The 209,893-nt window shown below is 70.8% G+C and carries 192 protein-coding genes, 1 tRNA gene, 8 pseudogenes and 1 riboswitch; of the genes and pseudogenes, 92 read left to right on the forward strand and 109 right to left on the reverse strand.

From position 1 onward, the window contains the following. Window positions 1–413, reverse strand: a 413-nt coding sequence (locus tag IG08_RS61265) for an FG-GAP repeat domain-containing protein (protein ID WP_338060155.1), incomplete at its 3' end; no start/stop codon positions are given. A 23-nt stretch (window positions 414–436) separates the two neighbouring features. Beyond that, window positions 437–790 (reverse strand): hypothetical protein, encoded by a 354-nt coding sequence (locus IG08_RS0112130; RefSeq protein ID WP_158812217.1) that lies wholly within the window; start codon window positions 788–790, stop codon window positions 437–439. Window positions 791–1,054: 264 nt separating this feature from the next. Between IG08_RS0112130 and IG08_RS0112135 the strand changes: the two genes are divergently transcribed. Then, window positions 1,055–2,401 (forward strand): pectate lyase family protein, encoded by a 1,347-nt coding sequence (locus IG08_RS0112135; protein WP_030599986.1) that lies wholly within the window; start codon window positions 1,055–1,057, stop codon window positions 2,399–2,401. Between the two features lie 51 nt (window positions 2,402–2,452). Here the strand turns inward: IG08_RS0112135 and IG08_RS0112140 are convergent, their stop codons facing one another. The 4 genes from IG08_RS0112140 to IG08_RS0112155 all read right to left on the reverse strand — a co-directional run bounded on the left by IG08_RS0112140 (window position 2,453) and on the right by IG08_RS0112155 (window position 7,337). Beyond that, window positions 2,453–2,929, reverse strand: coding sequence for a hypothetical protein (locus IG08_RS0112140; protein WP_030599988.1), 477 nt, complete (start codon window positions 2,927–2,929; stop codon window positions 2,453–2,455). A gap of 262 nt (window positions 2,930–3,191) precedes the next feature. Beyond that, on the reverse strand, window positions 3,192–3,668 hold the full coding sequence (locus IG08_RS0112145) for a hypothetical protein (RefSeq protein ID WP_030599992.1): 477 nt from the start codon (window positions 3,666–3,668) through the stop codon (window positions 3,192–3,194). Window positions 3,669–3,769: 101 nt separating this feature from the next. Beyond that, entirely contained in the window at window positions 3,770–5,485 is a 1,716-nt protein-coding gene (gene metG, locus IG08_RS0112150) for a methionine--tRNA ligase (protein ID WP_030599994.1), read from the reverse strand. Between the two features lie 118 nt (window positions 5,486–5,603). Next, window positions 5,604–7,337 (reverse strand): VWA domain-containing protein, encoded by a 1,734-nt coding sequence (locus IG08_RS0112155; RefSeq protein ID WP_030599996.1) that lies wholly within the window; start codon window positions 7,335–7,337, stop codon window positions 5,604–5,606. A 271-nt stretch (window positions 7,338–7,608) separates the two neighbouring features. On the opposite strand from IG08_RS0112155, the gene IG08_RS0112160 reads away from it, so the two are divergent. After that, complete coding sequence (locus IG08_RS0112160) at window positions 7,609–9,678, forward strand: PhoX family protein (protein WP_030600000.1); 2,070 nt, start codon at window positions 7,609–7,611, stop codon at window positions 9,676–9,678. A gap of 25 nt (window positions 9,679–9,703) precedes the next feature. Here IG08_RS0112160 and IG08_RS54095 read toward each other — a convergent pair. From IG08_RS54095 to IG08_RS0112180, 4 genes and pseudogenes are all read right to left on the reverse strand, one after another. Then, window positions 9,704–11,668 (reverse strand): annotated as a pseudogene (locus tag IG08_RS54095) (FUSC family protein). 14 nt (window positions 11,669–11,682) lie between these two features. After that, on the reverse strand, window positions 11,683–12,636 hold the full coding sequence (locus IG08_RS0112170; protein WP_030600002.1) for an endonuclease/exonuclease/phosphatase family protein: 954 nt from the start codon (window positions 12,634–12,636) through the stop codon (window positions 11,683–11,685). A 10-nt stretch (window positions 12,637–12,646) separates the two neighbouring features. Then, complete coding sequence (locus tag IG08_RS0112175; protein ID WP_052424631.1) at window positions 12,647–13,390, reverse strand: alpha/beta fold hydrolase; 744 nt, start codon at window positions 13,388–13,390, stop codon at window positions 12,647–12,649. A 330-nt stretch (window positions 13,391–13,720) separates the two neighbouring features. Next, window positions 13,721–14,608: a hypothetical protein gene (locus IG08_RS0112180; protein ID WP_030600006.1), complete on the reverse strand. Its 888-nt coding sequence runs from the start codon at window positions 14,606–14,608 to the stop codon at window positions 13,721–13,723. Between the two features lie 141 nt (window positions 14,609–14,749). Between IG08_RS0112180 and IG08_RS0112185 the strand changes: the two genes are divergently transcribed. Beyond that, on the forward strand, window positions 14,750–15,307 hold the full coding sequence (locus IG08_RS0112185; protein WP_030600008.1) for a hypothetical protein: 558 nt from the start codon (window positions 14,750–14,752) through the stop codon (window positions 15,305–15,307). Window positions 15,308–15,363: 56 nt separating this feature from the next. Here the strand turns inward: IG08_RS0112185 and IG08_RS0112190 are convergent, their stop codons facing one another. Further along, window positions 15,364–15,804: a hypothetical protein gene (locus tag IG08_RS0112190; protein WP_030600010.1), complete on the reverse strand. Its 441-nt coding sequence runs from the start codon at window positions 15,802–15,804 to the stop codon at window positions 15,364–15,366. 277 nt (window positions 15,805–16,081) lie between these two features. Here IG08_RS0112190 and IG08_RS54100 point away from each other — a divergent pair, with 277 nt between their 5' ends. Next, the gene (locus IG08_RS54100; RefSeq protein WP_043454098.1) at window positions 16,082–17,446 is read left to right on the forward strand and encodes a PP2C family protein-serine/threonine phosphatase; all 1,365 of its coding nucleotides are present in this window, start codon (window positions 16,082–16,084) and stop codon (window positions 17,444–17,446) included. 69 nt (window positions 17,447–17,515) lie between these two features. Beyond that, a complete protein-coding gene (locus tag IG08_RS0112205; RefSeq protein WP_030600012.1) occupies window positions 17,516–18,814 on the forward strand; it encodes a hypothetical protein in 1,299 nt (432 codons plus the stop codon). Window positions 18,815–18,868: 54 nt separating this feature from the next. Here IG08_RS0112205 and IG08_RS0112210 read toward each other — a convergent pair whose 3' ends face one another. Beyond that, window positions 18,869–20,110, reverse strand: a complete 1,242-nt coding sequence (locus IG08_RS0112210; protein ID WP_030600014.1) for an amidohydrolase — start codon at window positions 20,108–20,110, stop codon at window positions 18,869–18,871. 115 nt (window positions 20,111–20,225) lie between these two features. Between IG08_RS0112210 and IG08_RS0112215 the strand changes: the two genes are divergently transcribed. Beyond that, complete coding sequence (locus IG08_RS0112215; RefSeq protein ID WP_030600016.1) at window positions 20,226–21,041, forward strand: mechanosensitive ion channel family protein; 816 nt, start codon at window positions 20,226–20,228, stop codon at window positions 21,039–21,041. 76 nt (window positions 21,042–21,117) lie between these two features. Here the strand turns inward: IG08_RS0112215 and IG08_RS0112220 are convergent, their stop codons facing one another. Further along, entirely contained in the window at window positions 21,118–21,567 is a 450-nt protein-coding gene (locus tag IG08_RS0112220) for a hypothetical protein (RefSeq protein WP_030600017.1), read from the reverse strand. 234 nt (window positions 21,568–21,801) lie between these two features. On the opposite strand from IG08_RS0112220, the gene IG08_RS0112225 reads away from it, so the two are divergent. Both IG08_RS0112225 and IG08_RS0112230 read left to right on the forward strand, forming a co-directional pair. Further along, window positions 21,802–25,572, forward strand: coding sequence for an nSTAND1 domain-containing NTPase (locus IG08_RS0112225; protein ID WP_030600019.1), 3,771 nt, complete (start codon window positions 21,802–21,804; stop codon window positions 25,570–25,572). Window positions 25,573–25,670: 98 nt separating this feature from the next. After that, on the forward strand, window positions 25,671–26,237 hold the full coding sequence (locus IG08_RS0112230; protein ID WP_030600022.1) for a tellurite resistance TerB family protein: 567 nt from the start codon (window positions 25,671–25,673) through the stop codon (window positions 26,235–26,237). Window positions 26,238–26,240: 3 nt separating this feature from the next. Here IG08_RS0112230 and IG08_RS0112235 read toward each other — a convergent pair whose 3' ends face one another. After that, window positions 26,241–26,537: a DUF6401 family natural product biosynthesis protein gene (locus IG08_RS0112235; RefSeq protein ID WP_030600024.1), complete on the reverse strand. Its 297-nt coding sequence runs from the start codon at window positions 26,535–26,537 to the stop codon at window positions 26,241–26,243. A 57-nt stretch (window positions 26,538–26,594) separates the two neighbouring features. Continuing rightward, window positions 26,595–27,032, reverse strand: coding sequence for an ATP-binding protein (locus tag IG08_RS0112240; RefSeq protein ID WP_030600026.1), 438 nt, complete (start codon window positions 27,030–27,032; stop codon window positions 26,595–26,597). An 86-nt stretch (window positions 27,033–27,118) separates the two neighbouring features. Between IG08_RS0112240 and IG08_RS0112245 the strand changes: the two genes are divergently transcribed. From IG08_RS0112245 to IG08_RS0112255, 3 genes are all read left to right on the forward strand, one after another. Next, window positions 27,119–27,967, forward strand: a complete 849-nt coding sequence (locus IG08_RS0112245; protein WP_030600027.1) for a helix-turn-helix domain-containing protein — start codon at window positions 27,119–27,121, stop codon at window positions 27,965–27,967. After that, window positions 27,927–28,154, forward strand: a complete 228-nt coding sequence (locus tag IG08_RS0112250) for a DUF397 domain-containing protein (RefSeq protein WP_052424632.1) — start codon at window positions 27,927–27,929, stop codon at window positions 28,152–28,154. Before IG08_RS0112245 ends, IG08_RS0112250 begins: the two co-directional genes overlap by 41 nt. 65 nt (window positions 28,155–28,219) lie before the next feature. Beyond that, window positions 28,220–29,719, forward strand: a complete 1,500-nt coding sequence (locus tag IG08_RS0112255; RefSeq protein WP_052424633.1) for an NCS1 family nucleobase:cation symporter-1 — start codon at window positions 28,220–28,222, stop codon at window positions 29,717–29,719. 22 nt (window positions 29,720–29,741) lie between these two features. On the opposite strand, the gene IG08_RS0112260 is transcribed toward IG08_RS0112255, so the two are convergent. Beyond that, window positions 29,742–29,927, reverse strand: a complete 186-nt coding sequence (locus tag IG08_RS0112260) for a hypothetical protein (protein WP_030600030.1) — start codon at window positions 29,925–29,927, stop codon at window positions 29,742–29,744. A gap of 118 nt (window positions 29,928–30,045) precedes the next feature. Here IG08_RS0112260 and IG08_RS0112265 point away from each other — a divergent pair, with 118 nt between their 5' ends. From IG08_RS0112265 to IG08_RS0112285, 5 genes are all read left to right on the forward strand, one after another. Next, window positions 30,046–31,389, forward strand: a complete 1,344-nt coding sequence (locus IG08_RS0112265; protein ID WP_030600032.1) for a tetratricopeptide repeat protein — start codon at window positions 30,046–30,048, stop codon at window positions 31,387–31,389. 69 nt (window positions 31,390–31,458) lie between these two features. Then, window positions 31,459–32,463, forward strand: a complete 1,005-nt coding sequence (locus IG08_RS0112270; protein WP_030600035.1) for a permease — start codon at window positions 31,459–31,461, stop codon at window positions 32,461–32,463. After that, complete coding sequence (locus IG08_RS0112275; protein WP_030600037.1) at window positions 32,460–33,230, forward strand: TIGR03943 family putative permease subunit; 771 nt, start codon at window positions 32,460–32,462, stop codon at window positions 33,228–33,230. The genes IG08_RS0112270 and IG08_RS0112275 overlap by 4 nt, the downstream gene beginning before the upstream one ends. A gap of 64 nt (window positions 33,231–33,294) precedes the next feature. Next, window positions 33,295–34,077, forward strand: coding sequence for a GAF and ANTAR domain-containing protein (locus IG08_RS0112280; protein WP_052424634.1), 783 nt, complete (start codon window positions 33,295–33,297; stop codon window positions 34,075–34,077). A 334-nt stretch (window positions 34,078–34,411) separates the two neighbouring features. Beyond that, complete coding sequence (locus IG08_RS0112285) at window positions 34,412–35,155, forward strand: GAF and ANTAR domain-containing protein (protein WP_030600042.1); 744 nt, start codon at window positions 34,412–34,414, stop codon at window positions 35,153–35,155. Window positions 35,156–35,171: 16 nt separating this feature from the next. Here IG08_RS0112285 and IG08_RS0112290 read toward each other — a convergent pair whose 3' ends face one another. Beyond that, entirely contained in the window at window positions 35,172–35,957 is a 786-nt protein-coding gene (locus tag IG08_RS0112290) for a hypothetical protein (RefSeq protein WP_030600044.1), read from the reverse strand. Between the two features lie 109 nt (window positions 35,958–36,066). After that, complete coding sequence (locus tag IG08_RS0112295; protein WP_030600046.1) at window positions 36,067–36,429, reverse strand: ArsR/SmtB family transcription factor; 363 nt, start codon at window positions 36,427–36,429, stop codon at window positions 36,067–36,069. Between the two features lie 80 nt (window positions 36,430–36,509). Continuing rightward, window positions 36,510–36,697: riboswitch (cobalamin riboswitch) on the forward strand. A 28-nt stretch (window positions 36,698–36,725) separates the two neighbouring features. On the opposite strand from IG08_RS0112295, the gene nicT reads away from it, so the two are divergent. After that, window positions 36,726–37,832 (forward strand): Nickel transporter NicT, encoded by a 1,107-nt coding sequence (gene nicT / locus IG08_RS0112300; protein ID WP_199820852.1) that lies wholly within the window; start codon window positions 36,726–36,728, stop codon window positions 37,830–37,832. 265 nt (window positions 37,833–38,097) lie between these two features. On the opposite strand, the gene IG08_RS0112310 is transcribed toward nicT, so the two are convergent. The 3 genes from IG08_RS0112310 to IG08_RS0112320 form a co-directional block, all read right to left on the reverse strand. Continuing rightward, the gene (locus IG08_RS0112310) at window positions 38,098–39,060 is read right to left on the reverse strand and encodes a nucleoside hydrolase (RefSeq protein WP_030600053.1); all 963 of its coding nucleotides are present in this window, start codon (window positions 39,058–39,060) and stop codon (window positions 38,098–38,100) included. 37 nt (window positions 39,061–39,097) lie between these two features. Further along, window positions 39,098–40,321 carry a threonine--tRNA ligase gene (gene thrS / locus IG08_RS0112315; protein ID WP_030600056.1) on the reverse strand — a complete coding sequence of 408 codons (1,224 nt, stop codon included), beginning with the start codon at window positions 40,319–40,321 and terminating at the stop codon, window positions 39,098–39,100. 89 nt (window positions 40,322–40,410) lie between these two features. Next, a complete protein-coding gene (locus IG08_RS0112320; protein ID WP_078655578.1) occupies window positions 40,411–41,376 on the reverse strand; it encodes a DMT family transporter in 966 nt (321 codons plus the stop codon). Between the two features lie 105 nt (window positions 41,377–41,481). On the opposite strand from IG08_RS0112320, the gene IG08_RS0112325 reads away from it, so the two are divergent. The 3 genes and pseudogenes from IG08_RS0112325 (at window position 41,482) to IG08_RS0112335 (ending at window position 42,846) form a co-directional block, all read left to right on the forward strand. Beyond that, window positions 41,482–42,024, forward strand: coding sequence for a TetR/AcrR family transcriptional regulator (locus IG08_RS0112325; RefSeq protein WP_052424652.1), 543 nt, complete (start codon window positions 41,482–41,484; stop codon window positions 42,022–42,024). Window positions 42,025–42,113: 89 nt separating this feature from the next. Beyond that, window positions 42,114–42,338: pseudogene (locus IG08_RS0112330) on the forward strand (serine/threonine protein kinase); the annotation flags it as partial. Between the two features lie 34 nt (window positions 42,339–42,372). Continuing rightward, the gene (locus IG08_RS0112335) at window positions 42,373–42,846 is read left to right on the forward strand and encodes an outer membrane protein assembly factor BamB family protein (protein WP_030600064.1); all 474 of its coding nucleotides are present in this window, start codon (window positions 42,373–42,375) and stop codon (window positions 42,844–42,846) included. Between the two features lie 55 nt (window positions 42,847–42,901). Here the strand turns inward: IG08_RS0112335 and IG08_RS0112340 are convergent, their stop codons facing one another. Continuing rightward, a complete protein-coding gene (locus tag IG08_RS0112340) occupies window positions 42,902–43,834 on the reverse strand; it encodes an LAETG motif-containing sortase-dependent surface protein (RefSeq protein WP_030600066.1) in 933 nt (310 codons plus the stop codon). Window positions 43,835–44,130: 296 nt separating this feature from the next. Between IG08_RS0112340 and IG08_RS0112345 the strand changes: the two genes are divergently transcribed. Continuing rightward, entirely contained in the window at window positions 44,131–45,777 is a 1,647-nt protein-coding gene (locus tag IG08_RS0112345; protein WP_030600068.1) for a glycoside hydrolase family 13 protein, read from the forward strand. Window positions 45,778–45,928: 151 nt separating this feature from the next. On the opposite strand, the gene IG08_RS0112350 is transcribed toward IG08_RS0112345, so the two are convergent. Together IG08_RS0112350 and IG08_RS0112355 are read right to left on the reverse strand one after the other, a co-directional pair. Then, complete coding sequence (locus IG08_RS0112350) at window positions 45,929–46,690, reverse strand: DUF4142 domain-containing protein (protein ID WP_030600070.1); 762 nt, start codon at window positions 46,688–46,690, stop codon at window positions 45,929–45,931. A 154-nt stretch (window positions 46,691–46,844) separates the two neighbouring features. Then, window positions 46,845–47,210, reverse strand: a complete 366-nt coding sequence (locus IG08_RS0112355; protein ID WP_158812218.1) for a hypothetical protein — start codon at window positions 47,208–47,210, stop codon at window positions 46,845–46,847. A 23-nt stretch (window positions 47,211–47,233) separates the two neighbouring features. On the opposite strand from IG08_RS0112355, the gene IG08_RS0112360 reads away from it, so the two are divergent. Together IG08_RS0112360 and IG08_RS0112365 are read left to right on the forward strand one after the other, a co-directional pair. Then, window positions 47,234–47,719, forward strand: a complete 486-nt coding sequence (locus tag IG08_RS0112360; RefSeq protein ID WP_052424653.1) for a GNAT family N-acetyltransferase — start codon at window positions 47,234–47,236, stop codon at window positions 47,717–47,719. 81 nt (window positions 47,720–47,800) lie between these two features. Continuing rightward, the gene (locus IG08_RS0112365; protein WP_199820853.1) at window positions 47,801–48,502 is read left to right on the forward strand and encodes a DUF6445 family protein; all 702 of its coding nucleotides are present in this window, start codon (window positions 47,801–47,803) and stop codon (window positions 48,500–48,502) included. Window positions 48,503–48,528: 26 nt separating this feature from the next. Here IG08_RS0112365 and IG08_RS0112370 read toward each other — a convergent pair whose 3' ends face one another. Continuing rightward, window positions 48,529–48,999, reverse strand: a complete 471-nt coding sequence (locus tag IG08_RS0112370) for an FxLYD domain-containing protein (RefSeq protein WP_030600078.1) — start codon at window positions 48,997–48,999, stop codon at window positions 48,529–48,531. A gap of 153 nt (window positions 49,000–49,152) precedes the next feature. Between IG08_RS0112370 and IG08_RS0112375 the strand changes: the two genes are divergently transcribed. After that, window positions 49,153–49,671 (forward strand): DUF7144 family membrane protein, encoded by a 519-nt coding sequence (locus IG08_RS0112375; protein ID WP_030600080.1) that lies wholly within the window; start codon window positions 49,153–49,155, stop codon window positions 49,669–49,671. A 55-nt stretch (window positions 49,672–49,726) separates the two neighbouring features. After that, complete coding sequence (locus tag IG08_RS0112380) at window positions 49,727–50,290, forward strand: hypothetical protein (protein ID WP_158812219.1); 564 nt, start codon at window positions 49,727–49,729, stop codon at window positions 50,288–50,290. A 228-nt stretch (window positions 50,291–50,518) separates the two neighbouring features. Here the strand turns inward: IG08_RS0112380 and IG08_RS0112385 are convergent, their stop codons facing one another. The 6 genes from IG08_RS0112385 to IG08_RS0112410 form a co-directional block, all read right to left on the reverse strand. Next, window positions 50,519–50,890, reverse strand: coding sequence for a DUF6479 family protein (locus IG08_RS0112385; protein ID WP_030600083.1), 372 nt, complete (start codon window positions 50,888–50,890; stop codon window positions 50,519–50,521). Between the two features lie 53 nt (window positions 50,891–50,943). Further along, entirely contained in the window at window positions 50,944–56,454 is a 5,511-nt protein-coding gene (locus IG08_RS55775; RefSeq protein WP_052424636.1) for a hypothetical protein, read from the reverse strand. Then, entirely contained in the window at window positions 56,447–59,395 is a 2,949-nt protein-coding gene (locus IG08_RS0112395; RefSeq protein ID WP_030600085.1) for an ATP-binding protein, read from the reverse strand. The genes IG08_RS55775 and IG08_RS0112395 overlap by 8 nt, the downstream gene beginning before the upstream one ends. Further along, on the reverse strand, window positions 59,392–60,228 hold the full coding sequence (locus IG08_RS0112400) for an alpha/beta hydrolase family protein (protein WP_052424637.1): 837 nt from the start codon (window positions 60,226–60,228) through the stop codon (window positions 59,392–59,394). Before IG08_RS0112400 ends, IG08_RS0112395 begins: the two co-directional genes overlap by 4 nt. A gap of 97 nt (window positions 60,229–60,325) precedes the next feature. Beyond that, window positions 60,326–60,718 carry a luciferase domain-containing protein gene (locus IG08_RS0112405; RefSeq protein WP_030600089.1) on the reverse strand — a complete coding sequence of 131 codons (393 nt, stop codon included), beginning with the start codon at window positions 60,716–60,718 and terminating at the stop codon, window positions 60,326–60,328. Between the two features lie 139 nt (window positions 60,719–60,857). Beyond that, a complete protein-coding gene (locus IG08_RS0112410) occupies window positions 60,858–61,241 on the reverse strand; it encodes a DUF4333 domain-containing protein (protein WP_234342857.1) in 384 nt (127 codons plus the stop codon). A 108-nt stretch (window positions 61,242–61,349) separates the two neighbouring features. On the opposite strand from IG08_RS0112410, the gene IG08_RS0112415 reads away from it, so the two are divergent. Next, a complete protein-coding gene (locus tag IG08_RS0112415; RefSeq protein ID WP_030600093.1) occupies window positions 61,350–62,864 on the forward strand; it encodes a carboxylesterase/lipase family protein in 1,515 nt (504 codons plus the stop codon). Window positions 62,865–63,240: 376 nt separating this feature from the next. Here IG08_RS0112415 and IG08_RS0112420 read toward each other — a convergent pair whose 3' ends face one another. After that, window positions 63,241–64,158: a peptidoglycan-binding protein gene (locus IG08_RS0112420; RefSeq protein WP_030600095.1), complete on the reverse strand. Its 918-nt coding sequence runs from the start codon at window positions 64,156–64,158 to the stop codon at window positions 63,241–63,243. Window positions 64,159–64,367: 209 nt separating this feature from the next. Between IG08_RS0112420 and IG08_RS0112425 the strand changes: the two genes are divergently transcribed. The 3 genes from IG08_RS0112425 (at window position 64,368) to IG08_RS0112435 (ending at window position 66,850) form a co-directional block, all read left to right on the forward strand. Beyond that, window positions 64,368–64,664, forward strand: coding sequence for a type II toxin-antitoxin system Phd/YefM family antitoxin (locus IG08_RS0112425; protein WP_030600098.1), 297 nt, complete (start codon window positions 64,368–64,370; stop codon window positions 64,662–64,664). After that, window positions 64,661–65,065 (forward strand): type II toxin-antitoxin system VapC family toxin, encoded by a 405-nt coding sequence (locus tag IG08_RS0112430; protein ID WP_030600100.1) that lies wholly within the window; start codon window positions 64,661–64,663, stop codon window positions 65,063–65,065. The genes IG08_RS0112425 and IG08_RS0112430 overlap by 4 nt, the downstream gene beginning before the upstream one ends. Window positions 65,066–65,188: 123 nt before the next feature. Then, window positions 65,189–66,850 carry a lysyl oxidase family protein gene (locus IG08_RS0112435; RefSeq protein ID WP_030600102.1) on the forward strand — a complete coding sequence of 554 codons (1,662 nt, stop codon included), beginning with the start codon at window positions 65,189–65,191 and terminating at the stop codon, window positions 66,848–66,850. Window positions 66,851–66,860: 10 nt separating this feature from the next. Here IG08_RS0112435 and IG08_RS62790 read toward each other — a convergent pair whose 3' ends face one another. After that, on the reverse strand, window positions 66,861–67,208 hold the full coding sequence (locus IG08_RS62790; RefSeq protein ID WP_234342858.1) for a hypothetical protein: 348 nt from the start codon (window positions 67,206–67,208) through the stop codon (window positions 66,861–66,863). Window positions 67,209–67,379: 171 nt separating this feature from the next. Further along, window positions 67,380–67,661: a hypothetical protein gene (locus IG08_RS62795; RefSeq protein WP_043454061.1), complete on the reverse strand. Its 282-nt coding sequence runs from the start codon at window positions 67,659–67,661 to the stop codon at window positions 67,380–67,382. Window positions 67,662–67,775: 114 nt separating this feature from the next. Between IG08_RS62795 and IG08_RS0112445 the strand changes: the two genes are divergently transcribed. Then, complete coding sequence (locus IG08_RS0112445) at window positions 67,776–68,450, forward strand: DUF4328 domain-containing protein (RefSeq protein WP_030600103.1); 675 nt, start codon at window positions 67,776–67,778, stop codon at window positions 68,448–68,450. Between the two features lie 29 nt (window positions 68,451–68,479). Here IG08_RS0112445 and IG08_RS0112450 read toward each other — a convergent pair whose 3' ends face one another. The 3 genes from IG08_RS0112450 to IG08_RS0112460 all read right to left on the reverse strand — a co-directional run bounded on the left by IG08_RS0112450 (window position 68,480) and on the right by IG08_RS0112460 (window position 72,007). Then, window positions 68,480–69,745, reverse strand: coding sequence for a hypothetical protein (locus IG08_RS0112450; protein WP_052424638.1), 1,266 nt, complete (start codon window positions 69,743–69,745; stop codon window positions 68,480–68,482). Between the two features lie 83 nt (window positions 69,746–69,828). After that, a complete protein-coding gene (locus IG08_RS0112455; protein WP_030600107.1) occupies window positions 69,829–71,001 on the reverse strand; it encodes a cytochrome P450 family protein in 1,173 nt (390 codons plus the stop codon). A 163-nt stretch (window positions 71,002–71,164) separates the two neighbouring features. Then, a complete protein-coding gene (locus IG08_RS0112460) occupies window positions 71,165–72,007 on the reverse strand; it encodes a patatin-like phospholipase family protein (protein ID WP_030600109.1) in 843 nt (280 codons plus the stop codon). A gap of 136 nt (window positions 72,008–72,143) precedes the next feature. On the opposite strand from IG08_RS0112460, the gene IG08_RS0112465 reads away from it, so the two are divergent. Then, window positions 72,144–72,848, forward strand: a complete 705-nt coding sequence (locus IG08_RS0112465) for a TetR/AcrR family transcriptional regulator (RefSeq protein ID WP_030600111.1) — start codon at window positions 72,144–72,146, stop codon at window positions 72,846–72,848. 42 nt (window positions 72,849–72,890) lie between these two features. Here IG08_RS0112465 and IG08_RS0112470 read toward each other — a convergent pair whose 3' ends face one another. Then, on the reverse strand, window positions 72,891–73,175 hold the full coding sequence (locus IG08_RS0112470; protein WP_052424639.1) for a hypothetical protein: 285 nt from the start codon (window positions 73,173–73,175) through the stop codon (window positions 72,891–72,893). A gap of 76 nt (window positions 73,176–73,251) precedes the next feature. Here IG08_RS0112470 and IG08_RS60065 point away from each other — a divergent pair, with 76 nt between their 5' ends. Continuing rightward, window positions 73,252–73,398, forward strand: coding sequence for a hypothetical protein (locus IG08_RS60065; protein WP_158812220.1), 147 nt, complete (start codon window positions 73,252–73,254; stop codon window positions 73,396–73,398). Between the two features lie 954 nt (window positions 73,399–74,352). On the opposite strand, the gene IG08_RS57015 is transcribed toward IG08_RS60065, so the two are convergent. From IG08_RS57015 to IG08_RS0112500, 5 genes are all read right to left on the reverse strand, one after another. Next, window positions 74,353–74,973 carry an RloB family protein gene (locus IG08_RS57015; protein ID WP_078655567.1) on the reverse strand — a complete coding sequence of 207 codons (621 nt, stop codon included), beginning with the start codon at window positions 74,971–74,973 and terminating at the stop codon, window positions 74,353–74,355. Next, window positions 74,970–76,319 (reverse strand): AAA family ATPase, encoded by a 1,350-nt coding sequence (locus IG08_RS56410; protein ID WP_078655568.1) that lies wholly within the window; start codon window positions 76,317–76,319, stop codon window positions 74,970–74,972. Before IG08_RS56410 ends, IG08_RS57015 begins: the two co-directional genes overlap by 4 nt. Window positions 76,320–76,488: 169 nt before the next feature. Beyond that, window positions 76,489–76,866, reverse strand: a complete 378-nt coding sequence (locus tag IG08_RS61270; protein WP_030600118.1) for a hypothetical protein — start codon at window positions 76,864–76,866, stop codon at window positions 76,489–76,491. Window positions 76,867–77,202: 336 nt separating this feature from the next. Further along, complete coding sequence (locus tag IG08_RS0112495) at window positions 77,203–77,631, reverse strand: ATP-binding protein (protein ID WP_030600120.1); 429 nt, start codon at window positions 77,629–77,631, stop codon at window positions 77,203–77,205. Between the two features lie 46 nt (window positions 77,632–77,677). Continuing rightward, entirely contained in the window at window positions 77,678–78,085 is a 408-nt protein-coding gene (locus tag IG08_RS0112500; protein ID WP_030600122.1) for an NUDIX hydrolase, read from the reverse strand. Between the two features lie 107 nt (window positions 78,086–78,192). On the opposite strand from IG08_RS0112500, the gene IG08_RS0112505 reads away from it, so the two are divergent. Then, window positions 78,193–78,978 (forward strand): GntR family transcriptional regulator, encoded by a 786-nt coding sequence (locus IG08_RS0112505; RefSeq protein WP_030600124.1) that lies wholly within the window; start codon window positions 78,193–78,195, stop codon window positions 78,976–78,978. Window positions 78,979–79,227: 249 nt separating this feature from the next. Further along, window positions 79,228–80,208, forward strand: coding sequence for an aldo/keto reductase (locus tag IG08_RS0112510; protein WP_030600127.1), 981 nt, complete (start codon window positions 79,228–79,230; stop codon window positions 80,206–80,208). 749 nt (window positions 80,209–80,957) lie between these two features. Here IG08_RS0112510 and IG08_RS0112520 read toward each other — a convergent pair. Then, window positions 80,958–81,179: a hypothetical protein gene (locus IG08_RS0112520; RefSeq protein ID WP_030600131.1), complete on the reverse strand. Its 222-nt coding sequence runs from the start codon at window positions 81,177–81,179 to the stop codon at window positions 80,958–80,960. A gap of 288 nt (window positions 81,180–81,467) precedes the next feature. Between IG08_RS0112520 and IG08_RS0112525 the strand changes: the two genes are divergently transcribed. Continuing rightward, complete coding sequence (locus tag IG08_RS0112525; RefSeq protein ID WP_043454064.1) at window positions 81,468–81,899, forward strand: hypothetical protein; 432 nt, start codon at window positions 81,468–81,470, stop codon at window positions 81,897–81,899. Between the two features lie 242 nt (window positions 81,900–82,141). Here IG08_RS0112525 and IG08_RS0112530 read toward each other — a convergent pair whose 3' ends face one another. Continuing rightward, a complete protein-coding gene (locus tag IG08_RS0112530) occupies window positions 82,142–82,573 on the reverse strand; it encodes a hypothetical protein (RefSeq protein ID WP_030600136.1) in 432 nt (143 codons plus the stop codon). Between the two features lie 92 nt (window positions 82,574–82,665). Further along, window positions 82,666–83,280 carry a TetR/AcrR family transcriptional regulator gene (locus IG08_RS0112535; RefSeq protein WP_234342859.1) on the reverse strand — a complete coding sequence of 205 codons (615 nt, stop codon included), beginning with the start codon at window positions 83,278–83,280 and terminating at the stop codon, window positions 82,666–82,668. Window positions 83,281–83,332: 52 nt separating this feature from the next. On the opposite strand from IG08_RS0112535, the gene IG08_RS0112540 reads away from it, so the two are divergent. Further along, entirely contained in the window at window positions 83,333–84,430 is a 1,098-nt protein-coding gene (locus tag IG08_RS0112540; RefSeq protein ID WP_052424642.1) for an alpha/beta hydrolase, read from the forward strand. Here IG08_RS0112540 and IG08_RS0112545 read toward each other — a convergent pair. From IG08_RS0112545 to IG08_RS0112555, 3 genes are all read right to left on the reverse strand, one after another. Next, window positions 84,418–85,104 (reverse strand): hypothetical protein, encoded by a 687-nt coding sequence (locus tag IG08_RS0112545; protein ID WP_158812221.1) that lies wholly within the window; start codon window positions 85,102–85,104, stop codon window positions 84,418–84,420. The two genes, IG08_RS0112540 and IG08_RS0112545, sit on opposite strands and share 13 nt — an antisense overlap. Before the next feature lie 68 nt (window positions 85,105–85,172). After that, complete coding sequence (locus IG08_RS0112550) at window positions 85,173–86,171, reverse strand: CU044_5270 family protein (RefSeq protein ID WP_030600144.1); 999 nt, start codon at window positions 86,169–86,171, stop codon at window positions 85,173–85,175. Beyond that, the gene (locus IG08_RS0112555; RefSeq protein ID WP_030600146.1) at window positions 86,168–86,788 is read right to left on the reverse strand and encodes an RNA polymerase sigma factor; all 621 of its coding nucleotides are present in this window, start codon (window positions 86,786–86,788) and stop codon (window positions 86,168–86,170) included. The genes IG08_RS0112550 and IG08_RS0112555 overlap by 4 nt, the downstream gene beginning before the upstream one ends. A 152-nt stretch (window positions 86,789–86,940) precedes the next feature. On the opposite strand from IG08_RS0112555, the gene IG08_RS0112560 reads away from it, so the two are divergent. Beyond that, entirely contained in the window at window positions 86,941–87,900 is a 960-nt protein-coding gene (locus IG08_RS0112560; protein WP_030600148.1) for a formylglycine-generating enzyme family protein, read from the forward strand. Between the two features lie 3 nt (window positions 87,901–87,903). On the opposite strand, the gene IG08_RS0112565 is transcribed toward IG08_RS0112560, so the two are convergent. From IG08_RS0112565 to IG08_RS0112575, 3 genes are all read right to left on the reverse strand, one after another. Further along, on the reverse strand, window positions 87,904–89,442 hold the full coding sequence (locus tag IG08_RS0112565; RefSeq protein ID WP_030600149.1) for a DEAD/DEAH box helicase: 1,539 nt from the start codon (window positions 89,440–89,442) through the stop codon (window positions 87,904–87,906). A 267-nt stretch (window positions 89,443–89,709) separates the two neighbouring features. Further along, window positions 89,710–89,913, reverse strand: coding sequence for a cold-shock protein (locus IG08_RS0112570; protein WP_010032345.1), 204 nt, complete (start codon window positions 89,911–89,913; stop codon window positions 89,710–89,712). Between the two features lie 181 nt (window positions 89,914–90,094). Beyond that, a complete protein-coding gene (locus IG08_RS0112575) occupies window positions 90,095–90,421 on the reverse strand; it encodes an antibiotic biosynthesis monooxygenase family protein (RefSeq protein WP_030600150.1) in 327 nt (108 codons plus the stop codon). Between the two features lie 505 nt (window positions 90,422–90,926). On the opposite strand from IG08_RS0112575, the gene IG08_RS0112580 reads away from it, so the two are divergent. The 4 genes from IG08_RS0112580 (at window position 90,927) to IG08_RS0112595 (ending at window position 93,796) form a co-directional block, all read left to right on the forward strand. After that, window positions 90,927–91,130, forward strand: a complete 204-nt coding sequence (locus IG08_RS0112580) for a cold-shock protein (protein WP_030600152.1) — start codon at window positions 90,927–90,929, stop codon at window positions 91,128–91,130. Window positions 91,131–91,323: 193 nt separating this feature from the next. Then, complete coding sequence (locus IG08_RS0112585) at window positions 91,324–92,796, forward strand: DEAD/DEAH box helicase (RefSeq protein ID WP_030600153.1); 1,473 nt, start codon at window positions 91,324–91,326, stop codon at window positions 92,794–92,796. Window positions 92,797–93,005: 209 nt separating this feature from the next. Further along, complete coding sequence (locus IG08_RS0112590; RefSeq protein WP_030600155.1) at window positions 93,006–93,323, forward strand: SCO5918 family protein; 318 nt, start codon at window positions 93,006–93,008, stop codon at window positions 93,321–93,323. Between the two features lie 128 nt (window positions 93,324–93,451). Then, on the forward strand, window positions 93,452–93,796 hold the full coding sequence (locus IG08_RS0112595) for a MerR family transcriptional regulator (RefSeq protein WP_030600157.1): 345 nt from the start codon (window positions 93,452–93,454) through the stop codon (window positions 93,794–93,796). A 25-nt stretch (window positions 93,797–93,821) separates the two neighbouring features. Here IG08_RS0112595 and IG08_RS0112600 read toward each other — a convergent pair whose 3' ends face one another. Next, window positions 93,822–94,496, reverse strand: a complete 675-nt coding sequence (locus tag IG08_RS0112600; protein ID WP_052424655.1) for a phosphoribosylanthranilate isomerase — start codon at window positions 94,494–94,496, stop codon at window positions 93,822–93,824. 132 nt (window positions 94,497–94,628) lie between these two features. On the opposite strand from IG08_RS0112600, the gene IG08_RS0112605 reads away from it, so the two are divergent. The 5 genes from IG08_RS0112605 (at window position 94,629) to IG08_RS0112625 (ending at window position 97,580) form a co-directional block, all read left to right on the forward strand. Continuing rightward, window positions 94,629–94,997, forward strand: coding sequence for an STAS domain-containing protein (locus IG08_RS0112605; protein ID WP_030600161.1), 369 nt, complete (start codon window positions 94,629–94,631; stop codon window positions 94,995–94,997). Continuing rightward, window positions 94,994–95,782, forward strand: a complete 789-nt coding sequence (locus tag IG08_RS0112610) for an ANTAR domain-containing protein (protein WP_030600163.1) — start codon at window positions 94,994–94,996, stop codon at window positions 95,780–95,782. Before IG08_RS0112605 ends, IG08_RS0112610 begins: the two co-directional genes overlap by 4 nt. Next, window positions 95,779–96,558, forward strand: coding sequence for a GAF and ANTAR domain-containing protein (locus IG08_RS0112615; protein WP_043454072.1), 780 nt, complete (start codon window positions 95,779–95,781; stop codon window positions 96,556–96,558). Before IG08_RS0112610 ends, IG08_RS0112615 begins: the two co-directional genes overlap by 4 nt. Before the next feature lie 98 nt (window positions 96,559–96,656). Then, window positions 96,657–96,908: an ACT domain-containing protein gene (locus IG08_RS0112620; protein ID WP_030600167.1), complete on the forward strand. Its 252-nt coding sequence runs from the start codon at window positions 96,657–96,659 to the stop codon at window positions 96,906–96,908. Between the two features lie 156 nt (window positions 96,909–97,064). Next, window positions 97,065–97,580, forward strand: coding sequence for a DUF5994 family protein (locus IG08_RS0112625; RefSeq protein WP_052424643.1), 516 nt, complete (start codon window positions 97,065–97,067; stop codon window positions 97,578–97,580). A gap of 1 nt (window position 97,581) precedes the next feature. On the opposite strand, the gene IG08_RS0112630 is transcribed toward IG08_RS0112625, so the two are convergent. The 5 genes from IG08_RS0112630 to IG08_RS0112650 form a co-directional block, all read right to left on the reverse strand. Then, the gene (locus IG08_RS0112630) at window positions 97,582–97,980 is read right to left on the reverse strand and encodes a DUF5994 family protein (protein ID WP_030600171.1); all 399 of its coding nucleotides are present in this window, start codon (window positions 97,978–97,980) and stop codon (window positions 97,582–97,584) included. A gap of 23 nt (window positions 97,981–98,003) precedes the next feature. After that, entirely contained in the window at window positions 98,004–99,005 is a 1,002-nt protein-coding gene (locus tag IG08_RS0112635; protein ID WP_030600173.1) for an acyl-CoA desaturase, read from the reverse strand. 106 nt (window positions 99,006–99,111) lie between these two features. Then, a complete protein-coding gene (locus tag IG08_RS0112640; RefSeq protein ID WP_052424644.1) occupies window positions 99,112–100,176 on the reverse strand; it encodes a fatty acid desaturase family protein in 1,065 nt (354 codons plus the stop codon). 20 nt (window positions 100,177–100,196) lie between these two features. Further along, the gene (locus tag IG08_RS0112645) at window positions 100,197–101,324 is read right to left on the reverse strand and encodes a ferredoxin reductase (RefSeq protein WP_078655570.1); all 1,128 of its coding nucleotides are present in this window, start codon (window positions 101,322–101,324) and stop codon (window positions 100,197–100,199) included. 337 nt (window positions 101,325–101,661) lie between these two features. Next, entirely contained in the window at window positions 101,662–102,288 is a 627-nt protein-coding gene (locus IG08_RS0112650) for a hypothetical protein (protein ID WP_199820855.1), read from the reverse strand. A 686-nt stretch (window positions 102,289–102,974) separates the two neighbouring features. Between IG08_RS0112650 and IG08_RS0112655 the strand changes: the two genes are divergently transcribed. Then, a complete protein-coding gene (locus IG08_RS0112655) occupies window positions 102,975–103,454 on the forward strand; it encodes a DUF5994 family protein (protein WP_052424645.1) in 480 nt (159 codons plus the stop codon). A 229-nt stretch (window positions 103,455–103,683) separates the two neighbouring features. Beyond that, window positions 103,684–105,240 (forward strand): right-handed parallel beta-helix repeat-containing protein, encoded by a 1,557-nt coding sequence (locus tag IG08_RS0112660; protein ID WP_030600183.1) that lies wholly within the window; start codon window positions 103,684–103,686, stop codon window positions 105,238–105,240. A 227-nt stretch (window positions 105,241–105,467) separates the two neighbouring features. On the opposite strand, the pseudogene IG08_RS0112665 reads toward IG08_RS0112660, so the two are convergent. Further along, a pseudogene (locus tag IG08_RS0112665) lies at window positions 105,468–105,800 on the reverse strand (response regulator); the annotation flags it as partial. A 186-nt stretch (window positions 105,801–105,986) separates the two neighbouring features. Between IG08_RS0112665 and IG08_RS0112670 the strand changes: the two are divergent. From IG08_RS0112670 to IG08_RS55790, 3 genes are all read left to right on the forward strand, one after another. After that, on the forward strand, window positions 105,987–107,939 hold the full coding sequence (locus IG08_RS0112670; RefSeq protein WP_030600187.1) for a serine/threonine-protein kinase: 1,953 nt from the start codon (window positions 105,987–105,989) through the stop codon (window positions 107,937–107,939). Between the two features lies 1 nt (window position 107,940). After that, entirely contained in the window at window positions 107,941–108,741 is an 801-nt protein-coding gene (locus IG08_RS0112675) for an FHA domain-containing protein (protein WP_052424646.1), read from the forward strand. Window positions 108,742–108,825: 84 nt separating this feature from the next. Next, complete coding sequence (locus tag IG08_RS55790; protein WP_052424647.1) at window positions 108,826–109,233, forward strand: hypothetical protein; 408 nt, start codon at window positions 108,826–108,828, stop codon at window positions 109,231–109,233. A gap of 55 nt (window positions 109,234–109,288) precedes the next feature. On the opposite strand, the gene IG08_RS0112685 is transcribed toward IG08_RS55790, so the two are convergent. Continuing rightward, a complete protein-coding gene (locus IG08_RS0112685; RefSeq protein WP_030600193.1) occupies window positions 109,289–109,738 on the reverse strand; it encodes a DUF5707 domain-containing protein in 450 nt (149 codons plus the stop codon). A 284-nt stretch (window positions 109,739–110,022) separates the two neighbouring features. Here IG08_RS0112685 and IG08_RS0112690 point away from each other — a divergent pair, with 284 nt between their 5' ends. From IG08_RS0112690 to IG08_RS0112705, 4 genes are all read left to right on the forward strand, one after another. Continuing rightward, on the forward strand, window positions 110,023–110,340 hold the full coding sequence (locus tag IG08_RS0112690; RefSeq protein WP_030600197.1) for a hypothetical protein: 318 nt from the start codon (window positions 110,023–110,025) through the stop codon (window positions 110,338–110,340). A 13-nt stretch (window positions 110,341–110,353) separates the two neighbouring features. Next, the gene (locus IG08_RS0112695) at window positions 110,354–112,750 is read left to right on the forward strand and encodes a sensor histidine kinase (RefSeq protein ID WP_030600199.1); all 2,397 of its coding nucleotides are present in this window, start codon (window positions 110,354–110,356) and stop codon (window positions 112,748–112,750) included. Then, window positions 112,747–113,430: a response regulator gene (locus IG08_RS0112700; RefSeq protein ID WP_030600201.1), complete on the forward strand. Its 684-nt coding sequence runs from the start codon at window positions 112,747–112,749 to the stop codon at window positions 113,428–113,430. Before IG08_RS0112695 ends, IG08_RS0112700 begins: the two co-directional genes overlap by 4 nt. A 125-nt stretch (window positions 113,431–113,555) precedes the next feature. Then, window positions 113,556–113,855: an SCO4225 family membrane protein gene (locus IG08_RS0112705; RefSeq protein WP_030600203.1), complete on the forward strand. Its 300-nt coding sequence runs from the start codon at window positions 113,556–113,558 to the stop codon at window positions 113,853–113,855. Window positions 113,856–113,873: 18 nt separating this feature from the next. Here the strand turns inward: IG08_RS0112705 and IG08_RS0112710 are convergent, their stop codons facing one another. The 3 genes from IG08_RS0112710 to IG08_RS60650 all read right to left on the reverse strand — a co-directional run bounded on the left by IG08_RS0112710 (window position 113,874) and on the right by IG08_RS60650 (window position 115,375). Continuing rightward, complete coding sequence (locus tag IG08_RS0112710) at window positions 113,874–114,287, reverse strand: VOC family protein (RefSeq protein WP_030600206.1); 414 nt, start codon at window positions 114,285–114,287, stop codon at window positions 113,874–113,876. Window positions 114,288–114,683: 396 nt separating this feature from the next. Beyond that, entirely contained in the window at window positions 114,684–115,028 is a 345-nt protein-coding gene (locus IG08_RS60645; protein ID WP_030600208.1) for a hypothetical protein, read from the reverse strand. Window positions 115,029–115,144: 116 nt separating this feature from the next. After that, window positions 115,145–115,375 carry a hypothetical protein gene (locus IG08_RS60650; RefSeq protein WP_030600211.1) on the reverse strand — a complete coding sequence of 77 codons (231 nt, stop codon included), beginning with the start codon at window positions 115,373–115,375 and terminating at the stop codon, window positions 115,145–115,147. 110 nt (window positions 115,376–115,485) lie between these two features. On the opposite strand from IG08_RS60650, the pseudogene IG08_RS61275 reads away from it, so the two are divergent. Beyond that, a pseudogene (locus tag IG08_RS61275) lies at window positions 115,486–115,644 on the forward strand (ATP-binding cassette domain-containing protein); the annotation flags it as partial. 64 nt (window positions 115,645–115,708) lie between these two features. On the opposite strand, the pseudogene IG08_RS63010 reads toward IG08_RS61275, so the two are convergent. Continuing rightward, window positions 115,709–116,095: pseudogene (locus IG08_RS63010) on the reverse strand (ABC transporter ATP-binding protein); the annotation flags it as partial. Window positions 116,096–116,369: 274 nt separating this feature from the next. After that, entirely contained in the window at window positions 116,370–116,801 is a 432-nt protein-coding gene (gene tnpA, locus IG08_RS0112735) for an IS200/IS605 family transposase (protein ID WP_078655571.1), read from the reverse strand. A 104-nt stretch (window positions 116,802–116,905) separates the two neighbouring features. Between tnpA and IG08_RS0112740 the strand changes: the two are divergent. From IG08_RS0112740 to IG08_RS60070, 4 genes and pseudogenes are all read left to right on the forward strand, one after another. Continuing rightward, window positions 116,906–117,376 (forward strand): annotated as a pseudogene (locus IG08_RS0112740) (nuclease/transposase family protein); the annotation flags it as partial. A 123-nt stretch (window positions 117,377–117,499) separates the two neighbouring features. Beyond that, window positions 117,500–118,879, forward strand: coding sequence for an IS1380 family transposase (locus tag IG08_RS0112745; protein WP_030600218.1), 1,380 nt, complete (start codon window positions 117,500–117,502; stop codon window positions 118,877–118,879). A gap of 171 nt (window positions 118,880–119,050) precedes the next feature. Then, window positions 119,051–119,824 (forward strand): annotated as a pseudogene (locus IG08_RS0112750) (RNA-guided endonuclease InsQ/TnpB family protein); the annotation flags it as partial. Window positions 119,825–119,881: 57 nt separating this feature from the next. Continuing rightward, window positions 119,882–120,025: a hypothetical protein gene (locus IG08_RS60070; protein ID WP_158812222.1), complete on the forward strand. Its 144-nt coding sequence runs from the start codon at window positions 119,882–119,884 to the stop codon at window positions 120,023–120,025. A 25-nt stretch (window positions 120,026–120,050) separates the two neighbouring features. On the opposite strand, the gene IG08_RS0112760 is transcribed toward IG08_RS60070, so the two are convergent. Genes IG08_RS0112760 through IG08_RS54120 form a run of 4 tightly spaced genes read right to left on the reverse strand, consistent with a single transcriptional unit; the run spans window position 120,051 to window position 122,780 of the window. Then, window positions 120,051–121,478, reverse strand: a complete 1,428-nt coding sequence (locus tag IG08_RS0112760; protein WP_043454076.1) for a hypothetical protein — start codon at window positions 121,476–121,478, stop codon at window positions 120,051–120,053. Next, a complete protein-coding gene (locus IG08_RS0112765) occupies window positions 121,475–121,936 on the reverse strand; it encodes a hypothetical protein (protein ID WP_158812223.1) in 462 nt (153 codons plus the stop codon). Before IG08_RS0112765 ends, IG08_RS0112760 begins: the two co-directional genes overlap by 4 nt. Window positions 121,937–121,941: 5 nt before the next feature. Continuing rightward, complete coding sequence (locus IG08_RS55795) at window positions 121,942–122,496, reverse strand: glycoside hydrolase family 16 protein (RefSeq protein WP_052424648.1); 555 nt, start codon at window positions 122,494–122,496, stop codon at window positions 121,942–121,944. Then, window positions 122,493–122,780, reverse strand: a complete 288-nt coding sequence (locus IG08_RS54120) for a hypothetical protein (RefSeq protein ID WP_043454079.1) — start codon at window positions 122,778–122,780, stop codon at window positions 122,493–122,495. Before IG08_RS54120 ends, IG08_RS55795 begins: the two co-directional genes overlap by 4 nt. Before the next feature lie 236 nt (window positions 122,781–123,016). Between IG08_RS54120 and IG08_RS0112775 the strand changes: the two genes are divergently transcribed. Beyond that, the gene (locus IG08_RS0112775) at window positions 123,017–126,757 is read left to right on the forward strand and encodes an nSTAND1 domain-containing NTPase (protein ID WP_063757767.1); all 3,741 of its coding nucleotides are present in this window, start codon (window positions 123,017–123,019) and stop codon (window positions 126,755–126,757) included. On the opposite strand, the gene IG08_RS0112780 is transcribed toward IG08_RS0112775, so the two are convergent. The 4 genes from IG08_RS0112780 to IG08_RS0112800 form a co-directional block, all read right to left on the reverse strand. Continuing rightward, the gene (locus IG08_RS0112780; protein WP_030600224.1) at window positions 126,754–127,659 is read right to left on the reverse strand and encodes a hypothetical protein; all 906 of its coding nucleotides are present in this window, start codon (window positions 127,657–127,659) and stop codon (window positions 126,754–126,756) included. The two genes, IG08_RS0112775 and IG08_RS0112780, sit on opposite strands and share 4 nt — an antisense overlap. A gap of 540 nt (window positions 127,660–128,199) precedes the next feature. Next, entirely contained in the window at window positions 128,200–128,676 is a 477-nt protein-coding gene (locus IG08_RS0112790) for a hypothetical protein (protein WP_030600225.1), read from the reverse strand. A 37-nt stretch (window positions 128,677–128,713) separates the two neighbouring features. Then, window positions 128,714–129,328: a peptidoglycan-binding domain-containing protein gene (locus tag IG08_RS0112795; protein ID WP_030600227.1), complete on the reverse strand. Its 615-nt coding sequence runs from the start codon at window positions 129,326–129,328 to the stop codon at window positions 128,714–128,716. Window positions 129,329–129,417: 89 nt separating this feature from the next. Further along, a complete protein-coding gene (locus IG08_RS0112800; protein ID WP_234342860.1) occupies window positions 129,418–130,356 on the reverse strand; it encodes an esterase/lipase family protein in 939 nt (312 codons plus the stop codon). A 90-nt stretch (window positions 130,357–130,446) separates the two neighbouring features. On the opposite strand from IG08_RS0112800, the gene IG08_RS0112805 reads away from it, so the two are divergent. Further along, window positions 130,447–132,840, forward strand: coding sequence for a sensor histidine kinase (locus tag IG08_RS0112805; RefSeq protein ID WP_199820856.1), 2,394 nt, complete (start codon window positions 130,447–130,449; stop codon window positions 132,838–132,840). 2 nt (window positions 132,841–132,842) lie between these two features. After that, entirely contained in the window at window positions 132,843–133,499 is a 657-nt protein-coding gene (locus tag IG08_RS0112810; RefSeq protein ID WP_030600233.1) for a response regulator transcription factor, read from the forward strand. Between the two features lie 22 nt (window positions 133,500–133,521). On the opposite strand, the gene IG08_RS0112815 is transcribed toward IG08_RS0112810, so the two are convergent. Beyond that, window positions 133,522–134,484 carry a helix-turn-helix domain-containing protein gene (locus IG08_RS0112815; RefSeq protein ID WP_030600235.1) on the reverse strand — a complete coding sequence of 321 codons (963 nt, stop codon included), beginning with the start codon at window positions 134,482–134,484 and terminating at the stop codon, window positions 133,522–133,524. Between the two features lie 101 nt (window positions 134,485–134,585). Here IG08_RS0112815 and IG08_RS0112820 point away from each other — a divergent pair, with 101 nt between their 5' ends. Further along, window positions 134,586–135,626, forward strand: a complete 1,041-nt coding sequence (locus IG08_RS0112820; RefSeq protein ID WP_030600237.1) for a saccharopine dehydrogenase family protein — start codon at window positions 134,586–134,588, stop codon at window positions 135,624–135,626. A gap of 445 nt (window positions 135,627–136,071) precedes the next feature. Here the strand turns inward: IG08_RS0112820 and IG08_RS0112825 are convergent, their stop codons facing one another. Continuing rightward, window positions 136,072–139,371: a S8 family peptidase gene (locus IG08_RS0112825; protein WP_030600239.1), complete on the reverse strand. Its 3,300-nt coding sequence runs from the start codon at window positions 139,369–139,371 to the stop codon at window positions 136,072–136,074. Between the two features lie 166 nt (window positions 139,372–139,537). Here IG08_RS0112825 and IG08_RS0112830 point away from each other — a divergent pair, with 166 nt between their 5' ends. The 4 genes from IG08_RS0112830 to IG08_RS0112845 all read left to right on the forward strand — a co-directional run bounded on the left by IG08_RS0112830 (window position 139,538) and on the right by IG08_RS0112845 (window position 142,747). Beyond that, on the forward strand, window positions 139,538–139,981 hold the full coding sequence (locus IG08_RS0112830) for a hypothetical protein (RefSeq protein WP_158812224.1): 444 nt from the start codon (window positions 139,538–139,540) through the stop codon (window positions 139,979–139,981). An 82-nt stretch (window positions 139,982–140,063) separates the two neighbouring features. Then, window positions 140,064–140,732 carry a two-component system response regulator CseB gene (cseB, locus tag IG08_RS0112835; RefSeq protein ID WP_030600243.1) on the forward strand — a complete coding sequence of 223 codons (669 nt, stop codon included), beginning with the start codon at window positions 140,064–140,066 and terminating at the stop codon, window positions 140,730–140,732. A gap of 17 nt (window positions 140,733–140,749) precedes the next feature. Then, window positions 140,750–141,946, forward strand: coding sequence for a sensor histidine kinase (locus IG08_RS0112840; protein WP_030600244.1), 1,197 nt, complete (start codon window positions 140,750–140,752; stop codon window positions 141,944–141,946). A gap of 96 nt (window positions 141,947–142,042) precedes the next feature. After that, complete coding sequence (locus IG08_RS0112845) at window positions 142,043–142,747, forward strand: NAD-dependent epimerase/dehydratase family protein (protein WP_052424649.1); 705 nt, start codon at window positions 142,043–142,045, stop codon at window positions 142,745–142,747. On the opposite strand, the gene IG08_RS0112850 is transcribed toward IG08_RS0112845, so the two are convergent. Further along, the gene (locus tag IG08_RS0112850) at window positions 142,744–143,187 is read right to left on the reverse strand and encodes a DUF5990 family protein (RefSeq protein ID WP_234342862.1); all 444 of its coding nucleotides are present in this window, start codon (window positions 143,185–143,187) and stop codon (window positions 142,744–142,746) included. The genes IG08_RS0112845 and IG08_RS0112850 overlap by 4 nt on opposite strands. A gap of 34 nt (window positions 143,188–143,221) precedes the next feature. Beyond that, entirely contained in the window at window positions 143,222–144,547 is a 1,326-nt protein-coding gene (locus IG08_RS0112855) for a helix-turn-helix domain-containing protein (RefSeq protein WP_030600250.1), read from the reverse strand. Window positions 144,548–144,726: 179 nt separating this feature from the next. On the opposite strand from IG08_RS0112855, the gene IG08_RS0112860 reads away from it, so the two are divergent. Beyond that, the gene (locus tag IG08_RS0112860; protein ID WP_030600253.1) at window positions 144,727–145,461 is read left to right on the forward strand and encodes a DUF4232 domain-containing protein; all 735 of its coding nucleotides are present in this window, start codon (window positions 144,727–144,729) and stop codon (window positions 145,459–145,461) included. 237 nt (window positions 145,462–145,698) lie between these two features. On the opposite strand, the gene IG08_RS0112865 is transcribed toward IG08_RS0112860, so the two are convergent. The 5 genes from IG08_RS0112865 to IG08_RS0112890 all read right to left on the reverse strand — a co-directional run bounded on the left by IG08_RS0112865 (window position 145,699) and on the right by IG08_RS0112890 (window position 153,379). Beyond that, the gene (locus IG08_RS0112865) at window positions 145,699–147,183 is read right to left on the reverse strand and encodes an MFS transporter (protein WP_030600255.1); all 1,485 of its coding nucleotides are present in this window, start codon (window positions 147,181–147,183) and stop codon (window positions 145,699–145,701) included. Between the two features lie 121 nt (window positions 147,184–147,304). Further along, window positions 147,305–148,348 (reverse strand): zinc-dependent alcohol dehydrogenase, encoded by a 1,044-nt coding sequence (locus IG08_RS0112870; protein ID WP_043454087.1) that lies wholly within the window; start codon window positions 148,346–148,348, stop codon window positions 147,305–147,307. A 57-nt stretch (window positions 148,349–148,405) separates the two neighbouring features. After that, window positions 148,406–149,083, reverse strand: coding sequence for an SDR family NAD(P)-dependent oxidoreductase (locus tag IG08_RS0112875; protein WP_030600259.1), 678 nt, complete (start codon window positions 149,081–149,083; stop codon window positions 148,406–148,408). Window positions 149,084–149,268: 185 nt separating this feature from the next. Beyond that, the gene (locus IG08_RS0112880; RefSeq protein ID WP_030600261.1) at window positions 149,269–150,150 is read right to left on the reverse strand and encodes a hypothetical protein; all 882 of its coding nucleotides are present in this window, start codon (window positions 150,148–150,150) and stop codon (window positions 149,269–149,271) included. A 424-nt stretch (window positions 150,151–150,574) separates the two neighbouring features. Beyond that, complete coding sequence (locus IG08_RS0112890; RefSeq protein WP_030600265.1) at window positions 150,575–153,379, reverse strand: helix-turn-helix transcriptional regulator; 2,805 nt, start codon at window positions 153,377–153,379, stop codon at window positions 150,575–150,577. A 319-nt stretch (window positions 153,380–153,698) separates the two neighbouring features. Here IG08_RS0112890 and IG08_RS0112895 point away from each other — a divergent pair, with 319 nt between their 5' ends. The 4 genes from IG08_RS0112895 (at window position 153,699) to IG08_RS0112910 (ending at window position 160,577) form a co-directional block, all read left to right on the forward strand. Beyond that, complete coding sequence (locus IG08_RS0112895; RefSeq protein WP_030600266.1) at window positions 153,699–156,140, forward strand: LuxR C-terminal-related transcriptional regulator; 2,442 nt, start codon at window positions 153,699–153,701, stop codon at window positions 156,138–156,140. Between the two features lie 112 nt (window positions 156,141–156,252). Continuing rightward, window positions 156,253–158,526, forward strand: coding sequence for an MMPL family transporter (locus tag IG08_RS0112900; RefSeq protein WP_043454090.1), 2,274 nt, complete (start codon window positions 156,253–156,255; stop codon window positions 158,524–158,526). A gap of 171 nt (window positions 158,527–158,697) precedes the next feature. Continuing rightward, complete coding sequence (locus IG08_RS0112905) at window positions 158,698–159,900, forward strand: sensor histidine kinase (RefSeq protein ID WP_030600270.1); 1,203 nt, start codon at window positions 158,698–158,700, stop codon at window positions 159,898–159,900. Beyond that, complete coding sequence (locus tag IG08_RS0112910; RefSeq protein ID WP_030600272.1) at window positions 159,897–160,577, forward strand: response regulator transcription factor; 681 nt, start codon at window positions 159,897–159,899, stop codon at window positions 160,575–160,577. Before IG08_RS0112905 ends, IG08_RS0112910 begins: the two co-directional genes overlap by 4 nt. Window positions 160,578–160,635: 58 nt before the next feature. Here the strand turns inward: IG08_RS0112910 and IG08_RS0112915 are convergent, their stop codons facing one another. Next, window positions 160,636–161,937 carry a sialidase family protein gene (locus IG08_RS0112915; protein WP_030600275.1) on the reverse strand — a complete coding sequence of 434 codons (1,302 nt, stop codon included), beginning with the start codon at window positions 161,935–161,937 and terminating at the stop codon, window positions 160,636–160,638. Window positions 161,938–162,320: 383 nt separating this feature from the next. On the opposite strand from IG08_RS0112915, the gene IG08_RS54125 reads away from it, so the two are divergent. Further along, window positions 162,321–163,016 carry an SGNH/GDSL hydrolase family protein gene (locus IG08_RS54125; protein WP_234342863.1) on the forward strand — a complete coding sequence of 232 codons (696 nt, stop codon included), beginning with the start codon at window positions 162,321–162,323 and terminating at the stop codon, window positions 163,014–163,016. A gap of 80 nt (window positions 163,017–163,096) precedes the next feature. Here IG08_RS54125 and IG08_RS0112925 read toward each other — a convergent pair whose 3' ends face one another. Beyond that, entirely contained in the window at window positions 163,097–166,321 is a 3,225-nt protein-coding gene (locus IG08_RS0112925) for an alpha-L-rhamnosidase (RefSeq protein ID WP_030600277.1), read from the reverse strand. A gap of 1,004 nt (window positions 166,322–167,325) precedes the next feature. Here IG08_RS0112925 and IG08_RS0112935 point away from each other — a divergent pair. The 3 genes from IG08_RS0112935 (at window position 167,326) to IG08_RS0112945 (ending at window position 170,625) form a co-directional block, all read left to right on the forward strand. Next, a complete protein-coding gene (locus IG08_RS0112935; RefSeq protein WP_030600279.1) occupies window positions 167,326–168,702 on the forward strand; it encodes an ice-binding family protein in 1,377 nt (458 codons plus the stop codon). Between the two features lie 230 nt (window positions 168,703–168,932). After that, window positions 168,933–169,514, forward strand: a complete 582-nt coding sequence (locus tag IG08_RS0112940; RefSeq protein WP_052424650.1) for a DUF5819 family protein — start codon at window positions 168,933–168,935, stop codon at window positions 169,512–169,514. Next, on the forward strand, window positions 169,504–170,625 hold the full coding sequence (locus IG08_RS0112945; RefSeq protein WP_030600283.1) for an HTTM domain-containing protein: 1,122 nt from the start codon (window positions 169,504–169,506) through the stop codon (window positions 170,623–170,625). The genes IG08_RS0112940 and IG08_RS0112945 overlap by 11 nt, the downstream gene beginning before the upstream one ends. Before the next feature lie 198 nt (window positions 170,626–170,823). Here the strand turns inward: IG08_RS0112945 and IG08_RS0112950 are convergent, their stop codons facing one another. From IG08_RS0112950 to IG08_RS0112960, 3 genes are all read right to left on the reverse strand, one after another. Further along, window positions 170,824–172,191: a diacylglycerol/lipid kinase family protein gene (locus tag IG08_RS0112950; RefSeq protein ID WP_030600285.1), complete on the reverse strand. Its 1,368-nt coding sequence runs from the start codon at window positions 172,189–172,191 to the stop codon at window positions 170,824–170,826. Window positions 172,192–172,765: 574 nt separating this feature from the next. Then, window positions 172,766–174,136 (reverse strand): S53 family peptidase, encoded by a 1,371-nt coding sequence (locus IG08_RS0112955; RefSeq protein ID WP_030600287.1) that lies wholly within the window; start codon window positions 174,134–174,136, stop codon window positions 172,766–172,768. 261 nt (window positions 174,137–174,397) lie between these two features. Continuing rightward, window positions 174,398–174,910 carry a hypothetical protein gene (locus IG08_RS0112960; RefSeq protein ID WP_030600289.1) on the reverse strand — a complete coding sequence of 171 codons (513 nt, stop codon included), beginning with the start codon at window positions 174,908–174,910 and terminating at the stop codon, window positions 174,398–174,400. Window positions 174,911–175,344: 434 nt separating this feature from the next. Between IG08_RS0112960 and IG08_RS0112965 the strand changes: the two genes are divergently transcribed. The 4 genes from IG08_RS0112965 to IG08_RS0112975 all read left to right on the forward strand — a co-directional run bounded on the left by IG08_RS0112965 (window position 175,345) and on the right by IG08_RS0112975 (window position 178,717). Beyond that, window positions 175,345–176,205, forward strand: coding sequence for a DUF1963 domain-containing protein (locus tag IG08_RS0112965; RefSeq protein ID WP_052424659.1), 861 nt, complete (start codon window positions 175,345–175,347; stop codon window positions 176,203–176,205). A 22-nt stretch (window positions 176,206–176,227) separates the two neighbouring features. Next, complete coding sequence (locus tag IG08_RS60075; protein ID WP_158812225.1) at window positions 176,228–176,503, forward strand: hypothetical protein; 276 nt, start codon at window positions 176,228–176,230, stop codon at window positions 176,501–176,503. 190 nt (window positions 176,504–176,693) lie between these two features. Continuing rightward, the gene (locus IG08_RS0112970) at window positions 176,694–177,413 is read left to right on the forward strand and encodes a DUF4232 domain-containing protein (protein ID WP_030600294.1); all 720 of its coding nucleotides are present in this window, start codon (window positions 176,694–176,696) and stop codon (window positions 177,411–177,413) included. Window positions 177,414–177,811: 398 nt separating this feature from the next. Beyond that, complete coding sequence (locus tag IG08_RS0112975) at window positions 177,812–178,717, forward strand: SGNH/GDSL hydrolase family protein (RefSeq protein ID WP_234342864.1); 906 nt, start codon at window positions 177,812–177,814, stop codon at window positions 178,715–178,717. A 97-nt stretch (window positions 178,718–178,814) separates the two neighbouring features. Here the strand turns inward: IG08_RS0112975 and IG08_RS60080 are convergent, their stop codons facing one another. Beyond that, on the reverse strand, window positions 178,815–178,958 hold the full coding sequence (locus IG08_RS60080) for a hypothetical protein (RefSeq protein WP_158812226.1): 144 nt from the start codon (window positions 178,956–178,958) through the stop codon (window positions 178,815–178,817). Window positions 178,959–179,048: 90 nt separating this feature from the next. Then, window positions 179,049–180,281 carry a DUF3558 family protein gene (locus IG08_RS62805; RefSeq protein ID WP_338060154.1) on the reverse strand — a complete coding sequence of 411 codons (1,233 nt, stop codon included), beginning with the start codon at window positions 180,279–180,281 and terminating at the stop codon, window positions 179,049–179,051. A gap of 103 nt (window positions 180,282–180,384) precedes the next feature. On the opposite strand from IG08_RS62805, the gene IG08_RS0112995 reads away from it, so the two are divergent. The 4 genes from IG08_RS0112995 to IG08_RS0113010 all read left to right on the forward strand — a co-directional run bounded on the left by IG08_RS0112995 (window position 180,385) and on the right by IG08_RS0113010 (window position 184,662). Next, window positions 180,385–180,837 carry a hypothetical protein gene (locus tag IG08_RS0112995; RefSeq protein ID WP_030600303.1) on the forward strand — a complete coding sequence of 151 codons (453 nt, stop codon included), beginning with the start codon at window positions 180,385–180,387 and terminating at the stop codon, window positions 180,835–180,837. 34 nt (window positions 180,838–180,871) lie between these two features. Continuing rightward, window positions 180,872–181,426, forward strand: a complete 555-nt coding sequence (locus IG08_RS0113000; RefSeq protein ID WP_030600304.1) for a hypothetical protein — start codon at window positions 180,872–180,874, stop codon at window positions 181,424–181,426. Between the two features lie 1,128 nt (window positions 181,427–182,554). Then, window positions 182,555–183,619 carry a right-handed parallel beta-helix repeat-containing protein gene (locus IG08_RS0113005; protein WP_030600305.1) on the forward strand — a complete coding sequence of 355 codons (1,065 nt, stop codon included), beginning with the start codon at window positions 182,555–182,557 and terminating at the stop codon, window positions 183,617–183,619. After that, window positions 183,616–184,662 (forward strand): methyltransferase, encoded by a 1,047-nt coding sequence (locus tag IG08_RS0113010; RefSeq protein ID WP_030600307.1) that lies wholly within the window; start codon window positions 183,616–183,618, stop codon window positions 184,660–184,662. The genes IG08_RS0113005 and IG08_RS0113010 overlap by 4 nt, the downstream gene beginning before the upstream one ends. An 87-nt stretch (window positions 184,663–184,749) precedes the next feature. Here the strand turns inward: IG08_RS0113010 and IG08_RS0113015 are convergent, their stop codons facing one another. The 12 genes from IG08_RS0113015 to IG08_RS54130 all read right to left on the reverse strand — a co-directional run bounded on the left by IG08_RS0113015 (window position 184,750) and on the right by IG08_RS54130 (window position 196,826). After that, entirely contained in the window at window positions 184,750–185,082 is a 333-nt protein-coding gene (locus tag IG08_RS0113015) for a TcmI family type II polyketide cyclase (protein ID WP_030600309.1), read from the reverse strand. 20 nt (window positions 185,083–185,102) lie between these two features. After that, the gene (locus tag IG08_RS0113020; protein WP_030600311.1) at window positions 185,103–185,582 is read right to left on the reverse strand and encodes an SRPBCC family protein; all 480 of its coding nucleotides are present in this window, start codon (window positions 185,580–185,582) and stop codon (window positions 185,103–185,105) included. Window position 185,583: 1 nt separating this feature from the next. Then, window positions 185,584–185,841 carry an acyl carrier protein gene (locus IG08_RS0113025; RefSeq protein ID WP_030600313.1) on the reverse strand — a complete coding sequence of 86 codons (258 nt, stop codon included), beginning with the start codon at window positions 185,839–185,841 and terminating at the stop codon, window positions 185,584–185,586. Window positions 185,842–185,902: 61 nt separating this feature from the next. Then, entirely contained in the window at window positions 185,903–187,153 is a 1,251-nt protein-coding gene (locus IG08_RS0113030; RefSeq protein ID WP_030600316.1) for a ketosynthase chain-length factor, read from the reverse strand. Then, window positions 187,150–188,418 (reverse strand): beta-ketoacyl-[acyl-carrier-protein] synthase family protein, encoded by a 1,269-nt coding sequence (locus IG08_RS0113035; RefSeq protein ID WP_030600318.1) that lies wholly within the window; start codon window positions 188,416–188,418, stop codon window positions 187,150–187,152. The genes IG08_RS0113030 and IG08_RS0113035 overlap by 4 nt, the downstream gene beginning before the upstream one ends. Next, the gene (locus tag IG08_RS0113040; RefSeq protein WP_030600320.1) at window positions 188,415–188,876 is read right to left on the reverse strand and encodes a cupin domain-containing protein; all 462 of its coding nucleotides are present in this window, start codon (window positions 188,874–188,876) and stop codon (window positions 188,415–188,417) included. Before IG08_RS0113040 ends, IG08_RS0113035 begins: the two co-directional genes overlap by 4 nt. Window positions 188,877–188,942: 66 nt before the next feature. After that, on the reverse strand, window positions 188,943–190,097 hold the full coding sequence (locus tag IG08_RS0113045) for a SchA/CurD-like domain-containing protein (RefSeq protein WP_030600322.1): 1,155 nt from the start codon (window positions 190,095–190,097) through the stop codon (window positions 188,943–188,945). 152 nt (window positions 190,098–190,249) lie between these two features. Beyond that, complete coding sequence (locus tag IG08_RS0113050; RefSeq protein WP_030600323.1) at window positions 190,250–190,957, reverse strand: class F sortase; 708 nt, start codon at window positions 190,955–190,957, stop codon at window positions 190,250–190,252. Between the two features lie 137 nt (window positions 190,958–191,094). Further along, window positions 191,095–191,610 carry a hypothetical protein gene (locus IG08_RS0113055; protein WP_030600325.1) on the reverse strand — a complete coding sequence of 172 codons (516 nt, stop codon included), beginning with the start codon at window positions 191,608–191,610 and terminating at the stop codon, window positions 191,095–191,097. Window positions 191,611–192,007: 397 nt separating this feature from the next. Then, entirely contained in the window at window positions 192,008–193,669 is a 1,662-nt protein-coding gene (locus tag IG08_RS0113060) for an FAD-dependent oxidoreductase (RefSeq protein ID WP_030600327.1), read from the reverse strand. Between the two features lie 851 nt (window positions 193,670–194,520). Beyond that, on the reverse strand, window positions 194,521–195,318 hold the full coding sequence (locus IG08_RS0113070; protein ID WP_030600329.1) for a hypothetical protein: 798 nt from the start codon (window positions 195,316–195,318) through the stop codon (window positions 194,521–194,523). Between the two features lie 389 nt (window positions 195,319–195,707). Continuing rightward, window positions 195,708–196,826 carry a CPBP family intramembrane glutamic endopeptidase gene (locus tag IG08_RS54130; RefSeq protein WP_030600330.1) on the reverse strand — a complete coding sequence of 373 codons (1,119 nt, stop codon included), beginning with the start codon at window positions 196,824–196,826 and terminating at the stop codon, window positions 195,708–195,710. 137 nt (window positions 196,827–196,963) lie between these two features. Between IG08_RS54130 and IG08_RS54135 the strand changes: the two genes are divergently transcribed. Then, window positions 196,964–199,336, forward strand: a complete 2,373-nt coding sequence (locus IG08_RS54135) for a sensor histidine kinase (RefSeq protein WP_158812227.1) — start codon at window positions 196,964–196,966, stop codon at window positions 199,334–199,336. Beyond that, a complete protein-coding gene (locus IG08_RS0113085) occupies window positions 199,336–199,986 on the forward strand; it encodes a response regulator (RefSeq protein WP_030600335.1) in 651 nt (216 codons plus the stop codon). The genes IG08_RS54135 and IG08_RS0113085 overlap by 1 nt, the downstream gene beginning before the upstream one ends. Window positions 199,987–200,050: 64 nt before the next feature. Here IG08_RS0113085 and IG08_RS0113090 read toward each other — a convergent pair. Further along, window positions 200,051–200,124: transfer RNA gene (locus IG08_RS0113090), tRNA-Gly, on the reverse strand. A gap of 514 nt (window positions 200,125–200,638) precedes the next feature. Between IG08_RS0113090 and dcd the strand changes: the two genes are divergently transcribed. After that, window positions 200,639–201,214, forward strand: coding sequence for a dCTP deaminase (dcd, locus tag IG08_RS0113100; protein ID WP_030600337.1), 576 nt, complete (start codon window positions 200,639–200,641; stop codon window positions 201,212–201,214). Continuing rightward, the gene (locus IG08_RS0113105) at window positions 201,211–201,726 is read left to right on the forward strand and encodes a phosphoribosyltransferase (protein WP_030600338.1); all 516 of its coding nucleotides are present in this window, start codon (window positions 201,211–201,213) and stop codon (window positions 201,724–201,726) included. Before dcd ends, IG08_RS0113105 begins: the two co-directional genes overlap by 4 nt. Window positions 201,727–201,768: 42 nt before the next feature. Here IG08_RS0113105 and IG08_RS0113110 read toward each other — a convergent pair whose 3' ends face one another. Together IG08_RS0113110 and IG08_RS0113115 are read right to left on the reverse strand one after the other, a co-directional pair. Next, on the reverse strand, window positions 201,769–202,278 hold the full coding sequence (locus IG08_RS0113110; protein WP_158812228.1) for a hypothetical protein: 510 nt from the start codon (window positions 202,276–202,278) through the stop codon (window positions 201,769–201,771). Window positions 202,279–202,444: 166 nt separating this feature from the next. Continuing rightward, window positions 202,445–202,816 carry an iron chaperone gene (locus IG08_RS0113115; RefSeq protein WP_030600342.1) on the reverse strand — a complete coding sequence of 124 codons (372 nt, stop codon included), beginning with the start codon at window positions 202,814–202,816 and terminating at the stop codon, window positions 202,445–202,447. 204 nt (window positions 202,817–203,020) lie between these two features. On the opposite strand from IG08_RS0113115, the gene IG08_RS0113120 reads away from it, so the two are divergent. After that, window positions 203,021–203,245: a hypothetical protein gene (locus tag IG08_RS0113120; protein WP_030600344.1), complete on the forward strand. Its 225-nt coding sequence runs from the start codon at window positions 203,021–203,023 to the stop codon at window positions 203,243–203,245. Window positions 203,246–203,377: 132 nt separating this feature from the next. On the opposite strand, the gene IG08_RS0113125 is transcribed toward IG08_RS0113120, so the two are convergent. The 5 genes and pseudogenes from IG08_RS0113125 to IG08_RS0113145 form a co-directional block, all read right to left on the reverse strand. Continuing rightward, on the reverse strand, window positions 203,378–204,337 hold the full coding sequence (locus IG08_RS0113125; protein WP_063757768.1) for a Yip1 family protein: 960 nt from the start codon (window positions 204,335–204,337) through the stop codon (window positions 203,378–203,380). 33 nt (window positions 204,338–204,370) lie between these two features. Next, a pseudogene (locus tag IG08_RS57055) lies at window positions 204,371–204,559 on the reverse strand (hypothetical protein); the annotation flags it as partial. A gap of 157 nt (window positions 204,560–204,716) precedes the next feature. Then, on the reverse strand, window positions 204,717–206,138 hold the full coding sequence (locus tag IG08_RS0113135) for an FG-GAP-like repeat-containing protein (RefSeq protein ID WP_078655576.1): 1,422 nt from the start codon (window positions 206,136–206,138) through the stop codon (window positions 204,717–204,719). Then, window positions 206,135–207,568, reverse strand: coding sequence for an FG-GAP-like repeat-containing protein (locus tag IG08_RS0113140; RefSeq protein ID WP_030600348.1), 1,434 nt, complete (start codon window positions 207,566–207,568; stop codon window positions 206,135–206,137). The genes IG08_RS0113135 and IG08_RS0113140 overlap by 4 nt, the downstream gene beginning before the upstream one ends. Window positions 207,569–207,678: 110 nt before the next feature. Beyond that, on the reverse strand, window positions 207,679–208,953 hold the full coding sequence (locus IG08_RS0113145) for an FG-GAP repeat domain-containing protein (RefSeq protein WP_030600350.1): 1,275 nt from the start codon (window positions 208,951–208,953) through the stop codon (window positions 207,679–207,681). 194 nt (window positions 208,954–209,147) lie between these two features. Here IG08_RS0113145 and IG08_RS60085 point away from each other — a divergent pair, with 194 nt between their 5' ends. Both IG08_RS60085 and IG08_RS60090 read left to right on the forward strand, forming a co-directional pair. Next, on the forward strand, window positions 209,148–209,303 hold the full coding sequence (locus IG08_RS60085; protein WP_158812229.1) for a hypothetical protein: 156 nt from the start codon (window positions 209,148–209,150) through the stop codon (window positions 209,301–209,303). Then, window positions 209,270–209,893, forward strand: a 624-nt coding sequence (locus IG08_RS60090) for a hypothetical protein (protein WP_199820858.1), incomplete at its 3' end; no start/stop codon positions are given. The genes IG08_RS60085 and IG08_RS60090, both read left to right, overlap by 34 nt.

The raw sequence follows: 209,893 nt of genomic DNA on the forward strand, positions 1-209,893 counted from the left end.
CGGGGGGGGGGTGGGTGGGGGGGGGGGGGGCGGGGCGGGCGGGGGTAGGCCTGCTCGCCGTCGTGCGGAACCACGCGGCCGCCGGGGAGCGTGATGCCATAACTCCCGGGCGGCCCTTGGTGGTTGAGCGGTCGGTCAGGAAACGGTCTTGTAACTGCCCAGCCGGTCGCGATCTTCGTGCGCGATCCGAACGAGCCCTTGCCGTCACCGTTGTTGCGGTACACGTTGCCGCTGGTGTCGCGGGAGACGAGGTCGGACTTGCCGTCGTCGGTGATGTCGCCGACGCCGACGATCACGTTGTACGAGCCGCCCCAGTTGGTGAACAGCTTCACGCGGGCCGCGAAGGTGCCGTTGCCCTTGCCGTCGTAGCGGTAGAGGTTGTTGGCCTTGTCCTGGGCGATCAGGTCGCTGATGCCGTCGCCCGTCGCCGCTCATGTCACCGGGCGAGGTCAGGACGTCGTACTGCGTCCAAGCCCGGAGAGGTCTCGTTCGGGAACTCGGTCCACAGCGCGAGGGCGTCGCCGTTCGCGAGGGCCAGCAGCCGGGCGTCGCCGCGCTCGGTGGGCGTGGTGGCGAGGAGCTGTCCGGCGCCGAAGGAGACGCCGTCGGCGGGCTTGCGCACCGCGGCGTACAGGCTCCGGGTGCCGGCGTTCGGCAGGTCCCCCTGGTTCCAGAGGGTCAGTGCGGTGCCGTCGGCGGCGCTGGCTACGTCCAGTACGGCCGTGTCCTCGTCCGTGAACGTGATCTCGTTCCCGCCCTTCCAGGGGGCGAGGTCCACGGCGGACGCCACGGACGGAAGCGCGCCGATGCCGGCGACGACGAGCGCGACGACAGCGGCGGCCGCGGCTCAGGGCGGATCTGCCCACGTTGTTCGTCCCTCCCCGCGGAGGGACACGCTCCCCCCGCACAAGTGCGCGGACTTTAACAGTCCTTTCCATGAAGGAAGCCGAGCGGGGCAACCCTTCCGGGACCGGCGGCCACTGAGGAGTCGTAAGCCCCCTTCACGTGGGCTTCACAGACCGCTCACGCAGTACGACCTGGTAAGGACTCCTCTGTGGCATCCCCCTCGCACCGCCGGTCCCTTCGCAAGCGCCGCACCGTTCTGGTGTCCGCCGCCGCCGTGACGGCCGCCGGTCTCGGCGCCGCCGTGTTCGTCATGAACGCGAACGCAGGCGCTGTCGACCTCTACCACCAGACGCTGGCGGCGAAGGACGGCTGGGCGTCCTCCGGCACCGGCACGACCGGCGGTGCGAAGGCCGACTCCGCGCACACCTTCACGGTCTCCACCCGGGCCCAGCTGGTGAAGGCGCTCGGCTCGGCCTCCGACACCACCCCGCGGATCATCAAGATCAAGGGCACGATCGACGCCAACACGAATGACGCGGGCAAGAAGCTCACGTGCTCCGACTACGCGTCGGGCACCGGCTACTCGCTGACGTCGTACCTGAAGGCCTACGACCCCTCCACGTACGGCACTTCGAAGCTCCCGTCGGGCACCCAGGAGACCGCCCGCGCCGCCGCGCAGACCAAGCAGGCGAAGAACATCGCCTTCAAGGTGCCGGCCAACACGAGCATCGTGGGCGTGCCGGGCACGAACGCCGGGATCACCGGCGGCATGCTCCAGATCCAGAACGTGGACAACGTCATCGTCCGCAACCTGGCGTTCTCCGCCACCGAGGACTGCTTCCCGCAGTGGGACCCGACCGACGGCGACGACGGCAACTGGAACTCGAACTACGACTCCGTGACCCTGCGCGGCGCGACGCACGTCTGGGCGGACCACAACACGTTCACGGACGCGCCGCACCTGGACAGCGCCAACCCGAAGTACTACGGCCGTGAGTACCAGATCCACGACGGTGCGCTGGACATCACGAAGAGCTCCGACCTGGTCACGGTCTCCCGCAACCAGTTCACCAACCACGACAAGACGATGCTGATCGGCAGCAGCGACAGCGAGCCCTCGGGCAAGCTGCGCGTCTCCATCCACCACAACATCTGGAAGGGCATAGGCCAGCGTGCCCCGCTGGCCCGCGTGGGCCAGATCCACATCTACAACAACTACTACGACGTCACGACCCTCAACGGCTACGCGCCGCAGTACAGCATCAACTCGCGGGCGAAGGCCCAGGTCGTCGCCGCGAACAACTACTGGAAGGTCCCTTCCACCGCGAAGGTCGCCAAGCTGCTGAGCGGTGACGGCACGGGTTCGATCGCGGGCAGCGGCAACCTGGTCAACGGCACGGTGACGGACCTGGTCGCCGCGTACAACGCCGCGTCGTCGAAGGACCTGAAGACGACGGTCAACTGGACGCCGACGCTCACGGCGGGGCTGGAGTCCTCGGCGAAGAGCCTGCCGACTTCGCTGGCCACGACTACTGGGGCCGGGGTGCTGTCCTAGGCGGCACAGGCGGGGTTCCCGGGACAGCCAAGTCCCGGGAACCCCGTGGGCTCACGTGTCGTAGCTGCCGTCCCACGGTTCGCCGAAGCCGAGACGGTCCGGGTAGAGCTCGGCCCACGCCTCGCCGTCGTCCTCTCCGGTCACCAGGCCGAACAGCACGCCGTTCACGGTGAGTTGGAAGGGGCGGATCGCGATGTCCGTGTAGGAGCGTTGGGGCAGGCTCCTGAGCAGCGTCGCCAGATGCGCCCGGGCTCGGGCCGGGACCGAGTCCGGGCCGTGCGGGGCACGCTGCTGTTCGGCCCAGGTGCCCGCGCACCAGATCTCCGAGTCCCGGTACCGGCCCTCGGCGTCGAACACGTGCAGGGCCGAGAAGAGACGTTTGTGCTCCTCCCAGCCGTCGTCGGGCCGGTAGCCCTCGGGGAAGGCGTAGGCGACCGACCCCAGGAACTGCCCGCCCGCGTAACGGCCGATGGCCTGGGTACGGCCGTGCGGCTCGTAGGCGATCGGAATGACCTCAGGGACTGCCATGGCGAGGACCTTACGTATCCGACCTGGCAACATCCGCTTCCCGGCCATGAGTTGACCACCATCCTGCCGAAAGATTCACGGCACCCTTTTAGATCTCCACAACCACGGATGAGTCGGACCCTCCCCGCGAGGGGCCCTCCCTGAACGGGATCGTCCCCACCGAAGCACGCTCTACGCACCGTTCGCCCACTCCATGGCAAAGAGTTCCTCCGCGGTGGTGGCAGTGCCGGCGAGGCCGTTGCCCTCCTGTACCGACTGCGGATCAGGCGACGTACCGGCCGTCCCACGGTTCGCCGAACTCGAGGCGGTCCGGGTAGAGCTCGGCCCAGGTCTCGCCCTCGTCCTCGCGGATGACCATGCCGAACAGGACGTCGTCCACGGTGAGTTGGAAGGGGCGGACGGCGATGTTCGTGTAGGCGCGGCGGGGGAGGCTGCGCAGGAGCTTTGCCAGGTGGATACGGGCGCGGCCGAGGACCGAGTCGGCGCCGTCCGGGTCGCGCTGCTGCTCGGCCCAGGTGCCCCCGCACCAGATGTCCGAGTCGCGGTAGCGGCCGTCGGCGTCGAAGGTGTGGAGCACTACGTAGAGGCGTTTGTGCTCTTCCCAGCCTTCGTCGAGCTGGAACCCTAGCGGGAAGGCATACGTGATCGTCGCCAGGAACTGACCGTCCGCGTATCGGCCGATGGTCTCAGTGTGGTGCCTGGGCACATACGCGATCGGAATGACATCGGGGACTGCCATGGCGGAAACCATACGGGTTGGCGCGGACATGCTGGTGGCGGGTATGGCAAGGGCCCGGGAAAGCATTGCGCTCACCGGGCCCTTGCCTGTGTCCGGGGTGGCTACGCCGGGTCGCCGCCGAAGCGCTCCTTGTAGGCCTCCAGGTCCTCTTCCGTCAGCTTGGCGAAGAGGACCGGGGGGACCGTGAAGGGGGTGCCGACCGGGACGGAGGAGAGGGTGCGTGCCTCGTCCGGGGTGACCCAGGTCGCCGTGTCGTTCTGCAGGGCGAAGGTCTGGCGCATTGCCGCCGCGCTCGCCGGGATGAAGGGCTCCGAGACCACCGAGTAGAGGTGGATGAGGTTCATCGCGGTGCGGAGGGTGAGGGCCGCGCCCTCCTGGTCGGTCTTGATCTCCAGCCAGGGGGCCTTCTCCTCCAGGTAGGAGTTGCCCGCGGACCAGAGGGCGCGGAGGGCTGCCGCGGCCTTGCGGAACTGGAGGGCCTCCATCTGCTCCTCGTACTCCGCGAGCAGGCGCGCGATCTCCTCGCCGAGGCGTGCCTCCGGCTCGCCCGGCTCCGCGCCCGCCGGGACCTCCTCGCCGAAGCGCTTCTTGGAGAAGGACAGGACACGGTTGACGAAGTTGCCGAGGGTGTCGGCGAGGTCCTTGTTCACGGTCGCCGTGAAGTGCTCCCAGGTGAAGGACGAGTCGTCCGACTCCGGGGCGTTGGCGATGAGGAAGTAGCGCCAGTAGTCGGCGGGCAGGATCTCCAGGGCCTGGTCGGTGAAGACGCCCCGCTTCTGGGACGTGGAGAACTTTCCGCCGTAGTACGTCAGCCAGTTGAAGGCCTTGACGTAGTCGACCTTCTTCCAGGGCTCACGGACGCCGAGTTCCGTGGCCGGGAACATCACCGTGTGGAACGGGACGTTGTCCTTCGCCATGAACTCCGTGTAGCGGACGTCGGTGTCGACGTCGTACCACCACGACTTCCAGTCGCGGTTCTCCGGGTCGAGGTCCGACCACTCCTTCGTCGCGCCGATGTACTCGATCGGGGCGTCGAACCAGACGTAGAAGACCTTGCCCTCCGCCGCCAGCTCCGGCCATGTGTCGGACGGGACCGGGACGCCCCAGTCCAGGTCGCGGGTGATCGCGCGGTCGTGCAGGCCCTCGGTCAGCCACTTGCGGGCGATGGAGGAGGCCAGCTGCGGCCACTCGTCCTCGTGGGCCGCCACCCACTCCTCGACCTCGACCTGGAGCTTCGACTGGAGGAGGAAGAGGTGCTTGGTCTCGCGGACCTCGAGTTCGGTGGATCCGGAGATCGCCGAGCGCGGGTTGATCAGGTCCGTGGGGTCCAGGACGCGCGTGCAGTTCTCGCACTGGTCGCCGCGGGCCTTGTCGTAGCCGCAGTGGGGGCAGGTGCCCTCGACATAGCGGTCCGGGAGGAAGCGGCCGTCGGCCGGCGAGTACACCTGGCGGATGGCTCGCTCTTCGATGAAGCCGTTCTCGTTCAGGCGGCGGGCGAAGTGCTGGGTGATCTCGACGTTCTGCGCGCTGGAGCTGCGGCCGAAGTAGTCGAACGCCAGCGCGAAGCCGTCGTAGACCGCCTTCTGCGCGTCGTGTGCCTGCGCGCAGAAGTCCGCTACGGGGATGCCCTGCTCCTTCGCCGCGAGCTCGGCCGGAGTGCCGTGCTCGTCCGTCGCGCAGATGTAGAGGACGTCGTGGCCGCGCTGGCGGAGGTACCGGGAGTACACGTCCGCCGGGAGCATGGACCCCACCATGTTGCCCAGGTGCTTGATCCCGTTGATGTACGGAAGGGCGCTGGTGATGAGGTGTCGAGCCATCGGGGGCTGCTCCCAGGTTGCTATGTACGGAACCTTGAAATCGTAGCCGACATGGGTACGCCGCCCGCCTCCCGTTTTATGGGGTGAGAAGCGGACGGCGTGGGGTGGGTCGGGAGGGCTACGGGCGCCAGGTGGCCAGGATGCCCTCGTAGATCTCCGTGTCCGTGAGCTCGCGCGGGGTCTCGCCTGCCAGGAAGTGGGAGGTGTTGGCCAGCTTGAGCTTGCGGAGGTAGTCGAAGGCCTTGTTCTCCGGGGCGCCGAAGGCGACGAAGGAGAAGAAGACGGAGGGGTGGTTCTTCGCCGCGTCCGTGAGGGACTGGGTGGCGGGGGTCTTGGCGTCGGGGGCGCCGTCCGTCTGGAAGACGACCAGGGCGGGGGTGCCGGGGGCTTCCTTGTCGTGGTGGGTCACGACTGCCTCGACGGCGGCGTGGTAGCTGGTACGGCCCATGCGGCCGAGCCCTGCGTGCAGGTCGTCGATCTTGTTGTCGTGGTCGGTGAGGGTGAGCTCGCCGGTGCCGTCGAGTTCTGTGGAGAAGAAGACGACGTGGACCTTGGCCTCGGGGTCCAGGTGGGCCGCGAGGGCGAGGGTCTGCTCGCCGAGGGCCTGGGCGGAGCCGTCCTTGTAGTAGGCGCGCATGCTCGCGGAGCGGTCGAGGACGAGGTAGACCTTGGCGGTGGTGCCGGTGAGGTTCGTGGCCTTGAGGGCGGTTTCGGCCGCGTTGTAAGCCGTGAGGAGGGTGGCGGGTACGTCCCGGCCTTCGGCCGGGTTGTTGTTCCCACCCGCACCACCCGTACCACTTTCGTCGTCGGCTGCGAGTGGCCCCTGTGGGGTGTCCTCGTCGTCGGCGGCCGCGGGTGCGTCGTCCGTTGCCGGTACGGCGGTCTCCGCTGCGGCGGCCACCGGCTCGGGGGTCGGGACCGCTTCCGGCTCGGGCTCCGGGGCCGGCTCAGGCGTGACCTCGGCCACCGGCTCGGGCTCCGACTCGACGACGGGCTCCGGCTCCGACTCGACCACCGGCTCGGGAGTGGCCTCGATGACCGGCTCGGCAGCAAGCTCGGGCTCGGGAGTGGCCTCGGCGACCGGCTCGGCGGCAATCTCCGGCTCGGGCTCGGCAGCGATCTCCGCGGCCGGCTCCTCCACGGTGGTCGGCTCCGGCTCGGCTTCCGCCGTCGGCTCCTCGACCGCGACCGGCTCCGCAGCGGTCTCAGCAACTGCCTCCTCGGCGGTCTCCTCGGCGGTCTCCGCGACCGGCTCCGCCTCCGGCTCGACGACGGGCTCGGGCGTGATCTCCGCGACCGGCTCCGGCTCGACCACCGGCTCCGGCTCCGGTTCCGGCGCCACCTCCGCGATCGGTTCGTCCGTGACGACCGGCTCCGGCGCCACCTCCGCAACCGGCTCCGGCGTGACGACGGGCTCGGGCGTGATCTCCGCGACCGGCTCCGGCTCGACGACCGGCTCCGGTTCCGGCGCCACCTCCGCAACCGCTTCCTCCGTGACGACCGGCTCCGGTGTGGACTCTGCGGTCGGCTCCGCGGCCGTCTCCGGCTCCTCCGCCGGAGGCGCCTGCTTCGGCACCTCGACCTTGTCGAAGGCCGCCGAGACCAGGTCGTGCTCGTCCTTCGTGGACAGGGTCGCCGTGCGGGGCTCCGGCACCGCCGCCGTGGCAGGGGCCGGCGTCGGCTCCGCTGCCGGGGTCGGCTCGGTCGACGGGGCCGGGACCTTCGGTTCCGTTGCCTCCGTCGGAGCCGCCGTCTGTGAAGGGGCCGCTTCCTGCGAAGGCCCTGCTTCGGTGGTCTGCCCCTTGCGGGAGCGGCCGCCGAACGCATTCCGCAGGAGAGTGAGAATGCCCATGTGCGCAACCCTTCGCGTGAGTTGAAGCCCGTCAATCGCTGGCCAGGACGGACACGTAAGGTTAGCGGCCCCGGATGGTGATCTTGGGCAGGGGCGCCCATGCGGGGCCTCCGGCGTCAAGGGGTACATCCGGCCGCACTCCGCCGCGACCCCCAACTCACCTACGTCCACCCCGGGTTCATTCCCCGTTCACCGCACCGCCCCGCTCCCGCACAAACGCCCGCCTACCGTCCGTCACGCCGGGTCCAAGGGGAAGCAAGGGGAGAGCAAAGTGCGCATACAGTTGCCGTTGATCAGAACCGACAACCAGTCCGATTCGCATCCCGGTGGGCGTTCCGCCCTCACCTGCCGGTTCCGGTGTGGTGACGCCTGCTTCCACGAGGTGCCGAACACCACCACCAACCCGTACGTCGGCGATGTCATCGCCACCGCGCTCAGCCGCCGTTCGGTGGTGCGTGCCGCCGCCGTCGTCACGGTCGCCGCCGCCGCGGGCACCGCCGTCACGCCGGGGCAGGCCCACGCCGCCTCCGAGACCGCGAGCAGCGGCAAGGGCACCGGCAAGGCCGCCCGCGGGCTGCGGTTCACCGCGGTCGCTCCCAACACCGCCGACACCGTGACCATTCCGGGCGGATACTCCCAGAACGTCGTCATCCGCTGGGGCGAGCCCATCCTCCGCGGGGCTCCCGCCTTCGACCCGGAGAACCAGACCGCCGCCGCCCAGGCCGGACAGTTCGGGTACAACAACGACTTCCTCTCCCTGCTCCCGCTGCCCGGTGAGCGGGGCAGGCAGATCCTCGTCGCCAACCACGAGTACACCGACGAGGTCCTCATGTTCCGCGGCTACGACGCCGCCAACCCCACCCGCGAGCAGGCCGAGATCGCCTGGGCCGCGCATGGCCTGTCCGCCGTGGTGGTGGAGGAGGACCGTCGCAGCGGCAAGCTCACCGCCGTACCCCGCCATCACCTCAACCGGCGCGTCACCGCCACCACCGAGTTCCGGCTCACCGGGCCTGCCGCCGGGTCCGACCTGCTGAAGACCTCCGCCGACCCGACCGGCACCAAGGCCCTCGGCACCCTCAACAACTGCTCCGGCGGGACGACCCCGTGGGGGACCACGCTGCACGGCGAGGAGAACTTCAACCAGTACTTCGCCAACAGCAGCCGGACCACCGACAAGCGGTACGGCATCGGCACCGGCGCCACCGAGCGCAAGTGGGAACTGTTCGACAAGCGGTTCGACGTCGCCCAGGAGCCCAACGAGGTCCACCGTTTCGGGTATGTCGTCGAGCTCGACCCGTACAACCCCTCCTCCACGCCCCGCAAGCACACCGGCCTCGGCCGGTTCAAGCACGAGGGCGCGACCGTGCGGCTCACGGACGACGGGCGGCCGGTCGTCTACTCCGGTGACGACGAGCGGTTCGACTACTTCTACAAGTTCGTCGGCAGCAAGCGGATGAAGCACGGGAGCAGCCGGGCCGTGCGGGAGCACAATCTGTCGCTGCTCGACGAGGGGACGCTGTACGTCGCCCGCCTCACCGGCGACTCCCCCGCCATCGAGATCGACGGCACCGGCACGCTCCCCGCCGACGGCGAGTTCGACGGCAGCGGCGAGTGGATTCCGCTCGCCACCGCGACCGCCGACGGCGCCGTCTCGCACGTCGAGGGCATGAGCGCCGAAGAGGTCTACGTCTTCACCCGCCTCGCCGGTGACAAGGTCGGCGCGACCAAGATGGACCGGCCCGAGGACATCGAGCCGAACCCGCACTCCGGCAAGGTGTACGTCGCCCTCACCAACAACACCAACCGCGGTGTCGGTACGAACGCCCCGGCCGACGAGGCCAACCCGCGCAACGCCAACAAGCACGGGCAGATCCTGGAGCTCACCGAGCGCTGGAACCGGGCCGACAGCACCAAGTTCGCCTGGACGCTGTTCCTCGTCGCCGGTGACCCGGACGACCCCGCCACCTACTTCGCGGGCTTCCCGAAGGACGACGTCAGCCCGATCTCCTGCCCGGACAACGTGGCCTTCGACCCGCACGGCAACCTGTGGATCTCCACCGACGGTGCCCAGCTCGGCTACCACGACGGCCTGTTCGGCGTCGCCACCAAGGGCGACCGGCGCGGTGAGCTCAAGCAGTTCCTGACCATGCCGAAGGGCGCCGAGACCTGCGGCCCGATCGTCCAGGACCGGCGGGTGCTCGTCGCCGTGCAGCACCCGGGCGAGATCAGCGGGGCGACGGTGGAGAACCCGGCGAGCACCTGGCCCGACGGCCCCGGCAAGATCGTGCGGCCGGCGGTCGTGGCGGTCTGGCGCAAGGACGGCGACGACATCGGCGTCTGAGCCGTGACCCAGGAGGGCGATCGCGTCAGTGCGGCGACGCGATCGCCCTCGCCGCCGCCACCTCCTGCCGCAGTGGCTCCAGCACACTCCCCGCCGGCCCGGTGAGGTCCGTACGTACCGCGTACAGCACCTCCACCTCCCGCAGCCCGTCCGCCAACTCCCGCAGCTGCAGAGCGACTTGGCCGACCTCGGCCGGAGACGGCGGGGACGCCCCGTGCCGTACCCGCACCCGGGCCGCCGTCGTCGCACGATCCTCCCCCAGTGCCTAAAGGGCCTGGGGGGACCCCCACACGGCGACGACGAGCGGCCACCAGGCCGCGGCCCGGCGTCCGGTGGGCGGCGGCTCGGTCAGCGCGCGCTGGAACTCCGTACGGATGACGGAGAGATCGCGGTAGAGACGGCGGCGCATCCGGGCCCGCGCGGCGGGCTCGAGGGACTCCCCGAACGCGCACTCCACATACCGTGCCGTGTCCGCGACCGCGTCCGCGAGCCGGTCGCCGACGCGGGTGTGCCAGCTCTCCGGCCACAGCAGATAGCCCGCGACCAGCGCGATTGCGCAGCCGATGAGTGAGTCGACCAGGCGGGGCAGCAGCAGGGCGGTGCCCTGGTGGTTCAGGACGTCCGACAGGAGCAGGATCACCGGAGTGATGGCCGCCGTCTGGTAGCCGTAACCCCGCGGCGTCAGCGCCGGGATGAGCGGGGCGAGCAGCAGCATCACCGGTACGTCCCACCAGCCCCGCGCCACCTGGGAGAGGACCGCCGCCGCGACCACCAGCCCGGCGACCGTGCCGAGGGCACGCAGCAGGGCGCGGGAGAACACCGAGCCGAAGTCGGGCTTCAGCACGAAGGTGATGGTCAGGGCCACCCAGTACGAGCGGGGCACGGAGATGATCGAGACCAGCGCCTGGGCCAGCCCGATGCACAGGGCGAGGCGCAGGCCGTAGCGCCAGGAGCCCGCGGAGAGGACGACGTTCCGGGCCGCACGGGCCGTGCGGATCGACAGGGCCGCCGGCCGGCCGAGGCGGTCGTCGATGCCCCTCGGGTCCACGTCCGGCGCCGCGACGACCCCGGCCGCGTGGCGCAGGGCGTGGTCGACGGCGCGGGCGGTCTCCGTCACCGGGACGGGCAGGCTCAGCCCTGTCGGTCCCGTGTAGCCGGTCTCCACCGCCTGGGCGAGGTGGCGTACCGCCTCCGGGACCTCCGGCGGGAGGGGGCTGCCGGACAGCCGGGCGGCGGGGGCGGCCTCGACGACCGGGGTGATCGCGTTCAACTGGGCGAGCAGACGGGTGAGTTCGGGGCTGCGGCCGTGGTGGCGGGCGCGCCGGGCGAGGACGAGGTCGTACGACTGGTTCAGGGACTGGGTGACGGCGTGGCGAGCGGCGTCGTACTCCTCCCCGCCGCCGGCCGCCATCAGTTCGGCCACCGCCCGGTACGTCCCCGCGACCGCCGCCCGCTCCGGCACCCCCGACCTCAGCGGCCAGGCGAGCAGCGCCAGCACCAGGACGAGCAGGCCGCCGCCGGTCATCAGCACCGGCGCCAGCCACCACGCACCCGGCATGGGAAGCCCCGCGCCGATCACGGAGTTGAGCAGCAGGAGCAGCCCCGACACGGAGGCCACCGCGCCGATCGTCGAGATCATCCCGGACACGAGCGCGACGCCGGTGACGGCGGCGACCGCGAGCCAGCCATGGCCGTACACCGCCGACCCCAGGGTGATGCCGACCGCCCCGAACAGCTGTGGGATCGCGATGTTGAGGATCCGCATCCGGTACGCGTCCGCGGTGTCGCCGATGACGCCGGAGAGGGCGCCCATGGAGGCCAGGGCGCCATAGGCGGGTTCGTCGACCGCGAGGCCGATCGCCAGGGGGAGGGACATCGCGATCGCGGCGCGGGCGAGGGCGGCCCGGTTGACGGGCGGCGCCTTCTGCGGTTGGAGGTTTCTCACCAGCCAGTCGGGAGGCGTGAGGCCGATGGGGAACTCTCGGGACATGCGCCCATTACACGTCATCCACGCCGGTGCAGCGTGATGTCGACGACCAGTGCGCGGTGGTCGGTGTCGGCGAGGTCGAGGAAGCGGGCGTCGCCCGCGGAGAAGTCCCGCGACACCAGCACATGGTCGATCTGCGCGCCGATCGCCGGCGCGGTGCGGGCCGGCCAGGTGGGGGTGCGGTCGGATCCGGCGAGGCGGGCCGCGTCGCGCAGGCCGGTGTCGAGGATGTCGCGGAAGGCGGCGTGGTCCTGGGAGGCGTTGAAGTCGCCGGCCAGGATCGTCGCCCCCTCGGCGTCGGCGGCGAAGTCGCGCAACGCGCCCAGCTCCCGCCGCCACACGTCGATCTGGCCGGGCAGCGGGGGCATGGGATGCGCGAGCTGCAGCCGTACGGCGTGGCCGTCCACGTCCGCGACGGCACCGGGCATGCCCATGGTGGCGGGGATGCCGTCGGTGCCGCGCAGCGGGAAGCGGCTGAGGAGGACCGAGCCGATCGAGCCGGACGACTCGACGGCCTGCCGGTAGGGGTAGGCGGTGCCGAAGGTCTTCTTGAGCGCCGCGTCGCAGGTGGTCTCGCACTCCACCACGAACACGACGTCCGGGTCCTCGCGGCGGACGGCCGTGATGAGGGAGTCGGTCGCCCACCCGAACTCGACGTTCGAGGTCAGCACCCGCAGCGAGGCGATCGGCGTCCCGTCGGGCTCGCCGCTCTTCCCGTACGGCTCGATGAACCACGCCAGCAGTCCGAGTACGACGGCTGCCCACACCGTCCCGGCCCACCACCGGGTCAGCAGCGCGAGCGCCAGGCCCACTCCGGCGGGCGCGAGCAGCCAGGGGAGGAAGGCGAGGAGCTGGGGGACGGGGGTGATGCCGTCGGTGTCGGCGAGGCGGCACCCGACGACCACGCTGACGGCGGCGAACAGCAGAGCCGCGGTCCAGATGCCGAGTCGCCGTCCCCGCGGGTTGTTCATCGTTCCGAGGTTACGAGGCGCCGTCCACCCGTGCCAGGAACTCCCCCAGCGCCTTGTTGAACTCCTCGGCCCGCTCCAGGTTCGGCATGTGCGCCGCGCCCTCGATCACGCACAGCGTGGAGTCGGGGAGCGCCGCGTGCATCGCCTCCGCGTCGGCGACCGGGGTGTAGGTGTCGTCGGTGCCGACCACGACCAGGGCCGGGACGGTGACGCGGGTCAGCAGGTCGCGGTAGTCGGGGCGGGCGGCACGGGCGCGCAGGGCGGCAGCGGCGCCCTCGGGAGACGTGGCCGTCATCATGCGGTGGACGTGCGCCTTGACCTCGGCGTCGGCGTGCGGGGCCACCATCTTCTCCAGCACCTCGTCGGCGTACCCACCCATGCCCTCCCGCAGCAGCCGCTCCGCCATGGCGTGGCGCACCTCGACGCCCTCGGGTGTCTCGGCGGCCGGGAAGGTGTCGGCGAGCACCAGCCCCCGGATCCGGTCGGGGAACTGCCGGTAGCAGTCCATGACGATCTGGCCGCCCATGGACAGGCCCGCCAGCACGCACGCCGCCACGTCCAGTTCGTCCAGCAGCGCCTCGATGTCCTGCGCGAACTGCCCGAAGTCCGTGACCCGGTCGGACGGCGTGGAGGCGCCGTAGCCACGCAGGTCCGGGGCGATGACGCGGCGCGTGGCGGAGAAGGCCGCCAGCTGCGGGTTCCACATCGTGTGGTCGAAGGGGTGGCCGTGGACCAGAACAAGGGGGGTTGCCATGGAGCCGACCCTAGGTCGCCCCAACTCCTCGGTTCAATAAGATATTTGTCCTCGGCGCAACGTGCTGACCTGGGGCGACCCCTGGTCGACGCCGCGACACCGGACTTTTCTCGCCCCCGCCGCCCCTACCCGTCCCATCCCCAGGGGCTCCGCCCCCGGACCCCCGCTCCTCAAACGCCGGAGGGGCTGATTTTCAGCCCGTCCGGCGTTTGAGGACGAGGCCGTTCAGGCCGAAGCGGGGGTCTGGGGGCGGAAGCCCCCAGGGACGGGACGGGTAGGGGCGGCGGGGGCGAAAACTCGCCGTGGACCCGAGCCGGACGCCGGACGAGGTCAGGCCTGGACTCGCGTCGGCTGCTGTGCCGGATCTGCGGCGGGCGGGCGCCGAGCTCGCATGAGGTGGCCGTAGCGACCGGTGAGCCAGCAGCCCAGTGCCACCGTCAGGCCCACCGCCGCGAGCAGCCAGGACACCGTCCGCAGGGTCTCGGTGAGGGCGTCGTAGATCGCGCCCGCGGCCGGGCGGTGGGCCGGGTCGGGCAGGTCGGCGAGGGTGAGGCGGCGGCCGACGGCGACGGCGAGGCCGAGGAACGTGCCGCCCAGGGCCGTGCCGAGCGCGGTCGCGGTGAGCGCGCGGCGGCGGCAGGCGGCGACCGCGATGCCGGTGACGGCGAGGGCGGCGGCGGTGACGGGGAGCCAGAAACCGGCGACTTCGAGCACGTCGTAGCCCTTCCGGAGACGGTCCAGGTCCCGGGGCGGCAGGATCGCGACCCGGGTGTGCTCGACCGGGATGCGGCCGGCCAACGGCACGTGGTCGTCGGTGAGTTGGCGCTTGACCTGGGCGGCGACGGGGGCCAGATCGACGGTCACCACGTGCTCGCCGTCGTCCCGCAGCGCGGTCAGCACGGCATCGTGCAGGGCCCGGTTGCCCGCGTCCCACGCCGTGCGGAAGGCCGGCGTCCGCGCGAACGAGCGCACCGCGTCCCGCACGAACGGGCGCATGGGACCGCCCACGGGGACCTCGTGCAGGATTCCGGCCCCGACCGTGTCCGTGACCACGTCACGCACCGCCGGATCCGTGGCGAGCGGCGCCATCGTGGTGACGTACCGGCCCGTGTCGGCGAGCCCGTACGCCGCCCAGGCCGCCAGCGCGCCGAACGGCAGCAGCAGGCAGGACAGGGCGATCAGTACGGCCGACAGGGCGTTCCGCAGGCGTGAGGACACGTGTTCAGGCAACGGCCTCCCCGAGACGCGCGCGAGCCGTGGAGCCGGTGGTTCCGCCCTCCGGTGGAGGGTTCACCCGAACGGGTGTCTCATGGGTCTGGGGAGGTTCGGGGGGAGATCCTGGGAGAAGGAGGCCGTTTCATGCGCACCACTCCGGCCCTGCGGATCCTGGCCGCGGCCCTGCTCACCGGCGGCACTCTCGCTGTCTCGGCGGTGAGTACCACGGCGGCGGCAGCCCCGCCCTCGTACGCCGAGGGCCACGGTGACGGCGGTCCGATCTGGGGCACCATCGTCTCCCGCACCGCCCTCAACGTGAGAGCGGCGCCCACCACCCACTCCGTTGCCGTCGACCGGCTCTCCCCCTGGAGCCAGGACCGTGTCGAGTGCATGGTCCGCGGTCAGAGCGTCAACGGCAACCCGTACTGGTACTGGTTCGTCGGCGCCCAGGGCTGGGTGTCCGCGGCCTTCGTCGACGTCGGCGGGGCATGGGTGCCGACCTGTGCCGATCCGTGTCCGCAGTGGCGGGACGGCAACTGGAACAACGCGAACTGGAACGACCCGAGCTGGAACGAGTCCTGGTCCTCCTCGGCGTCCGGTTCGTGGAGCGCCTCCGGTTCGTGGAGCGCCTCCGGCTCCTGGAGCTGGAGCGCGTCCGGGTCCTCGTCGGACGCCTGGAGTTGGGGCCCCGGCGTCTGGTGAGTGGAGGGATGAGGGAAGGCGTGGGCCCCGGCATTCGTGCCGGGGCCCACGCACGCTCACCGGATGCGGTTTCCCTCGCCGTCCTCCCGCGTGTAGTAGCGGTAGAAGAACACCGCGAAGATGCCCGCTGCCACCGCCAGACCCAGCGCCGTGGACCTGAGCACGCTCTCGCCGGTCTGGCTGTACAGGAAGCCGATCGCCGCGCCCGCGAAGCCGGACTTCACGCCCGAGTGCAGCTCCCGCTTCAGGCGCGGGGCCAGGGTCGCGACGGCGAGGCACAGCACGATGAACGCGAGCGCGGTCACGAAGCCGAACAGGATGTTCCAGCCGGTGATGGGACCGCCGCCGCGCCGGTTGGCCGCGGCCCAGTAGCCGTAGACGAGCCCGAGGACGACGGGTACGCCGAACCTCGCCGCCCTGTGCACCTGTGCGTTGAAGATGTCGGGCGTACGGTTCGTCGGCCGGGGCATTCCGCCGGCCGGTGCCGCATGAGCCATGAGAGCACTCCTCTCTCTCCTCGCCCCCGACTCCAGAGCACACCTGGGGAAGGGGGCTGGCAAGTCGGGGCGACCGCTTTTCGAGGCCACTTTCCGCCCCACCGAGTCGGGAGGGGATCCGGGGAGGGCGGAGCCCTTCCCCGGAGGGGCGCGGGGCTGTATCGATATGCGGCTCCGCCGCGTGGGCGCGACCAGCCACAACGAACCCGCAGCTGACGCACCGCACACCGAGCGGAGCGAACTGGCGGCAGACAGCACCCCGTGCTTCGCTGGGCGCATGAGCGGTGTCGGCCGGCGAACCCTGCGGCCGGTGGGCGGCCGGCGGGCCCGTCTGCCCCGCCCCGTGGGGCCGCCACGCGACGTCGTCGGCCGGCACCAGATGCTGAGGGTGCGCGGCCGCACCGTCACCTGGCTGCCCCCGCTGCTGCTGCTCGGCGCGATCACGGCGATCGACTTCAACACGGCGGGCGAGTTCCGGATGATCTCCTGGGTGGTGCTGGTGCCCGGTATCGCCGCCGCGATCTGCGGGGTGTGGGGCACGATGGTCTTCGCTGCGCTCGCGCTGATCACGTACTTCCTCGCGGACACCTCCTGGCCCGACCAGTACCAGAGCGGCCTGCCCGACTTCATCCTCGTCGCCGTCGGCGGCATCCTCGCCGTCCTGGCCTGCGAGGTCCGGGTGCGCGGCGAGCGCCGCATGCTGCACATGCGGGACGTCGCCGACACCACCCGCCGCACCCTGCTGCGCCCGCTCCCGCCGGTCTGGGGCGGCCTCGAACACGCGGAGGTCTATCTCGCCGCCGACACCGAGGCCCGCGTCGGCGGCGACTTCTACGACATCCAGCCCGGCCTGCACGGCACCCGCGTCCTCGTCGGCGACGTGCAGGGCAAGGGGCTCGGCGCGGTCGAGGCGGCGGCCGCGCTGCTCGGCACGTTCCGCGAGGCCGCCTACCACGAGCCGGACCTGGCCACCGTCGCCGCCCGCCTCGAGACCCGCATGCTCCGGCACGGCGTCCACCTCACCGCGCTGGCCGCTGCCGTCGAATCCCCGCCTGCCCCGCAACGCCCGGCACGCACGCTCGCACGCACCGACAGCAACATCAGCCGCCGGCGCGGCGGGCGCGGGGCCCGCCCTTCGGGCGGACGACGGGGATTCGACGGCAGCGGCCTCCGCGACGACGGCGACCGCTTCGCCACCGCCGTGCTGCTCGGCTTCCCCGAGCACGAGGACGGCGTGGTGGAGGCCGTCCTCTTCGGCCACGAGCCGCCGCTGGTGGTCGGGCCCGCGGGCGTACGGCCCCTGCCGCCGGGCGACGGGCTCCCGCTGGGCCTCGGCTCACTGGCGGCCGACGACGACCCGCCGTCGGTCGTCAGGGTGCCCCTCGCGGCGGGCGAGACCGTGCTGCTGACCACCGACGGGGTGACCGAGGCCCGCGACGCGGCCGGGGTGTTCTACGCGCTCGCCGACGAGGTGGCCCAAGCGGTCGCCGCCGACCCGGGCACCGCCGCACCCCGGCGTCTGGTCGCCTTCGTGCGGGACGGCACCCTGCGGCACTGCGGGGGCCGACTGGCCGACGACACCACGGTGTTCGCGGTGCGCAGGGCCGAAGAACCATCCGGAAACGGACGTTTGCGGTCCTGAGCCCCACCTTCGCAGCCGCAGCGGTTACGGTGCTGACGTACGTGATCGACGGGGGATGGGGAGGGACCGATGCCCGGAACCGTGCTGCTGCTCGCCGCCTCACCGGTGGGCAAGGGCTGTCTGGTGGACGCGGCCTCCGTGCTCCCGGTCCTCGCGGCCGTACCGCCCGCCGTGCTGTCCGGCACCGACACGGCCAACGTCGTCGAACTCGCCGACCCGCTGGAACCGCAGGCCGTGCTGACCCGGCTGCGCGCCGCCGCGGGCGTCCCCGGCCCGCTCACCGTCTTCGTCGCCGGGCAGCTGGTCCTGGACCGCCGCCAGCACCTGCCCCACCTGGCGCTGGCCCGCACCACCACGGCCACCGTCCGCTACACCGCCCTGCCCTGGCACTGGATCCGCGAGGAGTTCCGGCTCCGCCCGCCGGGCACGACGAACCTCGTCCTCGATCTGCACGCCGACCAGGAGACCTGGGAGTGGCTGCGGACGAACCCCCTCGACTCGGGCCGCAACAACGTGGTTTACGGCCGTATCGCACCCCCGCCGTCCAGACGTACGGTGGCGGCACCCGCGTACATGAAGGCGGTGGCGACGATCCTGCGCAGTGGACACCGGCCGCCATTGGAGCAGTTGCACCAGCTGGCGCTGAGCCGGCTGGGCAGCAAGGGTGCCGAGGATCTGGTGCTGGGCGGGCAGATGGGCGCACCGCCGCGAGCACAGGGCGTCGGCGTTCCCGCGGGGGCTCCTCACGGTGCCGGTGTTCCCGCAAGCACTCCCCCCAGGCCCTCGTACCGGCCCGCGACGCCTCCTCCACCGACTCCGGCGGCGCCGAAGTCGGCTGCGCCAACGCTGGACCTGTCGAGGCCGACCGGGCCAATGCCGGACGCGTCGAAGCCGACCGCGCCAACGCCCGCCGCCCCAACGCCCCACGCACCCAAGCCAACAGCCGCCGACCCTCACGCCGACATCGCCGCCGCCGTCCAGGGACGGCGCTACACCGAGGCCGACGCGCTGGCCACCCACCACGAACTGGCCGCCCTGCGCGCCTACGGCCCCGCCTCCGAACAGGCCCTGCACTGGACCGAAGTCCGCGCGGACCTCGCGATGCTGGCCGGGGACCCGGTCCGCAGCTGTCACGCCTGGCTCACCCTCGCGAACGCCCGCCTCGCCGCCGGGCAGGCCCTCGACTCCCCCTCCGTCGAGGCGGCCGTGGACCGCGCCCACCACCAGTGGGGGCAGATCACCGATCCGGCGCGGGCCCGTGAACTCGGGCCCACGATCGCGGAGTTGCGCGCACGGGTGCCGGGGCGCAAGAAGGGCGCACTGGACCACGTCCATCGGCACTTGCGTCAGCTCCAGATCCAGAACTGATGCGGGAGCGGCCTCACTTGCTGAAAGAGAAGTGGGGATGCCGGGACGACTAAGTCATGCCTCGGACAACAACGCCAGCGCCCCCGACACCAGCGTCTGTACCCCCGGCTTGAGCGTCGACAGGTCCGGGGCGAAGTGGGGGCTGTGGTTGCTCGGGACGGCCGCGAGCTTCTCCGCGAGGTCGTCGCCGGGGGTCGCGTTCCACACCTCGGCCGGGGTGGAGGTCACGAACCAGTAGGCGTACGGCAGTCCGTCCGGGGCCAGGTGGGGGAAGTCCTCGCTGGCCATCGCGGGGCCCGGGTCGAGGATGGTGCCGGCGCCGAAGACCTCGCCGTGCACGGCGGCCACGCGCCGGTCGGTCTCGGCGTCGTTGACGGTGATCGGGAAGGACGCGCCGACGGTCACCTCGGGCTCGCGCGGGCAGCCCGCCGCCGCGCACTCGCCGGCCGCGATCCGCCGTACCGCGGCGATCATCCGCTCCCGGACCAGCTCGGACTGCGTACGGATGTTGAGCGAGATGCGCGCCTCGGCCGGGATGATGTTCGGCCGCGTCCCCGCCTCGATCCGCCCGACCGTCAGCACGGCCGACTCCCCGGCGGCCACCTCGCGCGAGACGACGGTCTGGAGGCGGGTGACGAGGAAGCAGGCCGTGACGACCGGGTCCACGGCCGTCTCGGGGCGCGAACCGTGCCCGCCCAGCCCGTGCACCACGATGTCGATGTCCGTCGAGGCGGACAGGATCAGGCCCGGAACGTGCCCGTACAGCCCCGCCGGACCCGGCACCGCGTGCTGGCCCAGCAGCACGTCCGGGCGCGGGAACCGCTCGTACAGCCCGTCCGCCACCATGCGGGCCGCGCCCAGCCCCGTCTCCTCGGCCGGCTGCCCGACCACCAGCAGCGTTCCCGACCAGGCGTCCCGCCCGTCGGCCAGCGCCTTCGCCGCCCCCGCCAGCCAGGTCACGTGCAGGTCGTGCCCGCAGGCGTGCATCAGCCCGGGTGTCCGGGAGGCGTACGGCAGCCCGGTCTCCTCCCGCACCGGCAGGGCGTCCATGTCGGCACGCAGCAGGACGACGGGCCCGTCGCCGTTGCGCAGGACACCCGCGACTCCGGTGATGCCGATGCCGCCGTCGGTCTCGAACCCGGCCCGCTCGAAGCGTTCGGCGAGCTTTCCGGCCGTGCGGTGTTCGCGCAGCGACAGCTCGGGGTGGCGGTGCAGGTCCCGGTAGAAGTCCTCGAGGTCGTTCACGGGGAGGTCGGCGGTGAGGTCCAGCGCGGTGCGGGCGGCGGGAGACGTCATGACGTCAGCGTAGGCGGCGGGTGTCACTCGTACGGCGGTGTTCGCCGGGGCCTCACACCTGTGGCGCTGCTATCCACGAAGCAGGGGGAAGCACCCACCGAAGGAAGTGCCCCGCATGGCCAGCACCCTCTCCATAGATTTCACCCAGGGTCTCGACGACGCCTGGTCGAAGGTCGCCCAGTTCGTACCGAAACTCGTCGGCTTCCTGGTCATCCTGGCCATCGGCTGGTTCGTCTCGAAGATGATCGCCCGTGTCCTGGACCGGGTGCTGCGCAAGGTCGGCTCCGAGCGGCTGTCGGAACGGGCGGGCACGGCACGGCTCCTGCGGGACTCCAAGTACGACATGACGGGCATCGTCTGCAAGATCGTCTACTACGCGCTGATGCTGATCACCCTCCAGCTCGCGCTCGGCGTCTTCGGCGCCAACCCCGTCAGCACGATGATCAACGGCATCGTCGCCTGGCTGCCGCGCGGCATCGTCGCCGTCGTCCTGGTCGTGGTCGCGATGGCCATCGCCAACGCGGTCCGCGGGATCGTGGGCAGCGCGCTGTCGTCGGTGTCGTACGGAAAGACGCTCGCCACCATCGTCTGGGCCTGCATCCTGGCGCTGGGCGTGATCGCGGCCCTCGGCCAGGCGGGCATCGCGACCACGGTCACCCAGCCCGTCCTGTACGCGGCCCTCGCGACCGTGGCCGGCATCCTGATCGTCGGTGTCGGCGGCGGCATGATCACGCCGATGCGGCAGCGCTGGGAGCGGATGCTGTCCACCGCGGAGACCGAGTCGATGCGCGCCAAGGGCAGCATGGCCGCCTACCAGGCGGGCCGCGAGGACGCGATGCGCAACCAGCCGGCGCGGGAGCGGACGGATTCCGGACAGATGGGCACCGGCCCGGACATGGGCACCGGCCGGGACATGGGCACCGACATGTGACACCCCGGGAACGGGAAAGCGGCCGCCGACGCGAGGGGGGAGTGAGCGTCGGCGGCCGCGGCATGGGGGCCGTGCGTCAGAACGCGGGGATGGCGGCCTTGGCCCGGCTGTCGGCGTTGCGGGCGTTGTTGATGTTGGCCTGGAGCTTGCCGGCCAGCGGGAAGTTGGCCTTGCCCCACGTGGAGTTCCACAGGGCGTCGCGCGGAGCCTTGTCCATCTGGAACATGTCGACCAGGGAGGGCTGGTCCCAGGTGCCGTTGCCCCAGACCCGCGGCACCTCGTTGATCGGGTGGGTGCTGTAACCGCCGTGCCGGGAGGCGGCCAGGAAGCGGGGACGCTCCTCGCCCTGCTTCTGCAAGCAGCCGTTCGTGTCGTAGTCGAACAGCGGCATGTACTTGTTCTCGAAGGTGCCGGCGTTCCACGGCAGCTTGTTCAGGATGGCGGCGTTGCCGCTGCCCGCCAGGCCGACGGTCAGGGTGGCGACGCCGCCCGCGACGAGAGCGACCTTGGCGAGGCGGGACTTCATTTTCTTCTTGACTGCCTGGGACTTGTGCGTCGTTCCTTCGGTTGCGGGTGGTGCTCCTTGTGACATGAGAGAGATGTGCAACCTGGGAGTTGATTGTGACGTCCTCTTTGTCAGGACAATCAATTACGCGGACGTCATCCACCTCACATCTTGATTTACGGCGGATCGCGGGGAAACGTAGGTTGATCGTCCCTGAACATCGTTTTCATCTGCTGTACGGAAGTGGGTGGACCTGTGGGACGTCCCGAACGGTCGCTGGACCCCGAGGCCGGACCGGTACAGCGCCTTGCCCATGGCCTGCGCGAGCTGCGCAGGGAGGCGGGCGGACCCTCGTACCGCGCGATGGCGAAGACGGCCGGCTTCTCCGCGACAACGCTGTCCCAGGCGGCGGCCGGCGAGCGGCTGCCGTCCCTCGCGGTGGTCCAGGGGTACGCCCGCGCCTGCGGGGCCGACCCCGGGGAGTGGGAAGCCCGGTGGAAGGAGGCCGAGGCCGAACGCGCCGGGGTGCCGGTCCCGGACGAGGGGGACGAGAAACCGCCGTACCGGGGGCTCACCCGCTTCGAGCCGGACGACCGTGAGCTGTTCTTCGGCCGCGACCGGTTGGTCGAGGAGCTGAACCGACTGGTGTGCGACCACCGGTTCGCGGTGCTGTTCGGTGCTTCGGGAAGCGGCAAGTCGTCGCTGCTCAGGGCCGGGCTCATCCCGCAGCTCAGGGACGAGATAGCGACCCGGGGGCGCCCGGCGGTCCTGCGGGTGCTCACACCGGGAGACAGACCCGCGCAGACCTACGGCCATCTGCTCGCGCCCGCCGAGGAGGAGCCGGAGAGCTGGGTGGTGGTCGACCAGTTCGAGGAGCTCTTCACCCTGTGCCGGGACCGCGCGGAGCGCTCCCGCTTCCTCGACCTGCTGCTCGCCGCCCGCGACCCGGGCAGCCGCCTCAGGGTCCTCATCACCGTACGGGCCGACTTCTACGCCCGCTGCGCCGAGCACCGCGGCCTGGCGGACGCCCTGCGCGGCGCCGGACTGCTGGTCGGCCCGATGACCGCGGACGAACTGCGCGAGGCGGTGATCAAACCGGCGCAGGCGGTCGGACACCTGGTGGAACGGGAGCTGACCGCGAAGATCGTCGAGGAGGTCCTCGACCAGCCCGGCGGCCTGCCGATGCTCTCGCACGCCCTGCTGGAGACCTGGCGCCGGCGCCAGGGCCGGATGCTGACGCTGGCCGCGTACGAGGCGGCCGGCGGGGTACGCGGCGCGATCGCGGCGAGCGCCGAGGAGGTGTACGGACAGCTGACCGCACCCCGGCAGCGTGCCGCACGGCAGCTGCTGCTGCGGATGATCGAGCCGGGCCGGGGCACCCCCGACACCCGCCGCCCCCTCACCCGCGCCGAACTCGACGAGTGGGGCGACGTCGACGTGCCGGTGGTGGTGGAGCGGCTGGCCCGCGCCCGGCTGCTGACCGTCGACGAGGAGGGCGTCCACCTCGCCCACGAGGCGCTGATCACCTGCTGGCCCCGGCTCCAGGGCTGGATCGAGCAGGACCGTGAACGACTGCGCGCCCACCGCGCGCTGACCGAGGCCGCCCGCACCTGGCTGGAGCACGACCGCGACCCCGGCACCCTGTACCGGGGCACCCGCCTCGACCGCACCGAGGAGCACTTCCCCGATCATGAGCGGGACCCGGCGCTGACCGGCACGGAACGGACGTTCCTGATCGCCGCGTTCGAGGCCCGTGACACGGAACGCCGGGCCGCCGTCCGCTCCACGCGCCGGGCCCGGACCGCGATCGGCGTGCTGTCGGCCGTCCTGGTGGTGGCCCTGGTCGCCGGCCTGACCGCCTGGACGCAGAGCCGGGACAACGAGCGCCGCGGCACCGAGGCCGCGGCCCGCCGCATCGCCTCCGTCGCGGACGCGATGCGCACCACCGACCCGCGCACCGCACAGCTCCTCGGCGTCGCCGCCTGGCGGGTCGCCCACCTGCCGGAGACCCGGAGCGCGCTGCTGGGCTCGCTCGGCCAGCCGGAACTGGACGTCTTCAGCGACCCGGCACTGGGCGACGGCACCTCGCGCTACCTCACGGCCTCCGGCCGTACGCTGCTCAGCGTCTCGGGACGCGAGTGGCGGACCTGGGACACGGTGACACACCGGCCGACCGCCTCCGGGCGGCTGCCGGAGGGCGGCCGCGCGGAGGCGGCGAGCCCCGACGGACGGCTGCTGTCGATCCGCTCCGCGGACGGGGTACGGCTGTGGGACACGGCCGCCGCGCGCTGGCGCGGCGAGAGGCTGCCGGACTCGGCCTTCGTGCAGTTCTCCGGGAGCAGCTACCTCGTGAGCGACACGGACGCCCCCGAGGTGCGGGTGCGCTCGATCGCGGACGACCGGCTGCTGTTCGAGACGAAGGCGGAGGCGGAGGACTCGGCCGTGGTGGCGGCGAGCCCGGACGGCGGGCTGGTCGCGGCCTGCCCGGCCGGGGAGGGCCCGCTGCAGGTGCGGGACCTGCGCACCGAGCGCACGGTCCACGGCCGCTGGGAACGGTCGGCCGACATCTGCGGCCGGGAACGGTCGCAGATCGTGCTCGGCGGCCGGCAGCAGCTCGCCGCGCTGACCCCGACCGGGGTGCTCGTCTGGGACATCCGGACGGGGGAGCAGCTGGCCGACCTCCAGGACATCGGGGTGACGTACGTGTCCTTCAGCAAGGACGGAAAGTTCCTGGCGACCGCCGACGCACAGGAGGTCAGGGTGTGGCGGCCGGGCGTCGAGGCCCCGGTGTTCCGGCACTCCCTCAACAACCAGCACCTGTACGGCGGTCTGGACTGGGACCCCTCCCGCCCGGTGCTGCGCTACCTGGAGGGCGGCACCGTGCACACGCTGGACGTCTCGGCGGCCGTCACCTCCGCCTGGCAGGACCAGCCGATGGACAACGTGCTGCTCAGCCCCGACGGCCGCACCCTCGCCACCGCGAGGCGCACCGGCGACCGCTACCGCGTGGACCTGCGCGACACCCGCGACGGACGCCTGCTGCGCACACTCCCCGCCCCGCCGCTCCCCGTCTCCACCGACCCCGCCTACCCGGTGTACCCGCCGGAGACCTCCGCGCTGCTGGCGTTCACCCCCGACAGCAAGGCACTCGCCTACGGGATCTCGGCCCCCAGCAGCGATACGTCCCGGCAGCCCCTCACGATCTGGGACGTCACCGAGGGCCGTACCCGTACGACCCTGAACCTGGCCACGAAGACGTCGACCGGGGCGATGGTCACGATCGCCCTCGGCCCGGACGCCCGCACCCTCTACGCCACCCGCGCCGGACTCTCCACCACCGGCGCCGGCGGCGTCGGCACCCTGAGCAACGAGGTCTGGGACACGGCCCGCGACCGCAGAACGGCGGTCCTGCCCACCCTCTCCAGCAGCCACCTGGCCGCCCGCCCCGACGGCCGCGTCCTCGCCGGCGACAACCGGGTCGCCGCCCTGCCCGCCGGCAAGGTCACCGGCCGGGCCCTCGTCCAGGGCGACGAGATCGGCGCCCTCGCCTTCACCCCCGACGGCTCGCGGCTGGTGGCCGGAGACCAGACGGGCCGGGTCGCGCTGTGGGACGGGAAGCTGCGGCAGCGCGCCGGCCTCCTGCGCAATGTCTTCCCCGCCCTCCCGGACAACATCGGCGACGGGGTCTTCGGCGACACCTCCGAGGCCGTCGACGCCCTCGCCGTCAGCCCCGACGGCAGGACCCTTGCGGTGGGCGGCGAGGCAGGCAGCCTGCAGCTGTGGGACATCGCCACGCAGCAGCCGCTGGGCAGCCCCCTGACGACGTCCGGCGAGGCGATCGAGACCGTGTCCTTCAGCCGCGACAGCGACACCGTGTACGCGGGCAGCGCGCACGTCCCGCTCCAGCGGTACGCCATCGCCCCCGAGCACGCGGTGAGCGAGGTGTGCGCGCGGGCGGGGGGTGGGCTGAGCAGGGCGCAGTGGCGTACGAACATTCCGGACGCGGAGTACCGGAAGATCTGCTGACTCCTCTTGATGCCTCTTGATGCCTCTTGGTGGAACCTTTACCTGTGCCCGGCCGTTCAGGCGGTGAGATCACTCAGACGAGTACCGAGGTGACGTTCATGGCACTGTTCGACCGGCTCAAGGACCAGGCCAAGAACCTGCAGCAGCAGGCGCAGGGCGGGCGCGGCACGACGACCGGTGGGCACGGGCACGGTGGCGCGTCCGGCGGTGGTTCGCGCGGCGGTTCGCGCGCTCAGCTGGTCGGCGTGCTGAAGACGCAGCTGGGCTCCCTCAAGACCGAGCTGAAGAGCGGTGCGTACCGGGACGCCAGCATGGCGATGTGCGCCCTGGTCGCGGCGGCGGACGGGCACGTGGACCCGGCCGAGCAGCAGCAGATGGAGTCGCTGATCCTCAGCAACGACGTGCTGCAGAACTTCCCGCCGGAGCAGCTGCGCACGCGCTTCCACAAGCACGTGAGCCAGCTGACCCGCGACTTCCAGCAGGGCAAGGCCGAGGCGATGCAGGAGATCGCCAAGGCCGCCAAGAAGCCGACCGAGGCCCGTGCGGTGATCCAGACCGGCATCGTGATCGCCGGCGCGGACGGCCACTTCTCCCAGGCCGAGGCGACGGTCCTCAGGGAGGCCTGCGCGGCACTGGGCCTGTCGCCCGCGGAGTTCCAGCTCTGACCGTCAGACGAGGTCGTGCCGCGTCACCAGCCAGCTGATGGCGGTGAGGCGGCACACCGCGTAGTCGTGCCCCACGGGCTCGCGCCAGTCGGTCTCGGCGAGCGCGTCGAGGAAACCGAGGGCGTAGTCGGCGAGCACCTCGCGGTGCGGCGGGCGGGGGACGAGCCCCGGGTGACTGGCGTCGAGCCGTTCCCTGAGCTCGGCCACGTGCTGGTCCACGGCGGCCACGAAGGCAGGCTCGAACGCGAACTCCGCGAAGCGGGGTGCGAAGGAGCTGCTGATCTTGGCCAAGGGGGACATTCCTCCACGGTAAAGGGGCCTTCTGTGGCGGAGGAGGGGTGTTTGGGATGCTTTCCGTCACATGCCGGACGGGGCGGGCGGGGTGTCGCACTCGAACCAGACGGTCTTGCCGGGGTGGTGGGGCTGCCACCCCCAGCGCTGGGTGAAGGCGTCCAGCAGCAGCAGTCCCCGCCCACCCTCCGCGAGTTCGTCCGCTCCGTCCACAGCTGTGGACAGCGGCGGGCAAGGGTCCGTGTCCGTCACCTCCACACGCACCCCGTCCGGCCGCCGCAGGATCCGCAGCGCGGCTCTCCGGTCCGGCACATGTCGTACGACGTTGGAGACCAGCTCGGTCAGGGCGAGGGCGACCGGGTCGGTGAGCTCGGGCATCTCCCAGGCGTGGAGGTGGGCGCGGAGGACCCGGCGGAGATGGCGGGCGGAGTGGTCGCCGAGCGTGAGGGTGAGGCCGTAGGTGGGGCCAAGTCCGGTGTGCGGCGGACCAGTTACGTGATTCATGCGATCAGCGTGGAGTCGGGCGGTTACTCTCGGCTACAGATCGAAGTGAACGCCGCCACGCGTTCGGACCCGGGGGTGACCGTCCCATGCCCAACATCCGCGTACTCGACCCCAGCGCCTCGCCGTTGGACTACTTCGGCTCGGAGCTACGCCGTCTGCGGGAGGCGGCGGGTCTGAAGCAGGGGCAGCTGGGCGACATCATCTTCTGCACGGCTTCCCTGATCGGCCAGGTCGAGACCGCCCACAAGGTCCCGACCCGCGAGTTCGCGGAGCGGATCGACGCGGCGCTGATGACGGACGGGGCGTTCTCGAGGCTGGTGGGGTTGGTTCTGCGAAGCCAACTACCCACGTGGTTTCAGGCGTTCGCGGACATGGAGGCGCGGGCGACGTACCTCTCCACGTATCAGTGCCAGTTGGTGTATGGCCTTCTCCAGACGGAGGCGTACGCGCGGGCCGTGCTCGGCGTGGAGCATACGGACAAGCTCGACGAGGTGGCGGCGGCGCGGATGGAACGCCAGCGCATTCTGAAGCGCGAGCAGCCGCCGGTCCTGTACGTGGTGATGGACGAGGCGGTGCTGCACCGGCAGATCGGCGGCCGGGATGTCATGCGAAAGCAACTTGCCCACTTGTTGGGTCTCTTCGACCAGCCGTGGATGCAGCTCCAGGTACTGCCGTTCTCGGTGGGGGAGCACACCGGAATGATGGGCTCGTTCACTCTGCTGCGTTTCGATGACGACCCGGACATCCACTACAGCGAGAGCTACGACTCAGGCCATATGACCGCCAACCCGCAAGTGATCAGGCAGCGTTCGGTCGGTTACGCTCGCCTGCAGGCAGACGCCCTCTCCACGAGGGAGTCGGCGGCACTGATCGCTCGCGTGATGGAGGAACGCTATGGGAAGCAGCTTGGACCTGACGCGCGCCCTGTGGCGTAAGTCCTCTTACAGCGGCTCCAGCGGCGGCGAGTGCGTCGAGGTCGCCGACCTCACCCCCCACATCGCCGTCCGCGACTCCAAGAACCCCGGCGTCGGCATCCTCGCCCTCTCGCCGGAGGCATACACCGCTTTCGTGGGGGCCGTCGCAGGTTTGCAGGTCAGCAACGTGTTCGGCATCCGGGAGTAACAGCCTGCCCGTTCTCTTTACGCCATCCGGCGCCATCGTGGCGGCCTGCGCAGGAAGAGAACGCGATGACGGACACGCAGCCCACGGGCGACACGGACACGAAGGTCGCGGCCATACCCGAGGGGTACTCCCCCCGGCTCTACAACGAGGACCTCGCCCCGGCCACCGAGCGCAAGTGGGGCGCGTTCAGCATCTTCAACGTCTGGACCTCCGACGTACACAGCCTGTTCGGCTACTTCCTGGCCGCCAGCCTGTTCCTGATCGCGGGCAACACCTTCAAGTTCCTCATCGGCATCGGCGTCGGCTCGCTGGTCATCTACTACCTGATGACGCTGATCGGGAAGGCGGGCGTGAAGACCGGCGTGCCGTACCCGGTCCTGGCCCGCGCCTCCTTCGGCACGTTCGGCGCGAACGTCCCCGCACTGGTCAGGGCGGTCGTCGCCACGTTCTGGTACGGCGCCCAGACCAGCGCGGCGGCGGGCGCGATCGTCGCCTTCCTCGTCCGCTACGACGGCCCGAAGCACCTGCACGAGACGAGCCACCTCTTCGACCACAGCGGTCTGGAGGTGCTCTGCTACCTCGGCGTCTGGGCGGCGCAGCTGCTGATCATCAGCAAGGGCATGGAGACGGTCCGCCGCTTCCAGGACTTCGCGGGCCCGGCGGTCTGGCTGATGATGCTGGTCCTGGCCGTGGCCCTGTCGGTGAAGGCGGGCACGCTCTCCTTCTCGGTGGACATGCCGGCCAAGGACCTCGCGGCACTGGCGAAGAGCGCGACGGGCCTGGACGTGACGCCGGGTTCCTTCGCGGCGATAGCGGCCATCGCGGCGACCTGGGTGACGTACTTCGCCGCGCTGTTCCTGAACTTCGGTGACTTCGCGCGCTTCACGCCGGACGAGAAGACGCTGAAGAAGGGCAACGTCTGGGGCCTGCCGGTCAACCTGATCCTGTTCTCGCTCGTGGCCGCGCTCACCACTGCCGCGGCGAGCAAGGTATACGGCGAGGTCATCCTCGAACCGGCGGCGATCTCGGCGAAGTTCGACAGCGCGTTCCTGGTCCTGCTCGCCGCCCTGACCTTCGCGGTGGCGACCCTGGGCATCAACGTCGTCGCCAACTTCGTCAGCCCGGCCTTCGACTTCGCCAACGTCGCCCCGAAGCACATCACGTTCAAGCGCGGCGGCCTGATCGCGGCGGTCATCGCCCTGCTCCTCTACCCCCTCCACCCCTGGGACAACGCCCCGAGCTTCGTCAACGCCATCGGCTCGACGATGGGCCCGATCTTCGGTGTGGTCGTCGTCGACTACTACCTCCTCCGCAAGGCCCAGCTGAACGTCCCCGACCTCTACAAGGAGGACGGCGAGTTCCGCTTCCAGGGCGGCTGGAACGTACGCGCCTTCGTGGCGGCGGGCATCGGCGCGATCTTCTCCAGCATCCTGCCGACGTACGGGCCGTCCGGGTACGGGGCGGCGCTGGGGCCGTACTCCTGGTTCATCGGGGTGCTGGTCGCGGGTGCGATCTACTTCGGGGTCAGTGGGGGAAAGAGTCGGCTGGTGTCCCGGACCGCATGACCCGGGGGCCACGTCGGCAGGGTCAGCGCGACTGTGCCTGCCCCGGGGTGTGCTGGACCTGAGCGGGCTGGACCTGGTCGTGCCGCGGGCTTGGTTCCGCCGCCCGGGCCGGGCCCGCGTTGGCCGCCAGGACGAGCGCGGTCACGGCGGCGACCGCGGCGGCGAAACCCCTGGCGTAACGCGCGGTGGTGCTGGTGCGTTCGAGCACGGCGACCTCGCAACAGCGAAACTGAACAGTGGTCAACGGCGTATTAAGCCTGCTTAATACGCCGTTTAACCTAGGGGCTGCGGAAGCCGAACGGCAAGAGGCACTGGGGGAGTTGGCCATGTCGGAGCGGGACGACCCGGGCATCATCGGGCGCAGGGTGCAGCAGCTGCGCGTCGAACGCGGACTGACCCAGAAGCAGTTGGCCGAGCCGGCCTACACGCCCGCCTACATCTCCACCCTGGAGTCCGGCCGGGTGCGCCCCTCCGACGACGCGCTCCGGCATCTCGCCGAGCGGCTCGGCGTCGGTTTCGAGGAGCTGGCCACCGGCCGCCCGGCTCGGCTCGTCACCGATCTGCGCCTGAGGCTGACCGGCGCCCAGCGCACCCTCGCCACCGGGGAGGCCGAGGAGGCGGCCGGGCAGTACACCGCCCTGCTCACCGAGGTGGAGTCGCTCGACCTCGTCGAGATACAGGCCGAGGCGCTGCTCGGACTCGGTGAATGCGCCGTGGAGACAGGGGAGCTGGAGGCGGCCCGGCAGTACTTCGAGCGGGCCGAGCAGGCGCTCGGCGACGTGCCGCTGCCCGCCCGCGTCCCCGCCCTGCGCGGCCGTGCCCTCTCCCACTACCTGGCGGGCGAACTCCGCTACTCCGTCTACCTGTTGGAATCCACCATCGACGAGCTCAACCGCGGCGGCCTGCACGACCCCGACGCGCTGCTCCTCCTCTACGCCAGCGTCATCGCCCCCTACATGGACATGGGCGCCCATGCCCGCGCCGCCCAGGCCGCCGAACTCGCCCTCGCCCTCGCCCCGCAGGTCGGCGACCCCGCCCTCGTCGCCCGGATGCACCGGTCCGTCGCCCGTACCCTGCTCGCCGAGGGCAGGGTCGCCGAGGCCGACGCCTCGCTGGCCAAGGCGGCCGAGCTGTACCGGCAGCTGCAGCTGCGCACCGAACTCGCCAACTGCCATTGGATGCGCGGCTACGTCTACGCCCAGAACGGCGAACTGGAGGGCGCGGAGAGCGAGTTGAGGCAGGCGCTCGCCATGCTCTCCGCCAAGCGGGCCGCCCTCTACTCCAGCCAGGCCGCGGTCGAGCTCGCCGACGTACTGCACCGCCGCGGCAAGTCCGAGGAGGCCGCAGCACTCCTCCACGACGTGCTCAGTGACTTCAGCCCCGAACGCGGCGCCCTGCACTCCGCCGCCGCGCACCGCCTCCTCGGCATCATCGCCGAGGACGCCCGCGACACCGAGGCCGCCGAGGAGCACTACGTCCGCGCGCTCAGCGTGCTGGAGCGGGCCGGCGCGGCCGGTGACCTGGCCGACCTGTGCCGGCTGCTCGGCGACCTGCTGCGCCGCACGGGCCGGGTGGAGGCCGCGCTGGACGCGTACCGGACGGGCCTCGGCCACCGTACGGCTCCCGGCACCACCACGCTGGGACCCGCACCCGCACAGCCTCCTCTCTGACCAATCCGAGGTGGCGCACAGCGGCCGGGGGTTAGCCTTCGCGGGGATACGGACGAGCAGGCGGGGCGCGTGGAGAATCAACGGACGGTGGCCGACGGCCTGCGGCTCGCCGTGCGCGCGCTCGTGTACGCCGTGCTCGGCGGCGCCGCGCTGCTCGCCATCGCCACCGTCGTCTCGGTGCTCGGGCCGATGCTCGCCCTCGACCTCTACACCCCGCCCGTCGCCGCCTGGTGGACCGTCTTCACGGCGGTCGCGGTCCAGGGCGTGCCGTTCCTCCTCCTCGGTACGGTCGTCTCCGCGGCGATCGGCGCCTTCGTACCGGAGAAGGTCTTCACCCGCCTCCTCCCGCGCAACCAGGCACTGGCGGTGCCGGTGGCGGGCGCCGCGGGAGTCGTACTCCCCGGTTGTGAGTGTGCGTCGGTTCCGGTGGCCGGGAGCCTGATGCGGCGGGGAGTGGCCCCGGCGGCCGCCCTCGCTTTCCTCCTCTCCGCACCCGCGATCAACCCGGTGGTGCTGGTGGCCACCTCGATCGCCTTCCCCGGCCAGCCGAAGATGGTGCTCGGCCGACTGGTCGCCTCGCTCGCGACGGCCGTGGTGATGGGCTGGCTCTGGGCCCGGTTCGGGCGGGAGGAGTGGCTGCGGCTGCCGAAGCGGGAGACCACGCACTCGGGGAGGGGCCTGCGCGCCTTCGGCGCCGGACTCCAGCACGACTTCCTGCACGCGGGCGGCTTCCTCGTCCTCGGCGCGGCGGCCGCGGCGACCTTCAACATCACCGTTCCGCGCTCCGTCCTCGACCTCTTCACCGACTCGGCCTGGCTGTCGGTGCTGCTGCTGGCCGTCCTCGCGGTCGTCCTGTGCGTGTGCAGCGAGGCCGACGCGTTCGTTGCCGCCTCGCTCAGCGGGTTCTCGCCGACCGCGCGGCTGGCGTTCATGGTGGTGGGGCCGATGGTCGACCTGAAGCTGATCGCGTTGCAGACGGGGACGTTCGGGCGCGCCTTCGCGGTGCGGTTCTCGTCCGTGACCTGGGTGGTGGCCGTGGTGAGCAGTGTGCTCGTGGGGTGGTGGCTGCTGTGAGGCGGTACGGGTCCTCCCTGTTGCTGGTGCTCGTGGGCGCGGCGGTCCTGCGGATCTCCCTCTTCAGCGAGCTGTATCTGCGGTATGTGCAGGCGGGGCTGAGGCCGTATCTGGTCGTGTCCGGGGCGGTGCTCGTGCTGCTGGGCGTCGCGATGGCCGTCGTACGGAGAACAACGCACGACGAGCACGAAGCCGGGCACGAAGCCGGGCACGACGATGACGGTGCAGACGATGAAGACGGCCATCACCACCATGGCCACGGCGGCGGCGGCCCCCGCATCGCCTGGCTCCTCACCCTCCCCGCCCTTGCCCTGCTCCTCTTCCCCCCGCCCGCCCTCGGCTCCTACAGCGCGGAACGCGAGGCGGCGCGGACGGCCGCGCAGGGTGTCGGGACCTTCCCGGCGCTGCCCGCCGGGAACCCCGTCGCGCTCACCCTCGCCGAGTTCAGCTCGCGGGCGATCTACGACAGCGGACGCTCGCTGAAGGGCCGTACCGTCCGGATGACGGGGTTCGTCACCCACGGCGACGACGGCGCCTGGTACGTCACCCGGCTCCTCGTCACCTGCTGCGCCGCCGACGCGTCGACCAGCAAGGTCGAGGTCCGCGGCGATGCGGACGGGGCTCCGCCGGTCGACACCTGGGTCACGGTCACCGGCACCTGGCATCCCAAGGGCAAGCTGGGCACGGACGCGGCGTGGCCGGCGGTGCTGGACGTGAGCTCCGTGAAGCGGGTGAAGCAGCCGGCGGATCCGTACGAGCAGCGGTAGGCCGGCGGGCCCCGGGTACTCGGAGGGCGGGCCGTACCCCTTCCCGGTCCCTGGAGGGCTCGTCGTGACCGATGAACATCCCAGCGGACCGGGGCGCGGTGAACGGACCCTGGCCCGGCTGCAGACCCTGCTGCTGGAGGCCGACGGCCTGGACGACTTCCTGCGGGAGCTCGTCCGGCTCGCCGCGACCGCGCTGCCCGCCCCGGTGTACTGCTCGATCACCCTCAGCGGCGAGAAGCGCTCCCACCCGTACACCGCGGCCGCCAGCGACGAACTCGTGGAGCTGTTCGACCAGCGGCAGTACGAGGTGGACGAGGGCCCCTGCCTGGAGACCCTGCGCACCGGCATCCCGCACCACATCGACGACGTCGACCAGGAGGACCGCTTCGGCGCCTTCCCGGGGCTCGCCCGTGCGAACGGCCTGCGCAGCATGCTCGCGCTGCCCCTGGCCCCGCCCCGGCAGCACGTCGCCGGCGTCCTGAACATGTACTCCACCGAGGTGGGCGCCTTCACCGGGCCGGTCCGGGAGCAGGCCGCCGTCTTCGCGAGCCACGCGTCGGGGGCGCTCGGGGTGGCCCTGAAGTTCGCCGGGCAGCAGCAGTTCAGCCTGGACCTGCAGAGCGCGATCGCCTCACGCACCGTCATCGACCAGGCGCTCGGCATCGTCATGTCCCGGCAGGGCTGCACCGCCGAACGCGCCTTCAACATCCTCACCCGCGCCTCGCAGACCCGGAACATCAAGCTCCGCGACCTCGCCGCCGACCTCGTCCGCAACGTCTCCGGCGAGGCACCCGCCGTACGCCCACTGTGGCCGCGCAACTCTCCGCTGCGTGGTGAGAGGGGCTGAGGCCGGCGGATCAAGTCGCAGGGAAGCAGCGGCACCTCACCGGCGCCGGTGAGCGGGGTCCGGTGCGTGCGGCTGCAAGGCGGAGGAGGCGTTGACATCAGCCGCTGCCGCGGCGGGCGACGCGATGAGGGTCTCCCCGCGTGAGGTCGTTCGAGCGTGGGGGAGTCGGCGACCGACGACAACGCGGCTGGGTCCCCCACGCCCTTGAGGCAGTGGAGGAGTGCGTGCCAGACCTCGCGCCCGCGACAGGATCCGCCGGACCGGCCCCAGGGGTTTCGCCCGGTGGACGACGGGTAGTCGGGCGGCGCCACGCCGACCGAAGGAGGCGGTGGCTGTGCGGCCCAGGGACGACCGCGAGCGCGAGCCCGAGCCGGACGGGGCGCGGGCAGCCCACATGATCGCCGAGGGTGTGCGGGGGGCCGGACCGGGCGAGATCCCGGGTCGGCTGTGCACGGTGGCCGTCAGACTCCTTCCGATCAGCGGCGCCAGCGTGTCGCTGTGCGGTGACGGCATGCCCGTACAGCTGAGCGCGAGCGGGGACAGGGCCGCGGAACTGTCGGAGGTGCAGGCCACCCTGGGCGAGGGCCCGTGTCTCTACGCCGCCCAGCTCGGCGTCCCCGTCCTCGCCACCGATCTGACGGCGGGCCAGGACGCCCTGCGCTGGCCGGTCTTCGCCCAGGAGGCGACGGCGGCCGGGGTCCGGGCGGTGTACTCGATCCCGCTGGGCAACGACACGATGTGCGTCGGCACCCTCGACCTCTACCGCGACGTCCCCGGCGAGCTGGGCCTGAAGGACCTGCACGCCGCGCAACTCGTGGCCGGTGTCATGACGGTGGCCCTGATGGCGCTCCCCCACGGCGAGGAGAACGGCTTCCTGGAAGGCGAGGCCTGGCTGAGCGGTCTGACCGCCGACCACGACGAGGTCCACCAGGCCGTCGGCATGATCATGGTGCAGCTCGGCGCGGGCGCGGACGAGGCACTGGCCCGTCTGCGCGCCCACGCCTTCGCCCACGACCGGACGGCCCTGGAGATGGCGCGCGAGGTGATCGAGCACCGGACGCGGATCGACCGCGACTGAGCCGGCCCGGCGTCGGTCAGACCTGCACCCGCGCCTGCTTCCTGATCTCCTTCAGCCGCTCGGCCCCGAGTTGGACGGCCGTCCGCGTCGCGTCGGTCATCACGTCGCCGAGGCCGCCGTTGGTGAGGCCGATCGCGTCGTCGCCGACGCGGACGGCGGCGACGTCCAGGGTGAGCGTGGTCGGCTCACCGTCGGGCGACTCGCCGGTCATCATGATCAGCAGCCCCTGGCGGCCGTCCCCCACCTTCGGCAGCCGGGAGTCGGTGACCTGGACGCCCTGGACACCGTTGGCCACGGTCCTGGCCGCGAACTGACCGCACTTCTTCGGCAGTGTCTTCAGCCAGGCCAGCGTCCGGTCCACGTCCGCCGGCTTCCGGGCGACGACCTGGTAGCGGAGCTGCGCCTCGTTCCACTCGTCGTCCAGACCGACCACCGCCCGCGGCTGCGCGTCCGCGCCGAACAAGTCGTCGGCGTACAGGGCGTCGAGGAGCCGCTGGCAGTCGGGGCGTTTCGTCTTCGCCTTGAGCAGCCCGTCCCGCCAGGTCGCGGCCCCCTGCGTCGGCGTCCACGGCTCCCCCAGATCGGCATCCGTGACGAGCGCGGCCTGCGCCTGCGCCGCGGTGAGACCGGCGGCGGCCGGGGAAGGGGTGGGGGACTTCGGCGGCGCGCTGGTCGTGGGCACGATGGGCGCCTGCTCGGCCGTGGGCGGCGAACTGAGCGCGGAGCAGGCGGTGGTGCCGAGGAGGGTGCAGAGGGCGAGCACGGAGGCGGTGAGATGCGTGCGGGCCGGGGGTCGGGTCATCGGGGGTGCCTCCTGGGGCCTGCCGGGACGTGGACGCCGTACGGATCCCGTACGTGCTTCCACGTGATCACCGTGTCCGCCCACCCACCAGCGGTCCGGGCCGTCCGGGTTACCCCGCCGCGTTCACCCCGCACTGCCGCAACAACCCCCGCACGTCCTCGTCCACCACTCGATACCGGACCACCCGCCCCTCCTTCTCCCCCTCCACGACCCCCGCCGCCCGCAGCAACCGCAGCGCCTGCGACACGGCGGGGTCGTTCATGCCGGTGGCGATCGCGAGGTCGGACACGGCGAGCGGCCCCGTCCGGTACAGCGCGAGCAGCAGGGCCAGCCGGTTCGCGTCGGCGAGGAGGGAGAAGCGGTCGGCCCAGGTGCGGACGTGGTCGGGTTCGCCGATGGCGGCGATGGCGTCGCACACCCGGTGGCCGTCGATGGTGCGGCGGTCGGCACGGTCGGCCGGGACGAGATGCATGACGGCATCCTCGCAGGCAGCGGTATGTGATCTTGCATACCTGCGCAGGTGTGCAGCTATGCAGGAGAGCCGTCGCCCCCCTACCGTGGGCGGGCCGTGGTGCTCGGGAAGTCGGTGGAAAGCCGACGCGGCCCTCGCCACTGTGATGCGGGGAGTTCCCGTACCGTCCGGCACCCGCCGGGTCACTGGCCGCAAGGCCGGGAAGGCAGGTACGGAAACGTCTGACCTTCCCCCAAGCCAGGAGACCGGCCACGGCATCTCACGAAGTGATCCACGAGGTGCTGGAGCGTGACCGCATGACCCTGCCCGACACCGCCCCCGCGCGGACGGCGTCCTTCAAGTGGCGCCGGGAGGACACCCTCAGGACCGCCGTGCTGATGGCGGTCATCGCGGCTCTGCACGTCGTCGCCTTCGGCATCCTCTTCCTGCTCGTCGTGCCGGAGCACTACGAGGTCGGCACCAAGGCCTTCGGCGTCGGACTCGGCATCACCGCCTACACCCTCGGCATGCGGCACGCGTTCGACGCCGACCACATCGCCGCGATCGACAACACCACCCGCAAGCTGATGGCCGACGGCAAGCGGCCGGTGTCGGTGGGCTTCTGGTTCGCGCTGGGCCACTCCAGCGTGGTGGTGCTGCTCGCCGCACTGATCGCGGGCGGCACCCAACTGGCCGGCAAGGTCATGAACGAGGGCTCGAGCACCCACCAGGTCCTCGGCGTTCTCGGTACGACGATCTCCGGCTCGTTCCTCTACCTCATCGCCGCCCTCAACCTGGTCGCCCTGCTCGGCATCCTGAAGGTCTTCAAGGCGATGCGGGCGGGGGCGTACGACGAGAAGGAGCTCGAACAGCACCTGGATTCCCGGGGGTTCATGAACCGGATCCTGGGCCGCCTCACCAAGTCCATCAGCCGCCCGGGCCAGATGTACCCGCTCGGCTTCCTCTTCGGCCTCGGCTTCGACACGGCCACCGAGGTGACGCTGATGGTGATGGCGGGCTCGGGCGCGGCGGCCGGGCTCCCCTGGTACGCGATCCTCTGCCTGCCGCTCCTCTTCGCCGCCGGGATGAGCCTGTTCGACACCCTCGACGGCACGTTCATGAACTTCGCCTACCAGTGGGCGTTCTCGAACCCGGTCCGCAAGGTCTTCTACAACCTCGCCATCACGGGCCTGTCCATCGCCGTGGCCTTCTTCATCGGCACCATCGAGCTCGTCAGTGTCCTGCACGACAAGTTCGACCTCACCGACTCCGTCACCGGCTGGATCGCGGGCATCGACCTCGACAGCGTCGGCTACATCATCGTCGGCCTGTTCGTGGTGGTGTGGGCGGCGGCCATCGCGTACTGGCGGCTCGCGAAGGTGGAACAGAGGTGGGTGGTGCAGCCCGCCGCGGACACGCGCTGAGCGGAGCGCGGCGATGCGGTGGCCGTATGACCGACAGTCCGAAAGACGTCGTCGAGGCCGCGTTCCGGTACTACAGGTCACAGGACCATGACGCGGCCTTCCCCCTCTACGCCGACGAGTTCACCTTCCTGAAGGAACAGCGCCTGTTGCCAAGCGCTCCGCTGGAAGTCCGGTGCGTCGACCGCGGGTCCGTTGTGGCTGGTCGCGCAGTTCCCCGCGCCCCTTTGGGGAGCTGCCGAACCGTACCGGACTTCGCCGGACCCGCTTAGATCTGCTCCACCGTCGACAGCCACAGCTTCACGTAGCGCTCCACGTCCACCTCCAACGCCACGTCCACGAAGGTCAGTTCGCGCTCGCCCTCGTGGATCTCGGACTCGCCGGGGCGCGGGCGGCGGTCGACGATCGTCTGGCCGCGGGTGGGGCCGGGGGACAGGGAGACCTCGACCGGGAGGTGTGCGGTGGTGATGCCCCCGGGGTCGACGACCGCGCAGACCGCGCCCGCGTCGCCGAGGCCGCCCGTGGGGGTGGGGTCGCCGGAGGTGGCGGGGTCGCGGTGGGCGAGGAGTTCGCCGGCCATGCGCAGGCTCGGTTCCGAACTCGTGCGCAGTCGCTGCACGTCCGCCGCCGGGACGATGACCCGCTCGAACACGTCGAGGCCGTACATCGTGATCGGCACCCCGGCCGTCAGCAGGACCGCGGCCGCCTCCGGGTCGTGCCAGACGTTGAACTCGGCGACCGGTGTGGCGTTCCCGGTGGCCACCGCGCCGCCCATGAACACGATCCGCTCGATGTTCCGCACCACCTCGGGGTGGGTGCGCAGCAGCAGCGCGATGTTCGTCAGCGGTGCGGTGGGGATCAGCGTGACCGGCCTCGGGGAGGCGAGGATCTCCCGCCGCAGCAGCGTCACCGCGTCCACGTCGAGAGGCACCCGGGTCGGCGCGGGCAGCCCCAGGTCGCCCATCCCGTCCTGCCCGTGCACATGCGCGGCCGTACGGACCGGCTCGATCAACGGCCGCTCGGCACCCCGCGCCACCGGGATGTCCGGCGCCCCCGCCTGCTCCAGCACGGTCAGGGTGTTGCGCACGACCCCGTCGACGTCCGTGTTCCCGGCCACGCAGGTGACCGCGCGCAGGTCGAGCCCCGGGTGGTGTACGGCGAACAGCAGGGCCAGGGCGTCGTCGACACCGGTGTCGCAGTCGATGATCACCGGGATGGGCTGACCGGTCACGGCCGTGCTCCTCTCTGCGGGCTTATGTGAAGTGACCTTACGCAGCCGACCAGAGTTCGGCGGCCCGAGCCCCGGCCACGGCCCCGATCCTCCGCAGCAGTTCCTCCACCGGCACGGCTCCCGGCCTGCGGCCGTCCCGCAGCCGTACGGCCGCGCAGTCGCCCTCGGCCTCCCTCTCCCCGATCACCGCCAGGTACGGCACGAGCCGCGCCGCCCGGACGCGGGCACCGAGGGTGCCGTGCTCGGGGCCGGCGAGTTCGGCCCGTAGACCGTGCGCGAGAGCCCGCCGTACGACGGTGTGCGCCTGTTCCTCCTGCTCCCGCCCCACCGGCAGCACCACCAGCTGCACGGGCGCGAGCCACGCCGGGAACGCGCCGCCGTGCTCCTCGACGAGATGCGCGACCGCCCGTTCGACGCTGCCGATGACGCTGCGGTGCACCATGACCGGTCGGTGTTTCGCCCCGTCGGCGCCGATGTAGTGCAGGTCGAAGCGTTCGGGCTGGTGGAAGTCGATCTGGACGGTGGAGAGGGTGGACTCGCGGCCGGCGGGGTCCTGGATCTGGACGTCGATCTTGGGGCCGTAGAAGGCGGCCTCGCCCTCGGCTTCCTCGTAGACGATCCCGTCCAGCGCCTGTCGGAGCAGGGCGGTGGCCCGTCGCCACAGCTCGGGATCGGCCACGTACTTGCCGCCGTCACCCGGGAGGGAGAGGCGGTACCGGGCGGCACGGATGCCGAGATCGGCGTACGCGCGACCGATCAGCTCCAGCGCGCCCCGAGCCTCCTCCACCGCCTGCTCCAGGGTGCAGAAGACGTGCGCGTCGTTGAGCTGGATGGACCGGACCCGGGTCAGCCCGCCGAGCACACCCGACAGCTCGGAGCGGTACATGCCGCCCAACTCGGCCATGCGGAAGGGCAGTTCACGGTAGCTGTGCGACCGCGACCGGTAGATGAGGGCATGGTGGGGGCAGAGGCTGGGCCGCAGCACGACCTCCTCCGCGCCCAGCTGCATCGGCGGGAACATGTCGTCGCTGTAGTGGGACCAGTGCCCCGAGATCTCGTACAGCTCCCGCTTGCCGAGGACGGGCGAGTACACGTGCCGGTAGCCGGCCGCGAGCTCGGCCTCCCGGACGTACTCCTCCAGGGCGTGCCGTACGACGGCCCCGTCGGGCAGCCAGTACGGCAGCCCCGCGCCCATCAACGGGTCGGTGTCGAACAGGTCGAGTTCACGGCCGAGTCGGCGGTGGTCGTGGACGGCGGTCATGGCGGTCTCCCTCGCTCGGGAGGGGCGAGAGGAACCGGGGGACGGAACGGCGAAGCCCCGGGGCACTCGCCCCGGGGCTTCGGACTCAGTCAGCAGTCAGCGCGCCGGGACACTGTCCGGCGTCGTCGTGAGAGACAAGTGGGCGCGCTGCATGGGGGTGACGGTAGCGGGAGGGAGGGGGCGGGGGCGAGGGATTTTCGGCCCGCCGTGTGCACCACGGCCACCGCCGACAGAGCGACCCCCAGGCCGACAGCCGTCTGCACGGTGAACGGTTCGTCGAACATCGCGGCGCCCCAGACCGCCGTGACGGGTGCCATCAGGAACATGAGGGTGTTGACCCTCGTGATGCCGGAGCGCTGGAGGACGAGCCAGTAGAGGCCGTAGCCGCCGAAGGTCGAGAGGGTGACCAGCCAGGCGATCGCCAGCCAGAACGACGGGGCGGAGGGCGGGGCGGCAGCCCCGGTCGCGAGGGCTGCGGTCGTGAAGACCACGGCGCTGGTGGTGCAGTGGACGGTCATCGACACGGTGGGCGGGACGGGGGTGCGGGAACGCTGGTCCAGGAAGGTGGCCGCCACCAGGGAGAGCATCCCGGCGAACGGTATGAGGTACGTCCACCACGCCACGCCGCTGCTCGCCCCCGCGTCGGCCGTGGTGACGACGGCGACGCCGCCGAGGCCCAGGCACAGGCCGAGCCACTGCCTGCCCGAGACGTACTGGTGCAGGAGCGGGCCGGCCAGGGCTCCCGCCACCAGGGGCTGGGTGCCGTCGATCAGGGCGGTCGTGCCGCTGGAGACGCCGAGTTGGATGGCGTAGTAGACGGTGAGCAGGTAGCCGCTCTGGGAGAGGAGCCCGATCACGGCCTGCCGTCCGACGGTGCTCGGGGTCAGGGTCCGCCACCAGCCGCGGCCCGCGGCCACCGCGGCCAGGACGACTGCCAGCGGCAGGAACCGCCACATCAGGATCGTCACCGCCCCGGCGTCCTGAGCGCCCAGCTTGGCGCCGACGAAGCCTGAGCTCCAGCACAGCACGAAGGCGGCGGAGAGCAGGAAGTCCATGGTCATCACCGTTGACTGCATTGACTAAACAGATCGGTATACCTGTCGAACCGCCCACTATACAGATCGGTATAGTCTGGATCCATGGGTACCAGGCGGATCACCATGACCCCCGGCGCGCGCCGCGCCCTCGCGGCCGCGTCCCGGCTGTTCTACGAGCGCGGCATCCACGCGGTCGGTGTGGACCTGATCGCCGCCGAGGCCGGGGTCACCAAGAAGACGCTCTACGACCGGTTCGGGTCCAAGGAACAGATCGTCGTCGAGTACCTCGCGGACCGGGACGAGCGCTGGCGGGCGTACGTCACCGAGCGGCTCGAACACGCCGGGCCCGGGTCCGTCGAGCGCGTCCTCGCGGTCTTCGACGCCTCGAAGTCATGGATGGACGAGAACAGTTCCAAGGGATGCAGCATGGTCAACGCGCATGCCGAGATCAGCGACCCCGCTCATCCGGCGTACGCGATCATCGCCGGCCAGAAGGAGTGGATGCTCCAGCTGTTCACCGACCTGGCTCCCGGATCGGCCCGCTCCCTCATGCTCCTGCACGAGGGAGCCCTGGTCGCCCACGGCCTGCGCATCTTCCCCGACCCGATCGGTCACGCCCGCGACCAGGCGGCTGAACTGCTCGCCACCCCACCGGAGATCCCGTAAGGGCACCGACCTTCTCACCCGGGCCCCAGTACTAGGCTGCTGCCGCTGAACGACCTTTCGACGCACGGAAATCGGGAAAGGTGGCGGCGATGCCGCTGAGCACCGGGGAGTCGGAGTCCATCGGGTCCATAGGCGGCTATGAGCTCGTCGACCGGCTCGGCAGCGGTGGCATGGGCATCGTCTACCTGGGACGCGCGGCCTCGGGGTGGCAGGTCGCGGTCAAGGTCGTGCATGCGCAGTACGCGTTGGACGAGGAGTTCCGGGCGCGGTTCCGGCAGGAGATCGCGGCGGCCCGGCGGGTGAGCGGTGCGTTCTTTCGCCGTTCCGCGGGTTGACACGGACTCCGCGGTGACCTGGGGCGACGCGTACGAGGCGCTGCTGCGGGTGAACCCGGGCAGCGGTGCCGTCGAGCGGGTTCCGCTGACGGGATCACCGACCGGCGTCGCCTCCCTGGCGGGCGGCGTCGTCTACGTCGTACGGGAGGACGGAACGGTCACCGCCGTGTCGGTGGCCGACGGCAGACAACTGTGGCGGCAGGCGACGGAGATGGAGAGCCTGTCGGGACCGGTGGTGTCGACGACGTACGACAGCGTGTACTTCGTCAGTCGATTCGGCCGTCTGCCGGCGCTGGACCGTGACACCGGCGCGGAGCGATGGCACACGGCCGGGCTGGACAGCGCGGGGGGCGTGACGGAGGGGGCGAGCCTGCTGCTGGTCAAGGACGCGATCGTGGCGACGGCGCTCGGCACGGCCCTCTCGGTGAGTCCGGACCGCCCCACCGCCCGGCAGCCGACCGCCGCCGCGAGCGCCACCGCGAACTGACCGGTGCCGGACGGGCGTTCAGCCCGTCCGGCACCGAGGCGTCACCTGACGGTGATTACGAGCGGGTCGCCTTACGCCTGCGCGTCGCCAGGACGATGGCCGCGCCGCCCGCGAGGAGCACCGCCGCGCCGCCCGCGATCAGGGGCGTGTTGCTGCTGGCGCCGGTCTCCGCGAGGTCGTCGCCGCCACCGTTCGGGGTGGCGGCCGGAGCGGTGGTGGACTCGGAGGCGGACGGGGTCGGGGTGTCCGTCGACGGGGACTCGGAGGCCGGAGGCGTGGTCTCCTCGGCCGGCGGGGTGGTCTCCTCGGCCGGGGTCGTGGGCTCGGAGGACTCCGGGGCGGGCGACGTCGGGGTCGCCGGGGGCGTCGTCTCCGTCGCCGTGCAGTCCTTCGTGCCGCCGTTCCAGGCCGCGATCAGCTTGTCCTTGATGACCGGGCGATCCGGGCCCTTGGGCAGCTCGCCGTGCTCGAAGCCGTCGTTCGCGTCCAGCTTGCCGTCGTACTTCACCGCGCCGCGGTAGAGGTCGACCTGCGCGAAGCAGCCCGCGTCGGGGATCGAGATGTCGAGGGAGTCGGTCTGGCCGGCCTTGACGGTCACCGTGTCGAAGTCGTGGAAGACCTGCTCGCCGGAGGTGGCGAAGGTGGCGCCGTGGGCGAGGTAGGAGGCGAGGGACGCCGTGCACGTCGTCGCGTCGCTCGCGGTGCGGACCTTGACGTGGACCTCGCCGTCGTCGGTCGGCTTGAGGTTCTGGTCGTCGACCTTGACCGAGTCGTAGAAGTTCGTCCCGTCGAGCGAGAACTGGCAGCGCTCGGTCTCGGTCTTCGTGCCGGCGCCGGTGCCGGGCTTGTAGCTGCCACCGGACTCCCAGCCCTCGCCGCCGGGGCAGTCGGTGGCCCAGGCGACGGAGGCGGAGGCGGCGCAGAGGGCGAGCGTCGCGGCGCCCGTCCCCAACAGGCGTCGCATGGTGACACGTCTCGCTATGGACATGCGTATCCCATCAGGATGGAGTGGTCGAAACCCAGTGAGAAGCACTGAGAAAGAATGAGAAGCACTGAGAAGCACTGGGCCCATTGGTCACATGCGCCACAGCGTGCAGACATCGTGGATCTCGCCGCGCAACAGTGTCAACCTGCGGGAATGCAAGGTTCGTTCTCGCGCCATCACATTTCCGCCACACGGGGAACAGCGCGCTCCGCTAGTAATCGAGGTTCGCTCCTCCACAGCTGTGGACAGATTCCTCTTTGTTCGTCTTTGCGGTACGTACACAGCACCGAGGAGTCCGTGTGACCCCCGACCTCTCGTCCAGGGACCCGAACTGGTGGCGCCAGGCCGTCATCTACCAGGTCTACCCCCGCAGCTTCGCCGATGCCGACGGTGACGGCCTCGGCGACATCCGCGGCATCACCGAACGCCTCGCCCACCTGAGTGCCCTCGGCGTCGACGCACTGTGGCTCAGCCCCTTCTACCCCTCCGAACTCGCCGACGGCGGCTACGACGTCGCCGACTACCGGGACGTCGACCCGCGCCTGGGCACCCTCGACGACTTCGCCGCCATGGTCGCCGAGGCACACCGGCTCGGCCTGAAGGTGATCGTCGACCTCGTCCCGAACCACACCTCGCACCAGCACGTGTGGTTCCAGGAGGCCCTCGCCGCGGGGCCCGGCTCGGCCGCCCGCGAGCGCTATGTCTTCCGCGACGGCAAGGGCGTGCACGGCGAACTCCCGCCCACCGACTGGCAGTCCGTGTTCGGCGGCAGTGCCTGGCAGCGGGTGCCGGACGGCCAGTGGTACCTGCACCTCTTCGCACCCCAGCAGCCCGACCTGAACTGGGCGAACGACGAGGTCCGCGCCGACTTCCGCACCACCCTGCGCTTCTGGTCCGACCGCGGCGTCGACGGCTTCCGTGTCGACGTGGCGCACGCGCTCGCCAAGGACCTCAGCGAGCCGCTGCGCGACCTCGGCGCCCCGGAGCTCAGCGGGGATGAGGCCCTCGCCGCCATGGCGCCCGGCACCCACCCCTTCTTCGACCGCGACGAGGTCCACGCGATCTACCGCGACTGGCGCCGGATCCTCGACGCCTACACCCCGCCCCGCACGGCCGTCGCCGAGGCCTGGGTCCCGGGCGCCCGCCGCGCCCTCTACGCCCGCGCCGACGAACTCGGCCAGGCCTTCAACTTCGAGTATCTGCAAGCCGGTTGGGGCGCCGCCGAACTCCGCGAGGTCATCACCGACTCCCTGACGACCGCCCAGGCGGCCCACGCCTCGGCCACCTGGGTGCTCTCCAACCACGACGTCGTACGGCACGCCTCACGGCTGATGCTCCCGCCGGGCACGGACGAGAACGCGTGGCTGCTGTCCGGCGGCCACGCGCCCGCCGTCGACGCCGCCAAGGGCCTACGACGCGCTCGCGCCGCCACGCTCCTGATGCTCGCGCTGCCCGGATCGTCGTACGTCTACCAGGGCGAGGAACTCGGCCTGCCCGAGGTCGCCGACCTGCCCGTCGAGGTTCTCCAGGACCCGATCTGGGAGCAGACGGGACGTGTGCGCAAGGGCCGCGACGGGTGCCGGGTGCCGCTGCCGTGGACGACGACCGGTCCGTCGTACGGCTTCGGGGCGGGCGGTGCCTGGCTGCCGCAGCCGGAGAGCTTCGCGGCGTACGCCGTCGAGGCCCAGGACGGGGCCGGGAGCTCGACCCTGGAGTTCTACCGCACGGCCCTGCGCCTGCGCCGCAAGCTGCTGGAGGGGGAGGCGCTGACCTGGGCGGACGACAGCCCGGCCGGGGTGCTGGACTTCTCCCGGCACGAGGGCTGGCGGTGCGTCACGAACCTGTCGGACGCGGCGGTTCCGCTCCCGGCGGGGGAAGTGCTCATCACCAGCGGCCCGTTGGAGGACGGGCTGCTGGCGGCGGACACGACGGTGTGGCTGGCCTGAGCGCTCCGCTGGTTGTGCGGTTCGTTTGCCGCGGGCCGGTGAGGGCTGGTCGCGCCCACGAGGCGGAGCCGCAGATGTCACAGCCTCGCGCCCCTTACGGGGCCCGGTTCCGCAGCCGACTTCACCAGGTCCACTCGGGCCGCGGCCCTGGCTACCCGACGGCCGGAGTCGGGCTGACGCCCGGGGCCGGGGTGGCGCTCGACGACGAGTCACCCGGGAGCGCGACCGGTGAGGAGGTCGCGTTCGCCGGCGGGGTGAGCACGACCTGGGGCTCGCCGGGCTGCGGTGCCGGCGGGGTCAGGTTGTCGGAGGGCAGCTTCGGCGGGGTGGTCTGCTGGAACAGGGCCTGGTCGAAGTTGACGAAGCCGGTCTTCTCCATGACCGTGATGTGGTCCAGGACCGTGTCGTTGGCCTGGTCGGCCAGCGCCCGCACCAGCGTGTTCTTGGTGGTGGAGCGGATCTTGGCGACCGTGTTGAAGATCGAACCGTGCGTCGTGCGCAGGATGTTGGCGAAGTTCGTGTCGAACTGCTGGCCGGAGCTCGAGTCGATCTGGTTCACGAAGCCCACCTGTTGGGGGCTCGCCACGTTCGGCAGGGTGATGTTGAGCATCTGGGCGATCTTGCGGCAGGTGGTGTCCAGTGCCGCGTGTCCGTCGACGAGATGCTCTCCCGCGGTCTTGACCTCCTTGGTCGTCCCCTTCTCCATGCCGATCTTCCCCAGGGGGTACTCCCACAGCCCGGCCGCCCGGACCTTCACCACGAAGTCCCGGTCCTGCTCGGTCAGCGGTCCCCACTGGGTCTGCGCGATCACTCTGTCCTGCGCGCTGGAGACGGTGCTGAGACCCAGCATCGAGGGGTAGGCGAGCGCGCCGAGTGTCAGCGTGAGGGCTCCGCCCACGAAGAGAGTTCCCATCGCGTTGCGCGAGAGTGGCACCGTGCCTCCTGCCCGGTAGGGATCCCCGCCGGGGCGGGTCGGACGTACACAGGTACGTACGCGAGGGCACGGGTGTTCATTCGGTGCCCGGCGGGCCGTGTGAGGTGCACGACGACCCGCCGGACCCGGTGACTCACTTCTTCGCGAACACCGCCGTCAGCGTGTGCCCGCTCTCGTCGAAGTGGACGGCCGCGCAGGCCTCATGCTGCTCCTCGTCACCGCCGGAGGTGGTCTTCGTGGCGCGGTAGGCGGAGACCGCCTCGGCGGACCGGTTGATGCGGTTGCAGGTGCCCTTGGTCGCCGAGCGGCAGCTCGACTCGTACGCCATCACCGTCGACCAGCCGCCCTTCTCGGCGAAGTAGCCGGCGGCGCCGTTGCCGGGCTGGCTCGGCTCGGTCCCCCACTCTCGGCTTCGCTCGAGCGGGGGGACCCCATCGGCGCGGAGCCGCATATCGATACAGCCCAGCGCCCCTGACGGGCGCGGTTCCGCAGCCTTCACCTGGTTCGTTTAGCGTGGCGATCATGAGTGACTGGGACATAAGGCCGGCCTCGGTGGCGGATGTCGAGGCGATTGTCGAGGTGCGGGCCGTGGCGATGCGGCCGGATCTGGAACGGCTCGGGCGGTACGACGAGCATCGGGTGCGGCAGCGGTTCCGGGACGCGTTCGAACCGGCGCACACCTGGGTGATCGAGGTGGGCGGCGAGCTCGCCGGCTGCGTGGCGCTGCGACCGGCCGAGGACGCCCACTGGCTGGAGCACTTCTACCTGGCCCCGCACCTTCAGGGCAGCGGCATCGGTACGGCAGTACTGAGCAGGATGCTGGAGCGGTGCGACCGCGAAGGCGTTCCGGTCCGGCTGAACGTGCTGCAGGGCAGTCCGGCCCGGCGACTGTACGAGCGGTACGGGTTCACGCTCGAGACGGAGGACCCGGTGGACGTGTTCATGGTGCGCTCGGCGAATCGCGAGGACTTCTTCCGCGACGACACCCCCACCCCCACCCCCAGTTGACCGAACGTTGACCGGTTCCCGCCCGAGTCCGGGGGAAAACGCGGGAGAGTCCTGACCGGCCCCCCGCCTAGATTTTTCCACATGTCCATGCCACTGCGGCGCCCCCAGCCCGTCAGGGCTGCCGCGCCCCTCCCCGTCCTCCCGTACCGCAAGCCCACCAAGGGCCGTGACTACTGGGTGCTGGACGACGTGCTCCCGGATGTGGACGCCGTACGGGAACGGTGTCTCGAGAAGGACGACTGGGTCGAGGGGTATCCGTACACGTCGGAGAGTTGGCCGGGGCTGCGGACCATGCCCGGGCTGGAGCCCGCCGAACTCGCGCGCGTCGAGCGGCTCGTGACGAAGGCGACCGGGGCCGGGAAGCTGTGGGTGCAGCAGACGCCCGGGGGCGGGACCCTCAACCACAACTGCATCCAGGTCGTGGGGGAGGGCGAGAGCACTCCCCGGCCGCACACCGACTCCCGCGCGCTGTGCAGGTACGCCGCCGTGCTGTATCTCAACCCGTCCGTCCCCAAGGACTGCGGGACCAGTTTCTACCGGCAGTCCCTGCCCGGTGGTCGACTCGGCGGCAACGTCGTCCAGGCCCCGCACAACAACCTCGTCGACGCCCTCGGCACGCGGTTCGTCGCGCCCGACGCCTTCGAGGAGGACGTACGCGTGCCGCACAAGTACAACCGGCTGCTCCTCTACAACGCCAACCTCGTGCACAGCGCGACCGGTTACTCCGGCGCCACGCTGGAGGAGAAGCGGATGACGGCCGTCTTCTTCTGGATGGCCCAGTGAGGGCTCAGTGAGGGCTCAGTGAGGGCTCAGTAGCGGACTGCTCTGCTCACCTTCGTCTTCACCTCGCCCGACAGGTCGTGCGTGCTGCGGGCAGTGCCCTTCCCCGACCCGCCCGCGGCCACGTCCGACACCGTGACGACCACCGCGTCCACCAACTTGCCGTCCCCGTTGGTGAAGTCGACCTGCACCGCGAAGGACTTGGAAGAGTCGGCGGTGTTGGTTGCGGTCACCTCCACCGTCGTACGCCCGTCGGAGGCCGTGGCCGGCGTGCCGATCCGCACGTCGTCCTTCGCGTTCACGCCGTTCTTGATGTCGTCGAACCTCCGGCCCGCCTCCGCCGTCGCCGACGCGACCACGTCCGAGGCCTTCGAGGCGATCGACGCGGCCTTGCTGGCCACCGACGACGGGGTGGTGTCGTCGGAGCAGCCGGTCAGCGCGGCCGCCGTCACTGCCGTCAGTGCCGCGGCTGTACCCCACCGCGCCCGGTGACCTGCCATCTCGCCTCCACGGGAGTTCGTTCGGTCCGGTTCCAGTGAAGATCCGTATCCCTGCGGCCGCACTCCGGCCGTCACCCGAACGGCCCACCCTCGTGGTGAGCACCCCCGTACCGCCCGATCGTCGAAGCACGGACGAACGACGGAGGTACCACCATGACCCAGCAGCCGCACGCGACCCAGCCGCCCACCCCCGGCGGTGAGGAGCAGCCTCCTCCGGCCTGGAGCACGTCCGGCCGGCCCACCGGCCCCGCGGCCGACCAGGGCGGCGACTACGCCATGTCGCCCAGGGAGAGCGGCTTCGCCGCCGGCGGTGTCGTCTTCGCCGGTGTGCTGATGCTGGTGCACGGTGTCCTCGCCGTCCTCCAGGGCATCTCCGCGCTGGCCGAGGACGACGTGTGGGCGGGCGTCGGCGACTACGTCTACAAGATCAACCTCACCGGCTGGGGCGTGATCATGCTGTGCCTGGGTGCCGTCGTGGCCGTCACCGGCGCGGGGATCCTCAAGGGCGCCGGCTGGGCCCGGATGACCGGTATCTTCCTGGCCTCGCTGAGCATGGTCTTCCAGTTCCTGTTCCTGCCGTACGCGCCCGTCTGGTCGGTGATCATGATCGCGATCGACTTCTTCGTGATCTGGGCGCTGGCCGTGTACCGGCCGGCGGACGCGCGGGCCTGACCCGCGAACTCATGTGCGGGCCGCGCTCCACGGCTGCGGTGCCGGGGACCGTGCGGTGGACGCGCTGTGGTCGGCGACCCGGCTCGCCCCGTACTGGCGGGCCGCGGGGGCGTTGTCCGAGGGCCGCTACTGGATCGACGCGGCCCTCGACCGCACCCCGCCCGACCGCCCCGAGCGGGCCTGGGCGCTGCTGATGACCGGCGCGATGGGCGTGTGGTCGGGTGATCTGGAGACCGCTCTGGAGCGGTTTCCACAGGCTGTGGAGGTGGCCCGGCGCACTGGCGAGGGCTATGTGGTGACACTCGCCGAGGCCTATCTCGGCGCGCTGACGGCGCTCGGCGGAGCCGTGGACGAGGGGCTGGCGGCCTTCGAGGAGGCCCGGGTGCGGATCATCGCCTCGGGCGACCTGAAGGGCATCGGCACCGTCCACTACGAGGGCGCGCTGCTGCGGGCCGTGCTGGGCGACACGGGGGGCGCTCCGGCTGTGCGAGGAGGGCCTCGCCTTCCTGGAGGGCACGGGCGACCGCCGGCTGTACGGCGCCACGCTCACCGCCCAGGGCGTGGTCCTCGCGCACGGAGATCCCGGCGGTGGCGGGGCCGTAGACAGGTATCCCCGTAGGTACATGGCTGCCACAGCCAGGTGTACGGATCTTCCCGCGACCGGCACCCGGCGGCCGCCCCTGCGCGGCAGGCCGGACGTGCCGCCGGGGACGGGACGTGCCGGGCGTCGGCAGTGTTGGTCAAACCCCACGGCTGTCATGGCAGGACGCCCGGCACCGCGCGTCCCCGGCGGCACCAGCGAGGAAGGGCTGCCCTGGTCGGCGGGGCAGCCCCCTGGCCGCCCGGGTCACACGTGCCCGAGACCTCCGCTGCCGAAGCCGCCGCTCGATCCCGGCAGCCAGCGCTTGCGGTGCTGGTCCTTTCCTCGTCTGCTTCCCGAGTGATGGAGCTGGTACGGCATCAGCCGTTCCCGCTTGTCCGCGGCGACCGGCACCTCGTCCGGCTCCCGCATCTCCCTCATCTCGTGGACCGGGCCGGAGTCGGGAACGTGCGGCTGCTCCTTGAGCAGTGGCCGCGGCAGCTCCCGGTCCTGGACCCGCATGCCGAACACGACGGCCCATATCAATGCGCCGGCGATGATCAGGCCACCACCGAAGGCGGCGATCACGTTGAGTACGTCACTCGACGCGGCCGCCAGTACAAACGTCGCGGTACTCATATTCCGATTATCGCCGAAATCCCCGGAATGGGGACCTCCAGTGGCCTGTCCTCTCAGGCGCCCCGCGGGCGCGGGCCCGGGTAGGGGCCCCGGTACCCGTTGCGCCGGTCCCTGCCCAGGACACCCCGGGCGTCGAGCATCAGCTGCAGCCGGCCCGCGTCCCAGTCCGCCCGGCTGGTGACCCGGTCCACGCGCTCCCGTACGACGGGCTCGCCCGCCGCCAGCGCCGCGGCCAGGTAGGCATCGTCGGCCGCCTCCGCGTACAGGATCCGCAGCAGCCAGAACGGGGCCGAGCCGACGTCCCAGTCGGTGCGGCTCTCCCGGAGCTCGGGCGCGCAGCCGCGGCCGGTCGCGGAGAGCGCGCACGCCCGGTCCGTGACATCGGGCAGGGGCACCGAGACCGGTGCGGCCGGCACGGTCGGCACGGACTGCACGGTCGGCTGCGACCGCAGGGCTGCCAGCCGCCCCGCCGCCCGGCCCAGCGCGTCGTTGCCCCAGCCGGGCTGGTCCAGGCCCGTGGCCGCCCAGGCGACGACCGGGGCGTAGGCGGCGTTCGGCGGGAGGCGGGGGTCGCCCACGGACAGCGGGCCCGCCTTGACCCGGTTCAGGGTGCGGCTAGCCCGCCCCACCCGCAGCCAGTGCGCGCGCTCGTCGCTGACCACGGGCCGGCCGACGTAGGAGCGCAGGGCCGCGCCGAGCGCGTGCGACAGCTTCGGCACCTCCTCGGGGGCCAGCTCGCCCGCGACGTCCACCAGCGCGCACAGCGTGTCGAGGTCGACGTGGTCGGCGAGCCGTGCGATGCCGGGCCTGAGCAGCTCCGCCAGGATCTGCCGGGCGCCGTCCGGGTTGTCCAGGGCGGCCGTCGTACGGATCAGGGCGACCGCGTCCGTGACGTCCGTGAGCGCGCCGCGCGACAGGCGCCGTACGACATTGCGGACGTTCACCCGCTTCGCGGCGTCCGGGCCCCAGCCCTGCTCCCAGGCCGCCAGCATGCGCAGCAGGGACGTCACCGCGCGCGGGCCGGCGAAGCGCTGGACGCTCTGCATCCGTACGGTCTTCACCTGGTCGATCCAGGACTTGACCAGCGGCGAGGTCCGGGCGACGCCGACCCGGACGAGGTCGAGGGCGGCGGCCGACTGGGCGACGGGGTTCTGGATCTGCTGGAGCTCGCCGCAGAACACGAAGGTGGCGTGCTTGTCCTCGGCGACGTCGGCCGCGAGGTCCCGCGCGAGCTGCGGGCGGACCCGGTGGACGGCCCGCAGCAGTGCCGGGGCGCAGGTCGGCTCCGCGAACAGCGCGTGCCGCAGCCGCATCAACAGGGCGTCCGCGTCCTGGCCGGCAACCCTGCGCCGGCTCTTCGTGGCCCGCAGCCGGTCCAGCACCTCGCCCGCGGTCTCGGGGCGCAGCGCGGTGAGATGGCGGACCGCCTGGACGAACGCCTCCTGGTTGCGCCCCTCGCGCAGGCGCCGCGCCCACAGCTCGGCGCCGCCGGTCTCGGCGGCGATGAGCGGACCGGGCTCCGGCAGGTCGGCGTCGGCCAGCGTGCGGGCCACGGCCGCGCACACCTCCAGGGCGGCGGTGGGCGAGGCGGTGGTGAGCCCCTCGACGAACGGCTCCAGCTCCCACTTCTGCAGGAAGAGGGCCGGGACCTCGGGGTGCACGGCCCGCCCCAGCCGGTGGAACGCGGCCCGTCCGTGCGCGGTGTTGGCCGAGGTCATGCCGCGCAGCAGCATCTGCGGGGTGGTCCGGTCGTGCAGTTCCTCCAGGGCGATCAGGCCGAGCTCCGGCTCCTGCATGAGGCGCAGCGCGATCTCGGCGCCCCAGTGCTTGCGGCCGTGGCGCAGGGAGTCGACGACGACCGTGAGCGCCTCGTCGAGCAGCTCGCCCCGGTAACTGGCCCGGGCGTCCCACACGCCCTTGATGACGTGGTAGCGGACCGAGGTGCGCGGGTCGTACCTGATCATCTTGAGGACGTTCTGCACGCCGAGCGTCTCGGCCAGGTCGTTCGCGAAGGAGCTGGCCCCCTCCTGGAACAGGTCCTCGATCGACTGAGCGGCGGAGAGCAGTTGTCCTATGCCCTTGGCGTCCCCGGAGGTGGCGGCCCGTTCGGCGAGTGTCCTCGCCAGTCTCTCCGGGTCGGGGCCGCCGGAGATGATGGTCTGCGCGGTGGTGCCGTTGGCCCGCGCCACGGCGCCCAGCAGCGTCGCCGCGTCGGAGGGGCTCGCCTTGTGCAGCAGGGTCCGGGCCCGGTCCGGGAAGTCCTGCCAGCTCTCCTTGTTGGTGCTGTTGAGCAGCCAGGTGCTGAACTGGGGGATCGGGGAGCGGATCCCCTGGAGGGCCAGCGCCAGCTCGTGCGCGGTGGCCGAGCGGAGGGCCTGGTTCAGTGCGGTCTGGTACTTCTCGTACGTGATGAGCCAGCCCCGGTCGACGAGGCACAGCCGCAGGTTCATGGCCTCGAACAGCACGGGGATGCCGTCGGCGGGGTCCGGCTTGCGCTCCAGCAGCTCTTCGACGGGGCCTTCCTGGTCCACCGGGAACAGCGGCGCGTCCTGCCAGGTGCGCCGGGAGACCCGCCGGTGCAGTTGGTCCACCTTCTGCACCAGCCGGTAGTCCTCCACCCGGACCCGCAGGCCGGTCAGGACGTCCAGGGCCCGCGCGGCCACCAGGTCGGCGGCGTCGTCGCGGTCCATCCGCTCCAGCAGCCCGAGCATCGCGAACCGCTCGTCCGGCCGCCCCGCGGACCGGTGGAACACGTCGTCGACGGCGTCGATGAGCCAGGAGACCAGGTCGTCGTTGATGTCCGTGGGCAGCAGGGTGTCAAAGCGCTCGCGCGCGTGCATCAGGGCCAGCAGCCCGCCGGGCGTGAGCGGTTCGGTGGCCTGGCAGGCCCTGACCGCGAGCTTCTCGACGACCTTCTGTGCCATCCGGTCGGGCATGAGCTCGCTGAGCCCGGTCAGGTCCGCGACGCTCAGCAGCGGGGCCGTCGCCGCCCACTCCGCCAGCAGGCCGGCCTGGTCCGCCGTCCTCAGCAGGGACCGGGCCACGTGCTCCTGGTAGAGCCGGACACCCCGCAGCCGTTCCACCACCAACGGGTCGCCGTCCATGAGCAGTTGCTCCAGTTCCGGCCGGACCTGCTGCTCCACCAGCGCGCCCAGGGCGGCCCGCCGGCGCGGGGCGCCCGGTTTCGCGGGCGCGTGCAGCTCCAGCAGTGCCAGGCAGTCGTCCGTGCCGGTCAGCCGTGCCGTCGACGGGGCCCGGCCGGGCCCGATGCCGAAGAGTTCGCGGTCCTCGTCCCGGAGCGTGGCCAGCGTGGCCTCGGGGACGTCCGCGGACACCAGGCTGAGCGCCGCCGCGCGGACCAGGGCCGCCCGCCGGTCCTCGTCCAGCTCGGCGAAACGGGCGGACCGGCGGGCCGCGGCCCCGGTGTCGCCCTTCATCAGCTTGGTGAGCGTGCGCAGGTCGACCGGGGTCCGGGCAGCCACCGCGTCGAAGGCCCGCGCGGGGTCGAGGGTCCTGTCGGCGGCCGCGAGCTCCTCGACGAAGAGTCTGCGCGCCTCCTGCCCGACGACCGCCGTGGCCACGAACGTGTCGTCGGTGTCCCAGTCCGTCGTCGAGCCCTCGGCGTACTCCAGCACGCCGAGGACGGTGATCCGCAGCCGCTGCGCGACGAGGCGCAGCACCTCCGCGGCGTTGCCGTCACCGGTCGGCTGGAGGTCCTCGAAGACGAGCAGCCGGCGCGCCGGCTCCTCTCCCGGGCCCGCCCCCAGGGCGTGCGTGGCGACCTCCAGCGCGGTGTGCCGGTCCGGCAGCACCCGGGTCGCCCCGGCGATCACCTGCACGAGCCAGGGCCGCTTGTGCCGGTTCAGCCGCCGGGCCACCTGCCGTACGACGGCGCTGCGGCCGCTCTGCCGGGTGCCGCCCAGTATCGCGACCGAGCCGGGGGCGCTCTTGTCGAGGCAGTACCGCTGCAGGTTGTGCACCTGGACCACCGGGAGGTCCGGCAGGGGCTGCTCCTCCGGCGTCTCGCTCCAGTCGATGAAGTGCCAGCCCAGCCGGTCGAGTTCGGCCGCGTGCGCGTCCCGCTTGCACCGTTCCCACTCCGTGCCCCACACGACCGACGCGGCCCCGTCCAGCGTGCGCGGCGCGGTGGTGCGGCGGGGCTTCGAGCCGTCGGCGGGACGCAGTTCCCAGCCCCCCGTCGCGGGGACGAGCAGGTCCCGGTCCGCCGCGAGGCCCGGCTGTGACGTCGCCACGAACTCCCTGCCGTCGAAACGGCCCGCGGCGAGCAGCGCGGGAGCCTCCAGCCCGAAGCTCCGGCCCAGCAGCCACAGCGCCAACGGCAGGTCGACGGCCTCCTCCGACAGCGGCACCGCGGGCGGCCGGCAGAAGTGGGGGGTGTACGGCCAGGACTCCGCCGCCGTGGGTCTGCCCGGGAAGGCGGACAGTACGGCGTCGACGGCGGCCTCGGCGGCCGCGCGGCGGGCTTCGGCGAGGGGGAAGTGCCAGGGCAGGTCGTCGCGGGGGGTGGTGAGGGCCAGGGGGACGAAGCGGCCGTCGAGGGTGCCGAGGGGGAGGACGGGTCGGGGGTCGGGAGTTGCCCGGGCCTCCGTCTCGGCTGTCCGCTCGGCCAGGGTCATCAGGTCGTCCAGGACCACGTCGTCCAAGGGGGCGTCGGCGTCCATGGCGGCCGACGCCAACGCCATCAGCGCCGTGCCGTCGACCGGCCCCGCGGCCGTGTCCTCGCCCGCGAGCAGCGGTCGCACGACGACGCCGTGGAAGTCGGCCACGTCCCGCCAGACAGCCGCGCTCGCCCCGGCCGGGTCGGCGAGGACGACGCGAACCAGGACGAGGCCTGCCGTCAACAGGTCCGGTATGAACGGTGGTTGCACTGCCGGGAGGCGGTTCGTCCTGACCTGGGGCCCGGTCCCGGCCGCGGTCTCGGCCCCGGCTCCGGCCGCGGTCTCGGCCCCGGTCCCAGCCCCGGCCTCGGCCCCAGCCCCGGTCTCGGTCCCGGCTCCGGCCGCGGCCCCGGCCCCGGCCTCGGTTCCGGCCCCGGTTTCGGTCCCGGTCCCGGCCCTGGTTTCGGTCCCGGCCCCGGCTCCGGCCTCGGCCCCGGCCTCGGTTCCGGCCGCGGTTTCGGTCCCGGTCCCGGCCCTGGTTTCGGTCCCGGTCCCGGCTTCGGCCTTGGCCCCGGCCTCGGTCCCGGCCCTGGTCTCGGCCTCGGGTTCGGCCCTGGCCTTGGCCCCGGCCTCGGTTTCGGCCCCGCTCCCAGCCGCGGTCCCGGTCCCGGCCCCGGCCCCGGTCCCGGTCCCGGTCCCGGTCCCGGCTTCGGCCTTGGCCCCGGCCTCGGTTCCGGTTTCGGTCCCGGCCTTGGCCCCGGCCTCGGTTTCGGCCCCGGTCCCAGCCGCGGTCCCGGTCCCGGTCCCGGTCCCGGTCCCGGTCCCGGTCCCGGCCCCGGTTTCGGTCCCGGCCCTGGTCTCGGCCCTGGTCTCGGCCTCGGTTTCGGCGCTGGCCTTCGCCCCGGCCTCGGTTTCGGCCCCGCTCCCGGTCTCAATCTCAGTCATGGGGACCCGCCAGGTTCAGGGACAGCAGTCCGCAGGTGCGTGCCACGATCAAGCGGTCCTTCCCGTGCAGTGCGACGGCGACCGCCGCGTCGTCGAGGGGTAGTCGCGCCGGTGCCGCGGCGCGGGCCGGACGGTGGACGTCCAGCCAGCCGGCGCGGCCGACCGGGCCGCCGACCACGACGGTCGAACCGTCGAGCGCGGCCGCGAGCGTCCCGGCGCCCGGGGGCGGCGTGAGCACCACGCCCTCCCAGCCCGCCCCGCGCAGCTGGAGTCCGCCGGCGGTGTCCACGATCAGCGCCTGGTCGCCGCCCTCGGACACCGCGACGGCGAGCGGCCGGTGCGGGACGGGGAACGGCGACACCGCGGGCCCCGGCACCTCGCCCAGCCGCAGCCGGCGCAGCCTGCCGGACGCCGGCACCAGCCAGACGACCGGCTCCGCGGCCTCCCCCGCCGTACGGACCGCGAGCACGTCCGTGTCCAGCAGGGCGAGCCTGCGCACCGCCGCGCCCGTGTCGAGCCCGCCGGTCCACACCTCCGGCCCCGCCGCGACGACGACCTGGCCGCCCGGGTGCAGCGACACCAGCAGCGGGCTCTGCTCGCCCCGCGGCGGCACGAGCTCCGGCACGAGCACCGGCGCCGTGTCCTCGTCGCACGCCACCCGCCAGATCTCGTGCCGCCAGGTCGACACGAGCGCCACCGGGCGGTCCCGTACGACGGCCACGGTCACGTCCCGCGGGGTGCCCGGCACCGGGACCGGCGGGCGCAGGACGGTGCCGTCCGCCGGGTCGTGGAAGGAGAGCGAGTCGTCGTCGTACACGCTGACGACCGCGGCGGACGTGGCCGTCATGGCCGTCAGCCGGGTGGTGCGGGACCGGTCCGGCTGCACCCACTCGACGGGCGTCCGCGGCCGCCCGGTACGGAAGGCGTTCACCACGGGCTTCACGTCGAAGCGTTCGGCGCCGACGCGCAGCAGCAGGGCGCGGTCGGCGTCGGGGGCGGTGCGGGGGACCAGCTGCCACATACGGGCGCGGCGGGCGAGGTCCGCGCGGCTGTCGCCCTTGGCACCGAGCCGCCGGATCGCCCTGGACGCGACACCCGGCGGTACGCCCAGCAGGAACGCCGGTTCGTCCACCAGCCGCCCGTCGATCAGCCCGCGCGCGGCCGCGTCCGACACCAGCGCCAGCAGGCCGGGGTCGAGCGTCCGCCACTCCACCTCCCGCCACCCGCTCACCTGCGGCAGCCGCTGCAGGAACTCCTCCGGCTTCGCGTGTCCGCCGCCCTCCGGATGCCCGAACCGGGCCCGCCAGCGCGGGGTTCCGTCCTCCGCGGGTCGGCTCTCGACGAGCGAGCGCATGAGCGGTACGGCGGTCAGGACGTCCTGCGTTTCCACGGCCGCGGCGGCTGCCCACTCGAGGGCGGGGAGGGCGACCGTGTCGTCGTACCCGCACAGGGCGGCGAGGGCCGAGACGACGGCCCGCGCCTTGTCGCCGCCGAGCACCGCGCCGACGCGCTCCCGGCACACGCGGTGGGCCGTCGCATCCAACTCCCTTGTGGCGCGGGCCTGGTAGTCGCGGATCGAGCGGGTGTCCTTCGTGACACGGGGGAGGGTCACGCCGACGGCGACGGGCCATTCCGAACCGGCGTGCGGAGCAAGGGAGTCGAGGGTCTCCGCGATGTCCTTCTCGCGCGCTCCCGGGACCGTGAGGCGGATCTGCCGGTCGAGGTAGCTGCGGATCGCCGCGGCGGACTCGTCCTGGAGGTCGTCGAGGCGGTGGGTGGTGGCGGGGAGCGGGATACGGGAGGTGGCGGGCAGGGCCAGGACCGCCCGAACTCCCTCTATGGACCGGAGAGTTGAGAGGAACTCGGTCCACTGCTCCGGGGTGGTCGTCGTCTCGTCAGGGTTGTCAGGACTGTCAGGACTGTCCAGGTCGTCCAGGACCAGGGCGAGGGGCTTGGGGGCCGCTCGAACCATCTCCAACAGGTGCTGCGGGTCTCCCCTGCCCGCCATCGCACCGGTGGTCAGGGCGAGGTGGCCGAGCAGAGCGGACTTTCCGGTGCCGGGGCTTCCGGTGACGGCCGTGAGGGGGTCGCTGTCGTCGGTGGCGGTGAGGTGCGCGCGCAGTTCGGCGAGGAGGGCGGTGCGGCCCGTGAAGAAGAACCCGGGGAGGTCAGGGGCCGCGACACCGCGTGCCCGGGCCGCCCAGGTGGCGGGGAGGGAGAGGCCGGTGGGCGGACGGGGGTTCTGGTGGAGGGGGTTGGGGAGGGCTCGGCAGGGTTCGGCGGGGTGGCCTTCGGCGAGCCAGACGTTCTGGTTCGGGCCGAGCGCCTCGTTGACCGTGGTGGCGAGCGTGCCGGGATCGAGGTGGGAGATGTTCCAGGAGGGCCGGACGGCCCGCTCGACGGCCTCGGCGAAGGCGGTCGCAAACGATCCCTGCGTGGCCTGCTCCAGCCGACGGCTCGCGCCGATGCCCCAGAACCCCTTGAGCGACGTCCAGGTGTTCGCCTTGCGGGCCTCGATCAGGGCCGCGTCCAGGCCGGGCTCGGCGGAACAGGCGTCGATGATGAGGACGATCTCCTGCAGATTCCGCCACTTCTCCTGCCCGAGCGACTTGATCAGCCGGGCCGGTTCCTCGCTGTACCCGTCCGACAGCAGCAGTTCGAAGCCGTGATCGCCCTGGATGCCGTGACCGGTGCAGTAGACGACCAGGGTCCGGGCGTCCTGCGGGGCTTCGCTGTTGTTCAACTCCCGTGCGAGCACGTCATGTTCGCGCTCTTCGGTGTCGAACGGCAGATGCTCCTCCAGACCCAGTGAGGTCAGGGCCCGCCGCATGGTGGCGAGTTCCTCCGGCACCCGGGTGAGGTCGACGAGTCCGAGCCGCTCGCAGACCCCTTCCTTGTGCGTGCCCACACCCGAGAGGCAGAAGATGCCCCGCCGGCTCATGCCAGCGCCGCTTCGACGGCCCGGGAGGTGTGGACGTTGGTCAGGTACTGGACGGCCGAGTGCGCCTCCTTGCGCGGATTGTCACAGGGGAGGTCGCGGATGTCGGGCGAGTACAGCGGGGCGAGCTCCTTGACCATCGCCACGGCGTCGTGCGCGGCCGCGATGTTCGTCCAGGTGCGGGTGTTCCCCGGCCAGCCGGGCGCGTTCACGCGGCGGCGGATGGCCGCGAGTCCGAGCGGCGAGCCGATGGTGATCAGGGCGGGCGGCCGCTCGGGCCTGTTCTCCCGCAGCCAGTCGTAGGCGACCACACTGCCCAGTGAGTGGGCGACGACGACCCGCGGGGACCGCCGCATCGCGGTGGTCACCTCGGCGTGGACGACCTTGCGGAAGTCCGGGTCGGTCAGATAGCGGTCGACCTGCTTGACGTACGAGATCGCCCTGCTGTCCCGGCCCTCGAAGAGTTCCTGGCGCTCGATCGCGGCGAGGGCGCGCTGGACCTTGCCCGGAAGGTGGAACTTCGTCGGTTCGTCGGCCTCCCCGTCCGCTTCCTCGAGTGCGTCGCCGATGGCGATCAGCAGCTCTTCCTCGAAGCCGGGCCGGATGTCGATCCGGCTGTACCGCGGCTCCCCGCCCGCCTTCCCGTCGTTGTACTCGTGCCCGTAGAAGGCGCACTCGACGGTCAGCGTCGAGGCGTGTGCGCTGCGGATGTTGGCGAGTCCCTCGGCCATCGCCGCGTGCCAGGTGCGCTGCATCTCGCTGCGCTGGGCGCGGTGCATGTTCATGCCGTGGATCGCGACGACGTCGACCTCGTTGACCATGTGCTGTTCCCCCATGCCAAATCCTCGTCCCCACAGGAGACTTGGCCCGGAGTCAGAATGGCATGGCTGGGGCGCTCATGACCCCGTTATGCGGTGTTCACCCCAAAAGCGGTCAGCTGTCCCCGGCGTGTTCGCGCGGCACGACCGTCACACGGTGGAAGTTGCAGGCGGCGGGGGCGTCCGCGGGGTCGGCCTTCGCCTGGTGGGCCTTGAGCGCCACGCTGACGAGACTCATCAGCAGGTCGACGTCGGCGTCGCAGTCGAGGTGGATGGTGACCCAGCGGGATCCCGGCACCAGCCGTACCGCGGTGGACTCCTGGAGGTCGTGCCGGAACCGCCGTATGGCCGGGTCGGTGAGGTGGAGGTCCACGTCGTGCCCGGAGTGGAAGTGGACGATCTCGCTGTGGGCGGAGCGAAGAGCCCGCCCGGTGCCACAACTGGGCGCGCCCGTACTGAGGTCGGACCACACTTCCAGTCGCGCCAGGGCACGCTCGGCCAGAGTCATGTCTCCATGGTCACCTGCTCACCGCATCGCAACCAGAGGTTGAGCAAAACGTAACCGGGGCGTGAGGTACCGCTCCGGGCGCACCGGTCGGCGGTGAGGCGGGGCGGTCGGTGGCCGCAGTCAGTGGCCTACGGCGTTCTCAGCGCTCGAACTTCCATGTGATGTGGGTGTCCGTCGCCCTGATCACGGTCACCGGGATGTCGATGGTCGAGCCGTCGTGGCGCTCGCCGGTGCAGGTCATCGTCGTGCCGGCGAGTGCCTTCAGGCCGGTCGGGCAGGAGACCTCCACCTTGGTGCCGACCCACGGGAGCGGGTGGTAGAGGCTCTGGGTGCGGCCTGCGACGATCTGGGGCTTGAGGGCCTTGTGGCCGTCGACCAGCATGGTGTCGTACTGGTTGAGCTCGGTGGTCGACTCGTTCCTGGCGATCAGGGCGGTGGCGAGCCAGAAGAGGCCGGCCATGGCGGCGGCCCCGCCGACGACACCGGCGAGGAACATGCCGTTCGGCAGGCGCATACGGACCATGTCGGTCAATCTACAACTCCCGCCTCTTTTACTAGAAACTTAAACAACTCTGTCGTAGGGTCCGGCCTGGCTGTCTTTTCTTCAATACGACGGCGTGAGGAGCCCCGCATGAGCACAGCAGAATCTCCCGAGGTCAGGACGGCGGCCGGCGCGGTGCGCGGGCGCCGTGAGGCGGGGTCGGCCGTCTTCCGCGGCATCCCGTTCGCCCAGCCCCCGGTGGGCGAGCTGCGCTTCGCCGCCCCGCGGCCCGCGCCCGCCTGGGACGGGGTGCGGGAGGCGGCCGCGTTCGGCCCGCCGCCCCCGCAGGAGCCGCTGGGACCGCCGCCGCCCGTGACCGGGGACCTCCCCACCGGCGACGACTGGCTGACGGTCAACGTGTGGAGCCCGGAGCCCGACCCGGCGGCCCACCGCCCCGTGCTCGTGTGGATCTACGGCGGCGCCTACAAGCTGGGCTCTGCCGACGACCCCGGCTACGACGGCGGCCGTCTGTCCCGGGACGGCGACGTGGTCGTCGTCACCCTCAACTACCGCGTCGGCATGGAGGGTTTCGCCCACATCGACGGCGCCCCGGCCAACCGCGGCCTGCTCGACCAGGTCGCCGCGCTGGAGTGGGTACGGGAGAACATCACCGCGTTCGGCGGCGACCCCGGCAAGGTCACCGTCTTCGGCGAGTCCGCCGGCGCCGGCTCCATCGCCGCGCTGATGGCCATGCCCCGCGCCCGGGGCCTGTTCCGGCGGGCCATCGCCCAGAGCGTGCCCGGCACCTACTTCTCCCCGGAGCTCGCCGCCGACATCGCCACCGTCCTGGCGGGCGAGCTGGGTCTACGCCCGACGGTGGCCGACCTGTCGACCGTGGACCCGCGGAAACTGACGGCGGCGGGCGCCGCGGTGAGCGGCCGGATGCTCCAGTACGGCGACCGGTGGGGCGCGGTGGCGCTCACCCCGACGCCGTACTCCCCCGTCGTCGACGGCGACATCCTGCCCGCCGCGCCCTGGGAGGCCCTGGCCGCCGGTGCCGCCCGCGAGGTGGAGCTGATCGCCGGGCACAACCGGGACGAGTTCCGGCTCTTCCTCGCGCTGGGCGGGCTGCTCGGGCAGGTCGGGGAGGAGCAGGCGGGGTTGGCACTGCGGGCGCTGGGGCCGACACCTGGTGCCGAGCAGTCGTACCGCGCCGCCTACCCCGACGCCTCCGCCGAGCAGCTCTTCGAACTGGTCAACTCCGACTGGCTCTTCCGCATGCCCTCGCTGCACCTGGCCGAGGCCCACGTGTCCGGCGGCGGCCGCGCCCACTTCTACGAACTCACCTGGCCCTCCCCGGCAGGCCTCGGCGCCTGCCACGGCCTGGACGTCCCCCTGACCTTCGGCACCTTCGCAGGCCTCGGCAGCGAGCTGATCGGCCCGACGCCGACGCCGGAGGCCGAGGAGCTGTCGGCGCGCTTCCGGGCTGCGTGGACTGCCTTCGCGACGACGGGCGACCCGGGCTGGGCCCCGTACGACGCGAAGGACCGCCTCACCCAACTCCTGGACGTGGAACGGGCGGTGGTGCCCTACCCGGAGGAGGCGTCGCGCGCCTTGTGGGAGAACCATGTGTTCGCGCCGCTGCCTTTGGTGGCGAGGGGCTAGGCGCCCATGACGAACGCCGGTGCGTTTTCTTCTTCAGGGGCGCGGGGCTGTATCGATATGCGGCTCCGCCGCGTGGGCGCGACCAGCCCCCACCGGCCGACAGCTTCATCACGACCTACCGAACCAGCCTGATCTCCGGTGGCCACAAAACCCCGTCCGCCAACAACAACGACGGCCCGAGATGCTGAGCGCACACGATCAGCGCGGGCCGACCATGGCAGGCGATCTCAAACCGCGCACGCGCCCCGCACTCCTCCCCGTCACGGGGCCCGGCGTACCGGCTCGCACACTTCAGGGCGGTCACACGACCACGCTAAGAACGGGCACGTCATGGCGCCCCGCGCGGAGAGCCGTACGGGTGAGGCCGTAGCGGGCGCTAGGAGAACAGCAGGCGCCAGGTCAGCGGCCCGGGGTGCCCGTCCGCGTCGCCGCGCAGCTCCGTCCGCGACTTCTGGAAGTCACGGACGTTCAGCCGGTCCGCCTCGCCCCAGTCCCGGCTCGGGCCGACCTTGTAGTGGTCGCCGAAGCCGAGCTCGACCAGCTGCTTGCCGAGCTGGAGGACGTACTTGTTGGAGGCGCCGTCCGCGAAGTACTTCCGGCCGGGGAAGACGGGGACCTTCGGTTTCGAGGGAGTCGGCTCCTCGGGGGCCGGGTCGTCCAGGTCCAGCTCGTCCTTGGCGTACTTGACCAGGCGGGAGAAGTCGATCGCCCCCGGGTCGCCGTGGTCGTTCTCGGGCACGTGCATGTGCCCGCACACGCCCTTGAACGCCGACCACTTCGTGCCCGACATGCGCTGGCCGCCCTTGCTGCCGTACGACGTCGGATAGGCGGGCCACGCCGCCGGCCCGGTCAGCGGCACGCCGTGCTCCTCGTGCATCCAGGCGAGGAAGCGCGCGACCGACCGCAGCGCCCAGTCCGGGGCGTCCGGCCAGTAGATGTACTCCTTGCCCGCGGCCTGCCACTTCGCGTGGGTCTTGGGATCGCAGGTGCCGACCAGCTCGACCTGGCACACGTTCAGCGTGTTGGTCTCGACGCCGCCCTGCTTGTTGTTCAGCGCCCTGGACGAGGTCTCGATGTCGAAGTGCTGATACCACTTCAGCTTCTTGGCGGCCAGGTCGGGCACGGCCGTCAGGTTCGGTGCCATCGCGCCACCGCTGTACGTCGGCAGGCTGCGGCCCTCCGTCGTGTGCAGCACGACGACGTTGACCTCCATCGCGCTGCCGCCGAAGTCGTCCTGGTACCAGTTGGCCCGGCTCGCGCCGGGGTATCGCTGGGGTCCTGTCTTCCTGGTCATGGTGATCTCCCCCGTAGGCCTTCAAAGCCCTGGAGACGCCGTGGAGTTGGTGACGGTTCCCGGTGTCGTCCGTAGGCCCGGGCCGCACGCCGGCGCACGAGCAGGTGCGCCGGCGGCGTGCCCGAGCTCAGCCCCGGCCTCGTAGCTCGCCCGAGTGAAAACGCCGCACATTCATGGAAAACGCCGCACGCCGCTCGTAGCGTGAGTCCATGACCACACGCGTGCCCATTCGGCAGCTTCAGCAGCACGCCAGCGAACTCATCGACCGGGTGGCGGCGGGAGAGCGGGTGGAGATCACCCGCAACGGACGGCTGATCGCGGTCCTGGGACCGCCGGACCCGGAACAGCGCGTCATGGAAGACCTGGTGCGCACGGGAACCGTGGATCCGGACAATGCCGCCTCGGCACGCGGGCTCGGCGACTGGCAACCCCTGCCCGCTCGCCCGGGTGCCCCGTCGAAGCTGTCCGAGGTGCTTCTCCGGATGCGCGAGGAAGAGAACCGTTGATCTACCTCGACTCGTGCGCCCTGCTCAAGCTCCTCCTGCCGGAGGCGGAGACCGACGCCCTGCGCGCCTTCCTGTCGGCGCGTGCCGCCGAGGGGCATGTGACGTCGGCGCTCTCGCAGACAGAGGTGTTCCGTGCGCTGGTGAGGGCCGACGCGGATCCCGAAGTGGGCGACGCGGCCGAGGAGTTGCTCGACCGGCTGTTGCGCATCCGGATCACCGATCCGGTGCTGCGGGCCGCCGGTATGTTCCCCGTCCGGGACCTGCGCAGCCTCGACGCGATCCATCTGGCGAGCGCGGAGTATCTGGAGCACGCCCTCACCGCGTTCGTCACCTACGACAAGCGGCTGGCGGCGGCCGCCGTCGAACGCGGGCTGCCGGTGGAGGCGCCGGGGGCTGCCTGACCGCGTCGCCCCGTCGGTTGAATTCCGCTTCAACAGGCAACCTCGACCCTCCCTTTACCAATCTCACAGGTTGCTCACAGAACCGGATGCCGCTGACCACGGCACTCGCAGATGGGGAACCCGATGACCAGTCAGCAACACCGCCACCGCCGTCTACGGCGTCCCGCGCTCGGCGCCGGAGCCGCGCTCGCCGTCGTCGTCACCGGAGCCGCGATCGCTCCCGGGTCGGCGGAGGCCGCAACGCCCGGCACGCCGAAGCTCAAGCTGATCGCCGCGTCGAAGTCCGTGACGCTCGACCGGTGGGACGGGGGAGAAGACGGGGCCGACGGGGTCTACCTCGACCTCGGCACGTACGTCACCGTCGACAAGGCGCCCTTCGAGTTCAAGGTGACGCGGAAGTCCTACAAGGACCCCGTCGTCGCCAAGCAGATCCTCCGCGACGGCACGAAGGTCAAGACCAGAACCCTGCCGGCCGGCCTGGTGAAGGACTTCTCCGGCCTGCCCGGCTTCCTGAACGTGTCGATCAAGAACGCGGCGGGCGAGGAGGTGGCCAAGAGCAAGGGCACCTTCTGCCCGAACAACGCCTCCGGACGCATCCGCCCGGGCGCCCCGGCGACCTCGCACTATCCGGAGAGCTGCCCCACGAACCCGTTCACGCTGGGCTCGGTGTGGGGTGTCGAGAAGGGGTGGGCGTCCAACTCCAGCACGGTCGACTACGACAAGCCGGTGGATCTGCCGGCGGGCGAGTACACGGCCAAGGTGTCGGTCGCCAAGAAGTACCGGGACCTGTTCGGCATCCCGAATGACCAGCCGACGATCAAGGTGACGGTCCGGCAGAACAGTGACAACGGCGGCGGTGGCGGCGCGGGGCTGACCGCCCACCACAGCGGCGCTCACGGTGCCGCCCACCACTACGGCCCGCGAGGCGCCGACGAGCCCACGCCCTCCGCCCTCTCCCACGCCCTCGAGGACCGCGGTGCCGCCCACCACCTGGGTGACGGCTCCGGCCACACCGACGGCTCCCGCATCGCACCCGCTCTGAAGCCCAACTCCAAGCGGCCCACCGGGCGTGCGGGCGTTCCCGCGGGCGTGCCCAAGCCTGACCTGCGTTCACTGCCGGCCTGGGACATCGCCATCACCGACGGCGAGGACGGGGACGTACCGGGCAAGGACTACCTCGCCTTCAGCGCGAACGTCTGGAACGCCGGCCCGGCCCCGCTCGTCGTCGACGGCTTCCGCAAGCCGGGCGCCGACCTGATGGACGCCTACCAGTACTTCTACGACGCCAAGGGCAAGCAGGTCGGCTACACACCCACCGGCACCATGGAGTGGGACCCGCGCATCGGCCACGAGCACTGGCACTTCACCGACTTCGCCAGCTACCGCCTGCTGAGCGCGGACCAGACGAAGGAGGTGCGCAGCGGCAAGGAGGCGTTCTGCCTGGCCAACACCGACGCCGTCGACTACACGGTGAAGAACGCCAACTTCAAGCCGTACAACACCGATCTGTCCACCGCCTGCGGTCAGCAGAACTCCATCTCCGTCCGCGAGGTCCTCGACGTCGGCTCCGGCGACACCTACACCCAGTACCGCCCCGGCCAGTCCTTCGAGATCACGGACCTGGCGAACGGCACGTACTACATCCAGGTCATCGCCAACCCGGAGAAGCGCCTCCAGGAGACCAACCTGAAGAACAACGTCGCTCTGCGGAAGGTGATCCTGGGCGGCACGCCCGGCAACCGCACGGTGACGGTGCCGCCGCACGGCCTGATCGACGCGAAGTAGCAGCCCGACCTCAGGGGAGACGTCCGCTCACCGCCCAGGCCCGGGCGGTGAGCGGGATCGCACCGTCCGGGCGGGTCGGGACGGCCGCGCGGAGTGCGTCGCGCAGCCGGTCCCTCTCGTCCGGGGCGAGGGCGGCGACGTAGCCCGGTGCGGGACCCTGACCCGCCAGGAACGGCTCCCACAGGTCGGCGAAGTCCCCGAAGACGGTGGGCACTTCGATCGCGGTGGTCCGTACGTCGATGAGGCCCGCCTCCGTCCACAGGCTGTGGAGCGACTGGGGGCGCCAGCCGGCGAACCGACGGCCCTCGTCCAGCGCCGCAGGGGCCGGGTCGTAGAGGGTCGTTCTCGCCCCCGCCACCCCTTCCCTTCCCGTCCCTGGGGGCTGCGCCCCCAGACCCCCCTTCGGCCTGAACGGCCTCGTCCTCAAACGCCGGACGGGCTGAAATTAGCCCCTCCGGCGTTTGAGGAGCGGGGTCTGGGGCGGAGCCCCAGAAGGATGGGACGGGTAGGGGCGGCGGGGGCGAAAACATCACGCGCCAGACGGGCCGGAGTTCCCCAAATACCGCTCCGCGAAGTCCAGTTCGCACCTCACCTGCTTTATCCGCTCGCCCACCACCACCCGTGGCCGGCACCGTTCGCCCACGACCGAGGCGAGCACCCCGGTACCGCATCCCACGTCCAGCCACCGCAGCCCGCCCGGGCAGCCGAGCCAGTCCACGAACTCCCGCGCGACGCCCCGGCTCCACCGCCCCATGTACCGCTCGTAGGCGCCCCCGGCCTCCCACACGTCGAACCGTCGTCGCTCCTCCATAACTCCAGGATGCCCGCGTGAACCGATCAGGGGGTTCGCAACGATGATCGGGTGAGCCGACCTCTCCAGGTCGCGAGTCCGCAGTCCCCGGTCCCGAGTCCCAAGGACGACGCAATGAACGATCAAGCAGCCAAGGTCCCCGCCACGCGCCCGGTCCGCGGCGCCGCTCACTGCGCCGTGGCCGCACTCGGCCTGGCCGGCGCCGCCTGGGTGGCCCGGGCCGGGTGGCAGCTCCGGCTCCACATGGCGGGACAGCCCGCTTCCGGACCGCCGGACCAGGGCGGCGGCCAGCACCGCAAGCTGACCTCCCTCGAGGACACGTACCACCTGATCAGCACCGTCGGAGACATCGCCACGGTCGTCTGCGCGATCGCGTTCGTGTCCTGGCTGTGGAGCGTGCGGGACAACGCCCGGGCCCTCTCCGGCCGGCCGCCGCGCTACTCCTGGCCCTGGATCTACCTCGGCTGGGTCGTGCCCATCGTGAACCTGTGGTTCCCTCGCGGCATCGTCGCCGACATCTATCGCGCGAGCGCCCCGGGCACCCGGCTGCCGCACTCCGTGAACGTGTGGTGGGGCCTGTGGCTGGCCGCCCTGCTCGGCGGCCTGGACCAGGCCTCCAGCGGCGACACGGACGCCATCATCGCCCGCGCCTACACGAGCCTGCCGGGGCTGCTGTGCGCCGACGCGGCGGTTGTGGGCGCGGCGGTGGCCTGCATCTTCGTCGTCCGCGCGATCACCGCAGTACAGGAGGAGAGGAAGGACGCTGAGCCGGTGCCGGTGCGGGGCTGAGCGCGGAAGCCCGCCCGGCGGTCAGGCGGTCAGGATCCGTCGGCGCGGACCGCGTAGACGTAGCGCGTCTTGTCGTACTCGCTGACGTTCCAGATCACGGACTCGCTGTACGCCCACCCGGACGCGTCCTTGCTGTGGAAGCTGAGGTCCTCGCAGCCGACGGCCAGGTTGGTGACGGTGGTCGCGGTCGAGCCGGTGGAGGTGAAGGTGCGCAGGGCGCCCTTGGCCTCCGGGCCGCCGCTCACCGAGAGGTAGTGCCGGTTCTTGCGGGAGACGGCACCCTGGATCTTCTTCTGCTTGACCGTGACGGCCTCGGTCGCGGTGAGCGAGGACGGGCGCCGGTCGGTCTGGTCGAGGGGCCAGCGGACCAGCTTGGGCGTGGTGGTCCTGCCGGTGTTCGTGCCGTTGAAGTCGCCGTCGGTGTAGCTGACGGTGCCGGACTTCGAGTACTCGCTGATGACCAGGCTGTCGGGGTTGGTGGCGCGGTCGAGTCCGATCGCCGAGTAGCGCAGGACGGTGCCGGCGTTGTCGTAGGCATAGCTCTGGGGCAGGACGTAGTCGTACCCGTAGCCCTGGTACGTCCCGTCGGTGTGCAGACCGCACACGTTCGCCTGGGTGGCGGAGACCTTGAAGAGGGTGCGCAGGTCGAAGACCCGCAGCCCCTTGTAGGTGTCGGTGACGTAGAGGAGATCGCCGTACCACATGATGCCGCCGGCGTGCTTGCGCATGGGCTTGAAGGAGTGGGCACCGGAGCCGGTCTTGCTGGGCTCGACGAGCAGGACGTGGCGATAGGTGGGCGCGGCGGCGGAGTTGTAGTCGACGAAGGTCAGGCGCATGCCCTTGTCGAGCGGGTACTCGAGCGCCGCGTCGTCGTCGGTGTTGCCCTCGAAGTACCAGGAGACGAGGACGACCTTTTCGCCGTTGTAGTACCCACTGCTGTAGGCGTCCGCACTCGTGCTGACGCCCTGGGGTATCCAGTACTTGACCTTCTGGTCGGCGTCGTCCCAGGCGAACCCGGTCTGGAACGCCTTGGCCGTACTGGGGGCACTGGTCAGCCGCTTCGCCTTGCGGTTGGTGTCGGCTATGACGGCGCTCGCGCTCACCTTGGTCAGTTTGCCCGCCAACCCGGCGTTGAGAGCGGCGAATGTGCCGTAGCCGTTGGAGGCCCGGCCGGCGAGCCGGAACCGGCCGGGGGTGATGGTGGCGGCGTGGGCGGTGGCGGGGGCGAGTGCGTTGGCCGCTATGCCGACGGCCGGTGCGGCCGCCATGCCCTTGATGATCGATCTGCGCGTCATGCTCATGACGGGCAAAAATATGTGCGATCGAAAAGATCGAACAGTAGGCACAACTGCGTATGTTCGATGCGCGGGTAGTTGTATCAGGCCTGATACACAGGGAGTTCGGCCAGGCCACGCAGCAAAGTGCTGGTTCGCCAGGTGAGTTGGGACGGCTCTGCGTCTTTGGGCATGGCGAGCGTGGGGCGTTGCTCCAGGAGCAGCCGTACGGCGATCTCGGCTTCGAGACGGGCCAAGGGGGCGCCGAGGCAGTGGTGGAGGCCGTGACCGAACCCGAGGTGTCCCTGTGTCTTTTGCCGCTGGATGTCGAAGCGGTCGGGATCGGGGAAGTGGAGGGGATCGCGGGAGGCGGCGGCGAGGGAGACCTGGACCGCGTCGCCGGCTTCGATGTCGGTCCCCGCGAGGTTCACTGGCTCGGCGGCGAAGCGGAACGCCGTTGCGTGGACGGGTGAGTTGAAGCGCAGCGACTCCTCGACGGCGGCTCCGGTCAGGTCCGGCTCGGCGCGGAGCAGGTCGAACTGGTCGGGGTGGACGAGCAGGCTGTGGACCGTCGCGGAGATGAGATTGACCGTCGTCTCGTGACCGGCGACGAGGATGAGAAAGGCCATGCCGAGGCGTTCTTCGGGGGTGAGGTCGGTCATGCCGGCCAGGTCGCTGAGGAGGGTGCCCGCCTCGCGGTGGGTGGGCTCGCTGAGGTGGGCGGTGAGCGCGGTGGCGGCCGATGCCGCGGCCTCGGGCGAGGTGGGCATGACCAGCTCGTTCGACCAGGTGTGGAATGCGGTGCGGTCCGCGTCGGGGACGCCCAGGAGGTCGCAGATCACTGTGACGGGGAGGGGTAGGGCGTAGCGGCTCACCAGGTCGACGGTGCTGTGCCGGGGGAGTGCGGCGAGGAGTTCGCAGGCGATGGCTTCGATTCGTGGGCGTAGCGCGGCTATTCGTGCGGGCGTGAAGTGTGCCGCCACCAGTCGGCGCAGGCGGGTGTGGTGCGGGGGATCGCTCTGGAGCATGTTGTGGCCGAGTGCGTGGCCGCCGTCGGTCTGCCAGGAGGAGGAGTGGCGGATGTCGTTGCGCAGGCGGGGGTCGGTGAGTGCGGCACGCGCCGCGTCGCGGGTCACGACCAGCCAGCACTCGCCGCTGCCCGGGACGAGGATGCGGTGGACGGGGGCTTTGGCGCGCAGGGCGGCGTAGAGGGGGTAGGGGTCGTCGGCCAAGTCGTGCCCGTCGGGCGCGAGTTGCTCGAGGGTGGGTGCGGGCACGAGGTTGGCCTCCTGGTCGGGTCGGTCGATGTCGGCCGTGCCGTAGGTCGCCTGCTGGTCGGGTCGCCTGCTGGTCGGGGCGGTTGATGTCAGCCGTGCCAGACGTCGGCTCCTGGTCGGGTCGGTCGATGTCAGCTGTGCCGTACGTCGGCCGTGCTGTACGTCAGCTGTGCCATACGTCGGCCACGGTGTCCGCGAGGGACTTGGCCTGGGCGTATCCGGCGCGGGCGGCGTCCGGTCGGCGGGCGTCGGCGGTCATGTCGCGGCCCATGGCCCGGCGGGAGTCGGGGTCCGGGACGAGAAGAGTTACGGCGACTCCGGCGGCGGCGAGTTCGGCGACCTGCTGCTGCGCGCTGGGATGGGGCCCGACGGCGGCCCGAATCGGGGAGAGGGCGAGGACGCGCTCGTGGTCGCGGGCCAGCTGGATATTGCTGGTGGAACGACTGCCCCCGTCCATCCACCGCCGCCCGGCGAGCTCGACGGGCGGCCAGACCACGGGGACGGCGCAGCTAGCGGCGACGGCCTCGACGAGCGTGAGCTCCGACTCCGCGCCGAAGGTCTCGACCTGCCCGGTGTGGGCGTCGACGGAGGTGATCCGCAGTGCTGCACGGTCGGGCCACTCAAGTGCCCCGCGCAGCAGCGGCCGTAGGAGCTCGGTCAAGCCAGGCCCGGGGGAGGGCCGAGTAGCAAGGGCGGCACGCCCCAGCCTCTGCACGGACCGCTCGGGATCCCGGGAGCCGAGTGCGGCCCACAAAAACCGAAGCGTCTGGCCGGCGCTCACCCTCATGACCAGCCGATCGGCACCGCTGAGCTGCCGCTCGTACATCTCCTGCGGCGACTCCCCGCACGCGAGCCGGGCCCCGAAGATCGCGCCGGCGGAGGTGCCGATGACGACGTCGGCCCGGTCGAGGTCGACCCCGGCGTCGGCGAGACCGGCGAGCACGCCGGTGAGCCAGGCACCGCCGAGGGGACCTCCGCCGCCGAGGACGAGTGCGGTGTCGCCCATGGGATGTCCTCCCGAAGTGAGGTTTTAAGTGGGGAGTAGTCCCCACTTCTAGCCCCGAAGATAGCATCAGCACCGGGGAGCGCTCCCCACTTACTGCCGTTAACGCTGTTCTTGCCACCTGGGCCGGAGGACGAAAATGACCGAGGGCGCCCACCGCGCAACGCCGCAGCCCCCTCGGCGACGCCGCGACGCACAACGCAACCGCGACCTCCTCCTGGAGGCGGCCCACGAGGTCTTCACCGAACAGGGCTTGGACGCCCCCTTGGACGTGATCGCCCGCCGGGCAGCCATCGGCAACGCCACCCTCTACCGCCACTTCCCCACTCGCGCAGCCCTCATCGACGCAGTCTTCTACGACACGCTGACCCACACGATGACCGCCGGAGAGAAGGCCCGCACGGCACCGGACGCCTGGACAGCCCTCCACACCTACCTCGAAACGGTCTTCACCACCCTGTCCACAGACCGAGGCACAAACGACCTCATGACAACGCGCATCGAGGGCGTCACCTCCCTCGAAGCCGTGCACACCCACAACCACCACACGATGGAACTGCTGCTGGACCGGGGCCGCGAGCAGGGCACGATCCGCGCCGACGTCACAGTCGAGGACGCCCTGTTCGCCCTGGCGGCGCTAGGCCGAGCGGTACCGGCCCTGACGAACGCGACGACGCCTGACGCATGGCGCCGCCCACTCGCCTTGTTCCTGGACGGCCTACGCACGTCACCGGCCTCGCCGCCCCTCCCTGCCACGGCTCTCACTGCCGCTCAACTCGGGGATGTATTGCAGGAGTTGGGTCCGCATCAGGGGCGGCTTCGGGTCTCGTCTGAACGACCGTGAACGGCGCTGAAGGGGACGGAGGGCGAGACGGGCGTCGTCGGGCTACAGGCCGCGCAGTGCCTCGTAGAGGTCGCAGTAGGCGCTCCAGCAGATGATGCTGCCATCGTCATTCAGACTGCCCATGTACCAGTCGTCGTCGTTGATGGCTTTCACCAGACACAGTTCATGGAACCCCAAGACGATCTCGGGATGGAGCCGTTCATCCTGCGCCGGCCATCCCATCCACGTCACGACGCGATCGATTTCGAGAGGTGTGGCCTCCCGATCGCTGGAGACCTCGCGGATCTCCTCCAGGGTCCAACCTGCCGGTAGTTGCCTGCTTGTCATCCCATGATGATGACAAGCACCGCACGCGGCGAGCAGATGGCCTGCTACACAGCAAGATCCTGAGCGGGGTGACGATATGGAGCGGGAACAACTCGAACGGCTGCTGGCCGGCGGCGACGAGACGTCGCTGGCCGCCTTGGCTGCGCTTCGCGGCGGTACTTCTCACGTGGTCTGGGACGGCACCACATCCGCCGAATCGCACGCCACCATCTACAGGCACTGACTCAGAGCCATTCAGCGTGCGCTTGACGAGGGTTGGACCCCGACGGCGCTGGGCTCACCGTTCCACCTCGACCAGTCCGCCAGCTTTCACACCCTCGTCCTGAACGGAGCAGGGGCAGCTTTGGTGACTGTGCCTCAACCGACGACAGTCAGTCACGACGATGGGTGCGCCGACCGATCAGGCGCGCGTACGTTACGTCTCGCTGCACCACCACTGGCCTCAGCCACGCTGTCGGGTGTCGTCGAGTAGAGCAGGCTTCTCGGTCGCGGCTGCCGAGACCTGAGCTTGGGTTTCTTGGCGGCGGATGCTGCGCTGACCTGCGGCGGAGTCATGTTGGAGTCCTGGTCGTACCCTGGGCAGTTTCCCGCTGTTCCCGTGGTTCCCCGTGGTTCCCCGCAGGATCTGGCACGCAAATGGCACGGTCCCTCTACTTCGAACATCCCCTGGCGGAGCTGGGCCAAGGAGTGCCTGAGCCTCAGTCGACGAAAGTCAGCCACAATGGCGGGTAAGTCGACCGTCCAGGCGCGCGTGTGCCTCGCTGCACCCCCGCCGGCATGAGCCACGCTGCTGGCCGTAGACCAGAGCAAGTTTCGACGGCGGGCGCGTTGGGTGCCACCTTGAGTCGTGACCTCTTGGTCCCGAGGCAACTTGGGCGGGTGCCTCAGCTTGCGCTCGGCGTCTCTCACCTATGTCGATGGTCCAAGAGTGTGCATGGTTATCCGCTGTTGTACATGGGTGTTGTAACACAGTGAGAAACTCACCCGATATGACGAAGAGAGTGCGGCCCGACTATTAGAAGATGCGAGCACAAGCCTTGAACAGGACATGGACAGTAGCTATCGGTTGCGCCAGCGGTCGCACAGATCCATCGCCGTATAATCTTGTTTCCGTCATCGACTGGCTCACTTGAACGCAGTGGACGTGGCGCATGAACCCTTGATATTGCAGCACAGCTTATACCTCATGGCCATACGCTTTGAGTAGTACCGAGATCAGTTCGCCGACTGAACTATGCGGATTTGGTGGCGCGTGTTGCGCTTTCACGTGCTCACATTTTGAAGCGCGAGTCATGGCTTCTGGGTATTTTTCATACGGGAACCCATCCGGCATGTTCTTGCCAGAGAATCCTTGCTTACGCAGAAGCTTGGAGAGCGTAGCAGCATCTATCCATGTCGTGCAGTTATCGAAATGCCATAGTAGCCAAATTTCGAAGCACGGCGAGCTAATGGCCATCTCGATGCGCGAACGACGAGCTTCGATGCACGCTCTCTCTAGGCTGGCATGTTCATCTACATCGACTACACACCAGATGGCATCAAAGGGGTCGCCACCTCTGTCTTCGAGATCGCGGAGCCTTTTCGCCTCGTTCACGACACTCAAAGGATCTCGGCCGACACCGACAGGCTTAACGCTGACCACTTGAACAGCTTTGGCCCTTATTAGCGCGGAGAATTTTTCAAAATACTGCGGTTCCGTGTTAACGCCCTCGGCGGCAATGAGAATCTTTATGTTTTCGGATCTCTTGTTCTTTGACTTCGAAATCTTTTGTGAGCCACGCAACTGCCGACGACTCATGCTTGAGCCTCCACCACTTGCAGAGACGCAATCAATTCCTCCCAGGCGAGCGTGGGGACTGCCCCATACCTTCCGCCGAGGTATCGACGCTCCACGTTGTGATCCTTCTTGATGGGGAAGTCTGTGAGGGGGTAGACATCTGTGACTCCCTCGGAAGATTTCTCAGCGAACCACATCTCCTCCCTGTCTAGACCATCGCCCGATAGGTGTCCCATCAGGGAAGTGTCGTGTGACGTGAATACGAGCTGGGCCCCAAGCGGGTTGATTTCCGGAGACTTGAACATGGCAATGAGTGCAGACGCGAGCCTAGGGTGCAGGCTGGAGTCGAGTTCGTCTACAATTAGTACGCCGCCATACTTGATCTCTCGTAGCGCAGGCAGCGCAAGTGAAAGCCACGCGACTGTGCCACTGCTCTCGTCGCTCAATCCTAGATTGTGAGAATCCTCGGAAGGTGATCCCTTATGCCAGAAGCTGATTACCTTCCTCTGTTCTTCGAGAAAGTTTGCGAAGAACTTTTCTTCGTCATCCTCGTCGTCTAGAAGGGCTTTCATAGCCCTACGCATGGTTGACTGCGTCTTCTCATCGATTTCAACTTCATCCAACGAGAGACGGTAGATCCCCAGGTCGGCAAAGCGCAGCAAACTTTGGGCTTGTTGTAGAGCCTCCTTGTCTTCTATCCATTTTTTGACTGACATGATTCTGCTCTGCTTGTAGTACTCGGCGAATGCAGCGTAAGGCAAATGCTTGGTGAGGTAGTGGTGAATTCTCCGCAAGTAGGCATGGTTAGCCATGCTTGCCGTGGAGAGGTACAAGTTATAGCGGCCCATCAGGCGGGAGATTCGCACATTCTCCCCTTTGAGATTTCTACTGAAAATCATGTCCTCTGGCTCGGGTCCATTCCTCTCGAAGAGGGCTCGGCGGCGCCCTTCAGGAAACGAATGCAGCCACTCGGAGGCGATACCGCCGGAGTCGCTCTCGAAACCGTATACGTGACGTGTCCCCTTGACTGTAAAGTCAAATTCGTATGCAGAGGTTTCCCTTCTAGATTCCTTATCGAGCAGGAATGGGGCGTGAGGAAATGATTCTCGCTCACTCCACTTGGCGGAATTATTGATGGCCTTAACGGCGAAATCAATTGCATCCAGAAGAGTGGTCTTCCCTGACGCGTTGGGTCCAAAGATGCCGAGGACTCGGTTGGTCACTGAGCCCCAGTCGCCATCCTGAGGGCGCACCCCCTCGAAGCTCGACTTGGTGAACACGAGTTCTGTGGTGTCGCGGATGGACTTGTGGTTCGTGACGCGGAACCTCAGAAGCATGACTACCTCACGGGCTAGGTGCAGTTTCATCAGGTGCTAGGACGATTACCGCCCTGTGTGCTCCTCAAACGGTACGCCTTGTGTAGCTACGCGGCTAGCCGTATCGACCGGTCCCAGCCACAGCGGATCTTCCTACCTCAGCCCGCATGCGCGCGCCCGCGCTGTGCGCGGGCCTTGAACGAGTAGAGAAAGTTGTAACTCAGTCGGTCGCGTGGGGCTTGAAATCGTATGCGCAGGCTGGAAGTTCGATGCTCTGGCGGTCTGCGAGCGGTAGGAAGATGACCGGGCGGACCGTCCACGTGATGCGTGTACCGGCCTGGTGCACGGTGACTGAGCAGGGTTCCGCTCGGAGCAGGGCCCGTCTGGTGTCGACACGGCCCTCGTAGAGCCACTCCCACGCTTGCTCTGAGGCTGCGGTGTCGAGTGCTGGGCTGATGGTGCGTAGCGCGATGGCGATCCACCGGTCTGCCTGGGCGGCTGAGTAGGCGTCGAAGGAGGCATGCAGTGCAGGTAGTTGGTCCGTGCTGAGGTTCTGGGTCCAGCATTCGCACCAGTAGCCGCGGGGGAGTCCGTTCACGCGGCGCCTCCCGATGGGCAGGCCATGAGCATGTAGCGGGTGTTCTCGTTGTAAAGCGTGAGTTGGTAGGCCGTGCCGTGGTCAGGTAGGCGAGAGCGCGTTCGTGCTCCGCCTCGTCTGTCAGCCAGTAGTGGCCCGGCTGGGCGTATGCGGTGTCGAGTTGGTCCGTGACGTGACGCGCTCGTTCGCGCAGCCAGCGCAGTGCCAGGCGGGGGCTCGCCGCACCGTGAGACCCAAACTGAATGGCACGCATTTCGTGCAGGGGGTAAGCGGCTGCCCAACAGCGGTAGGCGCTGCCCCGCTCTTCGGCAGTTAAGGGCTCCCCGGTCATCAGCGTCAGCACGGGTGGCCTCCTGGGCGGGCATCGCTGTAGAGCTCCGCCGTGACGGTGTGGCCGCCGCCGCTGTCGTGGACCACAACCCGGTGCGCAATCGCGCTGACCATGCCCAGCCCCCGCCCGTGCTCCGCCTCTTGGTCCTGGTGCTCAACCTTCGGGGCCGTGCCGGTGCCACCAGCATCCGTAACCGACAGCGCGATGACCTGAGCAGAGACCGCAAGGGCCAGATGAAAGCTGCCGGACGTGAGGCCGCTGGCCGTGTGGAGGATCGCGTTCGCGCTCAGCTCGCTCACGATCAGTTCGGCGTCCTCGGCCAGGGGTGAACCGCGCAGGATGTCCCGCGTCCAGCGGCGGGCCCGGCTGACCTCTTCCGGGAAACCTGGGCAAGTGAGCCCCCAGACTCGGGCCTCACTCATATACTCGTGCATACAAGTTCCTTCGTGCTGGTAGGCCGCCATGTGCAGCGGGTTAGGGCTAGACGAGTTTCACGCCGTCATGGGCGCGGATGGCCGGCGGGGATGCCGCGTCCAAAGCGTCCAGGACGCGGATCGCGTACGCCTCGTCGGCGAGTTCGGTGACTTCCTCGTGGGTGGCCCAGCGCAGTGCGCGGGTTTCGTCGCCGGTGGTGGGCGTGCCGTCGGCGGCTTCGCAGCGGAAGACGAGGGAGACGATCAGGCCCGTCATGTTCTTGTAGATGCCGGTGAGGGTCGCGGGAATTGCGATCTTGATGCCGGTTTCTTCGAGGACTTCGCGCTGGAGGGCCTCGGGGATGGTTTCCTCACGTTCGAGGACTCCGCCCGGGGGTTCCCACTTGCCGTTGTCTCGGCGCTTGATCAGGAGAGCGCGGTCCTGGTCGTCGACGATGACTCCGGCAACGCTCACGGAGTGCGGACGGTCAGTGCTCACGTTCCTCGGCCCTCTCGGCTGGCTAGGCTCTCCACCGTAGCAACAACACTCGCCCACTCGTCTAGATATCTAAAGGAGTACGCGTGACGTCTCTTCCGAGCCTCCTCGGCGGTCTCGACCCTACGAGTGATCGTGCGGTCTTCCGGCAGATCGCCGACCAGCTGCGTGAGGCCATCGGCCGTGGGCGGTTCGGGGAGGGGGACAAGCTGCCCTCGGAGGCGGAGCTCGTCGAGCACTACGGGGTTTCCCGGATGACGGTCCGGAACTCCTTCTCCGTCCTCCAGGGCGAGGGGCTCGTGCATGCAGAGCATGGCAAAGGGGTGTTCGTGCGGCCCCGGCCGCCTGTGCGGCGTCTCGCCTCCGACCGGTTCGCCCGGCGCCATCGCGAGCAGGGCAAGTCCGCGTTCATCGTCGAGGCCGACGCCGCCGGCAGCCATCCGCAGGTCGACAGCCTGGAGGTGAAGGAGGAGAAGGCCAGTCAGGACATTTCCACCCGGCTTGGGTCCGTTCGACGTGTGCTCGCCCGTCGGCGCCGGTATCTCCTCGACGGGCGGCCTGTCGAGTTCGCCGCCTCCTATCTCCCGCTCGACATCGCACGCGGTACGCAGATCGCCGAGCCCAACCCCGGTCCCGGCGGCATCTACGCCCGTCTCGAAGAACTCGGCCATCGCCTCGACCACTTCGAGGAGGAGATCCGGGCCCGGATGCCCTCACCGCCCGAGGTGAAGACGCTGCACCTGGCCTCCGGCGTGCCCGTCATCCATCTCGTCCGTACCGCCTTCGACACCGAGGGGCGGGCCGTCGAGGTCTGCGACACGGTTATGGCCGCCGACGCTTACGTGCTGTCGTACCAGCTCCCGGCGACGTGATCGCATGCCCCGGAGTGGGTTGGCTCTGCCGGTGAGTCGTGATGTCGTTTGTCGTTGAGCGTGGATGGCACCGTCATGTCGGCGAAGCCGAAGTCGCCTAGTTTTAGCGGCACTTGGGGCCTTGCGGTGGGACGATGGCCGTGCTTCTCCCGCTGGGGGCACCGATGGGCATGTCGAAATCCAAGACCGATCTGTACGCGGCGATCCGCCGGATAGCGCGTCATGGAGCACGAGTTGAGGAGTGAAGCGATGCAGTACACCCGTCTCGGCAACTCCGGACTCATCGTGTCCCGGCTCGGCCTCGGCATGATGAGTTACGGCAACACCAGCCGCCGTGCCTGGCATCTCAGCGAGGAGAGGGCCGAGCCGATCGTGCGGCACGCGGTGGAGGCGGGCGTGACCCTGTTCGACACCGCCGACATGTACGACCGCGGCGCCAGCGAGGAGGTCACCGGGCGGCTGCTCGCCAAGCTGTTCGACGACCGTGACGACTACGTGCTGGCCACCAAGGTGCACTACCCGATGAGCGAGAAGCCCGGCGACCGCGGGCTGTCGCGCAAGCACATCCTCGCCTCCGTGGACGCCTCCCTGCGCCGTCTCGGCACCGACCACATCGACCTCTACCAGATCCACCGCTGGGATGACGAGACGCCCATCGAGGAGACCATGGAGGCACTAGATGCCGTCGTACGGGCAGGGAAGGTCCGCTACCTCGGCGCATCGAGCATGTACGCATGGCAGTTCGCCAAGGCGCAGTACACCGCCGCACTCGCCGGTGGCACACGCTTCGTGGCCATGCAGAACCACTACAACCTCATCTACCGCGAAGAGGAACGGGAGATGATCCCCCTCTGCCTCGACCAAGGGGTCGGCGTCCTGCCCTACAGCCCGCTCGCACGCGGGCTCCTCGCCGGCAGCCGGGCCCGCGGTGGCGAGCACACCACCACGCGCAGTGGCACCGACCCGCTCGCCGGCACCCTCTACACGGAAGCCGACTTCGACATCATCGACACGCTCCGCACCGTCGCCTCCGAACTCGGCCTGCCACCCGCGCAGACCGCCCTCGCCTGGCTGTTGGGCAAGGAAGGTGTCAGCGCCCCGATCGTCGGTGCGACCAGGCTCACCCACCTCCAAGACGCCGTCGCGGCGCTCGACGTCACGCTCTCCCCGGAACAGGTGGAGCGCCTGGAAACGGACTACCGACCGCACCCGGTGGCAGGACCCCAATAGCCGGCCTTGCGCCACCAACGTCCGGATGTTCTGTCGGATTTCGTAGCCGTACTGCGGCGCTCCTCAGCACTGATCGGCGACGCACGAGTCGTGCTGTTCTCGGATTGCGGCCCGAACAGGCAGCCCGCAATCCGATGCCACCCCGGCGCATCACGCCGGGGAATGCTCTCCAGCGACCGTCCGACGAGCTCGCCGCGCATCCGAGTGCCCGGGACCCAACCGACGTCCGGGCTTCGTCGATGGCCATGGTGAGACCTGCCGGCGCCGACCGCGCACCCAACCGCTGCCGTACGCCGGGGATCAACGCACGCGCTTCAGGTCTGGTGGCGCCGGTCGGCCGCGTGGACCAGGCCGTGCACCTGCGTCCGGGCTTGCTCGGCGGGTACGGATCGAGCCGCAGCTGTGCAGCACAGAACGGCCCATACGGTGACGAATGAGCCGGAAACGGGAAACGAGGCAGCCCGTGGCCGGCTGCCGAAGCCATCGTCGCTGGTCGGAGCTAGCTTGCCTTGCGTCGAGCCGTGCCCATGTCCGCGGGGGTTGCTTCCGCCTCGTCGAGCGGGAAGGTCTCGTCCTCCCCGAAGTCCGGTGCCTGGAAGGGGTTGGTCATCGGGGGCGGCGATGCCGCGGCGGCATGGTGCACCGCCGCTTCCGGAGCGGAGAACAGCGAGGTCAGGTCGATGGGAGGTTGTCCAATCGTTACAGGGACGTGGAGCAGGCCTGGCGTGCGGTGACCGGGCGCAGCGGTTCTACAGCTTGCTCATCTTGGCGTACGGGCTCAGGATCCGCTCTTGCGTCGAGCCGAAGTCCACAAGCACTGCGATCCCGCCCTCGACGCCGATCACTCGGCCGAGGCCGTACAAGTCGTGTGCTACCCGGTCACCCACCTCGAACTGCTTGGCGGGCGGCGCTACCGGGGCCTTGAAGGGGCTGGTGGGCAAATAACGCTTCGGTGCACTTGGCTTTGTCATTGCCTCCAGTATGCGCCCGGGGGGCATCTGTTCGCTGCGGTCGGTCGACTCCACTGTGCGGCACCGGATGTGACCTCGGCCGCTCCTCGGTCGGTCGTTCGCCGTCCGGGCGGCCTGCCGGGACCCCGCCTTCTCGCGCCCGCTCGGGCCCGTGTTCGTACGTCCGACACTCCCTGACCTGTACTGATCTGCTCGTCGAGATCGTGATCGGGTCATGGCGCAGGTACTCGGGTGGAGCTGAGTACCTGCGCTCTGGCCGGTGCCGGGGCGAGCCGAAACCCTTGGACCATGAGCCAAGGACTTCCGAAACCTGTTCTCCAGTTGTTGTCGATCCTGGCGCCGGCTGGGGTGTCGCTCGCGCTGTGGGCGGCCTGGCTGGGCTGGGACCAGCATCTTGACGTGCACCCCGACGGTTCGACGACCGGCCCGTACCAGGCCTGGCAGGTGATCGGGCTGGTGCTGACGCTGCTGGTGCCTGTGTACTGGGCGGCGTCCCGGCGGCACTTCGTGGGCGCGGTGCTCGGCACCACGATGGGCCTGACCGTCGCGGCCGGTTACGACTGGTCGGACGACGCCAGCGGCCTCTTCATGGTCGGCGTGATGCTGGTCATGACGGGGACCCTCGCCATGACCGTCCTCGTGTCCACCGTGATCGCCACGGTTCAGCCGGCGTCCCGCTTGTCGAGTGCCCGGCGCCGCTTCGGTCGGGGGAGGACATGATCGAGGACCGTGGCCGCGGTCAGCACCACGCCCGCGATCAGCAAGATGATGGAGGCGATACGCATCGGTCCCTCGCCATAGATGGCCTGGTAGCCGAACCAAGCCACGGCGACGCAGTTCATCAGGCCGCGGCCGAGTCTCCTCAAGCGCGGAGTCATACGCACTCCCGGGTCGAGTAGGCCCGCGAACCGGGCCGGTCGAGTGTGCCACGGCTCGTGGGGCGGACCGGCACCGCCCATCCCCTACGACTCCGTCGGTCGGACTCGTTGCCCCCTGGTTGCCCAGGGCACGCGGGACCGCAGGTGGGACAGCCTGGGGGCGGCCCAGAGCCCGGCGGAACCGAGCAGGATGAGGCACAGGCCGAAGAACCGCCTCGGTGTCTCCACTTCGGAGCACGCCTCTTGCTCGTGGCCGGGCCGCGTGTCCTCGTTCTCACCGGATGTGAACGCGGTCCCGCAGTCGATTCTGACCATCGTCACGAGTTCGAGCGGCTTGCTGGTGTCGAGGTCTTCGTCGAAGAGGTCTTTCGGAAGGATCACCGTCTGATCGCTCCTGTCTCCCCTGGAGTACAGGACGCTCACGTCGTACGGATGGCCATCGTCATCCACCAAGTACGCAGCCGTGCGGGGGACCAGGAGGAGCCAGCCGGCCGCCAGCAGCGCGATGACCGACACGAGTCGCGCCCAGAACCGCGGTCTGCGAAGTAGGTTCATGGTCCGGACGGTAAGGGCCACTGTCCGGGACCGGTCCCCGCCACAGGTTGTCGTCACGAGGCGAGAGCCTTCAAGCACAGTGTCTCCACCGCCCCGAGCACCTCCTCGACCGTCCGTCCCGCCGGCGGGTCCAGAAGCGCTCCGTGCAGTTGCCCCTCCACCCCCTGTACCACCAGGATCGCGGTGAGGCCCGGATCGGGGCCGCCCACCCCCAGCCGACGCAGATGGAACTCCACCTCGGCCGCGATACCCCCCTGCACCTCCCGGAGTTGGGCCGCCGTCTCCGCCGGCCGTGGGGCCTGGTCGTAGAGGAGCCGGTGCATGCGAGGGTCGGCCAGGTGGAGGTCGGCCAGGGCGCGCAGCAAGGCGTGCACGCAGTCCGGCAGGGGAGGCAGGTCGCGGCGCAACCCCTCGGCCAAGTCAGCGAGTTCGGCCTGCACGCGGTGCACATGCTCCTCGCCGATCGCGTACAGCAGCGCGTCCTTGTTCGGGAAGTACTGGTAGAGCGTCCCGATGGACACGCCCGCGCGCTCCGCGATCCGGTTCGTCGTCGCCCTCGCGTAGCCGTCCCGTTGGAAAAGCTGAGCAGCTGCCTCGACGATGGCGTCGTAGGTGTCCCGGGAACGCTCCTGACGTGGCCTTTTGCGGGGTACGGCGGGTGGGGGCACAGGCCGTCCAATGCGAGTTGTCAGTACTGAGGATTGCTCGCATTCTAGGGCGATGTTCACCTTCGACATCGCTCCGGCAGCACTCTTCGACGAGCGCGAACGGCAGTTCGCCGCCTGGGGGATACCCCCGCCCATCGTCGCCCGGGCGCGGGCCGGGATCACCGACATGTGGGGTACGGGCGCGGGGAGTTGGGTTCCGGTCTGGGCGCGGCTGGCCCGGGAGGCGGAGGCGGACGGGCAGTGGTTGCGCGCGGCGCAGTTGTGGGGTGCGGCCCGGTTCCCGGCGCTCGCCACGGCCGAGCGGCAGGAGGCGTACGACCGACAGCTCGCCGCCTACGCGAAGGCGACCGCCGGACCCCGGCTGCCGGTGCGCTTCCAGCGCGTGACCATGGAGGTCCCGGTGGACGGCCCCCTTCCCCTCCACCTCATGGCCCGCCGCCACCGCCGCCGCCCCGGCGTCCTCGTGCTCTCCGGCGGCGTCGACACCTGGAAGGTCGAGCTGCACCGCATGGCCGTCGCGACGGCGCTGGTGACGGGCCTGCTCGTCGTGACCGTCGACATGCCCGGCACCGGTGAGGCACCCGGGCCGCTGACGCCCGACGGGGACCGGCTGCTGGCCGGGCTCATCGGCGAGGTGCGGCGGCGGCACCCGGGCGAACCCGTGGCCTGCCTCGGGCTCAGCTTCGGCGGGCACTGGGCCGTCAAACTCGCCGCACGCGGCCTGGTCGACGCGGCCGTCGACATCGGCGGGCCGACCGGTGCCGCCGAGCCCGAGGAAACGGTCGACGTGCTCGCCCTTCCCTACGGCATGCCGGGCATCCTCGGCAACGCCCTCGGCCTCGACGGCCTCCCGGAGGCCGCCGAGATCGACGACATGCTGGCCGCGTTCTCGCTCCGCGGGCAGGGACTGCTGAACCCGGAGGTGGACAACGGCGTACCCCTCCTCGCCGCCAACGGCGCCCACGACCACTTCATCCCCCGCGCCGACACCACCCGCCTCACCACCGTGTGGATCGTGCCCGGCGCCACCCACTGCGCCGCCGAACACATCCGCCCACTACTGGCGGCCAGTTGGGCCTGGCTGCTGACCCGGCCCGCCTTCCGCCGAAGCGGAAGCCGAAGCCGGAGCCGGCGTCCTCACGCCGCGTGACCACGCTCTGCAGAGGCCGACGGTACGACCAGGTACGAGAACCGCCCCCACCCGCCCGTCCTGTGCAACTCCAGCCCCAGCCGCGCCAGATGCGGCCCCAGCCTCGGCATCCGCGCCCGCAGAGCCGCCCTCGTCAACGGCTGTTCGGCCGAGCCCAGCAGACGGGTCAGGTCGTGGCAGCACCAGGGGTGCGGGTCGGCGAGGATCAGGCTGACCAGGACGCGCTGGGTCGCCTGCGGGGGCAGCAGGTGGGGCGGTATCCCCGGCGCCCCGTACCGCTTGTGCTCCGCCTCCCTGGCGATCCACCGCTGATCCGCCTTCAGCCGCGCGCCCAGTTCCTCGACCGGCATGCTCCGGTCCAGGACGTTCTCGGCACCCGCTTCGAACAGCGCCGCGGGGGAGACGCCGGCCGGCGCGAGGACCGTCACGGGTGCCAGGCGTCTCAACAGGGCGACCCGGTGGGGCAGTTCGTACGCGCAGTCCTCGTCCGGCACGTCCAGGACCGCCAGCGGGGGCGGGCGCCGGGTCAGGAGCTCGCCGTACGCGGGCAGCGTGCCCCAGGAGTTGACCACCGGGGGCAGCAACTGGGTTCTGCGCGCGTCCCGAAGGAGCCGACCGCTGCGCTCCCGGGCGAGGGAGAACACCACACACGGCACGGGTGGGAAAGACTTCACGAAAGCCTCCGTGTTCCTACGTCTGCTCACGTCTCCGTGTGTGGATCGGATGGACCGCTGCGATCGGTTCAGCCGTCGCTCTTCGCGGGCTCCTCCCCGTGCCGGTCGACGACCGCGTGCCGCAGGACCGCCGTGCTGCCGAACAGGGTGTCGGACGTGATGCCCTTCGTCTCGTCGTGGGTGATGTAGTTGCGCGCGCCGAGGAAGGCGAGGGTCTTCTTGTCGAAGATCCATTCGTCACGGGTCGCCGACCGGGCGTCCTCGCGCGTGATGGCGATGCCGTGCCGGCCGGCGGCGTCCACGGCGTCGGGGAGTTCCCGCACGCCGGGGATCCGCGCGGCCGCCTTGTAGAGCGCGGCGGTGTTCTCGGGCGGCATGACCGTCCCGCTCAGCAGATCGCCGATCTGCGAGAAGACGGCCTGCTCCTTCGACTCGTCGTCGGCCACCCTGACCTGCTTGTACAGGAGTTGGAGCAGTGCGTCGGGGTCGGTGGGCAGCGAGGCCAGCCACTTGTACGTGGGGTGGTCGAAGCCCGCCGGGACCGCGGAGGGGGACTCTATGGGGAGCATCTGACCCGGCATGATCGCATCCTTGCCCGAGTCGCGCATCCAGCCGAGGACGCGGACGGGCTCGGGGTTCTGCGACGTCCAGACCTCCGACGTGTGCGGGGCACCGAGCCGTACGGGGCCCTCGAAGGTGCCCTTGTTCTCGATGACCAGCCTCCTCACGTACACGAACTGGTCGTCCCGCACCGGCGTTTCGTCACTCGCCATCGCCGCTACGGCGATCCGGTTCAGCGTGGCGGTGGCGCTGACCGGCGCCGGGGTCTCGGGATCGCCGCTGGTGAAGGTCACGAGCAGAGCCCCCGCCAGCGCCATCGACGCGAGCGGCAACAGGACGGCGGGACGCCATGTCCTACGGCGGGGGGTCTGGGCGGCGGCGGAGGCGAGATCCTCGTCGATCTGCTGCATCAGTACGTCCTTGAAGTGGAGGTGCCGGCTCCGCGGGAGATCCCATTCGGCCGGCGCCGACAGCAACTCCTCGGCCTCACTCCGGTTGGTGCTCATGGGGTTTCCTCCTGCAGGACCAGGGCCGCGAGCGCGGCCTCACTCTCCATCTCTCCGCGGGGGCCGGGGAGTTCCGGTTCTCCGCCGCCGGGCTGACCCGAGCTCAGCCGCGCCAGCCTCGCCCGCGCCCGCGACAACCGCGACCGCACCGTCCCGACCGGGATCCCGAGTGCCTCCGCGGCCTGCCGGTAGTCCAGCCCGGCCGACACACACAGGGCGAACACCTCACGGTCCTGACGGCGCAACTGCCCCAACGCCCGGTGGACCAGGGCGAGTCGGCGGGCGTCGTCGATCCGGCCGGCGGTCTCCTCCGCGAAGTCCTCGACGGGACGCGGCTCGGGGCTGCGGGCGAGGAACGCGAGTCGGCGCCGTAGACCGCGATTGGCGTTGTGCGCCTTGTGCGTGGCGATGCCGAGCAGCCAGGGCTTGAGCGAGCCGCCCTCCGGCTCCACCGTCTCCCGGGTGCGCCAGGCGGCGAGGAAGGTCTCGGACATCGCCTCCTCGGCCTCCGACCAGTTGCCGGTCAGCCGCAGGGCGTGGTTGTAGACCGCCCGCGCGTGCTGGTCGTACAGCTCGGCGAACGCTGTACGGTCCCCTGCCCGTATGCGGGCCCGCACCGGATCCGCTGGTTCTGTATCCCTGTCTCTGTCCCTCACACTCGTTACTCTCCGCGGGCCTGGTGGGGTTCCTGTGGCCTGCGCCACACCCGTACGTCCCCGTATGGCGTTGTCGTAGCCTCGTTCGAAACCGCTCTGACGTGGGAGGTCGTATGGAGCACGCGGGACCGGAACCCCGTGGTTGCTGCGCCCCGTCGCGCGGTGACGGTGACGGCGCGGCCCCCGTCGTGCCGCTCGGCGACGGTACGTCCCAGCACGACGGCATGGTGCTGCTGCCCGGCGGCACCTTCCTCATGGGCGCCGACGACGCCGACGGGTTCCCGGCCGACGGCGAGGGCCCCGTCCGCGAGGTCACCGTCTCCCCGTTCCGCATCGACCCGTACGCCGTGACCAACGACCGCTTCGCCCGCTTCGTCGAGGAGACCGGCCACGTCACCGAGGCCGAACGCTTCGGCTGGTCGTACGTGTTCGCCGGGTTCCTGCCCGGCGCGCTGCGCCGCGGGGCCGCCCGGCCCGCGCAGACGCCGTGGTGGTGCGGCGTCGACGGCGCCTGCTGGCGCGCTCCCGAAGGGCCCGGCAGTACGGTCGCGGAACGCGGCGACCATCCGGTGGTGCACGTGTCCTGGAACGACGCGGTGGCCTACTGCGGTTGGGCCGGTGTACGGCTGCCCACGGAGGCCGAGTGGGAGTACGCCGCCCGGGGCGGGCTCGAGCAGGCCCGCTACCCGTGGGGCGACGAGCTGACGCCCGGCGGCGCACACCGTTGCAACATCTGGCAGGGGCACTTCCCCACCAAGAACACCGCGGAGGACGGCTATCGCGGCACCGCACCCGTGGACGCCTTCTCGCCCAACGGCTTCGGGCTGTTCAACGTGTCCGGCAACGTGTGGGAGTGGTGCGCCGACCGGTGGGGCACCGAACACGGAACGCGCCCGCGCACCGACCCCTCGGGGCCGGCGCGGGGCGCGTCGAAAGTGATCCGCGGCGGCTCCTACCTCTGCCACCGCTCGTACTGCAACCGCTACCGCGTGGCGGCCCGCACGTCGAACACCCCGGACAGTACGACGGGGCACATGGGGTTCCGATGCGTGAGAGACGTACGGGACGCCTGAGCCTCAGGCATTGCTCCCGCGCCCGTCCGTCGGCCTGCCGGCCGAACGGCGCCGGGCCTGGGCGGGCCGGCTGCGCCGACCGCGCGAGGAGGCCGCCGAACGCGTCGGCCGCTCCGCGGCAGGCGGCGGCGGAAGAATGACCGGCACCCCCGACGGCGCCTGCGCCCCCGTGATCCGGCTCAACTCCGCCTCGCCCGACCGCACCCGGGTCGTCCGCGGAGTGATGCCCGCGTCGGCCATCAGGCGGGTCATCTCCCGGCGCTGGTGGGGCAGGACGAGCGTGACGACGGTGCCGGACTCGCCGGCGCGAGCCGTACGGCCGCCGCGGTGCAGGTAGTCCTTGTGGTCGCCGGGCGGGTCGACGTTGACGACGAGGTCGAGGTCGTCGACGTGGATGCCGCGGGCCGCGACGTTGGTCGCGATCAGGGCGGTGACGTGACCGTCCTTGAACTGGGCCAGGGTCCGGGTGCGCTGGGACTGGGACTTGCCGCCGTGCAGGGCGGCCGCGCGCACGCCGACGGCGAGCAGCTTCTTGGCCAGCCGGTCGGCGGCGTGCTTGGTGTCCAGGAACATGATCACGCGTCCCTCGCGGGCGGCGATCTCCGTCGTGGTGGCGTGCTTGTCCTCGTCCTCCACGTGCAGGACGTGGTGGTCCATCGTGGTGACGGCGCCCGCGGACGGGTCGACCGAGTGGACGACGGGGTCGTGCAGGTAGTTGCGGACCAGGCGGTCGACGTTGCGGTCCAGCGTCGCCGAGAACAGCATCCGCTGGCCGCCGGTCTTCACCTGGTCGAGCAGCGCGGTGACCTGCGGCATGAAGCCCATGTCGGCCATCTGGTCGGCCTCGTCGAGGACGGTGATGGCGACGCGGTCCAGCCGGCAGTCCCCTCGGTCTATGAGGTCCTTGAGCCGGCCCGGCGTCGCGACGACGACCTCGGCCCCGCCGCGCAGGGCGCTCGCCTGCTTGCCGATCGACAGTCCGCCGACCACGGTGGCGAGCCGCAGGCGCAGCGCGCGGGCATAGGGGGTGAGGGCGTCGGTGACCTGCTGGGCCAGTTCCCGGGTGGGCACGAGGACGAGCGCCACGGGCTGCCGGGGCTCGGCCCGCTGTCCTTCGGTACGGGCGAGCAGGGCGAGCCCGAAGGCGAGGGTCTTGCCCGAGCCCGTACGGCCACGGCCGAGCACGTCACGGCCGGCGAGGGAGTTCGGCAGGGTCGCCGCCTGGATCGGGAACGGGGTGATCACACCCTCCGTGCCGAGGGCGGTCAACAGCTGCTTGGGCATGTCGAGTTCGGTGAACGCCTCGACCGGCGGCAGGGCCGGGGTGATCGTGACCGGCAGGGCGAAGTCGCCGCCGGGCGCGGAGGAACGGCCACCACGGCCGTTCCGCCCGGCGGGCTTGGCCGAACGGGAGGGGGCGTTCTGGCGGCTGGGAGCCGCCTGCGATCGGAGACGGTTGCCCCGGGGGGCGCCTGCGGCGCCCCTGTCCGTGCGGGAGCGGGCGGAGCCGTTGCCCGTACGGGCCGTGCGGTCGCGGTTCATGCGGAACCTTCCTCGATGCGGCACGTATCGAGGAATTCCTCCGGCGACGGGCCGTGGGACGGGCCGCGCGACGGGCCGTACGACGTGAACGTACGACGGACCGCATGAGGATTCGCAAGACTGAGCCGAAGAAAAATGTGAGACGAGGCCGTTGTCGGGACAACGGTCGTCACCGGTCGACACTGGTCGTTTCCGGTCCGGAAAACGCCATGAGCCGGGGCCCGCACCACAGGTGTGCGGGCCCCGGACTCGTAGAACGCGTCAGCGTCAGGCAGGAACGATGTTCTCGGCCTGCGGGCCCTTCTGACCCTGCGTGACGTCGAAGGTAACCTTCTGGCCTTCCTGAAGCTCGCGGAAGCCGGAGGTGGCGATGTTCGAGTAGTGGGCGAAGACGTCCGGGCCGCCACCCTCCTGCTCGATGAAGCCGAAGCCCTTTTCCGCGTTGAACCACTTCACGGTGCCAGATGCCATATTGAATCTCCTTCAAGGCAGTGCCCGGAGTCCACACCTTGCAGACCCGGAGTCGCAGCCCTGGACAACAAAAAAGAGTGCTCGTCGACGGGAAGGTCGAAGAGCACTCAAAAGTCTCTGGTAACCAAAACTGCCACTTCTATCACGCTAGCACAGGTCGGGGCCGAATGGCTGTAGATGTTCAGCCCAGTTTTGGACCGGCCTGCTGGACCACCTCGAAGGTCCACGCCTGGGAGTCCGTCGCCGCGGGCTTCGGACGCTCGCCCTCGGGGGCGCCGCCGCCGTGCGAGGCCTGGCCACGGCCGGACATCCAGTTCTGGAAGTCCTCCTCTGTACGCCAGCGTGTGTAGACGAGGTAGGTGTCGGTGCCCTCCAGCGGGCGCAGCAGCTCGAACCACTCGAACCCGTCCGAGCTCTCCACCGTGCCCGCGCGAGCGCCGAACCGCTTCTCCAACAGCTCGCGCTGCTCCTCGGGAACCGTGAGTGCGTTGATCTTGACGATGCTCATGCGCCCATTGTCCCGCATGCGGTCGTCTTCGGGGGCGCGCACGCGCGCACGCGGGGAAGAAACGGGGAGGGGGAGATTGGGGAAGAAGGGGAAGAGAGGCGGCCCTCGCCAAGGACTCGCCGGTGACAGTGAGTTCGAGGATTTTCCGGCTGAGGAGGCGTGGAGAGGCCGCGGGGCAGGGCGTCGTGGGCGTCCTTCTGTCCCATCTCTCCGCTTCCCGGCGGTAGTTGGCGGGGTCGTCACCTGGCCGACCGCACCGGGCTGCGGCCCGGGGGGAGCAATATCTGTAGTGGCGAGGGGAGAATTTACCGAGGCGCGCGACGACTATTTCTCGAGCGAAAGGGCCACGTGAAATACGTCGCTGTCGCCGGGCGATCGCGCCATGTTACTGTCGGTGTCAGTTGCAGTTGTGGTTGCCAGAAGGTTTTTCCGACGGGCAGATCATCACGGCGACCGGAGTCCGCACAAGGCGTGCTCCGAACACCGTTCCTGAAGGAGAAACAAAATGGCTACTGGCACCGTGAAGTGGTTCAACGCGGAAAAGGGCTTCGGCTTCATCGAGCAGGACGGCGGCGGCCCGGACGTCTTCGCCCACTACTCGAACATCGCCACCCAGGGCTTCCGTGAGCTGCAGGAGGGCCAGAAGGTGTCCTTCGACATCGCTCAGGGCCAGAAGGGCCCGACGGCCGAGAACATCGTTCCCGCCTGATCGCTGGCTCACTGGCTCTGCCACTGACGCTTACTTCGCAGCTGGGGCCCGCACCTTGGGGTGCGGGCCCCAGCTCGCTGTGTTTTCCGGGGATATTTTTTCCCGTTGTCTTCGGTTCGTTCTCGCGATTCTCTGCGCCGTTCGTTTTGCTGCGGAAATCCCTTGATACGTGCCGCATCAAGGAAGGTTCCACTTGAACCGCGCCCGCAATACCCGTACCTCTCGCACCAGCTACGCCGCCCGCCCCACCCGTAAGGGTTCCGGTAGGCGGCCGGCCGCTCTCCAGGGCGAGTTCGCCCTGCCGAAGACCATCACGCCCGGGCTGCCCGCCGTGGAGGCGTTCGCCGATCTCGCCCTGCCGGCGCGGCTGTTGGCCGCTCTCGGCGCCGAGGGTGTGACCGTGCCGTTCCCGATCCAGGGGGCGACCCTGCCGAACTCCCTCGCCGGTCGTGACGTCCTCGGCCGTGGCCGTACGGGCTCGGGCAAGACGCTCGCCTTCGGGCTCGCCCTGCTGGCTCGCACGGCAGGCCTGCGCGCCGAGCCGCGGCGGCCGCTGGCGCTCGTCCTCGTGCCCACCCGGGAACTGGCCCAGCAGGTCACCGACGCGCTCACCCCGTACGCCCGCTCCGTGGGCCTGCGCCTGGCCACCGTGGTCGGCGGGATGTCGATCGGCCGCCAGGCCGGTGCGCTGCGGGGCGGCTCCGAGGTCGTCGTCGCGACGCCCGGGCGGCTCAAGGACCTCATCGACCGCGGCGACTGCCGGCTGGACGACGTTGCCATCACCGTCCTCGACGAGGCCGACCAGATGGCCGACATGGGCTTCATGCCGCAGGTCACGGCCCTGCTCGACCAGGTGAAGACCGGCGGCCAGCGGATGCTGTTCTCGGCGACCCTGGACCGCAACGTCGACCGCCTGGTGCGCACCTACCTGCACGACCCCGTGGTCCACTCGGTCGACCCCTCCGCCGCCACGGTCACCACGATGGAGCACCACGTCCTCCACGTGCACGACACCGACAAGCAGCGGACGGCCACCGAGATCGCGGCGCGGGACGGCCGGGTGATCATGTTCCTGGACACCAAGCACGCGGTGGACCGGCTGACCAAGCACCTCCTCAGCAACGGCGTCCGCGCCGCCGCCCTGCACGGCGGCAAGTCCCAGCCGCAGCGCACGCGGACCCTGGCCCAGTTCAAGGACGGTCACGTCACCGCCCTGATCGCCACCAACGTGGCGGCGCGCGGCATCCACGTCGACAACCTCGACCTCGTCGTCAACGTCGATCCGCCGAGCGACCCCAAGGACTACCTGCACCGCGGCGGCCGTACCGCCCGGGCCGGCGAGTCCGGCAGCGTCGTCACCCTCGTGACTCCCGGTCAGCGCCGGGAGATGACCCGGCTGACGGCGTCCGCCGGCATCACTCCGCAGGTCACCCAAGTGCGTTCGGGCGAGGAGGAGTTGAGCCGCATCACGGGTGCCCGGACTCCTTCCGGTGTCCCGGTCGTCATCACCGTGCCGGTGACGGAGCGTCCCCGCCGCGGCGCGTCCTCGTCGTCGTCCTCCTCGTCCCGCGGCCGCCGCGGCCGTAGCGGACAGGGACGGCCCACCGGGGAGGCCGCGCGGCGTAGTACCGCGCGACGGAGGTCCGCCTTCGACTCTGCCGCCTGAGTTTTCCGCAGGAGGCACTTTGACAACAATCCGGACGCAGCGGCACCAGGGGGATCCCGCCCGCGCGAGGATGGTCGAGGACACGGACGGGTCCGGACCGCAGGTCTGTGACGTCGGCCGTCGAGCCCAGACCGCCGCTCTCCGCACCAGCTCCACGTCACCGGACCGGATCCGCCTGAGGCCCGTCCCCCTACCCTCTGTGAGGCATCATGCGCTGTGTCATCGCCCGCTACCCGTTCGATCTGACGAAGAACGGGGTGCTTGACTCGATGAAGGGCGTCACGCCCGAGCTGATCACGGGTGAGTCCGTGACCATCGGCCGCCGCCGCTACCCGGTCAAGCAGGTGGGCGAGGTCGTCACACGCCAGGACCGTCGTGACTTCACCAGCGGCGAGGTCGTCCGGGCCATGACCCGTCTCGGCTTCACCTGCCACGAGCACCCCGAGGTCGCGCCCGTGGTGAGCGCGCTCACCCCGCTCCAGACCGCCTCGGACCTGCTCGGCCGGAGCGAACCTCTGAACGAGTGAGGACGGGCACAAGCCGTACCGCACAGCCCTGAGGGCCCTGCTGACGTCTGTCGGCGGGGCCCTCGCCGCGTCTCACGCCTCGCGCGATGGTGTTGAATTTCTCTCGACGCGTTGCTCAACGAGGTGACATGACAGCAGACAATCCGCTCAGCCATCGTCTGGACGACGACGACTACCCCGCGTACACGATGGGCCGGGCCGCCGAGATGCTCGGCACCACCCCCGCTTTCCTCCGGGCCCTCGGCGAGGCCCGGCTGATCACTCCGCTCCGCTCGGAGGGCGGGCACCGCCGCTACTCCCGCTACCAGCTGCGGATCGCCGCGCGCGCCCGCGAGCTCGTCGACCAGGGCACCCCGATCGAGGCCGCCTGCCGCATCGTGATCCTCGAGGACCAGCTGGAGGAGGCGCAGCGCCTCAACGCCGAGTACCGCCGCGCCGCGCAGGAGAAGCCGGACTCCTCGGACGCCGACTGAGCCCGGGCGCCGGCGCGGGCGGGGGTCACCACCGACCGAGCGGCAGATCGCGCGCGGCCTTGACGAACGCGCTGATCAGGGCGGGGTCCTTGACGCCCCGGCTGCGCTCCACGCCGCTGGACACGTCGACGCCCCAGGGGCGCGCGGCGTCGACGGCGTCCCGCACGTTGTCCGGGGTGAGGCCGCCGGCGAGCAGCCACTTCTCCCCGGATCCGACCGGTGGCCTGCTGGTCCAGTCCCAGGCGACGCCGGAGCCCGGCACGGGGGCGTCGATCAGGAGCATGTCCTCGCCCAGCTCCCCGCAGCGCGGCACCGAGTCGCCGAACGCCGCGGCGCGGATCAGCGTCCAGTCGCCGGCCGCCGCGAGCTCGTCGTAGTAGCCGCGGTCCTCCGGCCCGTGCAGCTGTACGGCACGGATTCCGGAGTCGGCGGCCAGTGACCGCACGTCGTCCAGGGGTTCGGCGCGGAAGACGCCGACTGTCAGGACGTTGTCCGGGACGCGGCGGCACAGCCGGGCGGCCGTGCCGGCGTCGATGCGGCGCGGGCTCTCGGAGAAGACGAACCCGACGGCGTCGGCGCCGGCCTCGACGGCCGTGTCGACGTCCCGCTCGGTCTTCAGACCGCAGATCTTGACGAACAGGGAGTTGCTCACGTCGCCCAAGGTACTTCCCGTGTCCGGATGCCCTTGTTGCGGGCACATGCCCGCGTCCACGGCAGTACGCTCGTCGTACGGCCGCCCGTGCCCCCGGCCCTCTCCGTGTCGTACCGCTCCGCGCAACAGAGGCCCTGCGCAAGGCGAAAGCCAACTCACCGACATAGGAGATGGGCACGTATGGGCCCGTATCCCGAGTTGTTCGACGAATGCCGTGTGCTCCGGGTCGGCGGCGAACTGGACGTGACGACCGCGGCGGCCTTCGCGCGTGACCTGGAGAACGCCCGGCACGGCACCGGCAAGGTGTTCCTGATCGTCGACCTGCGTGGCGCGACGTTCATGGACGGCAGTGTCCTGGACCCGTTGTGCGCGGCGTGGCACGACTGCCATGAGCGGGGCGGGTGGGTGCGCGTCGTCCACACCCGCCCGGGAACGGGTCTCGTGTTCCGGGCCGCCGGTCTGCTGGAGGGTTTCCCGCGGTACGCGACCACGCGGGACGCCTGGTACGACGTGCCCGCGGACCGAGCGGTGGCAGACTGGGCCACGTGATCAGCGACGGCATGGCCGAGGTCCTGCGGTCGCTGCGCCTGGGCGGCGCGGGTGACCCGGCGCAGGCCTGTGCGGGGGCGCTGGGTGCCGAGGGGCTCGCGCTGTCCCTGCTGGTCGGCGCCGACCGGACGGCCGAGCTGCTGTGGTGCTACCCCGAGCTGAGCGCACGGTTCGACGAACTGCAGTTCACGCTGGGCGAGGGCCCGGGCCCGGACGCGGTCCGCAGCGGTTCGCCCGTCGTGGAGCCGGATCTGGGCCGGGTGCGTGCCGGGCGGTGGCCCGCGCTGCTGCCGGCCGCGCGGGAGCTGGGCGTGACGGGGGTGTGCTGCTTCCCGATCGGTATCGGGGCCATCCGGCTCGCCGTACTGACCGTGCTGTGCGACGGGGACCGGCGGTTGAGCGCGCAGCAGTACACGGACGTCACCGCCCTGACGTCCGCTCTGACCGGCGCGTTTCTGAACGGGGACCCGCGCGGCGACGGGCGTGTTCGCGGGTTCGGCATGTTCCTGGAGCCGCCGTCGGGGCTGCGCAGGGCGGCCGTGCACCAGGCCACGGGAATGGTCAGCGTCCAGCTCAGCGTGTCCATGGAGGAGGCCCTGTTGCGTCTGCGTGCCCATGCCTACGGCACTGAGCGCCCCCTCGGAGAGGTCGCGGCCGATGTGGTCGCCCGCAGACTCCGTTTCAACGACGACTTCAACGACGACTTCAACGACGACTTCAACTTCGACCACGATCTCGACGACGATGGAAGCGGGCCGAAGTCGCCCGACGGTGGAAAGGGATGATCGGCATGGCCCGCGAACGACGTCTGGCCGAGATCTTCGTGGAGGTCGCTGACTCCCTCGTCGAGGATTTCGATGTCATCGACCTGCTGCACCGGCTGTCCGCGCGCTGCCTCGAGCTGCTCGACGTGTCGGCGGCCGGGATCCTGCTCGCCGACGCGCAGGGTGAACTGCAGATCATCGCCGCCTCGGACGAGCACGCCCGCCTGCTGGAACTCTTCGCGCTCCAGCACGACCAGGGCCCGTGCGTCGAGTGCTACCGCTCCGGCGCCGCCCGGGCGAACATAGACCTGACCGGGGCGGAGGCGACCGACGGCTGGCCGCGCTTCGCGGCGCGGGCCCGCGAGACGGGGTACGTGATGACACACGCTATTCCGCTGCGCCTGCGCAACCGCGTCGTCGGTGCGCTCAACCTCTTCCAGACCACCCCGCGGCGCCTCGGTGACGGGGACATCGCGCTAGCCCAGGCACTGGCCGACGTGGCCACCATCGCGATCCTGCAGCAGCGCACGCTGGAGCAGTCGCACGTCGAGAACAGCCAGCTGGAGAACGCGCTGACCAGCCGCATCCTGGTCGAGCAGGTCAAGGGCGTCCTGGCGGAGCGCTGGAACACCTCCGTCGACGAGGCCTTCGCCGTGTTCCGGTCCTACGCCCGCGCCCGTCACCTGCGCCTGTCGGAGCTCGCGGCGCGGATCATCGAGGGCGACTTCGACACCGCGGCCATCCCGGCACCGGCACCGGCACCGGCACCGGCCCCGAGCGAGGACCCACGCGGCTGACCGCGGAAGCCCCGGCCGTTTCACGGCCCTCCCCGGCCGACGGCGTAGAGTGAAGATCCGGTGTGTCTCCCACCGGGACACCGAACGCCGAGGTCGCCATGCAGCCAGCGCACACACCCTCGGACGGGCACGCCGAGGTGCGGATCGTCGCCGCCTCCCCCGAGATTGCCCGCCGGGTCGCGGAGGTTCTCCGCCACTGCTTCGCCGCCACCGAGCAACGCAGCTATCCCGCGGGCGCCGACGGGGGAACCCGCCTCCAGCTCACCGTGGACACCGACCGTGCGGCGGAACCGGCCCGGTCCTGGCTGGAGAGCAGCTCGTCCGCTCAGGACGGCCGCCGACGGAAGTGAGTCGGCGTCCGGGAACGGTCCGTCCGGCCTCTTCGGAGAGTAGCGTTGACCCATCGGGAGTATTTCGCGCATCGGCCCCGATGCCGGTGTCGTTCCCGGAGAGTGACGACACCGGGCGACTGCCTGCGCGCAGGGGTCCGGAGACAGGTTCGCGCGATGTCCGCGACCACCATCCCTCAACTCCCGCTGCGGGCCGTTCCCTTCAGGGTTCCCACCGCGCGCCTCGCGCTGAGGTCCGTGAGCCCTTCCGCGGGGGCCGTCGGGCTGGACGGCGCCTGGTGGCCCCGTTCACGTGACCTGACGAGCGAACTCACCGCCCTGGCGGACGTGCTGGATCCGCTGTGGGGACGGATCACCCGGATCGCGGTCAACCCCCGCAACTGGCCGATCCTTCCGCCCAGGTTCTACGTCAACGGCCATGTGGTGAAGGTCGGTTGGTTCGCCTCGGAGCTCGATCCGCACCAGATCACGCTGTTGTCCTACACCGCGGGCCGCTGGGACCTCCTGGTGATCCCTCCGGAGACCGACACCCCCGCGGCCGCCCGGCTGATGGCCGCCGCGAGTGAGAACACCGGCGTGCCGATGACCGCGAGCGCGCTGATGACAGCGGCCGGGGAAGACGGGGACGGCTCGTCGACCGGCCGGCATCGGCGGAGCGCTGTGGGGATGTGACTCACCCGTGACCGCCCGTCGCGGCCGCCATGAGCGGTTCCGCGGCCTCCGCCGTCGTATCGGGCGGAATGATCAACAGGTCCCAGCGCCCCCGGCCGGGCGCGAGCAGGACGATGGTGTGCGGGCCGGATGTCGACAGGGACCTGTGCAGCTGTACGACCTGGTTGGCGACCAGCATCCGGCCGGGCGTCGCGGACCACGCCGTCCCGCTGACCGTCACGTTGGTGATGTGGCCCCACGTGCGCGGCAACCCGGCCAGCAGCCCGGGGAGTTCGGTGAGGAGGTCGTAGGAACGCGGCCACCACACTCCGTCGATGGGCAGGGGCATGCCGTTGCGGGGTGCGAGCCGCAGTCGGAGGACGGGGTGGGAGGGAAGCGGGGGGTGCAGGGCGATGGCCATGAGGGCTCCTCGGGCTGTGTCGCTCAGGTGCGGCGGGCGGCTACCCGTTCCGCGGTCGGCCAGCGCACGTCGTACACCCAGCCGGCGCGTTCGAGGAGGCGGATGACGGCGGCGGAGGGATCGATCTGGCCGCGGTCGACGCCGTGGCGGGCGCTGGTGGGGTCGGCGTGGTGGAGGTTGTGCCAGCTCTCGCCGAACGAGAGCAGGGCGAGCGGCCAGAGATTGGTGGCGCGGTCGTGGCGCCGGGTGCGGAAGGGGCGCTCACCGATCATGTGGCAGAGGGAGTTCACGCTCCAGGTCACATGGTGCAGCAGCGCTATGCGGACAAGTCCCGCCCACACCAGGGCGGTCACGCCGTACAGCCAGGAGCCGCCGATGGCCCAGCCCAGCCCGAACGGAAGGGCGAGCGTGAGGACGCACAGCGCCGGGAAGGCGCGGTTGACGGCACGGATGTCGCGGTCGGCGAGGAGGTCGGGGGCGTAACGCTCGGGCGGCGTGCGGTCGTTGCGGAACAGCCAGCCGACGTGCGCGTGCAGCAGTCCGCGCAACTGGCCGCGCAGGTGCGTGCCGTAGCGGTACGGCGAGTGCGGGTCGCCGGGCCGGTCGGTGAAGGCGTGGTGGCGGCGGTGCGTGGCCACCCAGCCGATGACATCGCCCTGGAAGCTCATCGAACCGGCCACCGCGAGCGCGATGCGCACGGGGCGGACGGCCCGGTAGCCGCTGTGGGTGAGGCCGCGGTGGAAGCCGACCGTGACGCCCAGGCCGGTGACGGTGTAGAGGACGAGCGCGAGGACGATGTCCGCGGGGTGGATCAGCCGGCCCCACAGCAGCCAGCCGGCCAGGCCGATCGCCACGAACGGCAGGACGACGATCACCGCCGTGATCGCGACGTACAGCCGCTCACCGCCGTCGCGCTCGGGTGCCGCGTCGTCCGACGGGAAGGGGGACGTGCCGTCGTAGGTCTCGGGTTTCGGGAGGGTGTCCGGCGGTGCGACCGTCGCGGACGAGGTGGGACTGAGCGGCATACGTGACTCCTCGGCCTGGATGCGGATGGCGCGGCCGGGGTCACGGGCTGCCCCTGTGGGGAAGGACGGGCGGACCCGTCGTCCTCCACCGTACTCCTGCGGACGTCTACGGCAGGGCGTGCCGCAGCACCCGTCCCCACATCGACGCGTACTGCTGGTGGAGCGGTCCGGTGACGTACGGCAGTCCGTGCCGGGCGCAGAGCTCGCGGACCTGGGGGGCGACCTCGGCGTAGCGGTTGCTGGGGAGGTCGGGGAAGACGTGGTGCTCGATCTGGTGGCTGAGGTTGCCGGTGAGGACGTGGAAGAGGGGGCTGCCCTCGATGTTCGCCGAGCCCTGGATCTGGCGTAGGTACCACTGGCCTCGGGTCTCGCCGTCGATCTGCTCCTCGGAGAAGGTCTGCACGTCGCCGGGGAAGTGGCCGCAGAAGATGATGGTGTGTGCCCAGACGTTGCGCAGGGCGTTCGCGGTGAGGTTGCCGAGGAGGCAGGGCACGGCGGAGGGGCCCGCGAGGAGCGGGAAGAGGACGTAGTCCTTGGCCAGCTGGCGGACCGTCTTGCGGGCCAGGCCCGCCAGGTCGCCGAGGAAGGACCGCACACTCTTGCGCCCGGCGGCCACGGTGTCCGCCTCCAGGTCGTACGCGGCGATGCCCCACTCGAAGACGGGCGCGAGCAGCGCGTTGTACAGCGGCTGGAGGAGGTGGACCGGGTACCAGGGCTGCTCGGGGCTCATCCGCAGGATCGTGTAGCCGAGGTCGCGGTCGCGTCCGACGACGTTGGTGTACGTGTGGTGCAGGTGGTTGTGGGTGCGCTTCCAGGCGTCGGCGGGGGAGAGGAAGTCCCACTCCCAGGTCGTCGAGTGGATCGCCGGGTCGCCCATCCAGTCCCACTGGCCGTGCAGGATGTTGTGGCCCAGCTCCATGTTCTCCAGGATTTTGGCGGTGGTCAGCATCGCGGTGCCCGCGAGCCAGGCGGGCGGCAGGACGGACACGGCGAGGGCGAGCCGGCCGCCGGTCTCCAGCCCACGCTGGACGGTGATCACCGTGCGGATGTAGCGGGCGTCGTCCGCCCCGCGCGCCGCGACGACCTCGGACCGGATGCGGTCGAGTTCGCGGCCCAGTTCCTCGGTCAGGTCGACTTGCTTGTCGGGTACGGCAGTTACTGCTGTGGCCATGGGGGCCTCCCTGGGAGGTCCTAGAGGTCGAGGACGAGCGGACCTGTGGCTCCGTTGACGCAGGTCTGGATCAACTCGCCCGGTTCTCCGTGCACTTCACCGGTCCGCAGGTCGCGGACCTGCCCGTCCAGGAGCGGGACGAGACAGCCGTGGCAGATGCCCATGCGGCAGCCGTACGGCATCACCACGCCCGCCGTCTCGCCGCTCCCCAGCAGCGTGGCCGACGCGGGTACGTCGGTCTCGGTGCCGGTACGCGCGAAGCGCACGCGGCCGCCGGTGTCCTCCGCGCCCGCCGGCCTGACGGGCGTCAGCCGGAAGCGCTCCATACGGAGGCGGTGTCGCAGACCGGCCGCGGTCCAGTACCCCTCGACCGCGGTGAGCAGTCCTGCCGGACCGCACACCCAGGCGTCGCGTTGCCGCCAGTCGGGACAGAGCCCGGCGATCCGGTCGGGGGTGAGCCTGCCGTCCGTGCGTGTGTACGTCAGTTGGAGCCGCAGCCCTGGCAACCGGGCGGCGAGATCAGCGAGTTCGGCGTGGAAGAGGCACTGGTGCGGATCGGGGGCGCTGTGCAGGAGTACGACGTCCGGGGCTGGTGGGCTTCGGCGGGCGAGGGTGCGCAGGATGCCCATGACCGGGGTGATGCCGCTGCCCGCCGTCACGAACAGCAGCCGGGTGGGCGGGGGTTCGGGGAGCGTGAACTCCCCTTGGGGCGGGCCGAGCCGGAGGACCGTGCCGGGTGCGGTCCGGTGCACGAGGTGCGGGGAGACCCGACCGCGTGGGTCTGCCTTCACCGTGATGGTGATCGGGGCGCCGGCGGCATCGGGCGGTGAGGTGATCGAGTACGTACGCCAGTGCCGTACGCCGTCGATCTCGACGCCCACCGGCAGATACTGCCCGGCCCGGTGCCGCGCCCAGCCGCGCCCCGGCCGGATCTCCAGCGTGGCCGCGGCGGGCCCCTCCGCCCGCACGGCGGTGACCCGGCCGGCGGGATGCCGGGCGGAGAGGAGCGGGTCGAGCAGGCCGAGGTAGTCGTCGGGGGTCGACGGGCTGGTCAGCGGGGCGGTCAGCCGGGAGGCGGCTGCGAGGAGCCGTTCTCCCGTCCACCCGGTGATCCTCACTCCGGTCCGGCCGGCCCATGACATGGGCATCCGCGCGTCCCTTCCCTGCGTGCCTCGGGATCATCGGTCACATGCGTCCCCGGCGCCCCCGCACCCCCCGGCCGGGCCGTCGCGCAGCCAGCGAAGCACACCCGGCGGTTGGCCGCGGGGGCGGACGGAGGCTTTGCGCCATGGGGCGTGCGGTCGTGCGGGGTGCCGGTGTGGGCGCGCTTTCGGGTCGGGTCGGTGCGCGGTCGGCGATGCACGCGCGGTGGTTGGCGGTGGGGGGAGGGTTTGTGCCGTGGGGTGTGGTCGTGTGGGAACGCCGGTGTGAGCGCGTTTCCCGGCTGGGCCGCCGTGTGTCGTGTGCCGTGCGGTCGTGTTGGTGTCAGCGCAGGATCAGGACCCGGCAGGGGGCGGCCAGGAGTGCTCCCCGGGCGTCCACCGGTGCGTACCGCCATCCCCAGGACCACAGCGCGTCGAGGGTCTCGACGTCGTGGCGTTCCACCAGCATCACGCCCAGCGTCGCGGCGTGGTCGGCGAGCAGCCGCCTCTGCAGGCGCCGGGCGAGGTTCCAGTCGCGGTCCTGGTCGTGGGTGCGCACCCGGCGTTCGACGACGATCTCGGAGATCGCGAAGAGCTCTCCGGCCGCGGCGGCGCGGAGCAGGCTGCTCGGGAGACAGTCGTCGAGGCCGTGCCACCAGGGACCCTCGCCGCGCACGGGGAAGCCGTAGGCGCATCCCGACAGGACGGTGGTCCCGGGCGGCACGACGGCCTCCGCGGCCAGCAGGGCGAACCCCGGACGCCGCATGTCGCCCGCGAGTCGCCGCAGGAACTCGGAACGGTCCTGGTCCCACGCCGCCGGCTCATGGCCGGTGGTGCGTATGTACAGATCGCCGAGTTCCCCCCACCGGTCCTCGAGCTGCCGCCGGTTCAGCGGACGGAGGCATTCCCCTGCCATCGGCGACGGGCTCTGGCGACGCCTGGGTGCGTCGTCCGGCACGTACACGACCATGAGGCGAGTCCTGCCCCGGGCGCGGACGGGGCCGGCCCGGTGTCGTGGATCGCCGGGAACGGCACCGGCGTGGCAGCCGGCGCACGAAGAGCTCCCGGTGTCTTCAGCGTACGCCCGGTCGCACAGGCGCCGGGTAGGTCGTACGTTCCGACGGCCGCCGTCGGTTGCCCTGTACTGACGGCGGCCGTCCGAGGCTCCCTCGCGCCGCCGTTCCCCCCGGGCGGGCGCGCGATCGAGAGCCGGGTGCCCCTCGTCGGACCGGCGACGGCATGCAGGAGGCCACCGGGCCGGTCTCGCGACGAGGGGAGGTGAAGGGGAGTGCACTGGGGTGCACAAGGGCCGGCCGGGGCGGGCGGGGCTACGGCCAACTGCCCGGCTGTGGCTGAGAATCGGTGCTTGCCCGGGGTCACGGGGCGTGGGCAGCCCATGGGCTGCCACAGCGTGTGCGGTCCTGCGGAATCCTGGGCATGTCCGAACACCGCAAGAGTAGGTGCGGTTTGCCCAAGTGAAAACCCCGCCGACCGTGCGCGTACCGGAGCGGCCCCCGTGGACCGGTCCGGAACCGGCGGTGCGGAGTAGCGTGGAGCCACCGGGAGTTCCTCGTATGCCGGCTCTTCGCCGGTGTCGTTTCCGGCGTACCACGGCACCGGTCCGTCGTACGGCGGCCCGGGGACAGGGACCGCGACATGGACGCGCCCACCGGTGAACGCGCCTGGCCCGAGCGGGATCACCCCGATGCGGCTGTGCTGCCCGCCCGGCTCGCGCTGCGCCCGCCGACCTTCCCGCCCGGCCTCGTGGCCGGCGCCTGGTGGCCGCGTTCCGACGACCTGAGGGCCGAACTGCCCGCTCTCCTCGGCGCGTTCGACGCGTCCTGGGGGCGGGTGACGCGTATCGCCGCGCATCGCGACACCTGGTCGCAGGAGCTGAGTGCCCTGCCCGTCCACGGTCACACGGTGCGGGCCGCGTGGCGCGAGTCCGGACTGGACCCGCACGCCATCCGGATCTTCGCCTACGGCATCGGGCGCCGGGACCTGCTGGTCGTCCCGCCCGGAACCGGGACGGCCGCGGCCGCACGGCTGATGTCGGCCGCGGCCGACCCCGCGCTCCGTCTCACCGCCGGCGCGCTCATCACGGCCGAGGAACGCCGTTCCGGCGACGGGTCATAAATTCGCGTCCATGAACACGGATCACATACACAACCATTGACGCGACCATGGCAAGCGCTTACCTTCCCGGAGGAAGTGCTTTGACGCCCTGAATGTGGTGCCCCGCCCGCGCGTTCCGTTCACGCTCTCGAACACTCCATGCTGCCGCATCAGCAGCCGCACAGCCATGCGTGCGCACCGCCTTCACCGCGCCCCAGGTCACACGAACCGACCCACATGGAGACGAACGATGCACCTGAGACCAGTCATCGCGTCCGCCGCCCTCGTGGCCGGCGTCCTAGTCGCGCTGTCCGGCCCCACGGCACAGGCAGCGACGGCCCGCTACGAGGCCGAGACCTCGCCGGCGGTGTGCACCGGCGCCATCGAGTCCGAGTACGCCGGCTACTCCGGCACCGGGTTCTGCAACGGCACCAACGCCACGAGCGGGTATGCCCAGTTCACCGTGACGGCACCCGCGGCGGGCACGGCGACCCTGGCCGTCCGCTTCGCCAACGGGACCACCACGGCCCGGGCCGCGAACGTCGTGGTGAACGGTACGACGGCCACCGCGGCGTCGTTCGAGTCCACCGGCGCCTGGACCGGCTGGACGACGAAGACGCTCACCGTGCCGGTGAACGCGGGCAGCAACACCATCCGGTTCAACCCCACCAGCGCCAACGGCCTGCCCAACATCGACTGTCTCGACGTGACGACGACCGGCGACACCACGACGCCCGAGGCCGGCGCGATCTACGTCTCGCCCAGCGGCACCGACAGCGCGGCCGGCACGTCGAGCGCCCCGACCACCCTCACCTCGGCGATCAGCCGCGTCACGTCCGGCGGCACGATCTACCTGCGAGGTGGGACGTACGCCTACTCCTCGACGGTCACCATCCCCGCCGGCAGCAACGGCACGTCGAGCGCCCGCACCACCCTGGCCGCCTATCCGGGTGAGACGCCGGTGCTCAACTTCTCGGCCCAGAGCGAGAGTTCGTCGAACCGCGGGCTCCAGCTCAACGCGTCCTACTGGCACGTCGACGGCCTCGTCGTCGAGCGCGCCGGGGACAACGGCATCTACGTCGGCGGCAGCAACAACGTCATCGAGTCCACGGTGACCCGCTTCAACCGTGACTCGGGGCTGCAGCTCGGCCGGATCTCCTCCAGTACTCCCACCGCCGAGTGGCCCGCCAACAACCTGATCCTGAGCGCCGAGTCGCACGACAACGCCGACTCCGACGGCGAGGACGCCGACGGCTTCGCCGCGAAGCTCACCACCGGCACCGGCAACGTCTTCCGGTACGCCGTCTCCCACAACAACATCGACGACGGCTGGGACCTCTACACCAAGACGGACACGGGCGCGATCGGCCCGGTGACCATCGAGAACTCCCTGTCCTACGAGAACGGCACCCTCAGCGACGGCTCCCAGGCCGGCAACGGCGACCGCAACGGCTACAAGCTCGGCGGCGACGACATCGCGGTGAACCACATCGTGCGCAACAGCATCGCCTACCAGAACGGCAAGCACGGGTTCACCTGGAACAGCAACCCCGGCACGATGGCGGTGTCCGGCAACGTCAGCATCGACAACACCGAGCGCAACTTCAACTTCGACGGCGGGACCTCGGTGTTCCGCGACAACACCTCGTGCCGGAGCAGCAGTGGCACGAACGACCGGATCATCGGCGACTCCGACAGCTCGAACCAGTTCTGGTCGGGGACGAACGGGTCGCGGTGCTCGTCGTACAGCGGCGGTCTGAGCTGGTCCTTCGCCTCGGACGGCAGCCTCGACGTGAGTTTCGGCTAGACAACGCGCCAGGGCCGCACCCCCGGGGAAGGGGTGCGGCCCTGACTATGACGGGACTCGGCCCACTCCTCATCGGTGATGGGGCGAGGTCAGGTAGTGCTGCCTGAGGAGCTCCTTCCCGTAGTCGTTGCCGTTGGGGGTACGGATGACGGAGTGGACGTGCATCTGCGTGGCACCGTCACCCTGGGTCGCGCCGTAGGCGCCCGCGAGGGGGCCGGGAGACTGGCAGTCACGTAGTCGTCCGCGCCCGCCGACAGCCCGTCGATCCGGTGCTCGAGCCCGTCGCGGGCGGTGAGCATGAGCACCGGCAGTCGCGCGTTCTCGCCTCGCAGGCTGCGCAGCACCTCGACGCCGTCCACATCGGGCAGCATCCCGTCCAGGACGACGACATGCGGGGCGCACCCCCGGGCGATCCGCAGCGCACTGCGCCCGTCCTCCGCCGCGAAGGCCCGCCATCCCGCCTCGGTGACGGCCGCGGACAACAACTCGGTGAGCTCGGGCTCGTCGTCGACGATCAGCACGCGAACGGAACCTTCGCGGGCCGCAGAGATGCCATTCATACGGCCACGCTGTCAGGGCACGTTGTGAGCGGGCTGAGCGCGGGCCATGCGCCGGCCCGTCGGTGAGGCGTGTGGGTTCCGGGGGTTTCTGTGCGAAGTCCTGTGAACGAGATCACTGCCGATCGCGGGCTGAGTACACTGCGTGACCTGGCAGGACCGTGCGTGGGTGGGGCGAGGGGTGGGTCGGTGCTGGTGACGCCAGGGGCCGGGGACAAGGTCGCCGGCCGGTATCTCTTGCAGGAGACCGTCGGCAGCGGCGGGATGGGCGTCGTATGGCGGGCCTGGGACGAGCGGCTGGAGCGGGCGGTCGCGGTCAAATGCGCGCGTCTGGACGACGATCAGGCCGCGCGACGGCTCATGGGCGAGGCGCGCAACGCCGGGCGGCTGCACCACCCGAACATCGTGGCCGTCTTCGACTTCGTCGACGAGGGCACCACCTGCTGGATCATCATGGAGTACGTCCCCTCGCGCAGTCTCGCGCAGATCGTGACGGAGCGCGGCCCGCTCGCGCCCGAGGAGGCCGGGTCGATCGGCTGCCAGATCGCGGACGCGCTGGTGAAGTCCCACCGCGCGGGTGTGGTGCACGGCGATGTGACACCGGAGAACATCCTCGTCACCGACGAGGGCATCGCGAGACTGACCGACTTCGGGATCTCCAGGGCCCTGTGGAACGACGTCACGAAGAGCACGACGGGCAGTGTGCGCGGCAAACCCCGGTATCTGGCACCGGAGTTGGCCAAGGGGCAGCCCGCGGGTGAGAAGTCCGACGTGTTCTCCCTGGGCGCCTCCCTGTTCGCGGCGGTCGAGGGGCGGTCGCCGTACGGCGAGGCGGAGCACCTCATGGCGTATCTGGCCCGGGCCGTCGAGGGGCACATCGAGCCCGCGCGCCGGGCCGGCCCGCTGACCGAGCCGCTCGCCGCGTTGCTGGAGGTGGAGCCCCGGCGGCGGCCCGACGCGGCCGCGGCACGGAAGCTGCTGACGCGCGCAGCCCCGCCGCCCGCGCACCTCCAGGAGCGGTTGCACGACCGCCGCACCCTGGATCTCGGGTCCTCGACGCTCCGGCTGAACCGGCTCCTACGCCGCGCGCGGGACTCCACTCCCTTCATGCTTCAGCCGCCGCGCCCCGTACGGCGTCGTCGTCGCCCCCTGATGATCACGGCGGCGGCGCTGGCCGTGGCGGGTGCGGTCACGGCCGGTCTGGTCCTCCTCGACCCGTGGGGCTCGAAGGACGGCGGGGCGGAGGCGAGTGACGCGAAGCCCACGCCAACGGCCACCGCCAAGGCCGGCGCCATCGGTGAAGCCCGTACGGCGGACCCCTGCGGGCTGCTGGACGCGGCCTCGCTGAGCCGCCTGGGTGACACCGAACTCGACCCGGACTACGGGGAGTTGGACAGGTGTGACGTCCTGGCTGTCAACAGCAGCGGGGACGACATCGGCGACGTCCAGGTCAACCTCGACGGCGACCGGGACAAGTTCGACGGCGTCCTGTCCACCTGGCTGGCCGGCGATCTCACCGTCGTGACACTGAAGCGGGACGGGATGGCCTGCGAGCGTGCCGTCCTGACCACCGACGGGAAGCAGATCCGGATCATCGGGAAGAAGTTCGCCCCCGAGGGGCCGGACCAGTGCGCGCTCGCAGACGCCGCCACCGACCACGTGGTCGGCGTGCTGGCCGACGGCCCGGTGCCCCGGCGCACGTCGGCGCCGGCCGCGAACTCCCTGGCCCGCGTGAACGCCTGCACCCTGCTCGACGCCACCGCCCTCGAGCGCCTGCCCGGCGTCGATGTGGGGAACCAGGACCCCGGCTTCGGCTCCTGGAGCTGCGACTGGTCCAGCGACGACGGCGAGCGCGAGGTCGAGGTCCAGTTCAGCAGGGACAACTCGCTGGACGCCGAGGACGGAACGCCGGTGGACGTCGCCGGGACGCGGAGCTACTACGTGGCGGACGAGGCCGAGGACGACAGTTGCACCGTACGGACACCGCACCGGACGTACACGGACTCCGTGGGCGACCGCACCACCGAGCTGTTCCAGCTGACCGTGTACGCACCGCAGCCGTCCAAGGAACTCTGCGACAGTGCGGCGGAGTTCGCCGCCGTGGTCGCGCGGAACATCGCGAAGCGACTGCCGGGGACGTGACATGACCGGGCAGGGAACTCCCGACGGCACAGGTGCCAGGCGGTTGCCCGCCACCCACGGCAGCCTCGCCCGGGGCGCGTCCGCGCCGCTGCCGGGCACCGTCTTCGCGCTCGCGCTGACCGGCGGTATGACGCTCGGCCCCCGGGACGGACGCGAGGTCCTGTTCGGCCGCAACCGGCCCGAGGTGCACGTCTGCGTCGGCGAGGACGACCCGCAGGTCAGCCGCCACCAGGGCACGCTGACCCACCGGGACGGCAGCTGGTGGGTGAGCAACTCCGGGCGGCTGCCGATCCGGTGCGCAGCGGCCCGGTTGCTGTTCCGGGACGAGGAGCCGCTGCCGCTCGACACCGGCTACACCCCGCTGTTCCTCGGCGGTTCCCGTGGCCGCGAGCATCTGCTGGAGGTCTTCGTCACCGGCCCCGAGGGCGAGCGCCCGGTGGCGCGGCACGGGGACGTCACCCGCCCGCCCCGGGTGTGGGTGCTCACCGAGCAGGAGAAGCTCGCCCTCGTCGTGCTCGGCCGGCGGTATCTGCTGCACGAGCCGCGGCCGCAGCCGCTGACCTGGAGGCAGACGGCCGCCGAACTGGCCGAGACGCAGCCGCGGGCCGGCTGGACGGAGAAGCGCGTCGAGCACCTGGTCAACGGCGTGCGCGCACGGCTGTCGCGCGACGGGGTGCCCTGGCTGACCCGAGAGGAACTCGGCGAACCGGTCGGCAACGCGCTCAACGACCACCTCATCCGCGCACTGCTGGCGTCGACCACGCTCGTACCGCTGGACCTGGCGCTGATCGACGCGGCGTGAGGCCGGGAGGGGTCCCGGGACAGTCAAGGAAGGTGGGTGGCCAGGCGCGCAAGGGAACGCGCAGGGGGCAGAGGGGGAGAGCTCATGGTCGTTCAGGTGTCCGAGGCGCGTATGCCGGGGAGCGTCAAGGGAGCACTGGTGGGGGTGTGGCTCCAGGGTGTGGCCAACTTCTTCGCCTCGTCCTACTACTTGACCCTGGTGACCGACCGTCTCGATCACAACCAGGACGTCCCGCACCTCGGCCTGGCCCGGTTCGCCTTGTACATGAGCCTTGTCGCGTCGGTCGTGCTCCTGGTCTCCGGCGTCTTCGCGCGGAAGCGGTTCGACTGGGTGCGGATCACCGTGCTCGTCGTCGAGTGCATGGCTCTGCCGTTCGCGCTGATCAACGTCTTCGTCGTGGGAGTGCCCGCCGCGGTCATCGGGTTGGTGCTCCCCGCCCTGATCGCGAAGACGATGCTGGGAGCCCCGGCGCGCGCGTGGTTCCACCGTTGAGTCCGTACGCGTGCTTCGGCCGGGCGCCTGCGAGGCGCCCGGCCGCGGTGGTGGGTCAGCGTGCGATGTCGAAGGTCGCCGCGCGGGACACGAACTTCGTGTCGCCGTCCTCGGCCGTCGCCAGCACCGAGATGTACCAGGTGCCCTTGGCCGCCTCGGCCGCCTCCGCCTTCGTGACCTTCAGCTTGTAGGTGCAGCGGGCCGTCTCGTCCGAGGTGCTCTCGCACGTGGCGCTCTCCACGTGCCGCATGTCCGCCTCGGTCGGTTCGAGCTTCGAACTCGCGGGCCAGGCGATGACCTTGAGACCGCGAACGCCGGAGTCGTCGCTCACGTCCGCCGTGAAGGTGAGGCTGCCGGCGCCGCTGTCGGACGGGGCGACGTAGCGGGCGGAGGCGTTCTCGACGGCCAGCTCCGTCGCGGCCGAGGCGATGGCGAAGCCACCGACGGCCACGGTGCCGAGGGCGAGGGTGCCGACGATCGAGGACACGAGAATGCGCTTGGACATGGGAGTTCCCCCTGAGGTGATGTGTGGAGAGTTTCGGAGAGTGGAAGCGGTGGTCGACCGGCTTCCTCGATGTGATCGAGCCTAGGGTCGGGGGCCCGGCCAAGTCCTCGGGCTGCGGGACGATTGCGCCGTCGAACCGCAGGTAGAGAGCCTCTAACCCAGGTAGGAGAACGGACTCCCCCTCCAGCGGGAGTCGGTCCGCCCACCCACGCCCATAGCCTTGATCCGGCGGCCGAAACGGAAGCCGGAACAGGAAGCCGAACAGGGTCAACGGCCGGGAGGCGATGGTGGACATGCTGCTGGTGATGGTGGCGCTGATCGGCGGACTCGTCGGCGGGGGCGCGATGTTCGCCCTGGTACGCCGCGATGTCGGCACCCGCCGGGCAGCGCTGGTCGCCGCCGTGACGTTCGCGGCCGTCGGGATCGGGTGGCTGCTCGCGCTGTACGGAGTGGTGCTGGGCCTGGGCGCCGCCATCGTGGCGTACGCCGTGACGCGCTCCCGGATCGGCGCCGACAAGGCGCTGCTGGCCGCGGGCGGCTCGTACTTCGCGGTCGTCTCCGGCTTCGCGGTCCTGCTCTACGCCAGCCTCGAGACGATGTGACACCGCCATCCTCATGAACCGAACCGACGACCGGCTCCTCCCGGTCCTGCTGATCTGCGCCCAGGCCGTGGTGTGGCCCGGGGCGGCACTCGTGCGCGGGTCCGTCCCGTCCGCGTCCGACCTTCTCGTGGCCGCCCTGGTCGCCGGACCGGTGACGGCCGCGCTCGCGCTGCGCCGTAGCCGCCCGGTGGCCGCCCTCGTCCTGGTCGCCGCCGCCTGCGCGCTGGGCGCGGGGCCGCTGCCCACCGGGGCGATGGCGGTGCTCGGGACCGCGGGCGTCGCGCTGGCCCTGTTCACCGTGGCGACCGAACGCGACACCTTCACCGCCGTGTTGTGCGCGGTGGCGCTCGCCGTATGGCAGCTGCTGCAGGGCATCACCCTGCACGGACTCAGCGACCGCGACGGCCTCGACCTCGTCCTGACCGCCCTGCTGTACGTCACCGCATGCGGCGCCGGTTTCGTCGTACGGCGGACCCGGCGCGCCCGGCAGGCGGCCGAACGCCTGCTGAAGCGGGCCGAGGTCGAGCGCCACCGGCTCCCGGCGGTCGAACGGCGCCGTATGGAACGGGAGTTGCACGACGTCAGCGCCCACCACCTGACGGCGGTTGTCGTCACGGCGGGGGCGGCACTCGGGCTGCGCGAGCGTCGTCCCGAACTGGCCGAGGAGGCCCTGGAGTTCGCGGTCGAGACCGGTCGCGAGGTCACCCGGGCGCTCGGCGCGGTACGGGCCCCGGCGCCCTCGCGGGAGGAACTGCCCTCGCCGGAGGAGCGGTTGCTGGACCTGGTCGCCGGATTCCGCCGCCTCGACCAGCGTGTGGACTGCGAGATCGACCCCCTGCCGGACGGCCTCGTCGCGGACGCGGCGTTCGGCATCGTCCGGGAGGCGCTGACCAACGTCGCCCGGTACGCCCCCGGTGCGCGGACGACGGTGCTGTGCCGCTACGGCGACACCCGCACGGACGTCGTGGTCACGAGCGCGGCCCCGCCGTCCGACTCGGTGGCCCACGGCGCGGACCTCGGCGGCGGACGCGGCCAGGGCTTCCTGCGCTCCCGGGCCCGGGAGGCGGGCGGCACCCTCCACACCGGCCCGACGGCGGAGGGCGGTTGGGAGGTACGGGCGGTGCTGCCGGGTCGTACCGCCGGGGCGGTGGAGAGGGCCGTACCGCGGACATATCGCCTGGCACAGGTGGTGGCCGCGGTGGGCCTCGTACTTCAGCCCTTGCTCCCGGCACTGGTCATCCGGACGGAGGACGCGTCGAGCGGGTCGCAGGTCTCCGCGGGCATGCTCTTCGGGCTGCTGGCGGCGGCCCAGGCGGTCGCGCTGCTGTGGATCCGCAGGGCGCCGCGTGCTGCGTACGGCGCCTTGCTGGGCCTGGCCCTGCTGTGGCCGGTGGCGATGACGGTGGGGGATTACACGGGCCCGGTGGTGCTGCCGCCGGCATTGAGCATGCTGGCCACGTGCACGGCGATGGCCGTGGCAGCGGCCTCTCAGGGGCGCGGGGCTGTATCGATTTGCGGCTCCGCCGCGATGGGGGTCCCCCCGCTCGAGCGAAGCCGAGAGTGGGGGAGCGACAAGCCCCCACCGGCCCGCAGTGACCCACGACCCCAATTCCCCCTGTCTTTTGTGTCGATCGCGGCCGCAGCCATACACACCACCGCCCTGACCATCGCCGTACTGGACCGGGGCACGACTTTCCCCATCTGGGCGGTCGTCGTGGTGTCGGCAGCCGGGGCGACCTTGGCCGTCGGCGCCGCCCACTGGGGCGGAGCCCTACGCGCCCGGCGCGACCGGGCAGCCCAGGGCACTCAGAACGCACGCCTCGCCACCTGGACCGAGGAAGCCGTCCGCGACGCCTGGGCCGAACGGCGCCGCATAGCCGCAGGGTTGGAGACAACCGTGCTGGCCCGCACCGCCGACATGGTCACGGAGGCCGAGGCGGGCCGCCTCGACGCGACCGCCGACCGCGCCCGCGAGGCCCTGGCCGCGATGCGCGCCCTGCTCGACGCGGTCCGGGACGGCGGGACGGGGCCCGAGCTGCGCCCGCAGCCCACCCTCCAGGCCCTCGACCTGCTCGCCCAGCAGAGCCGGGCCACCGGCCGCGACGTGGAGATACGGCTGACCGCCCGCGTACCCGAGCGGCTGCCCACCGCCGTGGACCTGGCCGCCTACCACGCCGCCGAGACGGTACTCGCGGCCGCCGGCGAGGAGCCCGCGGTGCTCGAACTCGACGCGCACGACGGTACGTTGACGCTCACGGCCACCGGGGTGCCCCGCGCCGCCCACCCCGTCGTACGGGAAAGGCTGGCGACACGGGTCGCGGCACTCGGCGGCACGGTGACCACCGGTCCGTCGGACACGGTCGGCCTCCGGCTGCCACTCGCGCCGGTCGACGAGGAGAGGGAACGATGAGTCTCAAGGTGCTGGTCGTCGACGACCAGGGCATCGTCCGGGCGGGGTTCGCCGCCGTGATCGACGCCGAGGAGGACATGACGGTCGTGGGAGAGGCCGCCGACGGCGCCGAAGCGGTGCGGCTCGCCGGGGAGTTGGCGCCCGACGTGGTCGTCATGGACGTACGGATGCCCGAGCTGGACGGCATCGCCGCCACCCGCATCATCACGGGACGGGAGAACGCGCCCCGGGTCCTCGTGCTGACCACCTTCGACCTCGACTCGTACGTCTTCGACGCGCTGCGCGCCGGCGCCTCCGGGTTCCTCCTCAAGGACGTCCACCCCTCCGAACTGCTGCAGGGCATCCGGGTGGTGGCGACCGGCGAGAGCGTGCTCGCCCCCTCCGCGACCCGCCGCCTCATCGGCCACTACGCGTCCGGGGCGGGCGCCGGATTCCGGTCCGGGAGCGGCCCGCGCGAGCTGGACAGTCTCACCGGGAGCCAACGGAACGTCCTCGGCCTGCTCGCGGCCGGGCTCAACAACGCGGAGATCGGCGAGGAACTCGGCATCACCGTCGGCACCGTGAAGTCCCACGTGAACGCGCTGCTGCGCAAACTCGGCCTGCGCGACCGCGTCCAGGCGACGATCCTCGCCTACGACCTCGGCCTCGCCCACCCGAACCCGCCCGGCACCCACCTCTGACCGCCACGACCGCCACGACCGCCACGACCGCCACGACCGCCACGACCGCCACGACCGCCACGACCGCCACGACCGCCACGACCGCTACGACCGCTACGACCGCTACGACCGAGGAGCCAACCCCCGTGCCCCACCGTCTGCGTCACGCCCTCACCGACGTCGTCGCCCTCGTCTACCTGGCCGTCTGTGCCGTCCTGCTGGTGTGGGCGCTCGTGGTGACGGCCACCGACAGCTCGGACGAGTCCATGGCGGGTGTGATCCCGCTTCTCGCCACCGCTCCGTTCAGCCTCGTCTTCCTCGCGCTGCCGGACGGCGCCGTGATGTTCGTCGTCGCCGTCGCCTTCGGGGCGCTGGTCAACGCCACGGTGATCGGCTGGTGCTCCCGCGCCCTGCGCCGCGGGGGCGGCCGGGGTCCGGTGTCCTGAACCCCGGCCGCCGCCCGGTCAGCCCTGCGCCTGGCTGATGTTGACCATCCACGGGACGCCGAAGCGGTCGGTACACATGCCGAACACGTCGCCCCACATCTGCTTCTCGAGCGGCACGGCCACCGTGCCGCCGGCCGACAGCTTCTCCCAGTAGCCGCGCAGCTCGGCGTCGTCGTCGCCGCTCAGGCTCACGGAGAAGTTGTCGCCCGGGTTGCGCGGCATCCCGGGCGGGTTGTCGGCGCCCATCAGGGTGAAGCCGCTCGGGGTCTCCAGCAGGCCGTGCATGATCTTGTCGGCCTCGGGGGCGTCCCCCTGGCCGAAGGCGCCGTAGGTGTTGAGGTCCAGCGTGCCGCCGAAGACCTCCTTGTAGAACTCCATCGCCTGGCGGGCGTCGCCGCCGAAGCTGATGTAGGGATTGAGTCGCGATGCCATGAAATCCTCCCTTAGTGGTGCAAAGGTGAGCTCTGCGGAGGTTAACGCTCCGCGAGAGTGTGGGCGACCGTACGACCGACGGCCGTGCACGAAGTCATCGGCGGCGGATGGTGTGCTGCGTCACAGGTGAGGGCCTGGCCGGGCTGGGGTCAGCCGGCGGTCGTGGTCGGGTTCGACCCACATGTTGACGGCCGTCCCCCAGCCGGGTGGCTCCCTCGCGGGAGAAGGCCATGGCGTCCTCGGTGACGTCCTCGGAGATCGCGCCGCCCATCGACGGCCTGCGTTCCCCGGCCCGGAGACGCTGCCGCCCCCTCCGGCCGCCGTCCGTCGCGACCTCGACCAGTTCTTCCGGACGCGGTTCGGTCTCTGAACCTGTTGTCCCAGGTCAGTTCGGCTTCAGGGCGATCGCGTGGCCGCCGGGGCCATGGGGCCCGCCGCGCGCAGCTGCCGGGCCAGGCGGGCCGGGTCCGCGTCGGCACGTCCCGCCAGTTCGCGGGCGAGCGCGGCGTGCCGCAGCTGCCGGGAGGACGGGGTCTGGGTGCTCAGCACCACGTCGCGGGGCAGCTCGGGCAGCCGGTAGCGGCCAGTGCCGGCCCCGCCGGTGTCCGCGTCCCAGACCAGGATCCGGGCGGTGACGGCGGCGTCGATCAGCGGCAGCAGCTCGTCCGGTGCCAGGCCCTGGACGTCGGCGAGCAGACCGACGTCCAGCCGGTCACCGTCGGCGGCGGCGTAGGTGAGCATGGTGCGGGCCGGGTCGGGCAGTCCGAGAAGCCGCGCGTGGAGGATGTTGCGTACGGCGGCCGGTACCTGCGCCCGCGGGCCGGTGCGCTCTCCGGCCGGGAGCTTGATCAGCTCGGTCAGGGTAACGGGTTCCCTTCCGTGCGCCGGTGCAGCGCCGCCGCCTCCTCGGGCAGGACGTCCTCGCCGTGCGCCGCGAGCAGTGCGGCCACGTCGGCGGAGGTCAGCGGCTGCAGGGTCAGCCAGGTCGCGCCGATCAGGGCGAGGTCGGTCGTCAGCAACCGGCCGGGCCGCCGAAGCAGTTCGGCCAGCTGCGAGCCGAGGACCCTCGCGCGCCAGGGGGCGTTCACCTCGCCCTCCCGACGGTTCCCACGACCTGAGCGGCATTGACGTCATCGACGTCGTCGACGATGTGTCCGTCAGCGAGGGCGAGCACGCGGTCGGAGTGGGCGGCGGCCTGCGGGTCGTGCGTCTGCTCGGCATCAGTGACCGCCTGTCCCACCGGCCCGCCGAACTTTCCGGCGGCCAGCAGCAGCGCGTGGCGCTGGCCCGCGCCCTGCTGGCCCGCCCCGTCGTGCTCTTCGCCGACGAGCCCACCGGCAACCTGGACTCGCACTCCACCATGACCACGGTCTGGCCGAGGTCGCGCACGGAGCGGCGCAGGAGGTCGAGGACCTCCGCGCCCGGCCGGAGAGGGTGACGGGCAGCACGATGTTCTCCAGAGCCGTCAACTGGGGCAGTAGATTGAACGACTGGAAGACGAAGCCGACCTTGTCCCGCCGTACGCGGGTCAGCTCCCGGTCGGAGAGACCGGTCAACTCCGTGTCGCCCAGGACCACTTGGCCCGAGGTGGCCGAGTCGAGACCGGCCAGGCAGTGCATCAGCGTCGACTTGCCCGAGCCCGACGGGCCCGTGATCGCCGTGAACCGCGCCCGGGCGAAACCGACCGTGACTCCGTCCAGGGCCCGGACCTCTGCCTGCCCCTGCCGGTAGACCTTGACCAGATCCACGGCTGCCGCGATGTGCTCACCGCTGGCCGCGTACCTGTCCGGTGCTTGAGTCGTGTTCATGAGCTGAATTCCCCCTTGTCGCGGCGTGTCAGGACGCGATCGGAGGGAATTCGAGGGTGATCTTCGCATTCGAGCAGTGGGTGTTGGCCTCGTCCGCCAGTTCCTGCAGCTTCTCCTTCTGCGGGGGCGTGCCCTCCGCCGTCGCCTGCAGGGCCGCCCACCCGCTGTAGATCGATCTTTGATCTTGGCCAGCGTTCCGGCGTTTACGGCGGGGGTGAAGGCCATCTCGGGACTGCTCTGACCCGCACGGGAGTACGCGTCGCCACTGTTCGTCTCAGCCCGCGGGGCGCTTCTGGTTCTCGATGTACTGCCTCACGACGGTCAGAGGCGCCCCGCCACAGCTTCCGGCGAAGTAGGACCCGGACCAGAAGTGGCCGCCCCACAGGTACCGGCGTACGTGGGTTTCGTACTCCTTGCGGAGCAGCCGGGCGGAGACTCCCTTGAGGGAGTTGACCAGCTTGGAGAGCTGGACCTTGGGCGGGTAGTGCACCAGAAGGTGTACGTGGTCCTGTTCGCCGTTGAACTGCTTCAGCTCTGCCTCGAAGTCCGCGCACACCTCCCGCATGATCTCTTCGCAGCGCGTCAGCATCTCGTCGGTGAAGGCGCCGAGTCGGTACCTGGTGACAAACACCAAGTGGACATGCAGGCTGTGGACGACGTGACGGCCGGTGCGTACATCGGGGTTTGGAGTCCAGCGTGGCGACATAACCCAAATGGTACAGTGATCACATGAACACGGAACGTGCGTATGTGAAGCGGCAGTTCGGGCATCGCGCCCGACTGGCGCTGACGCCTACGCAGGTCCTGCTCATGGACGATCAGGCTCATGCGGCACGGGCGATGTGGAACCAGCTCCACGACCTGTGGACGATGACACCCAAGTGTCAGAGGTCGCTGTCCCGTATGGACGAGACGTTGCGGCAGGCCCGCAAGGAGATCGACTGGTATGTGGTCCTTCCCGCGCAGGCCGCGCAGGCGGTACTCAAAACGTACGTCCAGGCGTGGAAGAACTGCTGGGCCGGCCGCGCTGAGGAGCCGACGTTCAAGGCTCGCATCCGCAGTGTGATGTCCGTGGACGTCCCGCAGGGCCGGGACCTCCAGATCAAGCGGGTGCACCGACGATGGGGCATGGTCAACATCCCCAAGGTCGGACGGGTTCGGTTCCGCTGGACCAAAGACCTGCCCGTCGGCAAACAGGCCGACAAGGAGAACCGGATCACCGGGGCGCGGCTCGTCAAGGACGCGCTCGGCTGGCATATCGCCTTCCGTATCCAGACTCTAGCCTCGCGCTTTCGCGGGTGGGTCTGTCCGGGTCTTGATCAAAAAAGCGGAGAGTGCTGCTGACCTGCAACGATGGGACTTGTCGAGGGTCCTGTCAGCTGCAAGGAAAGAAGCACTCTCCAGGTGAAGAAGACTACCGGGTCGTACCCGCGTGTCCGTGTCGAGGGCGGCGGTCATGGGGTGGTCGCGCAGGCCGGGTCGGTGCTACTGGTCGAGACGGTCCGCAAGGTGGGCCTGGACACCGCGATATCGGCGGCACTGGCGTCGTGGCGCAAGCCGCGGGCCGTGCACGATCCGGGCAAGATCCTGCTGGATGTGGCCCTGGCCGTCGCGCTCGGCGGAGACTGCCTGGCCGACGTCGGCCTGCTGCGGGCCGAGCCGGACCTGTTCGGCCCGGTGGCCTCCGACCCGACGGTCTCCCGTCTGATCGACACTCTCGCCGCGTCCGGCCCCAAGGCCCTCGCCGCGATCAGGTCGGCGCGGGCCGAAGTGCGGACGCAGGTCTGGGAGTTGGCCGGTGCCAACGGTCCGGCAGCCGACGGGCAGGTGACCGTGGACATCGACGGGGTGTTGGTCCTCGCGCACTCCGAGAAGCAGGACGCCACCGCGACCTGGAAGAAGACCTTCGGCCATCACCCGCTCGTCGCGTTCGTCGACCACGGCCAGGCCGGGTCCGGGGAGCCGGTGGCCGCGCTGCTGCGGCCCGGCAACGCAGGCTCCAACACCGCGAGCGATCACATCGCGACCGCCCAGCTCGCCCTGGCCCAACTCCCCAAAGCCCTGCGGCGGGGACGGCAGACGCTGATCCGCACCGACTCCGCCGGCGGCACCCACGCCTTCCTCAACTGGCTCTCCAAGCCGGGCCGGTGGCTGTCGTATTCCGTCGGAATGACCATCACCGACACCCTCCACCAGGCCGTCCTGAAGATCCCGAAGAAGGCATGGACACCGGCCTACGACGCCGGCGCCACCGAGCGGCCCGGCGCCTGGGTCGCCGAGATCACCGACATCCCCGACCTCAGCACCTGGCCCACGGGCATGCGCCTGATCGTCCGCAAAGAACGGCCGCACCCCGGCGCCCAGTTGCGCTTCACCGACCTCGACGGACTACGGCTCACCTGCTTCGCCACCAACACGAAAGGCGGCCAGCTCGCCGGCCTGGAACTGCGTCACCGCAGACGGGCCCGCTGTGAGGACCGTATCCGGGGCGCCCGCGACACCGGCCTGCGCAACCTGCCCCTGCACGACACCGCACAGAACCAGATCTGGCTGGAGATCATCTCCCTCGCACTCGACCTCCTCGCCTGGATGCCGATGCTCGCCCTGACCGGCAACACCCGCCGCTGGGAACCCAAGAAGCTCCGCCTGCGCCTGTTCTCCGCCGCCGCGCAACTGGTCAACACCGGCCGCCGCCACTGGCTCCGCTTCACCACCCGATGGCCCTGGACCGACCTCATCACCCACGCGATCGACAGGCTCCACACTCTCCCGAACCCCGGCTGACCAGCTACTTCGACCGTCCCGACAACCCGCACCATCGCACCGGCGAAGTGGAATCCGGCGCTCACCCGACGCGACAGCCGGGCCCTCCCCATGCCCTGGCACAGAAAGGCCGCACCCCACAGACACAGAGTCCCCGTCAGAGAACTGACGAGGACTCATGAACGATCGAGGCTAGAGGTCAAGCCCGCACCGCACGCCGGTCCCGAGGTCGGTATCGACGCCGGGGTGAACCTGCCCCTCGCTCTGTCCGACGGCAACCACCAGGACCACGGGCGCGTGCCCCGACTCCCGGATGGCACCGCCGACCGGGACAAGTGGCTGAACCCGGACGAGAAGGCCAAGCTGCTCCGCCTGGAGCAGCGGGCCGCGCACCGCAAGAGCTTCCGTAAGCCCCAGGGGAAGTCTTCCAACCGGCTGCACCGCACCTACGACCAGATCAAGCAGCTCCGCGCAAGAGCCACGCGCCGTAGCGTTGACTGGCAGCACCAGACCACCACAGCCATCGCCCGCCAGTACGGCACGATCGTGGTGGAGGCATTGCAGATCACGAACATGGTCAAGTCCGCCAAGGGCACCCTTGAGGAACCCGGGAAGAACGTCGCGCAGAAGTCCGGTCTGAACCGCTCCATCAGCCAAGAGGCATGGGGCCGCACCGTGACATTGCTGACGTACAAGACCGCCCGATACGGCGGCACCCTCCACGAGGTTCCCGCCCCGAACACGTCCCGACGCTGCTCCGCCTGCGGGTTCATCACCCCTGGAAGCCGGGAGGACCAGGCCACGTTCGTGTGCAAGAACCCGGACTGCGGATGGGAAGGCAACGCCGACCACAACGCGGCCCGGAACATCTTGCACCTGAACCGGATGGGCCACGCGCTCATCCCGGCTGCCGGAAGGGCAGTCGCAAGGCGCACTCGCGGCGTCAAGCCCACCACCGCAAGGTAGGTAGGAATCTCCTTCCTGAGCCTTGCCGAAGGGAGGAGAGCACTTCAATTCCTCGATATGCGCGCGACGTTCAAGGGGCACGGGGCGTGCGGCTCCGACTCCTGGGTCAACGACCTGACCAACGCGTCCGCGGTCTTCCACCCCAACGCGGCGGGTTACACGAAGGGTTACGCCGCGAAGCTCAAGGCCACCTGGAGCTGACCCCCGCCCCGCGAGGTGGCCGCGGTCACCGTTCGACGACCGGACGGAACGCGTCCCGTACGTCTGACTTGGCGGTGGAGACGAACTGGTCGCCCGGCCCCAAGTCGTACGTGCCGTAGGACTTGTAGTGCAGGACGCCCGGGCAGCTTCCCCCGCTGATCTGCACCTCGCGCGGATCGATGCGCTTTCCGGTGCGCAGCGCGTAGACCTTCAGCGGGATCTTGATCTTGTAGAAGGTCACTTCGTGGGGGAGGTACTCGGACCGGTCGTTCTCGTAGGAGCACGTCTCGACGGAGGCTCCGTGCTCCGCCGTGTCCGCGCAGACCACGAGCGCGGCCTCGGTCGGGTCGGGGGTGCGCCAGCCGGCCGGGAGCTTGTCGGTGTACTCGGCGTCGCCGAGGAACAGCGCCTGGTTGAGCCCCTTGCGGTACGGCGGGGCGCCGCTGTACTTGACGGGCCTGGCGCAGTAGCCGGAGTCCACGCCGGTCGTGCCCGAGAGCAGACGGCGTACCTGGGCCAGTTCGAGGGCGCGGTCGGCCTTCGCCACACCGCTGCGTGCCTTGTCCGTGCGGGCGTCGTCCGGGTACTCGTCGAGGAGGTACTGGTAGCGCGCCCGCGCCTGCTGCCAGTCCTCCTCGGCCATCAGGTCGTCGCCGCATCCCGTCAGCGCGGCGGGCTCCGCGCGCGCCACGGTGGCGGCGGACCGGTCCAGTACGTCACGGGTGGGCTTACGGTCGTGGAGCCAGCCGGTGATGTCGGCGGTGGCGCACGGGTCCTCGGTGGGCAGGCCGTCGAGGAAGGCGTCCAGGACCGTCCTGACGGTCTGCTCGTTGCCGGGCTCGTCCAGGACCTCGGTGAGGATGCGGAAGCCTCGCTCCAGGTCGTCGGTCTCCCCGGTCCGCGCGACGTCGGCGAGGGCGGACGCGGCGTTCTCCAGCCGGTGGCACGCCGCCACCGCCGCCTCGCCGGGTTCGAGCACCGGGGCGGCCGCCAGGCGGTGGCCCCACCACACCTCGCCCTGCGCGGCCACGGCCGCCTCGCAGTCGCCGCCCTCGCGGGCCTGGGTCACGCGGTCCTCGATGCCGTACGCGTCGAAGCGCAGCAGCCCGGCGGTCAGCAGTACCGCGAGCGTGACGGCGAGTGCGCCCGCGCGCTGCCCGCGTCGTACGACGTGCTCCGCGCGTCCGTGCGCCAGGGACCAGCCGTGCGCGATGCCGGCCGCCCACCACAGGAGCAGCAGGATCTCGGCCCAGGTCGAGGCGGTGGAGGCGGTGACGTTGAGGAGCCAGACCGTGCCGATCAGGGTGAACGCGGCCAGCTTCCAACAGCGCAGCATCAGATAGCCGATGCCGAGGAGTGAGGCGTTGCCGAGTGCCGCGGCCAGCGGATCGCACGGGGCCGAGGGCGGCTCCGGCGGCTGGTCCGGGTCGGGTTCGTATGCCGGGTAGGTCATGCCGGGAACCCCTGACGTGCGGTGGGCGCCGGGCCGCGTACGGAGAACCAGTAGGTGGCGGCGTTGCCGAGCGCCATCCACAGGGCCACCACATCGATGCCGAAGAGCACGAGCATCGCGAGGCTGGGCGCCCCGGAGACCAGCGAGGCGAGGAAGCCGACGGCCGTCGACAAGGCCACGAAGATCAGCCACACGACGAGAACCACATTGACCCAAGGGCGGCGCCTGCGAGCCAGTACGACGCAGACGATCTGGAGTGCCGCCGTCCCGGAGCAGAACAGCGCCACGAACCAGGCAGTGCCCATCGGCATGAGCAGGTCCTGATTGTGTTCCTGCTTGCTGTAGTTCTCCTGGAGGATCGCCCAGCCGCCGAGGGCCGCGCTCAGCGCGTTCACGGTGACGATCACGAGAACGAAGATGATGGCCCAGGGCATGCGTACCTTCGGAGAGTTCTGCATCGCGATCACCTCACGCTTTCGTTGTCCGGCAGGTCGTGGAGGTCGTGGAGGTCGTAGACCCGGGCCCAGTCCACTTCGTAGACAGCGCTCTGCAGGTCGTCGCCGTGGAAGTTGTCGAGCTGGATGGTCTGGTGCATGGACGGCGCGCACTGGATGCAGTCGCGGTCCGCGTTCGCGCCGCCGGAGAAGCGGAACCACTCCTCGCCGTCGAGGAAGCCGCGCACGTGGTCCGGGGTCCACTCGACGGCGACGTCGTGCCACTGCGACAGGTCGACGCCGCATTTCTGCGCGAACTCCTGCTGCACGGGCACGTCTTCGGGGTGCGGGTAGTGCAGGAACGCCTCGGCGCACTGCTCGCCCGGGGCGCCGTTCTCCAGGTAGTCGTACTCGCCGTCCTCGGGGTGCTCGTCCGAGTCCGGCCACAGGATCAGCAGCGGGTGGTACGGCCGCCCGTTGTCGGGGGCGGTGGCCCGGGAACGTACGCGGGCCTCCCACCGGCCGTAGCGCTGTCCGTACGGCGAGGCGAGCCAGCCGGTGTCGCCGTTCGCCTCGCCGGTCATGCGCAGGACGCCGCCGACGACCCGGGTGTTGACGTCGCAGCGGCGGCCGTTGCCGCTGTGGCCGGGCCAGCACGCGCCGGGACCGCCGCCCGCCACTTGTCGCGGTCCGGTACGGCGGGGGCGGCCTCGGAGCCGTAGTCGAACTCGTCCGACCACTCGGGCAGCGGGTCGCCCCAGCCGTACCGTTCGGCGGCGGTCGCCGGACGGTCGGGTGCCGGGGCGGCGTTCACCGTGGCCGCTGCGAGTGCCGCGGCGACTCCCAGGGCGAGGTGACGTCCGTACATGAGTCTCCTTCGGTCGAGGGGTGGCCCGAGCCCTCCCCTCGCCGGGCTCGGGCCACCCTGTGTGCCTCGACCAGTCGACCGCCGTGCGCGGTTGTTCGGCAGGCCCTCTCCCGGCACCGAACAAGCCGGGTGCACCAAGTGGCCGGGAGGAAGCGTGAGGATCGGGTGAACTCCCGTGCCCTGCCCGGCGGCAGGTCGGAAAGTCGATCGAGGGTGAACGAGGGGACTGCGGGCATATGTCGGGACAGCCAGGGCCGGGGCGCACCGAGGGCGAGCTGGATCCGGAGGCCGGGCCGGTGGCGGGGTTCGCCGCCGAACTGCGCGCGCTGCGCGAGGCCGCGGGGAAACCCACGTACCGGGCGATGGCCCAGCGGGCGCGGTACGGGGTGACCACCCTGTCGCAGGCGGCGGCCGGGAAGCAGCTGCCCACCCGCGCGGTGCTGCTCGCCTACGTGAAGGCGTGCGGCGGGGACATCGTCGAGTGGGAGCGGCGCTGGCGCGAGGTGTCGGACGTGCTGGCCGCCGAGGCGGCTGCCGCCGACGAGGCCGCCCGGCCGCCGTACCGCGGCCTGACCCGGTTCGAACCGGGCGACGCCGATCTGTTCTTCGGCCGCGACCAGCTCGTGGAGCGGCTGACCGACCTGAACCGCAAGCACCGGTTCACCGCGGTCTTCGGCCCCTCGGGCAGCGGCAAGTCCTCGCTGTTGCGGGCCGGGTTGATCCCTCGGCTGCGCGCAGCGCAGGACGACGTCCCCGCTGCCGTACGGATTCTCACCCCCGGCGCCGACCCGCTGCGCACACACGCCGACCGGCTCACGCCCGTACCCGGCACCGACGCCGACACCTGGCTGATCGTCGACCAGTTCGAGGAGCTGTACACCCTCGGCGCCGACCCGGCCGACCGGGACGCCTTCATCGACCGCCTCGTCGCCGCCACCGACGCCGACAGCCGGCTGCGGGTCGTCATCGCGGTGCGGGCCGACTTCCTCGGCCGCTGCGCCGAACACCCCGGCCTCACCGCCGTGTTGCAGGACGCCACCCTGCTCGCCGGGCCCATGAGCCGCGCGGAGCTGCGGGAGGCCATCGTCCGCCCGGCCGCCGCGGACGGCCTGATCGTCGAACGCTCCCTGACCGACCGCCTTCTGGACGAGGTCGAGGGCGCACCGGGCGGACTGCCGCTGATGTCGCACGCCCTGCTGGAGACCTGGCGCCACCGCAGCGGCCGCGTCCTCACCGAGACCGCGTACGAGACGGCCGGTGGGCTGCACGGCGCCGTCGTCCGTACGGCCGAGCAGGTCTACGACGAACTCACCGGGCCCCAGGCCGAGTTGGCCCGCCGTATCCTGCTCCGCCTGGTCGCCCCCGGCGACGGCACACCCGACACACGCCGCCCCACCGAACACGCGGAACTCGACCTCGGCGGCTCCGCCGACACCGGAGTGATACTGGAACGCCTGGTCCGCGCCCGCCTCATCACCTTCGACGACGGCACCGTCGACCTCGCCCACGAAGCCCTCATCACCGCCTGGCCCCGCCTGCGCGCGTGGATCGACGCCGAACGCGACCGGCTGCGCGTCCACCGCTCGCTCTCCGAGGCGGCCCGCACCTGGCAGGCACTCGGCCGGGAGAACGCCGCGCTCTACGCCGGCTCCCGGCTGTCCGCCGCCCGCGACGCCTTCCCGCGCGGCACCGCAGCGGAGGACCGCCGTGGCGACGAACTCACCCCGTCGGAGCGGCAGTTCCTCACCGCCTCGCTCCGGCGTCGGCACCGCGCCGCCCTCCTGCGCCGTACGGTCGTGGCCGTACTCGCCGCGCTCGTGCTGCTCGCCACCGGCACCGCGGTCGTCGCCCTCCAGGCGCGTGCCACCGCGCAGGCGGAACGGGACGACGCCGTCTTCGGCCGGCTCACCGCAGAGGCCGACCAGGTCCGCGAGACCGACGCCGGCCTGGCCGCCCGGCTCGACGTCGCCGCGTACCGCATGCGTTCCACCCCGGACCTGCGGACGCGGCTGGCCTCGGACGCGGGCCGGGTGCAGGCCACCCGGCTGGCAGGGCACGACGGTATCGGCAGCTCCGTGGCGTACGCGCCCGACGGCCGCACCCTCGCGAGCGGCGGCCACGACGGCATGGTCCGGCTGTGGGACACCGACCGGGCAAGACCGCTGGGCGACCCGCTGCGCCTGCGTACGGGACCGGTCGGCGCGGTCGCCTTCTCCCCGCCCGGGGCCGACCTGCTGGTGGCCACCGGGAAGGGCGGCGGCATCCAACTGTGGGACGTACAGGACCGGTTGCGGCCCCGCGCCCTCGGCCGGCCGCTGGTGAGCCACGATGAGCAGAACGTCGTCTCCGTCGCGTTCGCCCCCGACGGCCGGCGGCTCGCCACCGCCGGCGACGACGGGACCGTACGGCTGTGGGACCTGAGCGACCCGGCCCGCCCCGCGCCGATCGGCGAGCCGGTCGAGGCCGACGCGTCCGAGTCACGCAGCGTCCGCGCCGTCGCCTTCGCCCCGGACGGGAACACGCTGGCCACGGCCGGCTACGACGGCACCGTACGGATGTGGCGGCTCGACGGGAACGACCAGATCTCGCCGCTCGGCAAGCCGCTGCGCGCACACACCGCCCCTGCCTGGACGCTGGCCTTCTCCCCGGACGGCCGGACGCTGGCCACGGCCGGCTTCGACGAGACCGTACGGCTGTGGGACGCGTCCGACCCCGGCCGCGTGCGGCCGCTGGGCGAACCGCTCACCGGGCACACCGCGCCCGTGATGTCGGTGGCGTTCAGTGCCGACGGCGAAACCCTGGCGACTGCCGGCGAGGACGACTCGCCCATCCTCTGGAACGTGGCCAACCCCGCCTACCCGCAGCAGCTCGGGGAGCCGCTGGCCGGCCACACGGAGGCCGTGTGGGAGGTGGCCTTCAGCCCAGACGGCCGTACCCTCGCCAGCACCGGCGCCGACGGCAGCGTCCGCCTCTGGCACCGGCCGCCGACCGTCCTCACCGACTTCACCAACCCGCTGACCGCCGTGGCGTACAGCCCCGACGGCAGCCTGCTCGCCGTCGCCAGTACCGACGACGGGTTGATCCGCCTGTGGGACGTACGCCGTCCGGACCGCCCGCGCCGGCTTCCGCGGACGCTCGCCCACGAGGACGCGGTGCTGGCCGTCGCCTTCTCCCCGGACGGCCGTACGGTGGCGAGCGGTTCGCAGGACGGCACCGTACGGCTGTGGGACGTCTCCTCGCCCGAACACCCCGCCCGACTCGGCGAACCGCTGGACGCGCACGAAGGCGGCGCCCTCGCCGTCGCGTTCGCCCCCGACGGCCGCACGCTGGCCACCGGCGGCGAGGACGACACGGTGCGGCTGTGGGACACCGACAGGGGGAGACCGCTGGGCGAACCGCTGCGCGGCCACACGGACGCCGTCAGCTCCGTGGCCTTCAGCCCCGGCGGCCGCACCCTGGCCTCCGGCAGCTGGGACGCCACGGCGCGGCTGTGGCACGTGGGCGACGGCACGCCCGCGGGCGCGGCCCTCACCGGGCACGACGAGCAGATCAACGCGGTCGCGTTCGCCCCGGACGGGAAGACGCTGGCCACGGCCGGCGACGACCGTACGGTGCGGCTGTGGGACGTGGAACAGGTAGACCGCGTACGCCAGTTGGGGAAGGAGCTGGCCGGGCACCGCGGGGCGGTCAGGTCCGTGTCCTTCGCCCCGGACGGGAAGACGCTGGCGACCGGCAGCGGCGACCACACGGTCCGCCTGTGGGACGTCGCCGACCCGGCCCGTGCCGAGCCCTACGGCCAGGAGCTCACCGGCCATCTCGACACCGTCACCTCCGTCGCCTTCAGCCCGGACGGCGACGCCCTCGCCTCCGTCGGCTACGACCTGACGGCCCGGGTGTGGACCCTGGACCCGGACCGCGCGGCGGACTACGTCTGCGCACACACCGGGGGTGTCCGCACCAGCGCCAAGGGTTGTTAGGGGGCGGAGAACCTCAGTACGGCACCCTCCTCGTTGTGCGCGACGACGACCGCCTTCAGGGCGCTGCCGAACGTGGCCTCGCCGCCCGCGCCGCCGAGCTGCATCCAGGAGCCCTCCGTCTGGAAGTTGACCAAGTCGTCGGTCACGGTGATGTGCACGCTCATGTCGTTCGCCGTGATGTCCGCCGTGGAGGTCACCAGGATCTCGCACGCGCCGTCCGAGCACGCCTTGGTGTTCTTGCCGTCGGCCGCCTTGGGCAGCGGGCCGGTGGCGTCGGGCTCGGGCGTCCCCTCGGCTTCGTCGGTGGGCTTCCAGCCCGGCGCGCACTGCTCGGCACGCTCGTACGCGGCCGCGAGCAGGGGGTCCTTCTTCGTCAGTGCGGGCAGGTCCGGCGAGGGCGGGGTGAGGGACTGGACGAGCTTGTCGACGTCGGCGGCACTGCCCTCGGCGTCGTCGAAGGCCGCGCTCGGGGACATCGCGTCGAGTTGGGGTACGACCCGCCTCAGCTTCGTCTGCCAGGCGTCCAGCAGCCGGTCGGCCACCGGAACGCCGGACGAGCCGAGGCCTCCCAGATCGCTCTGCACGCCCTCCACCTCCGACGGTGTCCCGGAGACGTAGCTCACCGCGAGGGCTTCGGCGGGCAGACCGGCATTGTCCGCTGACCTGTCCGCGTTCCGGATCTCCTTCAGATCCGCCGCGCTCTCCGTCCGCAGGTTCCCGAGCTCGGCCGTCGACGCGCACATGCCGCCGACCCACGTCACCAGTTCCTTGGACGGCGTACGTGACGGCGTCGGTGCCGGCCGCCCCGAGCTCGTGTCATCGCCCCCGGCCCCGCCCCCGCACGCGCCCAGGGTCAGGACCAGCCCGGCGGCCACCACCGCGACGCTTCCCCTCTTGACCATCCAACTGCCCCTCTCCGTGCGGTGGTTCCGACGTCACGGGCCGTCCGCCGGCACCGTGAGCCCAGTTCAACGCGGCACGGATTGTTCGGTCACCCGGTCCGCAGCGGTGAACAACGCCCGGTGGTCCGATGCGGAGCCGAACCCCTGTCGAGTACAGCCGAGGAAAGAGGGCCGATCACCAGAAACACCCCATACCGCAGCGGGGGATCCGCCACGATGCCCACGTGAACGAACACGGATTCCTGGAGAGCGCCCAGCAGTTCGCGGCCTACCTGTCCGAGCTCCGGAGCAGTCTCGACCCCGAGTCGTAAGGACTGCTGCTGCGCATCCTCAAGGACACGGGCACGGAACCCGTTCGCAGCGAGGCCGAGCGGGAAGACCTCCGGCGCGAGGTCGAGGCGATCGCCAAGGCCAGCGGCCTCGAGTCGTAGCCGTCCCCTTCAGGACCGGCCCACCGACAGCGTGGTGCGGTCGGGGAAGACGCCGAGGGGAACGCGTCCGTCCCGCACCGACCGGTGCGGGACGGACGCGTTCGGCGGGTCAGTCGCAGTTATGGCCCCACGAGGTGTCGGGACTCCAGGTCTTCTCGCCGGAGGACGCGCCCTTCCAACTGAACGTCGCCACCGGGCGGAAAGTCGGGTTTGGCCAGTCGCACGGGTCGACGGTGACGGTGGCGGCCAAGTCCGCGGTGTCATGCCAGCCGTCGTAATCCTTAGCGGAGCGCACCGTCACCCAGGCCCAGCCGTTGGCGGTGTTGCTGAAGTTCTGAAGCTTCACGTCGGTGACCTTGACCTGGTAGCTGCCGCCACCGTCGACGTCGGTGATCTTCGCCCGCGCTCGGTAGGTGTCGGCGGTCTCGTCCCACCAGACGGTGGCGCAGCGCTTGACCTGCGTGCCGTAGCAATACCAATCGCTTGATGCGGATGCCGACGACGGGGTGAAGACGATCGACGCGCCGAGCGCCGCGGCGACCAACGCGCCGGTGGTGCCGAACCGGCCCACACGCTTGAGCCTCATGAAAACTCCTCCTGAAATGCGTCTCTGAACCGGCCCGCTACGCGCAGGCGGGCAGGGTGCTGCGCGAGAAGTCGCGCACGCGGGTGGTGGTCTGGGCGTTGTCGCTGCCGTACCTCCCGATCCAGACCACGAGCTTCGTGCTGTCGTGCGTCCTGGCGGCGATCTGGCCCTGGGCGGCGATCCGGTCGTCCGAGATGGCGTCTCCCTCGAAGTAGCCGCCCTCCACGTAGAACACCCAGTCGGCGTTCTTGCCCGAGTTGTTCCACACGGAGTAGCGGAATCGCGTCGAACTCGCCTTGCACATGTACACGGTGACCCCGGCTTTCCATCCCAGGGCCTTGCCGTAGGTCTGCAGCTTCCGCCAGGTCTTGGGGCCGACCTTGCCGTCGACGGTGAGGCCGGCGTCGTCCTGGAACGACCGGACGCGGCTCCGCGTCCCCGAGCCGTACACGCCGTCCGCGCTGAGCTGACCCAGATTCGTCTGGAGCAGCTTCACGCAGGTGCCACGGCTGCCGTAGCTGAGGTAGGTGCTGGAACAGCTCGCGGCCTTCGCGGAGGGAGTGGACGCGACGAGGAGCGTGAACGTCGCGGCGAGCACAGCGAAGGCTGTGGGCAGTGCCGTCAGCGCACGGATGCGAGAAGTGGCAGACATAGCGGACCTTTCATCGATGATGTCAGCGCCCCGCGAGGGGACACGGTCGGGCATGGGGGTCGGCATGACCGGAAAGCGGGATGGTCGACCTATGTCGTGGAGTGGGAGAGCACCGCCAGGCGTGCCTGCTCCACGGGAGAGACGCGCTTGTCCCAACTACTCCACACGCTGCCCCGCGCGGTGTGCTTGATCCTGCTCTTGTGTCTTTCGGAGCTGATGGTCCTGATTTCGGTGTGGCTGATTCCGGCGTCGTACTGAACTTCGTGCTCCGCAATGCCGGCGATGCCGGATACTTCGGAGGTGGTTTTGTCGTCGAACGACGAAACGGTGGTCCAGTCGGTGCCCATGCGGGAATTCGGCATGGTGCTCTTGAAGCTCTTGAGGAACGCACTGCCCGGCCTCATTTCCACGCACTGCTGCCAGATCAGATTGCAGGCGTCGGCCGATGTGGTTCCGCCGTGCGGGGTGCCGAGCGTGGCGACGTCCTCGATGAAGAGGTACGGCGGGAAGTCCGAGGTGCCCTCGCGGGTGTGGTGCAGCGCGGCGCGGACGACGAGACCGCCCATGGAGTGGGCGACGACGTCGACCTTTATGCCCTTCTTCGAGTAGTTGGTGTAGACGTAGTTTGCGAACGCCCTGGCCACGGTCTTGATGGACTTGTCACGGTTGCCGTTGTACTTGTACGAGCAATTCGTGTCGCCCGAGTAGTAGCCGAAGGTGAGCAGGTTTCCCTTCCACTCCTCGCCCTTGAAATGCGTACGGGCGGAACGGAAGTAGTCGGCGCAGTCGACCTTGCCGGTGATCGGAGAGAACCCGTGAACGAAGATGACCCGGTTACCGGACCCGTTCGACCGGGACGGCGTATCCACCGCACTGGCCGGCGTGACCGTGAGCATGGTGATGGCAACTGCCAGCGCCGCGGAAAGAAGCAGCGCAAGCCGTCTCTGCAGTCTCTGCATGGAAATCCCCCGTGATTGAGTGTGGGTTTTCTGTACCGCACGACGGAAACAGTAGATCGGCCCGGTCACTGAGTGTGCCGGTCGTTCGACCCACAGGGATTCGACTCACAAGGAACGGCCGCGCTCCACCGTGATCGTCGGTCAACTACTCTCATCTCCATGGGGCATGGGGGATCCAGCGAGCGCCTGTTGAATCTGGCCCTCGAGCGGTTCGGGGTGTGGCTCCGGTCCATCGTGGTCTGTCTGTGCGGTGCGCTGGGCATCGTCTCGGCGGATGCGGCGGAGATTCCCCTGGCGGCGTCTCTGCTGGTGCCCGCCTTCCTCGCCTGTGGTGTGCGCCTTTACTCGCTGCGCCGCCCGCGCCTGTTCCCCTCCGCGCTGCTGTGGACGTTGGACGCGGCCGTGCTGGTGCTGACGGGGCTGTCTCAGCCGGTGCTCGGCGGCGAGGGCGCGGATGTGATGGTGGAGGCGATGGTCGGCATCAGCGTCGTCGCCTTCCAGTACGAGTGGGCGACGCGACCGGTGGCCGGGGCTGCCCTGGCAGCGTTGGGGGCCGTCGTCTCCGTGCTGGGCGACGTCTTCTCCTCGCCCGGGCAGAGCCCCGACCTGGTACCTCTGGTGCGGATGCTGATCCAGGTGGGCCTGTCGAGGGCCGCCTACCTCATCGTCCGGGCGCTGGCCAGGGCGGCCGACCGGTCGGCCGCGGTCAGGGCGGCGGCGCGCCGGGAGATGGAAGTCGCCGCCGCACGCAGGGCGACCGAGCGCGAGTACCTGGCGACCCTGCACGACACGGCGAGCGCGACGCTGCTGATGGTCTCCCAGGGCGACGGCCGGGACTGGACGTGGCTGCCTCCACGTGCCAGACAGGATCTGGAGGCCATGTCGGCCGTACCCGGATTCGAGACGGGGAGCGTCGACCTCGCGGCTCTTCTCGGCTGTGTGCCCGAGGGTGAGGGACAGGCCAGGGTGCGGCTCAAGACGTACATCGAGGGCCCGCTCGCGATTCCGTCCGGCCCCGGGCTCGCGATATTCAACGGGGTCCGGGAGGCCGTCACCAATGTGGCACGCCATGCCGGGGTGCGGGAGGCAGAGCTCAGGGCATGGACGGAGGGGGACGGCGCCGTCGTCGAACTGTCCGACGCGGGACGGGGCTTCGACCCGGAGTCCGTCCCCGCACGGCGCCGGGGCATCTCCGGTTCCATCATCGGCAGGATGCACGCGGTCGGAGGCTCCGCTTCCGTCACCTCCCAGCCGGGCACCGGGACCTGCGTGCAGTGGCGCTGGCACGGCCGGGCCCCGGCGTCACAGGCAGGGGACGGAGCGCAGGCGACCGGCGTACCGCGCCCGCCCCGCGCCCAGGTACAGCACACGGCCGACGTCCGCTTCATCCGCGGACGGCTCCTTTACGGGACCCAGCTGGCCGTGCTGCTGATCAGCCTGGTGTGGCAGTTCACCATCTCGCTGCGCCGGCTCGTGGTCCACCAGGACCTGTACCGCCCCGCGTGGGCACAGACAGCCGCCTTCGTCTGCCTCGCCGCCGTCGCGGTGATCGGGGGCGCCTATCTGCTGCGTGGCAGGCGGATCCCGCCGAGGGTGCGCGGGTGGAGCCTGGGCTCGGTGCTGGCCGTTTCGGCGGTATGCGCGTTCACGCTTCCGCCGGAGCAGTCGACAGCCGCGCCGGACTGGGCGTTCGGAGTGGTCGGCTGGCATGCGCTGTTCCTGCTGGCAGACCTGCGGGTCAGGGTGTACGCGGCGTTCCTCGGGGCGCATGTGGGGCTCAACGCGAGCTCTGTGTTCCTGTCCGGGGCGCCGACCGCCGCCGAGTGGGCCACCATGGGGATCTCCACGATAGCCAGCTGCGGCTTCCAGCTCTCCGTCGGTGTACTGATGACGAACCTGCTTCACGGTACGGCGCCGGCAGCGGGGACCGCGGCCGCACGGGAGGAAGAATTGCGTACCCGGGAACGCATCCACGAGGACATGCAGCGTGATCACAAGGAGCGTTATCGCGCGCTGACGGCGACGACCGTGCCGCTGCTCGTGGGCCTCGGCCATGGTGTGCTGAGCCCGCACGACGAGGAGGTCAGGCTGCGGTGCGGTGTGGAAGCCGCCCGTATGCGCCGCCTGTTCGCGGAGAGCGATGCCGTCCTGGACCCGCTGCTGAACGAGTTGCGGGCGTGCGTGGAGGTGGCCGAGCACCAGGGGGTGACGGTGAGCCTGGCCGTACGAGGGCGGCCGGGTGAGGTGCCCGTGGAGGTACGCAGGGAGCTGGTCGACCCGGTGGCGGTGATCCTGGGCCGGACCCGCTCGACCGCGCGGGTGACCGTCGTGTGGACACCCCTCGCGGTACGCGTGAGCGTGGTCAGCGAGGACTGCGCCGACGGCCGTGGCACGGAAGGCACAGGAGGCATGGAAGGCACGGAAGAGGCCGCTCAGGCACACGGCCGTGCCACGGACGCGAAGGTGACCGTGGAGCGAACGACGCGCGGCGGAAGTGTGTGGGTGGAGGCCGGCTGGAGAAGACCGGCGACCTCCGGAGTTGACCTGACATGAGCATGAGTGACAACGCACCGGTCAGCGTGGTCGTCGTCGACGACCATCCCGCCATCCTCTCGGGCGTGGAGGCGTGGTACGCCGCATCACGGCGGCCCATCACCGTGGTCGCGGCCGGCGACTCCGTGGGGGAAGCCTGGACCGCGCCGGGCAGCACGGCCGATGTCGTCGTCCTGGATCTGCAACTGGGCGAGGGCGGCCCCGCCTTCGGCAGCCTCCGAAGACTCGTCGACGCCGGGCGGCAGGTGGTCGTCTATTCGATGCGGGACGACGAGAAGACAGCGCTCAACTGCCTGGACCTGGGAGCCGCGACCTTTCTGACCAAGAGCGAGGGCCGGGACCACCTGGTCGAGGCGACGCTGGCGGCAGCGGACGAGCGGCCCTACATGCCGCCCGCGCTGGCCGGCGCGCTGGGCACGAACACCCGCGCCGACCGCCCCCAGCTCTCCCTGCGCGAGGAGAACGTGCTCATCGAGTGGTTCCAGTCGGAGTCGAAGGAGTTGGTCGCGCAGCGTCTCGGCATCTCCGTACGGACGGTCAACTCGTATCTGGACCGGGTGCGGATCAAGTACGCGAACCTCGGCCGCCCCGCACGCACCAAGGCAAGCCTGGTGGCCCGCGCCATCCAGGACGGGCTGGTCGACGTGAACGACCTCTGAGCACGGGCAAAGGGGCCGGGCCCTAGGTGACGGTCGGGTCGGTGCGGGGCCGTGAGCGGAAGGTGCGGCGGTAGGTGTCCGGAGGCACGCCGACCGTGCGGTTGAAGTGGCGGCGCAGGGTCGTGGCGGTGCCCATGCCGGTGGCGGCCGCGATGGTGTCGACGACGTCGTCGGTGGTCTCCAGCAACTCCTGGGCGCGGCGGATCCGTTGGGTCAGCAGCCACTGCAGCGGGGTGGTGCCGGTGGCCGCCCTGAAGTGGCGGCCCAGGTTGCGCGAGCTCATCCGCGCCCGGCGGGCCAGGTCCTCCACGGTGAGCGGCTGGTCGAGGCGTTCGAGCACCCAGGGGAACAGCGCGGCGAGCGGGTGGTCGTCACGGGCGGGCACCGGGGTGGCGACGAACTGGGCCTGGCCACCGGCCCGGTGCGGCGGCACGACCAGCCGCCGGGCGGCGACGTTGGCGACCGCCGAGCCGTGGTCGAGGCGGACCAGGTGCAGGCACAGGTCCAGCGCGGCGGCCTTGCCGGCGGAGGTGAGCACGCTGCCGTTGTCCACGTAGAGCACGTCCGGGTCGACCTCCACCTCGGGGTAACGGTCGGCCAGGGCCTCGGTGTGCGCCCAGTGCGTGGTCGCGCGCCGGCCGTCCAGCAGACCGGCGGCGGCCAGCACGAACGCGCCCGTGCAGAGGGAGGCCACCCGCGCCCCCGCCTCGTGGGCCGCCCGCACCGCGTCGATCAGCTCGGCGGGCGGGTCCACGTCCACGTCCGCCCAGCCGGGGACGATCACGGTGTCGGCCTGCCGGAGTCGGTCCAGCCCGTGGTCGGGCTCCAGCCGGAACCGGCCGAACCGCACGGCGTCCGTCCCGCAGACGGTGACGTCGTACCAGGGGACGGCCACGGCGTCCGGGGCGGTGCCGAACACCTCGTACGCCACGGACAGTTCGAAGTGCAGCATCCCGTCGGTGACGGCCAGCGCGACAGAGGTCATGTCCGGAACTGTACGAGGTGTGTCGTTCCGGACACTCACGGGAGGATGCCCGCCCTCGACAGGATGGTCGTGACGGATCAGTCGCAGACGGGGGAGAACCCATGGGATCGGGACAGACGGTTGCGGTGTTCGGCGCGTACGGGCACACCGGGCGCTTCGTGGTGGCACAGCTGCTGGATCGCGGGTTCGTCCCGGTCCTCTCCGGCCGTGACGCCGACAAGCTGCGGGCGATGGCGACGTCGACACCCGGACTCGACGCCCGGCCCGCGTCCGTCGACGATCCGGCCTCGCTCGACCGCGCACTGGCCGGAGCGGCGGCCGTGATCAACACCGCCGGGCCCTTCGCCACGACCGCCGCCCCCCTGATCGAGGCGGCCCTGCGCGCCGGGATCCCGTATGTGGACGTGGCGGCCGAGATCGAGGCCAACCTCGACACGTTCGCGCACTTCACGGACCGCGCCCGCGCCGCGGGAACGGTGGTCGTCCCCGCGATGGCCTTCTACGGCGGACTCGGCGACCTGCTGGCCACCGCGGCGATGGGTGACTGGGCGGAGGCCGACGAGGCCCACGTCGCCTACGGGCTGGACAGTTGGCACCCCACCGCCGGGACGCGCGCCGCGGGCGAGGTCTCCGGGTCCCGGCGGGGCGGCCGGCGCCTGCGCTACACGAACGGACGGCTGGAGCACCACGACGACGAACTGCCCACCGAGAAGTGGTCCTTCCCCGAGCCGATGGGCACCAGGGCCGTCCTCGGGGAGTTCACGATGGCCGACGTCGTCACCCTCCCCAGCCACCTGTCCATCCCCGAGGTGCGCACCTACATGACGACCGAGGCGGCCAGGGACCTGTCGGCCCCGGACACCCCGGCGCCGGCCACGGTCGACGAGCAGGGACGGTCCGCGCAGACCTTCCTCGTCGACGTCGTCGTACGCTCCGGCGACACCGAACGGCGCGCCGTGGCCAGGGGCCGGGACATCTACGCGGTCACCGCACCGCTCGCGGTGGAAGCGGTCCACCGCATCCTCACCGGGCAGACGAAGACGGTCGGTGTCGCCTCGGCCGGCGAGATCTTCGACGCCCTCGACTTCCTCCGGGCGCTGTCCCCGCACATCACCCTCGAACTGGAGCAGACAGCATCCTGATCGTGGTCCCGGGCCGGGTGGGGGCGCTGTGCCCCCACCCGGCCGTTGTCAGCCGATGGGGCAGGGCCCGGATCACCGTCTGGCTGAAGGTGTTGCCGGAGTGGTCCTCACCGCCGGCGCGCAGCGACGCCCATACCGCCGGCGCGCAGCGACGCCCATCCGCTGGCGGTGGAGGCCGCGGGGTGGGTCGGGACGGCCCGCCGGATGCGCCTCACCGACACCGTTCCGGTCGTTCCGACTGGGGCGACGTGCCAATCTGCCGCCTCCGGGTGCCTGCCCGACCTGAGCCCTCGCACCGGCGTTCACGCCGCGCCCGGGCCCGCGCCATTTCGGCATGGCCGCGTCGAGTCCGGCAGCGCATCTCGCTCAGGAAGGGGCGGTCTGCCGGAGGCCGCGCTTCCGACAGACCGACCCGGTCAGCGTCCCACTTCAGCGAGCCACGGCCTCACTTGCCGTAGTACGCGTTGTGGATCGTGATCGTCGATCCGTTGCCCTTCTTGTCGACGACCTTGGCGCGGAGGGAGATGCCCTTGCCCTTCGCCGGGTTCCTGACGGTGATCCTTCCGTTCCTGACGTCGGTCTTCTTCCAGGTCCTGCCGTCGTCGTACGACACGTACACCGACAGCGACTTGAGGCCCAGGCGCTTGGCCGCGCCTTCGACGGTGACCGGATAGGTGACCGTGCGGCCGGCCTCGACCCGGCTGTCCAGCCCCGTCTTCGCCTGGAAGCGGACCGTGGAGACGGGGAGTTCGGCCGGCAGGCCGGTGGACGGTGCCTCGGAGTGGAACGTCCAGCTCGCGTCGACCCGGGTGGATGCGGCCTGGACCTCGGCGCTCCGCCGGGCCGTGGTGGTGAGCCGGTACGCGGCCTCGCCCGCCGGGACCTTGAACGTCTTGTTGCCGGTGAGCGGGTCGGCGTTCGAGCCGACCTTCCTGCCGCCCCGGTACAGCGTCGTCCGCACCGAGGTCAGATCCGACCCCGCCGCGTGCCCCTTGCCGTCGGCGAAGAGCGGGAGCATGCCGTAGATCCCGTCGGTGCTGTGGAAGACACCGAACAGCTGGGAGACGACCCGCGGCGCGAACACCCCGGTGTTGAACGTCTGTTGGTAGGTCCTGCCCCCGGCGAGTTTCAGGTAGTCACCGGTGTCGGAGTGCGCGTCGGAGATCGGGTTGCCGTCGGAGTCCTTCTTCCCCGAGTACTGCTCGAAGTCGAAGTACCACTCGGCCCCTTCGCCGGTCGACAGGTACAGCGTGCGGGTGGCGGGCAGCTTCTGCTCGACCGGGGTGTGGAGGCCGTAGCCCGAGGACACGGCGACGGTCATGTCGAGGATGCCGGTCCTGCCGGGAGCCGAGGCGCCCAGACCTGCCTTCATCGTGGCGAACTCACTCGCCTTGTAGTGGTGGACGCGCGTCCCCGAGACCTTCTTCACCTCGGCCCCGCCGACGATGTCGTACTCGGCGCCGCTGCCCTTGTTCCACTGACCGGACCAGGTCTGGAAGAGACCGGAGGGCATCGCCGGGCCGACGTGCGCGAGCCGGATGTCGGAGAAGGAGGGCGTGACCATGTTGAACGCCACGTTCGCGGGCCGGTACTCGTACGCCACCATGGCGGTCAGCGACTTGGCCCGGGCGTCCGGCACGGTGATGTCGGCCGACCTGGTCCTGTTCAGGTCGAGCGTGATCGTCGTGTCCTTGGTGACGTTCAGCACGGGCTGGGTCAGCCAGTCGACGCCGCCCTCGGTCGAGTCGGGGTCCTTCATGCTGAACGAGTCCAGGATGTACCCGCCCTTGGGGACGCGGAAGGTGACGGTGTTCGCGGTGGTCTGGCTCGTGTAGCCGCCGCTGCCGCGGACGGTCGAGGCCAGGGTGGTGAAGTGGGTCGGGGTCTGTCCGGGGCGGTTGATGAACTTGACGGTGACGTCGTACATCTCCGTCTCCCGCAGGACGCCCACCGCGCCGCGGACGATCGTGCCGTCGCCCGTGGCGGTCACGTACGCCGAGTACGTGCCGTCGAGCTTTCCACCCAGCTTGGTGTTCACGGTGACGTCGACGGACGCCTTGCCGCCGGCCGGGACGGTGACCGTCTTCGCGCCGAGGGTGAAGAAGCCCGCCGGGGCCGCCTGGCCGCCGGGGTTGCTGCCCTTGGCCGACAGGGCCAGCGTGACGTCCTTCTTGCCGAGGTTGCGGTACGTCAGTTTCCTGGTGACCGGGGTGTCGTCGGTGTGCGGCCACCGCTGGGCCGGGAAGTCCACCGAGGACGGCTCGGCGACCACGGTCTGGCCGATGGCCTTGTCGACCTGGATGCGGCCCGAACCCTGTTCGAGCGGCGCGTAGTCGCCGCCCTTGGCCGAGCCCACGAGGGCCGCCTTGAGCTCGGCGTACGTCCAGTCCGGGTGCTCCTGCTTGAGGATGGCGGCGGCTCCCGCGACATGCGGGGTCGCCATCGACGTACCGGAGATCGTCAGGTAGCCGGCCGGCTTCTCGCCGACCTCCTTGACGAGTTCGCTGCCCGGGGCCGCGGCCGCGGTGATGTCCACGCCGGGCGCGGTCACGTCCGGCTTGAGGGCGCCGTCGGCGGTCGGGCCGGTGCTGGAGAAGCTCGCGAGCCTGTCCTTGCCGTCGACGGCGCCGACGGTGAGCGCGTCGGCCGCGCTGCCGGGGGAGTCGATGGTCTGGGGGCCGTCCTCGCCCTCGTTGCCGGCGGCTATCGCGAAGAGGATGCCCTTGGTCTCGGAGAGCTTGTTCACCTCGGCTTCGAGCGGGTCGATTCCCGGGGTGTCGGTGGCGCCGAGGCTCAGGTTGACGATGTCGGCGCCCTGCTGGGCGGCCCACTCCATGCCCGCGAGGATGGTCGAGTCGTCGCCACCACCGGAGTCGTCCAGGACCTTGCCGTTGAGGATCTGCGCGCCGGGCGCGACGCCCTTGTACTTGCCCCCGGACTTGGCGCCGGTGCCCGCCACGATGGATGCGACGTGAGTGCCGTGGCCGAAGTGGTCGAGGGTGGTGGCGGACTTGGTGAAGTTCTTGGACGCGATCACCTGGGTCCTGAGGTCCGGGTGGTCGGTGTCGACACCGGTGTCCAGGACGGCGACCTTGACGCCCTTGCCGGTGTAGCCCTTCGCCCAGGCCGTGGGCGCGCCGATCTGCGGCACGGACTTGTCGAGGCTGGCCTTGCGGACGCCGTCGAGCCAGACGTGGGCGATGCCCGAGGCGAGGGTGTCGCCGTCGGTGACGGCGTCCCACAGTGCGGGCGTTTCCTTCTTGGGCGTCCGGAGTGCGTCCGCGTTGAGGGACCTGAGGGCCTGGCGGAGCGTTCCCGTGTCCCGGACGTCGGACTTCGCGGTGTTCGCCGTGCCCTTGTAGCCGACGATGACCTTCAGGCCGTTCTTCTGGACCTTGCGGGTGGCCGCCTTGTCGAGCTCGGTGATGTCGAAGAGCCGCTGGTCGAGCCTGCCGCTCGCGATCATCCGGGCCGCGTCCGTCGGAACGACGAGGGTGTGGCCGTCGAACCTGCGGATCTGCACGGGGATCCGCTCGCGCCCCTTGGCGCGTTCCATGCCGACGACCCGGCCCTTGACGTCGACGATGACGCGGTCACCGGTGATGAGGGTGATGCTGTGCTTGCCGGTGGCTTCCGCGCTCTTGACGGCGGTGGGCACGGGCGTCGCCTGTGCCGGGCCGGTCAGCCCCGTGGCGAGGGCCGCCACGGCCGTCGTCGCGACCGTGGCCGCACATGCTGTTCTCACGCTGCTGCGCAAAGTTTCCCCCAGTGCTGGAGTGCCGGGTGGCAGTGACCGGAGCGACGGTAGGAACGCGGATGCACAGCTGTTCGTCGGCTGTACGGCAACGACGTATCGATGTCGATGACGCTTCGATGGGCAGCTGTTACAAGGGCAGGCCAGGCTTCGGGGCGTGCCGAGTCGTCGATTCCTGCCGTGTGTCGTGCTGGCCGCCTGCCTGACCGGGTGCGGCGGGCCGGCCACCGGTGTCCGGGTCGAGGGTCCGGCGGCGACGGCGATCCCCTGGGCGGGGCCGGCGTACGTGTCGGACCAGTACGGGCGGGCCTGGCAGCGCCCCACGACGATCGAGCTGACCGAGCTCGTCTTCCTGGACCGGTTGACGTGGCGGGACTGGGGCGCCCCCCGGACCGTGGCCACCGGTGAGGCGTCCTGTGGAACCTCCTGCTCCGACTGGCGGCCCCGGAGCTACCGGGTCCGCGTCGTCCTGAGCGGCCGGGTGCGGCGCGCCTCCGTGGCGTACTACGGCGAAGTGACCGTCACTCCCGTCCATCCCCCCGCACCGGGCTGGGCGACAGGCTTCGACAGCGCGCAGAGCCTGAACCTGCCGGACACCTGACGACGTCACGGTCCCCACGGACCTCACGGTCCCCACGGACCTCACGGACCTCACGGGAAGACGACCGTCGGAGAGGAGACCCATGCACGACGTTCTGCTGGTCGAGGACGACGAGTTGATCCGGGAGGCCACGCGGCTCACCTTGGAAGAGCGCGGCTACCAGGTGCGGACCGCGGCGGACGGCCTGACCGGGCTCGCGCTGTTCCGGGAACGTCACCCGGACGTGGCCGTCCTCGACATCATGCTGCCCGGCCTGAACGGGGTGAGCCTGGCCGGCCGTATCCGCGAGGAGTCGGGGGTGCCCGTGCTGCTGATCTCGGCCCGCAACGATCCGGTGGACGTGGTGATGGGCCTGGAGGCGGGCGCCGACGACTACGTCACCAAGCCCTTCGACGGCCCCGTCCTGGTGGCCCGCATCCGCTCCCTGCTGCGCCGCGCGGCCCACGCCGACCAGCCGGAGGAGGGTCCGCGGCTGCGCTTCGGGGACCTGGTCTTCTGCCCGGCGTCCCTGACCGTGCACCGGGACGGAAAGCCGCTCGCGCTGACCACGACGGAGCTGAGACTGCTGAGCGAGTTCGCCGCCTCGCCGGGGACCGTGCTCTCCCGGGACCTGCTCCTGGAGCGGGTCTGGGACTACGCCTGGTCCGGTGACACCCGGGTGGTGGACGTCCATGTGCAGCGACTGCGCACCAAGATCGGCCGGGAGCGGATCGAGACGGTACGCGGCTTCGGCTACAAGCTGCGCCAGTGAGACGGCCCGCCGTGAACCTGAACGTGGGTGCGAAGGTCGCCCTGGCCGTCGCCGCCGCGGCCGTGTGCGTGGCGGGTGCGATCGGTGTGCTGGTGCACCGGATCACCGCCGTCGACCAACTGGCCACCGCCCGCTCCGGCCTGGACACGGAGCTGATGGGCGCCGCCGCCGACCACGCCGTAGGACGCCCTTCGTCCGCCCGGCTCGACCCCTCCGACCTGCCCGGCCCGGTGGCCCGGGCCGTGCGCGACGACGTCCGCGTGACCTACCTGGACGGCGGCGGTGGGCATCCGACGCTATGGGCGGCGACCCGTATCTCGGACCGGAAGGTGCTCGCCCTCTCCCGTTCGTACGACCCCGAGGAACGGTCCCTGGCCGCGCTCGACCGGACGCTGCTCGCCACGGGCGCGACCGCCACCGTGCTGGTGTCCGTGACGGGACTGCTGCTGGGCGTGCGGATGGGCCGCCGGGCGACAGCCGCCGCGCGTACGGCGGAACGCATCGCCGAGGGCGACCTCGACGCCCGGGTCCGTCCGGACGGCCGTGACGAGATCGCCCGGCTCGCCGCCGCCGTCGACGCCATGGCGGACGCGCTCGGGGCCCGCCTGGAAGCGGAGCGCCGGGTGACCGCCGACATCGCGCACGAGCTGCGCACACCGGTCGCGGGCCTGTCGACCGCGGTCGGCCTGCTGCCGCCCGGCCGGGCCACGGAGCTGGTGGCGGGCGGCGTGCGGAAGCTGCGCGCGCTGGTCGAGGACGTACTGGAAGTGGCCCGGCTGGACTCCGAGTCGGCGGCGGTGGACACCGAACAGCGCGAGGTGAGCGCGATGGCGAGGCGTGCGGTCGCCGGCCTCGACGACGTACGGGTACGAGTGACCGCGGACGTGGTCGTGGCGACCGACCCGCGTCGCGTCGAACGCGTCCTGGCCAACCTGGCCGCCAACGCCCTGCGGCACGGCGCCCCGCCCGTGGAGCTGGAGGTCGACGGCCCGGTCGTCCGGGTCCGCGACCACGGCCCCGGCTTCCCGCCCGACCTGCTCGCCGTCCTGCACACCTCCGGCCCTCAGCGCTTCCGCACGGGCTCCCCGACCGGCGGCACCGGCCTGGGCCTGACCATCGTGACAGGCCAGGCCCGTCTGCTCGGCGCCCGCCTGACCTTCCGCAACCATCCGGACGGGGGCGCGGAGACGGAGTTGCTGCTGCCGACGGAGTGATCCGGACTTCAGCCGGTGCGGGGCATCTCCGCGGCCGGGACGGGCCGCCGTTGCCCTAACGTCGTTCCCCGGGCCGAGCAACCCTTGGGAGCAGCGATGCGCGTGATCATCTTCGGAGCGACCGGCATGACGGGGCAGGCGGCACTGCGCGCCTGTGTCGAGGACCCCGGCGTCGACGAGATCCTGGTCGTGGGCCGAACCCCGCTGCCCCGGCGCGACGCGAAGGTCCGGGAGGTCGTCCACCAGGACTTCACCGACTTCACGGCCGTCCAGGCGGAGCTCGAGGGCTTCGACGCCTGCTTCTTCTGCCTCGGCGTCTCCTCGGCCGGACTGAGCGAGGAGCAGTACACGCGGATCACGTACGACTGCACCCTGGCCGCCGCCCGCGCGGTCGGCGCAAACAATCCCGACCTGACCTTCACCTACGTGTCCGGGGACGGCACCGACAGCACCGAGGCGGGCCGCGTCATGTGGGCCAGGGTCAAGGGCCGCACGGAGAACGCGCTGCTGGCGATGCCGTTCCACGCGTACGTGTTCCGGGCCGGGTACATCCAGCCGCGGGGCGGCATCGTCTCCAGGACCCCCTCCTACCGTCGGCTCTACCGCCTCACCTCATGGCTCTACCCAGTGCTGCGCAGGCTGGCCCCCGGCCATGTGACGACGACCGAGCACCTGGGCCGCGCGATGATCGCCGTCGTGGCGCTCCGGGGCGGCAGCCCCACGGTGCTCTCCAACCGCGACATCAACCGGCTCGGCGAGCCTGCCGCGGACCCGGGCACGCCGGGGGCGGACAGGCCCTAGCCGACCGGTTCGGCGGTCCAGGTGATGTGCGGGGGCTCGACTCGTGCGCACAGGGGGCTGCCGTCGTGGTCGGTCAGGCCGAGGCGTCCGACCAGCAGGCCGTCGCGTGCGGCGGCGGCGAGCGTGTCCGCGGGGATGACGTCGAGCATGAGCTTGGCGCGGCGGAACATGGTGAAGCGGCCCGAGTCGTCGACCGTGCCCCACGACAGGTAGATGAACCGGCGGCCCAGACGGTCCTGCACATACGGGCCCTTCACCTCGACGCCGGCCGGTGAGGCGGTCGCGGTGCACTCCAGCGTCCATGTCGCGGACGCGGCGTCGCCGGGCTGTGGGTCGAGGAGTTCGGCCGGACGGTCGCGGCGTTGCACGGCGACATGGATGCCGGCGTGCGAGGGGCCGGTGCGGCCGGGCAGGTCGACGGCGTCGATACGGATACGCATACCGGCCATCATCCGCTGCCTCCCCGCCGGGCACTCAGCCGGGAACGTTGGGCTCGTACTCGTTCCGCGACCACTCGGAGGCACCGAGCGGGTAGTCGTACGTGGGCCGTCCCACGTTCCCGCTCGTCCGGAAGGGGTTGCCGTTGTCGTCCACGCGTATGGTGCCCTGCCGGTCACCGCTGGACCACTCCAGCTCCAGGTACCAGCTCACGTTGTGCGCCCGCGCGTCCGCGAAGACGTAGAAGACCTCGGGATCCGACTCGCTCACCTTGTACGGGAAGTCATGCTGACCGGACCTGGGGGAGACCGCGGGCCGCCCGGCGTCGAGGTCCACGTCGAAGGCCGCCGTCTCCACGCCGCCACCGCACCCGACACCCATCGTGAAGTCGTTCCAGGCGAGCGGCGCGCTCTTCTCCACCACCCGCACATGCAGGTCCTCCAGGACGACGGTGGCCTTCCCGGTGCCCTGCACGGTCAGCGCGAGCATCTGCTGCCCGCCGGTGACCCCGCCGAGCGCGGTCATCCACCCGCGCGCGTCCGGCTCGGTCGGCGGCGGAGGCACCCGCTCGGGGTCCCGGTCGATCAGGACGTGCGGGCCGCACGGGTCTTCCCACTTGTACGGATTGACGGCGACCGTGGGCGCGCTCGCCCCGTCCTCGACACCGCCGCCCTGGGCCGCTCCGGCCCCGGCGCTGCGGGACGCGGAGGAGGACGCCGTAGGGATGCCGCTGGGTGAGGTGGACGGAGAGGCGGAACTGCCCTTCGCGTCGGCCGACTTGGAGCCGCTGGGACTGTCGTCGACGGACGGGGCGGCGGCCCCCACGGACTGCTTCCCGCTCTGGTCGTCATCGCCCTTGCCGGGCACGAGATTCACCACGAGCGCGGCCGACACGAGGGCGGCGGCCACGGCGGCCCCGGCGAGGACGACGGTACGCCGCCGCGCCACGGGAGCCTCCGCCACGGGCTGCGGCTCGACTTCGAGAACGGCCTCGGCGGCAGGTTCGGGCCCCGTCACCCCCGTCTCCGCCCCTGCCGGCGGCCCCATCTCCGGCCCCATCTCCGGCCCCGCCTCCGGCCCCGCCTTCTGCCCCCGCCGGGCATCCGCGAGGACCCACCGCCGATGCAGTTCCACCAGTTCCTCGGGCGTCGCCCTGCACACCCGCGCGAACCGCTCCACGGGCGCGTAGTCCGTCGGTACGGCGTCCCCGTTGACGTACCGGTGAAGCGTGGACGCACTCGTGTGCAGCCGCTTCCCGAGCACCCCGTAACTGAGCCCGGACCGCTCCTTCAACCGGCCCAGAAGCTCCGAGAACTCGTCCCCCGCCACCATTTCTCCCTCTCCCACGTCCCGGACCCGCATTCCAGGGGGAGGTCGTTCCCCCAGGTCAGAGCTGTTGCAGGCATTCCGGCGTCCCGGATACTCCGGCAGTCGTGGCGGCCGGGACGGATCACCGCACAAGCTTTGGCCATCCAAGCACGCCGCTCCCGGTACCCGGTCGAGCGGCCCATGCCAACTTCCTTACGCACCAGGGGGATCACATGTCCACACGCACCCACCGCACCCTCCGCACCCGCATGCTCGTCGCCGCCGCGGTCACGGCCGCCACGCTGACACTGGCGGCATGCAACAACGGAGAGGGCGTCCACGACGAGGGGGCATCGGCGTCCGCGGCCTCCACGGCCTCCACCACGCCTTCTCCCAAGGCGAGTGGGGGAACGTCCACCGGGACGGGACAGACCGACCCGGCGAACTCGACCTCCGAAGGCTCGACAGGCGGCGCGGCCGGTTCGAGCGGCACGACGGGCTCGTCGGGTTCCACGGGCTCGTCGGGTTCCACGGGCTCGGAGGACTCGGCGTCCGCCTCCACCCCCTGCGCCGACACCTCCACCCGGACGACCGCCACGGAGGTCTCCCGCCCCCTGAACCACCTCCTCCTCACCGTCACCAACACCGGCTCGAAGAACTGCGACCTCACCGGCTACCCGGCCGTCCGATTCGGCGAGGCCCAGTCCGTCCCGCCGGCCTTCGAGGACTCCAAGCCGCAGGCGGTGGTCACCCTGGCCCCCGGCGAGTCGGGCTATGCGAGCGTCCTTCTCGCGGCGGCGGACGGCAGCGGATCCAACGGCTACACGGCCAAGTCCCTCGAGGTCTACTTCGACACGGGCGCGAGCGCCGCCGCCCACCCGTCGCTCCCCGCGAAGGGCGTGTACGTCGACGACTCGATCGGCGTCTCGTACTGGCAGTCGACCATGGCCGACGCCCTGACCTGGTGACCCACCGACCCACCGACTCACCGACTCACCGACTCACCGACTCACCGACTCACCGACTCACCGACTCACCGACTCACCGATTCACCGAGCTCGGGAGGCGACGGCGCCTGGGCGGCCGCATGGCTGTGGGTGAACGACCACGGCTCGCACCGCCGCGTGGCAGAACGCGTCGCGTCGTCGTTGACCGCGGTCGCCCGGGAGCCGTTCAGGAACGCCGGCACGGGTGTGTGCGGTGGCTCAGGCCCTCGCCCCGGCGACCTCCGCCGCGTCCGCCGGTCCGTCCGCGGTCGGCTCCTCCTGGGCGGCGGTGCGCCGGCCCGGGATGAAGGAGGCGAGGGCGAAGGCGAGGAGGGCCGCGCCCGCGCCGATGGCCATGACCACCTTGAAGCCGTTCTCGGACGGCAGCGCGCTGCCGCCGAAGTCGGTGGTCATCTGGGCGAGGATGACGCCGGCGAGGGCGCCGGCGAAGGAGGTGCCGAGGGACCGCATCAGGGTGTTGAGGCTGTTGGCGGCGGCCGTCTCGGAGGCGGGCACGGCGCTCATGATGAGGGAGGGCATGGCGCCGTAGCAGAAGCCGATGCCGCCGCCGATGGTGCAGGCGATCAGCGTGAAGTGCCAGAGCTCGGACATCAGCACGAGGCTCAGGCTGTAGCCGGCGGCCACGATGACGGCGCCGCACATCAGGGTGATCTTCGGGCCCTTGGCCTTGGTGAGGCGCGCCGACAGGGTGGACATGGTCATCATGACCAGGCCCTGCGGGGCCAGCACCAGGCCGACGGTGAGCATGGACCTGCCGAGGCCGTAGCCGGTGGCCTCGGGCAGCTGGAGCAGCTGCGGCAGGACCAGGGACATCGCGAACATCGAGAAGCCGATCGCCACCGAGGCGAGGTTGGTGAACAGCACCTGGCGGCGGGCGGTGGTCCGCAGGTCCACCAGTGGCTGGTCGGTGCGCAGTTCGTAGAGGCCCCAGGCCGGCAGGGCGAGGACCGCGGTGGCGAACAGGCCGAGCGTGCCGGCGCTGGTCCAACCCCAGTCGCCGCCCTTGGAGACGGCCAGCAGCAGGGAGATCAGGCCGACCGCCAGGCCGAAGGAGCCGACCAGGTCGAAGCGTCCGCCGGTACGGACCTCCGACTCGGGGACGAGGAGCAGGACGAGCGTGAGGGCCAAGGCGCCGAGGGCGGCCGAGGTCCAGAACAGCACGTGCCAGTCGAAGTTGTCGGCGATGAAGGCGGCGGAGGGAAGGCCGAGGGCACCGCCGACGCCGAGGGAGGCGCTCATCAGGGCGGTCGACCCGGCGAGCCGCTCGGCGGGCAGCACGTCACGCATGATGCTGATGCCGAGCGGGATGACACCGACGGCCAGGCCCTGCAGGGCGCGTCCGGTGATCACCGGGACCACGGAGTCGCTCAGCGCGCAGACGACCGAGCCGGTGATCAGCAGGACGACGCTGAACAGCAGCATGCGGCGTTTGCCGTGCATGTCACCGAGACGGCCGACGACGGGAGTGGCGACGGCGGCGGCGAGCAGGGTCGCGGTGACCGCCCAGGCGGTGTTCGACGCCGAGGCGTCGAGGAGCCGGGGCAGCTCGGGGACGATCGGGATGACGGTCGTCTGCATCAGCGCGGCGACGATCCCGGCGAAGGCCAGCACCGCCACCACGGCGTTCGACCTCGGCGGCGCGGAACGCCCGGCGTCGGAGGGTCGGGCAAGGGCGTCGGACATGGAACGGCCTCCGTCGAGGGGAACGTCGTGGTGAACGTCGTAGTGAACGTCGTAGTGAACGTCGTGGAAAACAAAGGGAGTTGAGGCGGCGGGATCCCCTGACGTCTCCCGCCGTGCTCGACTACTCGTCGAAGGTGACGACGACCTTCTCCGCGGCGCCCGGCGTCAGCGCGAGCTCGAAGGCGTGGCCGGCCTCGGCGAACGGCACGCGGTGGCTGATGAGTTCGGCGAAGCGCTCGTGGTGTTCCACGATCTCCGGGGTCACCTCGAAGATCTCCGTGGGGTAGCCCTGCGAGGCGATGAGGGTCAGTTCGCTGCGGAGCATGCCGCCCAGGTCGATGTCCGAGCCCTTCTTCTGTACGGCGACCATGACCAGCTTGGCCTTCCACTTCGCGGAGTCCACGGCGGCCTGGAAGACGGCGGGGGCGCCGGCGGCGTCGATGTAGATGTCGGTACCGGCGCGGGGCTGGCCGAGCGCGTTGGCGGCCTGGCCGTGCAGTTCGGTGAGGCGCTCCGTGACGTTCTCCTTCGCCGAGTTGATGACGGCGTCGGCGCCGACGGCGAGGGCGGTCTCCAGGCGCTCGGGGATGATGTCGACGACCACGACGTGCTCGACCCCGCGCAGCTTGAGCCAGATCGCGGCGCCCAGGCCGATGGGCCCGGCACCGAACACCACGACCTTGTCGTCGGGCTTGGCCTCGGAGCGGTTGACGCAGTGCCGGGCGACCGCCATCGGCTCGTTCAGCGCGGCGACGTCGAAGGGCACGGTGTCCGGAAACACCGCGACGCTTCTGCCCACGACGGCGTCCTCGACGAGCAGGTACTCGCTCATGCCGCCGAACTTCCCGCCACAGCCGATGATCCCGGTCGGGGCGTCCTGCGGGTTGACGACCACACGGTCGCCGACCTTCAAGTCGGCGATGTCGGCGCCCACTTCGACGATCTCGCCGGCCGGCTCGTGGCCCAGGGCCACCGGAACCAGTTCGCCGCCCGCGTGGGCGCGGGCCGGCATGCCGCCCATGTGCAGGAAGGTGACGTCGGTGCCGCAGATGCCGCAGGAGCGGATCTTCACCAGGACGTCCTTCGGTCCCGGCGCGGGCAGCTCGACGTCCACCACGTCGACCTTGCCGACGCCACCGGTCTGGACGGACTTCATCGTGGCCATGGAAAAGACTCTCTTTCCGAATTACGAAGTTTCTGGAGGACTGCGGGAGTTGGTGCGTCAGGCCGCGGACCAGCCCTCGTCGACGGGCAGGACGGTGCCGTTGAGGTGGGCGGCCGCGTCGGAGGCGAGGAACACGATGGCCGCGGCCTGCTCCACGGCGGTGGCGACCCGGGCGGGGGCGATGGCGTTGGTACGGATGCCGACGCCGGGGTAGGTCGCGGCGAGTGACCTCACCAGGCCGAGGACGCCGTGCCGGGAGGCGGTCGAGGCGGCCCCGCCGATGCTGCCGCGCGGTCCGGCCCCGACCGCGGTGAAGACGATCGAGCCGCGCCCCTCGGCCATCATGTGCGGCAGTACGGCGCGGGTCAGCAGGAACGGTGCCGTCAGATTGACCTCGAGGACGCGGTACCACTCGGCGTCGCCGGTCTCGCTGACGACCGACATCCGGTCCATGATCGCGGCGTTGTGCACGAGGACGTCCACGCCCCCGAAGACTTCCACGGCGGTGTCGACGACCTGGTCCACGACCTGCTGGTCGCTGAGGTCGCCGACGACCGCGAGAGCGGTGCCGCCCACGTCCGCGACGGCCTTGACGGTCTCGTCGGCACCCGCCCGTCTCAGGTCCGCGACCAGTACGTACGCCCCCTCGCGGGCGAACCGTACGGCCGTGGCCCGGCCGACGTCGGACCCGGCGCCGGTGACGACGACGCTGCGCTCGTGAAGACCGTTGCTCATGGTGGGGGCTCCTGTTCGGCCGGCTGTGTCCGCCTCGGGCCCGGTGGCGGGACGGGGAGTCGTCCGGCCACCGGGCCGAAGGGAGCGCCGTTCCCCGTCCCCACGGGATGCGGCGCGGCGGGGGGCGCCTCCGCTCAAGGCGCCCCCGGTCTCAGGGGGTTGGTCGCTACGGTCCGGAGGCCGACTCAGCCGAGCTGGATCTGGTCCGTGCCGTGGCCGATGTGCGCGACGACGAGTCCGGCGGCCGACACCTCGGCGTACTCGGCGGTGTGGTGGCGGAAGCTCTTTCCGGCGTTGGGGCCGCGCCGCGCCTCGACCGTCCACCGCAGCTCGTGGAAGAAGAACCAGTCGTCGAAGTGCTGGTGGACGACGTCGATCGAGCGGACGGAGTACTCCTCGTAGAAGGCGTCGAGGCGGGCCCGCAGGTCGTCCTTGGTGTGCATCTCGGGCAGGGTCCCGGAATGCGACACGTAGTCCCGCACGCCGCCCTGGATCTCGGGGTGGGCCTTCTCGACGATCGTGTCGATGTCGCCCTTGCGGTACGCGTCGAGCAGGGTCGCGTGCACTCCGGCCACGGCGTACCGGCTGGCCAGGAACCCGTCGGCCTCGTCTCCCGGCATGCTGTCCTGCTGGGTCTTGCCCCAGAACAGCTCCCCGGTGATGCCCTCGGAGCCCATCGTCGGGAAGATCACGACGACCGGCCGCTCGCTCTCCGCACCGGTCGCCTTCTCGCGCCCGCGCCCGCGGCCGCTGACGAAGGTGTACCAGGAGCCGTTGATCTCCGCGACAGGACGGATCGCGACCACGGCGGCGTACCGGTGCATGCCGCGGTAGGACGCCGCGATCTCGTCGAACGTGGTGACGATGCGCTGGGTCGGGAGCTCCTTGCCCTCCTCGATGGAGGGGCTGACGGTGTACGCGTAGGGGCCGCTCGGTGCCAGCGTCGCCAGGATGTCGTCGATGATGTCGACGTACTCGGCCCTGACGTGCTTCCACGCGGTCTCCGAGGACTGCACCTGGAGATCCGACGCGACGAGCAGGTCCGCGACCTTGGCCCGGTCCTTCATGATCTTCCTTTCTGAGGGGCGGGGCGCCCCGGGGGTGTGGGGGATGAGGGGGGTTGGTCCGCGCGAGGAGCCGTACGTCACCGGAAGCAGGGCAGAGCTCCGCTCCGGGGGTGAACTCCCCGGCGGGTCGAAGAGTGTGCAGAGGTTGGTCGATGGGCGGATCAGGTCCGCGAGCCATCGAGTCGACGACGGCGATGACGCTGACGTCGACGGGCTGGTCGCCGGCGTCGTGGACGTCGCGCCGGGGCCGATTCAGTCCGAGGGTGAGCCGCTACGGCTCGTTCGGCGCTGAGTGGGGGGTCGTGCCGTACCTCCGTGCTGGTGTGCTGTGGACGTGCTGTGAGGCGGAGGGGCGCCTCTGCGGACATCCTGGTGGAGTAGTCCACTTGGTCCGAGGGCACGGCCGCTTCCCGGGGGGAATCCCTCACGAACGCGGGAGGAGCCCCGCGAGTCGGCCTTCCATCGCGGCCAGGGCCAGGTCCAGCCGTGAGCGGCAGCCGGTCTTCGCGAACACCTGGGTGAGGTTGTTCTCGACGGTCTTCTCACTCACCTGGAGTTCCCGCGCGATCTGCCGGTTGGTCAGGCCCCGCCCCACCAGGGCGGTGATGCGCCCTTCCAGGCCGGAGAGGGCGGCGGGGTACTTGCCACCCCTGTCGTCGCGGGTCGTCAGGGTCACACCGGTCGCCCGCATCGACTCCGTGATCGCCGTCCGATGGAGGCTGTCGCCGAGGCTCCGGGCGATGCCGTAGGCCTCCTGGTGCCAGGGGAGCGGGTCTTCGGCCAGCAACGCGACGGTCATGCACGCCCGCAGCAGATCGCTCCGCCCGCCGTGCTCGCGCAGGACGTCCACGGCTGTGTGCGCGCTGGCGACGTCGCGTTCGGCGAAGGCGCGGATGATGAGCGTGGCCGCCCGCAGCCCCGTTCCGCCCAGTCGGGCGTACCACTGTTCCGACCGCTCACGCAGCTGGGGCAACAGCACCTGGCGACCGCCCTGCCCCCACTGGGCGAACGCGAGCCGGACGAGCAGCCGGCCGACGCCCACCGCGCTTCCCTCGCCGGCCTGTTCCATCGGCTCTTCGCAGAAGGCCCGGCCCAGTTCCCGGCAGCGCTCCCCGTCCCCGGTCCGGTAGGCGAGGCCCATGGCGGCCCAGACGCGCAGTGCGGGGAACGGGCAGTCGTCCCCGGCCAGTTCCAGCCATGCGGCGCTCCGCTCGAAGTCGCCCATGGTCGAGTGCACCTCCGCGGCGACCAGGCGGACGGCGTGGTGGACGGGGGTGTGGGGCGGGCCCGCGAGTTCGAGTGCGCGGGCCTCGGACGGGATGCCGGCCCAGTTCCCGTCCCGGTAGTCCCGCATGATGCGGGCGTGGGCCGCCAGCGGGCCGGTGACGGGTTCGCCGTAGTCCGCGGCCCCGAGCACCTGCCGGAAGAGCGCCACCGGATCGAAGCGGTCGCCGTCGGGGGAACCGCCCGCGGAAGAGCCGCGGACGCGGAGACACCTGAAGGCGGACTCGACCTCGCCCGCCCGGAGCGGTTCCCGTCCGGTGAACCAGCGGGCGGCGAACTCCAGCGCGCCCCCCACTGTTTCACCGGCCAGAGCCTCGCACACCGGGCCCGGCACCGGACGCCCGGTGTGCACGGCAGCCAGCGCCGCGTACGCCGCCAGTTCCTGCGCCCGCGGCCGACCGTCACCGCCGGCATACGGCCCTTCGGCGCGCGCCGCGTACGCCGCGAGTTCCTGCGTCCGCGGCCGATCGTCGCCGCTGGCACCGGGCCCTTCGGCGCGTACCCCTTCCTCGCGCACCCCCTCCGCCACAGCCTCGGCGAGCCCCTCGTAGTCCCCCGTCCGCACCAGCAGCGGCAGCAGGGCGGCCAGGGCGCGTGAGTGGGGCGGGTCACCGGGCTCGCAGTGCCGCAGGGCGGCGCGGTACCAGCGGGCGGCCGTGGTGGGGCACGTCGGGAGCGCCCGTGCGGCCTCGCGTTCCAGGAGCGGTACGAGGGAGGGCGTGGCCGGCAGCGCGGAGCCGGCGAGCGCGATGTGCTCGGCCGCGGCCATCGGGTCCGGCGACGGTGTGCGGTCGCCGCGCAGCAGGTGTTCGGCGAGCGCGCGGTGCACCTCGGCCGCCTCGTCCCGGCCCGTGCCGGGCAGTACGGCGGGGACCAGCGCGGGGCAGTGGATGCGCAGGACGCCGTAGTCGTCGCAGACCAGCGCACCGACGGCGACGAGGCGGTCCACGATGCGGCCGCAGGCGGCGAGTTCGTGGCCGGTGGCCGCCGCGAAGTCCGGGAGGTCGTCCATGGCGAGGCGGCCCGCCGAGGCGGTCAGCGCGAGCAGCTGCCTGCCGGTGTCACCGCACTCCGCGACCCTCCGCACCAGGGCGTGGCCGACGGGCAGTGCCGGCTCGGTCGCGGGGTCGCTCAGGCACAGGTGGCCCTGGAACCGTACGAGGCCGCCTTCGCGGAGCATCGCCTCGAAGGTGTCGAGAACAGTGCCCGGGTTTCCGGCCGGCGGGCCAAGCGCGGCGCGCAGCGCGGGTGCCACGGCCTCGTCCAGCGGCTCGCGCGCGGCGTCGGCCAGCAGGGCGTCGATCCAGTGGTCCGGCAGGGGGCCGAGGTCGACGACGCGATCCGCGAAGCTGCTCAGCGAACCCGAACCCGAACCCGGACTCGGACCCGGCCCCGACCCTGGTCCCGAACTCGACCCCGACCCCGACCCCGATCCCCAACCGGTCCGCCCGCTGCCCCACCCGTCCTCGCGATACGTCGCCACGACCGTGCAGCCGACGCGCTGGGCGGCGGCCACCATCAGCGCGGGATCGGGGGCGGCGTGCACGTCGTCGATCAGCACGGTGCCGGGAGCGCTCCCGCCGAGGTGTGCGAAAAGCCGTACCAGTTCGGTGAAGAGGGCGGCTCGCGCGCGGGCCGAGCCGTAACTCTCCGGTCGGCACAGCCGGTTCACCGCGGCCATCGCGTCGGCCGGCGGGGAATCCCCGAGGTCGGGAAAGGAATTCCGGAACGCTTTCAGCACCGCACACGCGCCGAACAGGTCCCACCGTGGAATGGCGGCGGAACAGCGAATCCGTACGATCCTGGGGCAGCGGGTGCGCCAGGTGCGGTGGACTTCCTTCAGCAGGGTTGTTTTCCCCATACCGGACTGTCCGCGGACGAGGAGCAGCACCGCGCGCCCGGACACCTCGTCGACGGCCGACAGTTCGGCCTCTCTGCCGTACACGGCTCGGCCCCCTTCCCTTCGCTCCTCGCTGCACAAGGACGCGGCCGGTTAGCATCTGGTTGACCCCGTGACCCAGCGAGGATTCATGCACACAGGGCATAGCCTCCCGCCTTACGAACGCGTCGCCGTCGAAACGCTGACAGCGGTCCACACGGCCGGATCCCCGAAACTCGTCGTGGTGAGCGGTCCTTCCGCCATCGAACTCGGGGCCGTTCTCGATGAATTGTCGTCATCCGACAGGAGTTTCCGGGAGGAGGCCATCGGCGCGCCCCCGGAAACGGTGCGCATTTCCTTCGGTGATTCTTCACGCAAAATTCCCGTGCTCGACAGGTTGTTCCGACGCGCGGGCGCCGGTGCCCGCGAGAAACGGCCGACGGTCCTGGTGCTCAGGCATCTCCAGCACCTGTCCCCGGACGAACTGTTCCTGCTGGAGGACGTGATTCGGCAGCTGGACGGGACGGACACGCGCTGCGTGTGCACCGTCACGCTGCCCGTGCCCCGGGCGTCCCGCGCCGCGTTCACCGAGGTGTTCGACCGGCTGCGGCAGGACGGTCTGGTCCACCACGTGAACCTGCGCCCGCTGTCGCCGCGCCGGCTCGGCGCCGTGATCACCGCCGAGATGGAGGCCAGGGCCGAGCCGGCGCTGGTCGACTGGCTGTGGAGCCTCACCCGGGGCTGGCCCGCCGCGGCCCGCGCGGTGCTCCGGACCGCCCGGGACCAGGGCCACGTGAGGGTGGTCGACCGGCACGCCCAACTAGTGAGCGGCGGCTCCGGACGCTGTCCGTCCGGCATCGGCGAACTGGTGCTGCCCGTCCGGGAGTCGGACGGCCCGGTCTGGGAGGCCGCCAAGGCGGTGGCCGTCCTCGGCCCGCTCGGCGAGGCCGTGCCACGGCTCACGGCCGAGACCCTCTCCGTCACCGAGCGGGAAGCCCGGGACCTGCTCGCGCGGCTGGCGGACGCGGGCGTACTGCGCTATCGCCGGTCGGACTCCGCCTGGGTGTACCGGCTGCCGCTGGCCGGGGCCGCCGTCGGGGTGTCGCTCGGCCCCTACGAGCGGCGGAGCCTGGCCCGGATCGCCGTGTCCGCGCTGTGGCAGGGCACCGCGCGCTGCGCCGATCCCTCCTACCTTCCCGAGCAGCTCGCGGCCGCGGGGCGGCTGGTGGACCCCGAGCGCGCGAGGACCGAACTGCGGGCCGCCGCCGAGCGGTTGGCGCACCAGGGCGGCGACGCGTACGACGACCACCGCGCCGTACGGTGGCTGCGAGTGGCCGCCGATCTGACCACGGACCCGGTGGAGCGGCCCCGCCTGCTGCTGGAGCACGCCCAGATCTGTCTGGCGCAGGGCAGGGCCGAGGAGGGTCTGCACTCCTTGCGGCTCGTACTGCGGGCCCACCGCGATCACCTGCGCCCGCACCAGTTGCTCGACGTCTGCTTCGCGCACATGGCCGCCCTGTACCGGGCCGGCGAACTCACCGCCCTCGAAAAGATCGCGGCCGACGGCACGCTTCAGCACCACGGCCCGGCCGGGCCGTTGGAGCGTGCCCTCACCCGCGGGTGCGCCCTGTTGCTGCTCGGCCGCTGGCGTGAGGTCCGTGAGGTGCTGGCGGCGGTCCGGCGGGACGACAGGAGCGGGCTGGTCGAGTGGAAGGCCGAATTCCTGGCCGCCACCGCGGAGTTGTGGCTGGGCGTCGCGGACGGGACGGACCGCAGCAGGGCCACCCTGCCCGCCCGTCACCGTGCGGGAGAGGCGACGGCCGCCGAGGTGCACTCGCGGGTCGGCGAGCTGCTGACGCTGGGTGAGATCCGCCGAGCCGAACAACTCCTCGCCGACACGGGGCGAAGTCCCGGGCAACTGGGCCTGCCCAGCCGGATGCTCATCGCACTCCACCGGGGGCGTCCGCGGGAGGCGATGGACCTGGCGCGCAGGAGTGCCGTCACCGGCGTGCACACCTGCGACGCCGTCCAGAGCGCGATGTACCACCACGCGGCGGTCCAGCTGGTGTGCGGCGGCAGGCTCACGCGCGCGAGCGAACTCCTCGCGCTGGCCCGGGCCAGGCAGCCGATGCTGCCTCATCTGCTCGATTCCGCACAGGCGTTGTGCGACCTGGTCCACGGAGATGCCGAACAGGCGCGGTCGCTGCTGCGGGCGGCCGTGCGTCGCGCCGAGTCGGACGGTGTGGTGGCGGGGACCGACCTGCTGTGGCTGCGGGTGGCCGATGCCGCGATGCACGTCGGCCGGTCGGAGGTCCTCGAAGAGTGCCTGGCGAAGGTCGAGGTGGTCGCCCGCAGACTGGGCACCGAGCGGGCCGAGATGACCCGCCTCGTCCTGCACGCGGCCGTGCACAACGACCAGGGCGCCGCGCGGGCGGCAAGGCGACTGGCCCGGCAGCGGCAGCAGCCGCTGGAGGAGAGCGCCGTACTGGCTCACCTGATCCGCTACGGCATGGGCGATCCGGCGATGATGCGGGACACGTACGCCATGCTCGGCGAACTCGACGCGCTGATGCCCCGGTTCTGGCTGCGTTCCCTCATGCGCACGCACGGAGTGGCGGTGCCGGGGCGGCAGACGACCGCGGCGGAGAACGAGCGCCTGCTCGCCGTACTCGTCTCCGAGGGCCTCACCAACAGGCAGATCGCCAAGATCCTCCGCACCAGCGAGAAGAGCGTCGAGGGACGCCTGTCGAGACTCTTCTCCCGCACGGGCCACGGCTCACGCGTCGAACTCGCCATGGCGATGCTCACCGGCCGACTCCGCTGGTGAGCACGTCTACTGCGCATGCAGTAGCGGCGTACCGGCGGCCACACGAAGACGGGCGGGGGCCGGGCGGACAGCCTGGAAGGGTTCCCCGAGTTCGGATGTGGAGACCCTTCCTGTGGCTGTCTTTCTTGATCGACTGGGCCGGCTGGCCTTCCGGAGGCGCCGGCGCGTCCTCTTGATGTGGGTGGTGGCGCTCGTCGCCGCGGGAACGGCGTCGGTCCTGGCGCCGGCCGCACCGGACGGCTCCTACTCGATGCCGGGGACGGAGTCGCAGCGGGCGTTCGACCTGATCGAGCAGCGCTTCCCGGGCGTGAGCGTCGGCGGCAGCGCCGAGGGTGCGAGCGCGAAGGTCGTGTTCGTGGCGCCCGACGGGCAGAAGGTGACCGACCAGCGGAACCGGTCGGTCATCGGTGAGGTCGTGGGCCGGGTCGGCAAGGTCGATCAGGTCGTCCGGGCGGCCGATCCGTTCCAGGCGGACGCGGTGAGCGGGGACGGGTCGACGGCGTATGCGACGGTCACGTTCGAGGTGAAGGCGAAGGACGTCAGCGACGCCGCGAAGCAGGCGCTGGAAAAGGCCGTCGAAGAGGGCCGGGACGCGGGGCTGACGGTCGAGGTCGGCGGTTCCGTCCTGGCCTCCCAACCCTCGGGCGGCGTGACCGAGTTGGTCGGCGTCGTGGTGGCCGCCGTCGTCCTGCTGATCACGTTCGCCTCGCTTGCCGCGGCCGGGCTGCCGCTGCTGACCGCGCTCATCGGTGTCGGGATCGGCACCGCGACCATCCTCGCCCTGAGCAGTGCGCTGGGACTGTCCAGCGCCACCAGCACGCTGGCGCTGATGCTGGGGCTGGCCGTCGGAATCGACTACGCGATGTTCATCGTCTCCCGCTACCGGGAGGAACGCGCCCGGGGCCTCGCCCCGGAGGGCGCGGCGGGCGTGGCCGTGGGCACGGCCGGGTCGTCGGTGGTGTTCGCGGGCCTGACCGTCGTGATCGGTCTGGCCGGGCTGTCGGTCGTGGGCATCCCGACGCTGACCCAGATGGGACTGGCCGCGGCCGGCACCGTGGCCCTGTCGGTGCTGGTCGCGGTGACCCTGATCCCGGCCATGCTCGGCGTCTTTCCCCGCGCCGTCCTGGCGCGCTCGGCACGCCGGGCCGCACGCGCCGATGCGCGTCCTGTTCCCGGCCGGCCGAACATGGGCAGCCGGTGGGCCGGCCTGGTCGTCCGCCGGTCGCTGCCCGTGCTGCTGGTGGCGGTGGCGGCCCTGGGCGTGATCGCCCTGCCCGCAGCGAAGTTGCACCTGGGGACGGCGGGTGACGAGTCCAAGCCGACCTCGACCACCGAGCGCCGCGCGTACGACGACCTGGCCAAGGGCTTCGGCCCCGGCTTCAACGGTCCGCTGACCATCGTCGTGGACGCCAAGTCGGCGAAGGACCCCAAGGCCGCCGTGAAAGCGACTGCCCGGGAGATCGGCGCCGTCGACGGGGTCGTGTCCGTCTCGGCGGCGAGCTTCAACAAGGCGGGAGACACGGCGATCTTCACCGCCACACCGACCACCGCCCCCGACGACGAGCGGACCATCGACCTGATCCACACCCTGCGCGGCGACCGCCCGGCGATCGAGAAGGCCACCGACGCGACGTTCATGGTCAGCGGGAGCACGGCGGGCAACATCGACAGTGACCAGAAGGTCCAGGGCGCCCTGGTGCCCTACCTCGGGCTCGTGGTGGGCCTGGCGTTCCTGCTCCTGCTGATCGTGTTCCGCTCGGTGCTGGTTCCGCTCAAGGCGGCCCTGGGATTCCTGCTGTCGGTGCTCGCGGCCCTGGGTGCGGTCGTCGTCGTCTTCCAGTGGGGATGGCTCGCCGGCCTGCTGGGTGTGGACCAGACCGGCCCGGTCATGAACACCATGCCGATCGTCATGGTCGGTATCGTCTTCGGCCTCGCCATGGACTACGAGGTCTTCCTCGTCACCCGCATCCGGGAAGCCCACCTCCAGGGAGAACGTCCGGGCCAGGCGATCGTCTCCGGCTTCCGCCACAGTGCCCGAGTGGTGGTCGCCGCCGCCGTGATCATGATCTCGGTGTTCTCCGGGTTCATCGGGGTCGGTGAAACGCTGATCAAGATGATCGGGTTCGGTATGGCCATCGCCGTGCTGTTCGACGCGTTCGTCGTACGGATGACGATCGTGCCCGCCGTCCTCGCGCTGCTGGGCGAGCGCGCCTGGACGATGCCCCACTGGCTGGAGCGGATAGTGCCCCACGTCGACGTCGAGGGCCACGCCCTGACCCGCGACACGGTCGGCACGGCCGACACGGCCGACACGGCCGAAACCGCCGAACCGACCGACACCGCGACGGCTGACGAGGCGGAGCGACGGGACGTCCCTGTCCGCTGAGCGGCCTAGGGGAAGTCGGGTGCGCGACCGGCCCCCCACCGGCCCCCGGCAGACGAACCGCATATCCGGCGGAGCGCTTGGTGGCAGCCTGAAGGGGCCGCCCCGCGAGCGCTCCGCCGGGCCGTCGGCCACCATGATCAGCACATCCGAGAGGAAGCACCAGGAAGCACGATGACCACCACCTGGCAGCACTACCCGCGCAACCATCCCCGCACGGTCGACTCCGCGGTGGCCCTGCTGCTGTTCGCCGTGGCCTTCCCCGGCAGCATGTACGGCGTCTCCGACATGGCCGCCCCTGCCCGGTGGTGGCCCTGCGTGCTGCTGGCCGGCCTCTCCTGCGCCGCGCTGCTGTGGCGCCGTACCCGCCCCCTCCCCGTGACTGCCGTCGCGGTCCTGTGTGCCGCCGGAATGGCCCTGGCCGGCTATGTGATGACCGCTCTGCTGCTGGCGCCCCTCATGGTCGCCCTGTACTCGCTGGCCGCGCACACCGCACGCACCATGACCTGGAACGTCACCCTCGCCGCCGTGGTCCTGGTCGCCGGCGCCGCCCTGATCGCCGAGCCCGCCGGGGACGCGCTGGCCCTCAACGTGATCGGCCCCGTCGCCTGGCTGCTGCTGCCGGCCGCCCTGGGCTCCACGGCCCGCTTCCGCAGGGCGTACCTGGAGTCGGTGCACGCCCGTGCCGAGTACGCCGAACGGACCCGGGAGGAGGAGGCCCGGCACCGCGTGGCCGAGGAACGCATGCGCATCGCCCGCGAACTCCACGACGTCTCCGCGCACCACCTCGCCCTGGCCAACGCCCAGGCCACCACCGCCGCTCTTCTCATCCGCAGCCACCCGGCCCAGGCCGAGAAGATGGTCAACGCCCTCGGTGACACGACCGCCGCGGCCCTGCGCGAGATGAAGGCCACCGTCGGACTCCTGCGCCGAAGCGACGCCTCCGAGGACTCGCTGCAGCCCGCCCCGGGCCTGGCCCAGCTCCCCGGCCTGGTCGCCGCGCACACGGCCGCCGGACTCACCGTCACCCTCACCACCCACGGCCTGCCGCAGCCGCTGTCCCCCGGAGCGGACCTCACCGCCTACCGCATCGTGCAGGAGGCGCTGGCCAACGTGGCGAAGCACGCACACACCAGCACCGCGGAAGTGGACCTCACCTACACCCACGACCGGCTGGCCATCACCATCACCGACCACGGAACCGGACCCGCCACCGCATCCGATTCCGAGAGCGGCTACGGCCTCATCGGCATGCGCGAACGCGCGCTGTCCATCGGCGGCCAACTCCGCGCCGGGCACCGCCCCACCGGCGGCTTCGAGGTCAGCACCGAACTCCCCCTCCACCCCTACGCGCCCGCCGAGGACAGCACCCCATGACCATCCGCGTCCTGCTCGCCGACGACCAGGCCCTGCTGCGCGAGACCTTCCGGATTCTCGTCGACTCCCGCCCCGACATGGAGGTGGTCGGCGAAGCCGCCGACGGCGACGAAGCGGTCGCCCTCACCCGCGCCCACCGCCCCGACATCGTCGTCATGGACATCCGAATGCCCGGCACCGACGGCCTGACCGCCACCGCCACGATCTGCGCCGACCCCGCCCTGTCGGGCACCCGCGTCCTCATCCTCACCACCTTCGAGACCGAGGAACACGTCGCCAAGGCCCTGCACGCCGGGGCCAGCGGCTTCCTGGGCAAGGACGTCGGCGCCGAGGGACTCGTCGCCGGCATCCGCACCGTCGTAGGCGGCGACGCCCTTCTCTCCCCCCAGGCCACCCGAAACCTCATCACCCGCTTCCTCACCGCCCCCCAGCCGGGCACCCACCCCGCGGCCCGGAAGAGCCTGGCCGATCTCACCGACCGCGAACGCGAAGTCATGGCCATGGCCGCCGAGGGACTCACCAACGCCGAGATCGCGGAGAGGCTGTACCTCAGCCCCCTGACCGTACGCACCCACATCCACCACGCCATGGCGAAACTCCACGCCCGCGACCGGGCCCAACTCGTCGTCATCGCCTACCAGACCGGCCTCGTCCAGCCGAACCCGCCGAGGCCCTGACCCGACACGACGAGGGCTGCCCGGCCACGGCCGGACAGCCCTCGCGACAAGGCTGCCGTCACCTCCGGTAAGCACTCAGCGGGACCCGGGCGAGGATGCCGTCCAGTTCGCCGTTACGGCCGTCGGACCAGGTGACGTACGCGTAGCGCTTGTCGAGCGTGATGGTCGACCAGCGGTCTCCGGGAGGCCCGTGGTAGCCGGCGGGCTCGGTGGTCTCGTTGACCTGGAGCGTGCGGCTGAACGTGCGGCCATGGTCGAAGGAGACGACGGAGAAGGCGTCGAGCGTGGTGGTGCGCCACATGATGCCCAGCTGTCCGCCCGGGCCGAAGTCCATCCAGGGGCGTTGTGCGTTGGGTGCTGAGACGACAGCCGGGCCGGTCCAGGACCTGCCGGCGTCATCGGTGACGTACACCTCGAGATTCGACTCCCGGGGCACCATGACGGCGAAGCGGCCCTTGTGTGTCGGGTCGGCCGACACCCAGGGCACCGCGTCCGCGGCCGCGCCCAGGGCGGGTACGGGTACGAGCGCACCGGTGCCGGCAGGTATCGGGGTGCCGCCGCTGTCGGTGACCGGACGGGTTTCCCAGGTCTTTCCGTCATCGCGAGTGACGTGGAACGACACGGTCTCGTCCTGGCTCGAAGACGCCAGGATCCCGTCGTGCACGGCGAATTCACGCCCCGGATATCCGCAGGCCGGAGGCATGTCGGGGGAGACCACGATGCACGGCATGGGACCGGGGATCACAGCGGGATCCGACCAGGTCTCGCCGCTGTCCTCGCTGACGGAGACCGCACTGGGGTACTCCCATTCGGCGCCGGCGACCGCGTAGACCTTGCCGGTGGCGGAATCCACTCTGAGCTTGGGTACACCGCCGAGCATCAGGGGCGTCTCGACCGGACCGATCCAGGTGCGACCGCCGTCGACCGACCGGGAGACGACGTTGTGATTGGTGTAGGTGGTCGCGGGGTCGGGACCGATCTGGTTGTTGGAGAGGTAGAAGACGCCCTTGGAGTCGACGGTCACGATCGGCTCGCCGCACTGGGGGCGGTCGCCCAGCGGCCAGGTCGACCTCTGCCAGGTCTTTCCCCGGTCCTGCGAGAAGGCGACGAAGCACTCCCCGACGGGTTCCAGCGCCGGATGGTTCGGGAAGATCGTCGCCGTGTAGACCAGATTCCTGGGATTCCGGGGGTTGACGGCCAGGACCGGCTGCCCCTCCCGGGTGTCGGGAAGATCGGTGACATCCAGTTCAAGGATGTCTTCGCCCCCGGGACCGCGCTGCGCGGCAGTGCGTGTCTCGGCGAAGGCGGCGGGAGCGCCGGCCAGAAGGACGAGCGCGGACAGCAGCGCGGTCGACTTCATCCTGGGTAATACGGGGAGTGTCATCGTGGCGAGCCTCTCTGATCTCCGTGCGTGTACGGGACTTGGAGGTTGGGGCTTCTCAAGATGCGAGGCATCTTTGGGCCCCCCGAGAGTGCCAGGCAGCCCTCACCGGCGGCCTCATGCGAACGCAGGTCGCGGCCTACCGCATTCGCAGTGCCAGAGAACGGGCATTGCCAAGCAACTTCCGTGCAACAACTGGGAGTTGCGCGACAAGCGGCTCGCTGTACGATCCCGTTCCGCACCTCGATCCAGAAGGAACTCATGCGTAAATTGACGTCGATCGCTGCCGCCGCCGTGATGGCATTCGCCGGGCTGACGGCGGCGGCCAGTGCTCCCGCCCAGGCTGCGGGAGATCTGGAGACGTGGCTCTGGGGGATTCGTACGCATCCGGCGTCGGCGCGGGTCATTACGACACCGCCGGCGGTGACTGCAAGCGCAGCGCGCTCAACTACCCCGCCCTGTCGCAGGCCGCGCACGACGGATACACGCTGAAGGACGTCTCCTGCAGCGGCGCGACCATCGCGGACGTACGCGCCGACCAGCTGGCCGCCGTGACCAGCGGCACCGACCTCGTCACCCTCACCGTGGGCGGCAACGACGCCCAGTTCGCCACCGTGGTCCAGGACTGCCTTCTGGAGACGGACAGTTACTGCAGGACGGCCACGGCGTGGATGTCGTACTACGCCAGGAACCAGCTGGTGACCGAGCTCGCCGGGCTGTACGAGGACATCAAGGCCAAGGCGCCGCAGGCTGAGATCATCGTCCTCGGCTACCCACAGGCGCTCTCCTCGACCGGGACCTGCCCGGTGATCGACCTCAGCGCCGCCAAGCGCACCTACATGAACGGTTTCGCCGACGCGCTGGCCGAGGGCACCAAGGCCGCGGCCGGCCAGCAGTCGGTCACGTTCGTCGACGTGCGCGACACGTTCAAGGATCACGGGGCGTGCGGCTCCGACCCGTGGATCAACGACCTGAACAACGCGTCCGAGGTCTTCCACCCGAGCCTGACGGGTTACCTGGCGGGTTACTCCGACCAGCTCAACAAGGCCTGGGGCTGACCCGCCGGCTGCCCGGGCCGGTGACGTCCCGGGCAGCCGCACCGCCTCGATCCGGCTCGATCCGGCTCGATCCGGCTCGATCAGGTGGTGAAGCGGTGGGTGCCGGAGCCGACCCGGTAGACCGCGCAGCCGTCCTCCTGGCGCAGGAACGTTCCGTGCGTGCGGGTCACCGCGTCGGGACCGGACGCGGGGATCCACACCTCGGCGGTCGTGTTGGGCGGCACCGCGCACGTCAGCGTCAACCGGCCGGACTGCTGCCGCCAACGGGTGGAGACGGGGCCGTAGACCGAGGTGAACGTGGCGCGAGCGGTGGTGACGGCGCCGCCGGGCCGGGGGCGGATGACGATCTCGCGGTAGCCGGGCCGGCCCGCCGAGATGCCGGCGATGTTCGTGTACATCCATTCCCCCACCGAGCCGTAGGCGTAGTGGTTGAAGGAGTTCATGTCCGGGGTCTGGAAGCTGCCGTCGGGCCGGACGGAGTCCCAGCGTTCCCACATCGTGGTGGCGCCCCGGTCGATCTGGTAGCCCCAGCCGGGGAAGGAGCGTTGCTCCAGCAGGCGGTAGGCGACGTCGGTGTGGCCCGTGTCGGTCAGGACGGGCAGCAGTCGGGGCGTGCCGAGGAAGCCGGTCGACAGATGCCAGTCCCTGGCCTCGACCAGAGCCACGAGCCGGTCGGCCGTGGCCTTCCGCGACGCGTCCGGCAGCAGGTCCATCGACAGCGCCAGGACGTAGGCGGTCTGCGTATCGCCTTTGATACGGCCGTCTGAGGCGACGTAGGCGTTCTGGAAGGCCGCCTGTATCCGTCCGAAGAGATCGCGATACGGGGCGGCGTCCTCGCCGAGTTCCGCGGCCATCCGGGCCGCGAGGTCGGCGCTGTGCGCGAAGTACGCGGTGGCGATGACGTCCTTGGGGGTCTCGTCGTCGACGTTCAGCCAGTCGCCGTATCCCTGCGCCGGGCGCAGCAGTCGGTCGCTGTTCCTCTCCAGGTACGTCAGCCAGGCCCGGACGGACGGCCAGGCGTCCTCCAGGACTTGGCGGTCGCCGTACGCCTGGTAGAGGGCCCAGGGAACCGTGACGCCCGCGTCGCCCCAGCCTGCGGTGCCGTTGCCGAGCGTGCCGACCACCGGCGCCACGTCCGTGAACGCGCCCTCCGCGGTCCGGGAATCCCGAAGGTCGACAAGCCACTTGGACAGGAAACGGGCCGACTCCATCGTGTACGCGGCCGTGGGCGCGAAGACGTTGATGTCACCCGTCCACCCCAGCCGCTCGTCACGCGCGGGCGTATCGGTCGGCACGGAGAGGAAGTTGCCGCGCTGCCCCCAAGTGATGTTGTGGTGCAGCTGGTTGAGCATCGGTACGTCGGTCTCGAAGTCGAGGGTGAAGGGGGCGGACGTGTGCATGACGCGCCCGGTGACGGCCTCCGCCGAGGGCGTGCCGGGGAATCCGGTCACCTCGACATAGCGGAACCCGTGGAAGGTGAAGCGCGGCTCGTAGACCTCCTCCCCCTGCCCCTTGAGGGTGTACGTGTCGGTCGCCGCCGCGCTCCGCAGGTTCGCGGTGTAGACGGTGCCGTCGGGGTTGAGGACCTCGGCGTGTCTGAGCCGGACGGTCGTTCCCGCGTCGCCCGACACGCGCAGGCGTACCGAGCCGACCAGGTTCTGGCCCAGGTCGAACACGTAGGCACCGGGCCTGGGTTGGGTGACTTCTGTCGGCGTCAGCTCCCGCTCCACGCGTACCGGGCCGTCCACCTGCGCGACGATCAGCCCGGGACCGACGTCACCGACGCCACCCATGCCTCGCACGCCGAGCCAGCCCGTGTCGTCGAAGCCGGGTGAGGCCCAGCCGGGGGTCTCCTTGCGCGCGTCGTACGTCTCACCGTTCAGCAGATCGGCGGCGACGATCGGCCCGGCGGCGGCCCGCCAGTCGGTGCCCGACGTGATGCGCTCACTCGTCCCGTCCGTGTACTCGACCTCCAACTGGGCGAGCAACGCCGGGCGTTGACCGTACTGACCGGGCCCGAACATGCCGACGTTGCCCGCGTACCAGCCGGGTGCCAGGTGGGCCCCGATGGCGTTGGCGCCCGGCCGCAGGAGTGTGGTGACGTCGTACGCCTGGTACTGGAGGCGCGTGCGGTAGTCCGTCCAGCCGGGAGCGAGGTGGTCGCGGCCCACCCGGCTGCCGTTGAGGTGGGCCTCGTACAGGCCGAGCGCCGTGGCGTACAGGCGTGCGCGGGACACCTTCCGGCGCGGGAGCCGGAACTCGTGCCGCAGCTGGGTGACGGCGTACGACACCGGGACGACCCTTCCCCACGGTCCGCCGCCCCATGCGGCAGCCACCGCGGCCGCCGGCCAGCCGCCGTCGTCGAAGCCGAACTCGCGCCAGTCCGCGGGGGGTTCGTGGTCCGTAGTCTTCCAGGAGCCGTCGGTGAACACCTTCTGCTCACCGGAGGCGGTCCGGACGACAAGGACGGTGATGAGTCCCGCCGGGCCCTCGGCCGCGTTGGTGGCGGCGACGGCGATAACGTTGTCACCACCCCGCACCCGGTCCAGTACGTCGATCACGGCCGGACGGCGCCAGTCCTCGTGGTCCGTGTCGAGATCGGTGCGGGCCACCTCGACGCCGTTCACGGAGACGGCGTACACGTTGTCCGCGGTGATGGCGAGCGTCGCCGCCGTGATCCCGTCGGGGAGTTGGGCGGTGCCGCGGAACCAACGGGTGGCCGCCGGGACGCTGCTCGTCGGATCACCCTCGGGGAACCAGATCCAGGAACCGCCTTCGAAGGACGGCGCGTCCGTGAGGTCCGCCGGTGCGGAGATCCAGTCGGCGGTCCACTGCCCGGCATCCATGAGGCCGGTCTCCCACCACGAGGGCGCGCTCCAGCCGGAGACCTGCCCGTCGGCGTCCCACACGCGTACGGACCAGTGGTAGCGCGTCCGCGGCTCGAGCCCGGGACCTGCGTAAGGCACGAGGACGGACTCGCCGGACGTGACCTTCCCGCTGTCCCAGACGTCCGGACGGGGCAGGCCCGACGCGGTGGTGGCAACGCGGATCTGATAGGCGCTCTGACGCATGCCGACCTCGTCGGAGACCAACGGCCAGCTCAGCCGGGGGCGTTGCGCATCGATCCCCAGGGGGTGCCGGATGTATTCCACGGTCGGCGCCGTGACGCGCACCCCGTTGTGCCGGGTCTGTGTCTGCGCCTGAACCTGTCCGGATGCCGGCGCGGCCGTCGCCGGTACGCCGTCGACGGTTGCTGCCGCGACCGTGGCGACTGCGCCCGCGAGAATGTTCCTCCTGCTGATCACTACGACTCCTCACTCGCACGGAATGGATGAATCGATTCAGATGTGAGAGGCGTGAGTAACGTAGAGCCGAGTGAGGCCGGGGTCAATCGTTGTGCAATTCTTTTCGTGACGCGGCTACTTCGCGATGGCTCCGGGCGGGGCCGGCGTGCGAGGCGGATGCGAGAGCATTGAACGGTTTCAATCAGGCGGAGTGGTCGACCGACGCGTTGGGGTGGTGCCGTGCGGCGCACCCCGGCAGTTCCTTTGCAGGCGGGGGGGCAGCGGCAAAACGTATGCCCCGGGCCGCTGACCCGGGGCTTCGATCTGGAGCGGATGACGAGAACCGAACTCGCACTCTCTTTTCCGGTCTGCGGGTCTGCTCCACGGTCGAGCGTCGACGTCTCCTGGCCTGTATCGCCGACGGCGGTGACAACGACTCCGGCGCAAACACGCCGGAGTCGCCCTTCCGGGCGGTTGCACGTGAGAGTGAACCAACCCACAGCCAATATTACTGCGGACAGCGCAGTTCGGACATGTCCCGAGCGATGCCTCGAAGCCACTCTTCCCGCGGCCCACCATGCACCGAATACCGTGGTGTGTCAGTTTGGCTCTGCCGGGCGTATCGCCCGTAACCCGACGACCGCGATCAGGCCCTCACTCATCAGATAAGCCAAGGTGGCGGGCCGGATCCTCGTCGCGGATACCAAGATCATGAAGTCGTCCCGCCTCGGGCGATACCGATAGGAGTGGCGGCCCTCCATAGGTAGCGCGCGATCTTCCGGCGGTGGTCTTCCCTTCCGTCGACCGTGCCGGATGGGCGCCTTTGGCGATAGTTCCGATTTCAGAGCCGCCCGGCCCATTAAGTATTCCTATGCATTTTGCGGTCCATTCAGTGATTCCGGGGAAATCCCTCTCAGAGGATCACCGACCGGCATGCTCCTCAGTAATATGCCAACGCCAGAAACAGGCGATTCTGTGCGACCGGGAACCGCCAAGACCATCCGTATAAGGGAGTTGGCCCCTCGATGACGCTGAATATTCCTGACGTGCCTCTACGGCGAACCATGTCGGTCTGGATCGCGGCGGTAATGGCCGTGGTGATCGCCGCTGCCGTACTCGCGATGACGCCGACACGAGCAAATGCCGCTGCCATCCCTGTGCCTCTCGGCACGGCAGCGGATTTCGGAGTACTGGCTGGTTCGACAGTCACCAACACCGGCAGCTCGGTGATCCAGGGCAACGTCGGAGTGAGTCCGGGTTCGGCCATCGTGGGTTTCCCGCCCGGCCTCGTGCTGCCGCCCGGAGCTCTGCATGCTGGTGACGCCGTCGCTGCCGGAGCCCAGAGCGATCTGGGGATTGCGTACAACCAGGCCGCCGGACAGGCACCGGACGTCACGTACGTCGACAGTCCCCATGAGTTCGGTGGTCAGACGCTGATTCCGGGCGTCTACAAGGCGCCCGTCGCCGCAGAAATTACCGGCCCGCTCACCCTGAACGCCCAGGGCAACGCCAATGCCGTCTGGGTGTTCCAGATCGGTTCCTCGCTGAAGACGGCATCCGCCAGCGAGGTACGTCTCATCAATGGCGCCTCGCCGTGCAATGTGTACTGGCAGGTCGGCAGCTCGGCCACGCTCGGTACCAGCTCCACGTTCGTGGGCAACATCCTGGCCTCGGCCTCGATCACGGCCACCACGGGGGCGACCATCAACGGCCGGCTACTGGCCGCTGCGGTCGACGACGGAGCCGTGACGTTGGACAGCAACAGGATCTTCCAGGGGCAGTGCGCGACCGGGAGCACCGGTGGGACCACGGGTGGTCTGGTCAGTGGTGGTCTGATCGCCGGTGCCACAACAGGTGACACCACGACGGGCACCACGACCGGCACGACGACGGGCACCACGGGGAGCACCACGACCGGGACCACGACCGGGACCACGACCGGGACCACGACCGGCACCACGACCGGCACCACGACCGGGACCACGACCGGCACCACGGGCAGCACCACGACCGGCACCACGGGCAGCACCACGGTCGGCGTCGTCGGCGGTGTGCCGACGGGTGGTGGAACCGGTGGTGTTCTGGGCGGCGTTCTCGGTGGCGTCCTGACGTCCGGTGGAACCACCGGCGGCGCGCTGGGCGGCGTCGTCGCGGGAGCCACCTCGGGCGGCAGCGTCGGTGGTGCGACAGGTGGCCAGACCGGCGGCGCGACCGGTGGAAACGACCACGACCACGGCGGGAAGCCCGACGACCACGACCACGGTGGCAAGCCCGACGACCATGACCACGGTGGCAAGCCCGACGGCCACGGCCATGGCGGGAAGCCCGACGGCTACGACCATGGCGGGAAGCCCGAGGGCTACGGCGGCGGCCATGAAGATCACCAGGAGAAGTCTGACTAGCTCCACCTAGCTCCATGCGAGCAATCAGGACCGGTGGCGCGCGCCGGATCGTGACAGTTCCGTCGCGCGCCGCCGGCGAGATCTCAGGAGAAGCAGTGAGAGAAGCCAGGACGGAAAGGCCCGTTGGGCCCGAGCCGACAGGGGAGAAGGCCCGGGGAGGAGAAATCCCTGCGCTCCGAGATCCTTCGCAGTCTCCGCCCATCCTCCTGAGAGCGGGGACGAGCGCCGCCGTGGTCCTGTGTCTGGCGACGGCCCTGGTCCACGTCCTCCTCGTGTTTCTGCACGTGGCACCCCCCAACCCGCTCTCCCAGCAGTACAGCCGGCAGGTCAATGCGTGGATCTTCCCCCTGTTCGAGCAGAACTGGAGACTCTTCGCGCCGGATCCGGAGTCCGTCAACCGACAGATCTCGGCGAGGACCATGCACACCGCCCCGGACGGCACGGTGCGGGTGAGCGGCTGGTTCGACCTGACCGCCGTGGACAACTCCGCGGTGAAGCACAACGCCTTCCCGAGCCATACGGCACAGAACATGCTGCGGCGGGCATGGAGTTCGTACCTCGAAACCCATGGTGGCGACGACCAGCCTCGCTCGGAGCGGGCGCTGATGGTGCAGCGGTATCTGACCAACATCGCCGCGGATCGCATCGCCGACCGCCGCGGGGGCACCTTCGAGTCCGTCCAGCTGCGGGTGATCACCGTGCCCGTCGCCGCGCCTGCCGGGGGGAGCGGCCCCGATGCGTCCGCCACGGCGCCGAAGCCTGCCGAAACGCGGTATCTGCCCTGGTGGAAGGTGGCCTCCCATGGAAACTGAGCAGTCGCTCCCGCCGTGCCGGCGTGCTCCCGAGGCGGCGGACGCAAGCGCGCCGCGCCATGTACCCGGGCGGATCGGTGAGTTGCTCACCGTCGTGACCGACCGGCCGGTCTCGCTGTACGCCGCGGCGGTCCTCCGGATCGGATACGGCCTGCTCTATCTCGTCTTCCTGCTGCGCGAGTTCCCGCACCGTGACCAGATCTGGGGCCCCGGCTCACCATGGACGCCCGAGCTGGCCAGGCAGCTGTTCGACCAGACGGGGTGGGCCAGCATCCTCACCCTGTCCGACAGCCGAGCGTACTTCGAGACCTGCTACGTGCTGGCACTCGTCACCTCCGCGCTGTTCATGGTGGGTTGGCGGACCAGAGCGGTGTCCGTGCTGTTCGCGGTCGTGGTGGCCTCGTTCCACGCCAGGGCCATCTTCATGACCGACGGCGGAGACAACCTCGTCCTCCTGATGGCCATGTACCTCGTCTTCACCGCATGCGGCCGACGCTGGTCCCTGGATGCGCGCAGAGCCCGTCTCCGGGCCTCCGCAGGCAAGACCCCGCGCCCGCCGGGGGGTCGGGCTGCGGCCGCCGGGCTCCGTGGTTCCCGCCGGACCCTGACGTCGGTGCTGCACAACTGCGGCATGTTCGTCATCGCGGCCCAGGTCTGCTTCCTCTACGGATCCGCGGGCCTCTACAAGGTGCAGGGCGGCACCTGGGGCAACGGCACCGCCCTCCACTACGTCCTGAACCTCGACCTGTTCCGGCCCTGGCCCGAGCTCTCCCTCATGGCGGACGAGCACGACGTACTGATCGCCGTCGCCTGCTACCTGACAGTGCTGTTGCAGGTCGCCTTCCCGTTCGTCCTGTTCGGACGGCTCAAGTACCCGGTCCTGACCGTGCTGCTGGGCATGCACCTGGGTATCGCCGTCCTCATGGGGCTGCCGCTCTTCTCCGGCGCGATGATCATCGCGGACGCCGTGTTCCTGCCGGACCGCTTCTACCGGTCACTGGGACGACTGTGGCGGCGCACGAGCAGGCGGCCGGACGTCCGGAAGACAGGTGCTCCACCGCGCGGTGAGCAGGCACTCGTGCCGTCGCAGCCCGCACCGTCGAGCCACTGAAGACCCTGTGGTCGGGTGTGTGCCGCACAGGCGCTCAGGACCGGTCGGCGTACCGGGTCCCGCCTGACGACCTACTGCTCCGAGGGAAGATCCGGCCGCCGGGCGGGACTTGGACGGCCCTCGCTGCCGCAAGGCACAGAGCGCCGTTCAGTCCGTCCCCGGAGTCCCTGGAAACCGGTTCCGCCGTGGCCGTTGAGGTCACCGGCGTGTCTGCCGGCTCTTCGGGAGCGCCGTCCACCCGACCCTTGCCGCCAGTTTGCGCAGTCGGCGCCAGTCCAGGGCCGGCTTGACCGCCGGTACGCCGGGTCGGGTGCGGGGCACGCGCACCCGTAGGGCCCCCGCCTCGACGCGGCAGTGCACGGGGGTGGTGAGCATCAGCGCTTCGCCGTCGACACCGACCGCGATGGCGTCCTGGTCGGCGTCCACCACGACCTCCCGGGCGGCGGCTGCGGTGAGCCCTTCGGAGTGTCGCCCGCGCAACAGCCCGGCAGCCTGGGCCGCGCCCTCCACCGTCACGGCGAGTACGCCGAGCACACCCAGATCCATCCGTTCCCGTCTTCCGAGGCCGGCGATGTCATGAATGCTGTAAGGGTTGTTGCTGACCAGGACCGCCTGGGGCGAGTCGATGGCGACGACGGGGCCGCCCATACCTGTGAGGTGCGCGGTGAGGCGCGGACCCTTCTCACGCGTGAGCAGTTCGGGCAGCAGCTCCAGTGTCGTGCGTACCTTGTCGTCACGGTATGCCGGGCTCTGCACGATCGCGGCATACGCTCCGAACGACGCGTTGTTCACGAAGGGGTTGCTGTTGGCGAAGCCGAGATCGGCCCGGATCTCGACGCCGTCGGTGAGTGCGTCCAGGCAGGTCGACGGGTCATCGCGGTCGAGCCCGAGGTCCATCGCGAAGTGGTTGCGGGTACCGGCGGAGATCACCAGGAACGGCACATCGTGCTCCGCCGCGACTGCCGCGACGAGTGCCTGCGTCCCGTCCCCGCCGGCCACGCCGAGCAGGTCGGCGCCCTGAGCGAGTGCGTCACGGGCGAGGGCGGCGACGTCTTCGGGGCCGTCCGGCCGGGTGGGGTCGAGCAGATGCACTCGGGCTCCGAGCTCCTCTGCCCTCGCCCTGAGTCCGAACCGCTCGACCTTCCCGCCTCCCGACCGCGGGTTCATGATGAGGAACGGCCTCGCGGGAGGAGGCGTCTCGTACTCCACGACCTGTACGACGTGGGACTGCGTGCTGGACAGCGCGAACTTGCCGGTCCACACGGCCAACCCCCACAGAGCCAGCAGCAGGAGGAGCAGCCAGAACAGGTGCGCCGTGACGAAGAGCGTGACCGCGCCGGCGGGAGCGGCGACGGCAAGGACCCCTGAGGCGATCCGGAACCACCCCCGACGGGTGAGCATCCACCACACCGCCACCAGACTCACGGCGACCGAAACGGCCCCTGCCGCCACGAGGGCCAGCCCTCCCGACGGAGCCGTTCCCATCGGCGCGATCAGCGCCAGCCCCGCGCACGTCAACGACGCCCGTGCCGCCCATCGTTGCCGCGCGTGCGCGCGCTCGTTCATTCCCCGGCCGGCGCTCGGACCTGCGCCGGCGCGTATCCATGTGCGCACGTACTTTGCTCCGCCTTCCAAGACTCGCTCCGTCTGTGATCCCCCGCGCGGCAGGAGCCGATCCTGCCAGGAGTGATCTCCATGCGGGGAGGGGTTCGAACATCGCCAAGGGGGCCCTTGACCTTGCGAGATCAAACGATCCCGCCACCAGCCCGTCGCCACGAGGGATCGCACTCCCCGACCGGAGGTGGAGCCCGCTCCACCAGAGGGCGCGGGCCACGCACGCCGGTGCCCACGTGGACCGGGTGACCGGTACGACCATGCGAGATCAGCGGATCACCGACGGCATGCTCCAGGCCGCGGCGGAAGGCGTCGCCGACCCCGCCGATCTGTCGGAGCCCGGTGCCGGAGGTGGAGAAGAGGAGGCGGCGTCGACCTGCCCAGGCGCTCCGCCGCTTCCCCGCCGGCACGGCCCCACCACCCGAAGGCCGCTGACCGGAGTACGGGTGGCCGCGACGGGGACGGGAGCGGTGAATCCGGACGGCCCGGGTGCGGGACCCGGGCCGTCCGTGTGGTGTCGGGGGAGTCAGCCGTGGCGGCTCGCCCGCGCGAGAGCCGGGACGAAGCGGAGGGCGTCCACGGTGCCGACGCCGGTGGCGAGGTCGTAGCCCTTGACCGCCTTGTAGCCGGCCACGCCCTCATAGCTGTTGTCGGTACCGTCGTTGACGTCCACGACGCCCTTGGCGTGGCGGGCGTAGAGGTCGTACAGGGACTTCTGGATGTTGCCCACCCGGTGGCCGGCCGCCTGGTCGGCGAGCGCGACGATGCCCGCGAAGAGCGGGGTGGCCTCGCTGGTGCCGCCGCTGACGTCCCAGCCCGTTGCGGTCGGGTCGTAGCTGGAGTAGATCCAGGCGCCGCCGTCGACCGCGGCGGACATCGAGATGTCCGGGGTGCCGCGATGGGTGCCGACGATGCTCTTCACGCCGTTCTGGAAGGCCGGGCGGGTGAAGACGTGGGACTGGCCGCCGCCACCGGAGCCGTAGTCGTTGTAGACGCTGTCCGGTTTGACGCGGTCGCCCTTGTCGTTCAGGTGGAGCTGGGTGCCGCCGACCGAGGTGACCAGCGGATCCGAGGAGGGCCAGGAGTTGACGCGCTTCTTGTAGTACGTCTTGCCGTCCGCCTTGAGGTCGGTCGCGCCGCCGTCACCGGAGGCGGCCAGCACGGTCACATGCTTGCGGTTCGCGTCCTGGAAGGCGTACCGCAGGTTCTTGATGCTGGAGAAGTCGCCCTTGCCGAAACCGGGGAAGGTGTTCTCGGTGGCACCGAAGCTCTGGCTGATGACGTCGCCGACGCCGTGGTCGATCATGTACTTCTCGGCGTCCATCATCTCCGGCAGACCGGTGGTGCCCTCGGTCTCGGAGACCGCCGTCTCCACCACGACTATCTTGGCGTCGGGCGCCACCGCGTGTGCCATCTGGACGTCCAGGGTGGTCTCGCCCGCCCAGCCGGTCATGTCGGAGTTCTTGGGGTCGAAGGCGGGGACGTGCCCCCACTTGACCACCTTCACCTTGGTGCTGGGCAGACCGAACTGCTTGCTGTAGACGTCGAGATCGTGCTGGACGGTCGGCGAGCCGTACGAGTCGACGATGACGATGGTGCGTCCCTTGCCCGTGACACCCTTGCGGTAGAGGGCGTTCAGGTTGTACGCGGTGCGGTACTGGAGCGGGCTGTAGCAGTTGACCTGCCACTTGGCCTGGCACTGCGCGCTGGAGAGCGGGCTGCTCACGTCGTGGACCAGGGTGTGCCCGACGACGGCCGGTACCGCCTTGGTGTGCGGTACGGCGGCAGGCGCGGTGGCGCCGAGGCCGGCCGGGGCGGCGGTCGCCAGCGCGGCGACCGCGAGGGCGGCGACGGACGTGGCAGCCGCGACGCCCCGCCCGCTACGGGCTATGTGCATGAATCCCCCTGTGGTTCGGAATCTCACGAAGTGGTCTCGGTCCTACGAAGTGATCTCGAAGTGATCTCGAAGTGGTCTTCGCGCATCCCATCGAGCGCTTCATGCACAGAACAAGGGCGTTGAACGGACGATGCCGAACCCTTTACCCCGCGATGGGCAGCTCCCCTACGGGAGCGCGATCGCGCTCCCGGCCCTGCGGCTCGCCCTGTGCCGTGCACGCGGACGGCTTCCGGCTCTCGTGGGGAGTACGCCCGTCGGGGTTCAGTCGAAGAGGGCCACCCTCGGGGCCACCGTGCCCTTGGCCTGCGGGTTGACGACGGTCAGCCGGTAGACCTGGGTGAGGGTCTCGCCCGCGCGCAACGTGCGCTGCGCGGCCGGGAGGTCGGTGAACAGCGTGCCGGTCTGGGTGCCGACCTGTACGGCCTCCCAGCAGCCGTGCGCGGTGCGCCGCTCCAGCTTGATGTCCGCCGGGGTGAGGAACGGCCCGGCGTCAGCGGACTCCACCAGGAGCTGGGGAGCAACGGTCCGGTCCGCCGACGAGTCGTTGCGGTAGGTGACCGTGACCTCGTGCTGCTCGCCGTCGGTCGGGAGGGGGCTCGTGGGCAGATCCACGAAGGCGGTGGGTGTCGCGGGCGCCTGTTCCCGCGCAGCCGTGGATGTTCCGGCGACAGCCTGCCGCGCGGACGCGATGGCGGGTCCCGCCGTGGCCAGGCCGGAGAGCGCCACGACAAGGATCACTGAGGCAAGCCTGAGACGACTGTTCTTCAAGGACATGTTCGCTGATCCTTCGAATTCGCGCGGGTGAACTGACCTGCCCGGCAGGGTTGTTGGCCACGGACGTTCTGAACGTTACGCAGCGCAGCCTAGGCGCCGGACGGCGCCCGGCGGATCGGCCTAATGGCCGAGGCAGGTGCGTGGACTTCTGGCCGAACGGCGGAGGAAGGCGGGTTCGGCTTCTGAGTGAAGGAGCGAGGCGGACAACGCGTGACGCCTCGCTGTGCGACCGGGTGCAGAAGTGAAGATCGTGGGTGACCATGGCCGGTTCTGGCCACCGCAGCGCAGGGCCGTACTCGCCGGGGCTCTGCTGGTCTCCGCGGCCCTGACCACCGGCCGTTCATCGAAGTCGGCCCCTGGTTCCCTGGCGGCTCCTCGGCTGCCCGCCGCGGCTTCGAAGTGGCTGTGTCAGTGCCTCCCCTTACGGTGTGCTCATGACTCCTGAGATGTGGGACCGGTTAAGTCCCTTCCGTGACAAGGCGATTGCGCGGGGCATACCGGCCGACGACGCGGAGCGATGGCTGGCCACCGCCCGCCCCTGTGCGACGCTGACGCGGGGCGGGGACGGGCCGGTCGTGGGCCGATTCGGCGGTCCGCTCCTGCTTCCGGCCGATACTCCGGACCCCGCTCACCCCTTCGTCGCCTCCATCGACCTCGCGGCCCTGCCCGCCGACGCGACGGACCTGCCTCTGCCTCCCGACGGTCAGCTGCTGCTCTTTGCCTTCCCCGAGACCGAAGGCGATGACGAGACCATGGGCAGCGTGGTGTACGTCCCCGTCGGCACGGCCGTGGCCGAACGGGACAGGCACGCTTGGAACTCCTTCGACTCGGATGACTACGAGGCGATGTTCGAGGAGTTCCCGCAGGGCCCGCTGCAGGCGACGGCCAATGTGTCGCTGCCCCACCACAAGTCGGTCATTCAGCCCGGCATGCCGTGGGGCGGGCCGCATCCCGGGCATCCCCGCTGCGAGGAACTCGTCGCGGTCTGGGAGAGCACCCGTGCGGACATCGCCCCCGAGGGGCCGCTACAGATCGGGGGATACGCCGATGAGGAGGCCATCGACACCGACCCGGTCGCCCACGCCGTACACAGCGCGGTGAAAGCCGTGGAAGCAGGCTGGGGGGACGGACCGGTTTCGGGTGACGTCTCGGACTGGGTGCTCCTGGCCGACTGGGTGGCCGGCATCGACGTGCAGGGCTGGGAGAGCGCCACCGTCCACTGGGTGATCCAGCGCGAGGACCTGGCCGCGCGGCGCTTCGACCGCACGTTCACCAGCGTCTACTGGAACCCCTGACCCGTTCCCGGGGCGTTTCGTGGTGAGCGACGCGATCGCCTTGGAGTTCGAGACCAGTTCGCAGTGGATCCATCTGCCGGAGCGGTACGACAGTTGGCGAGGCGTCTACAACCGGCTGCTTCTTGGTGCGGGTGCGGGTGCGGGTGCGGGTGCCGAGGGCCCTGGCTACGTCTGCGACCAGCTGATCGGCCAGGTCGATCACGACTTCGGGCCGTGCGTCCGCGGGGTCGCCACACCCCATCCGGGTACTGCCCGACGATCTGCTGGCCTCGGTTTCCTCACTCCCTGTTGCCCCTGACACCCGTTCCCCGCAGTCCTCGCATCCCATTCGCCCGTTCCAGGGTGACTGTGTTCTCGCTGGTCAGAGTGTATTTCGGCGTTCCAGCGTCCCCAATACCCCGCTGGGCGTGGCGGTCGGGACGGATCACCTCACAAGCTTCGGTCATCCAGTCACCACCGCCACCCGAACGCCGAAGGGGCACATCAACATGTCCAAGTTCCGCACCTCCCGCGCCCGTCTCGTCGCCGCCACCGCGACCACCGTCCTCGCCGCGCTCTCCCTGACCGCGTGCAACGACGGAACGGGCGCCAACGACGAGGGTGCGGCGGCGACCACCTCCACGAGCCCGTCGTCCGACGCGACCTCCTCCTCGGGCGCGAACTCCAACTCCACTGGTTCCACGGGCTCCTCCGGCGGCAAGTCCACCGCCGGGTCCACCACCGCCGGTTCGAAGCCCGCCGCCGGCGCCCCCGCGTCGAAGGCGCCCGGCTCGTCGAGCAAGCCGGTCACCTGTGAGGGGTCCAACACCAAGACGGTGGCGGCCCCGCTGAACCGCCCCGTGAACCACATGCTGCTCACGGTGACCAACACCGGCAGCAAGTCCTGCTTCCTGTACGGCTACCCGACCGTCCAGTTCACTGACGCCCAGTCGGTGCCGCCGGTCATCGAGGACTCGCAGCCGCAGGCGGTCGTCACGCTCGAGCCGGGCCAGTCCGGGTACGCGGCCATCAGCCTGTCCGCCACCGACGGCAGCAGCGAGAGCGGCTACACCGCGAAGTCCCTGACCGTCTACTTCTACGGTCGCTCCATGAGCGGGAACGTCGGCGTCGCCGCCCACCCGTCGCTGCCCGCGAAGGGCGTCTACATCGACGACTCGATCAAGGTCACGTACTGGCAGCAGTCGATGGACGACGCCATCAACTGGTGACCCGAGCGCGCGCTCGACGAACAGCAGCACCCGCAGGATCTCCCGCTTCGTAACTGCCTACTTCGGCGCGGCCTTCCAGGTCATCGTCATCGTCATGGGCGGCACGGGCGGCACGGGCGGCACGGGCCGCCCGGCGAAGGAGGCGGGGGCCCTCCGCCGCGGCCACGCGGTCTGAACTCTCCCTCGGCGACAGTGAGTTGCGCACGCGTCACAGCGGGCGACGGCCAGACCCTCCGGATGTCCTGGTTCTGTCACGCGACAGCCATCACGTGGTCTCACCAGTAACCACATGCGGCACTGCGTGCTCTTCCCTGACAGCACCGGAGCGGACCACACCCCATGAACCATGAAGACAGGAGCACCTTGTGGCAACGGACACACCCCGACGAAACGCCCTGATGGCCTGTGCAGCCCTGGTCATGGGTGCCCTCACCCTCACGGCCTGCGGCGGCAGCGCCACAGCGGACGGCTCCAGTCGGCAGTCGAAGGCCCAACTGGCCCTGACCGCCGACTCGGTCACCACGAAGACCGCTCAGGCGGGGACCGCCTCGACCACGGCGGCCGGTCTCGACTACGTCGCGATGGGCAGCTCGTTCGCCGCGGGCCCGAGCATCCCACCCGTGCAGTCCAGCAGCGGGGCCGCGGCGTGCAGCCGGTCGAACAACAATTACGCCGCCATCGTGGCCCGCGACACCGGGGCGAAGCTGACGGACGTCACCTGCAGCGGCGCCACGACGGCCAACATCCTCACCACCAACCAGGGTTCGCAGCCGCCGCAGATCAACGCCGTGAACAGCGGGACCGACCTGGTCACGATCACCATCGGCGGCAACGACGTCAACTACCTGGGCAGCATGGTCACGTACTCCTGCCAGAACAGCGGCGGCACGAACTGTGGCACCGTGGACCGGGCCGCGATCAACACCGCCCTCGGCGTGGTGGGCCAGCGGATCGAGAACGTCGTGAACGCCGTCCACACCAGGGCCCCGCAGGCACGCGTCCTCCTGGTGAGCTACTCCACCCTCCTGCCCGACACCGGTGGTTGCACCGGTGTACCGCTCACCGCCGACCAGCGCGTGTACGAGCGCAGCGTCGCCCTCCGCCTGTCGCAGGCGTACATCGCCGCGGCGAACGACACCGGGGCGACCCTGGTCCGCCTCGCCACCGCCAGCCACGGCCACGACGCCTGCGCGGCCGACCCGTGGGTGGAGAAGTACAAGCCGGCCTCGGGACGGACCACATACCACCCGAACGAGGCCGGCATGAAGGCCGCGGCCTCCCTGGTGGAGTCCGCGCTGGGGTGAGGTTCGCGCCGGGTACCGACACCCTGCGCCCGGGCTTCACCCGGTGCGCGAGAGAGGGCGGCACCTGCGCGGTGGCCTACGGCGCCGGAACGTACACCTACAAGACGGCGACCGGCAGCACCGCCTGCACCAGCGTCTCCGTCGGCGGCGCCCCGGCGGCCAACATCATGAAGTCCTTCTCCGTCGCGCCCGTCGGCAACCCGGCCGGCAGCTGGGCCAAATGCACTTCCCAGAACGGCACTTGTCCGACCGTCGAGGGACAGCCCGTGGTGTACGGCGCCTACGGCGCGGTCAGCACCATCACCGGGAGCGTCGGTACCGCAACAAGACGTCATCGAATATGGGTCAGGGCAGCGGCCGCGACCGACGCCCCTGCGGGGCACGTGCCCTCCTGCGAGACCCCGGCGTCAGGAATGGTCGTGGTGCCGATCAAGCGATTGACGTCGTGTACTGCGACGAAGATGAAGCAGATCCCCTGAAATTCGGCCTGGATGGCCTTGTGCTGCCCCACCGGCACCTGCGTGACGCGCCCGTTCTTGGTCATGGTCTTCGCGTAGGACAGTGGCAGATCCAGTGCGAGGCTGACGTTCTGGCCTGCCAACTTCCAGTGGCACATCGGTTCGTGCTTGCCGGACTCCTGTTTCCCCCGGCCGCTGATTCCGAGGGCGGCGAGGTCGTGTCCATCGAGGGCGTCGCACGGCCGCGACGCCAGCTGCGTCTGGGTGTACTTGCTGGTCTGTGCTCCGGCGGAGGCGGAGGCGGAGGCGGAGGGGGAGGGGGAGGACGAGGCGGAGGCGGAGGATGTCGGATGGGGGGACGATGGCCGCGGCGCGCCCTGCCCGCTCGAACACCCGGCGCTGAGCAGGCTCACCGCAAGTACGAGCACAAGTCCGACTGTTCGGCGGGAGTACCCGCCCCGCGGGCGCTGATCAAGATCGAATCGCGGCATATCGGCACGGTAGTGGCGCCGTGCCGGGACCCGTCCCGAACGCCCGCCCTTGCTGACCGGAGTTGCGGAGGGACGGGGCTCGCTCGTCACTGCGTGGGCAGGGTCCGCCCGAGGCGGGCCGGCTTCGAGCACTGCCCGCTCCGGGTCGCCCGACACACCAGGCGCCACTCGGGAGAGGCCGCGGTCCCCGGCGATCGTGATGGCTACGTGGCCGGTCTGATGCCGGTGCGACCAACTGGTCATGGTGGACACGACGGCATCCGATCGGCGGACTCGCGCCGGTCCGGCGCCACACACGATCGAGGGCTCACCGCGGTGGGCGGTCCTCGGGCATCGGTTGTGTTCCTGCTCGGATTCGGCCGGACAGAGGGCGAGGCCATGGCGCGGTAACCGGGGCCACTGGAGCGGATCGGGAACCGGTGGGTGATCGGGGACCCGACGCGCAGGGAGGGCCTGTCGATCGTGCTCACGCGGTCCGGGAGTTGAAGGTGTCGCCGCACGAGGGCGACCCAGCCTCTGATCACCATCAGGGCATGCGGCTCGCGGGACCGGTCCCGGATGCCCGTCCCTAGCATCGGACATCAGCTGCAGGCAGTACCCACGACCGGCCTTCATCGGAGTCGAGTGCCTCGCGTGCAACCAACGATTCGGGTCCGGTACGCGCAAGCCCGGTCTTCATTACAGATGCGGTGTGTGCTGGAGATACCTGTGAAGGGGGATGACCATGGGGCAAGTACGCGAGGGGGCACGGTTGGCGGCTTGGACCGTCAGCGGGGTCATCGGCCTGGCGGTGTTGTACGTGATCGGGGTGTTCGCCTTCGGTGGCGCGGGGTGGATCACCGCCCCGTTCCGCGGTGAGGCGGACAAGCGCGAGAACACCGTCGGCTCGGGCGAGTTCCGTCAGACCACGTACGAGGAGTTCTTCGATCTGTGCGAGGCCGTGCAGAACGCCGAAGGGACGATCCAGGCGCTCCAGGAGGAGCGGGAGGTCGCTTCGGAAACTCGCACGACGCAGATCGACCAGTCGATCACCGCGCTGAAGGCCACGCGGATCGAGTCGGTCAACGACTACAACTCGAAGGCCGCCCAGGAGCACCGCGCGCCCTTCCGCGACAAGGATCTGCCGTACCGGCTGGATGTCACCGCCGAGCACACGACGTGCACCAACTGATCCCCGTCTCATCCCGGGAAGAGGGCGGCACCGCATGAAGAAGTTCGCACGCATGGCCCTGGCCACCGTTGTCGCGCTCGTTGTGGGCCTTGCCCTGACGTCCTGCACCGACTCCAGCCAGGACAAGGAGAACAAGGCCAAGCAGGACAACTACGACCACCTCGTGGCCCAGCAGCCGGCGGGCCGCATGGAGTACTCGCCGACCCGCGAAGCGATCAACCAGTGGATCAAGACGTGGGGGAAGCGGGGCAAACTCTCGTACGTCTACATCCAGAACGCCAACGGCGAGTACGGGTACTTCATCATGAAGGGCCTGCCGGTGCCGCGCTGCAAGATGCTCACTCCGACGGAGAAGGTGGAGTCCTCCTCCAACGGCGTCGCAGTCCTCGCGCAGCCCGGCATGGACGGCACGTACTCGTCGGGTTCCACCTGCAACGCCTACTACGGTTTCGACGCCACGACGGGCGTGTACATGGAGTTCACGGTTGGCACGAACCAGTCGTTCTTCCTGTTCGACAAGCCCATGACGATGCCGGAGTACGCCAGTGCCAAGCAATTGGGGCCGACCTCGGTGAAGGACGTCGGGTAGCAACCTTGAGCAGTCGAGGGCCGGTTGGAAGAGTTCCGGCCCCCGTGTCCCGTCAAGCGGCGTCGATGGCGCCGGTGATCTTGCGGGTCGTCTCCGCCAGGAGGGGGCCGGCCCGCCCTGGCCGGCCTGGGCCGCCGCTTCGACGGCGACCAGGACGGCGCCGCGGAGGCTGTCGGCCTCGCAGCGTCCTGTTCCTTCAGCAGGCTCATCGCCGCAGTCAGGGCCGACAGCACTCGATCGGCGAGTTCCGCCACGGATCGGCCGCCCAGGTCCTCGATCCTGAGCTTCTCGGTGATTACGTGCCCGATCGAGCCCTGGGTGGCCGCCTTGTGGGGCGAACCGGTGGGCATCGGCGGCGGCCGGCCGTGACGCGGTGCCGTAGGCGGCGGGTCGCAAGCGCCACGTGATCGCGGACACGACTGGTCTGCTCCTGGTCGTCGGCGGGAATGTGGCGGTGACGAACGAGACGACAGCGGTGGACTGGCTGCGGGAGGCAGCCCGCCATGTGCTGCGCCCGACCGGACCGGCGCCGCGCCTCACCCGGCGCGGCCGGCAGTTCGACCTGGTCGTGGCTGCGGCCTTCGCCGTCTCCACCGTGTACTACGCCATCGATGTCGCTGACAATCAGATACGCGAGGTCCTCCCCGGTGTGGGCAGGGCGGGCGGTCCACCCGTCGGGAACGGATGCGCGGGTCGCCCTGAGCGTCCTCGCGCTCGTCACTTCGGGTGCCCTGGTACCGCGCCGCCGCTACCTGCTACCCGCTACCCGCTACCCGCTCGCCGTGCGCAGTGACCTGCCTGGCGCTGCTGACCCCTCACGACGTTGCGCGGCTTACCTTCCATCCCCTCGTCGCGAGACTCCCGCCCGGCGGGCCGCGGCCGGCAGAAGCAGCACCGGAGGCTCGGTACCGTGGCGGGAAAACCGAGGTTCTGGGACGGAGCCGCTGAACAGCGGTGTGCGGCAGTCGTCTTCCATGGAGGATTCGGGATGGCCGGTGCCGCCTGGAGGCCACCCGGGCAGCCGGGCGCTTCTCCGGGTATCGGGCCACGTCGAGGTCACACGCATGACACGCCGCCGGATGGTCCATCCGGCCTGCCCGCGGGCCTTCGGGTCATACCGTGTGGAATATGACGAAATGCCATATCGCCTACCTGGCGTGTACCGCAGCGCTCATCGGGGCGGGGCTCGGGGCCGCCCCGCCGGTTGTTGCCGACCAGATGACCCACGTGGTCTTTCCGGGGGAGTCGATCCAGAAAGTGGTGGACGCCGCCGAACCGGGAGACACCGTTCTCCTGACCCCCGGCACGTACCGCGAGAGCGTCAAGGTGAGCACACCCGGGCTCACCCTGCGCGGCATGGGCCGCGGCACTGTCATCCAACCGGCGACGAAGAAGGCCGCCAACAGCTGTGCCGAGGGCGGCAACGGCATCTGCGTGGTCGGGACGAAGGACAAGAACGTCAAGGGCGTCACCGTCGCCTCCCTGACCGTGACCGGCTTCGCCAGGACCGGAGTGTTCGCCATGGCGACCGACGGGCTGACCGTGCGGAACGTGACCGCGGTGAAGAACGGGGTGTGGGGGATCGCCCAGGAGCGGTCGGTCCGCGGTGTGTTCCGGAAGAACACCGCCCGGGACAACGGCGACGCCGGCCTGTTCCTCGCCAACGCGATCAAGGCCGAGGAAGGTGCCGCGGACACCGAGGGGACGGTGGTCGCACGCAACCGCCTGGAAGGCAACCGGATCGGCATCACCGTCCGCCGCCTGCGCAACCTCACCGTCGCGGACAACCACATCACCGGCAACTGCGCGGGCGTGTTCGTCGTGGGCGACGAGAACAAGCCGAAGGCCGGCGCCCTGACCGTGCGCGACAACCGCATCGCGCGGAACAACAAGTCCTGCCCGAAGAGCTCACGGTTGGACGCACTGCAGGGCTCCGGCATCGTGCTGACCGGTGCCGAGGACACCCTGGTGACGGGGAACCGGGTCACGGACAACGCCGGCAACTCCTCGATGTCGGGTGGCATCGTCCTGTTCAAGAGCTTCGTGGGCACCACCAGCGAGCGGAACCGGATCACCGACAACGTGCTGCAGGGCAACACCCCGGCGGACCTCGTCAACACGGACACCGGTGAGGGCAACACCTTCGAAGGCAACTCCTGCCGGGCGTCCCAGCCTGCGGGGCTGTGCTCATGACGACCGCACAGACCGCACACACCGCACACACCGCCCCACCGCCGTCCATGCGGCTCAGGGAGCTCGTGTTCGGGGCGGCATGTGCGGCTGCCCTCCGCGCGGCCGCCCGGCTGGGGGTCGCCGATGCCCTCGGTGACAGCCCACTGGCCGTGGAGGACCTCGCGGCGGCGGTGAAGGCCGAGCCGAAGCCGCTGCGACGGCTGTTGCGGGCCCTGTCCTGCTACGGCATCTTCGCCGAGCAGCAGGACGGGACGTTCACGCACACCGAGATGTCCCGGCTGCTGCGCGAGGACGATCCGAACAGCCTGCGCGACATCGCGTTGTGGTGCACCGAGCCGTGGACCTGGGACGTGTGGCCGAAGCTGGACGAGGCGGTGCGCTCCGGCCGCAATGTCGTAGAGGATCTGTACGGCAAGGAGTTCTTCCCCTACCTCAACGAGGACGCCCCGGAATCGGCCGACGTCTTCAACCGCGCCATGACGACCTCCAGTGTGCAGTCCGCGCGAGACGTCGCGCAGTTCCTCGATCTGTCGGGGAGCACGTCGGTCGCCGACATCGGGGGTGGTCAGGGGCATGTGGTGGCGAGCCTGTTGGAGAAGTACCCGTCGCTCCAGGGCACCCTGCTCGACCTGCCGCGCGTGGTGGACAACGCCGACCCACGGCTGCGCGCGGGAGGCGCGCTCGCGGACCGGATGCGCATCGTGCCCGGTGACTGCCGTGCGGCCATCCCGGTCCAGGCTGATGTGTACATCATCAAGAACATCCTGGAGTGGGACGACGACAGCACCACCCGGACACTGCGCAACGTCATCGAGGCGGGCGGCCGGGGAGCGCGGGTCGTGGTCATCGAGAACCTCGTCGACGACACGCCCTCGATGCGATTCAGCACCGCCATGGACCTGTTGCTGCTCCTCAACGTCGGAGGGGCCAAGCACACCACCCAGAGCATGGTCGGCAGGCTGACGGACGCGGGCCTGGTCATCGACGACGTTCGCCCGGTCAACCCCTACCTGCACGCGTTCGACTGCACCGTCCCCGGGTGACCGCGTCCCCCGGAAAGTTCCCGTAGACCGCCGGTCGCCGGGCACGCGACGCTCGCGTGTCCGGCGACCGGCGGTCGAACGTGCGGTTCAGGAGGTGGCGTCCCGCTCCCAGAGGTAGAAGCGGTGCGCCATCGCGTCCTTCGGCGAACGCCAGGTCGCCGGGTCGTACGCGGAGACGTACGCCGACAACCGTTCACTGATGTCCCGGAACTCGGGGTGCCCCGCCGCTTTTGCGATGGCGGGTCCGGGGTCCCGCTCGGACTCGATGAGGTGCAGGTACACGTCGTCGAACTGGAAGAGGCTGCGCCGGGCGACGCCCACGAGGTGCGGCAGTTCTCCCCGGTCCGACTCGTCGAACACCTTGGCGATGTCCAGGGCCGACCCCGGGGCCATGCGGGCGACGATCAGGGATTGGTGCATCGTCCTGTCCTCCGTCCGGATCAGTCGGACAGCGTCGGCACGGGCCGGCGTTCCCTGGCGGCCTGCTCGATACGGTCCCGGATCAGGGCCATCTGGACCTTGGAATTATGGTTGATGTTGTTCGTCATCCAGGCGTCGTCGACCGGTGCGTCCGGCTTCATCGCGAAGTCCTGCGTCCACACCATCCGGGTGCCCTCGCGCACCTTCTCGTACCGCCACACGATGTTCATGTGGGCGAAGGGGCCGGTCTCGACGCGACGAGCCCGCACGTTGAGCGTGTCGCGGTGCGTCTCCCGTTCCGAGACCCAACTCCACACCTTGCCGTTGTCGTCGGGGTGCATGGTGAGCCGGAATGTGGTCTTGTTCCCCTCCTGGGAGAGGATCTCGGCGGAGGCGTACTCGCTGAACAGCTCCGGCCAGTTCGCGACGTCGTTGGTCATGTCCCAGACCAGGTCGACCGGCGCGGCGATGGTGATCTCGTTCTGCGTGTGTCCGGCCATGTCACGCTCCTGCCAGAAGTGCGCTGTTGACGAGTTCGAGGAACTGCCGGGGGGTCTTGCTCTTCTCCGCGTCCGTAGGCATCGGCGTGCCGTACCGGTTCTCCAGCTCGCCCACGATGCCGAGCAGACCGAGCGAGTCGATGCCGAGGGCGTCGAAGCCGGAGTCGTACTGCTGCTGCAGTTCCTCCGGGGCGACGGTGACTCCGGCGGCCTTCTTCATGAGCTCGGCCAGCTCTTCCACGGTGATTCGGTCACTCATGCGGTTCCTCTCCTTGCTTGGTGATGTGTGGTGCTTCGTGAGGTGTGCTCGCAATGCCTCGCTACGAGGCGTCGGTGGCGCCGAGCCGTAGCACCAGCGCCGAGTTCGACCCCATGAGTCCTCGGCTGAGGACCAGCGCCGTGTGCAGCTCGGCGGCACGGGCGCGGGTGGTGACGAGGTCGAGGTCGTGGCAGACGTCGAAGACGTTGGGAGTGGGTGGGATCAGACCGTGCTCCATCGCGAGCACCGCCGCGGCGACGTCCAGAACGGGCGCCGCGCTGTAGCCCCGGCCGACGGCGGTCTTCGGCGCCGTGACGGGGACGCGTCTGCCGTGCGTGCCCAGGGCGTCCGCGATCGCCAGCGCTTCGGCACGGTCCGCCTCCGGTACGCCGAGGGCGTCGGCGAAGACCACGTCGATCTCCTCGGGGGCGCAGGCGGCCTCGTGCAGGGCGCCCCGGACGGCCTCGGCCAAGCCCTCCCGGGACTGCGTCCAGCGGGAGGCGCCGGTGAACGTCGCCGCGTGTCCCGCCAGGGTGGCCCGCACGGGCGCGCCCCGTTCCCGGGCCGAGGTCTCGGCCTCCACGACGAGCATGGCGCCGCCTTCCGCGGGCACGAATCCGCAGGCCGAGGCGGTGAACGGGCGGTAGGCGCGCTCCGGGTCCTCGACGGTGCTCAGTTCCTCGTAGCCGAGCTGGCAGACCATCGAGTAGGGGGCCAGCGGCGCCTCGGTCGCGCCGGCCACCATCACGTCGGTGCCGCGCCGCACGGCCCGCGCCGCATGCGCCAGGGCGTCCAGGCCGCCGGCCTCGTCGGAGGCGATCACCCCGCAGGGGCCCTTGAAGCCGTAGCGGATGGAGATCTGGCCGGTGCTCGCGGCGTAGAACCAGGCGATGGACTGGTACGGCCCGACGAAGCGGCTGCCCTTGTCCCACAGTTGCTGCAGCTCCCGCTGCCCGAACTCGCCGCCGCCGGAACCGGCCGCGGTGACCACGCCCACGGAGAACGGCGCGGCGTCGGTGTCGGGCCGGCCGAGGCGGGCGTCGTCGAGTGCCTGGTCGGCCGCGGCCATCGCGAAGTGCGTGAACCGGTCGGTCTGGACGAGGTAGCGCTCCTCGACCGCCGACTGCGGGTCGAAGTCCCGGACCTCTCCGGCCACCCGCAGCGGCAGGTGCGCGCATCCGGCGCGGGTGACCCGGTCCAGGACGCTGATGCCCTCCCGGGTGGACTTCCAGAAGGTGTCGGTGCTCGTTCCGTTGGGCGCGACCACGCCGATTCCGGTGACGGCCGCGCGCCGAGGATGCGGTTCGCTCATCGTGTCTTCTCCCTCGGCAGGTTCAGGATCACCGCGGACTGGAAGCCGCCGAACCCGCTGCCCACGGAGAGCACACTGTTCAGTCTTCGCTCCCGGGCGACGCGTGGGACGTAGTCCAGGTCGCACTCGGGGTCCGGGGTCTCGTAGTTCGCGGTGGGCGGGACGACCTGGTGGGTCAGGGCCAGCGCACAGGCGACGAGCTCGATCGCGCCGATCGCGCCGAGGGAGTGGCCCACCATGGATTTGATGGAGCTCATGGGCGTGTCATAGGCGTGCGCGCCCAGGGCCTGTTTGACCGCGGCCGTTTCGTGCCGGTCGTTCTGCTGGGTGCCCGATCCATGCGCGTTGACGTAGTCGATCGCTGTGCCGTCGAGCCGGGCCTGGTCGAGGGCGTCCTCGATGGCCCGGGCCATTTCCAGGCCCTCGCTGGTCAGACCGGTCATGTGGTAGGCGTTGCCGAAGGTGGCGTAGCCGCTGATCTCGCAGTACACGTGCGCGCCGCGGGCCAGAGCGTGTTCCAGCTCCTCCAGGACGAGTACCGCACCGCCCTCGCCCATGACGAACCCGTTGCGGTCCGCGTCGAAGGGGCGTGAGGCGTGGGCGGGGTCGTCGTTGTTCGGGGACGTGGCCTTGATCGCGTCGAAGCAGGCCATGGTGATCGGTGAGATCGGGGAGTCCGAGGCGCCGGTTATGCACACGTCGGCCCGGCCCTCCTCGATCGTGTGGAAGGCGTACCCGACCGCGTCGAGCCCCGAGGTGCAGCCGGTGGAGACGGTCTGCACCGGCCCGCGTGCCTCGAACCGCTCCGCCACCGTCGAGGCGAGTGTGCTGGGCGAGAACGCCCGGTGCAGGTGTGGGCCGGCCTCTCGGTGGTCCACGTCCCAGCGCTTGCCGCGATCGCTGACCAGCACGTAGTCGTGCTCCAGCCGGGTGGTTCCGCCGACCGCGGTGCCCAGGGAGACCCCGACTCGCCACGGGTTCTCCACGGCGAGGTCCAGGCCGGAGTCCCGTATCGCCTCCTCCCCGGCGACCAGGGCGAACTGGATGTACCGGTCGCACCGTGCGATCTGCTCCGCGTCCAGCCCGTGGACCGCCGGGTCGAAGTCGCACTCGGCGGCGATCCGTGAACGCAGCCCGGCCGGGTCGAAGAACGTGATGCCCCGCGTCGCCGTGCGCCCGTTGGACAGGAGATCCCAGAACGCCGGTACGCCGATGCCGTCCGGGGCGACGATGCCTATGCCGGTGACTGCCACGCGCCTCGTCATGAACGGACCTGAGATTGCTCGGCCGTCCGTCCCGCGCCCGCGTGGGTCGCCTCCACCGCGATCGGGACGCCGTCGGCGTCCTCGGTGTCGACGTGGCCGAGCGGCGGGCTCGGGGCGAGCGGGCCGAGGTGGAAGACCATGCGGGCCTCCACCTTGCCGACGTTGCGGAAGCGGTGCCGCATGTGGGCGGGGATCATGAGCCCCTGCTCGGGCTGCAGCGCGTGGGGCTCGCCGTCCAGGTCCACCTCCAGCTGCCCGCAGACGACGTAGATGAACTCCTCGGAGTACGGGTGGTAGTGCTCGGCGATGCGGTCGCCGGGCTGGATGATGGCCACGCCCATGAAGCCGCTGGTCGAGCCGACGGTGGTGGGGGTGAGCAGAGCACGCAGGTCGCCACCGCGCCGAGTGTTGGGCTCGACCTCGCTGACATCCACGATTCCGGGATGGTGGTTGTTCACGACGTTCCTCCGAACATGTGCAGCATCGACATGAGGGCGTGGCCGTCAGGGCCCGGTGCCGGCGAATCAGGCGTCGGGCGCGCGGCGGTCGGTGACGAGTTCCATGCGGGAGACCGTGAGGAGGCGCGCGGGGACGCCGTCCCTCAGTGCCGACCCGTCCGCCCCGAGGGCTCCGCCGTCGAGGAGTGCCGTCAGCTCGGCCGCCTGACCGCGATCCGTGAGACCGAGCACGGGGCCGGGGTCGGTGTCGAGGCCGCCGCGCACATCGACCAGCCGCACCACGACGTCGTCGCGCTGGAAGATCGTGCTGCGCAGCACCGGTCCGTGCGGATCGTCCGCCGCCGCCTCGTCCTGCCGGGCGAGCAACTCGGCCAGCCGCATACCGCAACCCTCACGGGCCGGGTAGTACAACGCGTGCCGCACAGCGTCCGGACTCTCCTCGCCTGCCGTCACATGGTGTACGGCGGGCAGCGCCGCGCGGGTGAAGAAGACCCGGGCGGACTCGGGATCACCGAGGTCCCGGTCCTGCTCCAGATAGGGGTTGATGGCCTCCTCGACGGCCCGTACCTCGGGCTGCCGGGCGACGTGGCGCAGCGCGGCGAGCAGGTCGCCCCGTACCTCGATGGCTCGGACCACCCGGTTGCCGTGCATGAACAGGGAGGTGCGGCACAGCCGGGTGGTGTCGTCGACCCGCGGCTCCGGTGAGGTGTACCCGGAGAGGATCTTGGCGACGGTCTCCTCGCTGCCCGGCTTGACCGTGAAGGTGAGTGCGTGCCGGATCACGCCGTCACCGATCCTGGGCGATGCCTGGAGCCGGCGCTTCCCCTGCGCGGCGTCCACCGCCGGGCCGCCGGTCTCGCGGACGATGTGGAAGCGCAGCGACCTGGTGTCCCGGACACAACTGTGCAGTGGCTCCACCATCCGCACGTGTTCCTCGCTGTTCACCCAGGTGAGGAAGGGCGGGGCGCTCTCCCACTCACTCGTGATGAGCCATTGGGAGGGGTTCTCGATGGACTGGCACAGCTGGTCGCTGACATGCCCGGGGACGGACGCGACCTGGTTGCACAGCTGCTCGTACGCCTCCAGGAACTGCTGCTGGGCCCCGTCGTAGACGTCCACCAGCAGGACGACACGGAGCCTGGAGCCGTCGAAAACGGACTGGGAGACACGCTGCGACGCCTCTTGCAGCGGTTCCGAAACACGTTCAGACGTGGTGGTCATCCTGCGTACATCTCCTTCGTGGGGGCAGAGGCGGACGAACGCCGGCCACGTTGCTGTGACGTCGGCGTGCCTCGATCCTGAGCCCGCCCCCGGAAGCCCGCGACTCGGATGCACTGCGCGGGTGACCGGCCGGCCGCGAAGGCGGGGCCGGCTCAGACGAGGTGGGCGAAGACCACCAGGTTGTCCGTGTAGTCCCTGACCGTACGGTCGTAGTCACCCGCACAGGTGATGAGCCGGACCTGGGCCTGGGCCGTGTCGCCGTACACACGCCGGCTGGGGAAGTGCTCCTTGTCGAACGTCTCCACGCTGTCGACCACGAAGGACGCTCTGCGCCCGTCAGCCCGTTTGACATGGAAGACGTCCCCTTTCTCCAGTTCTCCGAGGTCCGCGAACACGGCCGCCGACGTCGCCGTGTCGACATGCCCGGCGATGACCGACGTGCCCGCCTCCCCGGGGGACGCTCCCTTGGAGTGCCAGCCGACGAGGTTGATGTCGTCGGCGGGAGGTGGTTCGAGCTGTCCCGTGCGACCGATGGCGAGCTCCGTGAAGGGGGCGTCGACCGAGATCTTCGGAATGAGCAGGCGCACGGGCCTCGACCGCGGCAGACGCTTCCCCGCACGCTGCCCGGCCGGCTGCCCGGCCGGAGGAGCTGCCGCGGAGGTGTGAGCGGCCCGCGGCGGGCGGGGGGTGTCGGACGACGCGGTGTCGGACGAGGTGTCGGTGCCGCCGAACAGGCCCACGGCCAGCACCAGGGCCGCCACGGCGCCCATCACCATCACCTTGGTGCGGGATCCCTGCCCGGTCGGGGCGGGTTCGTTGCCGCCGGGGTTGTCTGCGGGGGAAGAAGGACGGACTGTCATCGGACACCACCTCAGCGGGGCACGGCAGTAAATCGGACGGGGGACGGGGGACGGGGGACGGGGCAGAGGGAAGCCGGCCGGGCCGCCACGCGGCGCGCACGCGTGGCGGCCACAGTGGCTATCGCATCCGGCATGGGTCAGACCAGGCTTCCGGCGGTCTTCTTGCGGCGCGCCGCGTACAGACCGGTTCCGGCGACCGCCAGGACGGCCAGCCCGCCCGCGGTCACGGCCGGCGAGGCCAACGCGCCGCCCCCGGTGTGGATTCCGCCGCTGGGCTTCTCGTGGTCGCCGCTCCAGGAGTCCCCGTCCTGCTTCCCGCTCCAGGAGTCCCCGTCCTGCTTCCCGCTACCGGAGTCCTTGCCCTGCTCCTTGTCCTTGTAGGTCTCCGGGTCGTGCTTGGGGTCCTTCGCGGTGCCCCAGTCGTCCTCGTTCACCGCGGTCAGCGCACCACCGCCGGTGTGCATGCCACCGCGCGGCGAGTCCTGGCTGCTGTCCTTGCCGTACTCCTTGCCGTGCTCCTTGTCGTGGTCCTTGCTGTAGGAGGAGTCCGTGTGGTCCTGCCAGTCGTCCCCGGCCGCGTAGGCGCCGGGTGCGCCGAGAACGAGGACGGTCGAAGCCGCCGCGGTGGCCAGGAGAATGCGAGCAGAGTGCATCTGACGTTCCTTCCGTCGTGGGCCGGGCAGCTGGCGCTTCGTCAGCCGATGTGACCCGCCCCCGACGTGATCCACCGTCAGCCAGTCGTCCTCTCGCCACCACTCAAGACGATCACTCGGGTGAACCCGCCCGGATTCCAGGGCTCCGGCACCGGCCCGTTGAACAGGCTCGTCCGGCGGGCGAGTTCGCCCCGTTCGCGGTTGCGTTGCGCTCCTGCACAAGCGGAAGGGAGCCGGCTCACCCACTGCCGACTCCCTTGGGAGGTTTGCCCCATCAGGCCGCCCGCCCCACGCCGAGGCACCGCGGCCCTGCGTCACCCGGTCACGTTGCGACCACTGCCGTCCGCAGGGCGGTGCCCGCAATGATGCTCGGTGCGGCCGACACCGTCTCCGGAGGTCAGACCGCTGCCAGCAACGTGGTCAGGACATGGCGCAGTGCCGACTCGGCATCCGGGGCCGGTCCTGACGATCGCCAGGCCACGAACCCGTCGGGCCGGACGAGTACGGCACCACCGGGCGTCGTGCCGTGGGCGGCCGACCAGTCCGTGTCGCCCTCGGGTGTCAGCTCGGCATCGGATCCGTTGCCCACCCGGTACGAAGCCAGCGGGATGGACATCACTTCGCCGAGGCGGATGGCGGCCTCGTGCCAGCCACTCGGGTCATCGGCGTCGCTGAGCAGGACGAATGACCGTTCGTAGAGGTCCAGAGTGGAGATCCGTTCACCTCGGTGCCGTACCGACAAGTGGGGCGCCCTGCTGCCGGGTTCACCGGACAGGTCGAGGCGTTCCGGGACGACCGGCGTCGCGGGGTCGGTGCCGGCGACGGCGCCCTGCGGATAGCGGTAGCCGAGAGCCACGTTGAGGATGCCGCGCTGCGGGCCACCGCCACCGCCCGCGCCGGGCGGCGGGGCGAAGCCGGGATGGCTGTGCTCGACCGACCGGGCGGCGGCACGGGCGCTGGTCGCCTCCGCAACCGGGCGGCGCTCGGCGTCGTACGTGTCCAGCAGCCCCTCCCCGGCCCAGCCGCCGAGCACCGCGGCCAGCTTCCACGCGAGGTTGTGCGCGTCCTGGATGCCGGTGTTGGAGCCGAAGGCCCCGGTGGGGGACATCTCGTGGGCCGAGTCGCCGGCCAGGAAGACGCGTCCTGCCCGGTAGCTCGTGGCGACCCGTTGAGCGGCGTGCCAGGGAGCCCTGCCGGTGACCTGTACGTCAAGGTCGGCGACTCCGACCGCGCGGCGGATGTGTTCGACGCACCGCTCGTCGGTGAACTCCTCCAGGGTTTCGCCGTGTTCGGGGTGCCAGGGAGCGTGGAAGACCCAGTTCTCACGGTTGTCCACGGGCAGCAGCGCGCCGTCGGCGTCCGGGTCGGTCAGATAGCAGACGATGAACCGGCGGTCGCCCACGACATCGGCGAGGCGGCGGGAGCGGAAGGTGATGCTGACGTTGCTGAACAGGTCGCCGGGACCGCTCTGGCCGATGCCGAGCTGCTCGCGGACAGGGCTGCGGGGGCCGTCGGCGGCGACGAGGTAGTCCGCGCGGATGGTGGTGTGCTCGCCCGTCTCCCGGCTCTTGACCACCGCGGTGACGCCGGAGGGGTCGCTGTCGAACGACAGCAGTTCAGTGCCGTACCGCAGGTCGCCGCCGAGCTGCTCGGCATGCTGGAGCAGCACCGGCTCCAGGTCGTTCTGGCTGCACAGGCACCATGAGCTGGGGCTGAAGCGGGCCAGGCCGCCGCCCGCGTCGATCTCCTTGAAGAGCCACTCGCCCGCGTCGCCGACCAGGGCGGGTGCCTGCAGGATCCCGTGGTTGTCGGCCAGCGTGGCGGCGGCCTGCCGGATCCCCGGCTCGACGCCGGCCGCCCGGAACAGCTCCATCGTGCGGACGTTGTTGCCGCGGCCGCGGGGGTGGATGGATGTGCCGGCGTGGCGCTCCACCAGCGTGTGCCGTACCCCCAACCGGCCCAGGAACAGCGAGGTCGACAGGCCGACGAGGGATCCGCCGACGATGAGGACCGGGACCTGGTGAGTCGTGTGGTCGGCTTGGTCGGCTCTTTGGTTCATCGCTCGCCTCCAGCGCATCGTGTCTGCCGACTCGGCCGGATCCGGCCGGGAGCCTCATGCATGCCCCGCAGTGCGGACGCGGGCTCAAGCTTCACCCGCTTCACTCGCCCGGTTCGCCGAGTCGGCGGGCACGCCCACGATCCATCTCCCGCCGACATCCGAACTGATCACGCTCGGACCGCGGGGCGGAGCCATCTGGCCCTGTACTCGGCCGAGATGGCTGAGCTGCGGTGTCTGCGGGCAGGTCAGCCATACGTAGTCGCCAGCCGAAATATGCCATTTGGCCCATGGCCGTACGCCGTCCAAAGCTGGAGTCCGCGACACGGTCGCCGACGCGGTCCGCCGCGAGACGGACTCCGGCCCGCATCCCGAACCGTCGAGTGATCATCGCCATTGCCGACACATCCGGCGACGTCGACCTCGCCGACGCGGTGAGCGTGCGCCGGCCGTCGGCCATGACGCCGACACGGTCCTGACCCTGGACCGCCGCGACTTCCGCGGCGGTACGAACACCATTCACTCTTGTCGAGAATCGAACTCGCACTCGCAGCTTGGGAAGCGACGGCGCTTGGGCGGTTACATAGCTGGTGACCTGCAGGGATTCATCGTGTCGTTGTCGTCGTGCGGGTCCGGTCGCGCCGCTGTCGACCGTGGTTGTCCGCTCCTACGGCACGCGGGGGGCACGGCGTCGAAGTGCGGCGGGGCGAGCGAGTGAGCGAGCGGGCTCTGGCTCGGCCGGTCCGCATGCCCGACTCGGGGAGCGCTTCGCCAGTGCACAGATGCGGATGGTCAGAGCGACCGTCACCTTGCCGCCGTCCGCGCAGAGGTCAGCCGATCCCGAACGGGGGTGCTCAGTGGTCGTCGGTGATGGTGGTGGCGATGCCGTTGCTGATCACGACCTCGGCGGAGAAGCCCTTCTTGGCGGCCGTCTCCAGTTGGGCCTCGGTGCACTCGACGCCGCCCTCGCCGCCCGGCCCGGTGTTCACGGCATCGCAGATGTCGTCGTAGCCCATGATCTTGGTGTCATCGGCAACGAGGAACTGCTGCTCGGTGCCCTTCGTGTCGGAGACGGTGTACTTGCCCGGCGCCAGGTAGGAGACGTTGCCGAACCAGGTTCCGTTGACACCCTTGCCCTTGTTGACGCCCTCGACGACGGTCTCGCCGGAGTCGGAGCCACTGCCGGATTCGGACCCGGAGCCCTGCTGGGCGGCACGTCGCTCGGTCACCAGGGTCGCGGTGCCGTTCTTCATTTCCACGTCGGCGTTCACGGCACCCTTCTTGAGGGCCGACTCCAACTGATCCAGCGTGCACGGCGCGTCCACCTTGGAGCCGGCCTCGCCGCATATCGTGCCGACGCCGTAGACCTCGGTGTCGTCGGCGACCCAGAACTGCTGGTCCTCCTTGCCCTGGACGGACACGATGTACTTGCCCGGGGCGAGATAGGTGACCTTGCCGTTCTTGAACGAACCGCTGACGCCCTTGGAGTTCTTGGAGCCCGACGCCTTCTTCGCGGCCGCCACCGGGCTTGCCGTGCCCGCCGGGCTCTTGCCGGACGAGCTGTCGTCGGTGCCGTTCTGGCACGCCGTCATCAGCAGTCCTGCGGTGAGCGCGGCGGTGGCGACGATGGCCTGGCGCAGGTGGCGGTTCATCACGGGGGGGTCCTTCCGAGGGGCGGGGGTGGCAGGGAGCCGACGGCGTTTCCACCGTTTCCCGCTCTGTGATCACTATGAGGTCTCCCAGGTCCCACAGGTCACGCCTGTCCTCGCTTCAGAACAGCGCGGTCACATAGCCGTGACACAGCAACACGTCGGCTGTGGAGGCCGGTTGGCCGACGCCACCTTGCGTCACACGGGCGCGTGCACGTCTTCACGCGACTGGTCGGCCCATGACCGGATCACCGATCACGCCCGCCGCCTGATCTGTACCGCTCGGACTCTCGGCCACTTCTCCGCGAGTTTCCACCGCTGCTTCGTCACCCTCGGCGCCCTTCGTACTGCCCACGCCAAGGGCACGGCTGCGAAGAACGGGCTCTGCGCCGTCAGCACAGGGTCCGGTCGGCGACACCGGGCGGAGGAGCGGAGGGAGCTGCCCCCAGGGGCAGATCTGGCGCGTCCGTGCGTTCGGTGCACGGAACCGGAACCGGAACCGGAAGCGGAACCGGAACTGGGACGCAGGGGAGAGGGACGTGAGCGGCGGGAACCTGGGGATACGTGGCGGAGAAGGGCAGCGGCGGCGGGGCCGGTGTCGGCGCGGGGACGGCACGGGTCGGCGTGCGGCGACGCGCCAGCCAGAGGACGGCCGCCGTGTACAGGGCGATGCCGGCCAGGTCGACGGCCACGAGCTGCCAGGGAAGGTCCGCGGCGGTGTCGTCGCTCTTGAGGCCGTCGACGGCGGCGGCCGAGATGCCGAAGGCCAGGAGGTTGTTCACGGCGTGCAGTCCGATCGCCGCTTCCAGCCCGCCGGTGCGTACGGTGAGCCAGCCCGCGACCACCGCGAACACGGCCAGGTCGGCGAAGCCCCAAGGGGTGCCCCAGCCGTGGGCGGCGGCGAACAGGACGGCCTGGGGCACGAGCGCCCACCAGGGAGAGCGAAGGAGGCCGCCGACCGCCTGCGTGAGCCAGCCCCGGAAGACGTACTCCTCGGCGGCCGCCTGGAGCGGCACCAGGACGACCAGCATGGCGAGGGCCGGGCCGAAGACCTCCCAGCCCGCCCACCGCGACGACTCGGCGTCGTCCATGGGCAGCAGGAACATGGCCCCGGTGGTCACGGCGAGGACCGGAAGGGCCGCCAGCACGCACAGCCCCAGCCAGCGCCACCGCAGTCCGCCCGTCACGGACGAGACCGTGCCCGCCGGGCGGCGGCCGATCCAGCGCACCGCGAGCAGGACGACGGGCAGGGCGGAGGCGATCGCCAGCAGGTCGAGGGCGGTGCCCGAGACGGGGCCGAACTCGACGGTTCCGTCAGGGGCTTCGGGGTACCCCCTGGCCGCTCCCAGGGCGGAGCCGATGCCGTAGAGCAGTGCGGCCACGAGCACGCACGCCACGGCCACGAACCCGGTGCCCAGCACGGGCCGCCACCATCGATGGCGTGCTGAGGCGCGTGCCATGCGGTGGTAGGCGAGGAGCGCGGGTGCTGAGGCGGCGAGCGGAATCGTCATGGCCACAAGCCTCTCCGCGGGCCCGTGTCCCCACATCGGCCGCGGGCACGAACGGCGCCTCTGTCGGAGGGTGGAGAGCGGCCTCGTACCTGGGACCGGTGCCGCGCCGTAGCACCCCGCCCTACGCTCGTGCCGAGATGGAGACGACGATACGCAATTGGCTGCTCCCCGCGCTGCTCGCGGCCGGACAGATCGCCTGGCTGTGGCCCGGAGCCGGCCTGGCCGGCGAGGAGGTGCCCGGGGCGGCGGCACTGGTCGCGGTCCTGGGCGCGGTGGTCGCGGAGACGGCCGCGCTGGGCCGACGACGGCAAGCACCGATCCGGGCCCTGGCCTGGTCCCTCGGGGCCCTCGTCCTGGGCCAACTGGCCTGGCAGGACGGCTACTTCGGGGCGGGTGCGCCGATCGCGCTGTATTCGGTCGCGGTCCGCTGCCCCGTGCCTGTGACCCTGCGCGCGCTCGCCGCGGCCGTGGGTGTCGAGTGGCTCCTGTCCCTCATCCACCTCGGGGTCCGGCCCGCGCTCGCCTCGGAGTGGGCGCTCGGCGCACTCCTGTACGCCGTCTGCGCGGGGCTCGGTGAGGGCCGACGGCAGTGGCTCAAGGGGCGGTCGCTCGCGGCCCGCCGGCTGGCCGGTGCGGAGGGGACCCGTCGGCGGGCGGGAGACACCGAACGGCGGCGGCTGGCCCGCGAACTGCACGACGTGAGCGCCCATCACCTGACGTCCGTCGTCATCACGGCCGACGCCGCACGCAGACTCGGCGACAGCAGGCCCGAGTTGACGGCCGAGGCGCTGTCGTTCGCCGAGCGCACCGGCACCGAGACCCTGACGGCGCTGCGACGGCTCGTCGGTCTGCTGCGCGACGTCGAGCGTCCGGATCCCCGCCCGATGACCGCGCGCATCGAGGAACTCATCGCCGGATTCGGCCGGTTGGGGCGTCCGATCGATGCCGTACTCCCCGACGACCTGGCCGGTCCGGCGGCCGAGTCGGTCCACGGGATCGTCCGCGAGGCCCTGACGAACGCCTTGCGATACGCCCCGGGCTCCGCCGCGCACGTCAGCGTCCTTCGTGGGGAGGGCGTCCTGGAACTGAGCGTCGACAACGCTCCCCCGCGCGGCTCGGCACCCGGCGCAGTCGACGGCCTTGGCTCGGGACGCGGCGTCGCGGGGATGAAGGAGCGGGCCGCGGCCGTGGGCGGCGAACTGACCGCCGGCCCCGCACCTGGCGGTGGCTGGCGGGTCCGGGCCACGCTGCCCGACGTCACGGGGCCGTGGGGCCCGCCCGAGGGCGGCGCGGGCCGGCGCGACGTGCTGCGGGAGCAGCGGCTGGCCGACCCCGCGCTGGTGTTCACGGCGACGCTCCTTCCCCTGGTGTTCGCCCTGGTCACCGTGGAGGACTGGACCGGCGCGAGCCTGCGCGCCGCGGTGCCCGGCCTGCTCGTCGTGGCCGTGCTGCTGGCCGCGCACGCGGTGCCGCTGCTGTGGCGGCGGCGCGCTCCCTGGCCGGCGTTCCTCGGCGTGCTGGCCACGTCGTGGCTGTGGCCTGCGGCGGTTGTGGGGGTCGGCCTGCCGTCACGGGTGTCCGAGTTCCTCGCCGGCGGAGCGCTCGCGGAACTGCCGGCGGTGTACGCGGTGGCGGTCTACGGCCGGGGAGCCGCCCGTACCTGGCCCGCGTGGTGCGCGGCGGCGGTCTCGCTCTCCGGGACCCTGGTCGCGACGGCGGGCGCGGACGGCGAGTTGCAGGGCGAGGGCTCGATGTGGCCCACCGCCGTGGTGATGTTCGTGCCGTTGGCCGTGGTGCTCGCCGTCGTGTTCGCCGGCCTGTGGGGTGCCGGGCTCGCCGTACGGCGCCGACGGCTGCGGATCCTGGCCCGGGACGACTTCGCGCTGGCCGGCGCACTGTGGCACGCGGAACGGGCCGCGGACGCCGAACGGCGCCGACTGGCAGCGAAGTTGAGCGACGCCGTCCTGCACCCCACGGCGGCACTGGTCGAACAGGCCCGGCGGGGACGGCTGGAGGAGGTGGCCGCCGGTGCCCGGTCGGCCCTCGCCGCCATGCGCGAACTCCTGCACAGCCTGGGAGAGTCGGGGGATCCCGGGCTCGCGCCGGCGCCCACCGCCCTGGACCTCGACGCGCTGTGCCGGACCGTGCGCGCGGCCGGGCGGGACGTGAGGTTGCGGGGCCTGCCGGAGGCCGCGCGAGACCTGCCGCCCTCCGTGACCCTGTCGGCGTACCGGATCGTAGAGGCAGCGCTCGCCGCAGGCGACCAAGGTCCGGCACGGGTCACGCTACGCCGACGCCGCGACACCCTGCGCGTCACGGTGACGGGCGTACCGCAGGCGGTGACCGGCCCCGTGGCCGAACGCCTGAAGGTGCAGGTGGGGACAAGGACGACAGGGATCGGCCGTATCACTCTCGAACAGACCGGTACCGTACGGGTGTTGCTGTCGACCCGGCCGAGTCCGCCGGAGCCGGAGTCCATCCAGGAGGTGTTCCCGTCACCACACGCGTGATGGTCGTCGACGACCAGGCGGTGGTCCGCGCCGGATTCGCTGCCATCGTGGATGCCGAACCCGATCTGACGGTGGTCGCCGAGGCCGGTGACGGGGCGTCGGCGGTGTCGCTCGCCGCCACCGAGGCGCCCGACCTCGTCCTGATGGACATCCGCATGCCCGGCATGGACGGTCTCACCGCGACCCGTCTCATCACCGCGCAGGAGCGCCCGCCGCGCGTCCTCGTCCTGACCACCTTCGACCTCGACGCCTACGTGTACGAGGCGTTGCGCGCCGGAGCCTCGGGGTTCCTGCTCAAGGACGCCCTGCCTGAGGACCTGCTGTCCGCGATCCGCGTGGTCGCCACCGGAGAGGGCATCCTGGCCCCGACCGTGACCCGTCGGCTCATCGACACCTTCGCCCAGGGCGCCCCGCAGCCGCCGTCCGTGACGGGTGCGCTGTCCTCCCTCACGCCGCGCGAGCGGGAGGTCCTGCTGCACATCGCGTCGGGCCTGACGAACGCCGAGATCGCCTCCGCGCTCGGAGTGACCACGGGCACCGTGAAGACCCATGTGAACGCCCTGCTGTCCAAGCTGGGCCTGCGGGACCGGGTACAGGCCACGATCCTCGCCTACGAGAGCGGGCTGGTCAGGCCACGCGGAACGGTCTGAGCGCGGGAGCCACGGCCGACCGGACAACAAACAAACCCCAGGCCACTGACCTGGGGTTTCTCTCTGGAGCGGGTGACGAGAATCGAACTCGCACTCTCAGCTTGGGAAGCTGATGTTCTACCACTAAACTACACCCGCGTAAGACGCCGGTCGGGACCGGTGTCGGAACGCACCGTCACTTTACCTCATGCCAGGCCCCCGGCGCTGAAGCCGTGGGGCCCGAGTGCGTTTCGGGGGCGGGACGGGGCTGCGGGGGGCGGGAGTTGGGGCGTACGGTGGAGGGGTGGAAGAGGGTCTGGGCGGGGTCGGAGTGCCGCCTGGAGAGTCGTCTCTTTGATCCCGTAATGTGGCATTTCTCGTCAGGCGAGTAGCAGCCAGACGCGGCTCTTGGGGAAGGGACTCTTGGACTTGATGGAGCGCACCGTCGTCCGATGTGCCGATGGGCACGTGTTCAGCACCGCTTCGTTCCCGATGCAGCAGGCCGAGCGGCTCGGCCCCGGACGGCTCGTCCGGTGTCCGCGCTGTGCCCGGCTTCGCAGTGTCGTGCCGGTGACCTTGGAGAAGCAGTAAGGGAAGTAGCAGAAGGATCAGAGCCAGGCGCGCGGGCCCGTCCGATGGTGGTCGGTCCGCGCGCCTTGCGTATCCTCGGGGCGTGCTTCTCTCAGACAAGGACATCCGGGCCGAGATCGACGCCGGGCGGGTACGGATCGATCCCTACGACGAATCCATGGTGCAGCCGTCCAGCGTCGACGTGCGCCTCGATCGCTTCTTCCGGGTGTTCGAGAACCACCGGTACCCGCACATCGACCCCTCCGTCGAGCAGGCGGACCTGACGCGGCTGGTGGAGCCGGAGGGGGACGAGCCCTTCATCCTCCACCCCGGGGAGTTCGTGCTCGCCTCCACCTACGAGGTCATCACGCTGCCTGATGATCTTGCCTCGCGCCTCGAGGGCAAGAGCTCCCTCGGGCGGCTCGGGCTCGTCACCCACTCCACCGCCGGGTTCATCGACCCCGGCTTCTCCGGGCACGTGACCCTCGAGCTGTCCAACCTCGCCACCCTGCCCATCAAGCTCTGGCCGGGCATGAAGATCGGGCAGCTGTGCCTGTTCCGGCTCTCCTCGCCGGCCGAGTTCCCGTACGGCAGCGAGCGGTACGGATCCAGGTACCAGGGACAGCGCGGGCCCACCGCCTCCCGGTCCTTCCTCAACTTCCACCGGACCCAGGTATGAGCGGCGCGGACGTGCGGGAGAACCTGACCTACGAGGCGTTCGGCACCGCCGTGCGCGAGCTCGCGCAGACCATCGCCGACGACGGGTACGAACCCGACATCGTGCTCAGCATCGCCCGCGGGGGTGTGTTCGTCGCCGGCGGCCTCGCCTACGCCCTCGACTGCAAGAACATCCATCTCGTGAACGTCGAGTTCTACACCGGCGTCGGCACCACCCTCGACATGCCCGTCATGCTCGCGCCCGTCCCCAACGCCATCGACTTCTCCTCCAAGAAGGTCCTCATCACCGACGACGTCGCCGACACCGGCAAGACGCTCAAGCTGGTGCGTGACTTCTGCCTCGACACCGTCGCCGAGGTGCGCAGCGCCGTCATCTACGAGAAGACGCAGTCGCTCGTGAAGTGCGAGTACGTGTGGAAGCGGACGGATGACTGGATCAACTTCCCGTGGAGCGTGTTGCCTCCAGTGCACAAGTCGGGTGAGGCGCCCAAGGAGAACAAGGAAGCGGTCTGACCCGCGGGTGCTGCGGGCCACCGCGGTATCGGCGCGCCGCAGCTATCCCGCTCGTTCAAAGGTCAGTTCACTGCGAGTGGGCTCGGCTCGCCACATGGCTGCCAGCTGGGGGTAGGACTCGATGAACCGGCGCACCTCCACGAGTGCGTCGGCCCTGGGAGCACCGATCTCGTCGAAGTCGTACCCGGTGTCCTGATGGCCGAGGCCATCGAGATCGGCCCATGCCGGGTCCTCGGGGAAGATGAGCTCCAGCTCCACCTTCCAGTACTCGGGCTGCCACTCCGGATCATCACGTCCGCCGGTCCCGGTGACCGCGAGCAGCCGCCCGAAGGACAGCGAGGGCTGGTCGTCGTTCCAGTCCCAACGGCCCCATTCGGCGATGAAGCCGTCACCGTCGTCCTCGGTCCGCTCGATCCCGTCGACCTCGACCTGACAGAACTCGCCGAAGGCATCCCAGGCGGCACCGACGTCGCGTACGGCATCGGGCTCGATCCCGCGCTCTCTCAAGGCCTGCGCGAACACCTCGGCGCCGGATCTCCACGGGATGGGCATGCGGGATGCTACCGCGGTGCTGCTGGCTGCTGGCTGCTCCTCGCTGCTCCGGGCTCGCCCCTGGGGCCATGACGCGGGGTGCACGCTTTCCACGGTCTCGACTTCGGCGCGAGTCGCGGAGGCGAAGAGGCCGCCCGTCAGAGGTCTCGCTTCGCCTCTGTGGCCGTCACATCCACAGCACGCCGTCGTCCTCGTGCTCGCGCATACGGAACGCAATCATCCGGCGCAGCAGGTCGCCCGGCACGGGTCGGCCGTACGGGAGCTGGACCGAGCCCTTGCCGGTGGCGAAGTCGGCGAGGTCGGCGTCGAACGCCTCGCGGGTGCTGGGGGTGAACACGACGTTCGCGTGCTTCGCGTGGCCGCTGACCATGAACAGGATCGTCCCGGACGGGTGAACCCACGCGGGATGGCCCCACTTGATCGCCTCGCTCGCCGCGGGGACCGACTCCACGGCCAGCGCCCGTACCTGCTCGAGCACCTCACGGGCCTGCCCCGCGAAGCCCTCGATGTACTCATCGATCGTCTGCGGCTTTCCCATGGCGCCAGTGTGGCACCGCGCCCACCGGAGTACACGGTGGCCTCCTTGCTGGCCTAATAAATCGAACACATGATTGAATTTGGCTATGCGATCGTTCCCAGACGACCTGTACCGGCTGTCGGCTCAGTTGTTCTACGTGAGTGAGCGGCTTCATCAATGACGCACTGGAATGCGGGAGCGCATGTCCCGGATGATCCTGAAGGCATGTCCGGACCGATTCGCGTGATCGTGCATCCGCCGTCGCGCACAGGTGGCCGACGCGTGCGCGTGGACGGCGAGATCCTCGGGCTGGCCCACAACCTGGCCGACGTCGCGGAGTTCCTCCGCCGAGCCGGGCTGGAGATCGACCCGGCGGAGGTGGCGCAGTCACCGTGGATCGACTGGCGCGGAGTGGGACCTGAACGCTGGGGCCCGGAGCCGAGCAGCTGACATACCGAAGGCAACACACCTGGGCGTGGTCGAGCGTCCCGGGCAGGTTCTCGACGCCTGAGCTGGTGTGACAGCGACGAAGGGCTCCCGGTGTGTGCCGGGAGCCCTTCGTCGTCGTAGCGGGAAGAGAAGCTAGAACGTGCCCAGCTTCACGATCGACAGCAGGGCGATCAGCTGGATCGCCGACGCGCCGAGGGCCTTTGGCCAGGGGAGGTCGTGGGAGCGGGTGACCATCGTGGTGAGGAGGGCGCCGGCCGCCACCCAGGTCGCCCAGCCCAGCACCTGGACGAACGACGCGTCGCCGCCGAAGAACATGGCGAAGACCAGGCGGGGGGCGTCGGTGAGGGACATGATCAGCATGGAGAGGCCGACCGTGGGCTGCCAGGCGCCGTCGCCGCCGAGCTGGCGGGCCAGGGTGTGGGTGACCACGCCCAGGACGAACGACGAGACCACCATCGCCACCGCCGTCATCAGGACGATCGGGATCGCGTTCGCGAGCGTGGCGTTGATCGCTTCCTCGCGGGCGCCGTCGAAGCCGAAGACCGCGAGCAGGCCGTAGAGGAAGGTCACGATGAGGGCGGGGCCCCACATCGCGTAGTCGCGCATCTGGAGGAAGGTCTGCTTGGGGGACGTGAAGATGCCCTTCAGCAGCTCCTTCCAGTGCAGGCGGGGGCCGACCGGGGCCGCCGGGGCCGAGCCCGCGCGGTAGGTGCCGCCCTGGTTGTAGGGGTCGTCGTCGACCGAGAACGCCTGGGTGTGGCCGGGGTTGTTGGCCGCGTACGGGTCCGGGTTGCCCTGCGCATGCTGCGGGGCGCCGTCGCCGAAGTACTCCGGCTCGCCGTAGCCGTTGCCGTTGCCCTGCGTCCACTGCTGTTGCGGGTACTGCTGCGGCGCGGGGGGATAGCCGTACGGCTGTCCCTGGGGCGCCTGCTGCTGCCCGTACGAAGGTTGTTGCGGGCGCGCGTGAGGAGCGCCGTTGTCCCGGCCGCGTCCGATCCTGAATCCAGCCACGCCTTCGAACGTACCTGGTCCCGGAGAGTGACGTGCCGGGCCCGGCATTCCGGGCCCGGCTTTGCGGCCGAGCTGTGACATCCCCTAAGGGTTTCCTTAGGGGGTCTCAGGGGCTCAGTCCGCGAAGTTCGAGCCGAAGTACGGCGAACCCGTCGTCGCGACGCCCACGTTGCTCGGGGAGATGGCACGGGAGCCGGTGGTGGTGATCTTCGTGCCGTTGGGGGGGAGGTAGGTGACCGCTCCGTTGCCGGCGTTCTCGTCGGAGCCGACGACGAGGTCGGCCCTGCCGTCGCCGTTGAAGTCGGCGTGCGCGACCTCGGTGGAGTCAGCGGCCGTCGCCGTGACGGGCCGAGAAGGTGAGCAGACCGCCCGTCAGCGCGGCGGCGGTGGCCGTCGCGAGGGCGAGGCGGTGGTGGTGCCTGATCATGGGATCTCCTGGGATCAAAACAGGGGTGTGGGGTCAGCCGCCCAGCACTGAGCCGTACCGCGGTGAGCCGGAGGTCGAGACCCCGGTGGCCGACGGGCCGAAACTCACCGCGCCCGAGGTCTTCGGGCCGGTGGCCGTGCCGCGCAGCGACCACAGCGCTCCGTCGCCCGCGTTCTCGCCCGGCGCCGACACGGACAGCTCGGCGCGCCGGTCCCCGGAGTGGTCCCGCAGGGACGTGCGGCTGCCGAAGCGGTCGGACTTCTCGCCGGCGCCGGGCACGCCGGCCGTGTTCTGGGTGTACGTCTTGGCGGCCTTGGTGGTCAGGCCGGAGGCCGAGCCGTACAGGACGGTGACCGAGCCGGCACCGGAGTCCTCGCCGGACGCGCCGATCGCGAGGTCGGCGTACCCGTCGCCGTTGATGTCGCCGAGGGACACGCCGGAGCCGAAGGCGTCGCCGGTCTCGGCGGTGCCGGGCACGCCGGCCGTGTTCTGGGTGAGGGAGAGCGGGGCGCGGGAGGTGTCCACGCCGTCCGGGCCGCTGTAGCGGATGCTGACCCTGCCGCCCTTCGCGCCCGCCGGGTCGCCGGAGGCCTCGCGGTGGTTGCCGACCGCGACGTCGTCGTAGCCGTCGCCGTCGATGTCGCCGACCGAGGAGACGTAACCGCTGGGCAGGGTCACCAGCCAGTCGGTGAAGTTGCCGATGCTGCCGTCCACGAGGGTGGTGACCGCGTCGTCGGTGTCCTTCTCGCGCCCGTGCACGACCAGGCCGTCGAAGCCGCGGCCGGTGACGTCGCCGGTGGAGAGGTACTCGATGCCGTACGACTCCGAGTACGGGCGGGTGGCGTACGCGAGGGATCCGCCGTTGCCGCCGCCGAAGTCGCCGGTCCTGGTGAAGGGGCCGGAGACGAAGTTGAGGCCGTAGAAGCCCGGCGTGCCGGTCGCGATCTCGGGCATGCCGTCGCCGGTGAAGTCGCCCGCGGCCACCGCCTGGCCGTAGCGGTCGTTCCCGCGCTCGTCGTGGTTGATGAGCGTACGGCCGCCGGACAGGCCGGACTTGGAGCCCCAGACGATGACGATCGTGCCTTCGTCGACGTCCTCGCCCGGGGCGCCGACCACGAGATCGGCGTAGCCGTCGCGGTTCAGGTCGGCGGAGGCGAGGGAGCGGCCGAACTCGTCGTCGCTCTGGGCGGTGCCCGGGATCCCGGCCGAGTTCTGGGTGATCACCTTGTACGAGGACGGCTTGAGCCCGGACGAGCTGCCGTACACGACGGACACCGCCCCGGCCCGCTTGTTGCCGCCGACGGTCGCGGCGGGCGCGCCGATGGCGAGGTCGGCCCGGCCGTCGCCGTTGAAGTCGTACGGCTTCGCGGGCGTCGCCGCCTGGGCGGTGGGGGCGGTGAGGGCGAGCGGGGTGAGGGAGGCCGCGATCAGGACGGCCAGTCGGCGGTACCTCACTGGGCGATCACCCAGCCGAAGGAGGCGTCGCCCTTGAGGGAGACATCGCGGGCGGAGAGGTACTTGGCGCTGGTGGTGGTGAGGCCGGAGGCGGAGCCGCGCAGGACGGTGACCGCGCCGTAGTTGTTCTCCCCGCCGGCGCCGGCGACCAGGTCGGCCTTGCCGTTCTTGTTGATGTCGACCAGGCGGACGGACTGGCCGAAGGCGTCGTAGCTCTCGTTGCTGCCGGGCACGCCCGCGGTGTTCTGGGTGTACGACTTGGCGCCCGAGCCCTTCAGCCCGGTGGCCGAGCCGAACAGGATCGTCACCGAACCCGAGCTCTTGGCCGTGCCGTTGTCCTCGCCGGGGGCGCCGACCGCGACGTCGGCGTACTTGTCGCCGTTGATGTCGCCGACGCTCAGCGCCGCGCCGAAGAGGTCCTCGGCCTCGCCCGCGCCGGGCACGCCCGTCGAGTCCTGGTGGATGACGGTCGGCGTCTGCTCCGGGTCGGGTCCGGTCGCGCTGCCGTACCAGACGCTGATCTGGCCGCCTTTGTGGCCGGTCTTCTTGTCGCTGCGCGGGTCCTCGTGGTCGCCGAGGACGAGGTCGCCGTAGCCGTCGCCGTTGATGTCGCCGACGACGCCCTGGTGGCCGTCGGCCTCGGTCAGTTCGGTCCCGATGTAGTCCGACTCGGGGTGGGACTCGTTGCCGGGGTCGTGGCTGAGGTAGTTGATGACGCCGCCGTGGTCGCTGCTGACGGTGTAGGGGTACACGCGCTCGGCCGCGCCGTCGGCGTCGAGGTCGCCCGCGATCACCTCGTACGTCGAGCCCACCTCGTAGACGTCGGTCAGGCTCACGGGCTTGCCGGTGCGGGCGAAGGGGCCCTTGTAGAGGCCGGTGCGGCTCTGGCCGGTGACGGTGACGTCCGTCTTGCCGTCGCCGTCGAAGTCGCCGGTCGCGACGCCGGAGGAGTAGCCGCCCCACTCGTTGAGGCCGGCGGGCGAGGGCAGGGCCGAGCCGCCGGTCAGGCCGGACTTGGAGCCCCAGATGACCGTGGCGGCGCCGACGCCGTCGAAGGTGCCGACGCCCTCGTACTGGGCGCCGACGACGAGGTCCGCGTAGCCGTCGGCGTTGAGGTCGCCGGCGGCGAGGCTGTTGCCGAAGCGGTCGCCTTCCTCGGCGGTGCCGGGGACGCCGGTGGAGTTCTGCGTGATCACGGTCTTCTTGGCCGCCGAGACACCGGTGGACGAGCCGTACAGGACGACCACCGCACCGGCGCCCGACACGGAGCCGACCTTGGCGCTGTCCGCGCCGATGGCGACGTCGCGATAGCCGTCGCCGTTGAAGTCGCCGGCCAGCCCGGAGGGCGCGGCGGTCGCGGTGCCGGGCAGGGCGACGGTGAGCAGGCCGGTGGTGAGGGTGGCGGCCAGCAGGAGAGTGCGCTTGCGCAAGGAGAGGCTCCAGGGAGGAGAGCAGAAGTAACCGAACTGGAGACCGATGATGGGAGGTAGGGGTTGTACGTGAGTTCGGTAAATATTTGAGGCTGCTGTGCCGTCAGCCCTCAGTTGTCGCCGAGGAAGGCCGAGCTGGAGAAGGTGACGGAGGGCTCCGCCGCGAGCAGCCCCTTCTTGGCCCCGCGGTAGACCGCGACCGTGTCCTTGGTCTCGCTCCGATACGTCCGCACCGCGAGGTCGGCCCGCCCGTCCCCGTCGAAGTCCCCGACGGCCAGCACGCGCGTGGTCCCGGAGGCGGGTGGTTCGACGGTCACCATGCCTGCCGCCTTGAGACCTGCCGTACGCCCCCGGAAGACCTTCAACCGCGAGCCGCTGGAGACGAGTTCGCTCAGCCCGTCCCCGTCGAAGTCGGCGGCGTCGAGCATGGAGCCGGGGGAGGAGAGGGTGGCCTTCGCGGCTTCCGGCAGGTCGTAGCGCAGAGACGTTCCGCCCATCGCGCCGACCGCCGCGTCCAGGGCCCGCCCCTTGCCGAAGCGGCCGAGGGCGACATCGATCCCGGACGGGAGGACGGTTCCGGTGCGGGTGGGCCCGTCCGGTCCACCGAGGACGACCGCGGAGGGGCCGGTGCCCTCCGTCGTACGGACCACCAGGTCGTCGTACCCGTCGCGGTTCACGTCGGCGGCGGGGCCGGTGGGGACCTCGCCCGGTGACGTGAGCGGGCCGCCGGCCGTGCGCGGGGCTCCCTTACGGCTGAACGGGCCGCGCAGATAGCTGAGTTGCCCACCCGTGGCGTGCACGACGAGATCCTGGCTCCCGTCGCCGTCGAAGTCGCCGCACACCGGCTGGTCGGGCCAGTCGTTGCCGACGCGGGCGGTGGCGGGGACGGTGAGGTGGACGGCCTTGCCGGTCAGCCCGGCGGGGGAGCCGAAGAGGAGCTGCAGCGGCACGGGCGGCTGCCCCTGGCCGTCGTAGGGCGGGTCGGTGGAGACGACGAGGTCGGTGAAGCCGTCCCCGTCGAGGTCGCAGGTCGCCTCCGCGTCGAACACGGCGGGGAGTTGGCCGTCGGTGGCCGCCCCCTGTGTCCTCGGGCTGACCAACTGCCGTGCCCCCGGGACGAGTCCGCGCTCCGAGCCGTAGACGATCCCGATCCCGGCGTCGTCGGCGTGACTCTCCGCCTTCACCAGGTCGTTGAGGACGAGGTCGCGGTGGCCGTCGCCGTTGAAGTCGTCGGGGGTCTTGCTGCCGTCGCCGCGGGGGACGGGGAGTCGGGCGGGGGCCTTGGCGATCTGTACGGGTGAGTGGTCCGCGGACTCGGCGTGCTGGGTGGGGCCGCAGGCGGCGAGGAGGAGGGTGCAACAACCCAGGGCTACCGCCGTACACATCCCGGCTCTGCTCCGCCGCACACGCACCGTCCACCTCGTCAGCACCGTTGACAACGACTGAGCAATGATGCACGCGTTTGATCGGCGGGTTAAGGGGTGAGACGTGGTCGCCTTCAGCAAGTTCCCCGGCCCGTTGGAGCTGCGACTGCGCCACGACGAGGGAAGTGCAGCGTCCGGGCCGGTAGGGGAACTTGGTGGCGACGTTGGGTGAGCGGGGAGCCTCCGGTGCGGCGGGAGTCGTGCCGACCGTGGTCGGCCTCGGGGTGGGCGTGGTCGTGGTCGTGGTGGCCACCTCCCGGTACCGGGGAGCCGACTTGTGGCCGGTGTGGTCGGCGCTGGCCCTCAGCTGACCAGCGCGGCGGGCGTTGTCTTCGCCCTGGGCGTCCGGCAGTGGCGCGGCCTGCCGGAGGAGGAACGCCGGTCGTCGCGCGAGGTGGTCGTCATCGCGGGCGTGGTGGTGCTGGTCGCGATCCTCGTCGGAGTGGCCGCCGTAGCCGTCGACGATCACCCGGGAGCATGGCGGGGCCCCGCGCTCGTGGGGACCGCTCTGGTCGGTGCCACACCGATGGTGTGCGTCGCGTACGCGGTGTGGCTGACGACGCGCGGCGACCGGGACGGCATGGCTGCGGGAGAGCCGGCGGAGTGGCTGTTGGCCCGGCGCCGGGCACTGCGGACGCTGCTGGCCGGCCTGGGCGCACTGGTCGCGCTTTCCACTCTCGCGCTCGAGACGATGTCGGGGTTCAGCGAAAGAGCCTCGTCGACGCGCTCGTTGTTGATGCGCTTGCCGATCCGCTCCTCCATCGGTTGTCTCCGCGGCTGTGGCTCGCACCCGGCCGTACGGCACCGGGATCACACGGGGAATTCAGCCGGCCTGTCTGTCGCAGGGGGCGGTGGGGTGGCCGGTCTCAGCCGGGCCCACTGCGCCATGAGGATCAGCAAG

Origin of the sequence: Streptomyces fulvoviolaceus (genome assembly GCF_000718165.1) — a bacterium.
Classification (GTDB): domain Bacteria; phylum Actinomycetota; class Actinomycetes; order Streptomycetales; family Streptomycetaceae; genus Streptomyces; species Streptomyces fulvoviolaceus.

What these genes read in the sequence shown, in the direction of transcription:
- IG08_RS0112325 (WP_052424652.1), top strand. Translation starts at nt 41,482, where the DNA reads ATGACCCCCGGCGCGCGCCGCGCCCTCGCGGCCGCGTCCCGGCTGTTC.
- IG08_RS0112185 (WP_030600008.1), top strand. Translation starts at nt 14,750, where the DNA reads ATGCGCACCACTCCGGCCCTGCGGATCCTGGCCGCGGCCCTGCTCACC.
- IG08_RS0113015 (WP_030600309.1), bottom strand. Translation starts at nt 185,082, where the DNA reads ATGCACCAATCCCTGATCGTCGCCCGCATGGCCCCGGGGTCGGCCCTG.
- IG08_RS0112795 (WP_030600227.1), bottom strand. Translation starts at nt 129,328, where the DNA reads ATGTCTGCCACTTCTCGCATCCGTGCGCTGACGGCACTGCCCACAGCC.
- IG08_RS54100 (WP_043454098.1), top strand. Translation starts at nt 16,082, where the DNA reads ATGAGCGGTGTCGGCCGGCGAACCCTGCGGCCGGTGGGCGGCCGGCGG.
- IG08_RS0112175 (WP_052424631.1), bottom strand. Translation starts at nt 13,390, where the DNA reads ATGGCAACCCCCCTTGTTCTGGTCCACGGCCACCCCTTCGACCACACG.
- IG08_RS0112445 (WP_030600103.1), top strand. Translation starts at nt 67,776, where the DNA reads ATGAACGATCAAGCAGCCAAGGTCCCCGCCACGCGCCCGGTCCGCGGC.
- tnpA (WP_078655571.1), bottom strand. Translation starts at nt 116,801, where the DNA reads ATGTCGCCACGCTGGACTCCAAACCCCGATGTACGCACCGGCCGTCAC.
- IG08_RS0113045 (WP_030600322.1), bottom strand. Translation starts at nt 190,097, where the DNA reads ATGACCACCACGTCTGAACGTGTTTCGGAACCGCTGCAAGAGGCGTCG.
- IG08_RS0112935 (WP_030600279.1), top strand. Translation starts at nt 167,326, where the DNA reads ATGACGCTGAATATTCCTGACGTGCCTCTACGGCGAACCATGTCGGTC.
- IG08_RS0112690 (WP_030600197.1), top strand. Translation starts at nt 110,023, where the DNA reads ATGGTGGACATGCTGCTGGTGATGGTGGCGCTGATCGGCGGACTCGTC.
- IG08_RS0112495 (WP_030600120.1), bottom strand. Translation starts at nt 77,631, where the DNA reads ATGCACGAGTATATGAGTGAGGCCCGAGTCTGGGGGCTCACTTGCCCA.
- IG08_RS0112700 (WP_030600201.1), top strand. Translation starts at nt 112,747, where the DNA reads ATGAGTCTCAAGGTGCTGGTCGTCGACGACCAGGGCATCGTCCGGGCG.
- IG08_RS0112810 (WP_030600233.1), top strand. Translation starts at nt 132,843, where the DNA reads ATGAGTGACAACGCACCGGTCAGCGTGGTCGTCGTCGACGACCATCCC.
- IG08_RS0112905 (WP_030600270.1), top strand. Translation starts at nt 158,698, where the DNA reads ATGACCACCACCTGGCAGCACTACCCGCGCAACCATCCCCGCACGGTC.
- IG08_RS0112145 (WP_030599992.1), bottom strand. Translation starts at nt 3,668, where the DNA reads ATGGCAGTCCCCGATGTCATTCCGATCGCGTATGTGCCCAGGCACCAC.
- IG08_RS0112550 (WP_030600144.1), bottom strand. Translation starts at nt 86,171, where the DNA reads ATGAGCACCAACCGGAGTGAGGCCGAGGAGTTGCTGTCGGCGCCGGCC.
- IG08_RS0112780 (WP_030600224.1), bottom strand. Translation starts at nt 127,659, where the DNA reads ATGGTCAAGAGGGGAAGCGTCGCGGTGGTGGCCGCCGGGCTGGTCCTG.
- IG08_RS0112675 (WP_052424646.1), top strand. Translation starts at nt 107,941, where the DNA reads ATGACCGGGCAGGGAACTCCCGACGGCACAGGTGCCAGGCGGTTGCCC.
- IG08_RS0113105 (WP_030600338.1), top strand. Translation starts at nt 201,211, where the DNA reads ATGAGCGGCGCGGACGTGCGGGAGAACCTGACCTACGAGGCGTTCGGC.
- IG08_RS60645 (WP_030600208.1), bottom strand. Translation starts at nt 115,028, where the DNA reads ATGCTCACCTACGCCGCCGCCGACGGTGACCGGCTGGACGTCGGTCTG.
- IG08_RS0112775 (WP_063757767.1), top strand. Translation starts at nt 123,017, where the DNA reads ATGTCGGGACAGCCAGGGCCGGGGCGCACCGAGGGCGAGCTGGATCCG.
- IG08_RS0112845 (WP_052424649.1), top strand. Translation starts at nt 142,043, where the DNA reads ATGCGCGTGATCATCTTCGGAGCGACCGGCATGACGGGGCAGGCGGCA.
- IG08_RS0112975 (WP_234342864.1), top strand. Translation starts at nt 177,812, where the DNA reads ATGGCCTGTGCAGCCCTGGTCATGGGTGCCCTCACCCTCACGGCCTGC.
- IG08_RS0112640 (WP_052424644.1), bottom strand. Translation starts at nt 100,176, where the DNA reads ATGGCCACAGCAGTAACTGCCGTACCCGACAAGCAAGTCGACCTGACC.
- IG08_RS0112190 (WP_030600010.1), bottom strand. Translation starts at nt 15,804, where the DNA reads ATGGCTCATGCGGCACCGGCCGGCGGAATGCCCCGGCCGACGAACCGT.
- IG08_RS0113125 (WP_063757768.1), bottom strand. Translation starts at nt 204,337, where the DNA reads ATGTCACAGCTCGGCCGCAAAGCCGGGCCCGGAATGCCGGGCCCGGCA.
- IG08_RS62795 (WP_043454061.1), bottom strand. Translation starts at nt 67,661, where the DNA reads ATGGAGGAGCGACGACGGTTCGACGTGTGGGAGGCCGGGGGCGCCTAC.
- IG08_RS0112685 (WP_030600193.1), bottom strand. Translation starts at nt 109,738, where the DNA reads ATGTCCAAGCGCATTCTCGTGTCCTCGATCGTCGGCACCCTCGCCCTC.
- IG08_RS0112340 (WP_030600066.1), bottom strand. Translation starts at nt 43,834, where the DNA reads ATGTCCATAGCGAGACGTGTCACCATGCGACGCCTGTTGGGGACGGGC.
- IG08_RS60065 (WP_158812220.1), top strand. Translation starts at nt 73,252, where the DNA reads ATGGAGCGGGAACAACTCGAACGGCTGCTGGCCGGCGGCGACGAGACG.
- IG08_RS0113070 (WP_030600329.1), bottom strand. Translation starts at nt 195,318, where the DNA reads ATGAACCGCCACCTGCGCCAGGCCATCGTCGCCACCGCCGCGCTCACC.
- IG08_RS0112205 (WP_030600012.1), top strand. Translation starts at nt 17,516, where the DNA reads ATGCCCGGAACCGTGCTGCTGCTCGCCGCCTCACCGGTGGGCAAGGGC.
- IG08_RS0112320 (WP_078655578.1), bottom strand. Translation starts at nt 41,376, where the DNA reads ATGGACTTCCTGCTCTCCGCCGCCTTCGTGCTGTGCTGGAGCTCAGGC.
- IG08_RS0112635 (WP_030600173.1), bottom strand. Translation starts at nt 99,005, where the DNA reads ATGCCGCTCAGTCCCACCTCGTCCGCGACGGTCGCACCGCCGGACACC.
- metG (WP_030599994.1), bottom strand. Translation starts at nt 5,485, where the DNA reads ATGGCTCGACACCTCATCACCAGCGCCCTTCCGTACATCAACGGGATC.
- IG08_RS0112625 (WP_052424643.1), top strand. Translation starts at nt 97,065, where the DNA reads ATGTCCGCGACCACCATCCCTCAACTCCCGCTGCGGGCCGTTCCCTTC.
- IG08_RS0112375 (WP_030600080.1), top strand. Translation starts at nt 49,153, where the DNA reads ATGACCCAGCAGCCGCACGCGACCCAGCCGCCCACCCCCGGCGGTGAG.
- IG08_RS0112595 (WP_030600157.1), top strand. Translation starts at nt 93,452, where the DNA reads ATGACAGCAGACAATCCGCTCAGCCATCGTCTGGACGACGACGACTAC.
- IG08_RS0113120 (WP_030600344.1), top strand. Translation starts at nt 203,021, where the DNA reads ATGTCCGGACCGATTCGCGTGATCGTGCATCCGCCGTCGCGCACAGGT.
- IG08_RS0112945 (WP_030600283.1), top strand. Translation starts at nt 169,504, where the DNA reads ATGGAAACTGAGCAGTCGCTCCCGCCGTGCCGGCGTGCTCCCGAGGCG.
- IG08_RS57015 (WP_078655567.1), bottom strand. Translation starts at nt 74,973, where the DNA reads ATGAGTCGTCGGCAGTTGCGTGGCTCACAAAAGATTTCGAAGTCAAAG.
- IG08_RS0112385 (WP_030600083.1), bottom strand. Translation starts at nt 50,890, where the DNA reads ATGAGTACCGCGACGTTTGTACTGGCGGCCGCGTCGAGTGACGTACTC.
- IG08_RS0112820 (WP_030600237.1), top strand. Translation starts at nt 134,586, where the DNA reads ATGGGATCGGGACAGACGGTTGCGGTGTTCGGCGCGTACGGGCACACC.
- IG08_RS0112860 (WP_030600253.1), top strand. Translation starts at nt 144,727, where the DNA reads ATGTCCACACGCACCCACCGCACCCTCCGCACCCGCATGCTCGTCGCC.
- IG08_RS0112540 (WP_052424642.1), top strand. Translation starts at nt 83,333, where the DNA reads ATGTTCACCTTCGACATCGCTCCGGCAGCACTCTTCGACGAGCGCGAA.
- IG08_RS0112240 (WP_030600026.1), bottom strand. Translation starts at nt 27,032, where the DNA reads ATGAATCACGTAACTGGTCCGCCGCACACCGGACTTGGCCCCACCTAC.
- IG08_RS55775 (WP_052424636.1), bottom strand. Translation starts at nt 56,454, where the DNA reads ATGACTGAGATTGAGACCGGGAGCGGGGCCGAAACCGAGGCCGGGGCG.
- IG08_RS0112620 (WP_030600167.1), top strand. Translation starts at nt 96,657, where the DNA reads ATGCAGCCAGCGCACACACCCTCGGACGGGCACGCCGAGGTGCGGATC.
- IG08_RS0112510 (WP_030600127.1), top strand. Translation starts at nt 79,228, where the DNA reads ATGCAGTACACCCGTCTCGGCAACTCCGGACTCATCGTGTCCCGGCTC.
- IG08_RS0112405 (WP_030600089.1), bottom strand. Translation starts at nt 60,718, where the DNA reads ATGACTCTGGCCGAGCGTGCCCTGGCGCGACTGGAAGTGTGGTCCGAC.
- IG08_RS0112870 (WP_043454087.1), bottom strand. Translation starts at nt 148,348, where the DNA reads ATGGCCACGATGAAGTCCGTCCAGACCGGTGGCGTCGGCAAGGTCGAC.
- IG08_RS0112850 (WP_234342862.1), bottom strand. Translation starts at nt 143,187, where the DNA reads ATGCGTATCCGTATCGACGCCGTCGACCTGCCCGGCCGCACCGGCCCC.
- IG08_RS0112995 (WP_030600303.1), top strand. Translation starts at nt 180,385, where the DNA reads ATGACCATGGGGCAAGTACGCGAGGGGGCACGGTTGGCGGCTTGGACC.
- IG08_RS0113055 (WP_030600325.1), bottom strand. Translation starts at nt 191,610, where the DNA reads ATGCACTCTGCTCGCATTCTCCTGGCCACCGCGGCGGCTTCGACCGTC.
- IG08_RS54130 (WP_030600330.1), bottom strand. Translation starts at nt 196,826, where the DNA reads ATGACGATTCCGCTCGCCGCCTCAGCACCCGCGCTCCTCGCCTACCAC.
- IG08_RS0112155 (WP_030599996.1), bottom strand. Translation starts at nt 7,337, where the DNA reads ATGGGCATTCTCACTCTCCTGCGGAATGCGTTCGGCGGCCGCTCCCGC.
- IG08_RS0112255 (WP_052424633.1), top strand. Translation starts at nt 28,220, where the DNA reads ATGACGGACACGCAGCCCACGGGCGACACGGACACGAAGGTCGCGGCC.
- nicT (WP_199820852.1), top strand. Translation starts at nt 36,726, where the DNA reads ATGACCCTGCCCGACACCGCCCCCGCGCGGACGGCGTCCTTCAAGTGG.
- IG08_RS0112400 (WP_052424637.1), bottom strand. Translation starts at nt 60,228, where the DNA reads ATGGGGGAACAGCACATGGTCAACGAGGTCGACGTCGTCGCGATCCAC.
- IG08_RS0113005 (WP_030600305.1), top strand. Translation starts at nt 182,555, where the DNA reads ATGACGAAATGCCATATCGCCTACCTGGCGTGTACCGCAGCGCTCATC.
- IG08_RS0113110 (WP_158812228.1), bottom strand. Translation starts at nt 202,278, where the DNA reads ATGCCCATCCCGTGGAGATCCGGCGCCGAGGTGTTCGCGCAGGCCTTG.
- IG08_RS0112235 (WP_030600024.1), bottom strand. Translation starts at nt 26,537, where the DNA reads ATGTCCCCCTTGGCCAAGATCAGCAGCTCCTTCGCACCCCGCTTCGCG.
- IG08_RS0112910 (WP_030600272.1), top strand. Translation starts at nt 159,897, where the DNA reads ATGACCATCCGCGTCCTGCTCGCCGACGACCAGGCCCTGCTGCGCGAG.
- IG08_RS0112970 (WP_030600294.1), top strand. Translation starts at nt 176,694, where the DNA reads ATGTCCAAGTTCCGCACCTCCCGCGCCCGTCTCGTCGCCGCCACCGCG.
- IG08_RS0112420 (WP_030600095.1), bottom strand. Translation starts at nt 64,158, where the DNA reads ATGACCAGGAAGACAGGACCCCAGCGATACCCCGGCGCGAGCCGGGCC.
- IG08_RS56410 (WP_078655568.1), bottom strand. Translation starts at nt 76,319, where the DNA reads ATGAAACTGCACCTAGCCCGTGAGGTAGTCATGCTTCTGAGGTTCCGC.
- IG08_RS0112290 (WP_030600044.1), bottom strand. Translation starts at nt 35,957, where the DNA reads ATGACCCGACCCCCGGCCCGCACGCATCTCACCGCCTCCGTGCTCGCC.
- IG08_RS0112520 (WP_030600131.1), bottom strand. Translation starts at nt 81,179, where the DNA reads ATGACAAAGCCAAGTGCACCGAAGCGTTATTTGCCCACCAGCCCCTTC.
- IG08_RS0112875 (WP_030600259.1), bottom strand. Translation starts at nt 149,083, where the DNA reads ATGAGCAACGGTCTTCACGAGCGCAGCGTCGTCGTCACCGGCGCCGGG.
- IG08_RS0112880 (WP_030600261.1), bottom strand. Translation starts at nt 150,150, where the DNA reads ATGAAGGACCGGGCCAAGGTCGCGGACCTGCTCGTCGCGTCGGATCTC.
- IG08_RS0112370 (WP_030600078.1), bottom strand. Translation starts at nt 48,999, where the DNA reads ATGGCAGGTCACCGGGCGCGGTGGGGTACAGCCGCGGCACTGACGGCA.
- IG08_RS0112560 (WP_030600148.1), top strand. Translation starts at nt 86,941, where the DNA reads ATGGAGCACGCGGGACCGGAACCCCGTGGTTGCTGCGCCCCGTCGCGC.
- IG08_RS0112915 (WP_030600275.1), bottom strand. Translation starts at nt 161,937, where the DNA reads ATGAAGTCGACCGCGCTGCTGTCCGCGCTCGTCCTTCTGGCCGGCGCT.
- IG08_RS0112765 (WP_158812223.1), bottom strand. Translation starts at nt 121,936, where the DNA reads ATGCAGAACTCTCCGAAGGTACGCATGCCCTGGGCCATCATCTTCGTT.
- IG08_RS0112695 (WP_030600199.1), top strand. Translation starts at nt 110,354, where the DNA reads ATGAACCGAACCGACGACCGGCTCCTCCCGGTCCTGCTGATCTGCGCC.
- IG08_RS0113020 (WP_030600311.1), bottom strand. Translation starts at nt 185,582, where the DNA reads ATGGCCGGACACACGCAGAACGAGATCACCATCGCCGCGCCGGTCGAC.
- IG08_RS0112815 (WP_030600235.1), bottom strand. Translation starts at nt 134,484, where the DNA reads ATGACCTCTGTCGCGCTGGCCGTCACCGACGGGATGCTGCACTTCGAA.
- IG08_RS0113030 (WP_030600316.1), bottom strand. Translation starts at nt 187,153, where the DNA reads ATGAGCGAACCGCATCCTCGGCGCGCGGCCGTCACCGGAATCGGCGTG.
- IG08_RS0112965 (WP_052424659.1), top strand. Translation starts at nt 175,345, where the DNA reads ATGACTCCTGAGATGTGGGACCGGTTAAGTCCCTTCCGTGACAAGGCG.
- IG08_RS0112955 (WP_030600287.1), bottom strand. Translation starts at nt 174,136, where the DNA reads ATGCACATAGCCCGTAGCGGGCGGGGCGTCGCGGCTGCCACGTCCGTC.
- IG08_RS0112655 (WP_052424645.1), top strand. Translation starts at nt 102,975, where the DNA reads ATGGACGCGCCCACCGGTGAACGCGCCTGGCCCGAGCGGGATCACCCC.
- IG08_RS0113060 (WP_030600327.1), bottom strand. Translation starts at nt 193,669, where the DNA reads ATGAACCAAAGAGCCGACCAAGCCGACCACACGACTCACCAGGTCCCG.
- IG08_RS0112615 (WP_043454072.1), top strand. Translation starts at nt 95,779, where the DNA reads ATGATCGGCATGGCCCGCGAACGACGTCTGGCCGAGATCTTCGTGGAG.
- IG08_RS55790 (WP_052424647.1), top strand. Translation starts at nt 108,826, where the DNA reads ATGGTCGTTCAGGTGTCCGAGGCGCGTATGCCGGGGAGCGTCAAGGGA.
- IG08_RS0112580 (WP_030600152.1), top strand. Translation starts at nt 90,927, where the DNA reads ATGGCTACTGGCACCGTGAAGTGGTTCAACGCGGAAAAGGGCTTCGGC.
- IG08_RS0112805 (WP_199820856.1), top strand. Translation starts at nt 130,447, where the DNA reads ATGGGGCATGGGGGATCCAGCGAGCGCCTGTTGAATCTGGCCCTCGAG.
- IG08_RS0112250 (WP_052424632.1), top strand. Translation starts at nt 27,927, where the DNA reads ATGGGAAGCAGCTTGGACCTGACGCGCGCCCTGTGGCGTAAGTCCTCT.
- IG08_RS0112950 (WP_030600285.1), bottom strand. Translation starts at nt 172,191, where the DNA reads ATGAACGAGCGCGCGCACGCGCGGCAACGATGGGCGGCACGGGCGTCG.
- IG08_RS0112245 (WP_030600027.1), top strand. Translation starts at nt 27,119, where the DNA reads ATGCCCAACATCCGCGTACTCGACCCCAGCGCCTCGCCGTTGGACTAC.
- IG08_RS0112265 (WP_030600032.1), top strand. Translation starts at nt 30,046, where the DNA reads ATGTCGGAGCGGGACGACCCGGGCATCATCGGGCGCAGGGTGCAGCAG.
- IG08_RS0112650 (WP_199820855.1), bottom strand. Translation starts at nt 102,288, where the DNA reads ATGGTCGTGTACGTGCCGGACGACGCACCCAGGCGTCGCCAGAGCCCG.
- IG08_RS0112865 (WP_030600255.1), bottom strand. Translation starts at nt 147,183, where the DNA reads ATGTCCGACGCCCTTGCCCGACCCTCCGACGCCGGGCGTTCCGCGCCG.
- IG08_RS0112855 (WP_030600250.1), bottom strand. Translation starts at nt 144,547, where the DNA reads ATGCGGGTCCGGGACGTGGGAGAGGGAGAAATGGTGGCGGGGGACGAG.
- IG08_RS0112220 (WP_030600017.1), bottom strand. Translation starts at nt 21,567, where the DNA reads ATGAAGTCCCGCCTCGCCAAGGTCGCTCTCGTCGCGGGCGGCGTCGCC.
- IG08_RS0112410 (WP_234342857.1), bottom strand. Translation starts at nt 61,241, where the DNA reads ATGGTCCGTATGCGCCTGCCGAACGGCATGTTCCTCGCCGGTGTCGTC.
- IG08_RS0112575 (WP_030600150.1), bottom strand. Translation starts at nt 90,421, where the DNA reads ATGAGCATCGTCAAGATCAACGCACTCACGGTTCCCGAGGAGCAGCGC.
- IG08_RS0112395 (WP_030600085.1), bottom strand. Translation starts at nt 59,395, where the DNA reads ATGAGCCGGCGGGGCATCTTCTGCCTCTCGGGTGTGGGCACGCACAAG.
- IG08_RS0112465 (WP_030600111.1), top strand. Translation starts at nt 72,144, where the DNA reads ATGACCGAGGGCGCCCACCGCGCAACGCCGCAGCCCCCTCGGCGACGC.
- thrS (WP_030600056.1), bottom strand. Translation starts at nt 40,321, where the DNA reads ATGACCGCCGTCCACGACCACCGCCGACTCGGCCGTGAACTCGACCTG.
- IG08_RS0113145 (WP_030600350.1), bottom strand. Translation starts at nt 208,953, where the DNA reads ATGTGTACGGCGGTAGCCCTGGGTTGTTGCACCCTCCTCCTCGCCGCC.
- IG08_RS0113025 (WP_030600313.1), bottom strand. Translation starts at nt 185,841, where the DNA reads ATGAGTGACCGAATCACCGTGGAAGAGCTGGCCGAGCTCATGAAGAAG.
- IG08_RS0112470 (WP_052424639.1), bottom strand. Translation starts at nt 73,175, where the DNA reads ATGACAAGCAGGCAACTACCGGCAGGTTGGACCCTGGAGGAGATCCGC.
- IG08_RS0112460 (WP_030600109.1), bottom strand. Translation starts at nt 72,007, where the DNA reads ATGGGCGACACCGCACTCGTCCTCGGCGGCGGAGGTCCCCTCGGCGGT.
- IG08_RS0113000 (WP_030600304.1), top strand. Translation starts at nt 180,872, where the DNA reads ATGAAGAAGTTCGCACGCATGGCCCTGGCCACCGTTGTCGCGCTCGTT.
- IG08_RS0112525 (WP_043454064.1), top strand. Translation starts at nt 81,468, where the DNA reads ATGAGCCAAGGACTTCCGAAACCTGTTCTCCAGTTGTTGTCGATCCTG.
- IG08_RS0112450 (WP_052424638.1), bottom strand. Translation starts at nt 69,745, where the DNA reads ATGACGCGCAGATCGATCATCAAGGGCATGGCGGCCGCACCGGCCGTC.
- IG08_RS0112565 (WP_030600149.1), bottom strand. Translation starts at nt 89,442, where the DNA reads ATGAACCGCGACCGCACGGCCCGTACGGGCAACGGCTCCGCCCGCTCC.
- IG08_RS60070 (WP_158812222.1), top strand. Translation starts at nt 119,882, where the DNA reads ATGCGCGCGACGTTCAAGGGGCACGGGGCGTGCGGCTCCGACTCCTGG.
- IG08_RS0112350 (WP_030600070.1), bottom strand. Translation starts at nt 46,690, where the DNA reads ATGGGAACTCTCTTCGTGGGCGGAGCCCTCACGCTGACACTCGGCGCG.
- IG08_RS0112600 (WP_052424655.1), bottom strand. Translation starts at nt 94,496, where the DNA reads ATGTGCCCGCAACAAGGGCATCCGGACACGGGAAGTACCTTGGGCGAC.
- IG08_RS0112435 (WP_030600102.1), top strand. Translation starts at nt 65,189, where the DNA reads ATGACCAGTCAGCAACACCGCCACCGCCGTCTACGGCGTCCCGCGCTC.
- IG08_RS0113010 (WP_030600307.1), top strand. Translation starts at nt 183,616, where the DNA reads ATGACGACCGCACAGACCGCACACACCGCACACACCGCCCCACCGCCG.
- IG08_RS54135 (WP_158812227.1), top strand. Translation starts at nt 196,964, where the DNA reads ATGGAGACGACGATACGCAATTGGCTGCTCCCCGCGCTGCTCGCGGCC.
- IG08_RS0113085 (WP_030600335.1), top strand. Translation starts at nt 199,336, where the DNA reads ATGGTCGTCGACGACCAGGCGGTGGTCCGCGCCGGATTCGCTGCCATC.
- IG08_RS0112215 (WP_030600016.1), top strand. Translation starts at nt 20,226, where the DNA reads ATGGCCAGCACCCTCTCCATAGATTTCACCCAGGGTCTCGACGACGCC.
- IG08_RS54120 (WP_043454079.1), bottom strand. Translation starts at nt 122,780, where the DNA reads ATGTACGGACGTCACCTCGCCCTGGGAGTCGCCGCGGCACTCGCAGCG.
- IG08_RS0112590 (WP_030600155.1), top strand. Translation starts at nt 93,006, where the DNA reads ATGCGCTGTGTCATCGCCCGCTACCCGTTCGATCTGACGAAGAACGGG.
- IG08_RS0112570 (WP_010032345.1), bottom strand. Translation starts at nt 89,913, where the DNA reads ATGGCATCTGGCACCGTGAAGTGGTTCAACGCGGAAAAGGGCTTCGGC.
- IG08_RS0112790 (WP_030600225.1), bottom strand. Translation starts at nt 128,676, where the DNA reads ATGAGGCTCAAGCGTGTGGGCCGGTTCGGCACCACCGGCGCGTTGGTC.
- IG08_RS0112605 (WP_030600161.1), top strand. Translation starts at nt 94,629, where the DNA reads ATGGGCCCGTATCCCGAGTTGTTCGACGAATGCCGTGTGCTCCGGGTC.
- IG08_RS0112230 (WP_030600022.1), top strand. Translation starts at nt 25,671, where the DNA reads ATGGCACTGTTCGACCGGCTCAAGGACCAGGCCAAGAACCTGCAGCAG.
- IG08_RS0113035 (WP_030600318.1), bottom strand. Translation starts at nt 188,418, where the DNA reads ATGACGAGGCGCGTGGCAGTCACCGGCATAGGCATCGTCGCCCCGGAC.
- IG08_RS0112295 (WP_030600046.1), bottom strand. Translation starts at nt 36,429, where the DNA reads ATGCATCTCGTCCCGGCCGACCGTGCCGACCGCCGCACCATCGACGGC.
- IG08_RS0112360 (WP_052424653.1), top strand. Translation starts at nt 47,234, where the DNA reads ATGAGTGACTGGGACATAAGGCCGGCCTCGGTGGCGGATGTCGAGGCG.
- IG08_RS0112170 (WP_030600002.1), bottom strand. Translation starts at nt 12,636, where the DNA reads ATGAACAACCCGCGGGGACGGCGACTCGGCATCTGGACCGCGGCTCTG.
- IG08_RS0112645 (WP_078655570.1), bottom strand. Translation starts at nt 101,324, where the DNA reads ATGCCCATGTCATGGGCCGGCCGGACCGGAGTGAGGATCACCGGGTGG.
- IG08_RS62805 (WP_338060154.1), bottom strand. Translation starts at nt 180,281, where the DNA reads ATGAAGGCCGGTCGTGGGTACTGCCTGCAGCTGATGTCCGATGCTAGG.
- IG08_RS0113050 (WP_030600323.1), bottom strand. Translation starts at nt 190,957, where the DNA reads ATGACAGTCCGTCCTTCTTCCCCCGCAGACAACCCCGGCGGCAACGAA.
- IG08_RS0112415 (WP_030600093.1), top strand. Translation starts at nt 61,350, where the DNA reads ATGAGCACAGCAGAATCTCCCGAGGTCAGGACGGCGGCCGGCGCGGTG.
- IG08_RS0112425 (WP_030600098.1), top strand. Translation starts at nt 64,368, where the DNA reads ATGACCACACGCGTGCCCATTCGGCAGCTTCAGCAGCACGCCAGCGAA.
- cseB (WP_030600243.1), top strand. Translation starts at nt 140,064, where the DNA reads ATGCACGACGTTCTGCTGGTCGAGGACGACGAGTTGATCCGGGAGGCC.
- IG08_RS0112960 (WP_030600289.1), bottom strand. Translation starts at nt 174,910, where the DNA reads ATGTCCTTGAAGAACAGTCGTCTCAGGCTTGCCTCAGTGATCCTTGTC.
- IG08_RS0112210 (WP_030600014.1), bottom strand. Translation starts at nt 20,110, where the DNA reads ATGACGTCTCCCGCCGCCCGCACCGCGCTGGACCTCACCGCCGACCTC.
- IG08_RS0112365 (WP_199820853.1), top strand. Translation starts at nt 47,801, where the DNA reads ATGTCCATGCCACTGCGGCGCCCCCAGCCCGTCAGGGCTGCCGCGCCC.
- IG08_RS0112660 (WP_030600183.1), top strand. Translation starts at nt 103,684, where the DNA reads ATGCACCTGAGACCAGTCATCGCGTCCGCCGCCCTCGTGGCCGGCGTC.
- IG08_RS0112710 (WP_030600206.1), bottom strand. Translation starts at nt 114,287, where the DNA reads ATGGCATCGCGACTCAATCCCTACATCAGCTTCGGCGGCGACGCCCGC.
- IG08_RS0112630 (WP_030600171.1), bottom strand. Translation starts at nt 97,980, where the DNA reads ATGGCCATCGCCCTGCACCCCCCGCTTCCCTCCCACCCCGTCCTCCGA.
- IG08_RS0113115 (WP_030600342.1), bottom strand. Translation starts at nt 202,816, where the DNA reads ATGGGAAAGCCGCAGACGATCGATGAGTACATCGAGGGCTTCGCGGGG.
- IG08_RS0112760 (WP_043454076.1), bottom strand. Translation starts at nt 121,478, where the DNA reads ATGACCTACCCGGCATACGAACCCGACCCGGACCAGCCGCCGGAGCCG.
- IG08_RS0112140 (WP_030599988.1), bottom strand. Translation starts at nt 2,929, where the DNA reads ATGGCAGTCCCTGAGGTCATTCCGATCGCCTACGAGCCGCACGGCCGT.
- IG08_RS55795 (WP_052424648.1), bottom strand. Translation starts at nt 122,496, where the DNA reads ATGACCGGCGAGGCGAACGGCGACACCGGCTGGCTCGCCTCGCCGTAC.